Annotated in this window: 163 protein-coding genes, 1 tRNA gene, 5 pseudogenes, 1 riboswitch and 1 other annotated feature; of the genes and pseudogenes, 130 read left to right on the top strand and 39 right to left on the bottom strand. The window is 42.5% G+C overall.

The features are described from left to right. Positions 1-76 precede the first annotated feature (76 nt). A pseudogene (locus NFR56_RS00840) lies at positions 77-553 on the bottom strand (UTRA domain-containing protein); the annotation flags it as partial. On the opposite strand from NFR56_RS00840, the pseudogene NFR56_RS00835 reads away from it, so the two are divergent. From NFR56_RS00835 to NFR56_RS00810, 6 genes and pseudogenes are all read left to right on the top strand, one after another. Further along, positions 550-1,590, top strand: a pseudogene (locus tag NFR56_RS00835) (alpha-amylase family glycosyl hydrolase); the annotation flags it as partial. The pseudogenes NFR56_RS00840 and NFR56_RS00835 sit on opposite strands and share 4 nt — an antisense overlap. Positions 1,591-1,714: 124 nt before the next feature. After that, positions 1,715-4,027 (top strand): DUF8508 domain-containing protein, encoded by a 2,313-nt coding sequence (locus tag NFR56_RS00830; protein WP_134974244.1) that lies wholly within the window; start codon positions 1,715-1,717, stop codon positions 4,025-4,027. A 214-nt stretch (positions 4,028-4,241) separates the two neighbouring features. Continuing rightward, complete coding sequence (pflA, locus tag NFR56_RS00825; protein WP_003005017.1) at positions 4,242-5,036, top strand: pyruvate formate-lyase-activating protein; 795 nt, start codon at positions 4,242-4,244, stop codon at positions 5,034-5,036. Positions 5,037-5,160: 124 nt separating this feature from the next. Next, positions 5,161-6,096, top strand: coding sequence for a manganese-dependent inorganic pyrophosphatase (locus NFR56_RS00820; RefSeq protein ID WP_048689738.1), 936 nt, complete (start codon positions 5,161-5,163; stop codon positions 6,094-6,096). 63 nt (positions 6,097-6,159) lie between these two features. Continuing rightward, entirely contained in the window at positions 6,160-6,672 is a 513-nt protein-coding gene (locus NFR56_RS00815; protein WP_118095455.1) for a YiiX/YebB-like N1pC/P60 family cysteine hydrolase, read from the top strand. Beyond that, positions 6,656-7,306, top strand: a complete 651-nt coding sequence (locus NFR56_RS00810) for a DUF1803 domain-containing protein (protein ID WP_134974245.1) — start codon at positions 6,656-6,658, stop codon at positions 7,304-7,306. The genes NFR56_RS00815 and NFR56_RS00810 overlap by 17 nt, the downstream gene beginning before the upstream one ends. Before the next feature lie 38 nt (positions 7,307-7,344). Here the strand turns inward: NFR56_RS00810 and NFR56_RS00805 are convergent, their stop codons facing one another. Further along, positions 7,345-8,790 (bottom strand): UDP-N-acetylmuramoyl-L-alanyl-D-glutamate--L-lysine ligase, encoded by a 1,446-nt coding sequence (locus NFR56_RS00805; RefSeq protein ID WP_134974246.1) that lies wholly within the window; start codon positions 8,788-8,790, stop codon positions 7,345-7,347. A gap of 87 nt (positions 8,791-8,877) precedes the next feature. Here NFR56_RS00805 and NFR56_RS00800 point away from each other — a divergent pair, with 87 nt between their 5' ends. From NFR56_RS00800 to NFR56_RS00740, 13 genes are all read left to right on the top strand, one after another. Beyond that, positions 8,878-10,506, top strand: coding sequence for a putative polysaccharide biosynthesis protein (locus tag NFR56_RS00800; RefSeq protein ID WP_251457072.1), 1,629 nt, complete (start codon positions 8,878-8,880; stop codon positions 10,504-10,506). Positions 10,507-10,797: 291 nt separating this feature from the next. Continuing rightward, positions 10,798-11,895 (top strand): cystathionine gamma-synthase, encoded by a 1,098-nt coding sequence (locus NFR56_RS00795; protein WP_251457069.1) that lies wholly within the window; start codon positions 10,798-10,800, stop codon positions 11,893-11,895. Position 11,896: 1 nt separating this feature from the next. After that, positions 11,897-13,060: a MalY/PatB family protein gene (locus tag NFR56_RS00790; protein WP_251457066.1), complete on the top strand. Its 1,164-nt coding sequence runs from the start codon at positions 11,897-11,899 to the stop codon at positions 13,058-13,060. A 35-nt stretch (positions 13,061-13,095) separates the two neighbouring features. Next, positions 13,096-13,253, top strand: a riboswitch (M-box (ykoK) riboswitch). Between the two features lie 206 nt (positions 13,254-13,459). Further along, positions 13,460-16,120: a magnesium-translocating P-type ATPase gene (gene mgtA / locus NFR56_RS00785; protein WP_150906416.1), complete on the top strand. Its 2,661-nt coding sequence runs from the start codon at positions 13,460-13,462 to the stop codon at positions 16,118-16,120. A gap of 219 nt (positions 16,121-16,339) precedes the next feature. After that, complete coding sequence (upp, locus tag NFR56_RS00780; protein ID WP_003005574.1) at positions 16,340-16,969, top strand: uracil phosphoribosyltransferase; 630 nt, start codon at positions 16,340-16,342, stop codon at positions 16,967-16,969. 133 nt (positions 16,970-17,102) lie between these two features. Next, positions 17,103-17,693: an ATP-dependent Clp protease proteolytic subunit gene (locus NFR56_RS00775; protein ID WP_003008286.1), complete on the top strand. Its 591-nt coding sequence runs from the start codon at positions 17,103-17,105 to the stop codon at positions 17,691-17,693. Positions 17,694-17,971: 278 nt separating this feature from the next. Then, a complete protein-coding gene (locus tag NFR56_RS00770; protein WP_014713703.1) occupies positions 17,972-18,250 on the top strand; it encodes a DUF2129 domain-containing protein in 279 nt (92 codons plus the stop codon). A 108-nt stretch (positions 18,251-18,358) separates the two neighbouring features. Continuing rightward, a complete protein-coding gene (locus NFR56_RS00765; protein WP_214254695.1) occupies positions 18,359-19,516 on the top strand; it encodes an ABC transporter substrate-binding protein in 1,158 nt (385 codons plus the stop codon). An 81-nt stretch (positions 19,517-19,597) separates the two neighbouring features. Beyond that, positions 19,598-20,467: a branched-chain amino acid ABC transporter permease gene (locus tag NFR56_RS00760; RefSeq protein WP_021153669.1), complete on the top strand. Its 870-nt coding sequence runs from the start codon at positions 19,598-19,600 to the stop codon at positions 20,465-20,467. A 3-nt stretch (positions 20,468-20,470) separates the two neighbouring features. Beyond that, positions 20,471-21,418: a branched-chain amino acid ABC transporter permease gene (locus NFR56_RS00755; protein ID WP_003008278.1), complete on the top strand. Its 948-nt coding sequence runs from the start codon at positions 20,471-20,473 to the stop codon at positions 21,416-21,418. Beyond that, complete coding sequence (locus tag NFR56_RS00750; RefSeq protein ID WP_003005595.1) at positions 21,418-22,182, top strand: ABC transporter ATP-binding protein; 765 nt, start codon at positions 21,418-21,420, stop codon at positions 22,180-22,182. Before NFR56_RS00755 ends, NFR56_RS00750 begins: the two co-directional genes overlap by 1 nt. After that, positions 22,182-22,892 (top strand): ABC transporter ATP-binding protein, encoded by a 711-nt coding sequence (locus NFR56_RS00745; RefSeq protein WP_003005434.1) that lies wholly within the window; start codon positions 22,182-22,184, stop codon positions 22,890-22,892. Before NFR56_RS00750 ends, NFR56_RS00745 begins: the two co-directional genes overlap by 1 nt. 449 nt (positions 22,893-23,341) lie before the next feature. Next, on the top strand, positions 23,342-23,998 hold the full coding sequence (locus NFR56_RS00740) for a CBS domain-containing protein (protein WP_251457063.1): 657 nt from the start codon (positions 23,342-23,344) through the stop codon (positions 23,996-23,998). Between the two features lie 283 nt (positions 23,999-24,281). Here NFR56_RS00740 and NFR56_RS00735 read toward each other — a convergent pair whose 3' ends face one another. Then, complete coding sequence (locus NFR56_RS00735) at positions 24,282-25,169, bottom strand: YitT family protein (RefSeq protein WP_070595295.1); 888 nt, start codon at positions 25,167-25,169, stop codon at positions 24,282-24,284. 149 nt (positions 25,170-25,318) lie between these two features. Here NFR56_RS00735 and tmk point away from each other — a divergent pair, with 149 nt between their 5' ends. The 8 genes from tmk (at position 25,319) to NFR56_RS00695 (ending at position 31,375) form a co-directional block, all read left to right on the top strand. Then, positions 25,319-25,957 carry a dTMP kinase gene (tmk, locus tag NFR56_RS00730; RefSeq protein ID WP_049472085.1) on the top strand — a complete coding sequence of 213 codons (639 nt, stop codon included), beginning with the start codon at positions 25,319-25,321 and terminating at the stop codon, positions 25,955-25,957. Then, on the top strand, positions 25,954-26,847 hold the full coding sequence (locus NFR56_RS00725; protein ID WP_049472084.1) for a DNA polymerase III subunit delta': 894 nt from the start codon (positions 25,954-25,956) through the stop codon (positions 26,845-26,847). Before tmk ends, NFR56_RS00725 begins: the two co-directional genes overlap by 4 nt. A 9-nt stretch (positions 26,848-26,856) precedes the next feature. Then, the gene (gene yabA, locus NFR56_RS00720) at positions 26,857-27,177 is read left to right on the top strand and encodes a DNA replication initiation control protein YabA (protein WP_049497826.1); all 321 of its coding nucleotides are present in this window, start codon (positions 26,857-26,859) and stop codon (positions 27,175-27,177) included. 2 nt (positions 27,178-27,179) lie between these two features. Continuing rightward, positions 27,180-28,037: a 16S rRNA (cytidine(1402)-2'-O)-methyltransferase gene (gene rsmI / locus NFR56_RS00715; RefSeq protein ID WP_134974130.1), complete on the top strand. Its 858-nt coding sequence runs from the start codon at positions 27,180-27,182 to the stop codon at positions 28,035-28,037. Positions 28,038-28,054: 17 nt separating this feature from the next. Continuing rightward, positions 28,055-28,636 carry a GNAT family N-acetyltransferase gene (locus tag NFR56_RS00710; RefSeq protein ID WP_031576369.1) on the top strand — a complete coding sequence of 194 codons (582 nt, stop codon included), beginning with the start codon at positions 28,055-28,057 and terminating at the stop codon, positions 28,634-28,636. Next, positions 28,620-29,111, top strand: a complete 492-nt coding sequence (locus NFR56_RS00705; RefSeq protein WP_070665454.1) for a methylated-DNA--[protein]-cysteine S-methyltransferase — start codon at positions 28,620-28,622, stop codon at positions 29,109-29,111. Before NFR56_RS00710 ends, NFR56_RS00705 begins: the two co-directional genes overlap by 17 nt. Positions 29,112-29,116: 5 nt before the next feature. After that, positions 29,117-29,470 carry an arsenate reductase family protein gene (locus NFR56_RS00700; RefSeq protein ID WP_070665453.1) on the top strand — a complete coding sequence of 118 codons (354 nt, stop codon included), beginning with the start codon at positions 29,117-29,119 and terminating at the stop codon, positions 29,468-29,470. A gap of 363 nt (positions 29,471-29,833) precedes the next feature. Further along, positions 29,834-31,375, top strand: coding sequence for an ABC-F family ATP-binding cassette domain-containing protein (locus NFR56_RS00695; protein ID WP_003005197.1), 1,542 nt, complete (start codon positions 29,834-29,836; stop codon positions 31,373-31,375). A 312-nt stretch (positions 31,376-31,687) separates the two neighbouring features. Here NFR56_RS00695 and NFR56_RS00690 read toward each other — a convergent pair whose 3' ends face one another. Beyond that, positions 31,688-32,533, bottom strand: a complete 846-nt coding sequence (locus NFR56_RS00690; RefSeq protein WP_118095442.1) for a peptidylprolyl isomerase — start codon at positions 32,531-32,533, stop codon at positions 31,688-31,690. A 239-nt stretch (positions 32,534-32,772) separates the two neighbouring features. Between NFR56_RS00690 and NFR56_RS00685 the strand changes: the two genes are divergently transcribed. The 6 genes and pseudogenes from NFR56_RS00685 (at position 32,773) to NFR56_RS00665 (ending at position 39,395) form a co-directional block, all read left to right on the top strand. Continuing rightward, complete coding sequence (locus tag NFR56_RS00685) at positions 32,773-33,537, top strand: hypothetical protein (protein WP_182322040.1); 765 nt, start codon at positions 32,773-32,775, stop codon at positions 33,535-33,537. 63 nt (positions 33,538-33,600) lie between these two features. After that, the gene (locus NFR56_RS00680; RefSeq protein WP_118095441.1) at positions 33,601-34,104 is read left to right on the top strand and encodes a hypothetical protein; all 504 of its coding nucleotides are present in this window, start codon (positions 33,601-33,603) and stop codon (positions 34,102-34,104) included. Between the two features lie 150 nt (positions 34,105-34,254). Continuing rightward, positions 34,255-35,011 (top strand): annotated as a pseudogene (locus NFR56_RS09875) (DNA translocase FtsK); the annotation flags it as partial. A gap of 149 nt (positions 35,012-35,160) precedes the next feature. Beyond that, a pseudogene (locus NFR56_RS09870) lies at positions 35,161-36,615 on the top strand (DNA translocase FtsK); the annotation flags it as partial. A 66-nt stretch (positions 36,616-36,681) separates the two neighbouring features. Beyond that, entirely contained in the window at positions 36,682-37,068 is a 387-nt protein-coding gene (gene gloA2, locus NFR56_RS00670; RefSeq protein ID WP_251457057.1) for an SMU1112c/YaeR family gloxylase I-like metalloprotein, read from the top strand. Positions 37,069-37,076: 8 nt separating this feature from the next. Beyond that, complete coding sequence (locus NFR56_RS00665) at positions 37,077-39,395, top strand: HAD-IC family P-type ATPase (RefSeq protein WP_251457055.1); 2,319 nt, start codon at positions 37,077-37,079, stop codon at positions 39,393-39,395. Between the two features lie 190 nt (positions 39,396-39,585). Here NFR56_RS00665 and NFR56_RS00660 read toward each other — a convergent pair whose 3' ends face one another. After that, positions 39,586-39,930, bottom strand: a complete 345-nt coding sequence (locus NFR56_RS00660) for a DUF3397 family protein (protein ID WP_023918773.1) — start codon at positions 39,928-39,930, stop codon at positions 39,586-39,588. A 160-nt stretch (positions 39,931-40,090) separates the two neighbouring features. On the opposite strand from NFR56_RS00660, the gene rplK reads away from it, so the two are divergent. The 7 genes from rplK to NFR56_RS00625 all read left to right on the top strand — a co-directional run bounded on the left by rplK (position 40,091) and on the right by NFR56_RS00625 (position 45,030). Then, on the top strand, positions 40,091-40,516 hold the full coding sequence (gene rplK, locus NFR56_RS00655) for a 50S ribosomal protein L11 (protein ID WP_003005369.1): 426 nt from the start codon (positions 40,091-40,093) through the stop codon (positions 40,514-40,516). 97 nt (positions 40,517-40,613) lie between these two features. Further along, entirely contained in the window at positions 40,614-41,303 is a 690-nt protein-coding gene (gene rplA / locus NFR56_RS00650; protein ID WP_003005355.1) for a 50S ribosomal protein L1, read from the top strand. 163 nt (positions 41,304-41,466) lie between these two features. Then, positions 41,467-42,198 carry a UMP kinase gene (gene pyrH, locus NFR56_RS00645; protein ID WP_003005706.1) on the top strand — a complete coding sequence of 244 codons (732 nt, stop codon included), beginning with the start codon at positions 41,467-41,469 and terminating at the stop codon, positions 42,196-42,198. Positions 42,199-42,217: 19 nt separating this feature from the next. Further along, entirely contained in the window at positions 42,218-42,775 is a 558-nt protein-coding gene (gene frr, locus NFR56_RS00640) for a ribosome recycling factor (RefSeq protein ID WP_003005165.1), read from the top strand. Positions 42,776-42,874: 99 nt separating this feature from the next. Then, positions 42,875-43,729, top strand: coding sequence for an RNA-binding virulence regulatory protein CvfB (gene cvfB / locus NFR56_RS00635; RefSeq protein WP_134974125.1), 855 nt, complete (start codon positions 42,875-42,877; stop codon positions 43,727-43,729). A 10-nt stretch (positions 43,730-43,739) separates the two neighbouring features. Continuing rightward, a complete protein-coding gene (locus tag NFR56_RS00630) occupies positions 43,740-43,955 on the top strand; it encodes a YozE family protein (RefSeq protein ID WP_251457053.1) in 216 nt (71 codons plus the stop codon). 79 nt (positions 43,956-44,034) lie between these two features. Next, positions 44,035-45,030 carry a PhoH family protein gene (locus tag NFR56_RS00625; RefSeq protein WP_070588779.1) on the top strand — a complete coding sequence of 332 codons (996 nt, stop codon included), beginning with the start codon at positions 44,035-44,037 and terminating at the stop codon, positions 45,028-45,030. A 47-nt stretch (positions 45,031-45,077) separates the two neighbouring features. Here NFR56_RS00625 and ald read toward each other — a convergent pair whose 3' ends face one another. Next, a complete protein-coding gene (gene ald, locus NFR56_RS00620) occupies positions 45,078-46,190 on the bottom strand; it encodes an alanine dehydrogenase (protein ID WP_134974123.1) in 1,113 nt (370 codons plus the stop codon). 200 nt (positions 46,191-46,390) lie between these two features. Between ald and NFR56_RS00615 the strand changes: the two genes are divergently transcribed. The 15 genes from NFR56_RS00615 (at position 46,391) to tehB (ending at position 59,813) form a co-directional block, all read left to right on the top strand. After that, positions 46,391-46,960, top strand: coding sequence for a GNAT family N-acetyltransferase (locus NFR56_RS00615; protein ID WP_223141686.1), 570 nt, complete (start codon positions 46,391-46,393; stop codon positions 46,958-46,960). A gap of 50 nt (positions 46,961-47,010) precedes the next feature. Further along, positions 47,011-47,083 (top strand) — tRNA-Thr (locus tag NFR56_RS00610). A gap of 392 nt (positions 47,084-47,475) precedes the next feature. Further along, positions 47,476-49,200, top strand: a complete 1,725-nt coding sequence (tetA(46), locus tag NFR56_RS00605) for a tetracycline efflux ABC transporter Tet(46) subunit A (protein WP_118095433.1) — start codon at positions 47,476-47,478, stop codon at positions 49,198-49,200. A gap of 1 nt (position 49,201) precedes the next feature. Then, entirely contained in the window at positions 49,202-50,938 is a 1,737-nt protein-coding gene (tetB(46), locus tag NFR56_RS00600) for a tetracycline efflux ABC transporter Tet(46) subunit B (protein ID WP_251457050.1), read from the top strand. 96 nt (positions 50,939-51,034) lie between these two features. Further along, positions 51,035-51,532 (top strand): rRNA maturation RNase YbeY, encoded by a 498-nt coding sequence (gene ybeY / locus NFR56_RS00595; protein WP_003005431.1) that lies wholly within the window; start codon positions 51,035-51,037, stop codon positions 51,530-51,532. Beyond that, on the top strand, positions 51,513-51,911 hold the full coding sequence (locus NFR56_RS00590; protein WP_021153635.1) for a diacylglycerol kinase family protein: 399 nt from the start codon (positions 51,513-51,515) through the stop codon (positions 51,909-51,911). Before ybeY ends, NFR56_RS00590 begins: the two co-directional genes overlap by 20 nt. Positions 51,912-51,940: 29 nt before the next feature. Next, complete coding sequence (era, locus tag NFR56_RS00585; protein ID WP_003004993.1) at positions 51,941-52,840, top strand: GTPase Era; 900 nt, start codon at positions 51,941-51,943, stop codon at positions 52,838-52,840. 46 nt (positions 52,841-52,886) lie between these two features. Beyond that, positions 52,887-53,711 (top strand): DNA-formamidopyrimidine glycosylase, encoded by an 825-nt coding sequence (gene mutM / locus NFR56_RS00580; protein WP_251457046.1) that lies wholly within the window; start codon positions 52,887-52,889, stop codon positions 53,709-53,711. After that, positions 53,712-54,308, top strand: coding sequence for a dephospho-CoA kinase (gene coaE, locus NFR56_RS00575; protein WP_023918753.1), 597 nt, complete (start codon positions 53,712-53,714; stop codon positions 54,306-54,308). 16 nt (positions 54,309-54,324) lie between these two features. Beyond that, positions 54,325-55,524: a multidrug efflux MFS transporter gene (locus NFR56_RS00570; RefSeq protein WP_277612641.1), complete on the top strand. Its 1,200-nt coding sequence runs from the start codon at positions 54,325-54,327 to the stop codon at positions 55,522-55,524. Continuing rightward, entirely contained in the window at positions 55,514-55,663 is a 150-nt protein-coding gene (gene rpmG / locus NFR56_RS00565; RefSeq protein ID WP_003005699.1) for a 50S ribosomal protein L33, read from the top strand. Before NFR56_RS00570 ends, rpmG begins: the two co-directional genes overlap by 11 nt. A 41-nt stretch (positions 55,664-55,704) precedes the next feature. Continuing rightward, positions 55,705-55,938, top strand: coding sequence for a preprotein translocase subunit SecG (secG, locus tag NFR56_RS00560; protein WP_003008189.1), 234 nt, complete (start codon positions 55,705-55,707; stop codon positions 55,936-55,938). A 96-nt stretch (positions 55,939-56,034) separates the two neighbouring features. Then, positions 56,035-58,395 carry a ribonuclease R gene (rnr, locus tag NFR56_RS00555; RefSeq protein WP_251457043.1) on the top strand — a complete coding sequence of 787 codons (2,361 nt, stop codon included), beginning with the start codon at positions 56,035-56,037 and terminating at the stop codon, positions 58,393-58,395. Further along, positions 58,358-58,825 (top strand): SsrA-binding protein SmpB, encoded by a 468-nt coding sequence (smpB, locus tag NFR56_RS00550; RefSeq protein ID WP_251457040.1) that lies wholly within the window; start codon positions 58,358-58,360, stop codon positions 58,823-58,825. The genes rnr and smpB overlap by 38 nt, the downstream gene beginning before the upstream one ends. A 127-nt stretch (positions 58,826-58,952) precedes the next feature. Continuing rightward, a complete protein-coding gene (gene tehB / locus NFR56_RS00545; protein ID WP_031576430.1) occupies positions 58,953-59,813 on the top strand; it encodes an SAM-dependent methyltransferase TehB in 861 nt (286 codons plus the stop codon). A 415-nt stretch (positions 59,814-60,228) separates the two neighbouring features. Here tehB and NFR56_RS00540 read toward each other — a convergent pair whose 3' ends face one another. Together NFR56_RS00540 and NFR56_RS00535 are read right to left on the bottom strand one after the other, a co-directional pair. Next, on the bottom strand, positions 60,229-60,771 hold the full coding sequence (locus tag NFR56_RS00540) for a TetR/AcrR family transcriptional regulator (protein WP_195529768.1): 543 nt from the start codon (positions 60,769-60,771) through the stop codon (positions 60,229-60,231). Between the two features lie 333 nt (positions 60,772-61,104). After that, on the bottom strand, positions 61,105-62,451 hold the full coding sequence (locus NFR56_RS00535) for an Nramp family divalent metal transporter (RefSeq protein WP_003013089.1): 1,347 nt from the start codon (positions 62,449-62,451) through the stop codon (positions 61,105-61,107). 170 nt (positions 62,452-62,621) lie between these two features. Between NFR56_RS00535 and NFR56_RS00530 the strand changes: the two genes are divergently transcribed. The 4 genes from NFR56_RS00530 (at position 62,622) to NFR56_RS00515 (ending at position 67,629) form a co-directional block, all read left to right on the top strand. Then, positions 62,622-63,323 (top strand): ABC transporter ATP-binding protein, encoded by a 702-nt coding sequence (locus NFR56_RS00530; protein ID WP_251457037.1) that lies wholly within the window; start codon positions 62,622-62,624, stop codon positions 63,321-63,323. 13 nt (positions 63,324-63,336) lie between these two features. Next, on the top strand, positions 63,337-66,060 hold the full coding sequence (locus NFR56_RS00525; RefSeq protein WP_251457034.1) for an FtsX-like permease family protein: 2,724 nt from the start codon (positions 63,337-63,339) through the stop codon (positions 66,058-66,060). Positions 66,061-66,225: 165 nt separating this feature from the next. Beyond that, the gene (locus NFR56_RS00520; RefSeq protein WP_070595241.1) at positions 66,226-67,068 is read left to right on the top strand and encodes a metallophosphoesterase family protein; all 843 of its coding nucleotides are present in this window, start codon (positions 66,226-66,228) and stop codon (positions 67,066-67,068) included. A 111-nt stretch (positions 67,069-67,179) separates the two neighbouring features. After that, on the top strand, positions 67,180-67,629 hold the full coding sequence (locus tag NFR56_RS00515; protein ID WP_031576605.1) for an Rrf2 family transcriptional regulator: 450 nt from the start codon (positions 67,180-67,182) through the stop codon (positions 67,627-67,629). 240 nt (positions 67,630-67,869) lie between these two features. Here NFR56_RS00515 and NFR56_RS00510 read toward each other — a convergent pair whose 3' ends face one another. Next, complete coding sequence (locus NFR56_RS00510; RefSeq protein WP_070595239.1) at positions 67,870-68,952, bottom strand: M24 family metallopeptidase; 1,083 nt, start codon at positions 68,950-68,952, stop codon at positions 67,870-67,872. Positions 68,953-69,112: 160 nt separating this feature from the next. On the opposite strand from NFR56_RS00510, the gene ccpA reads away from it, so the two are divergent. The 4 genes from ccpA to thrS all read left to right on the top strand — a co-directional run bounded on the left by ccpA (position 69,113) and on the right by thrS (position 74,878). Beyond that, positions 69,113-70,117 (top strand): catabolite control protein A, encoded by a 1,005-nt coding sequence (gene ccpA / locus NFR56_RS00505; RefSeq protein ID WP_045759706.1) that lies wholly within the window; start codon positions 69,113-69,115, stop codon positions 70,115-70,117. 141 nt (positions 70,118-70,258) lie between these two features. Next, positions 70,259-71,257, top strand: coding sequence for an LTA glycolipid anchor biosynthesis glycosyltransferase, IagA/BgsA family (locus tag NFR56_RS00500; RefSeq protein WP_251457031.1), 999 nt, complete (start codon positions 70,259-70,261; stop codon positions 71,255-71,257). 1 nt (position 71,258) lies between these two features. Beyond that, positions 71,259-72,581: a glycosyltransferase family 4 protein gene (locus tag NFR56_RS00495; protein ID WP_070595236.1), complete on the top strand. Its 1,323-nt coding sequence runs from the start codon at positions 71,259-71,261 to the stop codon at positions 72,579-72,581. A gap of 353 nt (positions 72,582-72,934) precedes the next feature. Next, positions 72,935-74,878, top strand: a complete 1,944-nt coding sequence (gene thrS, locus NFR56_RS00490) for a threonine--tRNA ligase (RefSeq protein ID WP_134974121.1) — start codon at positions 72,935-72,937, stop codon at positions 74,876-74,878. 211 nt (positions 74,879-75,089) lie between these two features. Here thrS and NFR56_RS00485 read toward each other — a convergent pair whose 3' ends face one another. Continuing rightward, positions 75,090-76,139 (bottom strand): TIGR00341 family protein, encoded by a 1,050-nt coding sequence (locus NFR56_RS00485; protein WP_134974120.1) that lies wholly within the window; start codon positions 76,137-76,139, stop codon positions 75,090-75,092. A 501-nt stretch (positions 76,140-76,640) separates the two neighbouring features. Between NFR56_RS00485 and yycF the strand changes: the two genes are divergently transcribed. The 4 genes from yycF to NFR56_RS00465 all read left to right on the top strand — a co-directional run bounded on the left by yycF (position 76,641) and on the right by NFR56_RS00465 (position 80,011). Continuing rightward, positions 76,641-77,342 carry a response regulator YycF gene (yycF, locus tag NFR56_RS00480; protein ID WP_003008151.1) on the top strand — a complete coding sequence of 234 codons (702 nt, stop codon included), beginning with the start codon at positions 76,641-76,643 and terminating at the stop codon, positions 77,340-77,342. Continuing rightward, positions 77,335-78,687, top strand: coding sequence for a cell wall metabolism sensor histidine kinase VicK (gene vicK / locus NFR56_RS00475; RefSeq protein ID WP_134974119.1), 1,353 nt, complete (start codon positions 77,335-77,337; stop codon positions 78,685-78,687). Before yycF ends, vicK begins: the two co-directional genes overlap by 8 nt. 7 nt (positions 78,688-78,694) lie before the next feature. After that, positions 78,695-79,504 (top strand): exodeoxyribonuclease WalJ, encoded by an 810-nt coding sequence (locus NFR56_RS00470; RefSeq protein WP_049485713.1) that lies wholly within the window; start codon positions 78,695-78,697, stop codon positions 79,502-79,504. Positions 79,505-79,624: 120 nt separating this feature from the next. Beyond that, positions 79,625-80,011 carry a YbaN family protein gene (locus NFR56_RS00465; RefSeq protein WP_134974118.1) on the top strand — a complete coding sequence of 129 codons (387 nt, stop codon included), beginning with the start codon at positions 79,625-79,627 and terminating at the stop codon, positions 80,009-80,011. A gap of 116 nt (positions 80,012-80,127) precedes the next feature. Here NFR56_RS00465 and NFR56_RS00460 read toward each other — a convergent pair whose 3' ends face one another. The 7 genes and pseudogenes from NFR56_RS00460 to NFR56_RS00430 all read right to left on the bottom strand — a co-directional run bounded on the left by NFR56_RS00460 (position 80,128) and on the right by NFR56_RS00430 (position 85,820). Continuing rightward, on the bottom strand, positions 80,128-81,252 hold the full coding sequence (locus NFR56_RS00460) for a site-specific integrase (RefSeq protein ID WP_134974117.1): 1,125 nt from the start codon (positions 81,250-81,252) through the stop codon (positions 80,128-80,130). A 117-nt stretch (positions 81,253-81,369) separates the two neighbouring features. Further along, a complete protein-coding gene (locus NFR56_RS00455) occupies positions 81,370-81,894 on the bottom strand; it encodes a type II toxin-antitoxin system VapC family toxin (RefSeq protein WP_134974116.1) in 525 nt (174 codons plus the stop codon). Then, positions 81,884-82,228 carry an STAS-like domain-containing protein gene (locus tag NFR56_RS00450; protein ID WP_134974115.1) on the bottom strand — a complete coding sequence of 115 codons (345 nt, stop codon included), beginning with the start codon at positions 82,226-82,228 and terminating at the stop codon, positions 81,884-81,886. Before NFR56_RS00450 ends, NFR56_RS00455 begins: the two co-directional genes overlap by 11 nt. Before the next feature lie 10 nt (positions 82,229-82,238). After that, a complete protein-coding gene (locus tag NFR56_RS00445) occupies positions 82,239-83,162 on the bottom strand; it encodes an ATP-binding protein (protein WP_134974114.1) in 924 nt (307 codons plus the stop codon). 148 nt (positions 83,163-83,310) lie between these two features. Further along, positions 83,311-83,581 (bottom strand): annotated as a pseudogene (locus NFR56_RS00440) (DUF4177 domain-containing protein). Position 83,582: 1 nt separating this feature from the next. Next, positions 83,583-84,377: an XRE family transcriptional regulator gene (locus NFR56_RS00435; protein ID WP_251457028.1), complete on the bottom strand. Its 795-nt coding sequence runs from the start codon at positions 84,375-84,377 to the stop codon at positions 83,583-83,585. A gap of 675 nt (positions 84,378-85,052) precedes the next feature. Continuing rightward, on the bottom strand, positions 85,053-85,820 hold the full coding sequence (locus NFR56_RS00430; RefSeq protein WP_134974112.1) for a DUF4393 domain-containing protein: 768 nt from the start codon (positions 85,818-85,820) through the stop codon (positions 85,053-85,055). Between the two features lie 124 nt (positions 85,821-85,944). On the opposite strand from NFR56_RS00430, the gene NFR56_RS00425 reads away from it, so the two are divergent. Further along, a complete protein-coding gene (locus NFR56_RS00425) occupies positions 85,945-86,157 on the top strand; it encodes a helix-turn-helix domain-containing protein (RefSeq protein ID WP_420910730.1) in 213 nt (70 codons plus the stop codon). Between the two features lie 14 nt (positions 86,158-86,171). Beyond that, the gene (locus NFR56_RS00420; protein WP_251457025.1) at positions 86,172-86,315 is read left to right on the top strand and encodes a hypothetical protein; all 144 of its coding nucleotides are present in this window, start codon (positions 86,172-86,174) and stop codon (positions 86,313-86,315) included. Positions 86,316-86,346: 31 nt separating this feature from the next. On the opposite strand, the gene NFR56_RS00415 is transcribed toward NFR56_RS00420, so the two are convergent. Next, positions 86,347-86,871, bottom strand: coding sequence for a DUF8453 domain-containing protein (locus NFR56_RS00415; RefSeq protein ID WP_134974111.1), 525 nt, complete (start codon positions 86,869-86,871; stop codon positions 86,347-86,349). Positions 86,872-87,174: 303 nt separating this feature from the next. Here NFR56_RS00415 and rnc point away from each other — a divergent pair, with 303 nt between their 5' ends. Genes rnc through ftsY form a run of 5 tightly spaced genes read left to right on the top strand, consistent with a single transcriptional unit; the run spans position 87,175 to position 94,676 of the window. Continuing rightward, positions 87,175-87,876 (top strand): ribonuclease III, encoded by a 702-nt coding sequence (rnc, locus tag NFR56_RS00410; RefSeq protein ID WP_134974110.1) that lies wholly within the window; start codon positions 87,175-87,177, stop codon positions 87,874-87,876. Continuing rightward, positions 87,867-91,403 (top strand): chromosome segregation protein SMC, encoded by a 3,537-nt coding sequence (gene smc / locus NFR56_RS00405; protein ID WP_134974109.1) that lies wholly within the window; start codon positions 87,867-87,869, stop codon positions 91,401-91,403. The genes rnc and smc overlap by 10 nt, the downstream gene beginning before the upstream one ends. Next, a complete protein-coding gene (locus NFR56_RS00400) occupies positions 91,393-92,199 on the top strand; it encodes a Cof-type HAD-IIB family hydrolase (RefSeq protein ID WP_024054730.1) in 807 nt (268 codons plus the stop codon). The genes smc and NFR56_RS00400 overlap by 11 nt, the downstream gene beginning before the upstream one ends. Further along, positions 92,196-93,017, top strand: coding sequence for a Cof-type HAD-IIB family hydrolase (locus tag NFR56_RS00395; protein WP_251457022.1), 822 nt, complete (start codon positions 92,196-92,198; stop codon positions 93,015-93,017). Before NFR56_RS00400 ends, NFR56_RS00395 begins: the two co-directional genes overlap by 4 nt. Continuing rightward, positions 93,018-94,676, top strand: a complete 1,659-nt coding sequence (ftsY, locus tag NFR56_RS00390) for a signal recognition particle-docking protein FtsY (protein WP_251457019.1) — start codon at positions 93,018-93,020, stop codon at positions 94,674-94,676. A gap of 91 nt (positions 94,677-94,767) precedes the next feature. Here ftsY and zwf read toward each other — a convergent pair whose 3' ends face one another. From zwf to NFR56_RS00370, 4 genes are all read right to left on the bottom strand, one after another. Continuing rightward, the gene (zwf, locus tag NFR56_RS00385) at positions 94,768-96,234 is read right to left on the bottom strand and encodes a glucose-6-phosphate dehydrogenase (protein WP_023918710.1); all 1,467 of its coding nucleotides are present in this window, start codon (positions 96,232-96,234) and stop codon (positions 94,768-94,770) included. Between the two features lie 477 nt (positions 96,235-96,711). Further along, positions 96,712-97,527 carry a TIGR03943 family putative permease subunit gene (locus tag NFR56_RS00380; protein ID WP_251457016.1) on the bottom strand — a complete coding sequence of 272 codons (816 nt, stop codon included), beginning with the start codon at positions 97,525-97,527 and terminating at the stop codon, positions 96,712-96,714. Beyond that, positions 97,524-98,429 carry a permease gene (locus NFR56_RS00375; protein WP_251457013.1) on the bottom strand — a complete coding sequence of 302 codons (906 nt, stop codon included), beginning with the start codon at positions 98,427-98,429 and terminating at the stop codon, positions 97,524-97,526. Before NFR56_RS00375 ends, NFR56_RS00380 begins: the two co-directional genes overlap by 4 nt. Further along, entirely contained in the window at positions 98,429-98,581 is a 153-nt protein-coding gene (locus tag NFR56_RS00370) for an SPJ_0845 family protein (RefSeq protein ID WP_176744619.1), read from the bottom strand. The genes NFR56_RS00375 and NFR56_RS00370 overlap by 1 nt, the downstream gene beginning before the upstream one ends. A 178-nt stretch (positions 98,582-98,759) precedes the next feature. Between NFR56_RS00370 and NFR56_RS00365 the strand changes: the two genes are divergently transcribed. From NFR56_RS00365 to NFR56_RS00330, 8 genes are all read left to right on the top strand, one after another. After that, positions 98,760-100,886: a Tex family protein gene (locus tag NFR56_RS00365; RefSeq protein WP_251457010.1), complete on the top strand. Its 2,127-nt coding sequence runs from the start codon at positions 98,760-98,762 to the stop codon at positions 100,884-100,886. Continuing rightward, positions 100,873-101,328: a SprT family protein gene (locus tag NFR56_RS00360; protein ID WP_251457007.1), complete on the top strand. Its 456-nt coding sequence runs from the start codon at positions 100,873-100,875 to the stop codon at positions 101,326-101,328. Before NFR56_RS00365 ends, NFR56_RS00360 begins: the two co-directional genes overlap by 14 nt. Before the next feature lie 74 nt (positions 101,329-101,402). Beyond that, positions 101,403-101,684 (top strand): PspC domain-containing protein, encoded by a 282-nt coding sequence (locus NFR56_RS00355; protein WP_003005023.1) that lies wholly within the window; start codon positions 101,403-101,405, stop codon positions 101,682-101,684. 120 nt (positions 101,685-101,804) lie between these two features. Then, entirely contained in the window at positions 101,805-102,071 is a 267-nt protein-coding gene (locus NFR56_RS00350; protein WP_251457004.1) for a hypothetical protein, read from the top strand. Between the two features lie 172 nt (positions 102,072-102,243). Then, on the top strand, positions 102,244-103,176 hold the full coding sequence (gene hprK / locus NFR56_RS00345; RefSeq protein ID WP_134974104.1) for an HPr(Ser) kinase/phosphatase: 933 nt from the start codon (positions 102,244-102,246) through the stop codon (positions 103,174-103,176). Next, positions 103,173-103,955, top strand: coding sequence for a prolipoprotein diacylglyceryl transferase (lgt, locus tag NFR56_RS00340; protein WP_134974103.1), 783 nt, complete (start codon positions 103,173-103,175; stop codon positions 103,953-103,955). The genes hprK and lgt overlap by 4 nt, the downstream gene beginning before the upstream one ends. 3 nt (positions 103,956-103,958) lie before the next feature. Next, positions 103,959-104,342 (top strand): DUF948 domain-containing protein, encoded by a 384-nt coding sequence (locus NFR56_RS00335; protein ID WP_134974102.1) that lies wholly within the window; start codon positions 103,959-103,961, stop codon positions 104,340-104,342. 14 nt (positions 104,343-104,356) lie between these two features. Next, entirely contained in the window at positions 104,357-104,815 is a 459-nt protein-coding gene (locus tag NFR56_RS00330; protein ID WP_251457001.1) for a YtxH domain-containing protein, read from the top strand. A 284-nt stretch (positions 104,816-105,099) separates the two neighbouring features. Here NFR56_RS00330 and NFR56_RS00325 read toward each other — a convergent pair whose 3' ends face one another. Beyond that, on the bottom strand, positions 105,100-105,393 hold the full coding sequence (locus NFR56_RS00325) for a DUF3270 family protein (protein WP_049507431.1): 294 nt from the start codon (positions 105,391-105,393) through the stop codon (positions 105,100-105,102). Between the two features lie 129 nt (positions 105,394-105,522). On the opposite strand from NFR56_RS00325, the gene NFR56_RS00320 reads away from it, so the two are divergent. Further along, positions 105,523-106,452, top strand: coding sequence for a peptidase U32 family protein (locus tag NFR56_RS00320; protein WP_134974101.1), 930 nt, complete (start codon positions 105,523-105,525; stop codon positions 106,450-106,452). A 94-nt stretch (positions 106,453-106,546) separates the two neighbouring features. Next, the gene (locus tag NFR56_RS00315) at positions 106,547-107,833 is read left to right on the top strand and encodes a peptidase U32 family protein (RefSeq protein WP_251456998.1); all 1,287 of its coding nucleotides are present in this window, start codon (positions 106,547-106,549) and stop codon (positions 107,831-107,833) included. Positions 107,834-107,848: 15 nt separating this feature from the next. On the opposite strand, the gene NFR56_RS00310 is transcribed toward NFR56_RS00315, so the two are convergent. Next, positions 107,849-108,181, bottom strand: coding sequence for a hypothetical protein (locus tag NFR56_RS00310; protein WP_013903885.1), 333 nt, complete (start codon positions 108,179-108,181; stop codon positions 107,849-107,851). Positions 108,182-108,271: 90 nt separating this feature from the next. Between NFR56_RS00310 and NFR56_RS00305 the strand changes: the two genes are divergently transcribed. From NFR56_RS00305 to NFR56_RS00295, 3 genes are all read left to right on the top strand, one after another. After that, positions 108,272-108,484 carry a YdbC family protein gene (locus tag NFR56_RS00305; protein WP_003002541.1) on the top strand — a complete coding sequence of 71 codons (213 nt, stop codon included), beginning with the start codon at positions 108,272-108,274 and terminating at the stop codon, positions 108,482-108,484. A gap of 161 nt (positions 108,485-108,645) precedes the next feature. Beyond that, the gene (locus tag NFR56_RS00300; protein ID WP_251456995.1) at positions 108,646-109,788 is read left to right on the top strand and encodes a 5-methyltetrahydropteroyltriglutamate--homocysteine S-methyltransferase; all 1,143 of its coding nucleotides are present in this window, start codon (positions 108,646-108,648) and stop codon (positions 109,786-109,788) included. 11 nt (positions 109,789-109,799) lie between these two features. Further along, positions 109,800-110,531 carry a cyclase family protein gene (locus NFR56_RS00295; RefSeq protein ID WP_048689477.1) on the top strand — a complete coding sequence of 244 codons (732 nt, stop codon included), beginning with the start codon at positions 109,800-109,802 and terminating at the stop codon, positions 110,529-110,531. A gap of 193 nt (positions 110,532-110,724) precedes the next feature. On the opposite strand, the gene gorA is transcribed toward NFR56_RS00295, so the two are convergent. Next, positions 110,725-112,074: a glutathione-disulfide reductase gene (gene gorA / locus NFR56_RS00290; protein ID WP_134974100.1), complete on the bottom strand. Its 1,350-nt coding sequence runs from the start codon at positions 112,072-112,074 to the stop codon at positions 110,725-110,727. A 179-nt stretch (positions 112,075-112,253) separates the two neighbouring features. Here gorA and NFR56_RS00285 point away from each other — a divergent pair, with 179 nt between their 5' ends. The 4 genes from NFR56_RS00285 (at position 112,254) to lysS (ending at position 117,189) form a co-directional block, all read left to right on the top strand. Continuing rightward, on the top strand, positions 112,254-113,411 hold the full coding sequence (locus NFR56_RS00285; protein WP_134974099.1) for an efflux RND transporter periplasmic adaptor subunit: 1,158 nt from the start codon (positions 112,254-112,256) through the stop codon (positions 113,409-113,411). Further along, entirely contained in the window at positions 113,395-114,090 is a 696-nt protein-coding gene (locus NFR56_RS00280) for an ABC transporter ATP-binding protein (RefSeq protein WP_134974098.1), read from the top strand. The genes NFR56_RS00285 and NFR56_RS00280 overlap by 17 nt, the downstream gene beginning before the upstream one ends. After that, entirely contained in the window at positions 114,090-115,427 is a 1,338-nt protein-coding gene (locus tag NFR56_RS00275; RefSeq protein ID WP_251456992.1) for an ABC transporter permease, read from the top strand. The genes NFR56_RS00280 and NFR56_RS00275 overlap by 1 nt, the downstream gene beginning before the upstream one ends. Before the next feature lie 271 nt (positions 115,428-115,698). Then, a complete protein-coding gene (lysS, locus tag NFR56_RS00270) occupies positions 115,699-117,189 on the top strand; it encodes a lysine--tRNA ligase (protein WP_251456989.1) in 1,491 nt (496 codons plus the stop codon). Positions 117,190-117,225: 36 nt separating this feature from the next. On the opposite strand, the gene NFR56_RS00265 is transcribed toward lysS, so the two are convergent. The 3 genes from NFR56_RS00265 to NFR56_RS00255 form a co-directional block, all read right to left on the bottom strand. Next, positions 117,226-117,849, bottom strand: a complete 624-nt coding sequence (locus NFR56_RS00265; protein WP_134974097.1) for a histidine phosphatase family protein — start codon at positions 117,847-117,849, stop codon at positions 117,226-117,228. A gap of 22 nt (positions 117,850-117,871) precedes the next feature. After that, the gene (locus tag NFR56_RS00260) at positions 117,872-118,345 is read right to left on the bottom strand and encodes an aminoacyl-tRNA deacylase (RefSeq protein ID WP_070588813.1); all 474 of its coding nucleotides are present in this window, start codon (positions 118,343-118,345) and stop codon (positions 117,872-117,874) included. Between the two features lie 141 nt (positions 118,346-118,486). Next, positions 118,487-119,362 carry a GH25 family lysozyme gene (locus NFR56_RS00255; RefSeq protein WP_049491114.1) on the bottom strand — a complete coding sequence of 292 codons (876 nt, stop codon included), beginning with the start codon at positions 119,360-119,362 and terminating at the stop codon, positions 118,487-118,489. Between the two features lie 249 nt (positions 119,363-119,611). Here NFR56_RS00255 and ftsW point away from each other — a divergent pair, with 249 nt between their 5' ends. From ftsW to tpiA, 4 genes are all read left to right on the top strand, one after another. Then, positions 119,612-120,853 (top strand): cell division peptidoglycan polymerase FtsW, encoded by a 1,242-nt coding sequence (gene ftsW, locus NFR56_RS00250; protein WP_045759674.1) that lies wholly within the window; start codon positions 119,612-119,614, stop codon positions 120,851-120,853. 38 nt (positions 120,854-120,891) lie between these two features. After that, positions 120,892-123,717 (top strand): phosphoenolpyruvate carboxylase, encoded by a 2,826-nt coding sequence (gene ppc, locus NFR56_RS00245; protein WP_070674304.1) that lies wholly within the window; start codon positions 120,892-120,894, stop codon positions 123,715-123,717. A 279-nt stretch (positions 123,718-123,996) separates the two neighbouring features. Beyond that, entirely contained in the window at positions 123,997-125,193 is a 1,197-nt protein-coding gene (gene tuf / locus NFR56_RS00240; RefSeq protein ID WP_003008055.1) for an elongation factor Tu, read from the top strand. A gap of 164 nt (positions 125,194-125,357) precedes the next feature. Next, positions 125,358-126,116: a triose-phosphate isomerase gene (gene tpiA, locus NFR56_RS00235; RefSeq protein WP_251456984.1), complete on the top strand. Its 759-nt coding sequence runs from the start codon at positions 125,358-125,360 to the stop codon at positions 126,114-126,116. An 83-nt stretch (positions 126,117-126,199) separates the two neighbouring features. Here the strand turns inward: tpiA and NFR56_RS00230 are convergent, their stop codons facing one another. The 4 genes from NFR56_RS00230 to NFR56_RS00215 are packed head-to-tail and all read right to left on the bottom strand — an operon-like array spanning position 126,200 to position 130,762. Beyond that, positions 126,200-127,435, bottom strand: coding sequence for an aminoacyltransferase (locus tag NFR56_RS00230; RefSeq protein WP_134974096.1), 1,236 nt, complete (start codon positions 127,433-127,435; stop codon positions 126,200-126,202). Between the two features lie 5 nt (positions 127,436-127,440). Further along, on the bottom strand, positions 127,441-128,652 hold the full coding sequence (locus NFR56_RS00225; RefSeq protein WP_134974095.1) for an aminoacyltransferase: 1,212 nt from the start codon (positions 128,650-128,652) through the stop codon (positions 127,441-127,443). 3 nt (positions 128,653-128,655) lie between these two features. Continuing rightward, a complete protein-coding gene (gene yidA, locus NFR56_RS00220; protein WP_251456981.1) occupies positions 128,656-129,462 on the bottom strand; it encodes a sugar-phosphatase in 807 nt (268 codons plus the stop codon). Then, positions 129,452-130,762 carry an HD domain-containing protein gene (locus tag NFR56_RS00215; protein WP_013903868.1) on the bottom strand — a complete coding sequence of 437 codons (1,311 nt, stop codon included), beginning with the start codon at positions 130,760-130,762 and terminating at the stop codon, positions 129,452-129,454. Before NFR56_RS00215 ends, yidA begins: the two co-directional genes overlap by 11 nt. Before the next feature lie 115 nt (positions 130,763-130,877). Here NFR56_RS00215 and NFR56_RS00210 point away from each other — a divergent pair, with 115 nt between their 5' ends. The 3 genes from NFR56_RS00210 to NFR56_RS00200 all read left to right on the top strand — a co-directional run bounded on the left by NFR56_RS00210 (position 130,878) and on the right by NFR56_RS00200 (position 134,947). Then, positions 130,878-131,261 (top strand): YwiB family protein, encoded by a 384-nt coding sequence (locus tag NFR56_RS00210; protein ID WP_134974092.1) that lies wholly within the window; start codon positions 130,878-130,880, stop codon positions 131,259-131,261. 212 nt (positions 131,262-131,473) lie between these two features. Next, on the top strand, positions 131,474-134,158 hold the full coding sequence (locus NFR56_RS00205; RefSeq protein ID WP_134974091.1) for a cation-translocating P-type ATPase: 2,685 nt from the start codon (positions 131,474-131,476) through the stop codon (positions 134,156-134,158). Between the two features lie 120 nt (positions 134,159-134,278). Continuing rightward, complete coding sequence (locus tag NFR56_RS00200; protein ID WP_118227972.1) at positions 134,279-134,947, top strand: MIP/aquaporin family protein; 669 nt, start codon at positions 134,279-134,281, stop codon at positions 134,945-134,947. Between the two features lie 29 nt (positions 134,948-134,976). Here NFR56_RS00200 and NFR56_RS00195 read toward each other — a convergent pair whose 3' ends face one another. Continuing rightward, positions 134,977-135,834, bottom strand: coding sequence for a metallophosphoesterase (locus NFR56_RS00195; RefSeq protein WP_118227973.1), 858 nt, complete (start codon positions 135,832-135,834; stop codon positions 134,977-134,979). Positions 135,835-136,008: 174 nt separating this feature from the next. On the opposite strand from NFR56_RS00195, the gene prfB reads away from it, so the two are divergent. The 3 genes from prfB to ftsX all read left to right on the top strand — a co-directional run bounded on the left by prfB (position 136,009) and on the right by ftsX (position 138,760). Next, positions 136,009-137,104 (top strand): peptide chain release factor 2 gene (prfB, locus tag NFR56_RS00190; protein WP_100209015.1). Its coding sequence is split into 2 segments (ribosomal slippage): positions 136,009-136,080 and positions 136,082-137,104, totalling 1,095 coding nucleotides; the frame shifts between segments, so codons are not numbered across the junction. Between the two features lie 44 nt (positions 137,105-137,148). Beyond that, positions 137,149-137,841, top strand: a complete 693-nt coding sequence (ftsE, locus tag NFR56_RS00185) for a cell division ATP-binding protein FtsE (protein WP_003008021.1) — start codon at positions 137,149-137,151, stop codon at positions 137,839-137,841. Further along, complete coding sequence (gene ftsX, locus NFR56_RS00180; protein ID WP_042759907.1) at positions 137,834-138,760, top strand: permease-like cell division protein FtsX; 927 nt, start codon at positions 137,834-137,836, stop codon at positions 138,758-138,760. The genes ftsE and ftsX overlap by 8 nt, the downstream gene beginning before the upstream one ends. Before the next feature lie 75 nt (positions 138,761-138,835). On the opposite strand, the gene NFR56_RS00175 is transcribed toward ftsX, so the two are convergent. Beyond that, a complete protein-coding gene (locus NFR56_RS00175) occupies positions 138,836-139,471 on the bottom strand; it encodes an MBL fold metallo-hydrolase (protein WP_118227974.1) in 636 nt (211 codons plus the stop codon). Between the two features lie 118 nt (positions 139,472-139,589). Between NFR56_RS00175 and NFR56_RS00170 the strand changes: the two genes are divergently transcribed. From NFR56_RS00170 to NFR56_RS00130, 9 genes are all read left to right on the top strand, one after another. After that, positions 139,590-142,043 (top strand): bifunctional DnaQ family exonuclease/ATP-dependent helicase, encoded by a 2,454-nt coding sequence (locus NFR56_RS00170; RefSeq protein ID WP_134974137.1) that lies wholly within the window; start codon positions 139,590-139,592, stop codon positions 142,041-142,043. A gap of 4 nt (positions 142,044-142,047) precedes the next feature. Next, positions 142,048-143,028: a YeiH family protein gene (locus NFR56_RS00165; RefSeq protein WP_251456978.1), complete on the top strand. Its 981-nt coding sequence runs from the start codon at positions 142,048-142,050 to the stop codon at positions 143,026-143,028. Positions 143,029-143,061: 33 nt separating this feature from the next. Continuing rightward, a complete protein-coding gene (locus NFR56_RS00160) occupies positions 143,062-144,291 on the top strand; it encodes an FtsW/RodA/SpoVE family cell cycle protein (protein WP_251456975.1) in 1,230 nt (409 codons plus the stop codon). Positions 144,292-144,310: 19 nt separating this feature from the next. After that, on the top strand, positions 144,311-144,862 hold the full coding sequence (locus NFR56_RS00155) for a DJ-1 family glyoxalase III (RefSeq protein ID WP_049486074.1): 552 nt from the start codon (positions 144,311-144,313) through the stop codon (positions 144,860-144,862). Positions 144,863-145,027: 165 nt separating this feature from the next. Beyond that, entirely contained in the window at positions 145,028-145,591 is a 564-nt protein-coding gene (locus tag NFR56_RS00150) for an HAD-IA family hydrolase (RefSeq protein WP_134974090.1), read from the top strand. Positions 145,592-145,603: 12 nt separating this feature from the next. Further along, the gene (gene gyrB / locus NFR56_RS00145) at positions 145,604-147,553 is read left to right on the top strand and encodes a DNA topoisomerase (ATP-hydrolyzing) subunit B (protein ID WP_134974089.1); all 1,950 of its coding nucleotides are present in this window, start codon (positions 145,604-145,606) and stop codon (positions 147,551-147,553) included. 86 nt (positions 147,554-147,639) lie between these two features. Further along, the gene (gene ezrA, locus NFR56_RS00140) at positions 147,640-149,364 is read left to right on the top strand and encodes a septation ring formation regulator EzrA (protein ID WP_134974088.1); all 1,725 of its coding nucleotides are present in this window, start codon (positions 147,640-147,642) and stop codon (positions 149,362-149,364) included. Between the two features lie 113 nt (positions 149,365-149,477). Further along, on the top strand, positions 149,478-150,146 hold the full coding sequence (serB, locus tag NFR56_RS00135) for a phosphoserine phosphatase SerB (RefSeq protein ID WP_134974087.1): 669 nt from the start codon (positions 149,478-149,480) through the stop codon (positions 150,144-150,146). Continuing rightward, positions 150,131-151,246, top strand: coding sequence for a glycerate kinase (locus tag NFR56_RS00130; RefSeq protein WP_134974086.1), 1,116 nt, complete (start codon positions 150,131-150,133; stop codon positions 151,244-151,246). Before serB ends, NFR56_RS00130 begins: the two co-directional genes overlap by 16 nt. Positions 151,247-151,288: 42 nt before the next feature. Here the strand turns inward: NFR56_RS00130 and NFR56_RS00125 are convergent, their stop codons facing one another. After that, a complete protein-coding gene (locus NFR56_RS00125) occupies positions 151,289-151,741 on the bottom strand; it encodes a DUF1694 domain-containing protein (RefSeq protein ID WP_118396719.1) in 453 nt (150 codons plus the stop codon). A gap of 210 nt (positions 151,742-151,951) precedes the next feature. Between NFR56_RS00125 and eno the strand changes: the two genes are divergently transcribed. Beyond that, positions 151,952-153,256 carry a surface-displayed alpha-enolase gene (gene eno / locus NFR56_RS00120; protein ID WP_070661928.1) on the top strand — a complete coding sequence of 435 codons (1,305 nt, stop codon included), beginning with the start codon at positions 151,952-151,954 and terminating at the stop codon, positions 153,254-153,256. A gap of 255 nt (positions 153,257-153,511) precedes the next feature. Here eno and NFR56_RS00115 read toward each other — a convergent pair whose 3' ends face one another. Beyond that, entirely contained in the window at positions 153,512-153,697 is a 186-nt protein-coding gene (locus tag NFR56_RS00115) for a hypothetical protein (RefSeq protein WP_003002861.1), read from the bottom strand. A 95-nt stretch (positions 153,698-153,792) separates the two neighbouring features. Beyond that, entirely contained in the window at positions 153,793-154,803 is a 1,011-nt protein-coding gene (locus NFR56_RS00110; RefSeq protein WP_134974085.1) for a lactonase family protein, read from the bottom strand. Positions 154,804-154,971: 168 nt separating this feature from the next. On the opposite strand from NFR56_RS00110, the gene NFR56_RS00105 reads away from it, so the two are divergent. From NFR56_RS00105 to budA, 3 genes are all read left to right on the top strand, one after another. Then, complete coding sequence (locus tag NFR56_RS00105; protein ID WP_024054839.1) at positions 154,972-156,147, top strand: AI-2E family transporter; 1,176 nt, start codon at positions 154,972-154,974, stop codon at positions 156,145-156,147. Continuing rightward, positions 156,137-157,366: a tetratricopeptide repeat protein gene (locus tag NFR56_RS00100; RefSeq protein ID WP_195487647.1), complete on the top strand. Its 1,230-nt coding sequence runs from the start codon at positions 156,137-156,139 to the stop codon at positions 157,364-157,366. Before NFR56_RS00105 ends, NFR56_RS00100 begins: the two co-directional genes overlap by 11 nt. Before the next feature lie 72 nt (positions 157,367-157,438). Beyond that, positions 157,439-158,155, top strand: a complete 717-nt coding sequence (gene budA, locus NFR56_RS00095; RefSeq protein WP_195189484.1) for an acetolactate decarboxylase — start codon at positions 157,439-157,441, stop codon at positions 158,153-158,155. A 296-nt stretch (positions 158,156-158,451) separates the two neighbouring features. Here budA and NFR56_RS00090 read toward each other — a convergent pair whose 3' ends face one another. Then, positions 158,452-160,113 carry an Rqc2 family fibronectin-binding protein gene (locus tag NFR56_RS00090; protein WP_251456973.1) on the bottom strand — a complete coding sequence of 554 codons (1,662 nt, stop codon included), beginning with the start codon at positions 160,111-160,113 and terminating at the stop codon, positions 158,452-158,454. Positions 160,114-160,263: 150 nt separating this feature from the next. Beyond that, positions 160,264-160,496, top strand: a binding site (T-box leader). Between the two features lie 131 nt (positions 160,497-160,627). Here NFR56_RS00090 and trpX point away from each other — a divergent pair. From trpX to NFR56_RS00055, 7 genes are all read left to right on the top strand, one after another. Continuing rightward, complete coding sequence (gene trpX / locus NFR56_RS00085) at positions 160,628-161,629, top strand: tryptophan ABC transporter substrate-binding protein (protein ID WP_031574527.1); 1,002 nt, start codon at positions 160,628-160,630, stop codon at positions 161,627-161,629. Between the two features lie 78 nt (positions 161,630-161,707). After that, positions 161,708-162,127 (top strand): chromosome partitioning protein ParB, encoded by a 420-nt coding sequence (locus NFR56_RS00080; protein WP_251456970.1) that lies wholly within the window; start codon positions 161,708-161,710, stop codon positions 162,125-162,127. Positions 162,128-162,441: 314 nt separating this feature from the next. Beyond that, positions 162,442-163,488, top strand: coding sequence for a phenylalanine--tRNA ligase subunit alpha (gene pheS, locus NFR56_RS00075; RefSeq protein WP_155167551.1), 1,047 nt, complete (start codon positions 162,442-162,444; stop codon positions 163,486-163,488). Between the two features lie 2 nt (positions 163,489-163,490). Beyond that, positions 163,491-164,015 (top strand): GNAT family N-acetyltransferase, encoded by a 525-nt coding sequence (locus NFR56_RS00070; RefSeq protein ID WP_155167553.1) that lies wholly within the window; start codon positions 163,491-163,493, stop codon positions 164,013-164,015. 73 nt (positions 164,016-164,088) lie between these two features. Beyond that, entirely contained in the window at positions 164,089-166,494 is a 2,406-nt protein-coding gene (gene pheT, locus NFR56_RS00065) for a phenylalanine--tRNA ligase subunit beta (RefSeq protein ID WP_251456967.1), read from the top strand. A 168-nt stretch (positions 166,495-166,662) separates the two neighbouring features. Then, entirely contained in the window at positions 166,663-167,475 is an 813-nt protein-coding gene (locus tag NFR56_RS00060) for a hypothetical protein (RefSeq protein ID WP_201088052.1), read from the top strand. Positions 167,476-167,477: 2 nt separating this feature from the next. Continuing rightward, entirely contained in the window at positions 167,478-168,452 is a 975-nt protein-coding gene (locus NFR56_RS00055) for a hypothetical protein (RefSeq protein ID WP_201088051.1), read from the top strand. A gap of 77 nt (positions 168,453-168,529) precedes the next feature. Here the strand turns inward: NFR56_RS00055 and NFR56_RS00050 are convergent, their stop codons facing one another. Beyond that, positions 168,530-168,673: a FeoB-associated Cys-rich membrane protein gene (locus NFR56_RS00050; RefSeq protein ID WP_080980940.1), complete on the bottom strand. Its 144-nt coding sequence runs from the start codon at positions 168,671-168,673 to the stop codon at positions 168,530-168,532. Positions 168,674-169,076: 403 nt separating this feature from the next. On the opposite strand from NFR56_RS00050, the gene NFR56_RS00045 reads away from it, so the two are divergent. The 9 genes from NFR56_RS00045 (at position 169,077) to NFR56_RS00005 (ending at position 176,094) form a co-directional block, all read left to right on the top strand. Further along, positions 169,077-169,385 carry a hypothetical protein gene (locus tag NFR56_RS00045; RefSeq protein WP_049491061.1) on the top strand — a complete coding sequence of 103 codons (309 nt, stop codon included), beginning with the start codon at positions 169,077-169,079 and terminating at the stop codon, positions 169,383-169,385. 12 nt (positions 169,386-169,397) lie between these two features. Then, on the top strand, positions 169,398-169,607 hold the full coding sequence (locus NFR56_RS00040) for a helix-turn-helix transcriptional regulator (protein ID WP_023918610.1): 210 nt from the start codon (positions 169,398-169,400) through the stop codon (positions 169,605-169,607). A gap of 2 nt (positions 169,608-169,609) precedes the next feature. Beyond that, a complete protein-coding gene (locus NFR56_RS00035; protein WP_049491060.1) occupies positions 169,610-170,407 on the top strand; it encodes a DUF3169 family protein in 798 nt (265 codons plus the stop codon). Positions 170,408-170,418: 11 nt separating this feature from the next. Next, positions 170,419-171,312: an ABC transporter ATP-binding protein gene (locus NFR56_RS00030; protein WP_003007952.1), complete on the top strand. Its 894-nt coding sequence runs from the start codon at positions 170,419-170,421 to the stop codon at positions 171,310-171,312. Next, the gene (locus tag NFR56_RS00025; RefSeq protein WP_201088050.1) at positions 171,309-172,523 is read left to right on the top strand and encodes an ABC transporter permease; all 1,215 of its coding nucleotides are present in this window, start codon (positions 171,309-171,311) and stop codon (positions 172,521-172,523) included. Before NFR56_RS00030 ends, NFR56_RS00025 begins: the two co-directional genes overlap by 4 nt. 97 nt (positions 172,524-172,620) lie before the next feature. Beyond that, on the top strand, positions 172,621-173,544 hold the full coding sequence (locus NFR56_RS00020) for an aldo/keto reductase (protein WP_049482730.1): 924 nt from the start codon (positions 172,621-172,623) through the stop codon (positions 173,542-173,544). Between the two features lie 148 nt (positions 173,545-173,692). After that, positions 173,693-174,268 (top strand): TetR/AcrR family transcriptional regulator, encoded by a 576-nt coding sequence (locus NFR56_RS00015; RefSeq protein ID WP_049482728.1) that lies wholly within the window; start codon positions 173,693-173,695, stop codon positions 174,266-174,268. Beyond that, complete coding sequence (locus NFR56_RS00010; RefSeq protein WP_129824086.1) at positions 174,265-174,945, top strand: ABC transporter ATP-binding protein; 681 nt, start codon at positions 174,265-174,267, stop codon at positions 174,943-174,945. The genes NFR56_RS00015 and NFR56_RS00010 overlap by 4 nt, the downstream gene beginning before the upstream one ends. A gap of 3 nt (positions 174,946-174,948) precedes the next feature. Further along, positions 174,949-176,094: an FtsX-like permease family protein gene (locus NFR56_RS00005; RefSeq protein WP_251456963.1), complete on the top strand. Its 1,146-nt coding sequence runs from the start codon at positions 174,949-174,951 to the stop codon at positions 176,092-176,094. Positions 176,095-176,179 lie beyond the last annotated feature (85 nt).

The following is a 176,179-nucleotide window of genomic DNA, read 5'->3' as shown; positions in this document are numbered from 1 at the left end:
GAGCCCACTCAACCACTGCGTCTTGCTCGACAATCCAAAAATAATTGAGAGGCTAGGACTTTTGTCCCAGCCTCCTTTATTTCCTCCGCTCTGCATAGTCGACAAAATGAAACTTGTCTAATTTGTGTCGACTTTCGGTGAATTGGAATTGGCGTCCGTCTGCTAGGTGAACTTGGGAGCGGACCGTCACCACGTGTTGGTCTTTTCCAAGATCCAGTAAGATTTTGTCGCGATTATCGATTGGTGAAATCAAAATTTCTTTTTTAGCATAGCCAATCTGCAATTTCAAGTCTTCTTCTATATATTGGTAGATAGAGTGCTGGGCAATTTCCTTAGTCAGGCCAGGGATCAGCTCTCTGTCTAGGTAATCAATATCTAAGACAGAAGCGACGCCATCCACTACCCGTTGCTGAGTTACTTTCCAAACCAAACGGTGAAGGGGGAAACCTGTCTTTTTAGCTCCTTTTTCATCGATACTGATTTTTTCCAAACGAATGACATTGGTTTCTGAGCGAAGACCAGAAGCTTTGACGATTTCTTGGTAGCTGGTTAATTGGAAAAGACGAAGTCTTGGTGGATTGCCCTGAAAATGAAGGGAAACCAGCTAATACGGATAAACCCATTGTCCATGACTATCTACACATGATGAATGAAGCGACTTTCGGCGCTGATGATAGCTTTATGACAGTTGGAGAGATGTCATCGACAACCATTGACAACTGTGTTCTTTATTAAGCACCAGAGCGTCACGAGTTGTCTATGGCCTTTAACTTCCATCATCTGAAAGTCGACTATGAAGATGGTCAAAAATGGACCATTACTCCATTTGATTTTGAAGAGCTCTAACGTCTCTATCATACCTGGGGCAAGGAAATGAGTGAACGAGGTGGTTGGAGCGCCCTCTACTGGAATAACCATGACCAACCTCGTGCTCTGAATCGCTTTGTGGATATTAAGAACTTCCGCAATGAAGGAGCGACCATGCTCGCTGCTAGCATTCACTTGTCACGTGGGACCCCTTATATCTATATGGGCGAAGAAATCGGCATGATTGATCCAGACTATGATTCGATGGCAGATTATGTGGATGTCGAGTCCATCAATGCTTACCAAATGCTCTTGGACCAAGGCAAGTCACCTGAGCAAGCCTTTAAGATTATTCAAGCCAAATCACGTGATAATTCTCGTACGCCCATGCAATGGGATGCTTCTCTAAATGCAGGTTTTTCAACAGGTACGCCATGGTTGAAAGTTGGAAAGTCCTACAAAGACATCAACGTTGAAAAGGAAATGGACGGACCAATCTTTACCTTCTATAAAGAATTGATTCGCTTGCGCAAAGAAATGCGGATCATTTCAGAAGGAAGCTACTTGCCAGCACTGGAAGATAGTCAAGAAGTCTACGCCTTTGAACGCCACTTAGATGGTCAAAAACTCTTGGTACTCAATCATTTCTATGGAAGTGAAGTCGAAGTAGCGATTCCAGCAGAATACCAGTCAGGGCGCGTGCTCTTGTCCAACTATGAGAATGTAGAGCTTTCTGAAAAAGTAATTCTTAAACCGTATCAGACACTGGCAATTTTAGCATAAGTACTTCACACTTCGATCTTTTGGGTCGAAGTGTTTTTTTGAAAAATATTTTTGAAAGCGCTTGAAAATACAAAGTCATTCCCTTATAATAAAAGAGGAAAACTTTTTAGGGATGGAGAAACGCATGAGTAAAAACGGTAAAAAGATTCGCATACTGGGAGTAGCCACCTTATTGGCTAGTCAGTTGGGGGTCTTTAGCAGTGCTCTCACGGTAGTTGCAGACGAGACCACAGCTTCGACTTCAGAGCCAGCGCTTGTGACGAACACTAGCAGCGAGGAAAGCTCGACAAATCATTCGACTTCTGCTACAACTACAACTACAGAAGCTACGACGAGAGCTTCGAGTGATAAAGAAGAGACATCTAGCAGTTCCTCAGACGATACTGAGGAGAAAACGGTTAAGATCGGGGAAATTCAAGGGGAATCGCAACGCTCTCCACTGGAAGGCCAAAAAGTGGCCATCAAAAATGCGGTGGTGACCAAGACAGACCGCTATGGTTTTTACGCCCAAGATATTGAATCGGATGGCAATAGTCGGACTTCAGATGGGATTTATGTTATTTCCAAATACAAGGTGAAAGTCGGCGACAAGGTGAAAATCACCGGTACCGTCAAGGAAGGCTATATGGAAGAGGTTACCTTGGGAGCTGGGAAAACCTTTAAGGAACCGACGAATAGTTTAACAGTGACCATGTTAGTCGATGCTTGGATCACAAAAGATGGAACGGCCCCTCTTCCAGAAGCTGTGAATATCACTGCGGGCATGCCAGCAGATGTGAAGCCTAATCCGACGGCTTATGCTCCAGAAACCGATGCCCTCGATTATTGGGAAAGCCTGGAAGGAATGCTCACGGTGGTGAAGAAACCGCATGTCCTTGGTCCCCAGTATAAAGGAGATATCTATGTCTTGGGAGAAGATTTTACTGGCCTTCCTTTAAACAATATTGGAGGTCTGAATCTACGGCCACATGCGCAAAATACAGCGACGATCCCGATTTATGTTGGGAATCAATTTGTCGCAAAAGCCAAGGATTACTTTACAGAAGACGTAACAGGAGTGGTAACGTATCGGAATAGCTTTTATAAGTTAGAACCTACTCAACAGTTGACAGTCCAAGATGGTGGTTTGCAGCGTCAAGCAGCTCAAACCCAACCAAGTGAGGACAAGCTGACCATCGCTTCCTACAATATTGAAAATTTCTCGGCCAACAATGCCAAAAATGAAACCCCAGAGGATAAGGTGACGCTGATTGCCAATTCCTTTATCCATGAAATTCACAATCCAGACATCATTACTTTGATCGAAGTGCAGGACAATAATGGTAGTGTGGATGACGGAACGACCAGTGGTGTTGAAAGTGGACGCAAACTAGCCAATCGGATCAAGGAATTGGGTGGCAAGAGCTATGAGTATACGGAGGTTGCTCCAGTAGATGGCGCTGACGGAGGAAAGCCTGGTTCCAATATTCGTTTGGGAATCCTCTACAATCCAGAACGCGTAACCTTAGCCAAAAAAGAGGCAGCAACTAGCAACGAGGCAGCGCAATTTGACAAGGGACACCTGGTTAAAAATCCAGCTCGGATTGCCCCTAATGACCCATCGTTTGATCATACTCGCAAGTCCTTAGCTGTTGAATTTGAATTCAAAGGTCAACCAGTTGTGGTGATTGCTAATCACTTGAAATCAAAAATCGGAGATGATGCTATTTATGGGGCAAGCCAACCAGCAGTGGAACATACCTTGCCAACTCGTGAAGCACAAGCTAGTGTCATCCATCAATTCGTTCAAGAAGGCTTGAAGCAAAATCCGAAGACCACCTTTGTTTTGACGGGTGATTTTAATGACTACGATTTCTCAACCACGGCGCAGATCCTTGCTGGCAACGAACTAACAAACTTAATGGCCCAACATGATGCAGGCGATCGCTATTCTTATTTCTACCGTGGAAGCAATCAAGTTTTGGATAACATTTTTATCTCAAACAACATGGCAGCTAAAGCAAGCTTTGAACCCGTCCATATCAATGCTTCCTTTATGAAGGAACATGGTCGTGCATCAGACCATGATCCTGTCTTGGTCCAAATCGACTTTAGTGGAGTACAAACTCCAGGAACTCCGACGGATGATCAACAAGGAAATGCAGGACAACCAACAGATCAAACCAGCCCTTCTTCATCGAATACAGGGTCTCAACTAGTCCCTCATCAGGCTCAAGCCAATGAACAAAAGAGTTCACCATCTGAAAGCAAAGAGAAGGGCAAGAACGAAGATGAGAAGCAAGACGACAAGGAAGAGGCAGCAACAGAAACGAAGACACCAGGTAAACGGAAAATCCTTCCATCTACTGGACAAGAAACAAGCTATCTAGCTCTTTTTGGAGTGGCAGTAGCTACGATGAGTCTTGTCTTCTACAAGAAGAAAAAGATGACTCACTGACGTGTTTTATAAGAAAGATCTAAAAAAGGAGTCGCTGGCTCCTTTTTTTCTCCTAAAATACAGGACAGATAGTCCCATATTGGAAACTGTACTAGGACAATGAAAACTACTGAAAAGAACAGTTTCTTTTCAAAAAGAAGCTTAAACTCTTTAAAATAGATGGAATCGTGTTATAATAAAATCATAAAACGTTTTCAAGAGAAGAGGTTCCTCAATGGAAAATGAAACAGTTGACTATGGAAAAGTAACAGGAATGGTACACTCAACAGAAAGTTTTGGTGCAGTAGACGGGCCTGGGATCCGCTTTATTGTCTTCCTTCAAGGGTGTCAAATGCGGTGTCAATACTGCCACAATCCAGATACTTGGGCAATGGAAACCAACAAGTCCCGTGAGCGGACGGTAGATGATGTCTTAGAAGAAGCCCTCCGTTATCGTGGATTTTGGGGCGAAAAAGGGGGAATCACTGTCAGTGGTGGAGAAGCCCTCTTGCAGATTGACTTTTTGATTGCACTTTTTACCAAGGCTCAAGAGTTGGGCATTCATTGTACTTTGGATACCTGTGCTCTTCCTTTCCGGAATACGCCTCGTTATTTGGAAAAATTTGACCGCTTGATGGCAGTGACAGACTTGGTGCTTCTTGATATCAAGGAAATCAATGATGAACGTCACAAAATTGTGACCAGCCATACCAATAAAACGATTCTAGCTTGTGCCAAGTACCTATCTGATATTGGAAAACCAGTCTGGATTCGTCACGTTTTGGTTCCTGGGCTTACAGACCGAGATGACGACTTGATCGAGCTTGGAAAATTTGTTAAAACCCTTAAAAATGTCGATAAATTTGAGATTCTGCCTTACCATACTATGGGGGAATTCAAATGGCGTGAATTGGGAATTCCGTACAAATTGGAGGGTGTGAAACCACCGACAAAAGAACGGGTCCAAAATGCAAAAGATTTGATGGAAACAGAAAGTTACCAAGATTACCTGAAACGGGTCAAAGGATAAAAAGTATAGACAGTTGGGCCTGCCAGCTGTCTTTTCTATTGAAATGCACAACTATTCCCTTTCTTTAAATGGCAAAACGTGCTAAAATAGAGTGAATCTATAAATGAAATAAAGAGGTAGAAACATGTCAAAAATTCTCGTTTTTGGTCACCAAAATCCTGACTCAGATGCTATCGGCTCATCTGTAGCTTTTGCTTATCTTGCAAAAGAAGCATATGGTTTGGATACAGAAGCAGTGGCTCTTGGAACTCCGAATGAAGAAACAGCTTTCGTATTGGACTATTTTGGTGTGGAAGCACCACGCGTCATCACATCAGCTAAAGCAGAAGGTGCAGAGCAAGTTATCTTGACGGACCACAATGAATTCCAACAATCTGTTTCAGATATCGCTGAAGTAGAAGTTTACGGTGTGGTGGATCACCACCGTGTGGCTAACTTCGAAACTGCCAGCCCACTTTACATGCGTTTGGAACCAGTTGGATCAGCATCTTCTATTGTTTACCGCATGTTCAAAGAACACGGTGTAGCAGTGCCAAAAGAAATCGCAGGTCTGATGCTTTCAGGTTTGATTTCAGATACTCTTCTTTTGAAATCTCCAACAACACACCCATCTGATAAAGTGATTGCGCCTGAATTGGCTGAATTGGCTGGTGTCAACTTAGAAGAATACGGTCTTGCCATGCTCAAGGCTGGTACCAACTTGGCAAGCAAATCAGCAGAAGAATTGATCGACATCGATGCCAAGACTTTTGAATTGAACGGAAACAATGTTCGTGTGGCTCAAGTGAACACAGTTGATATTGCGGAAGTCTTGGAACGCCAAGCTGAAATCGAAGCAGCCATCCAAGCTGCCAATGCAGCTAACGGCTACTCTGACTTTGTTTTGATGATTACAGACATTGTCAACTCAAACTCAGAAATCTTGGCTCTTGGTGCCAACATGGACAAGGTAGAAGCAGCTTTCAACTTCAAACTTGAAAACAACCACGCTTTCCTTCCAGGTGCCGTTTCACGTAAGAAACAAGTGGTTCCTCAATTGACTGAAAGCTTTAATGCATAATGATAAATGGGGAAACCCATCGTTAAAAAGGAGTTTTGGCTCCTTTTTTGCTAGGAGAAGACCATGTTAGCATCAGGTGATTTGATTTTTGTCAGTGAAAATACAGAAATGGGACAGGCCATCCAGGCATCTACTGGTCATTACAGCCATGCTGCCATCTTTTTGGACGGACAGGTCTATCATGCAACGGTGGAAGGCGGTGTCCTTGCCCAGTCCCCTGAAGATTTCTTTGAAGCTGAGAAAGTCTATGACCTTTATCGCTACCCGAAAATCGATCTCAAAGAAGTCAAGAAGCGGGCAGAAAACCTTTTAGGGGCTCCCTACAATGCTTCCTTTTATCCGGATGGAGATGGTTATTACTGTTCCCAGTTCATCGCAGAACTACTTCCTATTTTTGAGACCATTCCCATGAAGTTTGGAGATGAGGAAGAGGAGATTAGTCCGTTCTGGCTGGATTACTACAAGGAACTTGGCTTAGCCGTTCCTCTAGATCAGCCCGGGACCAACCCGAGTCAGTTAGCCCAATCACCCTATCTACAGTTTAAAGAAAGGTATTTGGATGATTACAATCATTAATCCCACACGTTTGACACGTCAGCCATTTTTCAAGGACTTGATCAACTTTTTGGATCAGCACGACGATGTGATCCTGCGGCAAATAAAGGCCCAATTTCCAGATCAACCAGTGGATAAGCTGATGGAGGAATATATCAAAGCGGGCTTCATCCTTCGAGAAAATAAACGCTACACCCTCAACCTGCCCTTCTTGGAGTCAGCTGATCGAGTGGACCTGGATCAAGAGGTCTTTGTCCGAGAGGACAGTGAACTTTATCAAGAATTAAAAGCCAAGGTCTTCCAAACGGAACTCCGCAATACTACCAATGCAGCGATTCTCATAGAGGAGACGGACTTTGCGCGAAATGCACAGACTCTTTCTAATTACTTCTACAAGGTGAAACACCAATATCCATTGACGGAGAAGCAAGAGAAGCTCTATGCTATCTTGGGAGATGTCAATCCTGAGTATGCTCTCAAGTATATGACCAGCTTTTTGCTCAAGTTCCTCAAAAAAGAAGAAGTCCAGCAAAAGCGCAGAGATATCTTTGTCGATAGTTTAGAAGTCTTAGGTTATATCAGCAAAAATGATGAAGGCAAATATGAATTAGCAGTGGACTTGGATAAGGAAAGACTGATGTTTATGAAGCAATAGAAAAGGCTAGGAAAATTTCCTAGCCTTGTTTCGTTTGATTATAGATAACGTTCAGCAATGGCGGCGTCACCTGGATACTCTTCTTTTACGCCATTGACGATTTGGTAGCAATCCGCTCCTTTTCCGGCGATAATGACGGCATCTTCAGGCTTGCTGGTTGTTGCCATAGCCAGTTGAATGGCTTGTTCGCGATCTGCGATTTTTTCGACAGGTCGCGTGATATAACTACTAATCTCTTCAGCGATAGCCAAAGGATCTTCATAGTTGGGATCATCCGCTGTGAGGAAGACTTGGATCTCAGGATGGTCTTCTAAGAGTAAGCCAAAGTCCTTGCGGCGGCTCTCTCCTTTATTCCCAGTTGATCCAAGGACCAGTGAAATGGTCCCGGTTTGATGGGTTTCAACAACTGAGAGCAGTTTTTTCAAGCTATCTCCATTATGGGCGTAGTCGATGAAGACCTTGGCTCCATTTTTCTGAGTCAAGACTTCCATTCGGCCAGGAACGCGCGTCTTAGCAATCCCTTTTTGGATATCCTCGAGGCTCGCACCTAGGCGAAGGCAGGCAAGTCCGGCAGCCACAGCATTTTCTTGGTTGAAGTGACCAATCAGTTGGATATCATAGTTTCCAGCTAATTTACCAGTGGCTGAGAAGCTGAAGGCCTTAGAGTTTTCAATTTGATTCTCAGACTGGCTTCCATAAAAATCGTGGTCTTGGTTCGCGACTTGGTCCGCTAAAACTTGGAAATGATCCATATCGCTATTGATGACTACGGCTTGGCTGTTCTTCATGAGGAGACGTTTGTGGTAGAAATAATCCTCAAAAGTTGGGTGTTCAATCGGTCCAATATGGTCTGGACTGATGTTGAGAAAAACACCAACGTCAAAGGTCAGACCGTAAACCCGTTTTACCAGATAAGCTTGACTGGAAACTTCCATAATCAAGTGGGTCCGATCATTCGCTACTGCCTCAGCCATCATGGCAAAAAGATCCAAACTCTCTGGCGTTGTCAGGGTCGATTTAAAGAAGTTTTTACCATCCAGTGTTGTATTCATGGTAGACAGCATAGCTGGTCGGTGACTTTGTTCCAAAATATGGTAAGCAAAATAGGCCGCGGTTGTCTTTCCCTTAGTCCCTGTGAAGGCCAACAGTTTTAATTGTTTCTCAGGGTGGCCATAGAATTCCATGGCGATTAAGCTCATGGCCTGTTTGATATCATTGACGAGGATGGCAGGAATACCAACTTCATAATCTTTTTCAGAGACATAAAAGCCGAGTCCATTAGAAATAGCCTGTTCCAGGTATTCTTTTTTGAAGTTGGCCCCTTTAACAAAAAAGAGGGTACTAGCAGAAACCTTCCGGCTATCATAGCTAATAGCATCAAAACTTGTTCCTTCTAGATGGTAGTAGTACTCCCCATTTACTAGAACTTCTCGGAAATTTTGGTCTTGTTTTAAAATGTTGAGGGTTTGTTCAATTGTAATCATAAAACTATTGTAAACCTAAAGTCCCTATTTTACAAGTGTCATGGAAAAGTTTATAATGAAGAGAAGAAGAAACGAAAGAGGACACCAATGAGTCACGAACAAAATGACCAGCAAGCCCAGATGCTACGCGGGACTGCCTGGATGACAGCCAGCAACTTTATCAGCCGTTTGCTAGGAGCCGCTTATATTATTCCTTGGTATATTTGGATGGGGAAATATGGGCCACAAGCCAATGGTCTTTTTACAATGGGCTACAATATCTATGCTTGGTTTCTCTTGATTTCGACAGCCGGAGTACCCGTAGCTGTTGCTAAGCAAGTAGCCAAATACAATACCCGGGACCAAGCCGATCATAGCTTTGCTTTGATTCGGGGCTTCTTGAAATTTATGGGAATTCTAGGCCTTGGATTTGCCATTCTCATGTATCTTTTGTCTCCTGTCTTTGCGAGTCTTTCAGGTGGGGGAAAAGAGTTGATTCCGATCATGCAGAGCCTTTCTTGGGCTGTCTTGATCTTTCCTTCGATGAGTGTCATTCGGGGATTTTTCCAAGGTTTTAACAACATGAAGCCTTACGCCATTAGCCAGATCGCTGAACAAGTCATCCGGGTCATCTGGATGTTGCTCACGACCTTCTTCATTATGAAGATTGGCTCAGGTGATTACGTGCAGGCTGTGACGCAGTCGACCTTTGCGGCCTTTATCGGGATGGGAGCGAGCCTTCTGGTGCTCTTTTATTACCTTGCAAAGACAGGTTTGCTCTCTTCTATTTTTAGAAAGCAAGAGGGAAGTGAAGGGATTGACACTCGGGCTCTCTTGATCGATACGATTCGTGAGGCCATTCCTTTTATTATCACAGGTTCCGCGATTCAGCTCTTCCAAATTGTTGACCAGATGACCTTTATCAATGTCATGTCTTGGTTTACAGACTATAGTCAAAAGCAGCTCTTGGTCATGTTTAGTTATTTCTCTGCTAATCCAAACAAAATCACCATGATCTTGATCGCAGTAGCGACTTCGATTGGGGGAGTTGGGATTCCTCTTTTGACAGAGAATTATGTGAAGGGGGATCTAAAAGCGGCTGGGAAGCTCGTACAGGATAACTTGACCATGTTGCTAGCTTTCTTGCTTCCAGCCACCTTTGGTGCAGTAGCAGTCGCAAAACCACTTTATACGGTTTTCTATGGGCGACCAGATGGCTTGGCCTTAGGACTCTTCATCGTAGCGATGTTGCAGACGGTGATTTTGGGTCTTTACACAGTCTTGTCCCCAATGATTCAAGCTCTCTTCCAAAACCGCAAAGCTATTCGCTACTTCCTCTATGGAGTAGTGGTGAAATTGGTCCTACAAATTCCATTTATTTTAGTCTTTCGTTCTTATGGGCCGCTTTTGTCAACGACCATTGCGTTAATGGTGCCAATCGTTCTCATGTATCGGGAGATCCAAACCATTACTCAGTTTAATCGAACCATCATCTTCAAGCGGACCTTACTTGGTTCTATCCTGACTGTGGTGATGCTACTTGGAGTCTTGATCGCCGGCTTGATTTTGGGCTGGATTTTTCCACCAAATGGCCGTGTATCGAGCATGATTTATATCATCGTCATTGGCGGATTAGGAGTTGTTATCTATGGAGCCTTAGGATTATGGCTACGGTATTTTGACCGCTTTATCGGAGGTCAAGCTGCACGTCTTAGACAAAAATTTCGGATTAAATAAACCTGAGAGGCTGGGACAGAAGTCCTAGCCTCTCAATTATTTTTGGATTGTCGAGCAAGACGCAGTGGTTGAGTGGGCTCTACTACGCTGATTTCATCAGCTTTTACAGCCCTACTCAACTGTGCGGAGGTGGGACGACGAAATCGAATTCTAACGAATTACCGATTTCTGTCCCACTCTCTTTTCTTATAGTTTGAAACTATAGCTAGGTCTTGAAAATGGGAAAACCGCTCTCCTCATAATAGTGATAAAATAGTAAGCAGTTAGATTGAATGTTTATCGGAGGGCAATATGAGTAAAAAACGCAATATCAATACTATCTTGGCACAGGCAGGAATCAAGTCGGATAAAGCAACGGGAGCTTTGACGACTCCTTTGCATTTCTCTACGACTTACCAACACCCAGAATTTGGTCAGTCTACAGGTTTTGACTATACCCGTACGAAAAATCCAACACGCGCAACGGCTGAGAAGACTTTGGCAGCTATCGAAAGTGCAGACTATGCTTTGGCGACAAGCTCTGGAATGTCAGCTATTGTGCTTGCTTTTAGCATTTTCCCTGTTGGTTCAAAAGTCTTAGCCGTTCGTGACCTGTATGGAGGTTCTTTCCGCTGGTTTAACCAACAAGAGCAAGAAGGTCGTTTCTCTTTCACCTATGCCAATACAGAAGAAGAACTGATCCACCATCTAGATCATGATCCGGTGGATGTCCTCTATATTGAAACACCAACCAATCCATTGATGTTGGAAGTTGATATTGCTCATTTAGCCAAATTGGCCCATGCAAAAGGTGCCAAAGTCGTGGTGGACAATACTTTCTATAGCCCAATCTATCAACGTCCGATTGAAGAGGGAGCAGATATTGTCCTACATTCAGCAACCAAGTACCTGGCTGGTCACAACGATGTCTTGGCTGGTGTTGTCGTGACAAATGATGCAGATCTGTATGACAAACTCTTTTACAATTTGAACACGACAGGTGCTGTTCTTTCCCCATTTGACAGCTATCTGTTGATCCGTGGTCTCAAGACACTCTCTATCCGGATGGAGCGCTCCACTGAGAATGCCCGCAAGGTAGTCGAGTTTTTGAAAACCTCCCCTCAGGTCAAAGAAGTCCTCTACACTGGAAAAGGTGGAATGGTCTCCTTTAAAATTCAAGATGAGAAAAAAATTCCTAACTTGTTGAATTCCCTTCAAGTCTTTACCTTTGCAGAAAGTCTTGGTGGAGTTGAAAGTTTGATCACTTATCCTACCACTCAAACTCATGCGGACATTCCTGCAGAAGTTCGCCATTCATATGGTTTGACAGATGATCTTCTTCGGTTGTCCATCGGAATCGAAGATGCGGATGATTTGATTGAAGATTTGAAACAAGCATTGGAGGCTTAAGATGACCAAATATGATTTCACGACTTTACCGAATCGCTTGACCCACCATACCTACAAGTGGAAAGAAACTGAGACAGATCCAGAAATCATTCCAGCTTGGATCGCGGACATGGATTTTAATGTCATTCCAGAAGTACGAGAAGCTGTTATCGGCTATGCAGACCACATGGTCTATGGCTATACCTATGCATCAGATAGCCTTTACCAGTCTATCCTTGATTGGGAAAAAGAAGAGCATGGCTATTCCTTTGAAAAGGAAGCTGTCGTCTTTATCGAAGGTGTTGTTCCAGCCATTTCAACAGCCATTCAAGCCTTTACTAAGGAAGGGGATGCTGTCTTAATCAATACGCCGGTCTATCCTCCATTTGCCAGAAGTGTCAAGCTCAATCGTCGAAAATTGATCGAAAATTCATTAGTTGAAAAGGATGGTCTTTTCCAAATTGATTTTGATCAGCTGGAAAAAGACATTGTGGAGCAAGAGGTGAAACTCTATGTTTTGTGTAATCCGCACAATCCTGGAGGCCGTGTATGGGATCGTGAAGTCTTGGAAAAAATCGGCCACCTCTGTCAAAAACATGGTGTCCTTCTCGTTTCAGATGAGATCCACCAAGATTTGGCCTTGTTTGGCCACCGTCATACCAGCTTTAATACGGTTGATCCAAGTTTTAAAGATTTCAGCCTGATCTTAACTAGTGCAACCAAGACTTTCAATATTGCAGGAACAAAAAATTCCTATGTGGTCATTGAAAATCCAAAGCTTCGTACGGCTTTTAAACAACGGCAATTGGCCAATAACCAACATGAAATCTCAGGATTGGGCTATATTGCAACAGAAGCGGCTTATCGCCATGGTAAACCTTGGTTGACGGAACTCAAGCAAGTCTTTGAAAAACACATCGACTATGTGGTAGATGAATTGCATGAAAAGACCAAAATCCGTGTCATGAAACCCCAAGGAACCTATCTTCTTTGGTTGGACTTTTCCGCCTATCCTTATAGCGATGATGAGCTGCATGCTAAAATCCATGACCAAGCCAAATTGATTTTGAACCGTGGAACAGATTTCGGAAAAGAAGGAACCTTACATGCCCGCCTCAATGTAGCAGCTCCCTTCACCCTCATTGAAGAAATTACCAAACGTTTGGTGGAAACTTTTCACAAATAAGTGTTGACTTTCTGTAAGTGAAGGAGTACAATAAACTCGAAATACGGTAGGTGAGGCTACCACAAGGATACGGATGACTACCGCAAAGCAGTGGAGACACTACTCGTTGGTTAACAGTCCTGATCGCAAAGGTCAAGACTAAGCTCATTTCATTGCCTTGCGGAGCTAAAGCTTGGACGGTCAGTTTTTTGAGAGTTTTGATTGAAAAATTAATGACGAGTTTCATGAGTCCTACCGATCGAGGGTAGGACTCTTTTTTATGCCTTACCAAGAAAAGAGAAAGGAGAGAGCTATGATACAAATTGACGATCATCCCGAACCGCACCGAACCAGCCAATCGCTGATTTGTGTCGTAGGGACTCCAAAAGTGATTGGCTCCTGATTGAAAAGGAGATACCAATGCAAACAAATAAAGAAAGACTCATTGCTGCTCTTCAAGAACCACTTGAAAGCACCTTTGCCGACTACAAAACCAGTGCCCTTGGTTTAGTTGACGATCAAGTAGAAGAAAACCGCGATATTTATGGCGAAAATGTCATCACAAAAGGTCAAGAAGATTCCATGATCAAAAAGATCTATGAATCGATTATTAATCCTTTTACGGTGATTTTGTTGGTCATTGCGCTGGTTTCCTTCATCACCAATGTCTGGCTAGCAAAACCAGGTGAACAGGATCCAACGACCTCCATCATCATTGTGACCTTGGTCTTGATCTCTGGTGGTATCCGCTTCATTCAAGAATTGCGGAGCGACAAAGCAGCTAGCAACTTATCACGTATGATTGTCAATACAGCGACCGTTCTGCGTGATGGATCAGAACAAGAAATTCCGATCGATGAAATCGTCGTAGGAGATGTGATCAAACTGAGTGCCGGCGATATGATTCCAGCAGATGTGGTCTTGATTGATTCCCGTGACTTCTTTGTCCAACAATCTGGCCTCACAGGGGAAAGTGATGCTGTTGAAAAGGTTTGTCTCAGAAAAGCCGACAGTCAAAATTTAGATAGTCTCTTGGAGAGTGAAAGCTTGGCCTTTATGGGGACCAATGTCATCTCAGGGCGGGCGACAGCCTTGGTCTTGGTCGTGGGGGATGAAACCATGATGGGCGCTATTGAGCAAACCATCAACACCTATGACGAACCAACCTCATTTGAGAGAGAAATGAATACCATCTCTTGGCTCTTGATTCGGCTCATGTTAGTGATGGTGCCCGTCGTCTTTGTGATCAATGGCCTCACAGACGGTGACTGGTTAGAAGCGGGTGTCTTTGCCCTCAGCGTTGGGGTTGGTTTGACTCCTGAAATGCTGCCGATGATTATTACAGCGAGTCTTGCTAAGGGATCCATCATCATGGCCAAGGAAAAAGTCGTTATCAAAAAACTCAATGCCATTCAAGACCTCGGGGCTATTGATATTTTGTGTACAGATAAGACAGGAACCTTGACCCAAGATGAAATCGTTTTGGAGTATCCGCTTGATATCCATGGCGATTTGGATCTATCAGTCCTTCGCCGGGCTTACTTGAATTCCTATTTCCAAACCGGGCTAAAAAATTTGATGGACCGGGCGATTATCAATCGAACCCATAAAGAAGCCAAGAAACATGAAATCGTCCGCGATCTAGATCAAACCTTCCATAAGATAGATGAATTGCCCTTTGATTTTGAACGTCGTCGCATGAGTGTCATTGTCAAAGATGAAGATGGTGTGGTTAGCATGGTGACCAAGGGGGCCTTGGAAGAAATGCTCTCTGTATCGACTTATGTTGAATACAAGGGTGATATCAAACGATTAACAGACGAGGTCCGTCAAGAAGTCCTCGCTGAGGTCGCTCAATTAAATGAACAAGGTCTTCGTGTTTTGGGCGTCAGCTACAAAACCGACTTGGACGAAAATGAAATCTTTAGTGTTGAAGATGAAGGAGACATGATCCTAACCGGTTACCTGGCCTTTCTTGATCCACCAAAACCTTCTGCAGCTCCAGCGATCAAAGCTCTTGCAGAATATGGGGTTACCACTAAGATCTTAACTGGCGACAATGAAAAGGTCACCCAAGCTGTCTGTGAAAAAGTAGGACTAGATGTCGAGCGGATTCTTTTGGGAAGCGAAATCGATACGATGACAGACCAAGAGTTAGCGCAAGTTGTGGAAACAACAACAGTCTTTGCCAAATTATCGCCCGATCAAAAAGCGCGGATCATTCTTAGCCTTAAGAAAAATGGCCACAAGGTGGGGTACATGGGAGATGGGATTAACGATGCTCCATCCATGAAGGTGTCAGACGTTGGGATCTCTGTGGATACTGCTGTTGATATTGCCAAAGAAACGGCAGATGTCATCCTTCTTGATAAGGACTTGATGGTCCTTGAAAAAGGTTTGGTTGAAGGCCGCAAGGTCTATGCCAATATGACTAAGTACATCAAGATGACGGTTTCTTCTAACTTCGGGAATATCTTTTCTCTTCTCTTTGCCAGCATCTTTTTACCTTTCCTTCCCATGGCGCCCGTTCATTTGATTGTGCTCAATCTCATCTATGATCTTTCTTGTATCGCCCTTCCTTTTGACAATGTCGACAAGGAATTCCTCAAGAAACCTCGTATCTGGGAAGCCAATTCTATTATGCGCTTCATGGCCTGGATCGGTCCAATTTCATCCGTATTTGATATTATTACCTACATGCTTCTTTACTTCCTTGTTGTCCCAATGATTTTAGGTCATGGCTACAACCATGGAGCAGCAGATGCAGCAGCCTTTATCATGGTGTTCCAAACTGGATGGTTTATTGAATCTATGTGGTCTCAAACCATGGTTATTCATATGTTGCGTTCACCAAAACTTCCATTTATCCAAAGTCGTCCAGCCTTCTCAGTCGTGGTGACGACCCTAGCAGCAGCCTTCTTTGTAACCTCCCTTCCATATAGTCCTTTGGCTTCTATCTTGAAGTTGAGCCAACTAAATGGATTGTACTTTGTTCTATTGTTTGCTATTATCGTCCTTTATATGCTGAGTGTGACGGTTGTCAAACGTATCTATATTAAGAAATACAAAGAATGGTTGTAATTGATTGATAGAAAGAGTGAGTCCGAACTTAAAAAATTAAGTGTAAGGGCTCTCTTTTTTTTGTAAAATTTGGTATAATAAGAAGAATGTAAAGTTGGAAATGAAGATTTCCATGTGCTGTGAGTATCAAAGAGGGACTGAAAGAAAGAGTAGAGCTTGACTCCACTTTTATCATAGCTCTTTTTTGAATAATAACAGCTTAGAAAGAAGGATCTCAAAATGGGAAAATTAGAAGTTATTACACATCCACTGATTCAACACAAATTGTCTATTCTTCGTCGTACAGATACCTCTACGAAGGCCTTTCGTGAATTGGTAGATGAGATTGCTATGTTGATGGGCTACGAAGTGTTGCGTGAATTGCCTCTTGAGGATGTTGAAATTGAAACTCCTATTACCAAAACCGTTCAAAAACAAATCGCAGGGAAGAAGTTGGCTATTGTCCCAATTCTTCGTGCAGGGATTGGGATGGTTGATGGTCTCTTGAGTTTGGTACCAGCTGCTAAGGTTGGCCATATCGGGATGTACCGTGATGAAGAAACCTTGAAACCAGTTGAATACTTGGTGAAATTGCCAGAAGATATTGATCAACGTCGTATCTTTGTAGTAGACCCAATGCTTGCTACGGGTGGATCCGCTATTCTAGCTATTGATTCCTTGAAAAAACGTGGCGCTAGCCATATCAAATTTGTCTGTCTAGTATCAGCGCCAGAAGGGGTAAAAGCTCTTCAAGAAGCTCACCCAGATGTTGATATCTTTACAGCAGCCCTCGATGATCATTTGAATGAACATGGCTACATTGTTCCTGGTCTTGGAGATGCAGGTGACCGTTTATTCGGTACCAAATAAGAAACCATTCATTATAAGATAAGTCCGAAAGGTGCTTAAGATTTGACCTTTTTTGACCATTGGTTTATAATAGCACATATACTTTGAACCTCACGAATCGTTAGAATGAATGGATACTAAAGGAGAAGAATAGATGATTCCAGTAGTTATTGAACAAACCAGTCGTGGAGAACGTTCTTACGATATTTATTCCCGTCTGTTGAAAGATCGAATTATCATGGTAACAGGACCAGTTGAGGACCAAATGGCTAACTCCATTATCGCTCAATTGCTCTTCTTGGATGCCCAAGATAATACAAAAGATATCTATATGTATATCAATACACCAGGAGGCTCTGTCTCTGCAGGTCTTGCCATCGTAGATACCATGAACTTTATCAAGTCAGATGTCCAAACTATTGTCATGGGGATGGCCGCTTCTATGGGAACTATCATCGCTTCAAGCGGTGCGAAGGGCAAACGCTTCATGTTGCCAAACGCTGAGTATATGATTCACCAACCAATGGGTGGTACTGGTGGTGGTACCCAACAAACCGATATGGCGATTGCAGCAGAACACTTGCTCAAAACACGGAATAACTTGGAAAAAATCCTTGCGGAAAATTCAGGTCAATCCATTGAAAAAGTGCATGCTGATGCGGAGCGAGATAATTGGATGAGTGCACAAGAAACGCTTGAATATGGCTTTATTGATGAAATCATGGCCAATAATAAATTGGACTAAACCATCCTATGGGAAGGTCCGTCAAGAGGCTGGGACAAAAGTCCTAGCCTCTCAATTATTTTTGGATTGTCGAGCAAAACGCAGTGGTTGAGTGGGCTCTACTACGCTGATTTCATCAGCTTTTACAGCCCTACTCAACTGTGCGGAGGTGGGACGACGAAATCGAATTCTAACGAATGACCGATTTCTGTCCCACTCTCTTTTTTTGCTCTCATAAAAGAGTAGTTCTTTTTCTTGAAATTTGATATACTAGTAACAGAACGAGAAAGGGATTGACCATGTTTGAGAAACAAGAAAGAACAGGCTTAATTGTTAAATTGTATTACAATCGAGATGGGAAAAAATTACAATCTGTCGGAGATGTCTTGTACCATTCTAAGAAATGCCGTTATGTCCAATTGTATGTGGACAGTGACAAGGCCGATCAAGTCATGGAAGACTTAAAGAAAGAACGTTATGTCAAAAAGGTCTTGCCTTGCCATCTCAAAGATTTAGATACAGATTTTGTGGGGAGTTTGCAACGATTGGAGGCCCCATCTGTGGTCACAGAAGGTTAGAAAACGCAATCATTTGATGGATTGCGTTTTTTTTATTGACAATTGTCAGATAATTCGGTATATTCTTAATGTATTTATTTTAAGATTCATTTAAGGAGATCATTACAAATGAAGAAAAAATTTGCTCTTTCATTTTTAACCATTGCAAGTGTCGCTCTTCTTGCTGCTTGTGGTGAAGTTTCTACTTCAGGTTCAAACACAACTGGTAACGAAATCGGCAAGGAACTAAAAGTCGGTTTTAACTTTGAAAAAACTGGTGAAGTAGCAGCCTACGGTAGTGCTGAACAAAAAGGTGCTCAATTGGCCGTTGATGAAATCAACGCTAAGGGTGGAGCTGACGGTAAGAAGATCGTTGTCACAGATAAAGATAACAAATCTGAAACAGCTGAAGCAGCTACAGTCACTACAAACCTTGTCACTCAATCAAAAGTGAACGCTCTTGTAGGACCTGCAACTTCAGGGGCTACTGCAGCAGCGGTTGCCAATGCTGGTAAAGCAGGTGTACCATTGGTAACACCATCAGCTACTCAAGATGATTTGACAAAAGGTCAAGATTACCTCTTCCGTGCAACCTTCATCGATAGCTTCCAAGGAAAAATCATTGCTAAGTACACAACTGATAACTTGAAAGCGAAGAAAGTCGTTCTTTACTACGATAACTCATCTGACTATGCTAAAGGGATTGCTGAAGCCTTCAAGAAATCTTACAAAGGTGAAATCGTAGCAACAGAAACATTCCAATCTAAGGATACAGACTTCCAAGCTGCCCTTACAAAAATCAAAGATAAAGACTTCGATGCGATTGTTCTTCCAGGTTACTACACAGAAACTGGTAAGATCGTAAACCAAGCGCGTGGTATGGGAATCAAACAACCAATCGTTGGTGGAGATGGATTTAGCGATGCTAAATTCGTTGAACAAGCAACACCTGCTGCAGCTACAGACATCTACTACGTAGCTGGATTCTCTACTGAAGGTGAAATGACTGATAAAGCCAAGAAATTCGTAGAAGCATACAAAGCGAAATACAATGAAGAACCTTCAATGTTCGCAGCTTTGGCTTATGATTCAGTTTACATGGTTGCCGAAGCATCTAAAGGTGCTAAGAACTCTGTCGAATTGAAAGATAACCTTGCGAAGTTGAAAGACTTGGAAGGTGTGACTGGTACAATGTCAATTGACAAGAACCACAACCCGGTTAAATCAGCTCTTATGATTGGCTTGAAAGATGGTAAAGTCAAATCTGTTGAGTCTGTTAAACCATAATTATCATTTGTTGTTTGTACAAGAGGCTGGGAGAATGAAAATTCCTGGCCTCGCTCTTTATTGTTAGAAAGGATGGTTCAAATGCTCCAGCAATTAGTGAACGGTCTAATCTTGGGAAGTGTCTATGCACTCTTGGCCCTTGGTTATACCATGGTGTATGGAATTATCAAATTGATCAACTTTGCCCATGGGGATATCTACATGGTAGGTGCCTTTATGGGATATTTCTTATTGAACTCGTGGAAAGTGAACTTCTTTGTAGCCTTGCTCCTAGCCATGGTTGGGACAGCTATTTTAGGGGTTGTAATTGAATACCTGGCTTATCGTCCGCTTCGTCATTCGACTCGGATTGCAGCCTTGATCACAGCCATCGGGGTTTCCTTCTTGCTTGAATATGGGATGGTCTTCTTCGTAGGGGCCAATACCCGTTCCTTCCCGCAAGTGATTAAAACAGTTCGTTACAACTTCGGTCCTATTTCAATCTCCAATATTCAGTTGATGATCTTGGGAGTGTCTGTTTTCTTGATGGTCGCTCTTCAATTTATTATTCAAAAGACAAAGATGGGGAAAGCCATGCGGGCTGTATCTGTCGATAGTGATGCTGCTCAATTGATGGGGATTAACGTAAACCGTACGATCAGCTTTACCTTTGCTTTGGGATCAGCCTTGGCAGGTGCTGGTGGTGTCTTGATTGGTTTGTATTACAACTCGATCGAGCCTTTGATGGGGATGACACCAGGGATCAAAGCCTTTGTCGCAGCGGTTCTTGGAGGAATCGGAATCATTCCAGGTGCTGCCCTAGGTGGATTTGTTATCGGTTTGTTGGAAACCTTCGCTACAGCGATCGGTCTTTCAGACTTCCGTGATGCCATTGTGTATGCCATCTTGATTGTAATCTTGCTCATCCGTCCAGCAGGTATCCTCGGTAAAAATGTGAAAGAGAAGGTGTAAGCCATGAAACAAAATTTAAAAGTGAATTTAGTCTGGCTTGGTCTTTTGGTCGCAGGTTTTGCCTTGATCCAAGTCTTGGTTGCAGCGGGTGTGCTCAACCTCTTCTATATCCAAATTTTAGAACAAATCGGAATTAATATTATCCTTGCAGTTGGCTTGAACCTCATCGTTGGTTTCTCAGGTCAATTCTCACTCGGCCATGCCGGATTTATGGCGATTGGTGCCTACTCTGCAGCTATTCTCGGTTCCAAATCACCAACCTATGGGGCTTTCTTTGGCGCGATGGTTTTAGGTGCTTTGATTGCTGGTGTCGTTGCCTTGATCGTTGGGGTTCCAACCCTTCGTTTGAAAGGGGACTACCTCGCGATTGCGACACTTGGGGTTTCTGAAATCATCCGGATCTTGATCGTTAATGGTGGTACTCTCACCAATGGGGCTGCTGGGATCCTTGGTTTGCCAGCCTTTACAACTTGGCAATTGGTTTACCTCTTTGTTGTGATTACAACGATCTTTACGATTAACTTCTTACGCAGTCCAATTGGACGCTCTACCCTTTCTGTTCGTGAAGACGAAATCGCGGCAGAATCTGTTGGGATCAATACGACCAAGGTCAAAGTCATCGCCTTTGTATTTGGTGCGATCACAGCGGCGATTGCTGGATCTCTCCAAGCCGGATTTATCGGCTCTGTTGTTCCGAAAGATTACTCTTTCACCAATACCATTAATGTCTTGATCATTGTCGTGTTTGGTGGTTTAGGATCAATGTCAGGAACAGTTGTAGCAGCCATCGTCTTAGGTATCTTGAACATGGTGCTTCAAGACTTCTCAAGTGTCCGTATGATCATTTACTCATTGGCTTTGATTCTCGTGATGATCTTCCGTCCAGGTGGTCTTCTTGGAACATGGGAATTCAGCTTGAAAAAACTACTCTCAAAAAAGGAGGCTAACTAATGGCACTTCTTGAAGTAAAAAATTTAACAAAAAACTTTGGTGGTTTGACAGCCGTTGGGGATGTGACCATGGAACTTAATGAAGGGGAATTGGTTGGTTTGATCGGACCCAACGGTGCCGGGAAAACAACCCTCTTCAACCTCCTAACAGGGGTATATGAACCAAGTGAAGGGACCATTACCTTAGATGGTCAGTTGCTAAATGGTAAAGCACCCTATAAAATCGCTGCAGGTGGTCTGGGACGTACTTTCCAAAATATTCGTCTCTTTAAAGATTTGAGCGTTTTGGACAATGTCTTGATTGCCTTTGCTAATCACCATAAACCACATGTCTTTGCGAGTCTTTTCCGCTTGCCAAGCTATTACAAGAATGAAGAAGCTTTGAAAGCGAAAGCTCTTGAATTGTTAGCGATTTTTGGTTTGGAAAAAGAAGCAGATACCTTGGCCAAAAACTTAGCTTACGGACAACAACGTCACTTGGAGATCGTTCGTGCCCTTGCTACAGAGCCAAAAATCCTCTTCTTGGATGAACCTGCTGCAGGGATGAACCCTCAAGAAACAGCAGAATTGACCCAATTGATCCGTCGCATTCAAAAAGAATTCAATATTACGATCATGTTGATCGAGCACGATATGAGCTTGGTCATGGAAGTAACAGAACGGATTTATGTATTGGAATATGGTCGCTTGATTGCCCATGGTACGCCAGATGAAATCAAGACCAACAAACGCGTAATCGAAGCCTATCTAGGAGGTGAAGCCTAATGTCTATGTTAAAAGTTGAAAATCTTTCTGTACACTATGGCATGATCCAGGCTGTCCGTGATGTCAGTTTCGAGGTAAACGAAGGGGAAGTTGTTTCTCTTATCGGTGCTAACGGTGCTGGGAAAACATCTATTCTTCGTACCATTTCAGGTTTGGTGCGTCCAAGTGCTGGGAAAATCGAATTTTTGGGTCAGGAGATTCAAAAGGTTCCGGCTCAAAAGATTGTAGCAGCAGGACTCTCTCAAGTTCCAGAAGGCCGCCACGTCTTTCCAGGTTTGACCGTTATGGAAAACTTGGAGATGGGAGCTTTCTTGAAAAAAGATCGAGAAGAAAATCAAGCTAACTTGAAGAAAGTCTTTTCTCGTTTCCCACGTTTGGAAGAACGGAAGAACCAAGATGCAGCAACCCTATCTGGTGGGGAACAACAAATGCTTGCAATGGGTCGTGCACTTATGTCAACGCCAAAACTCTTGCTTCTGGATGAACCTTCTATGGGATTGGCCCCAATCTTTATCCAAGAAATTTTTGATATCATCCAAGATATCCAAAAACAAGGGACAACTGTTCTCTTGATCGAGCAAAATGCCAACAAGGCTCTTGCCATCGCAGACCGCGGTTATGTTTTGGAAACAGGGAAAGTCGTTCTTACTGGAACAGGAAAAGAACTCTTAGCCTCAGAAGAAGTCCGCAAGGCCTACCTTGGTGGATAAGATTTCTAAAGTTTTTTGAAAGGAAAAGTTAGCTAAACCTTTCTTCGGATTGATGACAAAGATAATTTAGAAACTTTCCTTAGGTGAGTGCGGACGTCAGCGAACTTCTACGAAGTTCCATGACTTAGTTTTGAAACTAAGGTTTCAAAACTCCCGAGTGCTAGAAACAATAATGTTTCTAGCACTTTTCTCACGGCGGAAAGTTTCAATATACTCCCAAATGATTCAAAAAAAAAAGCATAATTTCTATTATGAAGAAACATTAATCTCATTTTATAGGAAAAACAGTTTGAATATGTTCGAAAGAAAGGTCCTGAAGACCTTTCTTTTTTCATCTCTCTTGTTTGATTTTTCTAAATTTTGAAAACAAGAGAAAACTGCTGAAAGCGTTTGAAATCATTCTTGAAATCAAGTATAATAAAACTAATAAAAGCATAGGAGAACTTGTTATGGCTGTTAAAGATTTTATGACACGTAAAGTGGTTTACATTAGTCCAGATACTACAATTGCCCACGCGGCAGATTTGATGCGCGAACAAGGTTTGCACCGTTTGCCAGTCATTGAAAATGATAAATTGGTTGGTTTGGTGACAGAAGGTACGATTGCAGAAGCAAGTCCATCTAAAGCAACAAGCTTGTCTATTTTCGAGATGAACTATCTGTTGAACAAGACCAAGGTCAAAGATGTCATGCTTCGCGATGTCATTAACGTCTCTAAATTTGCGAGCTTAGAAGATGCGACCTACCTCATGTATAAGAACAAGGTGGGAATTCTTCCAGTCGTGGACAATGACCAAGTATCCGGTGTCATCACAGACCGTGATATTTTCCGTGCTTTCCTTGAAGTATCCGGTTATGGAGAAGAAGGAGTTCGTGTTCGCTTTGTGACAGAAGATAAGGTTGGCGTTCTAGAACAAATCATTCACTTGATTGTAGAAGAAGGGTATAACATCGCCAATACAGTCAATATCCCAACAAAAGACGATCGTGTGGTTATCGAAGTCCAAATTGATGGGGTGACAGATCTAGAAGGAATCCGTAGTAAATTTGAAGCCAACGGTTTGAAAGTTGATGAAATCACTCGAACAACCGCAAAAGCAATTTAATAGAAAAATCAGGCTGGATGACAATGTAGCCTGATTTTTGTATAAGGTAACCTAATAAATTCTATAAAAATAATTATGATTTTATTAATCATGACGTGTATTCTAAGATTTTCCGCCGTGAGAAAAGAGCATGAAACATACTTGTTTCATGCTCTCGGAATTTTTGAGACATTAGGCTCAAAAATTAGTCATGGAACTTTGTGAAAGTTCGCTGACGTCCGTACTCACCTAAGGAAAATCGTAAATAGAAAAAAAGCTAGATGAAAATCTAGCCTTATTTCTATTAACGATTAATGGGTTGTTTTTCTTTATCTAAAGTAAAGCCTTCGCCGAGAATTTCATGGGCTTCAGAAATGGTGATAAAGGCGAATGGATCAATCTGATTAATGATGTCTTTCATTTGTTTCATCTCATTCCGTGAAACGACACAGTAGACGATATCCAGGTCCTTACGGCTGTAATAGCCCATCCCGCGGATAAAGGTAATCCCGCGACCCAGATCGTCAGAAACCTTTTTGGCAATTTCTTCTGGTTTGGATGTAACGATAAGGAAGCCTTTTCCAGCAAAACCACCTTCTCCAATCAAGTCGATCACAAGGGTGTCAATCAGGATAAAGAAGAGGGTATACATAGCGGTACGGACATCTTGGAAGACAATGACCACAGTTGTCAGAACAATGGCATCTACAATCAACATGAGCTTTCCCATACTGAGGGAAGTGTATTTGTTAAAGATGCGAGCGAGGATATCGGTTCCTCCAGTGGTTCCTCCAGCATTGAAGATGATCCCTAGCCCCAAACCAAGCACAACCCCTGAGGCGATACAGGCAAGCAGAATATCTCCTTTAAAGGCTGTAAAGATAAAGTGATGGTAGTGGTGGCTGAGAGGCATAGCTTCAAAAATTGCCATCCATGCCGAAACCGAGAAAGTCCCAAGTAAGCTCAGATAAAGAGATTTCTTGCCCAGCAGTTTCCAAGCCAGAACGAAAAGAGGGATATTGATCAGCAAGTTCATCAGGGATACGGGGACTTTTAAGAGGTAATAGGTGATCAAGGTAATCCCTGTCGCTCCTCCTTCATAGAAGTGAAAGGGAATGACCAAAAAATAGATCCCAAATGAAAAAATGCCGGCCCCCAAGATGATAGCCAGAATATCTTTAAATTTAAACATGATAGGTTGTCTCCTAAAACTTTATAAGAACATTGTAACAAAAAAGTGAAAAAATGAAAATGACTTTGAAAAATTTTCTCTCCTAAAATACAAGATTTTTACCCTTATTTTTGGTAAAATAAAAAGTAGAAAACTAGAAAGAGGATACTATGGTAAACGGTACATTAATTTCATTTGAAGGTCCAGAAGGAGCGGGGAAATCATCGGTCCTAGAAGCCGTTTTGCCTCTACTTGAAGAAAAAGGAATTCCTTTTATTACAACCCGTGAACCAGGCGGTGTAGACATTGCAGAAAAGATCCGCCAAGTCATTTTAGATCCAGACCATACTAGTATGGATGCCAAGACCGAGTTGTTGCTCTATATTGCTAGTCGCCGGCAGCATTTGGTAGAACGCGTCTTGCCAGCCCTTGCAGCTGGGAAAATCGTCTTGATGGACCGCTTTATTGATAGCTCGGTCGCTTATCAAGGGTATGGTCGCGGTCTGAGTGTGGAAGATATCGAGTGGCTCAATCAATTCGCGACAGATGGTCTTAAACCAGATCTCACCCTTTACTTTGATCTGGATGTCGAAGAAGGGCTCGCTCGAATTGCGAAAAACCAAGAGCGGGAAGTCAATCGTTTGGATTTGGAAGGATTGGAGCTTCACCAAAAAGTCAGACAAGGTTATTTGGCCTTGTATGAAAAGGAACCAGAGCGCATTGTGAAAATCGATGCCAGTCAATCCTTTGAAGCAGTTTTTGCGGATGTCTTGGCTGTTTTAGAAAATCGCTTGGGGATATTGAAATGAAGCTAGAAGAGATCCAACAGCTTCAGCCAGAATTGGTGGAGCGTTTCACCCAGATCTTAGAACACAAACAGCTCAGTCATGCTTATCTCTTTACGGGTTCTTTTGCCAGTTTTGAGATGGCCCTCTTGCTAGCTCAAAGTCAATTTTGCGAAGATTTGCAGGGAGTCTGGCCTTGTGGCAAATGCCGTTCCTGCCGCTTGATTGCTGAAGAAGAATTCTCAGACGTGAAAATCGTGCGTCCAGTCAACCAGATCATTAAGACGGACCGCATTCGTTCGCTGGTTCAAGACTTTTCTCAATCAGGATTTGAAGGAAGTCGGCAGGTCTTTATCGTCCAAGATGCGGATAAGATGCATACCAATGCGGCCAACTCTCTCTTAAAAGTCATGGAAGAGCCCCAGAGTGAGATTTATCTCTTCTTGTTGACATCCGATGAAAACTTGATCTTACCGACCATCAAGAGTCGGGCCCAGCAGGTCCATTTTCCTAAAAAGCAAGCCTACCTAACCGAACTGCTAGAAAAAGAAGGCTTGATCAAATCGCAGGCAAGTCTAGTAGCTCGTTTTAGTTTTAGTCTTGAAGAGGCAGAGCAGCAAAAAAAGAATGCTACGTTTTTTGAACTAGCAAAAGTTTGTGATCAGTTTATCGAACGTTGTCAATCCAATTTGAATCGCGCCTATTTGGAAGTGACCCGCTTAGTGAGTCTAGCAGATGATAAGGAAAAACAAAGCCAGGCCTTTCGTTTGATGGAGTTGGCTTTAGAAGAGCAGTTGCGTTTGAGTAGATCCCAGCAGTTGCTTGAGAAATTGAGTCTTGCTCGCAGGATGTGGAAGGCAAATGTTTCTTTTCAAAATGCTCTAGAATATATGGTTTTGAGCTTAGAAAGTTAAGGAGTCAGAATGAATAAAAAAGAATTATTTGATGCTTTAGACGGCTTTTCTCAGAATTTGTTGGTCACCTTGGCTGAAGTCGAAGCCATCAAGAAAAATTTGAAACAAGTCATCGAAGAAAATACAGCTCTTCGCTTAGAAAATGATAAATTGAGAGAGCGGTTGGGGGAAGTTGAGAAGACTTCATCCACAAAGTCCCAACACCATGGTCGTGAAAATTTGCAACGTATATACAACGACGGCTTTCATATCTGCACTTATTCCTATGGTCAACGCCGTGAGAACGATGAAGAGTGTATGTTTTGTGACGAGTTGTTATTTAGGGAGTAAGCATGCAGATCCAACGAAGTTTTAAAGGGGAAAAGAAAACAGGGGTGCTTTACCTGGTTCCAACACCGATCGGTAACCGTGAGGATATGAGTTACCGCATGGTCCAGACCTTAAAGGATGTGGACTTGATCGCAGCTGAGGATACTAGAAATACAGGCCTCTTGCTCAAGCATTTTGAGATTACGACACCCCAGACCAGCTTTCATGAGCACAATGCCATGGAGAAAATTCCAGATCTAATCGCCCATTTAGAATCCGGAAAGGATGTGGCGCAAGTCTCAGATGCAGGACTCCCTAGTATCTCTGACCCCGGTCATGATTTAGTCAAGGCAGCGATTGAACGAGAGATTCCTGTCGTAGCTGTTCCTGGTCCTAGTGCGGGGATTACGGGTTTGATTGCCAGTGGCCTAGCCCCTCAACCTCATATTTTTTATGGATTTCTGCCTCGCAAAGAGGGGCAACAGAAGGCTTTTTTCCAAGAAAAAGTGGCCTATCCTGAGACCCAGATCTTTTATGAGTCTCCCCATCGAGTGAAGGCAACCCTAGAGAATATGTTGGCTGTCTATGGGGATCGTCCTGTCGTATTGGTTCGTGAATTAACCAAGATCTACGAGGAATATACTCGCGGCAGTATTTCTGAGTTAGTCGCATTTCTTGAAGAAAATCCTCTCAAAGGGGAGTGCCTCTTGATCGTCGAAGGAGCCAAGGAAGAAGAACTAGACCTAGAAGAGGTCGACTTGATCCAAGAGATCGACACCTTGGTCCAAGAGGGCATGAAGAAGAATCAAGCAATTAAACAGGTCGCCAAACAATACGGCCTGCAAAAGAGTGAGCTCTATGCTCGTTACCATCAAGACTAGGAAAGGTTGGAAGCAGGATGGAAATTAGAATGGCTTATCCCAACGAGATTAAGCGAATTATGGAAATCATCCAAGATGCCAAGGAAAGCCTGGCTCAAAGACAGGTCGACCAGTGGCAGGATGGCTATCCAGATGAAGAGATCATTTTTGAAGATATTCTAGAAAGTCGTGGCTATGTGGCCGTTGAAGATCAGGAAGTTGTCGCCTATGCGGCCGTCCACAAGGGAAATGAAGCGGCCTATAATGAGATTTATGATGGCAAGTGGGAGCATGACAATTATATGTATGTCACTTTTCACCGTGTCGCTGTAGCCAAAGAAGCTGCTGGGAAAGGGGTGGCTCAGACCTTCCTTCAAGGTTTAATCGAAGGAGAAAAAGGGCCAGATTTCCGTTGCGATACCCACCCGGATAATCTGGTCATGCAACATTTGCTTGAAAAATTGGGCTACCATTATTGTGGAAAGGTCCCTATTGATGGAGTCCGTCTGGCTTATCAAAAGATCAAACGAAAAGCAGAAACTAGTCTATTCCAAGTGGTCTCAGAAGAGGACCGCTGGGACCAAAGAGCAGAAGCAGCCTACAATGACTCTCTATCTTAAACAATTTTATGAAAGCCCTATGGGGCTTCTTTCGATCATTGTCAGTGAAGAAGGCCTTGTAGAGCTTGATTTTTATGATCCGAAAGAGGATGCTCCTGATCCCTATGGGGCGCTGGAACAGATCCATCCCTACCATGATAAGGTAAAGGAGTGGTTGGATCACTATTTTGCTGGGGAGCCAATCGCTATCAGCTTTCCACTAGCACCGCAAGGGACAGCCTTTCAAGAGCGGGTGTGGCAGTTATTGCGAGAGATCCCATATGGTGAGACCAAGACCTATGGCCAACTTGCCCAGGATCTTTCTTGTGGTTCAGCCCAGGCCGTGGGACAGGCTGTCGGACGCAATCCCTTGACGATCTTAGTCCCTTGTCACCGTGTGATGGGAAAAGATGGACAACTGACGGGCTACGCGTCTGGACTCGATCGCAAACGCTGGCTCTTACAACACGAAGGAATTACCTGGAAGGAGAAGTGAAATCGATGTATACCTTTATTGAATATCCAAAATGTTCGACTTGTCGAAAGGCTAAATCAGAATTGGACGGTCTCCAATGTGAGTTCCAAAGCCAAAACATTGTCACAGAAACACCGACTAGCAAAGAATTGCAAGACTGGATGGCAGCATCTGGCCTACCGATCAAGTCTTTCTTCAATACTAGCGGAATGAAATACCGTGAACTCGGTTTGAAAGATAAGGTGGATCAACTGACAGTGAAAGAAGCGGCGGATCTCCTTGCTTCAGACGGTATGCTGATCAAGCGGCCTTTGCTTGTCAAAGACGGAAAAGTTGTTCAAGTGGGCTACCGAAAACCATACGCAGAATTAGGTTTGTAAAAGAAAAGGGAGTTGGGTTTTCTTCAGATATATAATAAAAGTATGCCAGAAGCTTTCCTTAGGTGAGTACGGACGTCAGCGAACTTCAAAGAAGTTCCATGACTTAGTTTTGAGCCTAAGGTCTCAAAACTCCCGAGTGCTAGAAACAATAATGTTTCTAGCACTTTTCTCACGGCGGAAAGTTTCGGTATATTCTTTATGAGATTCATAAGTTAGAACTTATTTTGATTTCTTGACAAAATCGCGTAACCTATCTTACTTATAATTTATTTATATATATTCTAAAGGGAGTTGGGCTCCCTTTTCATTTTGCAGTGAAGATGATATAATCATACGAGTGAAATCAATGAAAGAGAGTCAAGCATGAGTATTTTAGAAGTGAAAAATTTGAGTCACGGTTTTGGGGACCGGGCGATTTTTGAGGATGTGTCCTTCCGTTTGTTAAAGGGAGAGCATATCGGTCTTGTCGGGGCCAATGGTGAGGGGAAATCGACCTTCATGAGCATCGTGACGGGTAAAATGCAACCAGACGAAGGAAAGGTTGAGTGGTCTAAGTACGTGACAGCAGGTTATCTGGACCAGCATTCGGTCTTAGAAGAAGGACAAACGGTTCGCGATGTCTTACGGACCGCTTTTGATGAGTTGTTCACAGCTGAAGCTCGCATCAATGACCTCTATATGGCCATGGCGGAAGAGGGAGCCGATGTCGATGCTTTGATGGAAGAGGTTGGGGAACTTCAAGAGCGTCTAGAAAGTCGTGATTTTTATACCTTGGATGCCAAGATTGATGAAGTGGCGCGTGCTCTTGGGGTCATGGACTTTGGCATGGATACGGATGTGACCTCCTTGTCAGGTGGGCAACGGACCAAGGTCCTTTTGGCTAAATTGCTCCTTGAAAAACCAGATATCCTTCTCTTGGACGAGCCGACCAACTACTTGGATGCAGAGCACATCGATTGGCTCAAACGCTATTTGCAGAATTATGAAAATGCCTTTGTCCTCATTTCCCACGACATTCCTTTCTTGAATGATGTGATCAATATCGTCTACCATGTGGAAAATCAGCAGTTAACCCGCTATTCAGGAGACTACTACCAATTCCTTGAAGTCTATGAAATGAAGAAATCGCAATTGGAAGCGGCTTATGAGCGCCAGCAAAAAGAGATTGCTGATTTGAAAGATTTCGTAGCCCGCAATAAGGCGCGTGTGGCGACACGGAATATGGCCATGTCTCGTCAGAAGAAGCTGGACAAGATGGAACTCATTGAGTTGCAAAGTGAGAAACCGAAACCCTCCTTTGAATTTAAGAATGCCCGGACTCCTGGACGCTTTATCTTCCAGGCCAAGGATCTTCAGATTGGCTATGACCGTCCTTTAACCAAGCCTTTGAACCTAACCTTTGAACGCAATCAAAAGGTGGCCATCATCGGGGCCAACGGGATCGGGAAAACCACTCTCTTGAAGAGCTTGTTAGGAATTATCCCACCGATCGCTGGTGAAGTCGAGCGTGGAGATTACCTAGAGCTTGGCTATTTCGAGCAAGAGGTCGAAGGGGGCAATCGCCAGACACCGCTTGAAGCAGTCTGGAATGCCTTTCCGGCTCTCAACCAAGCAGAAGTTCGTGCCGCACTTGCCCGCTGTGGCTTGACGACCAAACATATCGAGAGCCAAATCCAGGTGCTATCCGGTGGAGAACAAGCCAAGGTACGCTTCTGTCTCTTGATGAATCGTGAAAACAATGTCTTGGTACTAGATGAACCTACCAACCACTTGGATGTGGATGCCAAAGAAGAATTGAAACGGGCTCTGAAAGAGTACAAGGGATCGATCCTCATGGTTTGCCACGAGCCAGACTTCTATGAAGGCTGGATGGACCAAATCTGGGACTTTAATGAATTGACTTAAAGACAAAAAGAGAAACTTGTCTCGCTTTTTAGAATGAAGAAATTTTGTTGTTTACATAAGGCGGCACAAGTAATTCAAAAAATCTAAATGATTCTATTTTTAAATTTAGTCAAGTAATGACCGAAACATTCCGCAGTGAGAAAAGTGCCTGAAACAGATTTGTTTCAGGCACACGGAATTATTGAGACCTTAGGCTCAATAATTAGTCATGGAACTTCGCAGAAGTTCGCTGACGTCCGTACTCACCTAAGGAAAGTTTCTAAGAAAAATTTACATTTGATAGAAAAAGAGAACCGTTTGGTTCTCTTTTCATTATTTCTTGAAATTGTAGTCTTTTAAGATCTCGATTTTTTCAATCTTGATGTCTGTTTTTGGTTTGTCCTTATCATCAGTTTCGGCAGAGGCGATTTTATCCACCACATCCATGCCATCGATCACTTGACCAAAGACAGTGTAGTTACCACCATCGAGGGTTGGATTTCCACCATTTTTATAAGCATCGATGATCTTAGCTGGGAAGCGGTCAGTTGGGAGTTTACTTGAAATATCATCCTTATTTTGGTTGATATAGAATTGACTACCATTGGTATTTGGACCAGAATTGGCCATGGCAAGGGCTCCACGAAGGTTGTAAAGGTATGGAGAATACTCATTCTCAAAACCAGTACCTGAATCTTTGGATTTGTCTTTGCCCTTCCAGATAGATTCGCCACCCGTACCGTCTCCTTTAGGATCCCCAGTTTGGATCATAAAGTTGTTAATAACACGGTGGAAAAGCAAGCCATTGTAGTAGCCTTCTTTTGCGTGGGTCAAGAAGTTTTCAACTGCAAGGGGCGCATATTTAGGGAAAAGCTTCACAGTGATATCGCCTTCAGTCGTAGTGATTTTAACCTCCGCTTCGTCTTCAGCCACATCAGTTGAGAGTTGTGGGAAGACGGCATTTTCATTGGTCATGGCATCGTTAAAATCTTTGCGCAGTTGTTCTAATTTCTTTTGTTCTTCTTCAATTTTCTTTTGATCTTTTTCACTAGAGCTAGAAGTTGCTGTCTGCTCTGTCTTTTCTTTGCTTGCGCTTGAAGAGCTAGCGTCAGTCTTATTGGACGAACAAGCTGTCAAAGCCAAGCCGGAAAATAATAGTAGTGCGATTAATTTTTTCATATTCTTCCTTTCCAACATAGTTGTCTTTCTCTATTGTACCTTAATTTTGCGATACTTTCAAATCTGGACGGGATTCTCTATTTTCTGAGGTTGTTTCAAGATTGATAACATTTGATAAATCACTAATTAAGAAGGAAGTTGCGTATAGATGGAAAATTCGGTATGATGGGAGATATGTTAATTTGTTTGAAAATGAACGAATTCCCTCAAAAACCGTATCATGAATAGGAGGCTACAAATTGGATTATAAAACTCTACGCAAAAACTATAGACTCTATATTAGATCTGCAGGCTTGTTAGCAATGCTTCTGATCTTTTGCATTGGATTAGTGGTCAGGGATACTCTTCTTCAGACTGCTGGCGTTTTATTGGTACTTGCAGGCTTGATTTTATTCATCCAATTGCTCAAGAAAAGCTATACCAACAAGTGCAACACCTTGCTCCATGTAGACTTAGATTTAGCTTTTTGGCAGCAATACCTTCAGTTGAATAAGAATGTGAAAAAGCCCATTTTACAGATAGATATGAAGCTAACATCGGTCGCCTATTCTTTTATGATGGGAGATTTCGATGCTGTCATCAAGGAAGCTAGAGAAGCACTCAGTCAGACGGCACTACCGCAGAAATATAAGAACTTTTTTGAAAGTTATCTTATTCGTTCGATCGTCCTGACAGATCCTGATTTGTCTAGAGAAGAGCTAGAGGCTCAGTTAAATGGATTGACCATTACAGCCCCTACACTGGCTGAGAAAACAAAAGAGGTCTGTCTCGCTCTTTATGATTTAACCATTGCGCACCAAAGCAATGATTATTTTGAAGACTTAAGCAATGACTTCAAGTACCAGCAGTTGGAAATCATCTACTACCAAGCCTTGAATGCTGCTCTCAAAGGAGATAAGCATAGAGCAAACGATCTCTTTCACAAGTTAGTCTCAGAAGATGAGTCGCTCTATATCGTTCGAAAGGCTAAACGATACTTGAAGGATGAAGGCAATCATCTGTAAATTCTACAATCGAAATAGAGATTAAATGAAAGAACCTGAGAAAACACAAGGAGTTATTGAAAAATGAATAAGAATTTTAACGAGATGTCGTTTGATGAATTGAAATGTTACCGTAGAGAAGTTCTTTGGAGATCTTTGGGCTTATTACTGGTCATTATTTTAGTGATTACGGGAATGGTATTTATGGATGTGAACCATGTTTCTCCGTCCAATCAGAATCGTTTTCGGGGTATTGGTTTGACAACGGTCATTGCGCTCTTTGGCTACTTGAAGCCTCTGATGGCAGCAAATCGCGTGATGCGAGACCATCCGGATTGGGTCAAGAAATCAGGTTTCGGAGCAAAAATTCCCTTGCCGATGGCTTGGCATGTCAAAAGACTTTGCGTCCTTGGAGCGAGTCTACTGGTGATTGGAGTAGGATTTGTCTCGTCATACAAACCACAAGTTCCGCAGACAAATCTACAAGATCAAGTCGATATCATTCAATTGGATCATGACTTGGAAAGAGAGCAAAAATTCGACCAAGTTCTAGATACCATCACTCCAGATGATAAAAAATCTAAATAAGATCCATTTTGGAATTTGAACGTCATTGAATATCGTTCTAAACAGCTCTAAAGAACAGTGCCCACTCGGTGCTGTTTTTGCTTTATGGCGCAAAATTGAGGAAATGATTTTACTAGAGAACTGGCTTGGAATTGTGATATAATAAAAGTTATGGCAAACAATAATCAATCAAAAAAAACACGGTCGACGAGACGACTGTCCAAAGCAGAATTAGAAAGAAAAAAAGCAATTCACCGCATGATTGTGACCATTCTGATTAGTCTGGTTTTAGTCTTTGCGGCCTTGAAATTGGGAGCAGTAGGGGTCTTGGCCTACAACTTAATCCGACTGTTTGTTGGGAGTTTGGCTTACTTGGCTATTTTAGCGACCTTTTTCTACCTTTATGCCTTTAAATGGCTGGACAAACACGAAGGGGTTATTTCAGGATTCCTAAGCTTCTTTGCTGGACTTCTCTTGATGTTTCAGGCCTTCTTTGTATCCTCCCTTCATTTAGACAATAATGGGATCAAGGTCACCTTTTCAAGAATCATGGCAGACCTGATTCATCTGCGGGTGGAGAGCTTTGCCGGTGGTGGTATGATCGGTGCCCTTCTTTATGCTCCGATTTCCTTCCTCTTTTCAAATATTGGCTCTTATTTTATTGGCCTTCTCTTTATCGGATTGGGGATCCTCTTGATGAGTCCTTACTCCATCTATGATTTGTTTGAAAAGGGTTCAGAAGCCTTCCACGCTTCTATGGAAAAACGCAAAGAACGTCGCGAGCAGAAGTTCCTTGAAAAGGAAGCGAGAGCTGCTGAGGAAGCTGCGGCAGCTGAAAGAGAGCAAGAAGAAGCAAGTGCAGTTCTTCCAACTCCCCTTTCTATGGAAGGGCATCCTGTAGACCCTGAAACGGGAGAGGTGCTGGCGGAAGAGCCGTTCACAGAGACCTTCCCAGAAGCCGAAATTTTCGCACCAGCAACACCAGAGATCTACCTGCCAGATGAAGAATGGCCTGAAGAGCCTGAAGCATACGAAGAGCTTCCGGAAGCCGAAGAATTCGAGGACGATGGAGAAGAAGTTCAAGTGGATTTCACACCTAAGGAACTCCTCCAGTACAAGCTTCCAACGATTGATCTCTTCGCACCTGACAAGCCGAAAAATCAATCCAAAGAGAAAAATATCGTTCGCCAGAACATCCGTATTTTGGAAGAGACCTTTGCAAGCTTCAATATCAAGGCGACAGTGGAGCGGGCGGAAATCGGTCCTTCTGTTACCAAATATGAAGTCAAGCCAGCTGTCGGTGTGCGTGTCAACCGCATTTCCAACCTAGCAGATGATTTGGCCTTGGCCCTAGCTGCCAAGGATGTGCGGATTGAAGCACCAATTCCAGGGAAGTCTCTGGTCGGGATTGAAGTGCCCAACTCAGAGATTGCGACGGTTTCTTTCCGTGAATTGTGGGAACAGTCCAAAACAGATCCAGCTAAACTCCTTGAGATTCCTCTTGGGAAGGCTGTAGATGGCTCAGCTCGGACCTTTGATTTGGCTCGGATGCCCCACCTCTTGGTAGCGGGGTCTACCGGATCTGGTAAGTCAGTAGCGGTCAATGGGATTATTTCGAGTATCTTGATGAAGGCTCGTCCAGACGAAGTCAAGTTTATGATGGTCGATCCAAAGATGGTGGAGCTTTCTGTTTACAATGATATTCCTCACCTCTTGATTCCAGTGGTGACCAACCCACGCAAGGCCAGTCGGGCCCTGCAGAAGGTCGTTGATGAGATGGAAAATCGCTACGAGCTCTTCTCAAAAGTGGGTGCTCGCAATATTGCTGGCTTTAATGCCAAGGTGGCTGAGTACAATGCCCAGTCTGAGATGAAGCAAGTGCCCCTTCCTTTGATCGTGGTCATTGTCGACGAGTTGGCAGACTTGATGATGGTCGCAAGTAAAGAAGTGGAAGATGCTATTATTCGCCTTGGACAAAAGGCGCGTGCAGCCGGGATCCACATGATCTTGGCGACCCAACGGCCATCGGTTGACGTTATCTCAGGTTTGATCAAGGCCAATGTGCCTTCCCGTGTCGCTTTTGCGGTATCATCTGGGACCGACTCACGGACCATCTTGGATGAAAATGGCGCAGAGAAACTGCTCGGTCGTGGGGACATGCTCTTTAAACCGATCGATGAAAATCATCCAATCCGTCTACAAGGATCCTTTATCTCAGATGACGATGTGGAGCGGATTGTCAACTTTGTCAAAGAGCAGGCAGAAGCCGATTATGATGATGCCTTTGATCCAGGCGAAGTATCGGAGTCAGACTTTGATGGAGGTATGGGTGGCTCAGATGAAGGTGATCCTCTCTTTGAAGAGGCCAAAGCGCTTGTTATCGAGACCCAAAAAGCCAGTGCTTCGATGATCCAGCGCCGCTTATCGGTTGGTTTTAACCGGGCGACTCGCCTCATGGAAGAGTTGGAAGCAGCGGGTGTGATTGGCCCGGCTGAAGGGACCAAGCCTCGAAAAGTATTGCAACAATCATAAGGATAGGGAAAAAGGGCATATGCCCCACTCCCTTTTCTTTTTATAGAAAATAGAAAGTAGGACCAGATGAAGTTAGACACGATTCATCATATTGCCATCATTGGACGGGAGCGCGACGCTATGCTGCACTTTTATGTGGACCAGTTGGGCTTTGCGATTGTCAGTGAGTATGACCGTCCCGAACGCGGAGATATCTTGATCAATCTCCGTCAGGGGGAGCTGACTTTAGAACTCTTTATCAAACCGAAGGCCCCAGAACGGCCTAAGCTCCCCTTGCCCGAGCATGCGGGACTGCGTCATCTGGCCTTTCAAGTGGACGATGTAGAGACCTATCTAGCTAGATTGGATCAGCTAGGTATTGAGAATACAGGCCTTCGCTATGATGATTTTGATGGCAAGAAGATGGCATTTTTCTTCGATCCAGAAGGATTGCCTTTGGAAATACATGAGTGAGGAAAGCAATGGATAGATTAGAAGGACTCAGTCAGGAAGAAGTAGCAAAAAAGATCCAAGAGGGCAAGCAAAATAAGGTCACGATTAAGACAGAAAAAAGTATTGGGCAGATCATTCGAGACAATGTCTTTACTTACTTTAATCTGATTTTCCTGGTCTTAGCGGTCTTGCTGGTAGCAGTGAAGTCTTGGAACAATCTCTTGTTTGTCCCGGTCGTCGTGGTCAACTCCTTGGTAGGAATTGTGCAGGAAGTCCGCTCTCGACGGATCTTGCGTCAGATGCAATTTCTACATATGAGTGAGGCGATCGTTCTTCGAGAAGGAAAAGAAGTCGCTCTACCTATCGATCAGCTGGTGGAGGGCGATCTAGTTCGCTTTCAAGCTGGAGACCAGATCTATGCGGATGGGGTCTTGCTGGAGGGCGATCTAAAAGTCGATGAGTCGCAATTGACCGGTGAAGCCGATGAGGTCAAAAAAGGAGCACAAGACGCACTCATGTCAGGTAGTTTTGTGATCGCTGGTCAAGGTTTAGCGCGACTAGAAAAAGTTGGGAATGACTCCTACATCAACCAATTGAGCCTGGAAGCCAAGCAAGTCAAGTCTCATGAGGAGTCTGACATGGTCCATGCGGTCAATCGTATTGTGGGGATCATTGGTCTCCTTATCATTCCGCTAGGTTCGCTCCTTTTTCTTCGCAGCTATATCAGTCTAGGCGATAGTCTCAAGCTTAGTGTGACTTCAACAGTCGGGGCCTTGATTGGGATGATTCCAGAAGGCTTGTATCTCTTGATGACCTTGGCACTGGCTCTTGGTGCTGTCAGATTAGCCAAGGAAAAGGTCCTGCTCAATAGCATGAAGGGGATTGAGACCTTATCGCGCGTGGATATCCTTTGTGTCGATAAGACGGGGACCATTACAGAGCCAGGTATGGAAGTGACAGAGATTCGTCCAGTTAAAGACGCTCAAGACTTGGAGGCCCTAGCTCAGTATGTAGGAGCTAGTATGGATCAAAACGATACCATGGATGCCATCCGAAAATTTCACAAGACACAAATAAGCCAGCCTTGGAAGGCTCTCGACATTCAGCCCTTTACGTCTAAGAAAAAGTATGGGGCGATTGCCTTTGAATCGGGGATCTATGTATTAGGTGCACCAGAGTTTGTTTTACGAGAGGGCTTCTCTGAGGTTGAACAAGAGATAGCTCCTGCTACTCAGGCAGGCAATCGGGTCTTGGCCTTTGGGAAATATAAGGGAGATCACCTGGGAGAGACTTTAGAGGCTCCTGTAGACTTGGTAGCCTGGATTATTCTCTCCAATCCTTTGAGAAAAAATGCCAAAGAAACCTTCACCTACTTCAAACAACAAGGAGTGACCATTAAGGTCATTTCAGGGGACAACCCTGCTACAGTCTCAGCTATTGCACAAAAAGCAGGCATTGAAGGAGCAGAGGATCTAATCGATACCAGAACCTTACTGACGGAAGAAGAATTGCACCAGGCGGCGAGCCAATATACGGTCTTTGGTCGGGTGACACCAGAGCAAAAGAAAAGCCTTGTAGAAGGTTTGCAGGCAAAGGGGCATAAAGTCGCCATGACTGGAGATGGCGTCAACGATATTCTTGCCCTCAAAACAGCGGATTGTAGTATTGCGATGGAATCTGGAAACGATGCGACCAAGAAGATGGCGCAAGTGGTCTTACTGGATTCTGACTTTGGGAAGATGCCGTCCATCGTGGCAGAAGGGCGGCGGGTGGTCAATAATATTCAACGATCAGCCAGTCTCTTTTTGATCAAGAATATCTTTTCTATCTTGTTGGCTATCTCAGTGACGCTCTTAGCCTTTACCTATCCCATCATGCCATCGCAGATGTCTTTGATCAGTGGTTTTACGATTGGGATTCCAGGATTCTTTCTAGCGCTTGAGCCCAATAGCGAGCGCATCAAAGGGCGCTTTATCGAAACGGTCTTTAAAAATGCGCTACCTGCTGCCTTGACGGATTTTATACTGATCTTTAGTTTGGTTTTGCTCTCTTCAGCATTTGGCATGAGGTCGGAAGAGCTCTCAAGTGCAGCCATCTGCTTGATGGCCTTCGTCGGCTTTACCATCATCTATCAAGAATCCCAGCCTCTCAATCACTACAAGAGACTGGTTCTTCTAGGAAATATCCTAGCCTTCTTGGTTTCAAGCAGTATCCTAGGGAAATTCTTTAACATGAGCCCCTTGAGGATCCAAACACTGGTTATCTGCGCTGTCATGGCCGTTCTTGCTCTCATCTTGATCCAAATCTTCAAGAAGTTGGTGGGCTGGTTCTTCCATCGGAAGAAATAAAAAAAAGAGAGTAGGACAGAAATCGGTAATTCGTTAGAATTCGATTTCGTCGTCCCACCTCCGCACAGTTGAGTAGGGCTGTAAAAGCTGATGAAATCAGCGTGGTAGAGACCACTCAACCACTGCGTCTTGATCGATAATCCAAAAACAATTAAGAGGCTAGGACTTTTGTCCCAGCCTCCTTTTGGCATTAGATAAACAAACTAGCGGTTAAGATCAGATAGAGCAAGAAGGTAACTAGAAATCCAGCGCGCCAGAAGTATTTGATAAATTTCGGATAATAAAAACACTTTTTCTTTTTTAAGAAATAAACCGTTAGCCCCAAGGCCAAAAGCGAAAGACTCAAGGCCAGCAGTGGTAAGAGGCTGTGGTAAAAGGCGCTGTCTGAAATCAGGTAGTACTCCAAAGCAAATAAAGGAAAGGCAATATCGGTGGATCGCCATCCTCTTTTTTGGAGTTTAAAGAGGTGAACAATGATGCCGCTCAGAATCAGCGTTAAAAAAATAAATAATACAGAAGCAACTTTGATTAACATAGCTTCATTCTATCATAAAACGAAAAAAAAGTTTACTATATTTTAATTTTTTCTTGCAAAAAAAGAGAAATCGTGTATAATAGAAAGGTATGCACAAAGCATACTTGTGGGAGGTAAAAATCTGTAATTACCGCCAAAACCACAAAGGAGGATTTAAGAAATGGCTAAAAAAGTCGAAAAACTTGTAAAATTGCAAATCCCTGCTGGTAAAGCTACTCCAGCTCCACCGGTTGGTCCAGCGCTTGGTCAAGCAGGTATCAACATCATGGGATTCACTAAAGAGTTTAACGCTCGTACAGCTGATCAAGCTGGAATGATCATCCCAGTTGTTATCACTGTTTATGAAGACAAATCATTCGATTTCGTTACAAAAACACCACCAGCTGCTGTTCTTTTGAAAAAAGCTGCAGGTGTTGAAAAAGGTTCAGGTACACCGAACAAAACGAAAGTTGCAACTGTAACTCGTGCACAAGTACAACAAATCGCTGAAACTAAGATGCCAGATTTGAACGCTGCAAACATTGAGTCTGCAATGCGTATGATCGAAGGTACTGCTCGTTCTATGGGATTCACTGTTACTGACTAATTGTAACAATCCTATTTGCCCGCAATACACTTGATCAAATGACGAGTGACGTGGGAGATGAAAATCGATATGACCACATTACAAGGAGAAAGATAAAATGGCTAAAAAAAGCAAACAACTTCGTGCTGCTCTTGAAAAAATCGACAGCACAAAAGTCTACAGCGTAGAAGAAGCTGTAGCTCTTGCAAAAGAAACTAACTTTGCAAAATTTGACGCAACTGTAGAAGTTGCATACAACTTGAACATCGACGTGAAAAAAGCTGACCAACAAATCCGTGGTGCAATGGTATTGCCAAACGGAACTGGTAAAACAGCTCGCGTTCTTGTATTTGCACGTGGTGCAAAAGCTGAAGAAGCAAAAGCTGCTGGTGCAGACTTCGTAGGTGAAGATGACCTTGTTGCGAAAATCAACGATGGTTGGTTGGACTTCGACGTAGTTATCGCTACACCTGACATGATGGCTCTTGTTGGACGTCTTGGACGTGTCCTTGGACCTCGTAACTTGATGCCAAACCCTAAAACTGGTACAGTAACAATGGATGTTGCGAAAGCAGTTGAAGAGTCTAAAGGTGGTAAAATCACTTACCGTGCTGATAAAGCAGGTATCGTTCAAGCGATCATCGGTAAAGTTTCATTCGATGATACTAAATTGGTTGAAAACTTTAAAGCTTTCAACGACACAATCCAAAAAGCAAAACCAGCTACAGCTAAAGGTACTTACGTAACTAGCTTGACTTTGACTACAACTCAAGGTCCTGGTATCAAAGTGGATGTTAACTCACTTTAATTGAAATGAAAAGCTGCCTTCGGGTAGCTTTTTTTGTACTCCATTTTTATTTGCTACAGTTGGTAAAACTAATCGGATGGAAAAAAGAAAATTTTGATGGATATGACTATATAAAAAACGTAATTTATGGTAAAATAATACAGATCAAAAAAGGAGAGAGAAAATGGTAGAACCTAAGTATAAACGTATCTTAATCAAGCTATCTGGTGAGGCTCTTGCCGGCGAACGTGGTGTCGGAATCGATATCAAAACTGTCCAAAATATGGCCCAAGAAATCAAGGAAGTTCATGAACTTGGAATTGAAATTGCCTTGGTGATCGGAGGGGGAAACCTTTGGCGTGGAGAACCTGCTGCTGAAGCAGGGATGGATCGTGTCCAAGCAGACTACACAGGTATGCTCGGTACTGTCATGAACGCTCTTGTGATGGCTGATTCGCTTCAACAAGTTGGCGTGGATACCCGTGTTCAAACTGCGATTGCTATGCAACAAGTTGCAGAACCATATATCCGTGGTCGTGCCCTTCGTCACCTTGAAAAAGATCGGATCGTGATCTTTGGTGCAGGGATCGGTTCTCCTTACTTCTCAACAGATACGACCGCAGCCCTTCGTGCAGCTGAGATTGAAGCAGATGCCATTCTCATGGCCAAAAATGGGGTCGATGGTGTTTACAATGCCGATCCGAAAAAAGATGCTTCAGCTGTGAAATTTGAGGAATTGACTCACCGTGATGTGATCAACAAAGGTCTTCGCATCATGGATTCAACAGCCTCTACTCTCTCCATGGACAACGACATTGACTTGGTTGTCTTTAATATGAATGAACCAGGCAATATCAAACGCGTTGTCTTTGGTGAAAATATCGGTACAACCGTATCGAATAACGTAGAAAAATAATAGAAAATAGAGGAAGATTATGGCAAACCCAATCGTAGAAAAAGCAAAAGAAAGAATGACTCAGTCTCACCAAAGTTTGGGACGTGAATTTGGTAGCATCCGTGCTGGACGTGCAAATGCAAGTCTTTTGGATCGTATTTTCGTAGAATACTACGGAGTAGAGACACCATTGAACCAATTGGCATCGATCACCATTCCAGAAGCACGTGTCTTGTTGATCACACCATTTGATAAATCATCTTTGAAAGACATCGAGCACAGCATCAATGCTTCTGACCTTGGCATCACTCCAGCCAACGATGGATCTGTTATCCGCTTGGTTATCCCAGCTTTGACAGAAGAAACTCGTCGTGACTTGGCAAAAGAAGTGAAAAAAGTGGGTGAAAATGCTAAAGTAGCGATCCGTAACATCCGCCGCGATGCTATGGATGAAGCGAAGAAACAAGAAAAAGCAAAAGAAATCACAGAAGATGAATTGAAAGGTCTTGAAAAAGAGATCCAAAAAGTTACGGATGACGCTGTTAAGCATGTAGATGAAATGACAGCTCATAAAGAAAAAGAATTGATGGAAGTTTAATCCATCCCAACCATTACAGGAAAGAAAGACTCAGTTGGCACTGCTGGCTGGGTTTTATTTCCATTATTCTTGTGAAGAGGCAAGAGGAAAGAAGGAAACATGAATACGAATCTAGCAAGCTACATCATGGGAATGGTCATCGATGAAAATGATCACTTCTATTTTGTTCAAAAAGATGGCCAGACCTACGCGCTTGATAAAGCAGAAGGCCCACACAAAGTCGGAGAAAGTGTCAAGGGCTTTGCCTATACAGATATGAAGCAAAAGCTCCGACTCACGACACTTGAAGTCACTGCAACTCAAGAAAGCTTTGGCTGGGGAACGGTCACGGAAGTGCGCAAGGATTTGGGAGTCTTCGTGGATACAGGGCTTCCAGATAAGCAGATTGTTGTCTCACTAGATATCCTACCGGAGATTAAAGATCTATGGCCTAAAAAGGGCGATCATCTCTATATTCGCTTAGAAGTCGATAAGAAAGATCGGATTTGGGGGATCTTAGCCTACCAGGAAGATTTCCAGCGTTTGGCTCGTCCAGCCTACAACAATATGCAAAACCAAAACTGGCCAGCCATTGTCTACCGCTTGAAATTGTCTGGAACCTTTGTTTACCTTCCAGAGAACAATATGCTGGGCTTTATCCACCCAAGTGAGCGCTATGCAGAACCTCGTTTGGGAGAGGTCGTAAATGCTCGCGTCATCGGTTTTCGTGAGGTGGATCGGACCTTGAATCTATCTTTGAAGCCACGCTCCTTTGAGATGTTGGAAAACGATGCACAAATGATTTTAACCTATTTGGAATCCAATGGAGGCTTTATGACCTTGAATGATAAGTCATCTCCAGAAGAGATCAAGGCGACTTTTGGGATTTCAAAAGGCCAGTTCAAAAAGGCTTTGGGTGGCTTGATGAAGGCCAAAAAAATCAAGCAAGACCAGTTTGGAACAGAGTTAATCTAAGAGGAGGCTTATGCGAAAATCGTTTTATACTTGGCTGATGACGGAGCGCAATCCTAAAAGCAATGCTCCTAAAGCCATTCTAGCAGATCTTGCATTTTATGAGTCTGCTTTTCCCAAGCATACAGATGACTTCGACGAGGTCAGTCGCTATCTAGAAGAGCATGCGAGCTTTTCCTTTAATCTTGGCGATTTTGATGCGATTTGGGAAGAATACCAAGCCCACTAGAAAAGGACAGGTCGAGGATGGTTTTTTCTCGGCCTCTTTGTTATAATAATAGAAAAACACAGGTAGAGAGGTTCTTTATTTGCAAGAACATTCAGTTGAAATTACATTAACGCATCCAGACGATCTCTTTCATTTGTTTGGATCTAACGAACGCCATCTTCGTTTGATGGAGCAAGAATTTGGGGTGACTATTCATGCCCGGACAGAAATAGTCCAAATCATTGGGGAAGAAGAAACCTGCGAGCGAGTTCGTCAAGTCATCCAGGCCCTTTTGGTCCTCGTCAACCGTGGCATGACCATTGGAACGCCGGATGTGGTGACCGCCATTACCATGGTGAGAAATGGGGAATTGGATAAGTTCATCGCTCTCTATGAAGAAGAGATTATCAAGGATAGTTACGGCAAGCCCATTCGGGTTAAAACGCTTGGTCAAAAGATCTATGTCGATAGTGTCAAGAACCATGATGTTACTTTTGGGATTGGACCAGCGGGGACTGGGAAAACCTTCCTAGCAGTGACTTTGGCTGTGACTGCCCTCAAGCGTGGTCAAGTCAAGCGGATCATTTTGACTCGTCCTGCTGTTGAAGCTGGAGAGAGCCTTGGTTTCCTACCAGGGGATCTCAAAGAAAAAGTGGACCCTTATCTACGACCGGTCTATGATGCTCTATACCAGATTTTAGGGAAAGACCAAACAATTCGGATGATGGAGCGGGAGATTATCGAGATTGCGCCTTTGGCTTATATGCGGGGGCGGACCTTGGACGATGCCTTTGTCATCCTCGATGAAGCGCAAAATACCACCATCATGCAGATGAAAATGTTTTTGACCCGTCTTGGTTTTAACTCTAAGATGATTGTCAATGGAGATACTAGCCAGATTGACCTTCCTCGAAATGTCAAATCCGGCTTGATTGATGCCCAGGAGAAATTGAAAAATATTTCTCAGATCGACTTTGTGCATTTCTCTGCCAAGGATGTTGTTCGCCATCCTGTAGTAGCAGAAATTATCCGGGCCTACGAGCCCATCCCAAATTCAGTGCTCAAAGAAGAATCGGATGTGGAAGAAGAAGAATAAAAGAAAAGGCAAAGATCATCAGATCTTTGCCTTTTTTATGTTAGAAATTAAACCAATTCATCGATTGGTGTGAAGTCGCGCTCTAAACCAGTAGCAACAGGTTGGCTTGTGATATGGCCTTGGTAAGTAGTGACACCTTGGCGCAAGCCTTCATCGAGGGCAATTGCCTTGTGGAAGCCATTGTCAGCTAAAGCTTCAACATAAGGAAGGGTCACATTGGTAAGGGCGATAGTAGAGGTACGTGCGACAGCCCCTGGGATATTGGCAACGGCATAGTGGAGCACGCCATGTTTTTCGTAAACTGGTTCCGTATGCGTTGTGACACGGTCTGCTGTTTCGATAACACCACCTTGGTCAACGGCCACATCGACGATGACTGAACCGGGACGCATTTGTTTGACCATATCGTCTGTCACTAATTTAGGAGCTTTAGCCCCAGGAATCAAGACAGCTCCGATGACAACATCGGCATCACGGACGCTGGCTTCAATGTTAAATGGATTGGACATAAGGGTTTGGATTTGGTGACCAAAGACATCTTCCAGAACAGCCAAACGTTTAGCACTGATATCTAAGATGGTCACTTGGGCACCGAGTCCAAGGGCGATACGAGCTGCGTGGGTTCCAACGACCCCGCCTCCGATGATGGTAACTTTTCCTTTGGGAACACCTGGCACCCCACCTAGGAGGACTCCTGATCCACCTTCTTGTTTGGTCAGGAAGTGAGCACCGATTTGCACGGCCATCCGTCCAGCCACCTCACTCATTGGCACCAAGAGTGGCAATTGTCCATCTAAGTCTCGAACGGTTTCGTAGGCTACACCAGTTGTCTTGGCTGCAACCATGGCATCTGCTAATTCAGGAGCAGCAGCCATGTGCAAGTATGTGAAGAGCAAGAGGTCTTCGCGAAGGAAGCCATATTCTTCAGCGAGGGGTTCTTTGACTTTGACCACCATCTCAGCGGCCCAAGCTTCTGCAGCAGTCGCAACGATGGTTGCCCCTTGCTTCGTGTAATCTTCATCCGCAAAGCCAGAACCAAGTCCGGCATTTGTTTCCACCAAAACGTGATGACCTTTCTTCACCAAGCTTTGTACGCCTGCAGGTGTCAAACCGACCCGATTTTCGTTGTTTTTAATTTCTTTAGGAATTCCAATGAGCATTCTTGCCTCCTTGCTCAGATTTAGGTGTAAAAAGGCCATTGGTGTGAGATGGCTCTCTTGACTCAATGACCTTTTCACTCCTTATCTGATTGTTTTGATTGATTTAATTGTATAGAAAAGTGGGTTAAAAAGCAAGAAAAATTTGAGCTTGCCTTCCTTTATGTTATTTGCTAAACTAATCCCTAAAGAAGGAGAGTCAAATGGAAAATTTATATGTGAAGTTAGCGGCTTATCGAGAAATAGAGACTGAGCGCTTGCACTTGCGTCCGGTCACTCTTGAAGACGCACCGGCTATGTTTGAGTATGCTTCTGATGAGACAGTTACGCGCTATACCTTTGCAACCAATCAAAGTCTAGAAGAGACGCGTAATAATATTGCCCTCTTATACCTAGCGAGCCCACTTGGAAGATGGGGGATCGAGCTCAAAGAGAATGGAAAATTTATCGGGACGATTGATTTACTGGATTTGGATCTTTGTCTGAAGAAGGGGAGTATCGGCTATGTTCTGAATAAAGACTATTGGAACCAAGGTCTTGCGACAGAGGCTACCAAGGCAGTCATTGCCTTGGCTTTTGAACAGTTAGGGATGAACAAGCTCATTGCTGTTCATGATCAGGACAACCCAGCTTCTGGACGGGTGATGGCCAAATCAGGGATGAAATATTCTCACGAGGAGCCCTACGCGATGCTAGACTTGCATGAAGAAGGGAGAATGGTGACGAGAATTCATTATGTCCTCACGAAGGAAGAATATTTGGCAGAAAAATGAGTCAGGATATTGACAAAAGACCTATCTCCATGATATAGTAGATAGGTACTGCTGGTTTAGCTCAGTCGGTAGAGCGCATCCATGGTAAGGATGAGGTCGCCGGTTCAATCCCGGCAACTAGCATAGCAGAAGAGGGAAGCTTAGAGAGGGTCTAGGCTTCTTTTTTTGCGAGTCCATCTTTAAAAGTCCGGTTTTTTCAACAATTTTCAAAAAAACGTTGACAAGCACAGAAATACGTGGTAAAGTTAGAACAACAAAGAGAAAGGAGAAAACCATCATGAACAAAGTAGATGTTTTGATGACACAATTGAATACACAGCTTCTCCAATCTCAGTTGAGTTCGATGTAAACTATAAATGGAACCCAAGATGGAGGAGTCTGTCTTGGGTTTTTTGTATGCATTTTTGCCTGCCTTAACTGAATTGGTGATAGGCATCAGAAGGCCCAAGTGTGGACTGAGACTGCTCTCAGCTCCTTGCTTGGGTTTTTCTGTGCCATTTTGAAAAGGAGAATATATGATCAGAGCTATTTGGGAGTATATCAGGGAGCGCAAGTGGCGATATGTGAAGATCGCTATGGTCCTGATTCTTTATGATTACACCTTATTGATCCCGACGCAAGTCATCCAGCGCTTAGTGGATCATTTGAGTCAGCAGACGCTGACGCAATCCAACTTTGTATGGGATATGGTCCTCTTGGTGGGATCAGCTATCCTCAATTACCTGACGGCTTTTTATTGGCAGTTGCGACTTTTTCAGTCGTCAGTCCATTTCAAGGCGACCCTTCAGGGACAAGCGTTTCGTAAGCTAGTAGCTATGCGGCGTCCCTTTTTTGAGAAATTCCGTTCAGGAGATCTCTTGACGCGCTTTACGACGGATGTGGATGGGATGGCCGATATGGCTGGTTACGGGATGATGGTGCTCCTGTTTGGCGGTGGCTTGTTTGCCTTTATTATTCCGACCATGTTTTTCATTTCTTGGCAATTAACCTTGATTTCCTTTATTCCCATGATCTTCCTCGTCGTCTCTACCTATTTTTTGAGTAGAAAGCAGGAGGAGTATGTTGAGCAAAACCGGGAAGCAGTCGCTCAGTTGAATGATGAAGTCTTGGAGTCCATCGAAGGAATCCGGGTCATGCGGGCCTATAGTAGACGGGACCAGCAAGTCAAACAGTTTCAGAAAAAAACGGCCAGTCTATCCAAAACGGGGGATAAAATTGCCTCTATCCAGTATTCTTTTGGACCTTTAGCCCTGTTGTTTATTGGATTCTCGACAGTCTTGCTCCTGCTATTTGGAGGCCAGTCCCTGGCAAGCGGGCAATTGAGTCTTGGGAAATTATTGGCTTTACAGCTGTATTTGGTCTTTTTAATTGAGCCTATGTGGATGATGGCGGACTTGATCTTGGTCTACCAGACAGGGCAAATGTCCTATAAAAAATTAAAAGAAGTGATTGATGAAACGGATGATCTGGAGCCAGATGGTTCTCACTACCTAGAGCAGATTGATTTGGTGCAGTTTAAGGACTATTCTTTCAGCTATCCTGGTGCTGAGCGAAAGAGCCTATCAGGCATTGATTGGACTATCCAGCGAGGACAGACGGTTGGAATTGTTGGTCGTACCGGAGCAGGAAAGACAAGCTTGGTTCGACAATTCTTGCGGCAGTACCCAGTTGGTGAGGGAGAATTCTTGGTCAACCAGCAACCGATCGTGGACTACAACCGACACTCCATCGAAGAAAAAATTGGCTATGTTTCCCAAGAACATATTTTATTCTCCAAGTCTATCCGTGAGAATATAGCGTTTGGTAAAAAAGGAGCCAGCCAAGAAGACTTGGTGGAAGCAGTAGCCCAAGCTGCTTTTGCGGATGATCTCGAGCGGATGTCTCATGGAATGGACACCCTGATCGGTGAGAAAGGGGTCTCTGTGTCAGGAGGTCAAAAACAACGGATCTCTCTGGCGCGTGCATTCTTAAGAGATGCTGAGCTCTTGCTGTTAGATGATTCCCTTTCGGCGGTGGATGCGAAGACCGAACAGGCCATTATTGACACGATTCAAAAGGAACGAAAAGACAAGACGACCATCATTGTTTCCCATCGTTTGTCGGCTGTTCATCAGGCGGATTGGATCATCGTCTTGGATCAAGGGCAGATTGTAGAAGAAGGCAGGGCTAGTGATTTATTGGCTCAAGAGGGCTGGTATTATGAACAATACCAACGGCAACAAAAACAGGAAGGAGAATAAGATGAAAGTTTTGAAACGATTATTATCTAGGATCACGCTTTATCCAACTGTCTTTCTTGCTGGCTTTATTTGCCTCTTACTAGCCACCATTTTTTCTGAATTGTCTCCCTTTCTTCTCCAAAAGATGATCGATGGGCCTTTGACCGCACTGATCCACGGTGGCGGGCAAGGGGACTTGCTTCAGATGGGAGGATTCTATCTCTTGGTCTTGAGCCTGGGGCAGCTGATTAGCTACATGGGCAATCGGATTTTACTGCATGGAAGTAACCAAGTAACCGCTAGTCTGAGGGACCAAGCCTTTCAAGTCATGCAAGGGCTGCCTATTTCTTATTTTGATGATAAGCCGGCTGGGAAGATCGCGACAAGAATTGTCAATGATACGGAGACCTTGCGGACCCAGTTTTATAACTCTTGTATGATTTTAGTCATCTATTTGGTACGCTTTCTCTTTATCCTAGGGATTCTCTTTTACCTGAGTCCTATGATGGGCCTTCTCTTGTGTTTGGTCTTTCCGATTTTCTATGGGATCCAGTATCTCTACAAGGTCATGACGGACCAGCCTATGAAGGATTTCTTTGATGCGAGAAGCGAGGTCAATACCCAGGTCAATGAACTCTTGCATGGTGCCAGTATGATTCAGCTCTATCATCAAGAGCCTGGTGTGGTGGAGGAGTTTGAAGCCACTACCCAGAAGATGTTAGGAGCCAATGATCGAATCCTCCTGGCCGATTCCATTGCTTCTTGGACCTTAACGGAATTGCTCAAGTTTTTAGTGATTGCGGGCATTTTGACCATCGCTGGGATTTCTTTCCTACAGGGCAATATCGGTGTGACGGCTGGTTTCTTATTTATCAATATTAACTATGTCATTAATCTATTTGATCTCATGGCCAATCTCAGTCGTCAATTTCCGAATATTCGGAGATCCTTAGAAACGGGGAGTCGCGTCCTTGCTTTCTTAGACCAACCTTTGGAGGCCGATGGTGCATCGGAACTGAAGATAGAAAAAGCTCAAGTCGTGTTTAACGATGTTCAATTTGCCTATGAAGAAGGCAAGCCAGTTCTGAGAGATATTGCCTTTCAGGCAAGTCCTGGGCAAACCATTGCTCTTGTGGGTCATACTGGATCGGGTAAGTCTTCGATTATGAACCTGCTCTATCGTTTTTATGATCCTCAAGAAGGAGCGATTTTGATCGATGGTCAAGATATTCGCCAAGTCTCTCGTGAGAGCTTACGCAGCCATATGGGGATTGTTCTACAGGATCCTTATCTATTTACAGGAACCATAGCTAGTAATGTGGCCATGAGTCAGGAACATATTGACCGGGAGGCGGTCCAAGACGCCTTGAAAAAAGTCGGGGCTTGGCCCTTTGTAGAGCGCCTTGAAAAGGGAATCGACCATCCAGTCGTAGAAAAAGGATCCGCCTTTTCAAGTGGTGAGCGCCAATTGATTTCCTTTGCGCGGACGCTCTATATGAATCCGCAAATTCTGATTTTGGATGAGGCAACCTCTCACATCGATACGGAAACAGAAGAAATCATCCAGAAGGCTATGGCAGTCCTGCAAAAGGGACGGACCACCTTTATCATTGCCCATCGCTTGTCCACTATCCAAGATGCGGATCAGATCTTAGTCTTATCTGAAGGACGCATTGTGGAACGTGGTAGACACGAGGAACTGGTCGCACAAGGCGGGATCTATGCCCAGATGAATGCCATCCAGCAAACAGTGGTGTAAGATTGTCCTGCAAAGAAAAAGATTGAAAACCAGCCTGTATCTAGTATATAGGCTGGTTTTATGCTATAATGAAGTGATAATAGTGAGGTGATCCAGATGTATATTGAAATGGTAGATGAGACTGGTCAAGTCTCTGACGAAATCTTAAAACAAACGCAAGAAATTTTAGAATTTGCTGCTCAAAAAATTGGGAAAGAAGACAAGGAAATGGCTGTGACTTTTGTAACCAATGAACGCAGTCATGAACTAAATCTTGAATACCGTGATACGGATCGCCCGACGGATGTCATCAGTTTAGAATACAAGCCAGAGATGGAGATTTCTTTTGACGAGGAAGACCTTGCAGAAAATCCAGAATTGGCAGAGATGATGGCTGAATTCGATACCTATATTGGGGAGCTCTTTATTTCAATTGACAAGGCGCGTGAGCAAGCCGAAGAATATGGCCACAGCTTTGAGCGCGAAATGGGATTTTTAGCAGTGCATGGTTTTCTTCACATCAATGGCTATGATCACTATACGCCGGAAGAAGAAAAGGAAATGTTTGGCTTACAGGAAGAGATTTTGACAGCCTATGGACTCACAAGACAATAAGCGAAAATGGAAAAATCGGGACTTCACTTCAAGCCTGGAGTTTGCGATAACAGGAATTTTTACTTCGATCAAGGAAGAGCGCAATATGCGCAAGCATGCCTTATCAGCCCTTGCAGCAATTCTTGCTGGTTTGGTATTTAGGATTTCTGCGACAGAATGGCTCTTTTTATTGCTCAGCATTACCTTGGTGATTGCTTTTGAGATTATGAATTCAGCCATTGAAAATGTGGTGGATTTAGCTAGTAACTACCATTTCTCCATGTTGGCAAAGAATGCCAAAGACATGGCGGCTGGAGCAGTCCTTGTCGTATCAGGTTTTGCCCTACTAACAGGACTGGTGATTTTTGTGCCCAAATTCTGGGCCTTGGTATTTGGATAAGAGGGAGCATGCCCTCGTGAAAGGATAATATGACATTTAAATCAGGTTTTGTAGCCATTTTAGGACGTCCCAATGTTGGGAAGTCAACTTTTTTGAACCACGTCATGGGGCAAAAGATTGCCATCATGAGTGACAAGGCGCAGACAACGCGCAATAAGATTATGGGGATTTATACGACGGATAAGGAACAGATCGTCTTTATCGATACCCCAGGGATTCACAAACCCAAGACAGCGCTTGGAGACTTCATGGTGGAGTCGGCCTATAGCACCCTTCGTGAAGTGGATACCGTTCTCTTTATGGTGCCAGCAGATGAGCCACGTGGGAAGGGCGATGACATGATCATCGAGCGCCTCAAGGCTGCTAAGGTGCCGGTTATTCTGGTGGTCAACAAGATCGACAAGGTGCACCCTGACCAACTCTTGGCGCAAATCGATGACTTCCGTAGTCAAATGGATTTCAAGGAAATCGTGCCGATTTCAGCCCTTCAAGGAAACAATGTTTCACGTTTGATTGATATTTTAAGTGAAAACTTAGAAGAAGGTTTCCAATATTTCCCTGCCGATCAAATCACCGATCACCCAGAGCGCTTCTTGGTCTCTGAAATGATCCGTGAAAAGGTTTTGCATTTGACGCGGGAAGAAATTCCCCACTCTGTTGCCGTAGTGGTGGATTCTATGAAGCGGGATGAAGAGACAGATAAAGTCCATATCCGAGCAACCATCATGGTCGAGCGCGATAGCCAAAAAGGGATTGTCATCGGAAAAGGCGGCGCCATGCTCAAGAAGATCGGAACCCTTGCACGCAAGGATATCGAACTCATGCTGGGGGATAAGGTCTTCCTAGAAACTTGGGTTAAGGTCAAGAAAAATTGGCGGGATAAGAAATTAGACCTAGCTGATTTCGGATACAACGAAAAAGAATATTAAGAAGAGGTGGGCAGAAGGCCTGCTTCTTGTTTTTGAAAGGAGTTCTATGCCTGAATTACCAGAAGTAGAGACGGTTCGACGCGGTCTTGAGAAATTAATTCTTGGGAAAACCATCCAGTCCGTGGAAGTAAAGTATCCAAAGATGATTCAGACGGATCTGGATACTTTTCGTCAAGATCTCCCAGGCCAAGAAATTCGGGTCATGGGGCGCCGTGGGAAATACCTTTTATTTTATCTGACGGATCTGGTCCTCATCTCGCATTTGCGGATGGAAGGCAAGTATTTCTTTTATCCAGACGAGGTTCCTCTTCGCAAGCATGCCCATGTCTTCTTTCATTTTACAGATGGTAGCACTCTGGTCTATGAAGATGTCCGCAAGTTTGGGACCATGGAAGTCATCATACCTGAGCTTGTCGACAGCTATTTTTTGGCGAAAAAGATTGGTCCAGAGCCAACGGAAGCGGATTTTAAAGAACCAGCCTTCCAAGCAGCTCTTAAAAAATCAAAGAAACCAATTAAATCAGCTCTTTTAGACCAAAAATTAGTGGCTGGTCTGGGCAATATCTATGTGGATGAGGTCCTTTATCGAGCCAAGGTTCATCCAGCCCGTTTGGGTCAAAGCCTGACTGCTAGAGAAGCCAAAGTAATCCGCAAAGAAACGATTGCTGTGCTTGCTCAAGCTGTTGAAAAGGGTGGCTCCACCATTCGCTCCTACAGCAATGCTTTTGGAGAAGACGGCACTATGCAGGAAGAACACCAGGTCTATGGAAAAACAGGCCAGCCGTGTTTGCGCTGCGGGACGCCGATTGAGAAAATTCAGCTGGGGGGACGTGGAACCCATTTTTGCCCTCACTGCCAAAAGGAGAACTAGATGGCGAGAATCATTGGATTAACAGGAGGGATTGCTTCAGGAAAGTCCACTGTCACCTCCTATTTGAGAGAAAAAGGCTATCCGGTAATTGATGCTGATCGAGTGGTCCATGACTTGCAAGCACCAGGAGGAGCTCTCTACCGTGTCTTAGTAGATCATTTTGGGAGAGAGATCCTTACCAAAGAAGGAGAGCTGGACCGCGTCGCTTTGGGTCAGCGGATCTTTTCAAATCCTAGTGAAAGAAACTGGTCCAATCGCGTCCAAGGCAGGCTTATTCGTGAGGCTCTAGCTGAGGTAAGAGATAGACAAGCTGCACAATCCGATCTCTTTTTTATGGATATTCCACTCTTAATCGAGCAAGGCTATGAAGAGTGGTTTGAATCTGTCTGGTTGGTAGCTGTCTCAAAAGAAACCCAGCTCAAACGCCTGATGGAACGCAACCACTTATCAGAACTGCAGGCCCAAGAACGCATTGCGTCTCAAATGCCGCTAGATGAAAAAAGCGCCCATGCAGATCTGGTCTTAGACAATAATGACGATCTAACGGCCCTCTATGCCCAATTAGATGCAGCCCTACAACAATTAGAAAGAAGATGATCTTATCACAAGAGAAATCAATTGGCGTAAAAATCTATATATTGCCTGGATCGGCTGCTTTTTCATCGGAGCCAGCCTTTCTTTAGTCGTTCCTTTTATGGCCCTCTTTGTGGAAGAGTTGGGTGTTACGGGCAAGGCTGTTCCCCTTTATGCTGGCATAGCCGTTGCGAGTTCTTCTGTGACCTCTGCGATCATGTCTCCCATCTGGGGGAGCTTAGCCGACCGCTATGGTCGAAAACCCATGATGCTTAGAGCCTCCATTGCCATGACACTGACCATGGGAGGCATTGCCTTTGTACCATCCGTCTTTTGGCTCTTGGTCCTACGCTTGCTCAATGGGGTCTTTTCAGGCTTTGTCCCCAATAGTACAGCCCTGATTGCCAGTCAAGTTCCAAAGGACCAATCTGGCTACGCTCTAGGGACTTTATCGACTGGTGTCGTGGCTGGAACCTTGATGGGGCCTTTGATTGGGGGACTCATTGCTGAAAATCTAGGCATGCGCAATGTCTTTCTCTTGGTCGGCTTCTTCTTATTTTTGGTTTCCCTCTTAACCTTCTGGGGCATTGAGGAAGACTATGAGCCCCTTCCAAAAGAAGAACAAAAATCCAGTTGGGAGTTGCTCATGTCCATTCAGCAAAAAGATATCCTCTTGGGACTCTTTTTGACCAGCATGACCATTCAAATGATCGCCCAATCTATTTCTCCGATCCTGCCTCTTTATGTGCGAGCTTTGGGACAAAGAGATAACCTGATCTTTGTATCGGGGATGATTGTTTCAGCTATGGGAGTCTCTAGTATGCTCTTTTCAGGTTGGATGGGAAAACTCGGAGACCGAATCGGGAATCACCGGCTCTTATTAATCGCCCTTCTCTATAGTGGCTGTCTCTATATCCTTTGTGCCCAAGCGCAATCACCCCTTCAATTAGGGATTTTACGCTTCCTCTTTGGGATCGGGACAGGAGCCCTACTACCTGGAGTTTCTGCATTATTGAATCGTTTAACCCCTCCTGAAGGGATTTCTCGGATCTTTAGCTACAACCAGCTCTTTTATTACTTAGGTGGTGTATTAGGGCCAATGATGGGGTCGAGTATTTTCATGCATTTTGGCTATCATTGGGTATTTTACGGTACAGCCCTTTTGGCTTTTACCGATTTGATGTTCCTCTTATTCTTATTTAGAAAGTATTTGAAAGTGAGAGACGTACGTGCGAATTAAAGTTCAATTGACCTGCACCAGCTGTGGGAGTCAGAATTATTTGACCAGTAAAAATACCAAAACCCATCCTGAAAAGATCGAGGTCTTGAAGTATTGTCCCAAGGAAAGAAAAGTAACCTTACATATTGAATCAAAATGATTTTCATGGTATAATAGTGAAGATTTTAAGGAGTTTTGAATATGAGCGGAGCATTAACAACTATTTTACTAGTATTATCAGTATTGATTATTATCGCAATTTTTATGCAACCAACAAAAAACCAATCGAGCAACGTCTTTGACGCAAGCTCAAATGACTTGTTTGAACGTTCAAAAGCGCGCGGGTTTGAAGCCGTGATGCAGCGTTTAACAGCTATTATGATCTTCTTTTGGTTATTGATCGCGATGATCTTAATGGTACTTTCTAGTAGATAAGATAGGCTCAGACAATGTCTTTGCCTATTTTTATTTTGTAAAACAAAGACACAAGTGGATAGAAAAAAGGAGGCTGGATAACCAGCAAATAAATCAATGAAAACAAGTATTAAAGAATATTTACAGGAGCATGACAAGGCCCAGATCAATGATCTGGCAGCAGCTCTAGGAAAGGAAGGGTCTAAGGATTTCCGTGACTTGGTCAAAACCATCTCTCTGATGGAACGCCGTCATGAGTTGAAATTCGAAGATGATGGCTCTCTTCGTTTGGCTCAAAAGAAGGCCCCAGCTATTACCCTCAAGGGGATCTTTCATGCGCATAAGAATGGCTTTGGCTTTGTCAGTTTAGAAGGCGAAGAAGAGGACCTCTTTGTTGGCCGAAATGATGTCAACCACGCTATCGATGGTGACACCGTTGAGATCGTCATTACCAAGGTGGCAGACCGAAACAAGGGAACGGCAGCAGAAGCTAAGATTATTGATGTCTTGGAGCATAGCATTAAAACGGTAGTTGGACAAATTGTCCTGGATGAGGAAAAGCCTAAATATGCCGGCTACATTCGTTCGAAAAATCAAAAGATCAGCCAGCTGATCTATGTGAAGAAGCCAGCCATCCAATTGGAAGGGACCGAAATCCTCAAGGTCGAAATTGATCAATACCCGAGCCGCAAGCACAATTATTTTGTGGCGACTGTGCGGGATGTGGTTGGTCATGTAACAGATCCAGGAATCGATGTCTTGGAAGTGTTAGAATCCATGGACATTGTCTCAGAATTTCCAGAAGAAGTGCTGAAAGAGGCTGAGAATGTTCCAGATGCACTGTCTGCAAAGGATTTAGAGGGACGCTTGGATCTGCGAGAGGAGATCACCTTTACCATCGACGGAGCAGATGCCAAGGACTTGGACGATGCGGTCCATATCAAGCTACTCAAGAACGGTAACTTTGAGCTGGGTGTTCACATTGCAGATGTCTCTTATTACGTTCAGGAAGGTTCAGCACTCGACAAGGAAGCTCTAAATCGTGCGACCTCTGTCTATGTGACCGACCGAGTAGTACCCATGTTACCAGAGCGTCTCTCCAATGGGATCTGTTCTTTAAATCCAAATGTGGACCGCCTGACCCAGTCTGCCATCATGGAGATTGATCCTCATGGCAAGGTCGTCAAGCACACCATTACCCAAACAGTGATCAATACGACCTTCCGAATGACCTATAGTGACGTCAATGATATCTTAGCAGGCGACGAAGAAAAGGCTCAAGAGTTTAAGAAAATTGTCCCAAGTATTCATCAAATGGCCACCCTGCATGGTATTCTAGAAAGCATGCGGATTCGCCGAGGAGCCCTCAATTTTGATACCAATGAGGCTAAAATCCTAGTCAATAAAGAAGGAAAACCGGTCGACATTGTCCTCCGTCAAAGAGGAATTGCGGAGCGGATGATTGAGTCCTTTATGCTGATTGCTAATGAGACAGTGGCGGAGCACTTTACACGAATGAAACTGCCATTCATCTACCGGATCCACGAAGATCCAAAGGCAGAAAAAGTACAGAAGTTTATCGATTATGCTTCTAGCTTTGGGATCCAGATCTACGGAACGGCTAGTGACATGAGCCAAGAAGCCCTGCAAGAAATTATGCGCAAGGTTGAAGGAGAACCTTATGCAGATGTCCTTTCGATGATGTTGTTGCGCTCGATGCAACAGGCCCGTTACTCAGAGCACAACCATGGCCACTATGGGCTTGCTGCGGAGTATTATACCCATTTTACTAGTCCCATCCGCCGGTATCCGGACTTGATGGTTCATCGAATGGTGCGCGAATACGGTAAATCCCAAGAAGTGGCAGAACACTTTGAACAAGTCCTTCCAGACATTGCCAGCCAATCCTCTAGTCGAGAGCGCCGGGCTATTGACGCCGAGCGCGAAGTAGAGGCTATGAAAAAGGCCGAATATATGGAAGACTATGTTGGGGAAGAGTACGATGCCGTGGTTTCCAGTGTAGTGAAATTTGGCCTCTTTGTGGAGTTGCCAAATACAGTCGAAGGGTTGATCCATATTACTAATCTTCCTGAATTCTACCATTTTAATGAACGGGATCTAACCCTTCGCGGGGAGAAATCGGGGGTGACTTTCCGTGTCGGTCAGCAAATCCGGATCAAGGTCGAAAGAGCTGACAAGATGACCGGAGAGATTGATTTCTCTTATATTCCAAGTGAATGGGATATCGTTGAAAAAGGCCTCAAGGCTAAAGGACGTGACCGAGATGGCAATCGCAGGGATCGCAGACGCAAAGACAAAAAAGTTTCTAAGGGTTCAACCGTTAGAAGAGATGACAAACGGAAAGATTCTTCATCTAAATCCAAAAAGAAAAAAGGGAAGAAACCATTTTACAAGGAAGTAGCAAAGAAAGGAGCCAACCATGGCAAAGGGCGAAGGAAAGGTAGTCGCACAAAATAAAAAGGCGAGACATGACTACACCATCGTGGATACAATAGAAGCAGGGATGGTGCTGACAGGTACAGAGATCAAAAGTGTCCGTGCAGCACGCATTAACTTGAAAGATGGTTTTGCACAAGTTAAAAATGGAGAAGTTTGGCTCAGCAACGTCCATATTGCCCCTTATGAGGAAGGCAATATCTGGAACCAAGATCCAGACCGTCGTCGCAAGCTTCTTCTTCATAAAAAGCAAATCCAAAAGCTGGACCAAGAAACCAAAGGGACAGGAATGACCCTGGTGCCTTTAAAGGTCTATCTCAAGGATGGCTATGCCAAATTGCTTTTGGGACTCGCTAAAGGGAAACATGATTATGACAAGCGTGAATCCATCAAACGTCGGGAACAAAACCTCGACATCGCGCGGGTCATGAAACAATACAATACACGTTAAACTAAAAAGGCAATTCTGAAACTTGTTTCAGAATTGCTTTTTTCTCGGATAGGGGCCTTTTTTCTAACTTGTAAAAAGGGGCTTTTTCCTGTATGATAAGGGTACTGAAAGAATAAGGAGAAGCCACATGACACAAAAATTGATCGCTTACAAGCGCATGCCTATCTGGACCAAGGATACCATGCCAGAAGCTCTTCAAAGAAAGCACAATACCAAGGTAGGAACCTGGGGGAAGATTACGGTTCTAAAAGGTCAGTTAAGATTTATTGAATTGACAGCAGAGGGAGAAGAAATCGCCAGCCACCTTTTTGAAGCAGGAGCAGAGAACCCCATGGCCGAGCCCCAGGCCTGGCACCGAGTCGAAGCGGCGACTGATGATGTGGAGTGGTACTTAGAATTTTACTGTGAGCCAAAAGACTATTTTCCTAAAAAGTACAATACCAACCCTGTCCATTCAGAGGTGCTAGAAGCAGTGGGAATTGTCCCAGCTGGAAAGGCGCTGGATCTAGGATGTGGGCAAGGACGCAATGCTCTCTTTTTGGCCCAACATGGCTTTGATGTGACAGCAGTAGATCAAAATGAATTGGCTCTTGAGATCTTACAAAGTATTGTCGCTGAGGAAGATATGGACATGCCAGTAGGACTTTATGATATCAATGCTGCTGCACTCACCAAAAACTATGATTTCATCGTGTCAACTGTGGTCCTTATGTTTTTAGAGGCAGAGCGGATCCCAGCGATCATTCGCAATATGCAAGAGCATACCAACCCAGGTGGCTACAATCTCATTGTCTGTGCCATGGATACAGAAGATTATCCTTGTCAGATGCCCTTCTCGTTTACCTTTAAAGAAGGAGAATTGGCGGAGTATTACAAGGATTGGGAATTGGTCAAATACAATGAAAATCCTGGCCACCTCCATCGTCGAGATGAGAATGGAAATCGAATTCAACTTCGATTTGCAACCATGTTGGCAAAGAAAAAATAAAGAAAAAGCAGGATGTTAAGATCCTGCCTTCAGATTGAAGACAAAGTCATATAAAAAACTTTCCTTAGGTGAGTACGGACGTCAGCGAACTTCTTCGAAGTTCCAAGACTTAGTTTTGAGCCTAGGGTCTCAAAACTCCCGAGTGCCTGAAACGTTATTGTTTCAGGCACTTTTCTCACAGCGGAAAGTTTCGGTATTTTCTTGAATCGATTTAAAAATTGGAATTCATTTTTATTTTTTTTGCAAAATCGCTTAACTTATTTTACTTTAAAGTAGTTTGTCTACATTCTAAAAGCAGGATGTTAGGATCCTGCCTTTTTGCTTTCTTACAAACAAGTTGAACAAGGTGATTAGTTCTTTTTTCATTTGCCAAAAGAAAGACCTTCTCCAGAAGGGTAGGAAAAGGTTGGGGGATTTAGTTCCAGCTAGCAAAGTCGCAGACACTGAGAATGATCGTTCCAATTTCAATGGGGTCCTCTTTCGCACCCGATTCTAACCAGGTAACAATTACAGATTCGATCGTAGCGATGAAAATTTCTAGACCATACTTGTATGGAACTTGAAAGTCTGAAATGATGTGTTCTTTAGCGTGGGGAGTATCGTCCAGTGCATGAAGGGTAAAACTTCTTACCAATTTACTAAAGTCCGAGCAACAGGATTGTGACAATGCATATATAAAATCATAATTCTCTTTAATAGCGGTCAACACATTGAGAAAGTTTACCTTGACAGGACTTCCTTCAACGAAGAGGCTATCCAATTCTTGCATCATGTCCATTTTCATTTGCTCAAACATGTCGTATTTATCGACATAATGCAGATAGAAGGTCCCGCGGTTAATTCCAGCGGTTTCGGTTAATTGTCGAATAGTGATGCTTTCAAAAGGTTGTTGCAAGAGCAGTTTCGAGAGTGCATTCCGTAAGTCTGACTTGGTTGTTGTTTGTCTTTGGCGTACCATATGTTCCTTTCTATAGTTGTATAAATCTGTTTCTATTTGTTTGAAGTTGAAATAATTTATAGGTTAAATAATTTCACGACACTAACAAATAGCATTATACTCCAAAAATATAAATTAAACAATAATTCTAATTTTTGTACAGATAACGAAAAGTGTACAAAAATTTTACAAATTTATGTATGACGGGCATTGACAAGATTTTGTGAAAATCTCACAATAATTAGTGATTTAAATTAATTCCCTCCTAAAAAAATGGTCAGGAAATTTTTAGGAAAAGGAGGAACAAGATAGAGTGACGAACAAAAACCAGCACGATTTAAAGTGCTGGTTTCTTTATTTGATAAAAGTCGTCACAATCAAATTGAAATTCAAGATGGTTAAGACAATCGCAACGAGGTAGCCTAAGAAAGTATTCCATTTCGCATTGACATGCTCTCCCATGATTTCTTTGTTGGAGGTGAAATAAACCAGAGGGAAGATAGAAAAAGGAAGAGCCGCTGATAGGAAGACTTGAGAATAAACCAGAAGGTCATCGAGGACATGTTCTTGGTCACCGAATAAAATTGCGACAATGATAACGGGAAGGAGGGCAATGATCCGAGTCATGAGACGCACCACCCATTGTGGTAGTCTAAATCGCAAGAAACCTTCCATAACGATTTGACCGGTTAGGGTCCCAGTAATGGTTGAATTTTGACCACTAGCTAACAAAGCGATGGCAAAGAGAGTGGACAAGAAAGGACTTGCGATGGCACCGGCAATATGATTATCTTTGAGGGCATTATACATGCTAGAGAAAGCACCGATCTTATCTCCGTGACCAAAGAAGAGGGCTGCTCCAAGAATCAAGAGGAGGGAGTTGACGACGAAGGCCAAACTCAATTCAATATTTGAATCCCAGGTCATAAAGCGCACTGCCCGTTTGATATCTGCTGGATCTTTGTAGTCCACCTTTCGCGTTTGCGAAATGGAAGAGTGGAGATAGAGGTTGTGGGGCATTACTGTTGCCCCGATGATTCCAAGCGCCAAGGTTAAGGCTTCATTTCCTTTTGGAAGTCCAATTCCTAGCACCTCTTTTTGAGGGAGGAAGCCAGCGAAGATTCCTCCGATATCTGGTTTCGATAGGAAAACCAGATAGCCAAAAATTGCAAGGATCGTGAGGATCAAGGTTGATACGATGGCCTCGATCTTTCGAAATCCTAGATGCATGAGTCCTAGTAATAGGAAGACATCAAAGATAGTGATCAGGATAGAAAAGAGCAAGGGCCAGCCAAAAAGAAGGTGGAGGGCAATCCCTGATCCGATGACTTCTGCTAAATCTGTCGCCATCAAGGCAAGCTCGATCACAATCCAAAGGGTATAGCGAAGCCATTTTGGCAAATGATGGGCGGTTGTTTGGGCCAGATCCTTACGATGGACAATCCCTAGTTTACCAGCCATTTGTTGCAACTGCATGGCGATTAAAGACGAGAGAAGAACCACTGATAAGAGGAGGTAGCGGTATTGGGCCCCTCCAACGACACTAGTAATCCAGTTTCCCGGATCCATATAGCCGACAGCTACTAGACTTCCTGGCCCTGAAAAGAGCAGGAGAGTCTTCCAAAAAGGGATCCCTTTTGGCACGTCAATAGATTGGTTGATTTCTTGAAGTGATTTCCTTTCAAACTGTTGTAAACTCATGATGAGCCTTCTTTCTAAGAATAAATCAAATTTCTCTCTAATTATAGCATAAAATTTATAATAGTTCATGATAATGAGGAAGAATCACTATTGGTGATGCCTCGATTTCTTTGTAATCTATACGAAAAGGACTATAATATAGATAGGAAATAGGAGGGAGGAGAGAAAAAATGGCCTACATCGAAATGCAGCACTGTTACAAGCGATACACTAGTGGAGAAACGGAGATTCTCGCTAATCAGGATGTTTCTTTTGAGATTGAAAAAGGCGAATTGGTCATTATTTTAGGGGCGTCAGGAGCTGGAAAATCAACAGTTCTCAATATCTTAGGAGGGATGGACACGAATGACGAAGGACAGGTCCTGATTGATGGGGTGGATATTTCTAAGCTCAATTCCCATCAACGAACGGATTATCGACGAGATGATGTTGGTTTTGTCTTTCAATTTTATAATTTGGTCCCTAATTTGACAGCTAAGGAGAATGTTGAGTTGGCTTCAGAAATTGTTTCTGATGCTCTGGATCCGGAAGCTGTTTTAAGAGAAGTAGGACTTGGCAATCGTCTTCATAACTTTCCTGCCCAATTGTCAGGCGGCGAGCAACAACGGGTGGCGATTGCTCGGGCAGTGGCGAAAAATCCTAAAATCCTCCTTTGTGATGAGCCGACGGGAGCCTTAGATTACCAGACGGGTAAGCAAGTATTGGGGATTTTACAGGATATGTCTCGAAAAAAGGGAGCGACGGTCATCATCGTAACCCATAATGCTGCCCTAGCTCCGATTGCAGACCGTGTGATTCGCATGCATGACGCCAAGGTCAAGTCGGTAGAAATCAATGAGCTTCCTCAAGATATTGCTACGCTAGAATATTAGAAGAGGTGGTAGCATGAAACGAAAAGTCTATTGGAAGGATCTATTTGCTTCCTTTACACATTCAAAAGGACGTTTTCTCTCCATCTTAACCTTGATGTTATTGGGAAGCTTGGCCTTGGTTGGCTTAAAGGTGACTACTCCAAATATGCACCGAACGGCTAACCAGTTTATTCAGCAACAAAAGATGCTAGATCTTGCTGTCATGGGGGACTTGGGATTAGACCAGGCAGACCAAGAGGAGCTTTTAGGAGTCAAAGGGGCGCGTGTCGAATTTGGTTCACTGCTGGATTTGACAGTGAAAGGAACAGGAGAGGCAATTCGACTGTTTTCTGCCCCAAAAAGTCTTTCTTTCTTTCGTGTGACCAAGGGGCGCCTGCCCCAAAAAGAAGGGGAACTGGCCCTAGCAAGTTTTTGGGAGGATCGCTATCAGATAGGGGATACCCTCACACTTGAAGAAAAGGCTGGAACGCGCTCTAGTTTAAAGCGAAAGCAATTCACCATTGTTGGTTTTGTTCAATCCTCTGAGATGTGGTCTCAAAAGAATTTAGGCACTGCCATGAGTGGTAGTGGAAATCTAGATGCCTATGCACTAGTTTCAAAAGAGGTCTTTACGACTAAACTTCCCGCGATGGCGCGGATCCAGTTTGATGATCTGAAGTCTTTAGATTCTTTTTCGCAAGTCTACCAAAAAGGGCTCAAAGCTCATCAAGAAGAGTTAGAAAAACTTCTGAAAGACAATGGAAAGGCTCGCTATCAAAGACTCAAGCAGGAGGCGGATGGGCAGATTCAAAAAGGCCAGAAAGAACTCAGTCGTGCCAAGGAAACCCTCCAGTCAGCTAAAAATCAGATCGATCAGGCTCAAAAACAATTAGACTTGCAGGAGGCCCAGTTCAAGAAATTAGCTCCATTTCTGCCAGCTAAAGAGCAAGTAGCCAGTCAAGAAAAGCTCCATCAAGCCAAAGAACAACTGGATCAGAAAAAGAAGGACTGGACTGCAGGTGAATCGGAGCTCGCAAAAAAAGAGGAGGAGCTGAAAAAAGCTCAAAGGGAGCGAGATCAACTGGAAATCCCAACTTATCATGTCTATGACCGCAAGACCATGCCAGGTGGACAAGGTTACCTGATGTATAGCAATGCCAGTAGTAGTATCTCTGCTGTTGGAAATATTTTTCCGGTCGTTCTTTATCTGGTAGCAGCCATGGTGACCTTTACCACGATGACCCGCTTTGTCGATGAAGAGCGGACCAATGCAGGCGTTTTTAAGGCGCTGGGCTATCGTACCAAGGACATCATTCTCAAATTTGTCCTCTATGGATTCTTTGCAGGGACGATCGGGACCCTTCTAGGAACCTTGCTGGGCCATTATTTCCTATCGGGAATCATTTCCAATATTATTACGCAAGGGATGGTGATTGGAGAGAGCAGAGAGTATTTTTATGGCGATATGACTCTGATTGCGCTAGGACTGTCTTTTGTCGCGAGTGTGCTTCCGGCTTACTGGGTTTCTCGCAAGGAATTAAAAGAAGAAGCCAATCTTTTATTGCTTCCTAAACCACCGGTATCCGGTTCGAGGATTTTCCTGGAGCGTCTCCATTTTATTTGGAGGCGTCTGAGTTTCACCCACAAGGTCACTGCTCGTAATCTCTTTCGTTACAAACAACGGATGCTGATGACCATTTTTGGAGTGGCAGGTTCTGTTGCTCTTCTCTTCGCAGGGCTAGGGATTCAATCTTCTGTAGGAGGGGTTCCCAAACGCCAATTTCAAGAGATCCTATCATATGAGTTGATTGTAGCCAAAAAAACGAATGCATCAAGCCAAGAAAGCAAGGAACTAACCAATCGTCTGGAAAAATCAGATATCAAAGATTATCGAGCCATCTATAGTAAGGTCATCGAAGCATCTTTAAAGGGTGGACGCGACAAGCAGACCATTACGATGATGGTAACGGATCGTACAGATTTTTCTCCCTTTATCAGCTTACGTTCTCTCAAGCAAGGAGAGCCCTTGTCTCTCAAGAAAGGGGTCATCATCAGTAGTAAGCTAGCACAACTAGCCCGGGTTACAGTCGGTGATCGACTGACCTTAGATGGTCACACTTTTAAGGTAGCAGGAATCACTGAAAATTATGTCGGCCATTTTATCTATATGGATCAGGCAAGTTACCAAAAAATCTACGGAAAGCGGACTTCAGCAAATAGCTATTTGGTGCAGTTGAGAAATCCTTCTACACGACAAGTGCAGGCTGTCAGTCGGGACATGATGGAACTTGCAGCTGTGAAGGCGGTTAGTCAGAATGCTTCGATGATTTCCCTCTTTCATTCAGTTGCCAAATCTTTGGACACCACTATGATGATTCTAGTAGTCGTATCGATCTTGCTAGCCATCGTGATCTTGTATAATTTAACCAATATCAATGTGGCAGAGCGGATCCGTGAATTATCGACCATTAAGGTCTTAGGATTCCATAATAAGGAAGTGACGCTCTATATTTACCGCGAAACCATCTTATTGTCTATCATAGGGATCCTCATGGGATTAGTGGGTGGTTATTATCTTCATCAATTCCTCATTGCTATGATTGCACCAGATGCCATTCTCTTTTACCCTAAAGTCGGACTTGGCATTTTCCTCTTCCCTGTCGGAGGAATGCTCCTTCTCTTGATCCTGTTAGGAATTTATGTTGACCATTATCTTCGAAAAGTAGACATGCTCGAAGCCCTCAAATCAGTAGACTAAGATACAAAGCCGTTAAGCAACTCTTTGGAAAAAGATAAATCCAACGACGAAGCGTCCGCTTCTAGCCTGAGTTTTCATTTCTGGTAGCATGGAATGTTCATAAAACTTTCACCTTTGGGTGGAAGTTTTTCTTCTCTTTGTTATAATGGAGAGAAGGAGAAGATCATGACTAAAATTGCTTTACTTTCAGATATTCATGGAAATACGACAGCATTGGAAGCTGTCCTAGAGGATAGTCGAAAAGCCAAGGTGGATGAATATTGGCTCTTGGGAGATAGTTTGATGCCAGGGACGGGGAGACGGGCCCTCTTGGAGCTGTTAGAGGAGTTACCGATTACGGTAAAAGTCCTTGGAAACTGGGAAGATAGTCTTTGGCGGGCTATGAGGGGGATGTTGGATGAGACCAGACCCAGTCATCGCTACCTCATGCGCCAGTGTCAATATATTCTTGAAGAAATCACGCCCCAGGAAATTGAAGACATGCAGAAAACGCCCATGCAGGTCCATAGAGAAATCGCAGGTTTAAAGATCGGCATCACCCACCACTTACCTGATAAGAATTGGGGTCGCGAATTGATCCACATTGGTGAGCAGAAGGATTTTGATCGCTTGGTGACAAACCCGTCTTGTGATATTGCAGTCTACGGACACATTCACCAGCAGTTTTTCCGTTACGGGACAGGAGGAGAACTGATCATCAATCCTGGGTCGATCGGTCAACCTTTCTTTTTGGAAAAGAATCTTCGCAAGGATCTTCGGGCCATGTATGCTATTCTTGAATTTGATCAAATGGGGCTAAAAGATGTCGATTTTAGACGGGTGGACTATGATGTCCAAAAAGAATTGCAACTCGCAAAAGACCTCCATCTTCCTTATTACCAAGTGTATTATGAAAGTTTGGTCAATGGCATTCATCATACCCACAATCATGAGCTCCTTCATGAGATTGAGCAGAGAGAAGGTCATGATCGAGAAATCGATGCTTGGCTAGAAGACTTCTTCCAATAGTGTAACTGTTGACATTACAACTAAAAAGAGTATAATAGGAATAACGAAAGTCGTCCCTTGACGGTTGTTCAATAGACTCTACCTTCAAAACGGGTAGAAAGGAGTGAAGTTATGCAAATTTCGAGTCGCTTTACCATTGGGACTCATGTCTTGATCATGATTGCTCTACAAGGAGAAAAAACAAAAGTAACCAGTGATTTTTTGGCAGGAAGTGTTGGTGTCAACCCTGTTATTATTCGAAAGACCTTGTCTCAGTTGAAGAAAGCAGGATTGATCCATGTAGCGCGTGGGACAGGCGGAGCTGAGCTCGCAAAAGCAGCCGATGAGATCAGCCTGCTGGATATCTATCAAGCAGTAGAATGCTTAGGTTCGACAGGTCAATTATTTGGTTTTCATGACAATCCGAATCCAGCCTGCCCAATTGGCCACAATATCCATAATGTTTTAGATGGAAAGCTTGAGGACATTCAGACTGCTATGGAAAAAGAAATGTCCCAAACCACTTTAAAAGACGTCGTAGAAGATACGCAGAAAAGAATGAAACTCGAATCGGTTTCATAAGAAAAAAGAGAGTGGGAAAGAAATCGGTAATTCGTTAGAATTCGATTTCGTCGTCCCACCTCCGCACAGTTGAGTAGGGCTGTAAAAGCTGATGAAATCAGCGTAGTAGAGCCCACTCAACCACTGCGTCTTGCTCGACAATCCAAAGATAATTAAGAGGCTAGGACTTTTGTCCCAGCCTCATTTTTTATAGTTATTAACGAAACAAGATGTTTGTTATATATTGAAACGACTAAAGGATTAGTCAAAGTAAAGTAAGTCTTTGCTGGTTTCAGTGAAGAGTCCAAATCCGTCTTTTGTGACGTACCCACAATCTTCGATACGAACACCGACTTTACCTGGAATATAGATTCCTGGTTCGACTGAGAAGCACATGCCTTCTTCAAGCACCATGTCATTTCCTTCCATAATAGAAGGGAATTCATGCACGTCCATTCCGATACCGTGTCCGAGGCGGTGGTTGAAGTACTCACCATAGCCAGCTTTTTCAATGACGCTCCGTGCAGCACGGTCGACGTCGTGTGCTGTTACACCTGGTTTGATCATGTCAATGGCTGCTTGTTGAGCTTCTAACGTCAAGTGGTAGATTTCTTTTTTGAAATCATCAGGTTTTCCAACAGCAACAGTACGAGTCATATCAGACGCATAACCATTCACCATACAGCCAAGGTCAAAGAGCAAGAGGGCATCGTTTTCGACTTTGTTGCTTCCAGGAATTCCGTGTGGGTTAGCTGCATTATTTCCAGTCAAGACCATGGTTTCAAAGCTCATTTCATAACCCAAGCGTTTGATACCAAAGTCGATTTCTGCTACGATATCAGTTTCTGTTTTATCCAGTGAGATGGCGTCGAATCCCATATTGACAGCCTTATCTGCATATTGACCAGCCACCAACATTTTTTGGATCTCATCAGCAGATTTGATCAAGCGCATCCGGTTAATCCGTGGTGTCAAGTTGGTGAATTGAGCCTTTTCAAAGACAGTACGTAAGCCATTGAATTTGGTCAGGATCAAGTTATCATATTCAAGTGCAACGGTTTTAGCATCTGGTTTTGCGATAGCCCCTTTAATCTTTTCCCAAGGGTTTTCAGAATCCACATAGCCAACCACTTGGAAATCGACAACTGCAGTCGCCCGTTCCACTTCAAGTGCAGGAACGAAGAGAAGTGGTTCGTGGTCAGTGTAGACGAACAAGAAGAGTTGACGTTCGTGGGGATCACTGTAAAATCCAGTCAGGTAATTGATGGTGACAGGATCGGATACAACAGCGACATCTGTTTTTTCAGTTTCAAGAAAATCGACGATTTGATCTAATTTAGACATAATGCTACCTTCTTTCTATGGATCTATTTTGTCAAATTTTCCCCAAAAAAGCAAGAGTTTACAAAATTTTACCAAAATGCTTGAAAGTGTTTACAATAAGTGATAAAATAGGATTAATTAGAGAGTGAAAACGAAATTTTCAACAATGAAAGGAAATCTTATGAATACAGACGATACAGTAACAATTTATGATGTCGCCCGTGAAGCAGGGGTTTCAATGGCAACCGTTAGTCGTGTAGTAAATGGGAATAAAAACGTTAAAGAAAATACACGTAAAAAAGTTTTAGAAGTGATCGAACGCTTGGATTACCGTCCAAATGCTGTTGCGCGTGGTCTTGCCAGCAAGAAAACCACAACAGTCGGTGTTGTGATTCCAAACATCACGAACAGCTATTTCTCTACATTGGCTAAGGGGATCGATGACATTGCTGAAATGTACAAGTACAATATTGTTCTTGCAAATAGCGATGAAGACGATGACAAAGAAGTTTCAGTGGTAAACAACCTCTTTTCAAAACAAGTGGATGGGATCATTTTCATGGGCTATCATTTGACAGAAAAGATTCGCTCAGAATTTTCACGCTCTCGGACGCCAGTTGTCCTTGCTGGGACAGTGGATGTTGAACACCAATTACCAAGTGTCAATATTGACTACAAGCAAGCAACCGTTGATGCTGTTACACAGTTGGCAAAACACAACAAGAAAATTGCTTTTGTAAGCGGCCCATTGGTGGATGATATCAATGGAAAAATCCGTTTGGCGGGCTACAAAGAAGCTTTGAAAGCGAAAAAATTGAGCTATAGCGAAGGACTTGTCTTTGAATCCAAGTACCGTTACGATGAAGGTTACAACTTGGCAGAACGCATCATTGCGTCAAAAGCAACAGCTGCTTTTGTGACAGGGGATGAATTGGCTGCAGGTCTCTTGAACGGCTTGTCTGATCACGGTATCAAAGTACCAGAAGACTTTGAAATTATCACCAGCGATGATTCACAAGTCACTCGTTACACGCGTCCAAATCTATCAACGATTGGCCAACCCTTGTATGACCTTGGTGCGATCAGTATGCGCATGTTGACTAAGATCATGCACAAAGAAGAGTTGGAAGAACGCGAAGTACTGTTGTCTCATACGATCAACCAACGTGGAACGACCAAAAAATAAGGATTAGTAGACTAGAGTCTCGACTTGGGAAGACGTGTCTACTAGTCTGAGAGGCTAGAACAGAACTGTTCTAGCCTCTTTTTTATACTGCAAACAGGTAGAGACTTGCTGGGCACTCTTTATTTCGGTATAATAGAAGGTATGAAAGTTTTACTGTATTTAGAAGGAAAATCCGTATTACAAAAATCAGGAATTGGTCGAGCCTTGCAGCATCAAATGCATGCGCTTGATTTGGCTGGGATTCCGTATACGACAGATATTTTAGGAGAGTATGATGTGGTGCATATCAATACCTATGGCCCACGGAGTTTCCTTTTGCTCCATGCAGCAAAGCGTCGTGGAAAGAAAGTCATCATGCATGGCCATTCAACTCGTGAGGATTTTGAAAATTCCTTTATCGGGTCTAACTTTTTTGCGCCCTTGTTTGGAAAGTATTTGGCTCACATGTACCAAAAGGCAGACTATGTGATCACGCCATCTGAGTATTCTAAACACCTGATTCAGTCTTATGGGGTGACTACACCGATTATCGCGGTTTCCAATGGAATTGATTTGGAAAAATACAAGAAGGATCCGAAAAAAGAAGAAGTCTTTCGCAAGCATTTTAATATCCAAGAAGGCCAAAAGGTTGTCATCTGTGCAGGGCTTTATTTTAAACGTAAAGGAATTGAAGATTTCGTAGAAGTGGCCCGTCGCATGCCGGATGTGCGCTTTATCTGGCTAGGTTCTATCAACAAATGGATCATTCCGCGTAAGATTCGTCGTATCGTGGAAAAGGATCATCCGAGTAATGTGGAATTCCCTGGCTACTTCAAGGGAGCGGTCTTCCAAGGGGCCATGACGGGTTCAGATGCTTTCTTCTTCCCATCTTATGAAGAAACAGAAGGAATCGTTGTTTTGGAGGCCTTGGCCAGTCATCAGCACACGGTCTTGCGGGATATTCCCGTATACAATGGCTGGATTGACGAGACGTCATCTGAATTGTGCCATAATGTAGACGAATTTGTGGATTCCTTGAACAAGGTCTTGAACGGACAAGTAGACAAGCGGGAGGCAGGCTACAAGGTTGCTGAAAGTCGTTCGATCGACTTAGTGGCTTATCAATTGGTCGAAGCCTATCAAACAGTTTTGGAGATGTAAGATGCGTGTAGGGTTATTTACAGATACCTATTTCCCGCAAGTTTCGGGAGTGGCGACCAGTATTCGGACGCTCAAAACAGAATTAGAAAAATTGGGTCACACGGTCTTTATCTTTACGACAACGGATAAAGATGTGAACCGCTATGAAGATTGGCAGATCATTCGGATTCCAAGTGTGCCTTTCTTCGCCTTTAAGGACCGCCGCGTTGCTTACCGTGGATTCTCAAAGGCGCTTGCCATTGCCAAGCAATACCAGCTTGATATTATCCATACCCAGACTGAGTTTTCACTGGGCCTTTTGGGAGTGTGGATTGGACGCGAGTTGCGGATTCCAGTTATTCATACCTATCATACCCAGTATGAGGACTATGTCCGCTATATTGCAAGAGGCATGGTCATTCGCCCAAGTATGGTCAAATACATTGTGAGAAGTTATATGAATGATCTGGACGGCGTGATCTGTCCTAGTGAGATCGTCTATGACTTGCTCCAAAAGTACAAGGTCAAGGCAGAAAAACGCATTATTCCGACAGGAATTGATTTGGCCAAGTTTGACCGACCAGAAATCACTCCGACAGAGACAGCTGCTCTTCGTGAAAAATATGAAGTCGCAGAAGATGAAACGCTTTTATTGAGCCTGTCGCGGGTCTCTTATGAAAAGAACATCCAGGCTGTTATCGCGGCCCTTCCTGATGTCCTCAAGGTCAATCCAAAAGTTAAGTTGATCGTGGCTGGAGATGGTCCTTATTTGGATGATTTGAAAAAACAAGCGGTGAAACTGGGGATTTCAGATGCGGTTGTCTTTACAGGGATGATCCCACCAAATGAGACAGCTCTCTACTATAAAGCGGCTGACTTCTTTATTTCAGCTTCAACGAGTGAGACGCAAGGGTTGACCTATTTAGAGAGTATTGCAAGTGGTACCCCGATCATCGCTCATGGCAATCCTTATCTCGATCATGTGATTGATGATCCTATGTTTGGAAAGCTCTTTTATGAAGAGAGCGATCTGGCGCAAGCGATTCTTGAAGCGATTGACGAGATGCCCGCAATCGATGAGACCAAGTGGGCAGAAAAGATTGATGATATTTCTGCAGCAACCTTTGGCCGTCGGGTCTACGAATTTTACTTGGATAAAATCATCTCTAAAGACTTCTCAAATGATTTGAATCCTGAGCAAAGTCGGGTCAAGCGGATGTCTAAGACCATTGTGAAAATCCCGACCAAGGTGATTGCTCTTCCGGTCAATGGATCTGTGAAGATGATGAAGGCTTCGGTCAAACAAGTAAAGAAAATCCGTAAAATCACGCATTTCTTTGATTGAAAATGAAACTTTTTCTTGCAAAATTTTTCAATCGTGCTATAATAACTGACAGAGACATATCAAATCTAGGAAATCTGATAGAGAGCGCGTGGGGCTGGAAATCGCGTAGAGGATAGGTTTGGGACTACTCGTGATTCTTTTATGCAAACATAAAACGGTGGCTACGTTAGAGCCAATCAGAGGTGTCCCTCTTTTTTGAGGAACATAAATGAAGGTGGAACCACGTTGCGACGTCCTTTCGAGGAGGTCGCTTTTTTGATTTCTTAATGAGGAAATCAAAAGGAGAGATGATTCCAATGTTCAAAGACACCTCCCACCCATTTAGCTACTAAAAACTTTATAAGGAGAAAATCATGATTAAGATTACTTTCCCAGATGGCGCTGTTCGTGAATTCGAATCTGGCGTTACTACTTTTGAAATTGCCCAATCTATCAGCAATTCTTTGGCTAAAAAAGCTCTTGCTGGTAAATTCAACGGCAAATTGATTGACACAACTCGTGCCATCACCGAAGATGGAAGCATTGAAATCGTGACACCTGATCACGAAGATGCTCTTCCAATCTTGCGTCACTCAGCGGCACACTTGTTTGCCCAAGCAGCTCGTCGCCTCTTCCCAGATATTCACTTGGGTGTCGGTCCAGCGATCGAAGATGGTTTCTACTACGATACAGACAACCAAGCTGGTCAAATTTCTAATGAAGACCTTCCTCGTATCGAAGAAGAAATGAAGAAAATCGTGAAAGAAAACTTCCCATCTATCCGTGAAGAAGTTACCAAGGATGAAGCGCGTGAAATCTTCAAAAATGATCCCTACAAATTGGAATTGATTGAAGAACACTCAGAAGACGAAGGTGGGTTGACCATCTACCGTCAAGGTGAATACGTTGACCTTTGCCGTGGCCCACACGTCCCATCAACTGGTCGCATCCAAATCTTCCACCTTCTGAACGTTGCTGGTGCTTACTGGCGTGGGAATAGCGACAATGCGATGATGCAACGGATCTATGGTACAGCTTGGTTTGACAAGAAAGACTTGAAGAACTACCTTCAAATGCGTGAAGAAGCTAAGGAACGTGACCACCGTAAACTTGGTAAAGAGCTTGACCTCTTCATGATTTCTCAAGAAGTTGGTCAAGGTCTTCCATTCTGGTTGCCAAATGGTGCGACCATCCGTCGTGAGTTGGAACGCTACATCGTTGATAAAGAAGTAGCAGCAGGCTACCAACACGTCTACACTCCACCAATTGCTTCTGTAGAACTTTATAAAACTTCAGGTCACTGGGATCACTACCGCGAAGACATGTTCCCACCAATGGATATGGGGGATGGAGAAGAGTTTGTTCTTCGTCCAATGAACTGCCCTCACCACATTGAAGTCTACAAACACCATGTGCATTCTTACCGTGAATTGCCAATCCGTATCGCTGAAATTGGTATGATGCACCGTTATGAAAAATCAGGTGCTTTGACTGGTCTTCAACGTGTCCGTGAAATGTCTCTGAATGATGGTCATACTTTTGTGGCTCCAGAACAAATCGAGGAAGAATTCAAGAAGATCCTTCAATTGATCATCGATGTGTATGAAGACTTTAACTTGACGGATTACCGTTTCCGCTTGTCTTATCGTGATCCTGAAGACAAACACAAATACTTTGACAACGATGAAATGTGGGAAAATGCGCAACGCATGTTGAAAGCAGCCGTTGATGATATGGGTGTTGAGTACTATGAAGCTGAAGGAGAAGCAGCCTTCTACGGACCAAAATTGGATATCCAAGTGAAAACAGCTCTTGGTAAAGAAGAAACTCTTTCAACTATCCAATTGGACTTCTTGCTTCCAGAACGCTTTGATCTTCATTACATCGGAGCAGACGGAGAAGAACACCGTCCAGTCATGATCCACCGTGGGGTTATCTCAACGATGGAACGCTTTACTGCGATCTTGATTGAAAACTACAAGGGAGCTTTCCCAACCTGGCTTGCTCCTCACCAAGTAACCCTTATCCCAGTATCGAACGAAAAACACGTGGACTATGCTTGGGAAGTGGCTAAGAAACTTCGTGACTGTGGTGTTCGTGCAGATGTGGATGAACGCAATGAAAAAATGCAGTTCAAGATCCGTGCTTCACAAACTCAAAAAATTCCTTACCAATTGATTGTTGGTGACAAGGAAATGGAAGACAAGGCTGTAAACGTACGTCGTTATGGTCAAAAAGAAACAGAAACCATGTCAGTGGATGCATTTGTAGAATTGATTCTTGCAGATATTGCAAATAAATCCCGTGTTGAGAAATAAACCATTTAACCTAGAACAAAATCTCAGCCACCTAAAAAGCAACAACTGAAATAGTTGTTGCTTTTTTACATTTTGATTAAGCTGAGCTAGTAGTGATCTGTCAAACCACCACAAATAGTATCCTCATCAACAATCCTTTCTATCCACTAACTTTTGGATATAGGATATCCTCCCAAGATTTGCTTCCTCGAGTTAGATAAGTTCACTATCCTCAGTCCTTGTCTGCTTCATTTTCTTTTATGAGATCTTTTTGAGAATCTTTTTCAGAGAGTTTTTGATCGATATACTTGTTAATGGTTTCATAAAATTCCTTGGTCATCTCACTATCTAATTTTGTCGAATTATGGACTTGATTGACTTTCAATTGAACAGATTGAATACCGTAAGAGGCTTGCTTTTGGCGAATTGTTTCTAATTCTTCTTCTGAAATCGGATCTCCAACAACTGTCAAGACTAATTCATTGCTACTTGACTTGTAGACTTGATTAATGATCGTATGATTAGAGAACTCTTTGCCTACAAACTGTTTAATCCCTTCTTTTCGTGCTTGATCCATCGTCAGAGTGACTGCTGAATAGCTGGCTGGAAGAACCAATAATACAATCAAGGATATCAAGCCAATTTTCATTTTAATGTTTAGCTCTTTAAATGAACTTAAGGGAGATTTTCTCATTAAAATTCTTGTTCCAACAATATTGGTTAGCATGATAAAGACACAGTTAATCAAGAAAAGATAGAGAGCCCCGAATAAAAATCGCACATTTCCATTAGCTAAACCATAGCCTGCAGTACAGATAGGTGGCATCAAAGCTGTTGCAATGGCTACGCCAGGCACGATATTGTTTGCTTCTTTTTTCCTTGAACCAATTACACCTGCTATCCCACCAGCAATAGCAATGAGAACATCCCAAATGGTTGGAGATGTTCGTGCAATCAACTCGCTACTTGCATAAGATAAGGGAGTAATCCAGAAATACAGAGTCGAGACAAGCAAACTGACCAATACTTGAGTAAATAAAACCTCTAGAGATTGCTTGATTAAACGCGTATCAAAAATAGCTAAACCGAATCCCAGTCCAACAATCGGTGTCATAAGAGGGGAAATCAGCATGGCTCCAATAATGACAGCTGTTGAATTCATATTTAGACCTATAGAGGCAATAAAAATCGCACACATCAAAATCACTGTATCTCTTAATCGAACATGAAGGTCATCATATAGTTTCTCGCGGAATTCACGTGTTGAATAGTTTCCGGACATTGGTTACTCCTTTTATTTCATATAATCTTGTTTCTGCATGGATGATGGTAGAGAGCCTTCTGTCCAAACTGACATGTTTTTAATTCTTACCTATGATTTTTTTGAACATTATCTTTTAACTATCCATCAGTCCATCCTTGACATTATATCAAAAATTTTACAGTCTTTCTCTGAAGAAATCAATTAATTTAAAAGATAGTGAAGGCAGAAATTTTTGTATCCTTATCCGAAGAAGAAAAACGATATCTCCTCTGAAAGTAGATACCGTTTTAATGTTTAAACATGATGAGTATGTAGCAGGAATCCTAGCTGATATCGCCAACAAATCACGTGTTGAGAAATAATGAAAAAATAAAAAGATTGAGATGTAACGATCTCAGTCTTTTTGCTTTGTCTTATTGGAAAGTCCAGCAATTGAGACTCCACATTTCTTCATAAGTTTGATATAATAAGAAGATAGAGATTGATAAGGAAAAGTAGCATTAGAAACGGGTATGTAAGATGAAAAAAATATTAGTAGTTGATGATGAAAAACCAATTTCAGATATTATCAAATTTAACATGGCAAAAGAAGGCTATGAGGTATTGACAGCCTTTGATGGTCGGGAAGCTTTAGAGGTCTTTGCGGCTGAAAATCCGGATATCATTATTCTAGATTTGATGTTGCCAGAGATTGATGGCTTGGAAGTGGCGCGGACGATTCGTAAGACTAGCAATGTGCCGATCATTGTCCTATCTGCTAAGGATACGGAATTTGATAAGGTCATTGGGCTTGAAATCGGGGCGGATGACTATGTCACCAAACCCTTCTCGAATCGGGAATTGCAAGCGCGTGTGAAAGCCTTGTTGCGTCGTTCTGAGTTTGCGGCTGATCCTCAGCTTGAAAATGAGGCCGATACGGAAATTGTCATTGGTGATCTTCACATTCTTCCAGATGCTTTCTTGGTTCAAAAAGGCAACAAAGAATTGGACTTGACCCATCGCGAATTTGAATTGCTCTATCACCTTGCGACCCATGTCGGTCAAGTGATGACCCGTGAGCACCTTCTTGAGACGGTGTGGGGCTATGATTACTTTGGTGATGTTCGGACAGTAGACGTGACGGTTCGTCGTTTGCGTGAAAAAATCGAGGACACACCGGGACGTCCAGAATATATCTTGACCCGTCGTGGTGTTGGATATTATATGAGAAACAATGATTGATCAACTAAAACAATTTGTAATGTCGTCGAACCTTGTCTTTGTTCTGATTACGGTTGGGTTTATCATTGTGGTAGCCTTGCTTTTGCTAGAAAACCGTAGGGACAATATCAAGCTCAGACAATTAAACGCCAAAATTAAAGATCTGATTGCAGGGGACTATTCTGAAGTGGTCGACATGCAAGGAAGTCCAGAACTGACGGATATGACCAATAGTATCAATGATCTATCTGAGGTCATTCGCCTGACGCATGAAAACTTGGAACAAGAAACCAAGCGTTTGACCAGTATCCTTTCTTACATGACAGACGGGGTGCTTGCGACCAACAGACGCGGTCAGATCATCATGGTCAATGAAATGGCAGCCAAGCAATTGAATGTCAATCCAGATGAGGTGCTCAATACCAGTATTTTAGATTTGCTTTCGCTTGGAGACGACTATGACCTGCGAAGCTTGATTACTGAAGTACCAGAGTTAACCATCGATTCCCAGGATGAAAATGGAGAATACTTAAGCCTTCGTGTGCGCTTTGCCTTGATTCGTCGCGAGTCAGGTTTTATCTCTGGTCTGGTAGCTGTCTTGCACGATACGACAGAGCAGGAAAAGGAAGAACGGGAACGTCGCCTCTTTGTCTCCAATGTAAGTCATGAACTGCGAACACCTTTGACCAGTGTGAAATCCTACCTGGAAGCCCTAGATGATGGCGCTTTGTCAGAGCCGGTGGCACCAGATTTTGTCAAGGTTTCACTGAATGAAACCAACCGCATGATGCGCATGGTCACAGATCTTTTGAGCTTGTCACGGATCGATAATGAAACTAGTCAGTTGGACATCGAGTTGACCAACTTTACGGCCTTTATTACCTTTATTTTAAACCGGTTTGATAAGATCAAGAGTCAATCGCAAGAAGATACCAAGAAGTATGAACTGATCCGTGAATATCCAATCACCCCGATTTGGGTGGAAATTGATACGGATAAAATGACCCAGGTGATCGACAATATCTTGAACAATGCCATCAAGTACTCTCCTGATGGTGGAAAGATCAAGGTAGGGATGAAAACGACAGACGCCCAGTTGATTATCTCCATCTCAGATGAGGGCTTGGGGATTCCCAAGAAAGACTTGCCGCGCATTTTTGATCGCTTTTACCGAGTGGATAAGGCGCGTAGCCGGGCCCAAGGTGGGACTGGTCTGGGCTTAGCCATTGCTAAGGAGATCATTAAGCAGCACAAAGGCTTTATTTGGGCCAAGAGTGAATATGGTAAGGGATCTACCTTTACCATTGTCTTGCCGTACGACAAAGATGCGATTAAAGACGATTGGGATACAGAAGAGGAAGAATAAGGAGTCAATGACAGAAGAGGGATTTAAGTACAGTATTTTAGCTTCAGGTTCTAGTGGAAATTCTTTCTACTTTGAGACACCAAAGAAAAAACTGCTCATTGATGCAGGGCTATCAGGGAAAAAGATTACGGGACTATTGGCTGAAATTGATCGCAAACCAGAAGATTTAGATGCCATTCTGATTACGCACGAACACTCAGACCATATCCATGGTGTGGGTGTTTTAGCGCGGAAATATGGGATGGATCTATATGCCAATGAAGCCACTTGGAAGGCTATGGAAGGGACCAAGTATCTAGGAAAGGTCGATGATGCTCAAAAGCATATCTTTGAAATGGGCAAGACCAAGACTTTCGGAGATATTGATATTGAGAGCTTTGGCGTTAGTCACGATGCTGCAGCCCCTCAATTTTATCGCTTGATGAAGGATGGGAAGAGCTTTGTCATGCTGACGGATACGGGCTATGTGAGCGATCGCTTAGCAGGAATCGTCGCGGATGCGGATGGCTATCTGATTGAGTCCAACCATGATGTAGAGATTCTTCGAGCAGGTTCGTATGCTTGGCGTTTGAAGCAACGGATCTTATCTGATCTGGGCCACCTTTCTAATGAAGATGGGGCAGATGCCATGATCCGGACCTTGGGAAATCGTACCAAGAAGATTTATCTGGGGCATTTGTCAAAAGAGAACAATATCAAAGAATTAGCCCATATGACCATGGAGAACCAACTGGCCAGAGCAGATTTAGCTGTCGGTCATGATTTTGAGGTGCTGGATACATCACCAGACACCGCGACCCCTTTGACGAAGATATAAAATAGAGAAAAGCAACTGTCACCTTGTTAGTTGCTTCCTTTTTTAAATATAGATGTAGGTTTTTTTCTTTTTTTGTTTACTGAAAAGGTTCGAAAATTGTATTGTGTGAAGGAGAAGTAAATGCGCCTTGTTTATCTTACGATTGGTTTTGTGTCTTTGGGATTAGGAATTATTGGGATTCCTTTACCGATTTTACCGACGACTCCCTTTTTATTGCTATCGATGGCCTGCTTTGCTAAAAGTTCCAAACGCTTTGAAACTTGGCTCTACCAAACCAAGCTTTATCAAACCTATGTAGCGGATTACCGAGAGACCAAATCGATTGCCAAAGAACGGAAGAAATGGATTCTTCTTCAGATCTACATTCTGATGGGGATTTCAATCTATCTGGCCCCGATTATTTGGGTGAAGCTTGCTTTAGGGGCTTTGACGATTTTTATCACCTATTATCTCTTAAAAGTGATTCCCAATAAGTCCGAAAATCAAACAGAAGAAGGTCCTGATTAAAATTGGAGAATTCAGGCCCTAGAACTAGGAAAAGAAGTGCGTTCGTGCTTCTTTTTTGGTATAAAAGTAAAAAACCTTGTGTATCAAGGGTTTCCGTGGGTTGACTACGTTTTTGACTACGCTTCGAGAAATTTTAATAAGCGATCTGCAACATCTGACCGCTGTTTGTCATTTAAATGTGTGTACATATCGAGTGTCGTTTGGATATTTGAGTGGCCCAATCTGTCCGATATGGTTTTAGGCTCTATACCAGCTTCGAAAAGCAAACTTGCGTGTGTATGTCGCAGACTATGCACACTAAATTGTTTCAGTTTGTGCTTGCCGAGGAAGTATCGCAGTTCGTTCCGAAAATGAGCAAAGTCGAGGTAACCGCCCTTGGTATTTGTGATGACGATATTTTTGGACTTAACACCTAATTTAAAAAATAGTTTCTTCTGCTCTAATTTCCAATCTTTTAATACCTGTACCGTGCTATCGTCTAGCGAGATCGTCCGTGCGCTTCGTTTGGTTTTAGGTGATTGAGTGGACAGCTTGCCATTAATCGTGACAAGTGTCTTACTAACTGATATCGTCTTATTTTTAAAATCAACATCGGACCATTCAAGGCCTAGCAATTCCCCTCGTCTCAGTCCAGTATAAGCGAGTGTGTGCCATGCAGCATACAGGACAGGTCTGGCATCTTTCTTCGCCAGCGTGAGAAATTTGTTTAATTCTTTTTTGGTGAGTGCTATCTTTTCCTTGCGTGGTTTCTGCTGCTTAGGTCGTATGATCCTATCAACTGGATTGGTCTGGATAATATCCAGATGCACAGCATACTTAAATACACGATTGATGATTGACAGATAATTTAAGTAAGTCACATATTTCTTACTTAATTCTATGACAATCTTTTGCATCTTGGCCACGGACACGCTCTCTATTCGAATTTCCTTAAAATGATGTTCTATGATAGCATTGAGATAGTTCTTTGTATTTTGGTATGTCGTAGGCTTCACAGTCGTTTCATAGCTCTCTAGCCACAGGTCGGCTACCTCTTTAAACGTAGGCTTGCTAGAGTGATCTGTAAAGCCATTCTCTTCAACAGATAGCAGTAGATCCCGTTCTGCTTTCTTTGCTTCCTTTTGCGTTTTAAACCCTCTACGAGTCGTGCGTTTTTGCTTGCCAGTAAATGGATCAACACCAAGATACGCTTGGAGCATATAACGGGTTTCACCGTCTTTGGTTAAATATTTTTTGATCATTGATTTTTACCTCATTTCTTGTTAAAATGGGTATAAGAAAACGACCTTTTGAATGGTTGTTTCTTATAAGAGATTTCCTCATACTCAATTTTTGGCGAAGGAGAGTATGGGGATTTTTTAATAATGTAACCAGATAATATCTTCTGGATGATTACCGAAATCTTTATCGTGACTCACGATTTTAATTTTCCCTTTTGTCATCTTAGTATAGAGAAGGTCGTTGTAGTCTTTCATTTGATGGTAATCATTCAAACTGTTGCGAATATGCCAAAGTTTTATTGGTAAAATCTTACTATACTTCAAAAGGTCATTTTTTACGCTGTCGCAAGCTATTTGATAATTGTTTAAGTAATCTTCAGTTTGTTGGTAATCACGTTTGAACTTAAATCTATTCTTAGTTAATCCATTAGCTCTTACATACTTTTCATAAGCTGTTCTACAAATAACATTGATATACTCTGAAATGATTTGTGAGTTTATGAAGAGCTTGCAATTTTTATTCTGGGCTTCGTCTAAGAAATTTTGATAACCAAAGTCACTGGTCGAAAAAGGTGAGAAAAGATATACCCAAACATTTGTATCAACTAAAAAACTTTCACCCGGTCGTAAGGTATAAGTGTTTAAATCTTTACTAATAGCCATCCTGCATTACCTCATCCTGCAAATCGGCTAATTCTTGTCTTTTTTCTTTGCTATTAGTTAGAACAAGACCAATCTTTTGTAAATGAGAATTGCTGACTGATGATTTTTTTATCTTTACTAACTTTGTTAGTTGGTCTGTTGGTTTTAAGTCATAAAGCTGGCCAATTGCAAGATTTAGAAAAGCTGTGGTCAGTGTTTCAATTCCTGTGAAATCTAGTGTCACCGGTTCATCTTTTTCAACGTATTCTTTAATTTTCTGGAAAACAATTTCTCCAGTGTCAGACAGGATAGCTGATTTATTGTTGATAATCTCAGCAATATTTAGTGTTGTCATATTTGCTCCTTTATATAAACCATTCTTCTAGTAGTCCTGATAAATCTATTGTATCAGAAAGGGAAGTGGTTTGGCAATCATCAAGAAAAATAGTGATGATTGCAAGTGTTCCAGAGATGTTAAACGGGAACTCTAAATAGGTAATATAGCCAGTTTTATCGATGTGATAGTATCCGTTATTCGATACTATTCGAATCTCGCCTTTTCCGTTAAGTTTTTTCTTAAGTAAGTATAATCCGACTCCGCTGTCAAAATTTTCTTTTGTAGAAGTTCCTTTATCAAAAGCCCACTCAAAGTAATCTACTGAATCAGGAAAAGAATGTCCTTTGGTTTTTATGTTTTCTATCATTCCAATACCATTGTCAGATATAGCAAAAGATATGGTTCCCTTTTTACTATCACTAGGTTTACGAGGGTAATGTTGGCCACACATATAGAGTACATCTGAATGAGAATGATCTCGAACGTTATGGATGATTTCTAACAAGGCCTCTTTTATCTCGCCTAAAAAATCCTCAGAGGTTTTAGTCCGAATCTGCCTTAACAACTCATCATCTATATATTCGTCAATTTCTTCGATATTTTCTATATTTCTTCTAAAAAATGGAATGGTGGTGTTATAGGCATCATCTAGCTCATATTTAAGACCGAAATGTTTTAAAAATCCATTTTTTAAAAGGATTTCCTTTGATTTTAGTGAAAGATTATCTAATAAAGCATATACGGTTGCTCCTCTAGCATTAACTTCGCTAAATATCATCCCTAAAAAAACGGTCATTTCAGCATTTATCCAACGGATATTTTCAAAGTTAAAAATAACACTATCTTTTTCTTCTAGAACTGGAAGAATATTCTCTATTTGTTGATAGAGTTCAAGCAGAATGGAATATTCGTTATTCAGAGTTCTTGGTAAAAAAATTTCATATTCCGCCATCTTCACGCTCCTACAATATTCTTAAACTCTTCCTGGATCATAGATCTAATTGTGCTAATAATGAATTAACTAGATTTGTATCTAAATAAATTATTTCTTTCATATTTTCTCCAATATCTTTTGTGAAGGTGATAATAAAAAAATCTAACTAAATAATTTTCTCAAACACCATTGTAGCCTGGATGCGATCTCCTCCACCTAGGCCCTTGCTGCCCCCGTTAGCTGTACTAATGGTAATGGAGTCGGTATCCCTTGGCAACTTGTTTGTTAATCACATCTTCAAGTTCAGTGAGGTTTCCAGATCCAGTACCAAATAACTTTTCTTTAAGTGTTACTTGAAGCACAACATAGTTCAATCCAGTTGCTCCTGAAGCTCCAGAAAAAGAACTTTCTTGTTTAACATTATCAAAAAATCCCATATTATTTCTCTCTTTCTTCCCTGTACACATCCACGACCTTACCGATTATCCTAAAATCACTGTCCGAATTGATCGGTATATCTTTGTATTTCTTGTTAAAACTTCTCAAATAAGCCTTGTCTTTTTCTATGATAAGCTGTTTGATATAGGCTTCTCCCTCGTAGTCAAATACTCCAACCGTACCACTTGGAAGTTCTACCGTCAATTTAACAAAGACATAATCCCCAGATTTATAATCTGGCTCCATGGAATCTCCATAAATCGGACAAACAAAGTCAGCGTCCACCTTCACAGGCAACTGGATTGTCTCTATCTGGACTTCGTTTAGATATTGCCCTGTACCAGCAGATACAGGTTGGTCGTAGTAGTTATATGATGCATACTCTACGACTATATCATGCACCTCAGCAAGTCTCTTCTTAGCTTGCTTTTGTTCTTCAAGTTGCCTCTCTGCACAAGTCAGTACATTACGCTGGTATGGTTCTGGGTCGAGTTTAGATACAACTTTATCAATTTTTTGTGCGATTTCGTTTTTTACAATAGAAGAAGTAGTATCTAATCGAGGATCGATTTGCTCAACAGGAACATCAAAAAAGTCAGCTAGTTTCTTACTATTTGTCTTAGACGGCAATCTCTTTCCAGAAAAATACTGACTCAATGTGCTTTGTGATATTCCAGATTCTCTAACAATATCTTGCTGACTGAGTTTAGCCATTTTTTTAAGTCTGTTTAACTCATTGGCAATTTTTAAACGCATTTCTATCTCAAGAGGCGTCAGTTTATCTCTTCCTACCATAATTGTTTCTTCCTATATTCTTTTAATGAGATTGTACCACAATTTTATATAAAACAAAAATAATTTTTAAAAAAAATAAAAAAAATTATTGACAATATCTCATTAATGAGATATTATAGTCAAGGTTAAGGAATTAACCCAAAACAAAAGAAAGGAAGGACAGTATGCTGAACCGAAGGCAAAAGAAAAAAGACCCTTGGTTGTGTCAACCAAGAGCCACAGTGATATCGGCAATCATCGCACTGATAGCCGTGATTCTCCAACTCTTATTCAAATAAGAGTTGCTCTCGAAGTTGTAGGAGGGGCGAAAGCCCCAACCCTACGACTTAAGTTTAGCATACTGTCCAGAGAAAAGCAATGGACGACAAAAGATGGGAAATCGGTGGTTTAATCGCAGTAGGAGCGATTATTGTAATTGTAATTTTAAATTTAATTAAGTAGGAGGTTCAAGAAATGGCGGACGAAGTAGAAAGAACAGCCCTCAACGAAATTCTGAGAACTGCTCTGTTTAATGTCACAAGAAAGGAGATACTATGGAAACATTAATCATTTCAATATTAACATCTTTTATCGTTTCAACAACAATGATGCACTACCATATACACAGAGTAAATATTTTATATAAAAAATATATGGATTTTGAAAAATCAAGTGTAGAAGAATTCGCCAAATCAATTACAAGCAGACTTCCAAAAAATTCTTCCCCAGAGGAGTGATAGAAAAACACATTTTTTCAACACTTACTTCAGGATGGTCCTGAAGAATATATTGAACAGCGATGCTGCTTCTAATGAAATCATAATTTGAATCATTTGCAGAATATCTATCATCATTAATCTTTAACAAACCTAGCCGTTCTAAGTTCGATAGAGAAGGGGCGAGTTCATTAATCCCTTCAGATCCATTTATAAAGTAGATGATTGGGAATATTATTTTAGAACCACTGTCGGAATTTATTACAGCCTTCATGCAAGGAATTGGGGAGCCTGTTGTGTAATCATGTTCTTTTAAGACTTGGAGAATACGTGCATCTGTTACGTCTAACTGCTTAACAATCTCAACGAAAGAAGGGTGTATGACTGAGTTCTTTCGATCGTCAAATGAACTTGCTAATATTTTCGCAAACATAGAGCGAAGCTCTTCCTCTTCAATATAATATTTAGATGCTTCCAAAGCAGGACCTAATATTTTTAGAGGCGGTTCTTGGATATTTTCTGGCGGGATAGCTGCCACTTCTTGAAGTGTGCTATTTCTGAGATTTTCAACGTCTATTTCATTCTTTGCACGTAATAATGCTGCTTGATTAGAAACGTTATGGCCGTAATTGATATACCACCAATCTTGTAATGTTTGAATAGGTCCAGCGAACACACCGGCTGAAGTAGCTCCTCCTAAAAATCCTGTAATAAGAGGAAGGAAGTCTTGAAATTGGTTAGGATCCATAATTATTATTTCGTTCTTTCTATTAAATTCTTGACTAAAACGGTGAGAGGTCTCAGTCAAGATAGATTATAATGTAAAAGCTTTTATTTGTCAATATATAGTACTAGAAAGGATTGAATGTGTTGTGGATACACAACATATAGTGTTAAAAATTTGGGAAAAGATTGAACAACAATTAAAATCAAAAGGCTGGTCAGTATATCGACTAGCTAAAAAATCGGGTATTTCTCAATCAAATTTTTCCAACTTAAAGGCTGGTAAATTGAAAGAGATGTCTTGGACGAATATGTGCAAATTAGCTGATGCACTGGAGGTCAGCTTGGACGAATTTAGATAGGAGGTGAAAATTACATGGCTAATGCAAATGTTGATGTTGTATACGAAATTTATGCAAATAATATTAATGACGCTATTGATGCAAAAAATAAAATCATCGCCAACACGCTTGACGATGAAAAAGTACATATCAATATTAAAACAAGTGGAGATGTTTGAACTGTAGTTTGTTATGACAATGGAACTAAAATTAGCGAAACGCACGTAACAGCGCCATTGTAGATTGTCTTATAGTGCTTGGAATCTCATCTGTTTTGTTAGATTCATTTAGAGTGTATGACATAGTCAAACCTATATTTGTATCCAGTGTAAAAGTATCTTGGTATACTTTCCTATTGTTATCTCTGTATGAAATCGTGATTTTCGATGATCCTTTAAAATCATCTTCAATATTAGAAGTGAATTTTTGACCAGGAGCAATCATGCTTCCAACAAGAGATTTAAAATTATGCTGATTATAGATACCCAGATTTCCAATAACAGTTATGTCTGTAATGTAGGCGGGTGTCTTACCGAAATTTTTAATTACATAAACTCTTTGTCGGTCCTTTATTTCAAATAAATCGACAAAGACATTTACATATGGCCTAGCCATATCTTCCTCAGCTCGTTTTGTGCGATGAAGGGATACAATATTAAAAAAGAACCCTACTAGAGCAATAACTACAGTTGTATACAATGTCCAAGTTTGGACTTCAAGTTCAGTAAAAGGCATATAAAGCCCTCCTTTCTGTGACTATTATATCAGAAAGGGGTAAAAAAATAAGTGGGTGCAAGAAATAAAACCTTCTATAAGAAATGAATGTTAAGTTGGTAAGATATAGAAACGTGAAAGTTGAAGAAACTTAAAATTCATGGAGCAAACTTACAAACGTGATATTCAACTTATTGGATCAATATCCAAGCACACCTGAAATATAGTAAAAGCAATCAACTGTATCTAACGGATATCTAATGGTAATCGTATTAAAATTTTGGTATACTTAAGAGTATAAATTTATTAGAAAGTAGGCTTCCCATGGAGAAATTACAAACCCTGTTATCGGAACGGTTTCAGATCGTTTTTTCAGATAGCAGTTTATTAGATACCGCTTTTACTCACACCTCTTATGCCAATGAGCACCGCCTCTTAAAAATTTCACATAACGAACGTTTGGAATTTTTAGGAGACGCTGTTCTTCAATTAGTTATTTCCGAATATTTGTATAAGGAACACCCAAACAGACCGGAGGGAGATTTGTCCAAATTCCGTTCTATGATTGTCCGTGAAGAAAGTCTGGCTGGTTTTTCTCGGGATTGCCAATTTGACCATTTCATCAAACTGGGCAAGGGCGAAGAAAAATCTGGTGGCCGGGACCGTGATACGATTCTTGGTGACTTATTTGAAGCCTTTTTAGGTGCTCTTTTACTGGATCAAGGAGTGGAAGCAGTCAAACGATTCATCTATCAGGTCATGATTCCCAAGGTTGAAACGGGTCAATTTTCTCAAGTCATTGACTACAAGACCCGCCTGCAAGAACTGTTACAGGTTCACGGAGATGTGGAGATCCAATACCAAGTGGTTAGCGAGTCCGGTCCAGCTCATGCGAAAGAGTTTGAAGTAGAAGTGTTCGTGAACGGTCAAACGATGGGACATGGTCATGGTCGTTCCAAGAAGTTAGCGGAGCAGGAAGCAGCCCGCAATGCAGTTGAAACGAGGAATGATGGGCCATGTATCTAAAAGAGATTGAAATCCAAGGCTTTAAATCCTTTGCGGATAAGACAAAAGTCGTGTTTGACAAAGGAGTCACTGCTGTTGTAGGGCCCAATGGATCTGGAAAATCAAATATCACGGAGAGCTTGCGCTGGGCCCTGGGGGAATCTAGTGTCAAGAGTTTACGTGGGGGCAAGATGCCTGATGTCATCTTTGCAGGGACAGAATCGCGAAAACCGCTAAATTATGCCTGTGTCACAGTTGTCTTAGATAACCAGGATGGTTTTATCCAACAGGCTGGTAAAGAAATTCGTGTCGAACGGCATATTTATCGTTCAGGAGACAGCGAGTACAAGATCGATGGCAAGAAAGTACGTCTCAGAGATGTTCATGATTTGTTCATGGATACGGGATTGGGACGTGACTCCTTCTCTATTATTTCCCAAGGACGGGTAGAGGAGATCTTTAACTCCAAACCGGAAGAACGCCGGGCTATCTTTGAAGAAGCTGCTGGTGTCTTGAAATTTAAGACGCGGCGTAAGGAAACCGAGACCAAACTCAACCAAACCCAGGAGAATTTGGACCGTCTGGAGGACATCCTCTATGAATTAGAAGGACAGATCCAACCTCTTGAAAAGCAAGCGACTGTCGCTCGCCGTTTCTTGGAATTAGACCAAGAACGGCAGGTTCTATTGCTGGATGTTTTAGTTGCTCAAGTTGATTTGACAAAGGACCTTTATGAAAAGGCTGATCAAGAAGAAAAGGCCATTCAAGAACAGTTGGCTTCTTATTACCAACGTCGTCAGGTCTTAGAAGAAGAGAATGTACGTATCAAGAAAGCCCGCCATCAGTTGGATGAAAGTTTAGCTGAGGACCAGGCCAGCTTACTTGAGGTTACTCGTTTGATCAGTGATTTGGAAAAGCAAATCGAAGTAGCTAAGTTGCAATCGAGTCAAGCAGCCCATAGTCGCAGGGAAAATCTTGAGCGGCTGGATACTGTTTTGGCCCGTCTGGAAGAAGCGAAACAAGAGCTGGCTCAAAAACAAGAGACGCTAGCTGTGCTTCACCAAAGACTGACAGAGAACCGTCAGCAACAAGAAGAGTTGGAAAAAGAATTAGCCAACTACGAAGAAGATCCGGAACAAGTTATTGAGCATCTACGCGAGCAGTATGTCGCGCTCTTGCAGACAGAGGCTGAAAAATCGAATGAGCGGACAGCCATTGAGAGCCGGATCCAAGCACTTCTACAAGAATCTAGCCATCGTCAAGAGGATTTGACCAAGGCACAAACAAACTTTGAAACTGCCAAGGAAAAAGAAGTCCGACAATTGGAAGAGTTGGAGCAGGCACAAGCGACGGTCAAAGGTTTACTAGTAGAATATCAAGAGCAATTGGTAAAAGTGGAGCAGGCCAAAGTTGCCTACCAAGAGGCTCAGACGGCCATGTTTGACTTGATGGATGAGAGCAAAAACAAACGGGCGCGGATCAATAGCTTGGAAGCTATTCAGAAGAACCATAGTAACTTCTATGCAGGAGTCAAGAGCGTTTTGCAAGAAGCAGAACGGTTAGGAGGCATCTGTGGGGCTGTTAGTGAGAATTTGAGTTTCTCAAAAGACTACCAGACAGCGCTTGAAATTGCTCTGGGGGCAAGCAGCCAACAGATCATTGTCGAGGATGAAAAGGCGGCAACACGAGCGATCGATTTCTTGAAACGCAATCGCTTGGGACGTGCAACTTTCCTTCCGCTCACGACCATCAAAGCCCGTCAACTATCCCCTCGGAATCTGGAATTGATTCAAGCCAGTGCAGGATTTCTAGGAATTGCGAGTGACTTAGTGACCTATGAGCATCGTTTTGAACAGATTTTCCAAAACCTGCTTGGCGTAACGGCCATTTTTGATACGACGGAGCATGCGCGTGAGGCGGCCCGTAAAGTCAATTATCAAGTTCGGATGGTGACCTTGGATGGGACTGAATTGCGGACCGGAGGATCATATGCCGGTGGTGCCAATCGTTCCCAAAATACGGTCTTTGTCAAACCAGAATTGGATAGTTTGAAGCAGGAAATGCAAGCTCTGGATGCTTGTTTGAGAGAAGCAGAGCAGGAGGTCGAGACCAAGGACAATCTGCTCAAGCAGGCGCAAGAATACCTGGCCTCTATTCAAAGCCAAGGTGAGCAAGCGCGTCTAGAGCAACAGCGGGCCCAATTGGCCTACCAACAAAGCCAAGAGCAACTGAAAGAAATTCAGGAACTCTTAGAAGCTTTGAAGTCAGAATTGGCAACAGATGCGACCCAGTCTCTCCAAGAAGAGCTGGAATCCCTTACTGAGCAATTAGCAAAAATTGAGCTTCAAAAAGAAAATCTGAATCGCGACATTGAAACCATGAAGTCGGATAAAGATGTTCTGCAACAAAAGGTACAAAACCTGCAAGAGCAATTGGCAGAATTGCGACTTCAACAGACGGAATGGTTGAGCCAACAAAGCTACGAGCAAACAGATGCTCGTCGCTTGGAAGAAACGATCTCCCAGTTGGAAGTAGAAGAGCATCAGTTGCAATTGCTGATTGAACAAGGCGAGGCCAAAGTTCAGACAGTGGATGTGGAGCAGCTAGCCAACCAATTGACGCAGGCACAAGCCAAGAAAACGGACTTGGAACAAGGAGTCATTCGGAAACGCTTTGAGCTGGATGATTTGGAAGGCCAGGCCGAAGATGTGGCAGAACAGATGGAACAAGCGCGCAAGAAAAACGAAGAGTGGATTCGTCAACAAGCCAAGGCTGAAGCGACACGTGAAAAGCATGCGGATCGTTTGAACAAACTCTTAACGCAAATTACCGATGAATTCATGCAAAGCTTTGACCAAGCCAAAGAACAGGCCAAACCTGTTGAAAATCTTGTAGCAGCTGAAAACCAGCTCAAGAGCATCGAAAAAGATATTAAGGCACTTGGTCCAGTCAATGTGGATGCGATCGAGCAGTACGACGAGGTGAAGGGGCGCTTTGATTTCCTTTCCAGCCAGCGTGAGGATGTCTTGGCTGCGAAAAATATGCTTCTGTCTACCATCAACGACATGAATGACGAGGTCAAGGAACGCTTTAAATCAACTTTTGAAGCCATTCGTGAATCCTTTAAAGTCACTTTCCGTCAAATGTTTGGTGGGGGTTCTGCTGATTTGATTCTGACAGAGCCAGATCTTCTGACAGCTGGTGTTGAGATTTCTGTGCAGCCACCTGGTAAAAAGATCCAATCCTTAAACCTCATGAGTGGTGGAGAAAAGGCCTTGTCTGCCTTGGCTCTCCTGTTCTCGATTATTCGTGTCAAGACCATTCCATTTGTCATTCTAGATGAGGTAGAGGCTGCCCTAGATGAGGCCAATGTCAAGCGCTTTGGAGATTATCTGAACCGCTTTGATAAGGAAAGCCAATTTATTGTCGTGACGCACCGGAAGGGAACCATGTCAGCTGCAGATTCCATCTATGGTGTGACCATGCAGGAATCTGGGGTTTCTAAAATCGTCTCAGTAAAATTGAAAGACTTAGAAAATGAAGAATAATGATATTAAATTGATCGCTACGGATATGGATGGAACCTTTCTAAATGACCAACATCAGTACGATCAAGACCTTTTACGCAAGGTATTAGCAAGCTGCAAAGAAAAAGGCATCTATTTTGCTGCTGCGAGTGGCCGTGCCCTCCTTTCTCTCAAATCCCTCTTTAAAGGATTTGAGGACCAGATGATTTTCATTGCTGAAAATGGTAGTGTGGTAGAATTTCATGGAGAAGATCTCTACGAAGCGACCATGTCCAAAGACTTTTATTTGGGTGTTTTTGAGGCTTTGAAATCCTCTCCTTATGCAGACCCGAATAAGCTTCTTTTGACTGGGAAAAAAGGGAGCTATGTCTTAGAAACAGTAGATCCCGACTATCTGGCCTTGAGTCAACACTACAATGAAAATATTCAAAAAGTGAAAAGTCTAGCGGATATTCAGGATGAAATTTTCAAATTGACCACCAACTTTGATGCAGCTCTTGTGCTTGAAGGTGAGCAATGGGTCACTGAGAATATCCCCGGTGTCAAAGCGATGACGACAGGTTTTGAATCGATTGATATTGTCCTCGATTATGTCGATAAGGGAGTGGCCATTACCGCCTTAGCGGATAAACTAGGGATCTCGATGGATCAGGTGATGGCTTTCGGGGATAACTTAAATGACCTCCATATGATGCAAGTCGTGGGCCATCCTGTAGCGCCAGAAAATGCACGTCCTGAAATCTTGGCGATTGCTGAAAAAGTTATCGGCCACCATGCGACTGGTTCTGTCCTCCGCTACATGGAGGAAATTGTATGAGTCAGATTTCCTTGATTGCGCTGGATTTAGATGGGACCCTTCTCAATTCTGAAAAAAAGATCTCCCCTCGTAATAGAGCAGCCCTCGCTGCTGCACAGGCCCAAGGTGTCAAGGTGGTTCTAACCACTGGTCGTCCCTTGAAAGCCATGGATTTTCTTTTGGAAGAATTGGGAACAGCAGGCCTCAAAGAAGAGTATACGATTACCTTCAACGGTGGTCTAGTGCAGCGAAATAATGGAGAAATCCTCTCAAAAGTTGTCTTGGCACCAGAAGATGTCGCAACCATTCATGATGAAACAGCCCGTCTAGGCCTTCCGCTGGATGCTATCAGTGAGGGAACGGTTTATGAGATTCATGCAGATCGAAAGTCTCTCTATTCCCTTTACAATCCCTACCTGAACTTTATTGAGACAGATTTTAAAGACCTGCCATCCACGATTTCCTACAACAAGTGTGTGACAGCCATCGATCAAGACTTTTTAGATGCAGCGATCAAGCAGATCAAGCCGGACTTATTTCAAGACTATGAAATTTTTAAATCTCGGGAAATGTTGCTGGAATGGTGCCCTAAAAATGTTCATAAGGCAACGGGCTTAGCAGCTCTGGCTTCTATTTTGGGTCTTGAGGCAGATCAAGTCATGGCCTGTGGAGATGAAGCCAATGACCTGTCTATGATACAATGGGCTGGACTGGGGGTTGCCATGGGCAATGCGATTCCAGCAGTGAAGGAAGTTGCAACGCTTGTGGCCCCTGTGACCAATGACCAAGATGCCGTCGCATGGGCGATTGAAAATTATGTGCTAAAGGAGAGTGAATAAATGGGATTATTTGATCGTTTATTTGGAAAAAAAGAAGAAACTGAAAAAGTGCTTCCGTCTTCTGAAGAAGTGACGGAAAGTACGGAGGTTGAAGAAACTGTCAAAGAGGAGCCGACGGCTACCCAAAATGACAAGGAAGAGCAAAAAATCGCTGATATGGAGGCTTACTACCAAGAGCTCAAAGCGCGAATTGCAGCCACTCATCAACCTGTTTCAACCGTTGCTCAAGAAGAGCCGGCAGAGGAACCTCTTGTTGAAGAAATAGGAACTTCAGAGACTCCTGAAGTTCAAGAACCGGTAGAGGAGTCTCCAGTTGCCTTTGAACCTGCTCAAACAGAAGCAAGTCCTGAAGAAGTTTCACCACTAGCTGATGAAACGGAGACTGAGCCTCTTGAAGAAGTGAAAATTGAAGCGGAAGTTACTGAAAATGGTGAGGAAGCAGATGGGGCTAATGGTTCAGAAATGGAAGAAGAGTCATCGATGGCCTCTCCATCATCTGAAGCTGAGCTAGTAGAAGGGAACACGACAGAAGAGGAGGCTCCAGAACTAGTAGAAGCTCAGGATGAGGTTTCAGAACCTGAAGTATCAGAAACGATCGCTCAAGTGGAGGAAACTTCAGAAGTAGCAGAAGCCGAGTCCAGACTTCCGGAAGGAGAAGCTGCATCAGTCGTTGAGGAAAAGACTGTTGAAGAGGCAGAGGAGCCAATTCAAGACGAGGTTGAGCCTCAGCAAGAAACCATTCAGGAAAAATACGATCGTAGCTTGAAAAAGACACGAACTGGATTTGGAGCACGCCTCAATGCCTTCTTTGCCAATTTCCGTTCAGTCGATGAAGAATTCTTTGAAGAATTGGAAGAACTCTTGATCATGAGTGACGTAGGGGTTCAAGTGGCCTCTAATTTAACCGAAGAGTTGCGCTATGAAGCCCGTTTGGAAAATGCCAAAAAACCAGATGCTCTCAAGCGCGTGATCATCGAAAAATTGGTGGACTTGTATGAAAAGGATGGCCAATTTAATGAAGCCATTCGTTTTCAAGATGGTCTTACGGTCATGCTCTTTGTTGGGGTCAATGGAGTTGGTAAAACAACCTCTATCGGGAAGTTAGCCCACCGCTACAAACAAGAAGGCAAGAAAGTCATGTTGGTTGCAGCAGATACTTTCCGTGCAGGAGCAGTAGCTCAACTGGCAGAATGGGGACGCCGCGTAGATGTTCCAGTTGTGACAGGTCCTGAAAAATCAGATCCTGCTAGTGTCGTCTTTGATGGAATGGAACGCGCGATCGCTGAAAACATTGATGTTCTGATGATTGATACAGCTGGTCGTCTGCAAAACAAGGACAACCTCATGGCCGAGCTGGAAAAAATCGGTCGCATTATCAAGCGTGTGGTACCTGATGCTCCGCATGAAACCTTGCTAGCCCTCGATGCATCAACCGGTCAAAATGCCTTGGTGCAAGCTAAAGAATTTTCAAAAATTACGCCTGTGACAGGAATTGTATTGACCAAGATCGATGGAACGGCTCGAGGTGGGGTCGTCCTTGCGATCCGTGAAGAGTTGGACATTCCAGTGAAGTTGATTGGTTTCGGAGAAAAGATTGATGACATCGGACCATTCCACTCAGAAAACTTCATGAGAGGCCTCTTGGAAGGCTTGATTTAAGAGTCGAATAGAAAAAGACAAATTGTTGGAAGAACAATTTGTCTTTTTGTTTCCTTGCGCTATCAAAAAAACCACCCGAAGGTGGCTTTCCTTAATTCTTAGGTTCAGGTTTCCAAACCCATTCGGCTCCGTATTCTGCAAGGAGATCATCGGATGCAGTTGGTCCCATGGATCCAGACTTGTATTCATAGAGTGGTGCTCCATTTTCGGCCCATAGTTTTTCAATCCGGTCAATCAATTGCCATGAAGCACGGACTTCGTGCCAGTGGCTGTAATTGGTTGAGTCATTGTTCAAAACGTCGAAAATTAATTTTTCATAAGGCTCTGGTGAAGCCCCAGTTGCAGTCGCATCTGTTTCATAATCAAAGGAAATTGGTGCGATGCTGAATTTTTCTCCGACCTCTTTTCCGTTGATGCTCAATGAGAAACCTTCATTTGGTTGGATATAAATTGTCAAGACATTTGGTTGCAAGCTATGTCCAAAGATGGAGTCGGTTTGCTTGAAGACCACATTGACCATGGTTCCTTTTTGCGTCAAGCGTTTTCCGGTACGGAAGAAGAAAGGCACACCGCGGAAGCGATCGCTATCAACAAAGAACGTACCAGAAGCATAGGTCTCCGTAGTAGATTCAGGGTCGACATTGGGCTCACTGCGATAAGAGATATCTTTTTTCCCTTTGATCGTACCTGAATGGTATTGACCACGGATAAAGAATTTCTTCAATTCGTCATCTGTTGGATTGTGCAATTGCTCAAATACTTTTACTTTTTCAGCCCGAATCGCATCCTTGGTAAAGGTAGCTGGTTTATCCATGGCAAGCAAAGACAAAAGCTGAAGGGTATGGTTTTGCACCATATCTCGAAGGGCCCCCGAGTGATCATAGTAGCCACCGCGTTCTTCAACTCCTAAGCGTTCAGCGAAGGTAATTTGGATATTGTCAATAAAATCTCGATTCCAAAGATTATCAAAAATAAGATTTCCAAAACGAATGGCAAAGATATTTTGGATCATTTCTTTTCCAAGGTAATGGTCGATACGGAAGATTTGTTCTTCATCAAAGGTTTCTTCCAATTCCTTGTTGAGCTGACTAGCCGTTTCTAGGTCTGTACCGAAAGGTTTTTCAACGATCAAGCGCTCAAAACCTTGTCCATCCACAATGCCTTCTGATTTGAGGTGTTTAGCAATGGTTCCAAAAAATTGAGGAGCCATGGACAAGAAGAAGACCTTGTTGTGTTCCGTTTGGTATTTTTCATCCAAGCTATTTTGCAATTCGCGCAGGGCGATGTAATGTTCGGTATCATTAACATCATGACTTTGGTAGTAGAAATGACTGGCGAATTCTTGGGCTTGTTGAGGGCTATCTGCCAGGTCTGTGATGGATTCTACCACGACTGATTCAAAGTATTCCTTGCTCCATGGTCTGCGGGCTGTTCCGATAACCGCAAAGTTTTCAGATAGATTTCCTGATTTATAGAGTCTAAAAAGGGATGGATAGAGTTTGCGCTTGGCTAAATCTCCACTGGCCCCGAAAATGGTTACAATAACTTTTGAAGACATTTAAGTACCTATTTCCTATTTTATTAACCATATTTTACCATAAAATCCACAAGATTTCTTTGATGGAATCGTTGTTCCGAATATTTTCCGCTTGGATTAGAGGATTTGAGAGGAAAGCATAGAAAAAGCTAGAACGAAGGAGCGTTCTAGCTTTCATTTTGAAAACAAAGTATTAAAAAACTTTCCTTAAGTGAGTACGGACGTCAGCGAACTTCTTCGAAGTTCCAAGACTAATTATTGAGCCTAAGGTCTCAATAATTCCGAGTGCCTGAAACAATAACGTTTCAGGCACTTTTCTCACGGCGGAAAGTTTCGGTATTTTCTTGATCATAAAAAAATTGGAACACATTATTCTTTCTTAATAAAATCACTTAACTTATTTTACAAAAAAAGTTTGTCAACGTTCTAAAAGCTAGAACCAATGTGGATTCTAGCTTGAAAAGTTATAAGATGTTTGGATCTACAACGGAAGCTCCATCAGAATACGCGGTAGACATATGGATTATCCGGTTTTGTAATGGTCTGGCAATCGCTAATGTGGAGGACAGGCAAGCTTTGCTTAAGTTGCTTGTGGTATTCAATGGACAAGGTTCCTTTCGCATGGATCCAGGTATTGTTTTCGAAATGCTGCGGAGCACCAGTCGTTAAGAGACCGTAGACTCCGGAATCTGCGATACAGTGGATGATCCCAAAGCGAAAGAGGAATTGGCTGTCCTTGTTATTGGGGTCATTGTATACAAAACCGGTCAGCTCGATGGTTTTCCCCGCAAATTGGTCAGGATAATCATAAATCACTTCCATGACTTCCATGTAATTCTCAGTGGTCACCTGGATCACCTTTTTATCCACATATTTCTTTGCTGCTTCCTTCATTTCTGACTCATAGGCAGATTTGGTAAAATAGCTACTAGTATCTGGTTTGAGATACTGGGTTGTTGTCCCTTCGTCCTGCTGGATTTCCTTGGAAGAACCAGCCGCAACCGGGAAGTGGTAGCCTTTGGCAGAAACCGTTTGGGAATCCAGTGTCACTGTAGGGAAAAATAGTCCGACAAACAAAGGAATACAGAGCAAGAAAATACTCGCCACTTTTGCCCAGAAGCCAGAGAGATGACTGTGGATCTTCATCTGCTTGACCCAGATGATCAGCTGCACAAGAGCTAAAACAAAGGACAAGAACATGGAAATATAAGCCAAGTAAGAATAGTGTAAGTTGATGTATTGATTGAGCTTACCAGATAATTGTAGGTACATGGTGAGCTCAAAATAGCCAGCTAATATCAAGAAACGAATCATAGCACTACCCCCACAAACCAAGCATAAAGGAGCACAACTCCACTCACAATCCCGATAAATTGCCAGATAAAACGGGTCTTGAGATAATTTTTCATCATGAGGAGATTTTTGACATCAAGCATAGGCCCAATCACCAGAAAGGCAAGAACCGGCGCTACTCCAAAACTCGTCAGAAGAGAGGATCCAACAAAGGCGTCCGCCTCGCTACAAAGTGAGAGGAGAAAGGACAAGACCATGAGAAGGAGAATAGCAATAACTGGTGTCGCACTGATCGAAGTGAGGATCCGTGTTGGGACATAGACTTGGACGAGGCTGGCAAAGAGGCAACCAAATACCAGGTAGCGTCCCGTATCAAAGAATTCATCAATCGCTTGCACCAAGACTTGGAAGAGCTTTTGACCTTTGCTCAAGTCCCTAAAATCATGTTCATGTACAGCCTTACGATGTTCTTTTTGGATCGAATCTGTCTGAATAAAACCAAGAAAGATCCCTAGCACCGTTGCGACCAGTAGGGAACCAAGGGCGCGGTAGAGGGCCATCTTGACAGAATTCCCAAAGGCTGAGTAGGTCGCAAAGAGAACGATGGGATTGATGACAGGTGCTGTCACCAGAAAGGGAACAGCAGTATAACTTGGGACTTTCTTTTCTAGAAAGCGATTGATAATGGGAACAATTCCACATTCACAGGAAGGAAAGATAAAGCCGATAAAGGTCCCAAAGAAGATCCGCCCAAATTTATTCTTGGGAAGAAAGTGGTAGACCCTCTCGGGGGTGATATAGACCTCGATAATCCCTGAAATGATACTTCCGATTAGGACAAAAGGTAGGGCCTCGATAATAATCGAGAGAAAAATAGCCCCAGCCTGCAAGACGCTAGAGGGAAGGTGTTGAAAGAATGTCATTACTTAGCCTTCTTTGCTTCTTTAGTGGTAGCAGTTTCTGCCTTCTTCTTTTTTTCTTCAGGAAATTCTACTTTCTTTTCTACATCCGGAAAACTCGCAAAATTTTCAAACATTTTATCAAGATCATCTGTTTTTGAGAATTTAATAGCCATTGTTGGGCCTCCTTTTTATTTTCTTTCATTATAACAAAAAGGAAAGAGCAAGGGGGAAATGGAGCATAAAAGGAAAGAACCATAGGGCCAAAATTATTCTCTGAAAAATCCTTGAAACAGAGACCAGAACAGGCGATCTCACCCCTTGCTGGCAGCAAAATATGCTATAATAGAGGCTATGGATAAATATGAAAAAATAGCCCAAGAATTGGGTGTTAGCTTAAAACAAATCGATACCGTATTGAGTCTGACCGCAGAAGGCTCAACTATTCCTTTCATTGCCCGCTATCGAAAAGATATGACGGGAAATTTAGATGAAGTAGCGATCAAGGCCATTATTGACCGGGACAAATCGTTAACGGCTCTGGCTGAACGAAAGGAAACCGTCCTTGCTAAGATTGAGGAACAAGGCAAACTGACAGAGGCGCTCAAGCAGGCTATTGAGGCTGCTGAAAAATTAGCGGATGTCGAAGAGCTCTATCTCCCATATAAGGAAAAACGGCGGACCAAGGCGACGATTGCCCGAGAAGCAGGACTTTTCCCCTTGGCACGTCTCATTTTGCAAAATAGTCCAGACTTGAAAGCAGAGGCTCAGAAATTTACCTGCGAGGCCTTCCCAACTGAAACCGCAGCATTAGCTGGTGCAGTGGATATTCTGGTAGAGGCTATTTCAGAGGATACCCAATTACGGGCCCTCACCTATCAAGAAATTCATGGACATTCCCTCATGACGTCAACCTTGAAGGATGAAAGCTTAGATCCTAAGAGAACCTTTGAAATCTACTATGATTTTTCTGAGAAGATCAAGAATATGCAAGGCTACCGGACTCTAGCTCTCAATCGTGGGGAAAAATTGGGCGTTCTCAAAGTCGGATTCGAGCACCAACTGGATCGAATCATTCGTATTTTTGAGGCTCGTTTTAAAACGAAAAATGCCTATGTGGATGAAGTTATTCAACAAGCGGTTAAGAAAAAAATCGTTCCTGCGATTGAACGTCGGATTCGGACAGAGTTGACGGAGGTGGCAGAAGACGGAGCCATTCAATTGTTCTCTGAGAATCTACGGAATCTATTGCTCATTCCTCCATTAAAAGGGCGCGTGGTCCTTGGGTTTGACCCAGCCTTTCGGACCGGTGCTAAACTAGCTGTTGTCGATGAGACAGGAAAGATGCTTGCCACCCAGGTCATCTATCCAGTTGCTCCTGCAAAACCAGCTCAGATTGAGCAGGCTAAAAAGGATCTGTCCTCCTTGATCAAGGAGTTTGGAGTAGAAATTATTGCGATTGGAAATGGAACTGCCAGCCGTGAAAGTGAGGCCTTTGTCGCAGAGGTGCTTCATGACCATCCAGGAGTTCGCTATGTTATTGTCAATGAAAGCGGAGCCTCTGTCTACTCAGCTAGTGAGTTGGCCCGTCATGAGTTCCCAGAGCTAACCGTTGAAAAACGCTCGGCCATCTCCATTGCCCGTCGCTTGCAAGATCCGCTAGCAGAATTGGTGAAAATCGATGCCAAATCCATCGGTGTCGGTCAATACCAACACGATGTCAATCAGAAAAAACTGACAGAAAGTTTAGATTTTGTGATAGATACTGTCGTCAACCAAGTTGGGGTCAATATCAATACGGCTAGTCCCTCTCTCTTAGCGCATGTAGCAGGACTCAATAAAACCATCTCTGAAAATATTGTGAAATATCGGGAAGAAGAAGGAATGATTCTTTCACGAGCACAGATTAAAAAAGTGCCTCGCCTCGGCGCCAAGGCTTTCGAGCAGGCTGCTGGATTCTTACGCATTCCTGAAAGTAAAAACATCTTGGACAATACCGGCGTTCACCCTGAAAGTTACAAGGAAGTTGAAAAACTTTTTCAGCTTCTTGAAATTACCGAACTCGATGCATCCGCTCATGAAAAATTAAAAGCTGTGAACATAAAGGAGATGTCTACTCAGCTGGATCTGGGACCAGAAACCCTGAAAGATATCATTGCCGATCTCCTAAAACCAGGTCGCGATTTGCGGGATTCCTTTGATGCACCCGTGCTCCGTCAGGATGTCTTGGATATTAAAGACCTGCATATTGGCCAAAAATTAGAAGGGGTTGTGCGCAATGTGGTTGACTTTGGGGTCTTTGTCGATATTGGCATTCACGAAGATGGCTTGATTCATATCTCCCATATGAGCAAGCAGTTTATCAAGCATCCAAGCCAGGTCGTCTCAGTAGGTGATTTGGTAACCGTCTGGGTGAAGAAGATTGATGTGGAACGCGAAAAAGTCAATCTCAGTTTGGTAGCTCCGAATGAATCTGACTGAGTATGTACGCCAAGTATCCCTAGAAGATTTTGGGAGAGAATTCCGCCATCAAGCAGAGTGGAATTCACGTCTTCAAACCACTGGGGGTCGTTTCTTTCCCAAGGATCGACACCTTGATTTCAACCCGAAAATATACCAAGCTTTCGGGTTAGAGGTCTTTCGCAAAATCGTCCGCCACGAGCTCTGCCATTACCATCTTTACGATCAAGGTAAAGGCTATCGCCACAAAGATCTAGCCTTTAAGCAACTCCTCCAGCAAGTGGACGGTCTTCGTTTCACACCTCCTCTACCAGATAGAGCTGGGCGAGTCAAGCGGATCTATCTCTATCAATGTCCCCATTGTGGCCAAGAGTATAGACGAAAGCGAAAAATCGATCTGAAGAAATATGCCTGCGGTAGCTGTCACAGCCGCCTGCAATTCCTTGAAATGAGACAAGAGTGAGAATCGGTCTTTAGGCGGATCTCTTTCCAGTTAGACTCTGCTAAAATAGGTCTAACTAGAAAGAGGAAAATCAAATGACATCATCATTTTACAAATTAAAACGACATCGCCTGGTTTCAGGTGTGCTAGCTGGCTTAGCCGATAAATTTGGTCTTAGTGTAACTCTCCTACGCTTCTTGTTTATTCTTTTTACGGTTTCTCATGCCTTTATCGGTGTGATTATCTATTTACTGTTAGATACGACCTTACCTTATAAGGACGAGGAGGAGCAGGAAATGTTTGACTATGGCCCTCGACCTCGTCGAAGAAAAGAGGCTGAACCCATCCATGATCAGAATGATAGTCCATTTTTCTAAAAGGAGATCCGAGTGAAGCAGAAGTTCTATTCCCTTGCTTTTATTCTATATCTCTTCTTCAGTTTTATAGGACAGTTTTTCATTTTAAATCGTTTTTTTGGGGAAGGAGTTGGAACAGTTTTGATGGGAATGCTCCTTTTTCCACTGGGCATTTGGAATAGTCTCTTCTACCTCTTGTTTCTGCCAACAGAAATGGCTAGAAAGCCACAAATTTATCGGTTTTCGATTTTATTTTTGCCAGTTGTGTATCTGGTTTTCTCCTTATTGGGTGGAGGACCTTACGTCTTTATGCTCGGCTTGATCGCATTTCCTTCAAATGCGGTGGTCTATGCGGTCTCTACCGGAATCAAATCTATGATTACAGATTTTTTGCAAGGCCAAGGCTAGAGCATTCTTTATATGTTCCCATCATTTCCTAGAGGTTGAAGACATTTGTCTTGGCCTCTTTTTGCTTGCCTTAAAAAGGAGTTGAAAATGGATCTTTCAAATGACACTTCAGTCTCTCGTCTGAAGAGAAAATCTGCTATAATAGAGAGAGAATTTGAAAAGGGAGAATGATATGGCAGTTACTGTTCGCGATATACAGGAAAAGCTTCGTCTATCGGTTGTTTATGGGGATGATAGCCTCTTAAGCAAGGAAATTACGACTGCGGACATTTCACGTCCAGGTCTTGAAATGACGGGCTATTTCGACTATTACACACCTGAGCGGATTCAGCTTGTAGGAATGAAAGAATGGTCTTACTTGGTGAAAATGAGCTCTCACAACCGTCATCAGGTCTTGCGCAAGATGTTCCAGCCAGAGACACCTGTCATCATTGTCGCGCGGAATTTAGAAATTCCAGAAGAAATGTTGCGTGCTGCGGAAGAGAAGCAACTAGCCATTTTGAAGAGCAATGTTGCAACGAGTCGTTTATCTGGAGAGCTTTCTAGCTATTTGGATAGTCGGCTAGCAGAACGTACGAGTGTACACGGTGTCTTGATGGATATTTATGGGATGGGTGTCTTGATCCAAGGAGATAGCGGAATCGGAAAAAGCGAGACAGGTTTGGAACTTGTCAAGCGGGGTCACCGCCTTGTAGCAGATGACCGGGTCGATATCTATGCGAGAGATGAGATGACCCTTTGGGGAGAGCCAGCTGAAATCCTACGCCACTTACTAGAGATCCGTGGTGTCGGGATTATCGATGTCATGAGTCTCTACGGTGCGAGTGCTGTGAAGGATTCTTCACAAGTCCAAATCGCCGTTTACTTGGAAAATTATGCTAATGATCAGGTTTATGATCGTCTTGGTAATAATGCAGAAGAGTTGGAAATCGGTGGCGTGACCATTCCTCGGATTCGCATCCCTGTGAAGACTGGTCGGAACATTTCGGTCGTGATCGAAGCTGCAGCGATGAATGTTCGGGCCAAAGAAATGGGCTATGATGCTACCAAAACTTTTGAAGAACGTTTGTCCCAGTTGATTAGTCAAAATGAGGTGAAGGAATGAATCCAGTAGCCCTTCAATTAGGTCCGATCAGTATTCGTTGGTACGCAATTTGTATTGTCTCTGGCTTGATTCTAGCCGTTTATCTTTCTATGAAAGAAGCACCCCGTAAGAAAATTGATCCAGATGATATCATTGATTTCATTTTGATTGCCTTTCCTCTTGCGATTGTGGGGGCCAGACTCTATTACGTTATTTTCGAATGGGGTTACTATAGCCAGCATCTTAGTGAGATTTTTGCCATCTGGAACGGAGGAATCGCGATTTATGGTGGCCTCTTGACAGGTGCCCTTGTCCTCTATCTATTCTCTCGTAGACGCTTGATTGAGCCAATTGATTTCTTAGATATTGCGGCCCCAAGCGTCATGATTGCACAGAGTATTGGTCGCTGGGGAAACTTCTTTAACCAGGAAGCTTATGGAGCTGCTGTTAAAAGTCTCAACTACCTGCCCTCTTTTATTCGAGATCAAATGTATATAGATGGTAGTTACCGTCAGCCAACCTTCTTATATGAATCCAGTTGGAATCTGCTAGGTTTTCTCTTGATCTTGATTCTTCGTAGGAAGCCACAATTTTTGCGACAAGGTGAGATCACAGCCTTTTACCTTATCTGGTATGGTTTTGGTCGGATGATCATCGAAGGAATGCGGACGGATAGCCTGATGTTTGCGGGCTTGCGTGTTTCCCAGTGGTTATCGATGATCCTGATTTTAGTTGGACTCGCCATCATCATCTACCAACGCCGCAAACAAGCCCCTTATTATGTAGAAACAAAGGAGTAACATATGTTTATTGAAATTGCCTACGGCCTCTTAGGCCTTGCCTTAGTAGCGCTTGTCATTTATATGATTTTTTTCCTCTCAAAGATTGGAAAAGTTGTAGATGAGACGCAAAAAACCATCCAAGTTTTGACATCAGATGTCAATGTCACCTTGCATCAGACCAATGATCTATTGGCAAAGGTTAATGTTTTAACGGATGATTTGAATCAAAAAGTTGCAACGATTGACCCACTCTTTACAGCCGTGGCGGATCTTTCCGAGTCAGTTTCAGATTTGAATGATCAAGCCCGTCAATTGAGTGTCAAAGCAGTGTCAGCTGGTGGAAAAACAGTGAAAGCCTCTATCGGATTAAAAGCGATTCAGATGGCTTCAAAATTATTTAAATAGAATCGAGGAAGAATATGGGACGTTTATCTAGTTTATTAATTGGTGTCATTTCAGGTGCTTCAGCAGCCTACTATTTATCAACTGAGCAAGGAAAGAAAGTCACTAAAAAAGTGGTACGCTTCGTAAAAGATTATCAAGAAGATCCTCAAGAAGTACATGAATCGGTTAAACAAACGGCTAAGGATGTTTCAAAACAAGCAGCAGAAGTGATCCAACAAACCAAAGAAAAAGTTGGTTCTGGAGAAATTACGACAGGAACTGTTTTGGAGTCTGTCAAAGAAAAGACGCAAGATGTGGTTGAAAAATCTCAAGAAGTCTTACACTCCTTTAAGGATAAACTTCAAAAAGAAAATCTAAGTGGCAATGACTTGGTTCAATCCATTCGCAAACAAACAGAATCAGAAGACATCGTGTTAGAGTTGGATGAAAAAGATTCTGAAGAAGCAGCCGAAGAAGAAACAAAAGAAGTATAAAAAAGAGAGTGGGACAGAAATCGGTAATTCGTTAGAATTCGATTTCGTCGTCCCACCTCCGCACAGTTGAGTAGGGCTTTAAAAGCTGATGAAATCAGCGTAGTAGAGCCCACTCAACCACTGCGTCTTGCTCAACAATCAAAAAACAAATGAGAGGCTAGGACTTTTGTCCCAGTCTCTTTTTATGGAAGGTAAGATAGCAATTGGCAGTTAAGTTTTGTCTTCCAATTGTTATTCCAATTAAAAAAATTCGAGTAAATAAAAAAATCAGGCGAACCTGATTTTTATTTTTTTCGTTTATTGTAGTAAATTCGGAACCCTTGAATACTAGCAAAGCTAGAACCAATCGCTAAGGCAAACGCAAAGAAGGTATTCATTTTCGTTGCTAAAAAGATAAAACTAAATACAACTGTCAACACACAGAAAATAGCGATATTCAAAAAATATAGCAATTCACTTAATTGAGGCGCGGGTTCAACTTCAGGAGCATAGTCCTGAACAGGGGATTCTTGGGTTTGTTTGGTTAATTCGATATAATCGAATTTTTCATCATAGTGTCTTAAATTTCTTACGGGCATTTTCTCTCTCCTAACAGTACTCTATTATTCTATCATGAATTCAGCTATATAAATGTTACAAAAATGTTACAAATTTTACAAAATGAATAAATTTTTCTAGAATATCGGAATTTTTGTTATAATGGTTCTATGAAAAATATTATTATTACAGCAACAGCAGAGAGTGTTGAGCAAGCGCAAGCCCTGATTGATGCAGGGGTTGACCGAATCTATGTCGGTGAAAAAGACTACGGATTACGATTGCCTCAAACTTTAAGCTATGACGAAATAAATCGAATTGCCCAACTAGTCCATGCTGCTGGCAAAGAATTGACAGTAGCTGTAAATGCACTCATGCACCAATCGATGATGGATTCAATCAAGCCTTTCCTAGATTTTCTAAAGGAAATTCAGGCTGATTATATTACTGTCGGAGATGCGGGCGTTTTTTATGTCTTGAAACGAGATGGCTATCCATTCAAAACGATTTACGATGCTTCTACCATGGTCACTTCGAGCCGCCAGATCAACTTCTGGGGAAAACAAGCAGGTGCTTCTGAGGCTGTTTTGGCTCGTGAGATTCCATCTGCCGAATTATTCGTAATGGCTGAGAATCTTCAGATTCCAGCAGAAGTCTTGGTCTATGGTGCTAGTATTATTCACCATTCGAAACGACCGCTACTTCAGAATTATTACAACTTTATCAAGACAGAAGAGTCTGTGACCAAAGATCGGGATCTGTTCTTGGCCGAGCCAGGAGATCCAAATTCTCATTATTCGGTCTATGAAGACAAACATGGAACTCATATCTTCTCGAATAATGACTTAAATATGATGACCAAATTGTCTGAGTTGGTAGAACATGGCTTTGATCATTGGAAGCTTGATGGTGTCTACTGTCCGGGTGAAAACTTTGTCAAGATTACAGAGTACTTTATCAAGGCGCGTGATTTGATTCAAAAAGGAACATTTACACAGGATCAAGCCTATCTGTTTGATGAAGAAATCCGGAAATTGCATCCAGCTAATCGTGGTTTGGATACTGGTTTCTATGATTATGAACCAGATCGTGTAAAATAATAAAAAAATTAAGCCTCTTCGTTTGTGAGTTTTCCTTTTTCAGGGAACGAAGAAGCTATTCATCAGATCGACAATCTTGTAAATTGGAGAAAACATGACAAATACAAAAAAACGTCCAGAGGTCTTGGTACCGGCTGGAACATTAGAAAAGTTAAAAGTTGCCGTTAATTATGGGGCAGACGCTGTGTTCGTTGGTGGACAAGCCTATGGTTTGCGTAGCCGTGCCGGAAACTTTACCATGGATGAGCTTCGTGAAGGAATTGAATATGCTCATGCCCGTGGAGTGGATGTGCACGTTGCTTCAAACATGGTGACCCATGAGGGAAATGAACAAGGGGCTGGTGAGTGGTTCCGTGAATTACGAGATATGGGACTTGATGCCGTGATCGTCTCAGACCCGGCCTTGATTGAAATCTGTGCAACCCATGCACCTGGCCTCAATATTCACTTGTCTACGCAAGCTTCTGCAACCAACGTGGAGACCTTCCATTTCTGGAAAGAATATGGCTTGACCCGTGTCGTCTTGGCCCGTGAGGTATCCATGGAAGAGTTGGCAGAGATTCGTAAGCGTACCGATCTTGAGATCGAAGCCTTCGTCCATGGAGCCATGTGTATTTCTTATTCGGGACGTTGTACCCTTTCTAACCACATGTCTGACCGAGATGCCAACCGTGGTGGTTGTTCTCAATCTTGTCGTTGGAAATACGACCTCTACGATATGCCATTTGGTCAAGAACGCAAGAGTATCAAAGGGCAAGTCCCAGAAGAATATTCTATGTCAGCCGTGGACATGTGTATGATCGAAAATATTCCAGACATGATTGACAATGGGGTTGATAGCTTGAAGATTGAAGGCCGGATGAAATCTGTCCATTATGTATCAACAGTGGCCAACTGTTACAAGGCTGCTTGCGATGCCTATATGGAAAGTCCAGAAGCCTTTTATGCCATCAAGGATGATTTGATCAATGAATTGTGGAAGGTCGCTCAACGTGAATTGGCGACTGGATTCTACTACCAAACACCGACTGAAAATGAACAATTGTTTGGGGCACGTCGCAAGATTCCTCAATACAAATTTGTAGGAGAAGTGGTGGACTTTGATCCATCTACTATGACTGCGACGATTCGCCAACGGAATGTCATCACTGAAGGCGACCAAGTGGAATTCTACGGACCAGGCTTCCGTCATTTTGAATGTCAGATCCAGGATTTACATGATAAGGATGGAGTGAAGATTGATCGCGCACCAAATCCGATGGAACTTCTCACGATCACTGTTCCACAAGAAGTGAAACCAGGAGATATGATTCGTTCTTGCCAGGAAGGTTTAATCAATCTCTACTCAAAAGATGGAGCAAGTAAAACTGTTCGAGTATAACAAAAAAAGAGAGGGTTAAACCTCTCCTTTTTGTTGGGCGATGCGAATATTATTGGGGACCAAACTGATTTTCTGGATCTCAGAAATCCGAATAATCGTGGACATACTCTTTTTAAAATTTTTCACGATCAGTTGTCGGCGTTCTTGGTCATACTTGACAATATCGCCTGTAAAACTCTTATTTGAAAAAATAACATGTACCCCTTGTTTTTTTCGCAATGCTTGTTGAATGATTTCAATAATTCTTTCATCTTCTAATGGGGCAGGGGTACTGACTTTTCCATTGAAAAACTCATTTGCTCGGTCTTTAACGATCTCGAGAAATTTTTTCATAGCTAAATTCTCCATAACTTGATACAATATATTATAGATAATTTCAACGATTTTGTAAATGATTTACGAATATTAGAGATGAGAAGGCAAGAAAGGAGTCGTGAAATGGCAGAATTTTCATTCCAAATCGAAGAACATTTGCTGGTCTTGTCAGAAAATGACAAGGGTTGGACCAAAGAATTGAACCGTGTGAGTTTTAATGGTGCTCCTGCTAAGTATGATATCCGGACCTGGAGTCCCGACCATACAAAGATGGGAAAAGGCATTACACTCACGAACGAAGAGTTCCAAGTCATGCTCGATGCATTTAAAAATTAAGAAAAGGGGTCCTTCAAGGACTTCTTTTTTTGTTATAGTCTAAGACTATATAGATATCAAGGATATTAGATTATCCCAAACCCTTGTTTATCAAGTATTGGACTGCTATAATGGTTGCATTGATGAATTAATGTAAAACTTATAGGAAAGAGGGAATCATATTGACACATACACATGCACCTTATCGCGTAGACCATGTTGGTTCATTTCTTCGTCCAGCTACTTTGGTTCAGGCTCGTGAAGATTTCGCAGCTGGAAAAATCAGTCAGGCTGACTTAACAAAAGTAGAAGATCAGGCGATTCGTGACCTTGTTGAAAAAGAAATTGCTGCTGGTCTGAAGTCAGTAACAGATGGAGAATTCCGCCGTGCTTATTGGCATTTGGATTTCTTCTGGGGCTTTGGTGGCATTGATCACGTCCAAGCTGCTCAAGGCTATCAATTCCATGATGAAACCACCAAGGCGGACTCAGCACTTGTCGTTGGAAAAATCACAGGAGCCAATCATCCATTTGTAGAGCATTACAAGTTCTTGCGGGATCTTGTGGCGGATGTAGATGGTGTAGAGGCTAAATATACCATTCCAGCACCTGCGCAATTCTATTTTGAATTGATCCGTGATGCAGAACATGTAGAACAATTGAATACCATCTATCCTGATTTTGCGGCTGTTCGTGAAGACATCAAGCAAGCCTATCTTCAAGTGATTCAAGATTTGTATGATGCAGGACTTCGGACCCTTCAAGTAGATGACTGTACGTGGGGTGTCTTGGTAGACGATAATTTCTTGACGGCTTGGGGAGCAGCTCAAGGCAAGTCAAAAGATGAGGTTCGCCGAGAACTCGCTGATCTCTTCTTGACCTTTAACAACGATGTCTACCAAAATGTTCCAGCTGGTTTGACCGTCAATACGCACGTTTGTCGTGGGAACTTCCATTCCACTTGGGCTTCATCAGGTGGTTATGCGCCGATTGCTAAAGAACTCCTTGGAGAAGAAGCCGTCAATGCTTACTTCCTAGAGTTTGATACTGATCGGGCTGGTGGTTTTGAACCACTTGCAGAAGTAACCCCTGGTAAAGGAGTGGTATTAGGTCTCTTGACATCTAAGAGTGGTCAACTGGAGAACAAGGACGAAGTGATTGCTCGTATTAAAGAAGCGAGTCAGTATGTACCGTTGGAAAATCTTTACCTGTCGACTCAGTGTGGCTTTGCTTCGACAGAAGAAGGAAACATTTTGACAGAAGAAGACCAATGGAAAAAAATCGGTTTGATTAAGGAAATTGTCGCTGAAATTTGGGGCGAATAAGGAGGAAAAACATGTCAGATTTACTAAGTATTTATAAAGAATTGCAAGCTAAAAAATGGGTGGACTTGAGTCACCAAATCAATGCGGAAAGTCCACACTTTCCAGCTCTTCCTGCCTTGCAACAAGAAGACCTTTTCACATTAAAAGATGGCTTCCATGTCCAAAAATTTACAGTGGTTGGTCAATACGGAACGCATATTGATGCACCGATTCACTTTGTAGAAGGGGGTCGTTGGTTGGATGAGATTGACCTCAAAGATCTCCTCTTGCCACTCTATGTTATCGACAAGTCTAAAGAAGTTGCTGCCAATCCAAACTTTATCTTGAGCAAACAAGATATCTTAGACTTTGAGGCAGAGCATGGACAAATTGCTGAGGGTGCTTTTGTTGCCTTCCGTAGTGATTGGTCAAAACGTTGGCCAGATCAAGATGCTATGCGCAATCTTGATGAAAATGGGGTTCAACAAAGTCCAGGATGGAGCCGTGAAGCCTTGGAATTCTTGATTCATGAACGCCATGTTAAGGCTGTGGGTCATGAAACCTTCGATACCGATGCTGGTATTCCAGCAGCAGAGCATGGCTTGGTCAATGAATACTACCTCTTAGAACAAAACATTTATCAGGTAGAAGTCTTGAATCACTTGGATCAAGTGCCAGCAGTAGGTGCCTTGATTTCAATTGCCTTCCCTCATTGGGATAAGGCAACTGGTTCACCTGTTCGTGCCATTGCCATCTTACCATAAACAAAGAAAAAGAGGCTGGGACAAAAGTCCTAGCCTCTCAATTGTTTTTGGATTGTAGAGCAAGACGCAGTGGTTGAGTGGGCTCTACTACGCTGATTTCATCAGCTTTTACAGCCCTACTCAACTGTGCGGAGGTGGGACGACGAAATCGAATTCTAAGGAATTACCGATTTCTGTCCCACTCTCTTATTTTTTATCTCATTGTCACAAATTCTTCGGATCCGGTTGGGTGAATGGCGACGGTTGCATCGAAATCGGCTTTTGTCGCTCCCATCTTGATAGCAACGGCAAATCCTTGGATCATTTCATCGACTCCGTAGCCAAGACCATGAAGGCCAACGACCTTTTCTTCTGGTCCTGCAGTGATGAGTTTGAATTTTGCTTGCTGGCGGTGTTGGGTAACAGCGGTATACATGGAGGCGAATTGAGAAGTATAGACTTTGATATTCTCTTTTCCATAAGTTTGCTGGGCTTCTTCCTCCGTTAAGCCAACGGTTCCGATAGCGGGGTGAGAAAAGACAACGGTTGGGATGTTTGTATAATCCATTTTGGCATTGACTTTTCCATTGAATAGTCGTTCAGAAAGAGTGCGTCCAGCTTTAATAGCGACAGGGGTTAATTCTTTTTCTCCTGTGACATCCCCAAGAGCATAGATTCCTGGAATAACTGTATTCTGGTATTCATCTACTGCAATGAATCCTTTTTCATTTAAGGTGACGCCTGCAGCTTCTAGATTGAGATCCTGGACGTTTGGTTTTCGTCCTGTTGCCCAGATAACATGATCTGCCACGTGGCTGGTCATATCCTCAAAATAAATCTTCACACGACCGTCTTCTAATTTTTCAAGCTTCATGGGAACCTTATGTTTGTGAAGCGGAAGGTTTTGTTTTTCCATTTCTTCCATTAAGCCATCGACAATGTAGGAATCAAAACTACGTAAAACCCGATCTTTTCGGATGAAGAGGTCTGTTTGGACTCCTAAATGGTGGAGCACACCAGCTAATTCCACTGCGATGTAGCCAGCTCCAATAATGGCAACGGAACTTGGAAGTTCTTCCCAAGCAAAGACATCATCAGAAGTTTCGCCAAATTCAGCTCCAGGAACAGAAGGAATAAAGGGATGGGCACCGGTCGCAATCACGATATGCTTGGCCTTAATGGTTTCCCCATTGACCTCAACCGTATGAGCATCTACAAAACGAGCACGTCCTTCAATTCGTTCAACCCCATTGCGTTTGAAACTGCCATCATAGGAATTACGGGAACGGTCAATATAGGCTTCGCGATTTTTTCTTAAGGTTGCAAAATCAAATTTTGTCTGTTCAGAAGTAAATCCATAGTCTGGTCCATAATCGCGAATAGCTTCTGCAATTTGTGCACCATACCACATAATCTTTTTAGGTACACATCCTCTGTTGACACAGGTGCCACCCAATTGTTTTTCTTCAATGACGGCAGCGCGCGCTCCGTACTCTCCAGCCCGGTTCATGGTAGCGATTCCTCCACTACCTCCACCGATTGAAATAATATCAAATTCTTTCATGTTTTCCTCCTAAATGGGATTTCAGTTTGATTGTAATATCAACTGTTACAAAAGTCAAGGGTTTAGCATGTTACCAAGCTTTTAAATTTCATTTTACCGTGTCAATTTTAGATAGAAAAGTAAGGAAATATGGTATACTATGGTATAGAATAAAACGCTTTCTTTGATGGAGAAAAACGATGAAGAAATTGAAAAAATGGCAACTATTTGCAGCTGCAGGTGCAGCTATTGCGGTGATTGGAACAGGAAGTGTGATGGTGTTTTCGCACCCAACTACACCTGATCAGGCAATCACGAAAGAAACTCCAATGGTGCAAACGGTCAAGGATGGATCGATCGCTTCTTCAGTCTTGTTAACTGGGAAAGTCACTGCCAACCAGGAACAGTATGTCTATTTTGATGGAACCAAAGGGGATTTGCAGTCGATTTTGGTCAATGTAGGAGATCAAGTGACGGCCGGTCAGCCAATTGTTCAGTATAGCAGTACAGAAGCCCAAACCGCTTATGATGCAGCCGTTCGTGCTGTCAATAAGGCAGATCGTCAGTTAAATGACTTACTGACAAATGGTGTGACCATTGATACGACAGGCGATGAAGAAGCAGATGCCAAATCAGCTTCGCAGACCCAGCGAACAGTCGATTCTCAAGCTAGCGATTTACGAGATGCTAAGTCGGATGCGGTCGATAATATGAACAAGGCTAAGGCTCTTCTGGATGCGACAACAGTTAGGAGTAATACAGATGGTACCGTGGTCGAAGTCAATAAAGATGTTTCAAAATCGACTACAGGGACCAACCAAACTCTGGTTCACATTGTGAGCAACGGGAATTTACAAGTCAAAGGGGAGTTGTCTGAATACAATTTGGCCAATATCTCTGAAGGTCAGGAAGTGGTCCTCACTTCCAAGGTTTATCCGGATAAAACCTGGACAGGAAAGATTTCTTATGTAGCCAACTATCCGACCGACGCGGGTCAAGCAGGTGCCAATGCAGCAGGTGGAACACAAGGAAGCGGTGGAGCCAAGTACCCATTCACAGTGGATATTACCAGTGAGATTGGGGAACTCAAACAAGGCTTTTCTGTCAATATTGAAGTCAAAAGTTCTACTCAACATCCCCTTGTTCCCGTGACAAGTGTCATGGCTGATGGGGATACGAGTTATGTATGGACGATCGAAAATGGCAAGGCTAAGAAAGTAAAAGTAACGCTTGGTAACGCCGATGCTGAAAACCAGGAAATCTTGTCAGGCTTGAAGAAAGATGCTCAAGTTATTGTGAATCCTAATGAGAAACTGGAAGATGGAAAAGAGATCGGAAAATATGACAAAATTGATTGAACTAAAAGGAATCAATAAAACCTATAAAAATGGGGATCAGGAACTTCGTGTCTTAAAAGACATCGATTTAGAAGTCGAAGAGGGCGAGTTTGTGGCCATTATGGGCCCGTCTGGTTCAGGAAAATCAACCTTGATGAACGTCATTGGCCTGCTGGATCGCCCGACCAGTGGAGAGTATTTTCTAGAAGGTCAGGAGGTTGGAAATCTCAGTGAGAAAAAATTAGCGCGTGTTCGAAATGAACAGATCGGTTTTGTCTTTCAACAATTCTTTCTTCTCTCCAAGCTCAATGCCTTTCAAAATGTAGAACTGCCTCTCATTTATGCGGGAGTTCATCCTGCTAAACGGAAGGAATTAGCTGAGCAGTACCTTGAAAAGGTAGAGCTCCATACTCGTATGCATCATTTGCCTTCAGAACTCTCAGGGGGTCAAAAACAGCGGGTGGCTATTGCTCGAGCCCTGGTCAATCAGCCAGCCATCGTCTTAGCAGATGAACCAACTGGTGCCCTAGATACTAAGACGGGGGAGCAAATAATGGACTTGTTAACCAAGCTAAACCAAGAAGGAAAAACCATTATCATGGTTACACACGAGCCAGAAATTGCAGCCTTTGCCCATCGTCGCATCGTCATTCGTGATGGAGTGATTTCCTCGGATAGCAAGCTGGAAGGGAGGACCTAATGCAAAATTGGAAATTTGCGATCAACTCGATTATGAGTCATAAATTACGGTCTTTCTTGACCATGGTAGGGATCATTATTGGGGTCGCTTCTGTGGTTGTCATCATGGCTCTGGGAGATGGTATGAAAGCTGGTGTCACCAAGACCTTCACCAAGGACCAAGAGTATGTACAAATCTCCTATTCTCCCAACAAGAGTGGCTATGTAACAGGAATCAATATTGGCCCTTCTGAAGATACAGGAGAAGGCGGAGGTGAAAGTGGCCCTGCAGCTGAAGACCGAGGGATGGCTGCTCCATCGGATATCGATGGGGAAAACGCTGAAGATGTTGATGGTCAAGTCCAAGAAGCACCACCAGTTGTGCAAGAATCTTGGGTCAAGGAATTAACCAAGATTCAAGGCATCGATGGCTATTATGTTGGCAATACCTCCAATGCAACCATTGCTTTTCAAAAGAAAAAAGCAGACGGAGTGAACATCCAAGGGGTAAATGAGACCTATTTTTCTGTTAAAAAGGTTGAGCTCTTATCTGGTCGAAAATTAACTCCTTCAGACTATAGTAATTTCTCACGGGTGGTGCTCCTTGATGAAGGATTAGCCCAACAATTATTTGGAACGGAGAATCCACTGAATCAGGTGGTCTCTGTTGGAGACAATAATTATCGTGTCGTTGGAATTTTCAAGGATCCAAATGCAGGGACAGCCCTCTATGGAGCTTCTTCAGGTGGCAGTGCCTTGATGGCCAATACACAACTCGCCTCTGAATTCGGAACGGATGAAATTCAAAATATTGTCGTCCATGTGCCGGATGTGAAGCAAATTAAAACCGTTGGGATCGAGGCTGCTCAAAAGCTAACAGAACTTTCAGGTGTTCGCCAGGGAGAATTTCAAATCTTTAATTTGGATAGCATCCTAGAGGAAACCAATAAAGTAGTAGGAATTATGACATCAGTAATCGGAGCTATTGCTGGGATTTCCCTCTTAGTTGGTGGGATTGGAGTCATGAATATCATGTTGGTTTCTGTCACAGAGCGGACGAGAGAAATTGGTCTTCGCAAAGCATTGGGAGCAACCCGAGGTAAGATTTTGGTTCAATTTTTGATTGAGTCGATGGTCTTAACCATCATTGGTGGGCTGATTGGCCTTGGCCTTGCTTATGGTGTGAATAGCTTGATTACTACACTCGCAGCAGCCTCCCTAGAAGGACCGCCGATTATTTCCTTAAATGTCGCTATCGGCAGTATTATTTTCTCTGCTTTTGTAGGCATCATCTTTGGAATTTTACCAGCGAATAAGGCTTCTAAGTTAAATCCGATCGAAGCACTGCGTTATGAATAAAAAAATAGGAGCGGGTCAGGATGAATTGCTTAAGATTCTCCACGCTCCTTTTTGATGCTGTTGTGGAATAGCTTGTCGAAACCTTTTCAATCATCTCGTCTTATACAGGTCAAGCTATCTAGGTAGTCAACAACGGTCTTCAGTTGTTTTTGAGTATTCATTCAAGAAGCTGCATTTTTTCTTCCATCTTATTTTTGTTTAATTGGTAAATATTAGTGAATTTCTGGCCTAAATATGATAGAATAGGGGAGAATAACTTAGGAGGTTCCAAATGACTACTGAACATATGGAAGAATTGAATGACCAGCAGATTGTCCGTCGTGAGAAAATGGCGGCCCTTCGTGAACAAGGAATCGATCCATTTGGGAAGCGATTCGAACGCACTGCAAATTCAGGTCAATTAAAAGAAAAATATTCAGAATTAGATAAAGAACAACTCCACGACTTGAACGAAACAGCTATTATTGCCGGTCGTCTTGTAACCAAACGTGGAAAAGGAAAGGTTGGCTTTGCCCATCTTCAAGACCGTGAAGGTCAAATTCAGATCTACGTTCGTAAGGATGCAGTTGGAGAAGAAAACTACGAGATCTTCAAAAAAGCAGACCTTGGAGATTTCCTTGGTGTTGAAGGGGAAATCATGCGCACAGACATGGGTGAACTTTCGATTAAAGCAACTCATATCACTCACTTGTCAAAAGCCCTTCGTCCCTTGCCTGAAAAATTCCACGGACTTTCAGATGTTGAAACCATCTATCGCAAACGTTATTTGGATTTGATTTCAAACCGTGAAAGCTTCGAACGCTTTGTAACCCGTTCAAAAATCATCTCTGAAATCCGTCGTTATTTAGATGGTCAAGGATTCCTTGAAGTGGAAACACCAGTGCTTCACAATGAAGCTGGTGGTGCGGCTGCTAAACCATTTATCACTCATCACAATGCACAAAACATTGACATGGTGCTTCGTATCGCGACTGAGCTCCACTTGAAACGTTTGATTGTTGGTGGGATGGAACGCGTTTACGAAATCGGACGGATCTTCCGTAACGAAGGAATGGATGCTACTCACAACCCTGAATTCACTTCGATCGAAGTCTACCAAGCTTACGCTGACTTCCACGATATCATGGACTTAACAGAAGGCATTATCCAACTTGCTGCGAAAGCGGTCCATGGTGATGGTCCAATTGACTATCAAGGAACAGAAATCAAAATCAACGAACCATTCAAACGGGTTCACATGGTTGATGCGATCAAAGAAATCACAGGCGTTGACTTCTGGCAAGACATGACCTTTGAAGAAGCTGTAGCACTGGCAAACGAAAAACACGTACCGGTTGAAAAACACTACACAGAAGTGGGACAAATTATCAATGCTTTCTTCGAAGAATTCGTTGAAGAAACCTTGACACAACCAACTTTTGTTTACGGTCACCCAGTAGCAGTGTCACCTTTGGCTAAGAAAAATCCAGAAGATCCACGCTTCACTGACCGTTTCGAACTCTTCATCATGACCAAAGAGTATGCCAATGCCTTCACGGAATTGAATGATCCGATCGATCAATTGCAACGGTTCGAAGCGCAAGCGCGTGCCAAAGAATTGGGAGATGACGAAGCTACAGGCATCGACTATGACTATGTTGAAGCCCTTGAATATGGTATGCCACCAACAGGTGGACTTGGAATTGGTATTGACCGTCTCGTTATGTTGTTGACCAATGTAACAACAATTCGCGACGTCCTTCTCTTCCCAACTATGAAATAAGCTAAAAGAAAACACTGATCGCAAGATCAGTGTTTTTTAGTCTTCCATATAAGAAGTGTCGTTCCAGGTGTCTAAGTGATAGTGCTCAAAATCATCTGTTGTCAGAATTGTCACGCTGGCATTATCTAGTCCACCATTTTTGCGGAGTTCTCCAGTTTCATTACCAAGCAAGGTTCGAATAGAAGCTGTCAAATTAGCCCCATGTCCAACGATGAGAACAGTATCGAGCTCTTTTCCTTTCAGGCTTTTTACAAAATCACAGGTACGTTTGGTCGTTTCATAGACAGATTCTGCATCAAAGATTTCATTTTGAAAGCGAGCTAGGTTATGGCGAAAGGCATCCATTTGTTGGGGATAAATGGACGTGATTGTAGCGATCTTAGCTCCTTCCAATTTTCCTAACTTCCACTCACGAAGAGCAGGCGTTGCTTGCAATTCTATAGGTTTCTCTAATTGATCAATGATGATCTGTGCAGTATGAACAGCCCGTGGAAGATCACTTGTATAGGCTGCATCAAATGGAACGCTAGCTAAGTGCTTTCCTAGTTTTTCAAGCTGATGAATAGAGGCTGGTAACAGCGGAGAATCGCCATTTGATCCCTGAAAACGTCCTTCTTCATTCCATTCTGTCCGTCCGTGTCGTATAAAATATAGTTTCACAATCTTGTCTCCTTCTTTGTCATTATTCTAAAATATCTGCAAAAGTCGCTTTAACGAAGTCTGCTAGAAGTTGTGGTTTGATTTGAATACTATGGCCGATTTCCCCGGCAGATACGATCATGGTCTCTAACTGAAGGGCTGATTCATCGATAAAGATTGGGAAAGGATGCTTTTGACGAATTCCCACGGGATTATTGGCACCATGAATATAACCTGTTGTTTTTTCGAGATCCTTTTGAGGAATCATTGCCACTTTCTTATTTCCTGATAATTTGGCCAATTTTTTCTCTGAAAGATGCTCCGTGATAGGAATGATCCCAATCACTGGACCCGTTTTATCACCTTTGAGAGCTAGGGTTTTGAAAATAGTAGAGCGATCAATTCCTTCTGGTAAGATCCCTTCTAAAGCGTTGATTTGTAAGCCTACGTGCTCAATTTTTGCTTTTGTTAAGATCTGCTCGACCAAGGTTTTTTTTACTTTATTTTTTTTTGCCATGGCTTTCTCCTTTTTTCATTTTCTCTACAAAATCAGATTTCATTAGACCATTATAACATATAATAGTGGCGATATTACCTTCCCCTTTGAAAATAGAAAACAGCAGAAAAAGTGAAGATCACTTGATCTGCTGTTTTAAGGCTATGAGGAAGAGTTATCTTTTTGTACCTTGAAAAGTTTCCGATAAATCGCTTCTTGGTCTTGCGTCGGAGCAATTTGGTTGAGATCCAAGTAGTGTGAGAATCCATTTAATTGCCCTTGAGAGGTATATTGATGCAAGTCGTATTCCGTATTGGTATCTGGCGCGGCATTGTAGTAGCCATCATCAAATCCATAAGTAGGAATCCAAAGAGCCGTAAATTTATCAGTGGAGATACTATGTTCTTCCATGAAGTAGGTTCCGATATAGAGTCCAATATTTTTTGCACCCAAAGCTTGTAGTTTTGCTCGGAAAGCTTCAACACCTGCGTTCATATCCTTCATGGTTTTTTCCTCAACGTCTAACCAATAGTAGGTCGGTTTGTAAGGAGAAGCAGCCTTGTAAAATTCTTCTGCTTCTTTTTCCATTTCTTTTTTATCCTTAGCCGCGACATAAGCATAGACTGCGACTGGGATATTTCGTTTTTGGAATTCTTGGATATGGGTTTTAAAAGATTTATCCAGACCATTTAAGTAGGTTGCTGCATTTTCCTTTTTAGCTTGAGCCCCACTATGGACACGAACGATCACACCTCCCACATTTTGGGAGAGGACATCGTAATCAATTTCACTAGGCAATTGCCAGCCTGAGATATCAATGATCGGGCGGCCAACCAGTTCTGGATTGATGTCTTCCTCTTTTTTAGAAGAAGAGCTTGCAGTAGTTGTTTTTCGAGGTGTATTGGAATTCGGAATCGTTTGGGTTGTTTCTTGTTGTGCTCTTGCTTGCATATCAGCAATTGTTCGTGAAAGAACGAGAAAAGAAATGAAACTGATAAAAAAGACCAAGAGAACAACGGGTTTTATCCTTTTTCTCATACAGAATCATTTTACCGTAAAAAAAACGAAAAGGCAAAAGTTAATGCTTAAAAGATGCTGATTTCAGCCATTATTTTCAAAAAAAAAGGAATCTTTTCATCGAAAAAGGATAAAAATATATGAAAACAAGAAGAATGATTAGAATATTTCTTGAAAATAGGGAAGAAGCCGAATCTTTTCTGGCCTTTCCTTGGTTTTGCTTCTTAAAAATGATATAATGAAGGTTGAACATTAGGAATATGGTGAATTATGAAAATTGAAAAAAGACATCTTTTAAATTATTCCATCCTCATTCCCTATTTGATTTTATCCATCATTGGCTTGATTGTTGTCTATTCGACAACAAGTGCCTTGGCAATTCAAAGTGGAGTGAGTTCGATTCGGATGGTACGGACACAGGGACTCTTTTTTATCCTTAGTCTCCTAACCATCGCCCTGATTTATAAATTTAGCTTAGATTTCCTTCGAAATAAAAAAGTACTGGCTGTTGTCATTTTTGCTGAAGTGATTTTGTTGATTTTGTCTAGGTTTATCACAGATACGGTCAATGGGGCTCACGGTTGGTTGACGATTCCTGGAGGGTTTAGTATCCAGCCGGCTGAATACCTCAAGGTGATCTTAGTCTGGTATCTAGCCTTGATCTTTTCTAAACGACAAGACGAGATACGCGATTATGATTATCAAGCCTTGACCCACAATGAATGGATTCCAAGGAATTTAAACGATTGGCGTTGGCTGACCTTGATTCTGATTGGAATCGTTGTGATTATGCCGGACTTGGGAAATGCGACGATCTTGGCCTTAACGGTCTTGATCATGATTACGGCTAGTGGAGTGGGCTACCGTTGGTTTACCTCTTTACTTGGTTTAGTTGTTGGAGCATCCACCATTGTCCTTGGTTCAATATGGATCATCGGTGTGGACCGTGTCGCTAAAATTCCTGTCTTTGGTTATGTAGCCAAACGTTTTAGTGCCTTCTTTAACCCTTTTAATGACTTGTCTGGCGCAGGTCACCAATTAGCTAATTCTTACTATGCCATGAGTAACGGTGGTTGGTTTGGCTTGGGGCTAGGAAATTCCATTGAAAAACAAGGTTACTTACCAGAAGCGCACACAGACTTTGTGTTTGCGATTGTGATTGAAGAATTAGGGTTTGTTGGAGCTAGCTTGATCCTTGCTCTCTTATTCTTCTTGATTCTTCGGATCATTTTAGTCGGTATTCGAGCAAAGAATCCTTTTAATTCGATGATGGCCATTGGGATCGGTGGGATGATCTTAGTGCAAACCTTCATTAACATCGGAGGAATTTCTGGTTTGATTCCGTCTACAGGAGTGACCTTCCCCTTCTTATCCCAAGGGGGAAATAGCTTATGGGTCTTATCCGTAGCGATTGCTTTCGTTTTGAATATCGACGCTAGTGAAAAACGGGCCAAGATGGAACAAGAAGGCATGGTTTTTGAAGAAAAAGGTAAAATCAAACCTTATTATTAAAAGGCAATTGTTGAATGGCTATTCAAAAAGGAGAAAAAATGGTCTTACAAAAATTAGAGAACTTCACAAATAAAGATATTATCAAAGAAGAAGCAGAAATCTTAACCAATTTATTAGATGATATTACGAAAAAATTGGTTCGTCCGGAAACCTTTGATAAAATTAGGCAGTTGAAGGATCTATCAAAAACACAGAACTATCGTGAGTTGAATCAAATAGTGGAACAATTGACAAATGAAGAAATGACAGTGATTTCACGTTATTTTGCCATTTTGCCACTCTTGATTAACATCTCAGAAGATGTCGATTTGGCCTATGAAATCAATCATTTGAATAACGTGGATGGTGAATACCTCGGAAAACTTTCTTCAACCATCAAAGAAGTTGCGAAAAATGAAGATGCACAAGAAATTCTTGAAAATCTCAATATTGTACCTGTTTTAACAGCCCATCCAACTCAAGTGCAACGAAAAACCATGCTGGATCTAACCAATCATATTCATGCTCTTCTTCGTCAGCACCGGGATGTTAAAGCTGGTTTAATGAATGAGAATAAGTGGTACAACAACCTTCGTTGTAATATCGAAATCATGATGCAAACGGATATGATTCGTGACAAAAAATTGAAGGTTACTAATGAAATCACCAATGTCATGGAATATTACAATAGCTCTTTCTTGCAAGCTGTTCCAAACCTGATGTTGGAATACAAACGCTTGGCAAAAGAGCATGGATTAGAGCTTGAACAACCACGTCCGATCACAATGGGCATGTGGATTGGGGGAGACCGGGACGGGAATCCGTTTGTAACAGCTGAGACCTTGAAGCGTTCAGCGACTATCCAAAGTGAAGTCATTTTGAACTATTACATCGAAAAGATTTCTAAATTATACCGTCACTTCTCCCTTTCAACGAGTCTTTCTAAAACAAGTGAAGCAGTAGCTGAAATGGCAGCCCTATCCAGTGATACATCCGTCTTTCGTGAAAAAGAACCTTACCGTCGAGCTTTCCACTATATCCAATCAAAATTGATCCAAACCTTGGTCAATTTAAAAGAATGGACGATGGTTGGGGAAACTAGAGAAGATCGTTATGCTGTCGAGAGGTTATTAGGAGCAAATGCTCATCAACAAGGGCCAGTTTCTGATTATATCGGCAATCGTATCTCTGGGGCTCTAAAGAAAATTTCTGAGAAAGAAGCTCCAGCTTATGCATCAGCTCAAGAATTTAAAGAAGACCTTGAAAAGATCAAAGATTCCTTGTTAGAAAACAAATCAGAGTATTTGATTTCTGGTGAATTTGCAGAACTTCTAGAAGCCATCGATGTTTTTGGATTCTATCTGGCCTCTATTGATATGCGCCAGGATTCGAGTGTGCATGAAGCCTGTGTGGCAGAATTGCTGAAATCAGCTGGAATTAATGACCATTATTCTGATTTATCAGAGGATGAAAAGTGTCAAGTTCTCTTGAAAGAACTTTTAGAAGATCCACGTATTTTATCAGCAACTCATGCTGAAAAATCTGAACTGCTTGAAAAAGAATTAGCGATTTTCCAAACGGCCCGTGAATTGAAGGATCGTTTAGGAGAAGAAGTCATTCGTCAAAACATCATTTCTCATGCAACCAGTGTGTCAGATATGTTGGAATTGGCTGTGATGTTGAAAGAAGTGGGCTTAGTCGATACGGAAAAAGCTCGTGTGCAAATCGTGCCTTTGTTTGAAACCATCGAAGATTTGGATCACTCAGAAGAAACCATGAGAAGTTACTTGTCTCTTCCGATTGCCAAACGTTGGATTGCTTCTAAGAACAACTACCAAGAGATTATGTTAGGTTATTCTGATTCCAACAAAGATGGTGGATACTTGTCTTCTTGCTGGACCCTCTTTAAAGCCCAACAACAATTGACCGCTATCGGAGATGAGTTTGGAGTGAAGATTACCTTCTTCCATGGTCGTGGTGGTACTGTTGGTCGTGGTGGAGGTCCTACTTATGAAGCCATCACGTCTCAACCATTGAAATCCATTAATGACCGTATCCGCTTAACTGAGCAAGGGGAAGTAATCGGCAATAAATATGGAAATAAAGATGCTGCTTACTACAACCTTGAGATGCTCGTCTCTGCAACCATTAACCGAATGATTGCCGAACAAAAGAGTCCATTCTCTATGTTTGATCGTTTCGGGGAAGTCATGGATAAAGTCGTGAATCGCAGTTACGATATCTATCGTGATTTGGTCTTTGGAAATGAGCACTTCTATGATTACTTCTTTGAATCAAGTCCGATCAAAGCAATTTCAAGTTTTAATATTGGTTCACGTCCAGCTGCTCGTAAGACCATTACAGAAATTGGTGGTTTGCGTGCTATTCCTTGGGTCTTCTCTTGGTCACAAAGTCGGGTGATGTTCCCTGGTTGGTATGGAGTAGGTTCTAGCTTTAAGGAATTTATCGATGAGGATCCTGAGAATATCGAAACCCTTCGATACATGTATAAAAACTGGCCTTTCTTCCAATCTCTCTTGTCAAATGTGGACATGGTCTTATCCAAAGCTAATATGGATATTGCCTTTGAGTACGCGCAATTGTGTGAAGAAGAAGAAGTGCGCAATATCTATCAGATTATCTTACATGAATGGCAATTGACCAAGGACATCATCTTGATGATTGAGGAACAAGACGAGTTGCTCGCTGAAAATCCTTATTTGAAAGAAAGTTTGGACTATCGGATGCCATACTTTAACGTCTTGAACTATATTCAGTTAGAATTGATTCGACGTCAACGGACTGGCCAACTACCAGCCGATCAAGACAAGCTAATCCATATTACGATCAATGGAGTGGCTACAGGATTACGAAATTCAGGTTAAAAAAAATCGGAACATTGTTCCGATTTTTTTAGTCCCTGATATTAAAGGACCAAAAGGTATGTAATGGCTTAAATAGAAGATTTCAAATGAGAATTTTCAAAGCTAGAACAGGATCTTTCAGCAAGCTGATAAAATAAAAGAAAAGAAGAGGAATAATTAAGAAAATATAGGTAAAAGGCTTGCAATTTTATCTAAAATTCGATAGAATAGTAAGGAAAGTTAGACTGTATTGCCTACTGTCTATCTATAAAATATATTTTATTGGAGGCTTTTACTCAAATGGCAAAAGAAAAATACGATCGTAGTAAACCGCACGTTAACATCGGTACAATCGGACACGTTGACCACGGTAAAACTACCCTAACTGCAGCAATCACAACTGTTTTGGCACGTCGCTTGCCTTCATCAGTTAACCAACCTAAAGACTATGCGTCTATCGATGCTGCTCCAGAAGAACGCGAACGCGGTATCACCATCAACACTGCACACGTTGAGTACGAAACTGCTAAACGTCACTACGCTCACATCGACGCTCCAGGACACGCGGACTACGTTAAAAACATGATCACTGGTGCCGCTCAAATGGACGGAGCTATCCTTGTAGTAGCTTCAACTGACGGACCAATGCCACAAACACGTGAACACATCCTTCTTTCACGTCAGGTTGGTGTTAAACACTTGATCGTCTTCATGAACAAAGTTGACTTGGTTGACGATGAAGAATTGCTTGAATTGGTTGAAATGGAAATCCGTGACCTTCTTTCAGAATACGATTTCCCAGGTGATGACCTTCCAGTTATCCAAGGTTCAGCTCTTAAAGCTCTTGAAGGTGACTCTAAATATGAAGACATCATCATGGAATTGATGGATACTGTTGATGAGTACATCCCAGAACCAGAACGCGACACTGACAAACCATTGCTTCTTCCAGTCGAAGACGTATTCTCAATCACTGGACGTGGTACAGTTGCTTCAGGACGTATCGACCGTGGTGTTGTTCGTGTCAACGACGAAATCGAAATCGTTGGTATCAAAGACGAAATCCAAAAAGCAGTTGTTACTGGTGTTGAAATGTTCCGTAAACAACTTGACGAAGGTCTTGCAGGGGATAACGTTGGTGTGCTTCTTCGTGGTATCCAACGTGATGAAATCGAACGTGGACAAGTTATCGCTAAACCAGGTTCAATCAACCCACACACTAAATTCAAAGGTGAAGTTTACATCCTTACTAAAGAAGAAGGTGGACGTCATACTCCATTCTTCAACAACTACCGTCCACAGTTCTACTTCCGTACAACTGACGTAACTGGATCTATCGAACTTCCAGCTGGAACTGAAATGGTAATGCCTGGTGATAACGTGACTATCGACGTTGAGTTGATCCACCCAATCGCCGTTGAACAAGGTACTACATTCTCAATCCGTGAAGGTGGACGTACTGTTGGTTCAGGTATGGTTACTGAAATCGAAGCTTAATTCGATCTAGTTCCCAGATTAACAATTATATAGACAGACAGAAAACCCCGTGAAGACGGGGTTTTTATTTTGGTAAAAATTAAAATGAGCTTGTGCAACCTTTCATTATGACGAAAATTATGGTAAAATAGATAGTATAAAATTAGAAAAAAGAGGTATGTGAAATGTCACGTAAACCATTTATCGCTGGTAACTGGAAAATGAACAAAAATCCAGAAGAAGCAAAAGCATTCGTTGAAGCTGTAGCATCAAAACTTCCTTCAGCTGACCTTGTTGAAGCTGGTATCGCAGCTCCTGCAGTTGACTTGACAACTGTTCTTGCTGCTGCTAAAGGTTCAAACCTTAAAGTTGCTGCCCAAAACACTTACTTTGAAAATGCTGGTGCCTTCACTGGTGAAACTAGCCCACAAGTTTTTAAAGAAATCGGTACTGACTACGTTGTTATCGGACACTCAGAACGTCGTGACTACTTCCATGAAACTGATGAAGACATTAACAAAAAAGCAAAAGCAATCTTTGCGAATGGTATGCTTCCAATCATCTGTTGTGGTGAAAGCCTTGAAACTTACGAAGCTGGTAAAGCAGCAGAATTCGTAGGAGCTCAAGTTTCAGCTGCTCTTGCTGGATTGACTGCAGAACAAGTCGCTTCAACAGTTATCGCATACGAACCAATCTGGGCGATCGGTACTGGTAAATCAGCTTCACAAGATGACGCACAAAAAATGTGTAAAGTTGTTCGTGACGTTGTAGCTGCTGACTTTGGTCAAGAAGTGGCTGATAAAGTACGTGTTCAATACGGTGGTTCAGTTAAACCTGAAAACGTTGCTGAATACATGGCTTGTCCAGACGTTGACGGAGCTCTTGTGGGTGGTGCATCACTTGATCCAGAAAGCTTCTTGGCATTGCTTGACTTCGTTAAATAATAACATCTAAAAGGCGAGAGATTTCTCGTCTTTTTTGTCTTTTTTATAGTAGAAAAGACCAGCTTCAAAGCTGGTCTTTTGAGTTAGGAACGTCCTAATAGTTTCTTAATGAGAGAAATCAGTTTGTATTTCAGAGGATTTGGGTAATAACGGAAGGTCCCCATCTTACGTACGATGTAGCCGTTGAAGTTTTGTTTGAAACGAAGAACACCGTCGGACCCGTCAAAGATTCCTTGAATACCAAGGAAGTTATATCTTGGGATACCACGTTTGATGGTTTCAAGCATCATATATTCTTGGAGAACAGCAGGAGCATAGAACTTATTAAATTCTGTATAAGAGCCACTGAATAAATAGGTGGATTCTTGTGGCATATAGACGAAGAGGCTTCCTGCAAGAATGACGTCTTGATCTCCATATTTTTCTATATATTCTTTCGCTTCCTTCTTTCTCACCTCAAAGGTATCAAACTGGCTAGAGAATTCACGAAGTTGATTTTGTTTTTTCTCTGAATTGGGGTTGACTTCAAGATCTTTCTGTAATTTTTCAATCTTCTGTGCTAGTTTTCCTTGGTCTTTTTCAAGATTCGTGTAGTAATGGTGGAAGTTCAGTGTTGCGATCATGAAATCTGCTTTGTCGCCAAAACTGTCATAGAAGGTTTGGTAATAATCCAAGGTCTTATCCTGATAGTCGCGACGGTCACTGGTAGAGGAAGTAATATCCTTAAAGAGTTGCAGTTCATCTCGGTTTAATCGTTTCAGTTCAATACCGAAAGATTTGGCTTTCTTGACAAGTGGCTTTCCTTTTTTACTGAAGCTCTTGAGAAGATTTTTTTCGGTGATGCCCTCCATATCTTTCACATAATGCCAATCACCTTCTCCACCTGGATAACCTGTTGTTAAACCATCATGCTGATAGCCCAAGTTTTTAAGGGTATCCATAAAATGAGTTTGCTCTTCACTGGTTGGATTGCCGTCACTGTCAAAGGTTTGATAGGTATCATAGGGCTTGATAACGAGTTCTATAGCCCCATTTTCTTTCGCATAGTCTTTTAAGGCTGCATAGAAGGGTTCTAGCATAGCCTTCTCTTGGTAAAGGGGGCCAGAATTGATTTCCATATGGAGACCACCTGTCATAGGAAGACTGTACAAGATTGCTGCCACTTGGACTTGGTCTTCTTGTTTCCAAGCGATAAATTGGACCGTGTTTCCTCGCTTTTCAAGCAGATCTGCCATTTCAGCAGACTGGATAAAAGAGCGATGGGAGACAGTATTTGCAAATGAGGTAAATTCTTCTTTTGAAATTGTCGTAAGAGTCATGTAACTTATTTACTCCTTAATTTTTTCCGGATCTTGTAGACTTTGTTTACAAGTGGATAAAGTGGACTGGTTGGGAGGTTGAATTCCCCAACAAATTCTTCAATGACAGGATTAAATTTAGATTTGAAATGATAGAGACCACCATCAAGTGAATTTTCAATGCCCCCCATATTCTGCCAAGAAGCACCACGGTCGAAAGCGTGTTGGGCAGTTTCATACCAAGTGAGGATAGCAGGTTGGTAACGGCGGAATTCTTCATCCATCCCTGCATAAACATTTTCAGACGTCCCACCGAATTCAAGGGTTAAGGTCCCAGATAAAGGAACGACCTGTCTACCTGCTTGGAGATGCTGTTCAAGAAATTGCAGTTCTTCCTCTATCCGCTCTTTTTCTTTTTGGTTATTCTCAACCTTGCCAGGCTTTGTTTTTTCTGTGAATTTTTCAGCCTCTGCCTTATTTTTTTCAAGATCTTTTGTAAGGGAGGTTTTCCGTTTCTCGAGATCTAGCGTAGACAAAGTAATGTAGGATTGTCCTTGGTAGGTTGTGAGTAGTTTTTCGTAGTAGTCTTTTCCACGTAAATGAATGCTTTTACGAGCTTCAGTCTTTTTCATGAGAGAAGCAAAGTCCTCTAACAATTCAGTCCCACCAAATTGGACTTGGATCCCTTTGTTTCGAGCTGTTCGGATGGCTTGTCGAGTAGATTTTGAAAGATCTTGCTCAGTGAAAAACTCTTTGTGGATATTCGCTTGAAAGCGTGGTTGGATATTTTCTGCCATATCACTGGTTCGGCCAGTCCATTCAACTCCTTCTGTTGTTAGGGTATCGATCACTGCTTGCACAGCAGGAGTTTCCGTCTGTTCTTGTCCAATCAAGTGTTTACTCAAAAAAAGACTTGGATCAAATTTCACAAATAAGGCCTTGTATTGTTTGGCTATCTTTTTAAGGGACTGGATCACATATGAAACCAGCTCCTTGTTTTGGTAATCCATGATGGGGCCTCGAGGAATGTAGAGCATGGAAAAGCCAAGTGGCAGGGGTTGAATCAAGATGTTTGCAACAGCGACTAATTGGTCTTCTTGATAAAAACCAACCCGTTCATTTCCCCAATTATCTTTGATTTTTGCCCATGAGCTGCTTTGTAAGAGATTGGTTTGATCACTCTGAATAACAAAGTCATCATGCTCACTAGCAGAAATTCCTAGCTGGTAATGGTACATTTCTTATAATACCCACTTTCTAATGGCATATGCAACGCCAGATTCATCATTTGATTTGGTAATAGTTGTAGCAATTTTTTTAAGAGCTGGATTGCCATTCTCCATAACGACGGCATGTCCCACGACTTCTAGCATGGAACGGTCATTTTCCTCATCTCCGATGGCCATGGTTTCTTCTTGCTGGATTCCAAGTCGTTCAGCTAGATGAAGAACAGCTGATCCCTTATTGGTTGTTTTCCCTAGAATTTCTAAATAAAAAGGGGCTGATTTGACCATAGTGAAGCGGTCCTTGAATTCTTTAGGAATTTTTGCAATCGCAGCATCTAGAATGTCTGGTTCATCGATATACATGGCCTTGACAAATTCTTTCTCACGAACTTCTTCAGGCGTCCGGTAATAAAGGGGCATATTGACCAGTTGAGATTCATGAATGGTGTAGCGTCCGATATCGCGATTGCTGGTATAGATGCCGTCTTTAGTAATAGCATGAGAGTGGATTTGGAGTTTGTTAGCAAGAGACTCGATATCGAGATAGTCCTCATAATCTAAAAGGTCTTTGATGAGTTCTTTTCCAGTAGCAGTTTCTTGCACCAGACCGCCATTAAAGGTAATGACATAGTCTCCAGGATCCATCAAATGGAGTCCTTTTAAAAGTTTTGAGACCCCTGCAATAGGACGACCGGTTGTGATCACGATTTTAACGTCTGCGGCTTTAGCGTCTTGAATGGCTTCAAATACAGAAGGTGTGATCTCTTTTTTTGAATTGAGAAGTGTACCGTCGATATCGATCGCAACTAATTTAATGGACATCCGTCTCTCCTGTAAAATAATCATTGGTGATATAGGAAGTGAATTCCTCTACTTGCTTACTGAAAAGTCCATTAACCTCCAGCATTTCTTTTGGGAAATAGAAGCGGTTGTCCCCATAGCGAGTTCCTGCTAAAGCAGCGACGAGTGGAGACAACTGAGACAATTCAGCGAGACTCCCATCTTTTCGGATCATCTCGATCTGGGTCCGTGGTTTTTCAAGCTCTGGTCGATAAATATCGTAAGGCAGGTCAAAATTTTGATGAATAGCTGTGTAGTAGGTTGGATTAAAGCCAACCTCTTTAATCAGTTTTTCAAGGATTGCTAAGTCTTTTCGCTTATCTTCTGTAAATAGAATCGATTTGAAGACTTTCCGATTAATATAGCGCTGAGCAAGATCAGACAGGATGGTATCCGGGCTATCCATCCAGACTTGGAAATAGGTATTCATCACACCGTCATCTAGATTTAGGTAGTCTTGAATGGTGACCTCTTCTTCAAAAAATGGAATCAAGCGAGGTGAAGTCAGTTGAAAATACTCTTTCTGATCTGGATAAATGGTTCTAGCGCGTTTGAGTAGATTTTGAAGGAGGACTTCCATGGCACGAGTAGCCGGGTGGAAGTAGACCTGCATATACATTTGGTAACGGCTGACCACGTAATCCTCGACAGCGTGCATGCCATTTTGTTGGAAGGCAATACCATTTTCAATCGGTCGAATGACACGCAAAATACGGGTCAAGTCAAATTTTCCATAGGAAGCACCCGTAAAATAGGCATCCCGCAGTAAATAATCCATCCGGTCCACATCAATTTGACTAGAAATCAATTGCACCACTTGTTTATTGGGATAGGTATGATCAATGACGCTGGCTACACGGTTTGGGAAATCAGGTGCTACCTGTAAGAGGATTTGATTGACCTCCGTCTCTGGACTGGTGATGATCAGCTGGGTCATCTTTTCATGATCGGTTCCAAAGAGTCCTTCGAAGGTATGAGAATAGGCACCATGTCCAATGTCATGAAGAAGAGCGGCTGTCATGGTCAGTAAGTTTTCATCAGAATTCCATTGCTCTGCATACTTTTCCTCAAAAATAGACAGAATACGTCTTGAAATTTCATAGGCGCCAAGACAGTGAGAAAAACGACTATGCTCCCCACCGTGGAAGGTAAAACCAGATGTCCCCAGTTGTTTGATGCGGCGTAGTCGTTGAAATTCTTTACTATTAATTAATTGATAAATGATGGGATGATCCACATGAACGTAATCATGCACGGGATCGCGAAAGACTTTTTCATTCATGGGTCTATTATAGCAAAAAAAAGCCTATTTTGCGATCTAGAGGCTAATAGGGGCAGTCAAAATGCGTAAAATTTGATAGAATAGTAAGGCAAGAAAAGAAGAGAAGGAGACAAAGATGCAGATTCGCATTCAAAATACCATTCGATTTGGAGAAGAAATGGAAATCGTTGATCAGTACTATCAAGGTGAATGGAAGGAAAAAGCAGGTTTTCAATATCTCTTGTATACCAATGAAGAAGATGAAAAAGTTGCTTTGAAATTTTCCAACGATGAATTGGTCATGACACGATTCTCAAGTCCAAAATCCATCATGCGTTTCTACAAAAATGAAGATGGTGGGGCAATCATCCCAACTCCGATGGGTATTCAGCAATTTTTGATTACAACAGATCTCTTTCAATTAGAGGATGGGCATTTGCAAGTCTCTTATCGCTTGTTAACTCTCGATGGAGAACAGGAATTTGCCAATTATCAATTACTGGTTGAATGGGAAGAATAGACCTCATTAAATTATTAGAGATCCCGCTTGCTTTATTCTACAAAAATGGTATAATAAAACCACTCAAGGGAGTAGCTGGCGGTTTTCCGCGATAGTGTCGTCATTACGAAATTATTTCCGGCACTATATTAAACGGCGAGACTTGTTTTTTAAAACAGGTCTCTTTTTTGTGCAAAAGAGACCTAGTAGAAAGCTATAAGGAGGAAACTATTTTGTCAAAAGAACAAAATAAAGCTTTGTTTTATACACAGAGCAAAGAAGAAGTTCTAAAGGAATTGGACTCTTCAATTGAAGGCTTGTCAACTGCTCAAGCTCAAGAACGTTTAGCGACTTATGGTCATAATGAACTGGACGAAGGTGAAAAACGTAGCCTCTTGTCTAAGTTTATCGATCAGTTTAAAGATTTGATGATCATCATCTTGTTGATCGCCGCAGCTCTCTCTGTGATCACAGAAGGAATGGACGGCCTTACAGATGCCATGATCATCTTAGCCGTTGTTGTTTTGAACGCAGCTTTTGGTGTCTACCAAGAAGGACAAGCCGAAGCAGCTATCGAAGCACTGAAAAACATGTCTAGTCCATTAGCGCGTGTCCGCCGTGATGGTCACGTGATTGAAATTGATTCCAAAGAATTGGTCCCAGGGGATATCGTTCTTCTGGAAGCTGGAGATGTGGTTCCTGCTGATATGCGCTTGTTGGAAGCAGCTTCTCTTAAGATCGAAGAAGCAGCTCTTACAGGGGAATCGGTTCCAGTTGAAAAAGATGTGACTGGCCTTGTTGAGGCAGATGCTGGTATCGGAGACCGTGTCAATATGGGTTACCAAAACTCAAATGTAACTTATGGTCGTGGTATTGGTGTCGTAACAAACACTGGTATGTATACTGAAGTTGGTAAGATTGCGGATATGTTGGCAAATGCCGATGAGACAGAAACACCATTGAAGCAAAGCTTGGAACAATTATCTAAAGCCTTGACTTACTTAATCGTTGTGATTGCGATTATCACTTTCTTAGTTGGTGTATTCGTTCGTGGTGAACATCCGTTGGAAGGCTTGATGGTTGCGGTTGCTCTTGCGGTTGCTGCGATTCCAGAAGGACTCCCTGCTATTGTAACCATCGTTCTCTCTTTGGGAACAACAACCCTTGCCAAACGTAATTCGATTGTTCGTAAATTACCAGCAGTTGAAACACTTGGTTCAACAGAAATCATCGCATCTGATAAAACAGGTACTTTGACCATGAACCAAATGACGGTTGAAAAAGTCTATACAAATGGTCAATTGCAAAGTGCAGCAACAGAAATTGGAGCAAGCAACAATACGCTTCGCATTATGAACTTTGCCAATGATACCAAGGTGGATCCATCTGGCAAATTGATCGGGGACCCAACAGAGACTGCTTTGGTCCAGTTTGGTTTGGACCACAACTTTGATGTTCGTGAAGTCTTGAAGGGTGAGCCACGTGTGGCGGAATTGCCATTTGACTCAGATCGTAAGCTCATGTCTACCATCCACAAGGAAGCAGATGGTTCATACTTTATCGCTGTTAAGGGAGCTCCTGACCAATTGCTCAAACGTGTGACGCGTATTGAAGTCAATGGAGAAGTTCGCCCTATCACAGAAGAAGACAAGAAAGCTATCCTTGTAACCAATAAAGACTTGGCCAAACAAGCCCTTCGTGTCTTGATGATGGCTTATAAGACAAGCAATGAAATTCCAACATTGGAATCTGAAATTGTTGAGTCTGACCTGATCTTCTCTGGTTTGGTCGGCATGATTGACCCTGAGCGTCCAGAAGCTGCAGAAGCTGTTCGTGTCGCTAAGGAAGCGGGTATCCGTCCGATCATGATCACGGGTGACCACCAAGATACAGCAGAAGCTATTGCCAAACGTCTGGGAATCATCGATCCAAATGATACAGAAGACCATGTCTTCACAGGGGCTGAGTTGAATGAACTCTCTGACGAAGAATTCCAAAAAGTCTTCAAGCAATATTCTGTCTATGCGCGTGTATCACCTGAACACAAGGTTCGGATCGTGAAAGCTTGGCAAAATGAAGGAAAAGTTGTTGCCATGACAGGGGATGGGGTCAACGATGCACCATCACTTAAGACAGCTGATATCGGTATCGGTATGGGGATTACAGGTACAGAAGTTTCTAAGGGAGCTTCAGACATGGTCCTTGCAGATGATAACTTTGCAACCATTATCGTAGCGGTAGAAGAAGGACGTAAGGTCTTCTCAAATATCCAAAAATCTATCCAATACCTCTTGTCTGCCAATATGGCTGAGGTCTTCACCATTTTCTTTGCAACCCTCTTTGGATGGGATGTTCTTCAACCAGTACATCTTCTCTGGATTAACCTGGTTACCGATACTCTTCCAGCCATCGCTCTTGGTGTGGAACCAGCTGAGCCAGGTGTCATGACCCACAAACCTCGTGGACGTAAATCGAACTTCTTTGACGGTGGGGTCTTCGGAGCTATTCTTTATCAAGGTATCTTCCAAACCATGCTGGTTCTTGGTGTTTATGGTTGGGCCTTGATTTCTCCTGAACACTCTACCCGTGCAGAAATCCATGCAGATGCTTTAACCATGGCCTTTGCGACTCTTGGATTGATCCAATTGCTCCATGCCTTTAACGTTAAGTCTGTTTACCAATCGATCTTTAAAGTGGGACTCTTCAAGAACAAGACCTTTAACTGGTCGATTCCAGTTGCCTTTGTTCTCTTGATGGCGACCATCATTGTCCCTGGATTTAACAAACTCTTCCATGTCTCTCATTTGAGTTTGACACAATGGTTAGCAGTTATGATTGGTTCGCTCTTGATTGTTGTTCTCGTTGAGATTGTTAAAGCCGTTCAACGTGCACTTGGAAAAGATAAAAACGCCATTTAAACATAAAAAAGTCATCTTTGGATGGCTTTTTTTTCGGGCAAAATAGACTGGGCATATTTCTTGAGGTACGTGTGGATTTTTGATAAACTAGTCAACAGTTTGAAGAAAGGAAACTTAGTTATGAAAAAGTTTTTTGCTGAAGTAATCGGCACATTTATGCTTGTCTTTATCGGGACTGGCGCAGTCGTTTTTGGAAATGGAACAGAAGGTCTGGGACATTTAGGAATTGCCTTGGCATTCGGTTTATCTATTGTTGCAGCTGCTTACTCAATTGGGACTGTTTCTGGTGCCCACTTGAACCCGGCTGTTTCGATTGCCATGTTTGTGAACAAACGCTTGTCATCTAAAGACTTGGTTAATTATATTGCAGCGCAAGTAGTGGGTGCGGTTCTCGCATCTGCAACGGTACTCTTCCTCTTGTCAAATTCAGGTATGTCAACAGCTAGTCTTGGTGAAAATGCCCTAGCGAAGGGGGTGACTCCATTTGGCGGATTCTTGTTTGAAGTAATTGCTTCCTTTATCTTTATTTTGGTCATCATGACAGTGACATCAGCTACCAAAGGTAATGACAAGATCGCTGGTCTTGTGATCGGTTTGAGCTTGACTTTGATTATTCTTGTTGGTTTGAACATTACAGGACTTTCTGTTAACCCAGCTCGTAGCTTGGCACCTGCCCTCTTTGTTGGTGGTGCAGCCCTTCAACAAATTTGGATCTTTATCTTGGCTCCAATTGTCGGTGGTGTTTTGGCTGCAATCGTTGCAAAAAATCTCTTAGATACAGAAGAGTAAAAAAATTGGTCCCAGAGGGACCAATTTTTTTATAGTTCAAGGATCGTCATGGCTTGAGAAAATTCATGAGCGAGCTGTTTTTTCTTGTATGCTTTAAATTCGGGGAGGTCTTTGATTCTGCGATAGCGTTTGTAGGGATCGTATCGTTTTGGAAAATCATATTCAGGAAAAGCTTCGAAAAATTGTTTGCAAAGCTCCCATTCTCGGACATAGCCTAAAGGTCTGGCATGATAGGTGATATTGTCGATTTTCCTATCTGAAATTCTGTGGTGGCTGTGTCCAAATATGACATCTTTGACAGGGAATTGCCGAAAAAGCTCATGGAAGGCTTGACTTCCTAGAAAAGCATTAAAGCGTTCAAAATAAGGGTGGCGCAGGAGAAACTGACTATGAGGCACAAAGTGCATGGCGATGATCAGGGGTTGATCCACTTGCATGAGTTCTGTTTCGAGCTCTTGCAACAGACGTTGGGTAATGGCTGGATCAGATCCCATTCGTTGGAGACGTCTGTCAAACCAAAACAGATTCTTTGTTTGGAGATGTTTTTGGGGAGAGATAGTAGGAACAAAGCTGTAGTCATACCAGCCCGAAAAAGCAAGAAGCGTATGATTGGAGAAGGGAATTTTTTGAAATTCAAAAGGTCTTATGGCGTTTTCTGACAGGCCCAGCATATCATGATTTCCCAAGCTAAAGGTCACAGGAAGGTGATATTGAAGTTGGTCTAAAAATTCCTGTGAGGTCTTTTTAAAGCCGTTGGCAATATCTCCTGCAATATGGAGATGTTGAATTTTTTTGTCCTTGAAAAGAGTGATCAGGGTCTCTAATTCTTCTTTACCGAAGTTGTTCGAATCAATATGTAAATCGGACATAAAAGCTACTATTGTCATGCTACCAGTCTAGCATAAGAGGATCTTTTTTTCTAACAATTAGGTTACAAATGAATGGAAAAATGTTGAAAATTAGCTGGCTTGGCAGTAGTCAACCAGCAGATCCAATATTGGAAGGTGGGCAAATAGTGAAGGTTATGATATAATAGACTAGATACATAGAAAGAGGTACTTATGGACATTTCAGAAATTCGTCAAAAAATTGACGCAAATCGTGAAAAATTAGCTTCTTTCAGGGGGTCTCTTTGACTTAGAGGCATTGGAAGAAGAAATTGCCATTTTAGAAAATAAAATGACAGAACCTGATTTTTGGGATGATAATATTGCTGCGCAAAAGACATCTCAAGAATTAAATGAACTCAAGCAGACCTATGAAAATTTCCATCAAATGGTGGATCTCTTTGATGAGTCAGAAATCTTACTGGACTTTTTGGCAGAAGACGATTCGGTCAAGGAAGAATTGATCGAGAAGTTGGAGGAGCTGGATAAACGTATGACCAGCTATGAGATGACCTTGCTATTGTCTGAACCTTATGACAATAATAATGCCATCCTAGAAATCCACCCAGGTTCAGGAGGAACAGAGGCTCAGGACTGGGGCGACATGCTTCTTCGGATGTATACTCGTTTTGGGAATGCTCATGGCTTCAAGGTTGAAGTCTTGGACTATCAGGCTGGAGATGAGGCTGGAATCAAGTCGGTGACCCTATCCTTTGAAGGGCCACATGCATACGGTCTTCTGAAATCTGAAATGGGGGTACACCGTTTGGTTCGGATCTCTCCATTTGACTCCGCTAAACGTCGTCATACCTCCTTTACATCTGTTGAGGTCATGCCCGAATTAGACGATACCATCGAAGTCGAAGTTCGTGATGATGATATCAAGATGGACACCTTCCGCTCTGGTGGAGCTGGTGGACAAAACGTCAACAAGGTTTCTACAGGGGTGCGCTTGACCCACATTCCGACAGGGATTGTAGTGGCGTCCACCGTGGATCGGACCCAATACGGGAACCGTGATCGTGCGATGAAGATGTTGCAAGCTAAACTCTACCAATTAGAGCAAGAGAAAAAAGCAGCAGAAGTGGATTCTCTAAAAGGGGATAAAAAAGAAATCACCTGGGGAAGTCAAATCCGCTCCTATGTTTTTACCCCTTACACCATGGTTAAGGATCACCGGACCAACTACGAAGTAGCGCAGGTGGACAAGGTGATGGATGGAGATATCGATGGCTTTATCGATGCCTACCTTAAATGGCGTCTCCAATAACCTTGAGGGAATCAACCAGAAAAGAATGAAAGGAATTTCATTACATGTCAATGATTGAAATGAAAGATGTTGTCAAAAAGTATGACAACGGGACGACGGCCCTTCGCGGGGTCTCTGTCCAAATTGAACCAGGAGAATTTGCCTACATCGTAGGACCTTCTGGTGCAGGGAAGTCGACCTTTATTCGACTTTTATACCGTGAAGTCAAACACGATAAAGGAAGTTTGAAAGTAGCTGATTTTGATTTGGATAAAATCAAAAAACGCGATATTCCTATGTTGCGACGCAATGTGGGAGTGGTCTTCCAAGATTATAAATTGCTTCCAAAGAAAACCGTTTATGAAAATATTGCCTACGCTATGCAAGTTATCGGTGAGCGCCGTCGCAATATTAAAAAGCGTGTGATGGAAGTTTTGGATCTTGTCGGATTGAAACACAAGGTCCGCTCATTCCCGAATGAATTGTCAGGGGGAGAGCAACAACGGATTGCGATTGCTCGTGCGATCGTCAATAATCCGAAAGTCTTGATTGCGGATGAGCCAACGGGGAACTTGGACCCAGATAATTCATGGGAAATCATGAATCTTTTGGAGCGGATTAATCTGCAAGGAACCACAGTATTGATGGCGACCCACAATAGCCAGATTGTAAATACTTTACGTCACCGTGTCATTGCGATTGAAAATGGTCGTGTAGTGCGTGATGAAGCGGAAGGAGAGTACGGATACGATGATTAGAAGATTTTTCCGACACTTAATCGAATCGCTTAAAAGCTTGAAACGAAATGGTTGGATGACGATTGCAGCGGTCAGCTCGGTTATGATTACCCTTAGCTTGGTTGCTATTTTCGCCTCAGTTATTGCCAATACCATCAAGCTTTCAGATGATATTCAAAACAGTGTGCGGGTTGTAGTATACATGCGCAAGGATATTCAAGATCAGAGCGAGCAGATTGAAAAAGACGGTCAAACCGTGACCAATGAAAATTACCATAAGGTCTACGATGCTCTGACAGCCATGAAGCATGTCGACAAGGTTGATTTTTCTAGCAAGGAAGAACAGTATGATAAACTGATCAAAACAGCTGGGAACAACTGGAAGATTTTTGATGGAGATGCCAATCCTCTCTATGATGCTTATTATGTAGAGACAACAGCTCCTAAATATGTAAAGCAAGTTTCGGCTGATGCCAAAAAAATTGAAGGAGTTTCTGAGGTTAAAGATGGTGGGGTCGATACCCAACGCTTGTTTGCTCTTGGAACCTTCATCCGAAACTGGGGCTTGATTGGTGTAGCTTTATTGATCTTTATCGCAGTCTTCTTGATTTCAAATACCATTCGGATTACCATTATTTCACGTAGTCGTGAGATTAAGATTATGCGACTGGTAGGAGCAAAAAATGGCTATATTCGTGCACCATTCCTTTTAGAAGGTGCTTGGATCGGTCTCTTGGGAGCCTTAGTTCCTTCAGCTTTGGTCTTCTATGTGTATAATGTTGTCTATACGTCAATGAACAATAACTTGGCAGACCAAAACTTGTATCTCTATAGTCCTCATCTATTGGTACCGATCATGGTCGGTGGCCTCTTTGGATTAGGGATTTTGATTGGAGCGATTGGTTCTTCAATCTCCATGAGACGTTTTCTTAAGATATAATAAAAAAGCAAGTTCATACTTGCTTTTTTTGTTTACTTTGATGAGGACAGGAAGGATGATAAGGATTCTTTAGGATTATCTAAAGAAAGGATTGAACATCTTCTCGTGGCCAATAGAAGTCTCAGGGCCATGCCCGGGATAGACAGTGTAGGAAGATGGAAGGGTAAAGAGTTCTTCTCTGATACTGCTAAGTAACTGTGTCGCGTTCCCTGTCGGAAGATCGGTCCGTCCAATGGTTTCGCGAAAAAGGGCATCACCGGATAGAACCAGGTGATCCTCAGGAAAGACGATAGAGACTCCTCCTGCAGAGTGGCCTGGTGTCTCCAGAACATAAAAGTGGAAATCAGCTATTTGGTAATCGGAGCGAATGTCATAAAGGAAGTCGGCCTCCTTGCATACAATATCTTCTAAATCCGCATGACGATCCAAACCAGATAAATTATCGACAGGAGAAGACAACCAACTGGCTTCTGCTGAATGGACATAAACAGGTGGGAAATGATAGGTCTGACGAACCTTCTCAAGACTCATAATGTGATCGTAATGCGTATGAGTTAAAAGAATTGCTACGATGGGTTTTCCGATGCGATCCAATTGTTTTTGAATAGTCGCCCAGTCGCTACCTGGATCGATAAGAATGAGGGAGTGGTCATTTTCAAGGTAGTAGGTGTTTTCATAAGCTACAGGATTAACAGTACGATAGATTTTCATAAGGACTCCTTTCTAGAATAGTGTATCAAATTGCGAGGAAAATAACAGGATTGAAGTCAGCATGAAAGGAGAAAAAAATCTGCAGAGCTTGCTCAAACGTGATATAATTTTAAGTATTATGACAAGACAGAAACGGAAATATGCCATTGTGGATCTGGAAGCGACCAGTGCTGGAAGCAATGCTAAGATCATTCAGGTTGGGATTGTCATCATCGAAGATGGGAGGATTACGCAATCCTATGAGACGGATGTGAATCCCCACGAACGATTGGATGAGCATATCAAACAATTGACTGGCCTGACAGATGCTCGCTTGAAAAAAGCTCCAGAGTTTGCACAAGTGGCAAAAGAAATTTTTGAATTAATAGAAGATGCCGTCTTTGTGGCCCATAATGTCAAATTTGATGCGAATTTATTAGCAGAAGCCCTCTTTTGGGAAGGATTTGAGCTAACGACTCCTCGGATTGATACGGTTGAATTGTCTCAAATTTTCTATCCGACTTTAGAACGCTACAATTTAGGAGCGCTTGCAGCTGAACTGGAAATTGAGTTGCACCATGCTCACTCCGCTTTAGCGGATGCTATGGCAACAGCCCAGCTGCTGTTGAAATTGAGAGAGAAAATTGCGAGCTTACCAAGAGGATTGATCGAAAAACTTCTTTCGATGGCAGATTGTTTGATTTATGAATCGCGACTCTTAATAGAAGATGCGCTTGAAGACAGTAGCCTTTTTTTACCAGCTCATTTAGTAGAAGTTCATGGTCTCTATCTGCGAAAGCCACAACAGTTTTTAGAAAGTCGTCATTTGTCTGAACAGTTTGAACTCAATATGCAGCTGTTGGGAATGGAGGCTTATCCGGAGCAGAGAGAATTTGTTGCTTATATCGAGGATAGTTTGCAACAGCCACTTCCGAGTTTTATTGAAGCGCCAACGGGTATTGGGAAGACCTACGCCTATCTATTAACGCTTTTGGCGAAAACTTCCAAGCGCATTCTTGTCAGTGTTCCAACTAAAATTCTTCAGGATCAAATTATGAAGAAGGAAGGAAAGACCATCCAAGATCTTTTCCAAATTCCCTTTCATAGCCTGAAAAGTCCCAAGGATTACATCCAACTCGATAAATTTTATGAGGCCTTACAGAGTGAGTCAGATAATGGGATGATTCGACGCTTTAAAATGCAACTGTTGGTTTGGCTGACGATGACAGAAACGGGAGAGCTCAGTGAAATTGGCCAACTCTATCGTCATCTTCATTTTGTAGCTGACATTTGCCACGATGGCCAATTGTCGAAGCGTTCGCTTTTTTATCAGGAAGATTTTTGGCGCCTCGGCCAGGAAAAAGTGAAAACCAGCCGGGTAATTCTGACCAATCATGCCTATCTGTTAACCCGTCTAGAGGATGATAAGAGTCTACTTCAAGAATCTGTTCTGGTCGTGGATGAAGCGCAAAAACTCTTCTTTGCTTTAGAACAGTTTTCACAGAGAGAAGAAACCTTGCAATCTCTTCTTCTAGGCTTACAACATGCCATCGAAGAGGAAAAAGATCTTCTGCAAAGGCGTTTGCTGGAGAGTATTCAATTTGAGTTAAATGCCTGCTCTAAGGAAGTTGTACAAGGAAAACCAGCGATCTTATCTGATCAAACAGTGGCAAAAATTCGACAGGATGTATCGGAATTAAAAAATGAATCATTAGAGAATCTAAGAGAATTGTTTGATGAGCGCTACCAAACCTTTTGGTTGGACAAGGAAGTGGTCGAAAGCCACCAGATTCTTCGTCTCCATGGAGGAGTTGAGGACTTGCTATCCTTTAAGGAGTTTGTGCCTGAAGAAGTGCCCGTGCTCTTTGTATCAGCGACGATCGCGATCAGTAAAAAGGTGCATTTACCTGCCCTTTTGGGATACCAAGAGCAGCAAATCTACCGGGTGCCAATAACAGTCAAACAACACCAGGAATTGTTGGTGCCGATAGATTTTCCAGATGTCGTTTCTTTATCTTCTGTGGAGTATGCAGGAGAGATTTGTCAGCTCATCGATGAACTCCTTCCTCTAAGAAAACCAATTTTTCTTTTGTTTACCTCAAAAGAATTGTTACTGGAGACGTCAAACGCATTGAAGTTTCCTCATTTGGCCCAGTATCGAAATGGCGATGCAGCTAATATTAAGCGACGATTTGACCGAGGAGAAAGCTCTATTTTATTGGGAACAGGAAGCTTCTGGGAGGGAGTCGATTTTTCCCAACAAAAAGAAGTGATTCAAATCATCACGCGCCTTCCTTTTGATAACCCCAAAGATTATATGGTTCAAAAGCTGAATACCCAACTCAGAGAACAGGGGAAAAATCCCTTTTATGACTATAGCCTTCCAGTCGCAATTTTAAGGCTCAAACAGGCTATTGGGAGAACCAGCCGTTTTCAAGACCAGGAATCGTTGGTCCTCTTATTGGATCAGCGGGTGGTGACCAAACGATATGGAAAACAAATTTTAGATGGTTTGCAGCAAGTGTTGCCCCTTCACACGACAGTGAGAGAGTGGCTTGTTGAGCAAGCAGCTGACTTTTTTGAAAGGAATTGAGAGAATGAAAAATAAAGGATTTGGACTTGCAATTGCATTTGTACTGGCTCTTTGTGCCATGTTATTGGGAACTTTCTTTCCCATCATTGGCTCCAGTGTCTTTGCTTTGATTTTAGGAATTGTCCTCAATGAATTAGTAGATTTGCCAGAGAATTCACGACCAGGACTGAACTGGTCTGGTAAGAAATTATTGCAGTATTCGATTATCTTCATGGGATTTAGCTTGCCGATTGCGACGGTTGCTTCTACAGGCTTGTCTTCTTTGAAGATTAGTCTGCCAACAATAACAGTTGCCTTTCTTGCAGCGATGATCTTTGGGAAAGTCTTCCATCTGAAATCTCACCTACGGACCTTAATTGGATTTGGAACGGCTATTTGTGGTGGATCTGCTATCGCAGCAGCTGCTCCGATCATTGAAGCAGACGAAGAGGAAATTGCCTTATCTATGTCAACTATCTTCTTCTTCAACATTTTGGCTGTCTTTATCTTTCCAGTATTAGGGCATGTATGGCATATGTCTAATTTTCAATTTGGCCTCTGGTCAGGAACAGCCATTAACGATACGTCATCAGTTGTAGCAGCAGCGTTTTCTTATAATAAAGCGGCGGGTGAAATGGCGACCATTGTTAAGTTAACACGCGCCCTGATGATTGTACCAGTTTGTTTAGGCTTGATCGGTTTAAAATGGTATCGTAGCAAGCAACAAGGAAGAAACAAAGGAATGTTAAAGAAAATTATTCCTTGGTTCATCATCTGGTTTATTGTGGCTTCTATTCTTTCATCTATCGGCTTGGTACCTAAAGTGGTTCTTCCTTACCTTAAGGACCTTTCTCACCTCTTTATGGCCATGGCCTTGGTCGGAATTGGAAGCAAGGTTTCTTGGAAACAGTTCCGTGCAGCAGGAGCAGCCCCCCTTCTAGTAGGGTTGATTGCTTGGTTTTGTGTAGCAGGATCTAGCTTGATTCTACAAATGTTGTTCTATTAATTGATTTGATGATTCTCACAGAAAGGAACGTGAATGAAGAAACATCATTTTTGGACGATTCACCTGGATTATTCGATCATTGGGATTGTCTTCGCCCTTCTCATGCTTGGGATTTTATCTGTTTATGTAGCAGTTTCTCATGACTATCCCCAAATGGTGTGGCCTTTTTTAGGGCAGCAATTTGCCTGGATTGGTGTGGGATGCGTCATTTGCCTGATTGTGACCATTTTTAGCACGAAATTTCTTTGGAAAATCACTCCCTTTCTTTACCTGCTTGGCCTGGCCTTGATGGTTCTTCCCCTTGTTTTTTATAATCCCAACTTGGTAGCTTCAACAGGAGCTAAAAACTGGGTGGCTTATGGGAACATCACCTTATTTCAGCCCTCAGAATTTATGAAGATCCCCTTCATCCTGATGCTGTCACGCTCTATTGTCCGATTTTTGCAAAGAAATAAGGGGCGTGAGCGATTATTACGACAAGATTGGTTTTTGATTCTAGAGTTGACCATCTATACGATTCCGGTCTTTGCCTTATTGGCTCTCCAGCAGGACTTGGGAACGGCCTTAGTATTCTTGGCCATTTTTGCGGGCTTAGTGCTCGTTTCAGGAGTTTCCTGGAAAATTATCTTGCCGGTCATCTTGCTTTTAGCAGGTGGGTTAGCAGGCTTTCTCTTCCTCTTTCTTTCAGAAGGGGGGCGAGCTTTTCTGCACCAGCAAGTAGGGATGCCAACCTATCAGATGAACCGTATTTTAGCCTGGTTAAATCCTTTTGACTATGCACAAACCACCACCTACCAGCAGGCGCAAGGACAGCTAGCCATTGCAAGTGGTGGCCTCTTTGGGCAAGGCTTTAATGTCTCCAATTTATTGGTTCCCGTACGGGAAAGTGATATGATTTTTACAGTAGTAGCAGAAGACTTTGGCTTTGTTGGAGCTCTGGTGCTGTTGATTTTATATGTGACCCTGATTTACCGCATTTTAAAAATTACCCTCCAGTCCAATAACCAATTTTATACCTATATTTCCATTGGATTTATTATGATGCTGGTCTTTCATATTTTTGAAAATGTTGGAGCAGTAACGGGTCTTCTCCCTTTGACGGGGATTCCCCTCCCCTTTATCTCACAAGGTGGGTCCTCTATTATTAGTAATCTGATTGGTATTGGTCTGGTCCTTTCAATATATAATCATAGTAGCAAAAAGAAAGAGCCAGAAGAAGGGCCTCCAATCCGTAAAAAAGTAGTCCTTAAAAAGGCGCAATAGATAGAAAGAAGGAATGAAAATGAAAAAAGTAGCAACGATTTTAGCAAACGGTTTTGAAGAAATTGAAGCCTTGACCATTGTCGATGTTTTGAGACGTGCTGGGATCGACTGTGACCTCGTTGGGATGGAAGAAACGGTCACAGGTTCTCACCAGATCACAGTGGAAGTCGACCGTCTCTGGAATGGGGACCTGTCAGATTATGATGGAATCTTCTTACCAGGTGGGATGCCAGGAGCTGCGAATTTGCGGGATAATCCGGAATTGATTGCAGCTCTTCAAGAAGAAAGTAGAAAAGGAAAAATCATTTCTGCGATTTGTGCAGCACCAATTGTCTTGGCACGTGCCGGCCTCTTAAAAGATAAACACTATACCTGTTACGATGGTTTTGAAGAAGAGATTCAAGATGGGCACTATCAGAAAGAAACAGTGGTGAAAGACGGGAATCTCTTGACCAGTCGTGGTCCTTCAACTGCGCTTGCCTTGGCTTATGCCTTGGTAGAGCAATTTGGAGGAGATGCCCAAAGCCTTCGTCAAGGAATGCTCTATCAAGATGTCTTTGGAGATGCTTAAAAGAGCTCTTTTGGACACCATATTTTCTGGTGAAAGTTTACATTCTATGACGGGAAATGACTTCTCTATGATTTAAAATGAAATGACCGTAAAAAATGGCTAAAATCCCCCCTAAATGAGGGTTTTAGCTTATTTTTTTTGTCCATTTGTGGTATAATATTGACTATGAATTATCATGATTTTATATGGGATCTTGGTGGGACGCTATTGGATAATTACGAAACGTCCACAAATGCCTTTGTAGCGACATTGAAGGACTTTCACATCCAAGCCGATCATGATTCTGTTTATGCAGCATTAAAAATCTCAACACAGGATGCAATTCAAACCTTTGCCCCTCATATTTCCAATTTTCGTACGGAATACAAGAAAAAAGAAGCCTTGGGCTTGCAAGAGCCGGTCTTATTTGAGGGAGCAAAAGAGTTACTAGAAGAGATCCAAGCACATGGAGGACGCCATTTTTTGGTATCTCATCGGGATCGCCAAGTTTTGACCCTTATTGAACAGACAGGCATTGCACCCTACTTTACGGAGATTGTAACAGCAGACGAGGGCTTTCCTCGAAAACCAGACCCAGCCTCTATGCTTTTTTTGAAGGAAAAATATGGCATTCAAGACGGTCTGGTCATCGGAGATCGTCCGATCGATATTGAAGCTGGGAAGGCTGCAGGGCTTTCAACCTATTTATTTGACACCATGCCCCACTTACACCAGTTTATATTTGAATAGAAAAGGGAAATTATGACAGAGGATAAACAGCAAGAAATTCAAGCGCAAGAATATGATGCCAGTCAGATTCAGGTCTTGGAAGGACTAGAAGCCGTTCGGATGCGTCCGGGGATGTATATTGGTTCTACCTCAAAAGAAGGTCTTCATCATCTGGTCTGGGAAATCGTAGATAACTCGATTGACGAAGCCTTAGCTGGTTTTGCTAGCCATATTGAAGTTTTCATTGAAGCAGATAATTCGATCACGGTTGTCGATGATGGTCGTGGGATCCCAGTGGATATCCAAGAAAAGACAGGTCGACCTGCCGTCGAAACTGTCTTTACCGTACTTCACGCAGGAGGAAAATTCGGCGGAGGCGGCTACAAGGTATCTGGTGGTCTTCACGGGGTAGGGTCATCCGTCGTGAATGCCCTCTCCACATCCCTCGATGTTCGCGTCTATAAAAATGGCAGTATCCATTACCAAGAGTATCGACGTGGACACGTTGTGGATGATTTGAAAGTCATCGGGGAGACAGATCGGACAGGGACAACCGTCCACTTTATTCCAGACCCAGAAATCTTCACGGAAACCACCGAGTATGATTTTGAAAAATTAAATAAACGGATTCAAGAGTTAGCCTTTTTGAATCGTGGCTTGCGTATTTCTTTGACGGATAAGCGAGAAGGCTTGGAGCAAGAAAAGCATTACCACTACGAAGGTGGGATCTCTAGTTACGTCGAATACATCAATGAAAACAAAGATGTCATCTTTGATAAACCAATCTACACAGATGGTGAAATGGATGATATTACAGTTGAAGTAGCTATGCAATATACCACAGGCTACCATGAGACGGTCATGAGTTTTGCCAATAACATTCATACCCATGAAGGTGGGACGCATGAACAGGGCTTCCGTACAGCTCTCACTCGTGTGATCAATGATTACGCTAAGAAAAATAAACTCTTAAAAGAAAACGAAGACAATCTAACTGGGGAAGATGTTCGAGAAGGCCTAACAGCAGTGATCTCTGTTAAACATCCAAATCCACAGTTTGAAGGACAAACCAAGACCAAACTTGGAAATTCAGAAGTTGTTAAGATTACCAATCGACTCTTTAGTGATGCCTTTTCTGATTTCCTTTTGGAAAATCCGCAAATTGCTAAGAAAATCGTCGAAAAAGGGATTTTAGCAGCGAAAGCTCGCGTGGCTGCTAAGCGAGCGCGTGAGGTGACCCGTAAGAAATCAGGGCTTGAGATTTCCAACCTACCTGGTAAATTGGCAGATTGTTCTTCAAATAATCCACAAGAAACAGAACTCTTTATCGTCGAAGGGGATTCAGCCGGTGGATCTGCAAAATCTGGTCGAAATCGGGAATTCCAAGCGATTTTACCAATCCGTGGTAAGATCTTGAACGTTGAAAAAGCAAGTATGGACAAAATTCTAGCCAATGAAGAGATCCGTAGTTTATTTACTGCTATGGGAACTGGATTTGGTGCCGAATTTGATGTTACAAAAGCGCGTTATCAAAAATTAGTGATCATGACCGATGCCGATGTCGATGGCGCTCATATCCGAACCCTTCTGTTGACCTTGATCTATCGCTATATGAAACCAGTCTTGGAAGCGGGATATGTTTACATTGCGCAACCACCAATCTATGGGGTCAAAGTCGGTAGTGAAATCAAAGAATATATCCAACCTGGTGCCAACCAAGAAGCTGAATTAGCTGCAGCTTTGGAACGTTATTCAGAAGGTCGCTCAAAACCAACCATCCAACGCTATAAAGGTCTTGGAGAAATGGATGATCACCAATTATGGGAAACAACCATGAATCCAGAACACCGCTTGATGGCACGAGTATCAGTAGACGATGCTGCGGAAGCAGATAAGATCTTTGATATGTTGATGGGGGACCGCGTGGAACCACGTCGTGAATTTATCGAAGAAAACGCTGAATATAGTACACTCGATGTATAAAATTCACCGAACGCTTCCCATTAATGGATATTTTATGGTATAATTACTAGGATTACGTTCAAGTAATACGATGAAGGAGTTTTTATATGTCTAGTGGACTAATTGTTCTCATCTTTATTGTCGCCCTTATCTTGATTGTAGGATATGTGGTTGCAGTCATTTTGAGAAAACGAAACGAAGCCTTACTGGCAGCACTGGAAGAACGAAAAGAAAAGTTATACAACCTTCCGGTCAACGATGAAGTAGAGGCCGTAAAAAACATGCATTTGATTGGTCAGAGTCAAGTTGCATTTCGTGAATGGAATCAAAAATGGGTAGATTTATCCTTAAATTCATTTGCTGATATTGAAAACAATCTGTTTGAAGCGGAAGGCTATAACAATTCTTTCCGTTTCATGAAGGCTAAACAAGCCATTGACAATATCGAAAGTCAGATCCAATTGATCGACGAAGATATCAAGGCGATTCGCAAAGCCCTTTCTGATCTGGAAGAGCAGGAACAAAAGAATAGCGGTCGTGTGGTTCATGCCTTGGATATGTTTGAAGAACTTCAAAAAGAAGTCACTTCAGACCCAGAGCGTTATGGCAGTGCCCTTCCTGAAATTGAAAAACAAATTGGAAATATTCAATCTGAGTTTTCACAATTTGTAACCTTGAATTCTTCAGGTGACCCTGTTGAAGCGGCTGAAATCCTTGATACAGCTGAAAATCATATTGTAGCCTTAAAACAAATTGTTGAGCGAGTGCCAGAAATTGTCACTGCCCTTCAAGCAAAACTTCCAGACCAATTAGAGGATTTGGAAAGTGGCTACCGCAAGCTTTTGGAATCTGGCTACCACTTCACTGAAACAGATATTGAATCTCGTTTCCAACAGTTGCATGCTTCCTTGAAGAACAATATGGCAAATGTATCCGCTCTTGAATTGGACAATGCCATTTACGAAAATGAACAAATTCAAGAAGAAATCGATGCTTTGTATCACATCTTTACCCGTGAAATTGAATCACAAAAAGTTGTGAAGAAGTTAGTGAAACAACTGCCTGGCTATTTGAAACATGCTAAAGATAACAATAGTAAGCTTGCGGCAGAAGTGGAACGTCTCGGTAAAACATTCGTCTTGAATGAAAGCTTCAGCCAACAGTTAAAAGAGTTGGAAGCTGAGCTATCTTCACAAGAAAATGTGGTAGAAGATGCCTTGAAAGATTCATCTGAAACACAAAAGGCCTATTCTATCGTAGAAGAAGAGTTAGAAGCTATTCAAGCTCGATTGAAAGAAATCGAAGATGAGCAAATTGGCTTAAGTGATTCCCTTTCAAAAATTGAAAAAGACGATGCCAATGCTCGCCAAAAAGTCAACATCTATGCCAACCGTTTGCATGCCATTAAACGCTATATGGACAAACGAAACTTGCCAGGAATTCCTCAAGAATTCTTAGAAATTTTCTTCACTGCAAGTAACAATACAGAAGCTTTGATGGATGAGTTGGAAGGGGATAAAATCAACATCGAATCAACCAATCGTTTGTTGGAAATCTTGACCAATGATATGAATGAATTGGAAGAAGCGGCGTATCGAATTGTTCAAAATGCGACATTGACAGAACAATTGTTGCAATACTCGAACCGTTACCGTTCATTTGATGATCATGTACAGGCAGCCTTTGATGAGTCCCTTTATATTTTCGAAAGAGAATATGACTATGCGGCTTCCTTCAAAGTCATCTCAGATGCTTTGGAAATGGTAGAAGCTGGTGTAACTGATCGCTTTGTTACTTCATATGAAAAAACCCGGGAGCAGATTCGCTTCTAATAACAGAAAAATGACCTTTTAGGAGGTCATTTTTTTTATCTTTAAATCATCATTGAAACTTGAAATTTAAACCCTATTTTTGTATAGTAAGGGAGAAATAAGAAAGGAAAGCGATGAAAGAAGTAACAGGTCTCCTCGTTATGGATGTAGATGGAACCTTGGTCCGACAGGAAGGGATTGATCTACTAGCTCAAGAAGCTGGCGTGGGAGAAAAAGTGGCAGAGATTACAGCACAAGCAATGAATGGCGAACTGGATTTTGCAGCATCTTTAGAGGCGCGTGTTGCTTTATTGAAGGGATTAGAGACCTCTATCTTTCCGAAAATTTTGGAACAGATGGAAGTCACGCCGGGTGCTGAAACATTAATCACGGAACTGCATCAAAGAGGTTACAAGGTTGGCCTTGTTTCCGGGGGATTTCATGAAGTCATCGACCCTATTGCGAGGTCTTTAGGAATTGATCTAGTCCTAGCAAATCGTTTAGAGGCTTCTGATGGCCGTTTGACAGGGGAAGTCCTCGGTGGGATAATCACACCTGAAAGGAAAAAAGAGTCTCTCCTGACGTGGGCGAAAGAAAATCATGTCCCACGAAGTCAGACGATTGCGATGGGTGATGGTGCCAATGATCTTCCGATGATTGAAACAGCCGGTATCGGGATTGCCTTTATGGCCAAACCAATCGTTGCTGAGCGAGCCTCATATCGTATTGAGAAGAGGGATTTAAGCCTTGTTCTTGAAATTCTAGATCAGCATAGAAAGGAAACAGCATGCATATCCTACTAGCACCGGATTCGTTTAAAGAATCCTTATCCGCCAAACAAGTAGCAGAAGCCTTGAAAAATGGATTTCAAGAGGCTCTACCAGATGCAACTTTTGACCTCCTTCCTATAGGGGATGGTGGCGAAGGCACCATGGAAACCCTAGCTGGAGTTCTGGATGTAACGGAGTACCAAACGCAAGTAACCGGACCATTTGGCCAGCCTGTTTCAATGGCTTACTATCAAAAAGATGAGATTGCTTTTTTTGAGATGGCTTCACTTGTCGGTTTAGGCTCCATTCCAGCTGAAAAACGAAATCCTCTTGAACTGGAAACACGAGGAATTGGTGAACTTATTTTGCAATTGGTTGACCAAGGGGTTAAAACGATCTGTGTGGGAATTGGCGGTTCTGCAACGAATGATGGTGGGATTGGGATGGCAGCTGGACTTGGGGTAGCCTTCTATGATGATCAAGGCCATCTGCTTCGTCCTGTAGGGGCTTCGCTCGGTCGTGTGGCTAGAATAGATACCAGTGCGGTTCCAAAAGCTTTAGAAGACATCGAGCTCCAAGTCTTAACGGATGTAACCAATCCTCTCTGTGGCAGTCAAGGAGCGACCTATATCTTTGGTGGGCAAAAGGGATTGAATCCCCTTCTGTTTCCAGCTGTTGATCAGGCTATGCAGGGTTTTTACCAGCTTGCTGATGCACGAATATTGTCTATGCCTGGCGCCGGAGCTGGAGGTGGCATGGCTGCTGGCTTGGTTGCTTTTGCGGGAGGTCAGATTTCCTCAGGAATTGAAAAAAGCCTCGATTTGATTGACTTTGATCACAAAGTACAAAAAGCTGATCTGGTCGTCGTTGGGGAAGGTAGGATGGACCTCCAATCCCTTTCTGGGAAGGCACCTGTCGGGGTGGCCAAACGAACACCAGAGAAGATCCCAGTGATAGCTATTTGTGGTAGCTTAGCGGAGGATTTGCCTGCTTTTCCTAGTCATCACATTGAAGCTGCCTTCTCTATCGTACCTGGTCCTTGTGAGGTGGCAGATGCACTCGCTCATGCTGAAAGGAATCTAATTTCCTGCGCTCGAAATATTGGGAACCTTTTAAAAATAAAAGCAAACTAAAAAACCAATGAAAAGGAGATGTTCCCTTCCATTGGTTTTTCTTTAGCTAAAGAGACGTTTCCAAAATGGTTTCTTTTCTGGACTAGCAGTCTCTTCTTTCTTTTCAAATAAATTTGGATACTGGAGACTCATGTCTGTTGGTGAAATTCCAGATGGATGATCCGTATGGATGATGAGACCAAAGGGAGAATGGCGACAGTCATCCGAAACGATGCTTGCCACAAGTCCAAGATCCTTGGTTTTTTTCAAATATTGTAGCTGGCTGCTTTCATCTAAAGCTGGGGAGATCTTGACCAAAACAGGATGAAAGCGATCTGAAATATCAGTGAGGATTGTCGAATACTGCTCCAGGTACATCTTGTCCCTTGCCTCCTCCAAGGTGCATGAAGCAATCACCCGCTCCTCATAAGTCTCCAAAAATCGACGCTGCTCATCCGGATTGAATCGAGTAGGACCAGCAGCTTTTTCTAAAATTGTTTTATTAATATCTGTCATAAGCTTAGTATAGCATAAAGCGTAGCAGAAGAATAGAAGAATGCGAAAAAATTAAATAAGGAGGAAAATAGAAGAAAAAAAGAAAGTGGAACCGTTTTCTTGTTAAAAACTTCTCAATTTTCGTAGATTTCCTTGTTTTTTCTTGAAAAAATAGCCTAATTACGATATGATAGAGGAGTAAAAAATATAACTCAATAAGGAGAGTAAGAAATGTCAATTATTACTGATGTTTACGCTCGCGAAGTCCTAGACTCACGCGGTAACCCAACACTTGAAGTAGAAGTTTATACTGAATCAGGTGCTTTCGGACGTGGTATGGTTCCATCAGGAGCTTCTACTGGTGAACACGAAGCTGTAGAACTTCGCGACGGTGACAAATCTCGTTACGGTGGTCTTGGAACTCAAAAAGCTGTTGACAATGTAAACAACATCATTGCTGAAGCAATCATCGGCTACGATGTACGTGACCAACAAGCTATTGACCGTGCAATGATCGCTCTTGACGGTACTCCTAACAAAGGTAAATTGGGAGCAAACGCAATCCTTGGTGTGTCTATCGCTGTAGCTCGTGCTGCTGCTGACTACCTTGAAATCCCACTTTACAGCTACCTTGGTGGATTCAACACTAAAGTTCTTCCAACTCCAATGATGAACATCATCAATGGTGGATCTCACTCAGATGCTCCAATCGCTTTCCAAGAATTCATGATCGTACCTGCTGGTGCACCTACATTCAAAGAAGCTCTTCGTTGGGGTGCTGAAATCTTCCACGCACTTAAGAAAATCCTTAAAGGTCGTGGTCTTGAAACTGCCGTTGGTGACGAAGGTGGATTCGCTCCTCGTTTCGACGGAACTGAAGATGGTGTAGAAACTATCATCGCTGCTATCGAAGCTGCTGGTTATGTTCCAGGTAAAGACGTATTTATCGGATTTGACTGTGCATCATCAGAATTCTACGATAAAGAACGTAAAGTTTACGATTACACTAAATTCGAAGGTGAAGGAGCTGCTGTCCGCACTGCTGCTGAACAAATCGACTACCTTGAAGAATTGGTAAACAAATACCCAATCATCACTATCGAAGATGGTATGGACGAAAACGACTGGGACGGATGGAAAGCTCTTACTGAACGTCTTGGTGGTAAAGTTCAATTGGTTGGTGACGACTTCTTCGTAACAAACACTGATTACCTTTCACGTGGTATCAAAGAAGGATGTGCTAACTCAATCCTTATCAAAGTTAACCAAATCGGTACTCTTACTGAAACATTCGACGCTATCGAAATGGCGAAAGAAGCTGGTTACACTGCCGTTGTATCACACCGTTCAGGTGAAACTGAAGATTCAACCATCGCTGACATCGCAGTTGCAACAAATGCAGGACAAATCAAGACTGGTTCACTTTCACGTACAGACCGTATCGCTAAATACAACCAATTGCTTCGTATCGAAGATCAACTTGGTGAAGTTGCTGAATACCGTGGATTGGAATCTTTCTACAACTTGAAAAAATAATCTAGTTTACTAGACTAGAAAGATCCTTGAGTTTTCTCAAGGATCTTTTTTTGCTTGGGGTAAACAAAAATGAGGCTGGGACAAAAGTCCTGGCCTCTCAATTATTTTTGGATTGTCGAGCAAGACGCAGTGGTTGAGTGGGCTCTACTACGCTGATTTCATCAGCTTTTACAGCCCTACTCAACTGTGCGGAGGTGGTACGACGAAATCGAATTCTAACGAATTACCGATTTCTGTCCCACTCTCATCGACTTATTAGAACAAGCCTTTGATTTTGTCCAAGGCACCGCTGACCATTTCATTTCCAGATACAAGCCCTTTAGCTTGTTCAAGGTAGTCACCGAGGTTGTCTTTGTTGTCATCAACAAATTTTTTGGCAGCGTCGAAATCTTTCTTTTCGATCATTTCTTTCACTTGGTTAAATAAGTCCAATGGATTCATGTTAGGGTCTCCTAAAATATAAGTTGTGAAGTCAGGCTCACGCCTTTTTCTCATCTATTTAATCATTTTTTTAGAGGTTTGACAACTAAAACGACTTAATGAAAAACCGTACAAACGGCCTCTGGAACATAGAAGTCGTCGGATAGAAGGGTCAATTTTCCGCTAGCAGAATCTCGTTTGAAGACAGTGGCATTAGGTGAATCTTGATGGGCTGCGATCAAATAGTTTTGATCAGGACTAAGTGTGAAATCACGTGGATTGAGTCCTTGAGTTGGAACAATTTCAATGAGTTCTAGGCTACCATCAGCCACAACTTTGAAGACAGCGATGGAATTGTGAGCACGGTTAGATGCATAGAGGAATTTTCCATCAGCTGAGAGCTTGATCGCAGAAGCCCATTTTTGACCATCGTAGTCTGATGGAAGTGTGGAAACAGTTTGGAAGTGTTCGAATTCACCCATACCATCATAAAAGAGTACATCGATTGTAGCATTTAACTCATTAATGAGATAAGCAGTCTTATAGTGAGGATGAAAGACCAGGTGACGAGGTCCTGCCCCTGGAACTGTTTGGTACTGATTGATCAGGGTTAGGTTTCCTTGCTCACTGACATCATAGACATGCAAACTGTCTGTTCCTAGGTCACACGTGATCAGGTACTGATCTGGTGTAAGGTCTGCATAGTGGGTATGTGGACTTGCTTGATTGGCATGAGGACCACTTCCTTGGTGGGTGTCTTGATCGACAAAGGACAAACGTCCATCTGCCTCTAGCTTATATACGAGAACTTGGCCTTTGTGATAGTTGGCTCCATAGACCAGTTGACGCTTGTCATCGACAGAGACATAGCAGAGTGGTGCTCCCTCTTCAACGACGTGATTTAGCGGCTGAAAATCAGCTGTAAAACTTGCGATTCCTCCTTTTCCCTCTTCAGCTCCGACGCTATAGAGGTTGCCTTTTTCAGAAAAGGCGATATAGGTTGGATTGGGCTCAGCTGCCACTAGTTCCAGATGGTTCAATGTCCCTGTTTCAGGGTCAAATTGTGCCTTGTATATTCCTTTGGATTCTTTTTTGGTATAGGTACCGAAATAAATGGTTTGAGACATAGGTCACCTCGTATGATTTGTTAGGTTTATTATATCAAAGGTCCTATTGGAAGGCAATTGCTAGTTGAAAAGAGGAGGGCCTTTCTTTCTTATTTTGCTAGTTTTTTCGTAACTTCAAGCTCAAAAAATGCTAAAATAGAAACAGATTGAAATGAAAAGGAGTTCTCTGTGGATAATAAAGAAAAACAGTTTAGTTTGTCCTGGTTTTTTAGATGGTTTTTAGACAACAAGGCCATTACCGTATTTTTAGTTACCTTGCTGTTGGGCTTGAACCTTTTGGTTTTGAGTAAAATCACCTTTATTTTTATTCCTATTTTTGAGTTTGCCGGAGCAGTCATGCTGCCTGTCATTATCTCTGGTTTACTCTATTACCTGCTTAACCCTATTGTTGACTTTCTTGAAAGAAAAGGACTCAAGCGGATTTTTGCGATTTCCTTAGTCTTTTTCTTGATTGCAGTGCTTTTAATTTGGGGTCTAGCTGTAGTGATTCCATCCGTCCAACGACAAGTGGTGAGTTTCTTTCATAACCTGCCAACTTATTTGGAAAAGGCCAATGCAACTATCGATGATTTTCTAGATAATCGCGTCTCCTCAGATATCAAACCCCAATTAGATGAGATCACCAAGGAATTGTCTGCAAACATTACTTCTTGGGCGAGTTCGATCTCCGGTCGGGCTGTCAATTGGGTCAGCAACTTGATCGGGGTGGCTTCGCAAGTCATTGTTGCCTTGATTATCATGCCTTTTATTGTCTTTTATCTTCTTCGAGATGGAAAAAATTTAAAGGGCCACATTGTTCGCTTCTTACCGACTAAGATTCGTAAATCGGCTGAACAAGTTCTCTCAGATGTCAACACCCAACTCTCCAACTACGTTCGAGGGCAAATTACGGTAGCCATTGTCGTCGCCATTATGTTCATCATCTTCTTTAAGATCATTGGCTTGCGCTATGCGGTGACACTGGGGATCTCTGCGGGGATCTTGAATTTGATCCCTTACTTGGGTAGTTTCTTAGCCATGTTACCTGCCTTAGTATTGGGCTTGGTAGCAGGGCCAGAGATGTTTATCAAGGTCTTGATTGTATTTGCAGTGGAGCAAACCATTGAAGGACGTTTTGTATCACCGTTGGTTTTGGGAAGCCAGTTAAATATCCATCCGATTACCATTTTATTTGTGCTCTTGACGTCAGGATCTATGTTTGGAATCTGGGGAGTTTTCCTTGGAATTCCAGTCTATGCATCTGCTAAGGTGGTGATCGGAGCTATCTTTGAATGGTATAAGGTCGTCAGTGGCTTGTATGAAGAACACAATGAAATAGAAGAGGAAACACACAGTGAGTCATAGTCAACAAATGGTAGAAGCTCTCGATCGGCAAGAGCTAGAAGAGGCAGAAGTTCAATTTCAACAGGCCTTGGTAGAAGATAGTGAAGCACAATTATTGGATTTAGGTCAATATCTTGAAAGTATCGGTTTTTACCCTCAGGCAAAAGAGGTTTACGAACAGATTGCAGAAACCTATCCAGAAGTGTATTTGAGTTTAGCAACCATCCTTGCAGAGGAAGGCCAAATGGAAGAGGCCTTTGCTTATTTAGAAGAAATTGGACCTGAATCAAACTGGTATGTGGCCAGTCTCTTGGTTAAGGCGGATCTCTATCAGATGGAAGGCCTAGCAGATGTAGCGCGTGAAAAATTAGTTGAAGCTGCTCATTTGTCTGATGATCCGATCATTCAATTAGGGCTAGCTGAAATTGATCTGGAATTGGAACGCTATCAAGAGGCTATCCAAGAGTATGCCCAGTTAGACAATCGGGAGATTTTGGAAGCAACAGGAATTTCCACCTATCAACGGATTGGTTTTGCCTATGCCAATCTTGGTAAGTTTGAAGCAGCTGTTCCTTTCTTAGAGAAAGCTCTGGAGATTGAGTTTGATGACCAGATTGCTTACGAATTAGCGACCCTATTGTCTGACCAAGAAGAATTCCAAAAAGCCCTGATCTACTACAAACAAATTGATACCTTGTCGCCTGATTTTGAGGGCTATGAGTATGGTTATGCCTTGGCTTTACAGGCTGAAAATGACCGTGAAAAAGCGCTTGAGATTGCTAAACAAGGGATCCAGAAGAATCCATTTGATGCCCAATTGAAGCTCCTTGCTTCTCAGCTTTCTTATGAACTCCACCAACCTGAGCAAGCAGAAGCTTATCTATTAGAGGCTAAAGAAGTGGCAGATGATATAGAAGAGATTGCTCTTCGCCTGACCACCCTTTATTTGGAACAGGAACGCTTTGACCAAGTCTTGGATTGGCAAAATGAAGAAGTCGAAACGGTTGTCACCCGTTGGAACATTGCCCGTGCTTTGGCTGCCTTGGAGAAAACAGAAGAGGCCGTCTCAGCCTACCAAGAGCTCTATGAGGATTTAAAGGACAACCCAGAATTCCTCGAAGCCTATGTTTATTTGTTGCGTGAGGCTGGAGATGTGACGAAGGCGCGTGAAGTGGCTAATCAGTATTTGGCGATCGTACCAGACGATGTGCAGATGCAAACCCTCTATGATAGCCTCTAATCAAAACCATATCGTGAAGATTCGGAATAGTTTGTGGTATACTGGTAGAAGATAGAATGAGGAGAGAAAAACATGGAACCAGTGAAACTTTTTCAATATAATACCTTAGGTGCCCTAATGGCGGGTCTGTACGGGGGGTCATTTACGATAGGAGAACTCTTAGAACATGGGAACCTCGGAATTGGGACGCTGGATTCTATTGATGGAGAGTTGATCGTATTAGATGGTAAGGCATATCAGGCCAAGGGATCTGGCGACCATCCTGAAATTGTTGAAGTTTCTCCGGATGCCAAGGTTCCTTATGCAGCAGTCGTTCCTCACCAAGCAGAAGTGATTTTCCGCCAACGTTTTGAAATGACAGACGAGGAATTGGAAGCTCGTATTGAGTCTTATTATGATGGGGAAAATCTTTTCCGCTCCATTAAGATTCATGGTGACTTTGCCAAGATGCATGTCCGTATGATTCCAAAATCAACACCAGAGATGAAGTTTGCAGAGGTTGCAACCCATCAGCCAGAGTATACACGAGAAAATGTCACTGGAACCATCGTCGGTTTTTGGACACCAGAAATTTTCCATGGCGTGAGCGTGGCTGGTTATCATTTGCACTTTATCTCAGATGACCACACCTTTGGTGGCCATGTCATGGATTTTGTCATCACAGAAGGAATTGTAGAGGTGGGGGCCATCGATCAGCTGGATCAACGTTTCCCAGTTCAAGACCGTCAGTACCTCTTTGCTAAATTCAATGTTGATGAGGTCAAAGAAGACATCAATAAAGCAGAATAAAAAGGTTGAGCATCGCTCAACCTTTCGTATTGAAGATAATGTTATTTAAGAAACTTTCCTTAGGTGAGAACGGACGTCAGCGAACTTCAAAGAAGTTCCATGACTTAGTTTTGGACCTAAGGTTCCAAAACTCCCGAGTGCTAGAAACAAGATTGTTTCTAGCACTTTTCTCACGGCGGAAAGTTTCAATATATGTTGAATGATCCTAAAAGTAGACCTCATTTTTTTCAGCATACGTAGAACAATTTGTCTACATTCTAAAAGGTTGAGCGTCGCTCAACCTTTTATATTTGAAATCAGTCCGTTAGTTTCATGGCTTTGATTTTTTCTTCTTCTGGGGTGACCCGCAGAGTCTTTTGGCCTGTGTAGGTGACAAAGCCGGGCTTTCCACCAGTTGGTTTATTGAGTTTCTTGGCTTCGATCATATCTACTTGGACCAGGTTTGAGAGACGGGCCTTGGAATAGTAGGCGGCCAACTCTGCAGCATCGGTCTTCACTTCATCCGATGGATTTAGATTTCCTGTAATGACGACATGACTTCCCGGGATATCTTTTGCATGGAACCAGAGCTCGTCTTTTTTAGCGATCTTAAAGGTCAGTTCATCGTTTTGCAGATTATTGCGACCCACTAAAATGATGGTTTTGCCATCACTAGCCAGGTATTTTTCTGGTTTTTTCCGTTTATGGATTTTTTCTCGGTTGCGCCGTTTGATAAAGCCGGTCTGGATTAACTCTTCACGAATCTCTGCCACCTCAGCCAGGCTCGCTTGAGAAAGGGTCGTTTCAACCGTTTCAAGATAAGAAATGGTTTCCTTGGTTTCTTGAATGAGGATGGTCAAATGTTTAACGGCTTCTTTTAACTTCTGGTAGCGTTTGAAGTAGCGTTGCGCATTTTGGTTGGGGGTCAGAGCCTTATTGAGTTGGATGGTGATGGGTTCGTTGGTATAGTAATTGTCCAGGACAACCTGGTCTTGGTCGTTTGGTACCTGATGGAGGAAGGTGGTCAGTAATTCTCCTTTTTGGCGGAATTCTTCCGCATTGTCGGTCGCCGCTAACTCCGCTTCTTGTTTGGCTAATTTTTTTCGGTTCTTTTCAAGATCGTTTTCGACCTTGCGGATCAATTCACTAGCCTGTTGTTGCACCCGATCGCGCTCAGCCTTGTCTCGGTAATAGTCATCTAGCAGATCGGAAAGTGTCTCAAAGGTTTGACTAGTGGCATCTTCAAAGGGAATAGCCGAGAAGGATTTGGTCGTTAGGCGTGGCTCAGTTGGAGCTTGGAAAAAGGCACGGAAGGTTTTTAATTTTTCATCCGTCTCAAGTCGCTTGGCCAATTCTTGAGACGTATCTCGCCCCAAACCTTGGAAACATTTTTGAAGGTTCTTTGGGCTTAACTCTTCTTTGTGAAGAAGGGCAAAAAGGGCTTCATCTCCAATTGTAAAAGGATTAACCGCGTCTGTTTTCGGAGGGGCTACATAGATTGATCCAGGAAGAATGGTCCGGTAGCTATTTTGTGAGAAGCCGACATGTTTGATGGCCTCGATGATTTTATTGCTGGTCCGGTCTAGGAGAATAATATTACTGTGCTTGCCCATGATTTCGATCATTAAGCTGACAGAAATGGCATCTCCAATTTCGTTTTTATTGGAGACACGGATTTCGAGAATCCGGTCGTTCTCCAATTGCTCAATCCCTTCGATGACAGCGCCTTGAAGATATTTACGCATGACCATAATAAAGGTATTAGGAAAGGCAGGATTTTCAAAGTTGGTTTGGGTCCGTTGGATCCGTCCGAAAACAGAATGGGCAGAGAGTAAGAGTTTTTGGTTTTTCCGATTGCCTCGGATTTGGAGTACCAATTCTTGCTCGAAAGGTTGATTAATTTTTTGAATGCGACCACTTAAGAGTTCGGCCTTCAATTCTTGCACCATATGGTGTAAAAAAAATCCATCAAAAGACATGGGATTCCTCATCATTCTAGCTGTTATTCTAGTAAATTATATCAAAAATAGAGCGGAAATCCCAGAAAGAAGCAAGGGGATGTAATATAGAAAATGCGAACGTTTCCAAAAAAATACTGAAAAAGTATTGACTTTTTTGAAAGAAAACTTTAAAATGTAAGAAATTAGAAAAGTAGTAAATGAAAGTTTCAAGAGAGCCCACGGTTGCTGAGAGTGGGTAGCGGCAGTTTATGAAATTGGACTAATGATGAGATGAATTTGAAAGAATAAAAATTCGGTTGGCACACCTTATCGTGCAACTTGTTGCTAGACAAGACAGAGATATGGGGGGAGACTATCCTTTTCCCATAAGTGAGGTGGCACCGCGATGACACGTCCTCACATAGCTTTTGCTATGTGTGGGCGTGTTTTTTGTTTTAGATGAGAAGGGAGAAAAGATATGAAGAAACGATGGCGTCGCATTCTTTAGAGGATGAAAAATAGAAGAAAATGAAAAAATAGAAGAGGTAGTAAAATGAAAAATAAACGGTTAATGGGAATTATTGGTTTGATTGCAGCAGCAGTCATTGGGACAGCGATCTATTCAGCTACAGCTGGTAAGGACAACAAGGCAGCAACTAGCAATGAAAAGGCAAAAGTTGGGGTCTTGCAGTTGGTCAGCCACCCTTCGCTTGATTTGATCTACAAGGGGATTCAAGATGGTCTAGCTGAAGAAGGCTATGACAAGGACAAAGTGGACATTGATTTCCTCAATGCAGAAGGGGACCAAAACAAGGTTGCAACTATGAGTAAGCAATTGGCAGAAAAAGATAATCAAGTCTTGATTGGGATTGCAACCCCATCTGCTCAAGGTTTGGCTAGTGCAACCAAAGACAAACCAATTGTCATGGGTGCTGTAACCGATCCAGTCGGTGCAAACTTGGTCAAAGATTTGAAAAAACCAGGTGGCAATATCACTGGGGTATCTGACCACAATCCTACTGAGCAACAGTTGAAATTGATCAAAGAGTTGACTCCAAACGTAAAAACAATCGGGGTTCTTTACTCAACCAGTGAAGACAATTCTAAATCTCAAGTAGAAGAATTTACAAAATTGGCTGAAAAAGCAGGCTACAAGGTGGTTCCGTATTCAGTTCCTTCTACAAACGAAATTGCTTCAACAGTATCGGTTATGTCAGGTAAAGTGGATGCTATCTGGGTTCCAATCGACAATACCATCGCATCAGCATTCTCAACTGTTGTTGAAGCCAATAAAGATGCTAAAAAACCAATCTTCCCAAGTGCGACAGCCATGGTAGAAGCTGGTGGCCTTGGTTCAGTCGTTGTCGACCAACATGATCTTGGGGTAGCAACTGGTAAAATGGCTGCGAAGATCTTGAAAGGTCAAAAACCTGCAGACACACCTGTTGAAATCTTTAGCCAAGGAAAATCTGTCATCAATAAAAAAGTCGCAGATGAATTGGGCATTACTATTCCAGAATCTGTCTTGAAAGATGCTGGACAAGTCATTAAATAAAAACGAAACGAATCACAAGAGTAGCAGGAGAATTTGGCTTTGATAGGTCTTTTAATCGGGACCTTTGAGGAGAAAGAAATGAAAGTCAAGCTAACGGACCTTCATCCGACCCAACTATACTTATCAGAAAAGAAGTTACAAGCTATCCAGATGCTTGATCAGTCGGCAGAAATCATCAAAGTGGATCCAATTAGTATTTTGGTATTTGGAGATGGCTTCTTGATTACAGACGGCCATCACAGGGCTTATCAGGCTTTATTGGCAGGTCAGGATACGATTTCTGCTGAGCTTGATAGAGATGGTGGCGATGAGTTGTATGCTCTCTATGCGCAAGCTTGCGAGGAAAGAAAGATAACCTCTGTTTTGGATTTAAAACATCGTATCTTGCCTCAAGATGAGTATGAAGCAAAATGGTATAACTGGTGTGATGGTTTTAACCAAGCAGCCACTCTTCTATTGGAAAGGCAAGCAGATGCAACTGACAATGCAAATAGATAATGCACTGCCACTTGTTCCTTTTTCTATTGAATTAGTCTCATCTAACTTGTTTTTTAACTAAAAATCTGATAAACTATGTAGTAATTGAATAGAAATCTGCAAGACTAGTATCTCAAGGGAAGTGCGACAGGGAGAAGAGCCGTGACTGAAAGCTCTTTGCATGAAAGCTGAGTGAATTCACTTGCGTAAAGGATTTAGAAATTAAGGTCTGGTTTACGGATAAAAAACGGATGGTACCGCGTGTCAACGCTCCGAATGAGGGTGTTGGCGCGTGGTTTTTTCTATGTCTGTAGAGGGACCATGATGGAGGAAATATGTCAACGATTGAAGAACAATTAAAAGCGCTTCGTGAAGAAACGCTGGCAGCTTTGAAGCAGATTTCTGCTGAAAATAAAAAAGAGATGCAAGAACTACGGGTCTCTGTTCTTGGAAAAAAAGGATCTCTGACGGAAATTCTTAAAGGGATGAAGGATGTCTCTGCTGAGATGCGTCCGGTTATCGGGAAACACGTCAATGAAGCGCGTGATGTCTTGACGGCTGCCTTTGAAGAAACGGCCAAACTTTTGGAAGAAAAGAAAGTCCAAGCCAAATTGGCTAGTGAAAGTATCGATGTGACCCTTCCAGGTCGTCCAGTTGCTAGTGGTTACCGTCATATTTTGACCCAAACCAGTGAAGAAATCGAAGATATCTTTATCGGGATGGGCTATCAAGTCGTAGACGGCTTTGAAGTGGAGCAAGACTATTATAACTTTGAACGGATGAATCTGCCTAAAGATCACCCAGCGCGGGATATGCAGGATACCTTCTATATCACAGAAGAAATCTTGCTTCGGACCCATACCTCACCTGTACAGGCGCGGGCTATGGATGCGCATGACTTTAGCAAAGGACCATTGAAGATGATCTCTCCAGGGCGGGTTTTCCGTCGGGATACGGATGATGCGACCCACAGCCACCAATTCCATCAAATCGAAGGTTTGGTTGTTGGGAAAAGCATTTCTATGGCCGATCTTCAAGGAACGCTTCAATTGATCGTGCAAAAGATGTTTGGTGCAGAACGCCAAATCCGTTTGCGTCCTTCTTACTTCCCATTCACTGAGCCATCGGTTGAGGTGGACGTTTCTTGCTTCAAATGTGGTGGTGCTGGATGTAACGTATGTAAGAAAACTGGTTGGATTGAAATCATGGGAGCCGGTATGGTTCACCCACGCGTCCTTGAGATGAGTGGGATTGATCCAACAATCTATTCAGGATTTGCCTTTGGACTTGGTCAAGAGCGTGTGGCCATGCTTCGTTACGGAATCAATGATATCCGTGGCTTCTATCAAGGGGATATCCGTTTTTCAGAACAATTTAAATAATTATGTTAGTAAAAGTTAAGGCGAAAGATTTTCATATTTTAAGGGAATTAGAGGTGGAAACCTATGGGGATACCTTTGGTCCCTATATTGTTGAGGAAGATTTGGAAGATTACTTCTCTACTGTGCTCTCTTTGGAGCAAATCGAGAAGGATCTGCTAGATCCAGAATCTGAAACCTATTTTGTCCTCAATGAAGATCAAGAAATCTGTGGTTTTCTCAAGATCAACTGGGGTCAGGCGCAGACCGAGCCAGTAGAGATGGATAAGTCCTTTGAGATCCAACGGATCTATGTCAAGAAGGAATGTCAAGGGGCTGGTTTCGGCAAGGAAATGTTTACCTTTGCGCTGGATCAAGCCAAGAGTCGTGGCTTTGAGTGGGCTTGGCTAGGTGTATGGGAACGCAACTTTAAGGCGCAAGATTTTTACTACCGCTTTGGATTTGAACGATTTAGTGAACACCAGTATATCACCGGAGATACCGTGGATACAGACTGGTTGTTGCGCAAGCATTTGAAGGATAATCCGTAAGCTTAATTGTGGGTCCAAATTGAGAGAAAGGAATTGAGAAGATCTCACCAAGTGGGATCTTACGATCAGAATAATGTTAGTATCATATAAATGGTTAAAACAATTGGTGGACGTGGATGTGCCATCAGAAGAGTTGGCTGAAAAAATGTCAACTACAGGGATCGAAGTAGAAGGTGTGGAATCGCCTGCTACTGGTCTCTCAAAAATTGTCGTCGGAGAAGTCTTGTCTTGTGAAGATGTGCCAGAGACACACCTTCATGTCTGCCAAGTTAATGTGGGGGAAGAAGAAGCGCGTCAAATCGTCTGTGGAGCACCAAATGTGCGAGCAGGCATCAAGGTGATGGTGGCTCTTCCAGGTGCTCGCATCGCAGATAACTACAAGATTAAAAAAGGGAAAATCCGTGGTTTGGAATCCCTTGGGATGATCTGTTCACTTGGTGAGTTAGGCATTTCTGACTCAGTTGTACCGAAAGAATTTGCGGATGGCATCCAAATCTTGCCAGAGGATGCTGTTCCAGGAGAAGAAGTCTTCTCTTACCTAGACTTGGATGATGAAATCATCGAGCTTTCTATCACTCCAAACCGTGCAGATGCTCTTTCGATGCGTGGGGTAGCACATGAAGTAGCAGCCATCTATGACAAGGCAGTCAACTTCAAAGAATTTACTTTAACAGAAACAGACCAAGTTGCAGCGGATGCTCTTTCTGTCAGCATCGACACAGATAAGGCTCCTTATTATGCAGCTCGTATCTTGGACAATGTAACCATCGCACCAAGTCCACAATGGTTGCAAAACCTCCTCATGAATGAAGGCATCCGTCCCATAAATAATGTGGTTGACGTGACCAACTATATCTTGCTTTACTTTGGTCAGCCCATGCATGCCTTTGACTTGGATACCTTTGAAGGAAATGACATCCGTGTACGTGAAGCGCGTGCAGGTGAGAAATTAGTGACCTTGGATGGGGAAGAGCGTGAGTTGGAAACAAGTGACCTCGTGATTACGGTTGCTGACAAACCTGTTGCCCTTGCAGGTGTCATGGGGGGAGAGGCTACAGAAATCTCTGAAAAGTCTACTCGTGTAGTTCTTGAAGCGGCTGTTTTCAATGGCAAATCGATCCGTAAGACTAGTGGTCGCCTCAACCTACGCTCTGAATCATCTTCTCGCTTTGAAAAAGGCATCAATGTGGCAACTGTTAATGAAGCCCTTGATGCCGCAGCAAGTATGATTGCTGAATTGGCTGGTGCAACCGTACGTAAGGGCATCGTTTCAGCAGGCCAGTTAGACACTTCTGATGTAGAAGTTTCTTCTACTCTTGCAGACGTTAACCGTGTCCTTGGAACAGAACTTTCCTACGCGGATGTCGAAGATGTCTTCCGTCGTCTTGGTTTTGGCCTTTCTGGAAATGCAGAAAGCTTCACAGTCAGCGTTCCTCGTCGCCGTTGGGACATCACTATCGAAGCGGACCTCTTTGAAGAAATTGCTCGAATTTATGGTTATGACAAATTACCAGCAACCCTTCCAAAAGATGATGGGACAGCAGGTGAGTTGACAGCGACTCAAAAATTGCGTCGTCAAGTTCGGACTATCGCTGAAGGGGCTGGTTTGACAGAAATCATCACTTATGCACTGACAACTCCTGAAAAAGCAGTGGAGTTCACAACTGCACCAAGCAACTTAACAGAGCTCATGTGGCCAATGACTGTGGACCGTTCGGTTCTCCGTCAAAATATGGTTTCAGGAATCTTGGATACAGTAGCCTACAACGTGGCTCGTAAGAATAAAAACTTGGCTCTTTATGAGATTGGAAAAGTCTTCGAGCAAACGGGTAATCCAAAAGAAGACTTGCCAAATGAAATCAACAGCTTTGCTTTTGCTTTGACAGGTTTAGTTGCTGAAAAAGACTTCCAAACTGCAGCTGTTCCAGTTGACTTCTTCTATGCAAAAGGAATCCTTGAAGCCCTCTTTGCTCGCTTGGGTCTTGATGTGACTTATACAGCAACACAAGAAATCAAGAGTCTCCACCCAGGTCGGACAGCCTTGATCTCACTGGGTGACCAAGTGATTGGGGTCTTGGGACAAGTCCACCCTGTAACAGCTAAGGCTTATGACATTCCAGAAACCTATGTGGCAGAATTGAACTTATCTGCTATTGAAGCAGCTCTTCAACCAGCCGCAGCCTTTGTGGAAATCACTAAATTCCCAGCTGTGAGCCGTGATATCGCCCTTCTCCTCAAAGCAGAAGTGACTCACCAAGAGGTGGTCGATGCCATCCAAGCAGCTGGCGTGAAACGTTTGACAGATATCAAACTCTTTGACGTCTTCTCAGGCGAAAAACTAGGACTTGGTATGAAGTCAATGGCTTATAGCTTGACCTTCCAAAATCCAGAAGATAGCTTGACAGATGAAGAAGTTGCACGCTACATGGAAAAAATCCAAGCTTCTCTCGAAGAAAAAGTAGACGCAGAAGTACGTTAAGATGTAGTTCAAGACAGTTGAGACATGTTCTCAGCTGTTTTTGTTTTGTATTTTAAAAATTACAATCTTCTTACAAGTTTGTGAAAAGATTTACAAATGTTATAGGATGGTTTATAATAGAAGAATAAACATTTAGTAGATTTACTGAAAAAAGGAAGGAGAATGGGGATGCTAAATATGAGAAAACCTATCCTATCACTTGTTGGTTTGTTAGCAGTGGCTAGCCTAATCGGATGTCAGGAGGCAAGTCGAAAGAAAGAAGATTCAAAGGAACTAAGTCAAGAACAAATCATTGACAAGGGGCTGGAAGCTTTTGAACACTTGAAAAATGGCAAAATCCATATGGAAGATGAAGTAGTAAAGGTTGTAAATGAGCCGGAAGAGGGAGAGGAGAAAAATGCCACTGTTAAGACAAGCTTTGATGGTTCATTTGAATTGAGGCCGGATTATGTCCGTGGAATTTATACTTCAGCAGAGGGTACACAAGAAATATATTGGCAATCTTCGGTTCCCTTTTATAAAAAAGCAGGTGATTCAATATGGAGGACTGGATATAGTATTCGTGAATATGATGCAGGTATAGGAATCTTCCAAGATGCAATTCGATACTATCAAAAGAATAAAAAGAAAATGACGGTTACGGAAAAAAAGGATGCTTATGTACTTTATTATCAAACAGATGATGTAAAAAATATGATTAGTATCAGTAGACCAATTTTCCTAGGAGGAACTACAGCTTTTTATGGGTTTGCCGACACAAAGGTAAAAGGATATTTCAAGGTTGCTCTTTCAGTTTCTAAGGATAGTTTTAAACCCTTATCAATCACATATACCTCTCATGGCGAAACTGCAAAGAAAACCATGGATTTAACGAGTAAGATCACCTATTCTAACCAAAACACTGGTGTGAGGGTAGAAGAACCTGAAGATTTTGAACAAAATACTGAACATTTCGATTTAAACAATGAAAAAGGATCATAATCATGCAAAATAAAAGAAAAAAATTTCTGATGATATGTGCGATAGCTCTTTGCTTGCCCCTTGTTGCCTGTCAACAGAAAACAACTTCAAGTCTAAAGGAAGAGCAAGCAAGAGCTGTAGCAAGTAAGCATCCACAACAGGGGCCGTCAAAAACAAATGAGGGAGAAGCAAGCTCTGTAGTAGACCAATATATCCAGAGTTTGCGAGAAGCAAAGAGTACAGAATATTCTAGTGGATTCTATAGAAAGTATATTGCGGGTTCTATTTCTAAGCCAGCAGACCAATCCCGCAATGAAATTGTGTATCGTGAAGGTAAAATTCAATTTGATACTCTGACATTGCGTGAAATATACGCTACAGGAAAGAATGACGAGGAGGATCCTGAAAAAGTCAAAGAAAATGAACTTAGAATTGGAAAACCATTTGTAGTTCCAAGTGAATATGTCGTTTATTCACCTGGGAGAGGGACGGTATACTTGGGAGAGTATTCACAGGATCTTTTTCAAAAGGGACCTTGGAAATGGAAATGGAAAAAAGCAACTGATTACAAAGAACCTGAGATTGGTAGAAGTGATGTTTATCTGAAACTCTACGAGGCTTATAAGGATAAATTTAGTATGACTGAAGATAATGGTTATCTATATCTAAAATATAAAGGTGATGCTAAAAAGAATATTCCTTTATTCAATGAGTTAATCCAGACGATGATTGAAAGTAAGTTGTACTCAAATGAAAATAATGATATTCAATCAATCAAACTAGAAATCGAGCTTGTCGCTAAGAAGGAAAAGTCAGAAACTAAAGTTGAAGTGACTCCAAGCGAAGCAAGAATTGTTATTTATACGAAAATAAAGGATTCTAAAAAAGACCAAAGTATTACTAATGAGGACCATTTTGAGTTTGGATACCGTGATTTTAATAAGGTACAGGAAATAAAGCCACCTCATCAATTGGATATGAATGCGATTCAAGAGTAATGAGTAAATAAAAACCATTGGTTCAATTGACCAATGGTTTTTTGCTTTTCTGATTTCTGGTACACACCCATTCTTTACTAATGCCGATGCGATTGATGCATCTCGTCTTTGATGGGACAGGAACACTCGCAGTCTCCGCAGGATCCTTTTCCCTTGAGATAATGGCGAAATCCTAGAAAGGCGAGCCCAAATAAAATGATGGCAATGATAATGGTTGACATGAAAACCTCCTAGATATGAGTGGTGGATAAGTTTTTTAAGCTGATGAGTTGATCATTACTTTGCTGTGGCTTGTGGAAGATGCAGGGAACAAGGATGATGAAAATGATCTGAGCTAGCCCAGTCCTACTAGTTTAGACTTCATCGAGATTAAACACGTGTAAGATTATCTTGTAGTAACCAAAGTTATATTTCTTACTATTGAAATCTTTTCAGATTCATAGCAGGGAGAAAAGGATCGTCAAAAGGTGCGCAAATGCGGGCCTTTTATTTCTTACCTCAAAATATCTATGTCAACCATCCTGCTATTTTTGACAAATATTTTTATTTTTTTGACAAAAATACTTGTCAAAAAGAAAAAGAAGTGTTACAATGTTTTTAGTTGAAAGAAGGAGAGGTTTTCTTATGGGAGCCATATGGATTCTATTTATCCCTTTTCTGGTTATCATTTATGCAAGCTCAGAAAAGAAGATAAAAAGGTTGAACAAACGCATTAGACGATTAGAAAAACAAGTGAAAGGAAATCAAGACATGTCTAGACTTCTAGAAGAATTGAAAGGCCAAACGGTCACTGTTACTGTAGATGGTTTTGGAGCCGAGTATGAAATTTTGGATATTGATGAAGATTGGGTCAAACTGACTCGTGTGAATAATAAACAACAAAGAGAAACCAAATTAGTTCGCATCGAAGATATTCAAGATGTTCAGCTATAGGAGGCGAAAGCCATGATCTTAAAAAATCGATTGAAAGAGCTGAGGGCGCGTGATGGGCTCAACCAATCAGAACTAGCCAAGCTAGCAGGGGTCTCGCGCCAGTCTATCAGTCTCTTGGAGCGGGGTGAATACACCCCTTCGGTTATCATTGCCATCACCATCGCCCAGATTTTCAAGGAACCTGTGGAAAATGTCTTTAGTCTAGTGGAGGAAGAGGAATAACAATGAAAAAGCAACAACAAGAACGAACCCCTCGTTACCGTTTTTGGAGAAATGTAGGTATCATTACAGTTTCCGGCTTGATCGGAGGAGTTATCGGATTTTTGACAGAAATGTTTGGATACGAAAAGCCCCTAGAAATCCAATCCTTCTTTAGTAAAGAAGTACTCCTTTTGGGCTCAGCAGTTTTATTCTTAGTCGCATTTATACTCACGATAACCTTACTGATGTGCGCGAGAAAAGTCCATCAAAAGATGCTCCAAATAGAAGACGATGATGAAGCCTATCACTATGACATTCAAAAGAAAAAACTATATGGCTTAGCGACCATTTTTAAAGGCATCATGATCTTGCCCTACTTTTTATTCGTCATTTTTTATAGTCAATTGGTCGACTTAGATAGACCTGGCGCTGGGGACATGGCTTTTATCTTTGGAGACTTTACCATGCTCTATCTCTTTCTTGTCTTGATTGCCCTATTTTTCCTATCGGATATCTTCTTTCGCAAGACCTTCCATCTGATTTATGGAAAACCGATTCCCCGCAATGCCAATGCCAAGGAAGTGCGTGAATTTATGATGAGTATGATGGATGAAGCAGAAAAGCAGATTAGCTACGAGGAAAACTATGAAATTATCATTAAGTTAAGCAATTATATCTTACCGATTTCCTTAATTGCGATATTCTTAGTTGGCATTGCTTTCCATACAGATATCTTGTTAGCATTAGTAGTGGTATCACTGATTTATCTCTATATCTTGGTCTCACAATACAAGATTACCAAACGTTATTATAAAGAGTAAAGGAGTCATCCATGTTAGAAATTAGACATTTAGAAAAAAGCTTTGGAAATAAGCAGGTCCTCTTTGGAGTGGATCTGACAGCTCAACAAGGGCATATCCTTGGTTTGGTTGGGAAAAATGGGGCCGGAAAAACCACCATTTTCCACAGCATCCTGCGCTTTTTGGACTACAGCGGTGAGATCCGCCTAGATGGCAAAGCGATTACGCAAGAAACCTACAAAGAAATTGGCTATTTGCCGGAAGAGCGCAGTCTCATGCCAAAACTCACGATTTTTGAGCAGGTCCGCTATTTGGCTGCCTTAAAAGGAATGAGCACTGCTGAGGTCAAGGAAAAATTACCGACCTGGATGGAAAAACTCCAAGTAAAAGGAAAATTGACCGATAAAATCAAGAGTCTCTCAAAAGGGAACCAACAGAAGGTTCAATTGATCATCACCTTGATCCATGAGCCTAAATTGATCATTTTAGATGAACCCTTTAGCGGCTTGGATCCGGTCAATACAGAAGTGCTCAAGCAGGTCATCTTTGAAGAAAAAGAGCGTGGGGCAACCATTATCTTTTCTGACCACGTCATGACCAATGTCGAAGAGTTGTGTGATGATATCCTAATGATCCGTGATGGTTCGGTTGTCCTTTCGGGGCCAGTCCAAGAGGTCCGTAATAGCTATGGCAAGACTCGTCTCTTTGTTTCTAACGACTTTAGCAAAGAAGAGCTAGAAGCTCTGCCACACGTGACCAAGGTCAGCATGACCAAGCAAGGGACTTGGAAGCTGATCTTGGATGATGCATCAGCTGGTCCAGAATTATTTGACCGCTTGACCAAGGGCCACTACCTAGCAACCTTTGACCACCAAGCCCCAACTATTGATGAGATCTTTAAACTTGAATCAGGAGTAGAAGTATGAAACAGATGTTTGTCGTAATGAAAGAAACCTATATCAGACAAGTGAAATCATGGAGTTTCCTCTTCATGGTCTTCGGTCCCTTCCTCTTTTTAGGATTGAGCATTGGAATCGGTTATCTGACAGGTTCTTCTACAGATGCCAAAAACCAGGTGGCCTTGGTGACAGAAGTTCCAGCTGTCAAAGAAAGTCTCAAAGGAACTGATGGCTTGACCTTGGACTACAAGGATGAAGCTGCAGCTAAAAAAGCCATCAAGGATGAGAAAGCAGCTGCTTACCTAACGGTCGATGAAAAAGATGGCCAGCTAGAAGCCACTTATGTGGGCGACCAAGCCATGAAAACAGATTTGAAAACCCTTGTCGCTGCGAAATTAAGCCAAGTCCAACAGGGGATCAATATGGCCCGTGCTAATCTAAGCAAAGAGCAACTGACAGCCTTGTCTCAACAGGTTTCTCTGAAAGAAAAAATTGACGAGAAAAAAGAAGGCTTGAAAATGGTGCAAACCATGGTTGCAGGTGGTTTGGGAATGTTGCTTTATATGATTTTGATCTTCTACTCTAGTATCACAGCCCAAGAAGTGGCCAGTGAAAAGGGAACCAAGATCATGGAAGTGGTTTTCTCTAGTATCAAAGCAACCGACTATTTCTTCGCACGCATGCTCGGACTCTTCGGAGTGATCTTTACCCATATTTTTGTCTATGTGATTGGTTTAGTAGCGGTTTGGATCTTTAGAGCAGATATCCCTGTTGTCAAGGATTTTCTCGCTCCAAACTCTCCAATTACCCAACACCTAGCAGAAGCAATCTCGCTCAATACCGTCTTCTTCATTATCCTTGGGATCTTTATGTATGTGGTGCTCTCTGCCTTCTTAGGTTCCACAGTTGCACGACCAGAAGATTCAGGAAAAGCGATTTCGCCACTGATGATGTTAGTTATCTTTAGCTTCCTTGGGGTAACCACCTTGGGAAGTGCCGGTGACGTCTTCTTATTGAAGATCGGTTCCTACATTCCTTTCTTCTCAACCTTCTTTATGCCTTTCCGTACCATCAATGGCTATGCGACTGGTCTTGAATCTTGGGGTTCTTTAGGAATTGCGGTTCTCTTTACCATCGTGGGAACAGTTCTCATTGCCCGTATCTATGCGAGCCTGATCCTTCAGACCGATGACCTCGGACCATGGAAGACCATTAAACGTGCTCTTAGCTATCGCTAATTAGATAAGCTCTCAGTTACAACTGAGGGCTTTTTGATTTCAAATTGACTTTTGAAATCCTTTTCACTACAATAGAACTACAGAAAAGGAGGCGGACATGAACTATATTGAGTTTGCTGAAAATGAGCGTCTGTCCACGATTGTCCTTGGGATGATGCGGATCAGTCAGATGAGTGAAGATGAGGTGGAGGCCTTGGTAGAGGCAGCCTTGTCGATTGGCATTAACACCTTTGACCTAGCGGATATCTATGGTGATGGCCAGTGTGAGGTCCTGTTGGGTAAGGTTCTCAAGCGCCGTCCGGATCTTCGGAACCAGATGTGGATCCAGTCCAAGTGTGGCATTCGCAAAGACGGTTTTACCTATTTTGATTTTTCCAAGGACTATATTTTGGACTCCGTCGATGGCATCCTCGATCGTCTGCAGATCGAGCGCTTAGATAGTCTCCTCCTTCACCGACCGGATGCCCTCATGGAACCGGAAGAAGTGGCAGCAGCTTTTGATCAGTTGGAGCAAGCGGGCAAGGTTCGTCATTTTGGGGTGTCCAATCAAAATCCCATGATGATGGAATTGCTTAAGACGGCTGTCAAACAACCTCTCAAGGTCAACCAGCTGCAGTTGAGTGCCGCCTTTACACCGAGCTTTGAAGCTGGTTTTCATGTCAACATGGAAGGGGCAAAAGCAGCCGTGCGAGATGGCAGTGTCTTTGAGTATTGTCGTTTAACTGATACTGTGATTCAGGCCTGGTCTGTCCTCCAGCATGGCTATTTCAAGGGGAATTTTGTCGGCAAGGAAGAGTTTGCAGCTCTCAATCATGTCCTCAATGACTTGGCGAAAAAATACCAGGTCACACCGACAGCTATCGCCCTTGCTTGGGTCCTCCGCTATCCTGGTAAGATGCAGGCGGTCATCGGAACGACCAAGCCCCAGCATGTCCTTGAAGCAGGGAAAGCAGCAGCAGTGACCCTAACGCGCAAGGAGTGGTACCAAATCTACTTGGCGGCGGGAAATGATTTGCCTTAGAATAATGGTTATCAAACCAGATTCCACTCTTATCGGTGGTCTGGTTTTTGTTTTGTGGTTTTCAGATTTTTCTTGACAAGTCTTTCTTTTTTATGGTATTCTTTATGCAACAAGTGTTGCGCAACAGATGTTGCGTGAAAGGAGTCTTATGCCACCCAAGGTTAAATTTAGTAAAGAGGCTATGATTGGGACAGCTTTACAATTGGTGAGAGAAGAGGGAATGGCTAGTTTGACGGCTAGAGCATTAGCGGAGAAACTGGGAGCTACACCGAGAGTCATTTTTGGGCAATTTGCTAATATGGCTGAGTTACAAGCAGAGGTTATTGGTGCTGCGGAAATGGTCGTGGTGGAGTATATTCGCAAGGCCTTAGAAGATGAGAAGCCTTTTCGATCTGTCGGGGTTGCTTATATCCTTTTCGCCTCAAAAGAGCCCCAACTATTTCAATTGCTTTTCCAAAATCCTAGCAAAGAGCCGATTCGTCGCTTTCAAGATTTTCTTCCTATGAAGGATTATAGTTACCAATTGGTTCTGGATTCGATTGTCGCAGACTATCCGTTGACGTTAGAGGAGGCTAGTCGCTTGTACCAGCATCTATTTATCTACTCACACGGGATGGCCTCTATGGTTGCTTCTGGTATTTATCAGTTTAGCATGGAAGAAGTGATTGGATTACTGACAGAGGTTTTTCAATCTCTCATCAAAGAAATGGTAGGAAAGAAATGATTCAACTAGAAAATGTTCAAAAAAGCTATGGCCAAACCAAGGTTTTAAAAGGGATTGATTTGCAGATTCAAGACCAGGATGATGTGGTTATCCTAGGCCCTTCTGGATCAGGAAAGTCAACTCTCTTAAACGTATTATCCGGATTAGAAAAGGTAGATGAGGGGCATATCCTCATTCAAGGACAGGATTTATCGCAACTCACGGATGCGCAATTGACAGCCTTTAGACGTGAGAAGATAGCCTTTATTTTCCAGCAATATTATTTATTGCCTAATCTAACGGTTAGACAAAATGTAAAGATGGGAGCCGACCTGGCAAACAATCATGATTTTTTGAAGATCATCGAGGATTTGGGGCTTGGCGATAAGCTGGATAAGTACCCAAGTGAATTGTCTGGTGGGGAACAGCAGAGAGTGTCTATTGCTCGTGCCTTGGCCAAAAAGCCAGAGATTCTTTTCTTAGATGAGCCGACAGGGGCCTTGGATGAAGAAACAGGGCGCAAGATTCTCGACTATATCTGGAAGTTGAAGGAAAAGCTAGGCTTTACCCTAATCATGGTGACGCACAACCAAAATATTGCAGATATGGCAAGGACCATCATTCGCGTCAATAGTGGCAAGATTACCGAAGTGGTGACCAACGATCAGCCTCAGACTGCCTATGAGATTGGATGGTAAGCCATGTTTTCAGTAAAAGATATTCGAAAATTAGTTGTCGTCAGTATCATTGGGGCTTGTGCCGTCTTTGTGGCCAATCTCTTCTTGAATTTTTACCTGGATATCGAGCAGTTGGAGATTTCTAAAACCAATCCGATGATTCAGACTTATTATGATGCCCAGGTTTCGCTATCTTGGATGGTGGCCATGGTCAGTGGGGTTGTCTTGTCCTTGACATCGATCCTTCTCATGTGTTTTTATATTAAACAATTTGTCGATGACCACAAGGAACAATTAGGAATTTTAAAAGCTTTGGGCTACAGCAATGGCCAGTTGGCCAAACGATTTTGGGCCTTTGGGCTGAGTTTTGGAGTTGGAGCGCTTCTTGGCTATTTTGCTTCATTTCTCATGATGGGACATTTTTATGACTTCCGTAATGAGAAGGGAATCCTGCCAGAAATTACCATTCACTTTCACTGGCAGCTCTTGCTTGCTTTGGTGATGCTACCAACGACCTTCTTTATGCTTCTCGCGATTGGATATGCTAGAAGACAACTACAAACCCCGGCGCTTCGTTTATTGAAAAAGTCCTCAAGTCCGATCAAGGTCAAAAGGAGAAAGAGGGCTCCCAAGAAAGACAAATCTTTCCTAAAAGAGCTGTCCTCGTCACTGATATGGGGGAGAAAATCGATCTTGTTTTTTGTGGTCTTTGGCTCTATGTGTTTTGCGGCCATGGTCCAATTGTCCTTTGGCTTAAGAGATTACACAGATGACATCATCCAAACCATGATGATCATGATTGGCTTGATCCTTTCTTTCTCGATTCTCTTTTTGTCATTGGGGATTGTCGTCTCAGAAAGTCGCGAAACCTTGGCTCTTATGAAGGCTTTTGGCTACACCGATCGTGAATGCCAAAGTCATATTCTCGCTCCCTATCGTTTCTGGGCTTATCTAGGATTTGTTCTTGGGACGGTTTACCAATACGGTATCATGGAAATTTTGATCGGTGTGATCAAAGATACGGTTCCTGAAAAGATTGAGCATCACTTTGATGGGAATGTGTGCTTTTTGACCTTGCTTGGTTTTGCGGTGGTTTATGAAAGCCTCTTTTATCTATCCAACAGAAAACTCCAAAAGCAAACCATCAAAGAAGTGCTCTTAGCAGAATAAATAGAAATGAGAGTGGGACAGAAATCGGTAATTCGTTAGAATTCGATTTCGTCGTCCCACCTCCGCACAGTTGAGTAGGGCTGTA

Origin of the sequence: Streptococcus caecimuris (assembly GCF_943193075.1) — a bacterium.
Taxonomy (GTDB): Bacteria; Bacillota; Bacilli; order Lactobacillales; family Streptococcaceae; genus Streptococcus; species Streptococcus caecimuris.
The sequence above is the reverse complement of the archived record's forward strand: the minus strand, read 5'-3'. Positions and strand labels throughout refer to the sequence as shown.

Bases quoted from the DNA above. Each gene is read 5' to 3' on its own strand.
- NFR56_RS00255 (WP_049491114.1), bottom strand. From the start codon at position 119,362: ATGAGAAAAAGGATAAAACCCGTTGTTCTCTTGGTCTTTTTTATCAGT.
- NFR56_RS00760 (WP_021153669.1), top strand. From the start codon at position 19,598: ATGCTCCAGCAATTAGTGAACGGTCTAATCTTGGGAAGTGTCTATGCA.
- NFR56_RS00305 (WP_003002541.1), top strand. From the start codon at position 108,272: ATGGCAGAATTTTCATTCCAAATCGAAGAACATTTGCTGGTCTTGTCA.
- NFR56_RS00510 (WP_070595239.1), bottom strand. From the start codon at position 68,952: ATGTCTAAATTAGATCAAATCGTCGATTTTCTTGAAACTGAAAAAACA.
- era (WP_003004993.1), top strand. From the start codon at position 51,941: ATGACATTTAAATCAGGTTTTGTAGCCATTTTAGGACGTCCCAATGTT.
- budA (WP_195189484.1), top strand. From the start codon at position 157,439: ATGGAACCAGTGAAACTTTTTCAATATAATACCTTAGGTGCCCTAATG.
- NFR56_RS00285 (WP_134974099.1), top strand. From the start codon at position 112,254: ATGAAGAAATTGAAAAAATGGCAACTATTTGCAGCTGCAGGTGCAGCT.
- NFR56_RS00130 (WP_134974086.1), top strand. From the start codon at position 150,131: ATGCATATCCTACTAGCACCGGATTCGTTTAAAGAATCCTTATCCGCC.
- NFR56_RS00315 (WP_251456998.1), top strand. From the start codon at position 106,547: ATGACAAATACAAAAAAACGTCCAGAGGTCTTGGTACCGGCTGGAACA.
- yidA (WP_251456981.1), bottom strand. From the start codon at position 129,462: ATGTCCATTAAATTAGTTGCGATCGATATCGACGGTACACTTCTCAAT.
- NFR56_RS00515 (WP_031576605.1), top strand. From the start codon at position 67,180: ATGCAAATTTCGAGTCGCTTTACCATTGGGACTCATGTCTTGATCATG.
- NFR56_RS00005 (WP_251456963.1), top strand. From the start codon at position 174,949: ATGTTTTCAGTAAAAGATATTCGAAAATTAGTTGTCGTCAGTATCATT.
- NFR56_RS00055 (WP_201088051.1), top strand. From the start codon at position 167,478: ATGCAAAATAAAAGAAAAAAATTTCTGATGATATGTGCGATAGCTCTT.
- NFR56_RS00435 (WP_251457028.1), bottom strand. From the start codon at position 84,377: ATGGTAGGAAGAGATAAACTGACGCCTCTTGAGATAGAAATGCGTTTA.
- cvfB (WP_134974125.1), top strand. From the start codon at position 42,875: ATGAATACGAATCTAGCAAGCTACATCATGGGAATGGTCATCGATGAA.
- smc (WP_134974109.1), top strand. From the start codon at position 87,867: ATGTATCTAAAAGAGATTGAAATCCAAGGCTTTAAATCCTTTGCGGAT.
- NFR56_RS00755 (WP_003008278.1), top strand. From the start codon at position 20,471: ATGAAACAAAATTTAAAAGTGAATTTAGTCTGGCTTGGTCTTTTGGTC.
- ftsW (WP_045759674.1), top strand. From the start codon at position 119,612: ATGAAAATTGAAAAAAGACATCTTTTAAATTATTCCATCCTCATTCCC.
- gloA2 (WP_251457057.1), top strand. From the start codon at position 36,682: ATGAAGTTAGACACGATTCATCATATTGCCATCATTGGACGGGAGCGC.
- NFR56_RS00525 (WP_251457034.1), top strand. From the start codon at position 63,337: ATGAAACGAAAAGTCTATTGGAAGGATCTATTTGCTTCCTTTACACAT.
- NFR56_RS00745 (WP_003005434.1), top strand. From the start codon at position 22,182: ATGTCTATGTTAAAAGTTGAAAATCTTTCTGTACACTATGGCATGATC.
- rnc (WP_134974110.1), top strand. From the start codon at position 87,175: ATGGAGAAATTACAAACCCTGTTATCGGAACGGTTTCAGATCGTTTTT.
- NFR56_RS00430 (WP_134974112.1), bottom strand. From the start codon at position 85,820: ATGGATCCTAACCAATTTCAAGACTTCCTTCCTCTTATTACAGGATTT.
- NFR56_RS00215 (WP_013903868.1), bottom strand. From the start codon at position 130,762: ATGAATGAAAAAGTCTTTCGCGATCCCGTGCATGATTACGTTCATGTG.
- NFR56_RS00225 (WP_134974095.1), bottom strand. From the start codon at position 128,652: ATGTACCATTACCAGCTAGGAATTTCTGCTAGTGAGCATGATGACTTT.
- NFR56_RS00115 (WP_003002861.1), bottom strand. From the start codon at position 153,697: ATGAATCCATTGGACTTATTTAACCAAGTGAAAGAAATGATCGAAAAG.
- gorA (WP_134974100.1), bottom strand. From the start codon at position 112,074: ATGAAAGAATTTGATATTATTTCAATCGGTGGAGGTAGTGGAGGAATC.
- pheS (WP_155167551.1), top strand. From the start codon at position 162,442: ATGTCAACGATTGAAGAACAATTAAAAGCGCTTCGTGAAGAAACGCTG.
- ftsE (WP_003008021.1), top strand. From the start codon at position 137,149: ATGTCAATGATTGAAATGAAAGATGTTGTCAAAAAGTATGACAACGGG.
- NFR56_RS00530 (WP_251457037.1), top strand. From the start codon at position 62,622: ATGGCCTACATCGAAATGCAGCACTGTTACAAGCGATACACTAGTGGA.
- NFR56_RS00700 (WP_070665453.1), top strand. From the start codon at position 29,117: ATGTATACCTTTATTGAATATCCAAAATGTTCGACTTGTCGAAAGGCT.
- NFR56_RS00695 (WP_003005197.1), top strand. From the start codon at position 29,834: ATGAGTATTTTAGAAGTGAAAAATTTGAGTCACGGTTTTGGGGACCGG.
- NFR56_RS00540 (WP_195529768.1), bottom strand. From the start codon at position 60,771: ATGGTACGCCAAAGACAAACAACAACCAAGTCAGACTTACGGAATGCA.
- NFR56_RS00495 (WP_070595236.1), top strand. From the start codon at position 71,259: ATGCGTGTAGGGTTATTTACAGATACCTATTTCCCGCAAGTTTCGGGA.
- trpX (WP_031574527.1), top strand. From the start codon at position 160,628: ATGAAAAATAAACGGTTAATGGGAATTATTGGTTTGATTGCAGCAGCA.
- NFR56_RS00110 (WP_134974085.1), bottom strand. From the start codon at position 154,803: ATGTCTCAAACCATTTATTTCGGTACCTATACCAAAAAAGAATCCAAA.
- NFR56_RS00615 (WP_223141686.1), top strand. From the start codon at position 46,391: ATGGAAAATTTATATGTGAAGTTAGCGGCTTATCGAGAAATAGAGACT.
- NFR56_RS00445 (WP_134974114.1), bottom strand. From the start codon at position 83,162: ATGGCGGAATATGAAATTTTTTTACCAAGAACTCTGAATAACGAATAT.
- NFR56_RS00450 (WP_134974115.1), bottom strand. From the start codon at position 82,228: ATGACAACACTAAATATTGCTGAGATTATCAACAATAAATCAGCTATC.
- zwf (WP_023918710.1), bottom strand. From the start codon at position 96,234: ATGTCTTCAAAAGTTATTGTAACCATTTTCGGGGCCAGTGGAGATTTA.
- eno (WP_070661928.1), top strand. From the start codon at position 151,952: ATGTCAATTATTACTGATGTTTACGCTCGCGAAGTCCTAGACTCACGC.
- NFR56_RS00150 (WP_134974090.1), top strand. From the start codon at position 145,028: ATGAATTATCATGATTTTATATGGGATCTTGGTGGGACGCTATTGGAT.
- NFR56_RS00795 (WP_251457069.1), top strand. From the start codon at position 10,798: ATGAGTAAAAAACGCAATATCAATACTATCTTGGCACAGGCAGGAATC.
- vicK (WP_134974119.1), top strand. From the start codon at position 77,335: ATGATTGATCAACTAAAACAATTTGTAATGTCGTCGAACCTTGTCTTT.
- NFR56_RS00335 (WP_134974102.1), top strand. From the start codon at position 103,959: ATGTTTATTGAAATTGCCTACGGCCTCTTAGGCCTTGCCTTAGTAGCG.
- NFR56_RS00035 (WP_049491060.1), top strand. From the start codon at position 169,610: ATGAAAAAGCAACAACAAGAACGAACCCCTCGTTACCGTTTTTGGAGA.
- NFR56_RS00070 (WP_155167553.1), top strand. From the start codon at position 163,491: ATGTTAGTAAAAGTTAAGGCGAAAGATTTTCATATTTTAAGGGAATTA.
- coaE (WP_023918753.1), top strand. From the start codon at position 53,712: ATGGCGAGAATCATTGGATTAACAGGAGGGATTGCTTCAGGAAAGTCC.
- NFR56_RS00400 (WP_024054730.1), top strand. From the start codon at position 91,393: ATGAAGAATAATGATATTAAATTGATCGCTACGGATATGGATGGAACC.
- NFR56_RS00500 (WP_251457031.1), top strand. From the start codon at position 70,259: ATGAAAGTTTTACTGTATTTAGAAGGAAAATCCGTATTACAAAAATCA.
- NFR56_RS00360 (WP_251457007.1), top strand. From the start codon at position 100,873: ATGAATCTGACTGAGTATGTACGCCAAGTATCCCTAGAAGATTTTGGG.
- ezrA (WP_134974088.1), top strand. From the start codon at position 147,640: ATGTCTAGTGGACTAATTGTTCTCATCTTTATTGTCGCCCTTATCTTG.
- NFR56_RS00260 (WP_070588813.1), bottom strand. From the start codon at position 118,345: ATGGCAAAAAAAAATAAAGTAAAAAAAACCTTGGTCGAGCAGATCTTA.
- rsmI (WP_134974130.1), top strand. From the start codon at position 27,180: ATGCAGATCCAACGAAGTTTTAAAGGGGAAAAGAAAACAGGGGTGCTT.
- NFR56_RS00230 (WP_134974096.1), bottom strand. From the start codon at position 127,435: ATGACTCTTACGACAATTTCAAAAGAAGAATTTACCTCATTTGCAAAT.
- NFR56_RS00030 (WP_003007952.1), top strand. From the start codon at position 170,419: ATGTTAGAAATTAGACATTTAGAAAAAAGCTTTGGAAATAAGCAGGTC.
- NFR56_RS00705 (WP_070665454.1), top strand. From the start codon at position 28,620: ATGACTCTCTATCTTAAACAATTTTATGAAAGCCCTATGGGGCTTCTT.
- NFR56_RS00200 (WP_118227972.1), top strand. From the start codon at position 134,279: ATGAAAAAGTTTTTTGCTGAAGTAATCGGCACATTTATGCTTGTCTTT.
- hprK (WP_134974104.1), top strand. From the start codon at position 102,244: ATGGCAGTTACTGTTCGCGATATACAGGAAAAGCTTCGTCTATCGGTT.
- NFR56_RS00155 (WP_049486074.1), top strand. From the start codon at position 144,311: ATGAAAAAAGTAGCAACGATTTTAGCAAACGGTTTTGAAGAAATTGAA.
- NFR56_RS00820 (WP_048689738.1), top strand. From the start codon at position 5,161: ATGTCAAAAATTCTCGTTTTTGGTCACCAAAATCCTGACTCAGATGCT.
- NFR56_RS00810 (WP_134974245.1), top strand. From the start codon at position 6,656: ATGATTACAATCATTAATCCCACACGTTTGACACGTCAGCCATTTTTC.
- NFR56_RS00365 (WP_251457010.1), top strand. From the start codon at position 98,760: ATGGATAAATATGAAAAAATAGCCCAAGAATTGGGTGTTAGCTTAAAA.
- NFR56_RS00020 (WP_049482730.1), top strand. From the start codon at position 172,621: ATGAACTATATTGAGTTTGCTGAAAATGAGCGTCTGTCCACGATTGTC.
- NFR56_RS00665 (WP_251457055.1), top strand. From the start codon at position 37,077: ATGGATAGATTAGAAGGACTCAGTCAGGAAGAAGTAGCAAAAAAGATC.
- NFR56_RS00630 (WP_251457053.1), top strand. From the start codon at position 43,740: ATGCGAAAATCGTTTTATACTTGGCTGATGACGGAGCGCAATCCTAAA.
- serB (WP_134974087.1), top strand. From the start codon at position 149,478: ATGAAAGAAGTAACAGGTCTCCTCGTTATGGATGTAGATGGAACCTTG.
- NFR56_RS00295 (WP_048689477.1), top strand. From the start codon at position 109,800: ATGTCAGATTTACTAAGTATTTATAAAGAATTGCAAGCTAAAAAATGG.
- NFR56_RS00355 (WP_003005023.1), top strand. From the start codon at position 101,403: ATGACATCATCATTTTACAAATTAAAACGACATCGCCTGGTTTCAGGT.
- NFR56_RS00790 (WP_251457066.1), top strand. From the start codon at position 11,897: ATGACCAAATATGATTTCACGACTTTACCGAATCGCTTGACCCACCAT.
- NFR56_RS00725 (WP_049472084.1), top strand. From the start codon at position 25,954: ATGAAGCTAGAAGAGATCCAACAGCTTCAGCCAGAATTGGTGGAGCGT.
- yycF (WP_003008151.1), top strand. From the start codon at position 76,641: ATGAAAAAAATATTAGTAGTTGATGATGAAAAACCAATTTCAGATATT.
- NFR56_RS00310 (WP_013903885.1), bottom strand. From the start codon at position 108,181: ATGGAGAATTTAGCTATGAAAAAATTTCTCGAGATCGTTAAAGACCGA.
- NFR56_RS00415 (WP_134974111.1), bottom strand. From the start codon at position 86,871: ATGCCTTTTACTGAACTTGAAGTCCAAACTTGGACATTGTATACAACT.
- NFR56_RS00395 (WP_251457022.1), top strand. From the start codon at position 92,196: ATGAGTCAGATTTCCTTGATTGCGCTGGATTTAGATGGGACCCTTCTC.
- upp (WP_003005574.1), top strand. From the start codon at position 16,340: ATGGGAAAATTAGAAGTTATTACACATCCACTGATTCAACACAAATTG.
- NFR56_RS00735 (WP_070595295.1), bottom strand. From the start codon at position 25,169: ATGTTTAAATTTAAAGATATTCTGGCTATCATCTTGGGGGCCGGCATT.
- NFR56_RS00040 (WP_023918610.1), top strand. From the start codon at position 169,398: ATGATCTTAAAAAATCGATTGAAAGAGCTGAGGGCGCGTGATGGGCTC.
- mutM (WP_251457046.1), top strand. From the start codon at position 52,887: ATGCCTGAATTACCAGAAGTAGAGACGGTTCGACGCGGTCTTGAGAAA.
- NFR56_RS00710 (WP_031576369.1), top strand. From the start codon at position 28,055: ATGGAAATTAGAATGGCTTATCCCAACGAGATTAAGCGAATTATGGAA.
- NFR56_RS00195 (WP_118227973.1), bottom strand. From the start codon at position 135,834: ATGACAATAGTAGCTTTTATGTCCGATTTACATATTGATTCGAACAAC.
- NFR56_RS00370 (WP_176744619.1), bottom strand. From the start codon at position 98,581: ATGGCTATTAAATTCTCAAAAACAGATGATCTTGATAAAATGTTTGAA.
- thrS (WP_134974121.1), top strand. From the start codon at position 72,935: ATGATTAAGATTACTTTCCCAGATGGCGCTGTTCGTGAATTCGAATCT.
- NFR56_RS00590 (WP_021153635.1), top strand. From the start codon at position 51,513: ATGGACTCACAAGACAATAAGCGAAAATGGAAAAATCGGGACTTCACT.
- tuf (WP_003008055.1), top strand. From the start codon at position 123,997: ATGGCAAAAGAAAAATACGATCGTAGTAAACCGCACGTTAACATCGGT.
- NFR56_RS00455 (WP_134974116.1), bottom strand. From the start codon at position 81,894: ATGGCTATTAGTAAAGATTTAAACACTTATACCTTACGACCGGGTGAA.
- mgtA (WP_150906416.1), top strand. From the start codon at position 13,460: ATGCAAACAAATAAAGAAAGACTCATTGCTGCTCTTCAAGAACCACTT.
- ppc (WP_070674304.1), top strand. From the start codon at position 120,892: ATGGTCTTACAAAAATTAGAGAACTTCACAAATAAAGATATTATCAAA.
- NFR56_RS00125 (WP_118396719.1), bottom strand. From the start codon at position 151,741: ATGACAGATATTAATAAAACAATTTTAGAAAAAGCTGCTGGTCCTACT.
- NFR56_RS00740 (WP_251457063.1), top strand. From the start codon at position 23,342: ATGGCTGTTAAAGATTTTATGACACGTAAAGTGGTTTACATTAGTCCA.
- NFR56_RS00815 (WP_118095455.1), top strand. From the start codon at position 6,160: ATGTTAGCATCAGGTGATTTGATTTTTGTCAGTGAAAATACAGAAATG.
- NFR56_RS00275 (WP_251456992.1), top strand. From the start codon at position 114,090: ATGCAAAATTGGAAATTTGCGATCAACTCGATTATGAGTCATAAATTA.
- NFR56_RS00170 (WP_134974137.1), top strand. From the start codon at position 139,590: ATGACAAGACAGAAACGGAAATATGCCATTGTGGATCTGGAAGCGACC.
- ccpA (WP_045759706.1), top strand. From the start codon at position 69,113: ATGAATACAGACGATACAGTAACAATTTATGATGTCGCCCGTGAAGCA.
- NFR56_RS00750 (WP_003005595.1), top strand. From the start codon at position 21,418: ATGGCACTTCTTGAAGTAAAAAATTTAACAAAAAACTTTGGTGGTTTG.
- NFR56_RS00800 (WP_251457072.1), top strand. From the start codon at position 8,878: ATGAGTCACGAACAAAATGACCAGCAAGCCCAGATGCTACGCGGGACT.
- NFR56_RS00175 (WP_118227974.1), bottom strand. From the start codon at position 139,471: ATGAAAATCTATCGTACTGTTAATCCTGTAGCTTATGAAAACACCTAC.
- NFR56_RS00805 (WP_134974246.1), bottom strand. From the start codon at position 8,790: ATGATTACAATTGAACAAACCCTCAACATTTTAAAACAAGACCAAAAT.
- NFR56_RS00680 (WP_118095441.1), top strand. From the start codon at position 33,601: ATGAATAAGAATTTTAACGAGATGTCGTTTGATGAATTGAAATGTTAC.
- ybeY (WP_003005431.1), top strand. From the start codon at position 51,035: ATGTATATTGAAATGGTAGATGAGACTGGTCAAGTCTCTGACGAAATC.
- pflA (WP_003005017.1), top strand. From the start codon at position 4,242: ATGGAAAATGAAACAGTTGACTATGGAAAAGTAACAGGAATGGTACAC.
- NFR56_RS00060 (WP_201088052.1), top strand. From the start codon at position 166,663: ATGCTAAATATGAGAAAACCTATCCTATCACTTGTTGGTTTGTTAGCA.
- NFR56_RS00325 (WP_049507431.1), bottom strand. From the start codon at position 105,393: ATGCCCGTAAGAAATTTAAGACACTATGATGAAAAATTCGATTATATC.
- NFR56_RS00420 (WP_251457025.1), top strand. From the start codon at position 86,172: ATGGCTAATGCAAATGTTGATGTTGTATACGAAATTTATGCAAATAAT.
- NFR56_RS00520 (WP_070595241.1), top strand. From the start codon at position 66,226: ATGACTAAAATTGCTTTACTTTCAGATATTCATGGAAATACGACAGCA.
- rplK (WP_003005369.1), top strand. From the start codon at position 40,091: ATGGCTAAAAAAGTCGAAAAACTTGTAAAATTGCAAATCCCTGCTGGT.
- NFR56_RS00375 (WP_251457013.1), bottom strand. From the start codon at position 98,429: ATGACATTCTTTCAACACCTTCCCTCTAGCGTCTTGCAGGCTGGGGCT.
- tpiA (WP_251456984.1), top strand. From the start codon at position 125,358: ATGTCACGTAAACCATTTATCGCTGGTAACTGGAAAATGAACAAAAAT.
- NFR56_RS00660 (WP_023918773.1), bottom strand. From the start codon at position 39,930: ATGTTAATCAAAGTTGCTTCTGTATTATTTATTTTTTTAACGCTGATT.
- NFR56_RS00090 (WP_251456973.1), bottom strand. From the start codon at position 160,113: ATGTCTTTTGATGGATTTTTTTTACACCATATGGTGCAAGAATTGAAG.
- ald (WP_134974123.1), bottom strand. From the start codon at position 46,190: ATGCTCATTGGAATTCCTAAAGAAATTAAAAACAACGAAAATCGGGTC.
- lgt (WP_134974103.1), top strand. From the start codon at position 103,173: ATGAATCCAGTAGCCCTTCAATTAGGTCCGATCAGTATTCGTTGGTAC.
- rnr (WP_251457043.1), top strand. From the start codon at position 56,035: ATGAAAACAAGTATTAAAGAATATTTACAGGAGCATGACAAGGCCCAG.
- ftsY (WP_251457019.1), top strand. From the start codon at position 93,018: ATGGGATTATTTGATCGTTTATTTGGAAAAAAAGAAGAAACTGAAAAA.
- NFR56_RS00380 (WP_251457016.1), bottom strand. From the start codon at position 97,527: ATGATTCGTTTCTTGATATTAGCTGGCTATTTTGAGCTCACCATGTAC.
- NFR56_RS00830 (WP_134974244.1), top strand. From the start codon at position 1,715: ATGAGTAAAAACGGTAAAAAGATTCGCATACTGGGAGTAGCCACCTTA.
- NFR56_RS00770 (WP_014713703.1), top strand. From the start codon at position 17,972: ATGTTTGAGAAACAAGAAAGAACAGGCTTAATTGTTAAATTGTATTAC.
- gyrB (WP_134974089.1), top strand. From the start codon at position 145,604: ATGACAGAGGATAAACAGCAAGAAATTCAAGCGCAAGAATATGATGCC.
- NFR56_RS00320 (WP_134974101.1), top strand. From the start codon at position 105,523: ATGAAAAATATTATTATTACAGCAACAGCAGAGAGTGTTGAGCAAGCG.
- ftsX (WP_042759907.1), top strand. From the start codon at position 137,834: ATGATTAGAAGATTTTTCCGACACTTAATCGAATCGCTTAAAAGCTTG.
- NFR56_RS00160 (WP_251456975.1), top strand. From the start codon at position 143,062: ATGAAGAAACATCATTTTTGGACGATTCACCTGGATTATTCGATCATT.
- NFR56_RS00690 (WP_118095442.1), bottom strand. From the start codon at position 32,533: ATGAAAAAATTAATCGCACTACTATTATTTTCCGGCTTGGCTTTGACA.
- lysS (WP_251456989.1), top strand. From the start codon at position 115,699: ATGACTACTGAACATATGGAAGAATTGAATGACCAGCAGATTGTCCGT.
- NFR56_RS00280 (WP_134974098.1), top strand. From the start codon at position 113,395: ATGACAAAATTGATTGAACTAAAAGGAATCAATAAAACCTATAAAAAT.
- pyrH (WP_003005706.1), top strand. From the start codon at position 41,467: ATGGTAGAACCTAAGTATAAACGTATCTTAATCAAGCTATCTGGTGAG.
- NFR56_RS00470 (WP_049485713.1), top strand. From the start codon at position 78,695: ATGACAGAAGAGGGATTTAAGTACAGTATTTTAGCTTCAGGTTCTAGT.
- NFR56_RS00025 (WP_201088050.1), top strand. From the start codon at position 171,309: ATGAAACAGATGTTTGTCGTAATGAAAGAAACCTATATCAGACAAGTG.
- NFR56_RS00465 (WP_134974118.1), top strand. From the start codon at position 79,625: ATGCGCCTTGTTTATCTTACGATTGGTTTTGTGTCTTTGGGATTAGGA.
- NFR56_RS00015 (WP_049482728.1), top strand. From the start codon at position 173,693: ATGCCACCCAAGGTTAAATTTAGTAAAGAGGCTATGATTGGGACAGCT.
- frr (WP_003005165.1), top strand. From the start codon at position 42,218: ATGGCAAACCCAATCGTAGAAAAAGCAAAAGAAAGAATGACTCAGTCT.
- tehB (WP_031576430.1), top strand. From the start codon at position 58,953: ATGACACAAAAATTGATCGCTTACAAGCGCATGCCTATCTGGACCAAG.
- tmk (WP_049472085.1), top strand. From the start codon at position 25,319: ATGGTAAACGGTACATTAATTTCATTTGAAGGTCCAGAAGGAGCGGGG.
- NFR56_RS00050 (WP_080980940.1), bottom strand. From the start codon at position 168,673: ATGTCAACCATTATCATTGCCATCATTTTATTTGGGCTCGCCTTTCTA.
- NFR56_RS00210 (WP_134974092.1), top strand. From the start codon at position 130,878: ATGCAGATTCGCATTCAAAATACCATTCGATTTGGAGAAGAAATGGAA.
- NFR56_RS00080 (WP_251456970.1), top strand. From the start codon at position 161,708: ATGAAAGTCAAGCTAACGGACCTTCATCCGACCCAACTATACTTATCA.
- NFR56_RS00775 (WP_003008286.1), top strand. From the start codon at position 17,103: ATGATTCCAGTAGTTATTGAACAAACCAGTCGTGGAGAACGTTCTTAC.
- NFR56_RS00010 (WP_129824086.1), top strand. From the start codon at position 174,265: ATGATTCAACTAGAAAATGTTCAAAAAAGCTATGGCCAAACCAAGGTT.
- rplA (WP_003005355.1), top strand. From the start codon at position 40,614: ATGGCTAAAAAAAGCAAACAACTTCGTGCTGCTCTTGAAAAAATCGAC.
- NFR56_RS00460 (WP_134974117.1), bottom strand. From the start codon at position 81,252: ATGATCAAAAAATATTTAACCAAAGACGGTGAAACCCGTTATATGCTC.
- pheT (WP_251456967.1), top strand. From the start codon at position 164,089: ATGTTAGTATCATATAAATGGTTAAAACAATTGGTGGACGTGGATGTG.
- NFR56_RS00535 (WP_003013089.1), bottom strand. From the start codon at position 62,451: ATGAGTTTACAACAGTTTGAAAGGAAATCACTTCAAGAAATCAACCAA.
- NFR56_RS00045 (WP_049491061.1), top strand. From the start codon at position 169,077: ATGGGAGCCATATGGATTCTATTTATCCCTTTTCTGGTTATCATTTAT.
- NFR56_RS00765 (WP_214254695.1), top strand. From the start codon at position 18,359: ATGAAGAAAAAATTTGCTCTTTCATTTTTAACCATTGCAAGTGTCGCT.
- yabA (WP_049497826.1), top strand. From the start codon at position 26,857: ATGAATAAAAAAGAATTATTTGATGCTTTAGACGGCTTTTCTCAGAAT.
- NFR56_RS00330 (WP_251457001.1), top strand. From the start codon at position 104,357: ATGGGACGTTTATCTAGTTTATTAATTGGTGTCATTTCAGGTGCTTCA.
- smpB (WP_251457040.1), top strand. From the start codon at position 58,358: ATGGCAAAGGGCGAAGGAAAGGTAGTCGCACAAAATAAAAAGGCGAGA.
- NFR56_RS00485 (WP_134974120.1), bottom strand. From the start codon at position 76,139: ATGTCCGGAAACTATTCAACACGTGAATTCCGCGAGAAACTATATGAT.
- NFR56_RS00165 (WP_251456978.1), top strand. From the start codon at position 142,048: ATGAAAAATAAAGGATTTGGACTTGCAATTGCATTTGTACTGGCTCTT.
- secG (WP_003008189.1), top strand. From the start codon at position 55,705: ATGAGCGGAGCATTAACAACTATTTTACTAGTATTATCAGTATTGATT.